The 187755-nt window shown below is 66.4% G+C and carries 178 protein-coding genes and 1 tRNA gene (1 of these 179 only partly in view); 88 read left to right on the top strand and 91 right to left on the bottom strand.

From position 1 onward, the window contains the following. Window positions 1–238 precede the first annotated feature (238 nt). Complete coding sequence (locus tag JKL49_RS07880) at window positions 239–676, top strand: RrF2 family transcriptional regulator (protein ID WP_215339640.1); 438 nt, start codon at window positions 239–241, stop codon at window positions 674–676. A 325-nt stretch (window positions 677–1001) separates the two neighbouring features. Here JKL49_RS07880 and JKL49_RS07875 read toward each other — a convergent pair whose 3' ends face one another. Both JKL49_RS07875 and JKL49_RS07870 read right to left on the bottom strand, forming a co-directional pair. Then, window positions 1002–1430, bottom strand: a complete 429-nt coding sequence (locus JKL49_RS07875) for a CBS domain-containing protein (protein WP_215339638.1) — start codon at window positions 1428–1430, stop codon at window positions 1002–1004. A gap of 57 nt (window positions 1431–1487) precedes the next feature. After that, on the bottom strand, window positions 1488–2126 hold the full coding sequence (locus JKL49_RS07870; RefSeq protein WP_215339636.1) for a rhomboid family intramembrane serine protease: 639 nt from the start codon (window positions 2124–2126) through the stop codon (window positions 1488–1490). A gap of 165 nt (window positions 2127–2291) precedes the next feature. Here JKL49_RS07870 and hfaA point away from each other — a divergent pair, with 165 nt between their 5' ends. The 4 genes from hfaA (at window position 2292) to JKL49_RS07850 (ending at window position 7875) form a co-directional block, all read left to right on the top strand. Beyond that, complete coding sequence (hfaA, locus tag JKL49_RS07865; protein WP_215339634.1) at window positions 2292–2741, top strand: holdfast anchoring protein HfaA; 450 nt, start codon at window positions 2292–2294, stop codon at window positions 2739–2741. Beyond that, window positions 2731–3735: a holdfast anchoring protein HfaB gene (hfaB, locus tag JKL49_RS07860; RefSeq protein WP_215339632.1), complete on the top strand. Its 1005-nt coding sequence runs from the start codon at window positions 2731–2733 to the stop codon at window positions 3733–3735. Before hfaA ends, hfaB begins: the two co-directional genes overlap by 11 nt. After that, window positions 3698–4891, top strand: a complete 1194-nt coding sequence (gene hfaD, locus JKL49_RS07855) for a holdfast anchor protein HfaD (RefSeq protein WP_215339630.1) — start codon at window positions 3698–3700, stop codon at window positions 4889–4891. The genes hfaB and hfaD overlap by 38 nt, the downstream gene beginning before the upstream one ends. 89 nt (window positions 4892–4980) lie before the next feature. Beyond that, entirely contained in the window at window positions 4981–7875 is a 2895-nt protein-coding gene (locus JKL49_RS07850) for a M16 family metallopeptidase (RefSeq protein WP_215339629.1), read from the top strand. A gap of 267 nt (window positions 7876–8142) precedes the next feature. Here JKL49_RS07850 and JKL49_RS07845 read toward each other — a convergent pair whose 3' ends face one another. Continuing rightward, on the bottom strand, window positions 8143–9048 hold the full coding sequence (locus JKL49_RS07845) for a hypothetical protein (protein WP_215339628.1): 906 nt from the start codon (window positions 9046–9048) through the stop codon (window positions 8143–8145). 175 nt (window positions 9049–9223) lie between these two features. On the opposite strand from JKL49_RS07845, the gene JKL49_RS07840 reads away from it, so the two are divergent. Both JKL49_RS07840 and JKL49_RS07835 read left to right on the top strand, forming a co-directional pair. Further along, window positions 9224–9775 (top strand): PAS domain-containing protein, encoded by a 552-nt coding sequence (locus tag JKL49_RS07840; RefSeq protein WP_215906455.1) that lies wholly within the window; start codon window positions 9224–9226, stop codon window positions 9773–9775. A 362-nt stretch (window positions 9776–10137) separates the two neighbouring features. Next, window positions 10138–10773 (top strand): hypothetical protein, encoded by a 636-nt coding sequence (locus JKL49_RS07835; protein WP_215339627.1) that lies wholly within the window; start codon window positions 10138–10140, stop codon window positions 10771–10773. Window positions 10774–10814: 41 nt separating this feature from the next. Here JKL49_RS07835 and JKL49_RS07830 read toward each other — a convergent pair whose 3' ends face one another. From JKL49_RS07830 to JKL49_RS07815, 4 genes are all read right to left on the bottom strand, one after another. Next, a complete protein-coding gene (locus tag JKL49_RS07830) occupies window positions 10815–12110 on the bottom strand; it encodes an amidase (RefSeq protein ID WP_215339626.1) in 1296 nt (431 codons plus the stop codon). Between the two features lie 223 nt (window positions 12111–12333). After that, window positions 12334–13986, bottom strand: coding sequence for a choline dehydrogenase (locus tag JKL49_RS07825; protein ID WP_215339620.1), 1653 nt, complete (start codon window positions 13984–13986; stop codon window positions 12334–12336). Between the two features lie 213 nt (window positions 13987–14199). After that, the gene (locus tag JKL49_RS07820; protein WP_215339618.1) at window positions 14200–14673 is read right to left on the bottom strand and encodes a hypothetical protein; all 474 of its coding nucleotides are present in this window, start codon (window positions 14671–14673) and stop codon (window positions 14200–14202) included. 63 nt (window positions 14674–14736) lie between these two features. Further along, on the bottom strand, window positions 14737–15519 hold the full coding sequence (locus JKL49_RS07815; protein ID WP_215339616.1) for an enoyl-CoA hydratase-related protein: 783 nt from the start codon (window positions 15517–15519) through the stop codon (window positions 14737–14739). Window positions 15520–15642: 123 nt separating this feature from the next. Here JKL49_RS07815 and JKL49_RS07810 point away from each other — a divergent pair, with 123 nt between their 5' ends. Next, window positions 15643–16299, top strand: coding sequence for an alpha/beta hydrolase (locus JKL49_RS07810; protein WP_215339614.1), 657 nt, complete (start codon window positions 15643–15645; stop codon window positions 16297–16299). 74 nt (window positions 16300–16373) lie between these two features. After that, window positions 16374–17234: a dienelactone hydrolase family protein gene (locus tag JKL49_RS07805; protein WP_215339612.1), complete on the top strand. Its 861-nt coding sequence runs from the start codon at window positions 16374–16376 to the stop codon at window positions 17232–17234. On the opposite strand, the gene JKL49_RS07800 is transcribed toward JKL49_RS07805, so the two are convergent. Both JKL49_RS07800 and JKL49_RS07795 read right to left on the bottom strand, forming a co-directional pair. Further along, the gene (locus JKL49_RS07800; RefSeq protein ID WP_215339610.1) at window positions 17213–17821 is read right to left on the bottom strand and encodes a TetR/AcrR family transcriptional regulator; all 609 of its coding nucleotides are present in this window, start codon (window positions 17819–17821) and stop codon (window positions 17213–17215) included. The genes JKL49_RS07805 and JKL49_RS07800 overlap by 22 nt on opposite strands. Before the next feature lie 27 nt (window positions 17822–17848). Next, a complete protein-coding gene (locus JKL49_RS07795; RefSeq protein ID WP_215339608.1) occupies window positions 17849–18730 on the bottom strand; it encodes a hypothetical protein in 882 nt (293 codons plus the stop codon). Window positions 18731–18811: 81 nt separating this feature from the next. Between JKL49_RS07795 and JKL49_RS07790 the strand changes: the two genes are divergently transcribed. Together JKL49_RS07790 and JKL49_RS07785 are read left to right on the top strand one after the other, a co-directional pair. Then, window positions 18812–19990: an acyl-CoA dehydrogenase family protein gene (locus JKL49_RS07790; protein WP_215339606.1), complete on the top strand. Its 1179-nt coding sequence runs from the start codon at window positions 18812–18814 to the stop codon at window positions 19988–19990. 63 nt (window positions 19991–20053) lie between these two features. Further along, complete coding sequence (locus JKL49_RS07785; RefSeq protein WP_215339605.1) at window positions 20054–20728, top strand: YiaD family glycine zipper/OmpA-like lipoprotein; 675 nt, start codon at window positions 20054–20056, stop codon at window positions 20726–20728. 117 nt (window positions 20729–20845) lie between these two features. On the opposite strand, the gene JKL49_RS07780 is transcribed toward JKL49_RS07785, so the two are convergent. From JKL49_RS07780 to JKL49_RS07770, 3 genes are all read right to left on the bottom strand, one after another. Beyond that, on the bottom strand, window positions 20846–21232 hold the full coding sequence (locus tag JKL49_RS07780) for a type II toxin-antitoxin system VapC family toxin (protein WP_215339604.1): 387 nt from the start codon (window positions 21230–21232) through the stop codon (window positions 20846–20848). Beyond that, window positions 21229–21486: a type II toxin-antitoxin system Phd/YefM family antitoxin gene (locus JKL49_RS07775; RefSeq protein ID WP_215339603.1), complete on the bottom strand. Its 258-nt coding sequence runs from the start codon at window positions 21484–21486 to the stop codon at window positions 21229–21231. Before JKL49_RS07775 ends, JKL49_RS07780 begins: the two co-directional genes overlap by 4 nt. Window positions 21487–21569: 83 nt before the next feature. Then, on the bottom strand, window positions 21570–22100 hold the full coding sequence (locus tag JKL49_RS07770; protein ID WP_215339602.1) for a gamma carbonic anhydrase family protein: 531 nt from the start codon (window positions 22098–22100) through the stop codon (window positions 21570–21572). A 314-nt stretch (window positions 22101–22414) separates the two neighbouring features. Between JKL49_RS07770 and JKL49_RS07765 the strand changes: the two genes are divergently transcribed. Then, window positions 22415–23179: a PhoH family protein gene (locus JKL49_RS07765; RefSeq protein ID WP_215339601.1), complete on the top strand. Its 765-nt coding sequence runs from the start codon at window positions 22415–22417 to the stop codon at window positions 23177–23179. Between the two features lie 198 nt (window positions 23180–23377). Next, on the top strand, window positions 23378–24508 hold the full coding sequence (locus tag JKL49_RS07760) for a DUF2252 family protein (protein WP_215339600.1): 1131 nt from the start codon (window positions 23378–23380) through the stop codon (window positions 24506–24508). Between the two features lie 3 nt (window positions 24509–24511). Here JKL49_RS07760 and JKL49_RS07755 read toward each other — a convergent pair whose 3' ends face one another. Genes JKL49_RS07755 through JKL49_RS07745 form a run of 3 tightly spaced genes read right to left on the bottom strand, consistent with a single transcriptional unit; the run spans window position 24512 to window position 25699 of the window. After that, window positions 24512–24859, bottom strand: a complete 348-nt coding sequence (locus JKL49_RS07755) for a hypothetical protein (protein WP_215339598.1) — start codon at window positions 24857–24859, stop codon at window positions 24512–24514. A 23-nt stretch (window positions 24860–24882) separates the two neighbouring features. Continuing rightward, the gene (locus JKL49_RS07750) at window positions 24883–25317 is read right to left on the bottom strand and encodes a type VI secretion system tube protein Hcp (RefSeq protein WP_215339596.1); all 435 of its coding nucleotides are present in this window, start codon (window positions 25315–25317) and stop codon (window positions 24883–24885) included. A gap of 25 nt (window positions 25318–25342) precedes the next feature. Further along, a complete protein-coding gene (locus JKL49_RS07745; RefSeq protein WP_215339594.1) occupies window positions 25343–25699 on the bottom strand; it encodes a hypothetical protein in 357 nt (118 codons plus the stop codon). Window positions 25700–25864: 165 nt separating this feature from the next. Here JKL49_RS07745 and JKL49_RS07740 point away from each other — a divergent pair, with 165 nt between their 5' ends. Next, window positions 25865–26755 carry a helix-turn-helix domain-containing protein gene (locus tag JKL49_RS07740; RefSeq protein WP_215339593.1) on the top strand — a complete coding sequence of 297 codons (891 nt, stop codon included), beginning with the start codon at window positions 25865–25867 and terminating at the stop codon, window positions 26753–26755. A 16-nt stretch (window positions 26756–26771) separates the two neighbouring features. Here the strand turns inward: JKL49_RS07740 and JKL49_RS07735 are convergent, their stop codons facing one another. From JKL49_RS07735 to JKL49_RS07725, 3 genes are all read right to left on the bottom strand, one after another. Next, window positions 26772–26978 (bottom strand): DUF3126 family protein, encoded by a 207-nt coding sequence (locus tag JKL49_RS07735; RefSeq protein WP_215339591.1) that lies wholly within the window; start codon window positions 26976–26978, stop codon window positions 26772–26774. 63 nt (window positions 26979–27041) lie between these two features. Beyond that, window positions 27042–27872, bottom strand: coding sequence for a serine O-acetyltransferase (gene cysE / locus JKL49_RS07730; RefSeq protein WP_215339589.1), 831 nt, complete (start codon window positions 27870–27872; stop codon window positions 27042–27044). Window positions 27873–27900: 28 nt separating this feature from the next. Then, complete coding sequence (locus tag JKL49_RS07725; RefSeq protein WP_215339587.1) at window positions 27901–28515, bottom strand: NUDIX domain-containing protein; 615 nt, start codon at window positions 28513–28515, stop codon at window positions 27901–27903. Window positions 28516–28592: 77 nt separating this feature from the next. On the opposite strand from JKL49_RS07725, the gene JKL49_RS07720 reads away from it, so the two are divergent. The 3 genes from JKL49_RS07720 to JKL49_RS07710 all read left to right on the top strand — a co-directional run bounded on the left by JKL49_RS07720 (window position 28593) and on the right by JKL49_RS07710 (window position 33274). Next, a complete protein-coding gene (locus JKL49_RS07720; RefSeq protein ID WP_215339585.1) occupies window positions 28593–29204 on the top strand; it encodes a nitroreductase family protein in 612 nt (203 codons plus the stop codon). 105 nt (window positions 29205–29309) lie between these two features. Next, window positions 29310–31775, top strand: a complete 2466-nt coding sequence (locus JKL49_RS07715) for a TonB-dependent receptor (protein WP_215339583.1) — start codon at window positions 29310–29312, stop codon at window positions 31773–31775. A gap of 17 nt (window positions 31776–31792) precedes the next feature. Next, window positions 31793–33274 carry a CehA/McbA family metallohydrolase gene (locus JKL49_RS07710; RefSeq protein ID WP_249778050.1) on the top strand — a complete coding sequence of 494 codons (1482 nt, stop codon included), beginning with the start codon at window positions 31793–31795 and terminating at the stop codon, window positions 33272–33274. 302 nt (window positions 33275–33576) lie between these two features. Here the strand turns inward: JKL49_RS07710 and queF are convergent, their stop codons facing one another. Further along, window positions 33577–34032: a preQ(1) synthase gene (gene queF / locus JKL49_RS07705; protein WP_215339579.1), complete on the bottom strand. Its 456-nt coding sequence runs from the start codon at window positions 34030–34032 to the stop codon at window positions 33577–33579. A 96-nt stretch (window positions 34033–34128) separates the two neighbouring features. Here queF and JKL49_RS07700 point away from each other — a divergent pair, with 96 nt between their 5' ends. From JKL49_RS07700 to JKL49_RS07675, 6 genes are all read left to right on the top strand, one after another. Then, a complete protein-coding gene (locus tag JKL49_RS07700) occupies window positions 34129–34932 on the top strand; it encodes an SDR family NAD(P)-dependent oxidoreductase (protein ID WP_215339578.1) in 804 nt (267 codons plus the stop codon). Window positions 34933–35138: 206 nt separating this feature from the next. Next, window positions 35139–35831: a TorF family putative porin gene (locus JKL49_RS07695; RefSeq protein WP_215339576.1), complete on the top strand. Its 693-nt coding sequence runs from the start codon at window positions 35139–35141 to the stop codon at window positions 35829–35831. A 347-nt stretch (window positions 35832–36178) separates the two neighbouring features. Continuing rightward, entirely contained in the window at window positions 36179–38119 is a 1941-nt protein-coding gene (locus JKL49_RS07690; RefSeq protein WP_249778049.1) for a polysaccharide biosynthesis protein, read from the top strand. 64 nt (window positions 38120–38183) lie between these two features. Then, complete coding sequence (locus JKL49_RS07685) at window positions 38184–39206, top strand: NAD-dependent epimerase (RefSeq protein WP_215339574.1); 1023 nt, start codon at window positions 38184–38186, stop codon at window positions 39204–39206. Window positions 39207–39471: 265 nt separating this feature from the next. Further along, entirely contained in the window at window positions 39472–39732 is a 261-nt protein-coding gene (locus tag JKL49_RS07680) for a hypothetical protein (protein ID WP_215339572.1), read from the top strand. A gap of 122 nt (window positions 39733–39854) precedes the next feature. After that, window positions 39855–40652 (top strand): hypothetical protein, encoded by a 798-nt coding sequence (locus tag JKL49_RS07675; RefSeq protein WP_215339570.1) that lies wholly within the window; start codon window positions 39855–39857, stop codon window positions 40650–40652. Window positions 40653–40934: 282 nt separating this feature from the next. On the opposite strand, the gene JKL49_RS07670 is transcribed toward JKL49_RS07675, so the two are convergent. From JKL49_RS07670 to JKL49_RS07655, 4 genes are all read right to left on the bottom strand, one after another. Beyond that, window positions 40935–44021, bottom strand: coding sequence for a TonB-dependent receptor domain-containing protein (locus JKL49_RS07670; RefSeq protein ID WP_215339568.1), 3087 nt, complete (start codon window positions 44019–44021; stop codon window positions 40935–40937). A 367-nt stretch (window positions 44022–44388) separates the two neighbouring features. Beyond that, the gene (locus tag JKL49_RS07665) at window positions 44389–44946 is read right to left on the bottom strand and encodes a hypothetical protein (RefSeq protein WP_215339566.1); all 558 of its coding nucleotides are present in this window, start codon (window positions 44944–44946) and stop codon (window positions 44389–44391) included. A gap of 168 nt (window positions 44947–45114) precedes the next feature. Further along, window positions 45115–47634: an ABC transporter permease gene (locus JKL49_RS07660; RefSeq protein ID WP_215339564.1), complete on the bottom strand. Its 2520-nt coding sequence runs from the start codon at window positions 47632–47634 to the stop codon at window positions 45115–45117. Beyond that, complete coding sequence (locus JKL49_RS07655; RefSeq protein WP_215339562.1) at window positions 47631–48341, bottom strand: ABC transporter ATP-binding protein; 711 nt, start codon at window positions 48339–48341, stop codon at window positions 47631–47633. Before JKL49_RS07655 ends, JKL49_RS07660 begins: the two co-directional genes overlap by 4 nt. 57 nt (window positions 48342–48398) lie before the next feature. On the opposite strand from JKL49_RS07655, the gene JKL49_RS07650 reads away from it, so the two are divergent. Next, a complete protein-coding gene (locus JKL49_RS07650) occupies window positions 48399–49001 on the top strand; it encodes an arylesterase (RefSeq protein WP_215339560.1) in 603 nt (200 codons plus the stop codon). Here JKL49_RS07650 and JKL49_RS07645 read toward each other — a convergent pair. Both JKL49_RS07645 and JKL49_RS07640 read right to left on the bottom strand, forming a co-directional pair. Next, window positions 48998–50287 (bottom strand): nucleotide sugar dehydrogenase, encoded by a 1290-nt coding sequence (locus tag JKL49_RS07645; protein ID WP_215339558.1) that lies wholly within the window; start codon window positions 50285–50287, stop codon window positions 48998–49000. The two genes, JKL49_RS07650 and JKL49_RS07645, sit on opposite strands and share 4 nt — an antisense overlap. Before the next feature lie 155 nt (window positions 50288–50442). Next, a complete protein-coding gene (locus JKL49_RS07640; RefSeq protein WP_215339556.1) occupies window positions 50443–50835 on the bottom strand; it encodes a MerR family transcriptional regulator in 393 nt (130 codons plus the stop codon). Window positions 50836–50952: 117 nt separating this feature from the next. Here JKL49_RS07640 and JKL49_RS07635 point away from each other — a divergent pair, with 117 nt between their 5' ends. Then, a complete protein-coding gene (locus JKL49_RS07635; RefSeq protein WP_215339554.1) occupies window positions 50953–51360 on the top strand; it encodes a response regulator transcription factor in 408 nt (135 codons plus the stop codon). A gap of 94 nt (window positions 51361–51454) precedes the next feature. Further along, window positions 51455–51988 carry a DUF4199 domain-containing protein gene (locus tag JKL49_RS07630; RefSeq protein WP_215339552.1) on the top strand — a complete coding sequence of 178 codons (534 nt, stop codon included), beginning with the start codon at window positions 51455–51457 and terminating at the stop codon, window positions 51986–51988. Here JKL49_RS07630 and JKL49_RS07625 read toward each other — a convergent pair. Both JKL49_RS07625 and JKL49_RS07620 read right to left on the bottom strand, forming a co-directional pair. Continuing rightward, window positions 51974–52918 carry an ornithine cyclodeaminase family protein gene (locus tag JKL49_RS07625; RefSeq protein WP_215339550.1) on the bottom strand — a complete coding sequence of 315 codons (945 nt, stop codon included), beginning with the start codon at window positions 52916–52918 and terminating at the stop codon, window positions 51974–51976. The genes JKL49_RS07630 and JKL49_RS07625 overlap by 15 nt on opposite strands. 7 nt (window positions 52919–52925) lie before the next feature. After that, window positions 52926–53441, bottom strand: a complete 516-nt coding sequence (locus JKL49_RS07620) for a hypothetical protein (RefSeq protein WP_215339548.1) — start codon at window positions 53439–53441, stop codon at window positions 52926–52928. A gap of 42 nt (window positions 53442–53483) precedes the next feature. On the opposite strand from JKL49_RS07620, the gene JKL49_RS07615 reads away from it, so the two are divergent. After that, window positions 53484–54032: a gluconokinase gene (locus JKL49_RS07615; protein ID WP_215339546.1), complete on the top strand. Its 549-nt coding sequence runs from the start codon at window positions 53484–53486 to the stop codon at window positions 54030–54032. Here JKL49_RS07615 and JKL49_RS07610 read toward each other — a convergent pair. From JKL49_RS07610 to JKL49_RS07565, 10 genes are all read right to left on the bottom strand, one after another. Then, a complete protein-coding gene (locus tag JKL49_RS07610; protein WP_215339544.1) occupies window positions 54029–54499 on the bottom strand; it encodes an XdhC family protein in 471 nt (156 codons plus the stop codon). The two genes, JKL49_RS07615 and JKL49_RS07610, sit on opposite strands and share 4 nt — an antisense overlap. 134 nt (window positions 54500–54633) lie before the next feature. Next, entirely contained in the window at window positions 54634–56487 is a 1854-nt protein-coding gene (locus JKL49_RS07605) for a phosphoenolpyruvate carboxykinase (GTP) (RefSeq protein WP_215339543.1), read from the bottom strand. A gap of 344 nt (window positions 56488–56831) precedes the next feature. Beyond that, entirely contained in the window at window positions 56832–59270 is a 2439-nt protein-coding gene (locus JKL49_RS07600) for a TonB-dependent receptor plug domain-containing protein (RefSeq protein WP_215339542.1), read from the bottom strand. A 549-nt stretch (window positions 59271–59819) separates the two neighbouring features. Further along, window positions 59820–60695 (bottom strand): SMP-30/gluconolactonase/LRE family protein, encoded by an 876-nt coding sequence (locus JKL49_RS07595; protein ID WP_215339541.1) that lies wholly within the window; start codon window positions 60693–60695, stop codon window positions 59820–59822. A 56-nt stretch (window positions 60696–60751) separates the two neighbouring features. Further along, a complete protein-coding gene (locus JKL49_RS07590) occupies window positions 60752–61504 on the bottom strand; it encodes an SDR family NAD(P)-dependent oxidoreductase (protein WP_215339540.1) in 753 nt (250 codons plus the stop codon). Between the two features lie 767 nt (window positions 61505–62271). Further along, on the bottom strand, window positions 62272–64614 hold the full coding sequence (locus JKL49_RS07585; protein ID WP_215339539.1) for a TonB-dependent receptor: 2343 nt from the start codon (window positions 64612–64614) through the stop codon (window positions 62272–62274). 61 nt (window positions 64615–64675) lie between these two features. Next, window positions 64676–65653: a FecR family protein gene (locus tag JKL49_RS07580; protein ID WP_215339538.1), complete on the bottom strand. Its 978-nt coding sequence runs from the start codon at window positions 65651–65653 to the stop codon at window positions 64676–64678. 97 nt (window positions 65654–65750) lie between these two features. Continuing rightward, window positions 65751–66248, bottom strand: a complete 498-nt coding sequence (locus JKL49_RS07575; protein WP_249778048.1) for a sigma-70 family RNA polymerase sigma factor — start codon at window positions 66246–66248, stop codon at window positions 65751–65753. Between the two features lie 475 nt (window positions 66249–66723). Continuing rightward, window positions 66724–67383, bottom strand: a complete 660-nt coding sequence (locus tag JKL49_RS07570) for a DUF4304 domain-containing protein (protein WP_215339535.1) — start codon at window positions 67381–67383, stop codon at window positions 66724–66726. Then, entirely contained in the window at window positions 67380–67988 is a 609-nt protein-coding gene (locus JKL49_RS07565; protein ID WP_215339533.1) for a hypothetical protein, read from the bottom strand. Before JKL49_RS07565 ends, JKL49_RS07570 begins: the two co-directional genes overlap by 4 nt. 490 nt (window positions 67989–68478) lie before the next feature. Here JKL49_RS07565 and JKL49_RS07560 point away from each other — a divergent pair, with 490 nt between their 5' ends. From JKL49_RS07560 to JKL49_RS07550, 3 genes are all read left to right on the top strand, one after another. After that, window positions 68479–68640, top strand: a complete 162-nt coding sequence (locus tag JKL49_RS07560) for a hypothetical protein (RefSeq protein WP_215339531.1) — start codon at window positions 68479–68481, stop codon at window positions 68638–68640. A gap of 15 nt (window positions 68641–68655) precedes the next feature. Then, entirely contained in the window at window positions 68656–69582 is a 927-nt protein-coding gene (locus tag JKL49_RS07555; RefSeq protein ID WP_215339529.1) for a type II toxin-antitoxin system HipA family toxin, read from the top strand. A gap of 317 nt (window positions 69583–69899) precedes the next feature. Then, window positions 69900–71024, top strand: a complete 1125-nt coding sequence (locus tag JKL49_RS07550; protein ID WP_215339527.1) for an alpha/beta fold hydrolase — start codon at window positions 69900–69902, stop codon at window positions 71022–71024. Window positions 71025–71067: 43 nt separating this feature from the next. Here JKL49_RS07550 and JKL49_RS07545 read toward each other — a convergent pair whose 3' ends face one another. Next, window positions 71068–73233, bottom strand: a complete 2166-nt coding sequence (locus JKL49_RS07545) for an AGE family epimerase/isomerase (RefSeq protein WP_215339525.1) — start codon at window positions 73231–73233, stop codon at window positions 71068–71070. 342 nt (window positions 73234–73575) lie between these two features. Further along, window positions 73576–74250, bottom strand: a complete 675-nt coding sequence (locus JKL49_RS07540) for a sugar transferase (protein WP_215339523.1) — start codon at window positions 74248–74250, stop codon at window positions 73576–73578. Between the two features lie 378 nt (window positions 74251–74628). Between JKL49_RS07540 and JKL49_RS07535 the strand changes: the two genes are divergently transcribed. Next, window positions 74629–75486 carry an acid phosphatase gene (locus tag JKL49_RS07535; protein WP_249778047.1) on the top strand — a complete coding sequence of 286 codons (858 nt, stop codon included), beginning with the start codon at window positions 74629–74631 and terminating at the stop codon, window positions 75484–75486. A 9-nt stretch (window positions 75487–75495) separates the two neighbouring features. Here the strand turns inward: JKL49_RS07535 and JKL49_RS07530 are convergent, their stop codons facing one another. Then, window positions 75496–76461 (bottom strand): NAD-dependent epimerase/dehydratase family protein, encoded by a 966-nt coding sequence (locus tag JKL49_RS07530; RefSeq protein ID WP_215339521.1) that lies wholly within the window; start codon window positions 76459–76461, stop codon window positions 75496–75498. A 414-nt stretch (window positions 76462–76875) separates the two neighbouring features. Here JKL49_RS07530 and gmd point away from each other — a divergent pair, with 414 nt between their 5' ends. From gmd to JKL49_RS07485, 9 genes are all read left to right on the top strand, one after another. Next, window positions 76876–77952 carry a GDP-mannose 4,6-dehydratase gene (gene gmd, locus JKL49_RS07525; RefSeq protein WP_215342721.1) on the top strand — a complete coding sequence of 359 codons (1077 nt, stop codon included), beginning with the start codon at window positions 76876–76878 and terminating at the stop codon, window positions 77950–77952. After that, a complete protein-coding gene (gene fcl, locus JKL49_RS07520; RefSeq protein ID WP_215339518.1) occupies window positions 77942–78904 on the top strand; it encodes a GDP-L-fucose synthase in 963 nt (320 codons plus the stop codon). The genes gmd and fcl overlap by 11 nt, the downstream gene beginning before the upstream one ends. A 150-nt stretch (window positions 78905–79054) precedes the next feature. Continuing rightward, a complete protein-coding gene (locus tag JKL49_RS07515) occupies window positions 79055–80320 on the top strand; it encodes a WcaI family glycosyltransferase (RefSeq protein ID WP_215339516.1) in 1266 nt (421 codons plus the stop codon). Between the two features lie 10 nt (window positions 80321–80330). Further along, complete coding sequence (locus tag JKL49_RS07510; protein WP_215339514.1) at window positions 80331–81803, top strand: hypothetical protein; 1473 nt, start codon at window positions 80331–80333, stop codon at window positions 81801–81803. A 71-nt stretch (window positions 81804–81874) separates the two neighbouring features. Continuing rightward, entirely contained in the window at window positions 81875–83176 is a 1302-nt protein-coding gene (locus JKL49_RS07505) for a hypothetical protein (RefSeq protein ID WP_215339512.1), read from the top strand. A gap of 475 nt (window positions 83177–83651) precedes the next feature. Beyond that, window positions 83652–85046, top strand: coding sequence for an O-antigen ligase family protein (locus JKL49_RS07500; protein WP_215339510.1), 1395 nt, complete (start codon window positions 83652–83654; stop codon window positions 85044–85046). Window positions 85047–85479: 433 nt separating this feature from the next. Then, window positions 85480–86361, top strand: a complete 882-nt coding sequence (locus JKL49_RS07495; RefSeq protein ID WP_215339508.1) for a glycosyltransferase family 2 protein — start codon at window positions 85480–85482, stop codon at window positions 86359–86361. 51 nt (window positions 86362–86412) lie between these two features. After that, the gene (locus tag JKL49_RS07490; RefSeq protein WP_215339506.1) at window positions 86413–87105 is read left to right on the top strand and encodes an acylneuraminate cytidylyltransferase family protein; all 693 of its coding nucleotides are present in this window, start codon (window positions 86413–86415) and stop codon (window positions 87103–87105) included. Next, complete coding sequence (locus tag JKL49_RS07485) at window positions 87105–88037, top strand: NAD(P)-dependent oxidoreductase (RefSeq protein ID WP_215339504.1); 933 nt, start codon at window positions 87105–87107, stop codon at window positions 88035–88037. The genes JKL49_RS07490 and JKL49_RS07485 overlap by 1 nt, the downstream gene beginning before the upstream one ends. Before the next feature lie 36 nt (window positions 88038–88073). Here JKL49_RS07485 and JKL49_RS07480 read toward each other — a convergent pair whose 3' ends face one another. The 3 genes from JKL49_RS07480 to JKL49_RS07470 are packed head-to-tail and all read right to left on the bottom strand — an operon-like array spanning window position 88074 to window position 91048. Beyond that, window positions 88074–89225, bottom strand: a complete 1152-nt coding sequence (locus tag JKL49_RS07480; protein ID WP_215339502.1) for a glycosyltransferase family 4 protein — start codon at window positions 89223–89225, stop codon at window positions 88074–88076. Then, window positions 89195–90166, bottom strand: coding sequence for an NAD-dependent epimerase/dehydratase family protein (locus JKL49_RS07475; protein ID WP_215339500.1), 972 nt, complete (start codon window positions 90164–90166; stop codon window positions 89195–89197). The genes JKL49_RS07480 and JKL49_RS07475 overlap by 31 nt, the downstream gene beginning before the upstream one ends. A 54-nt stretch (window positions 90167–90220) precedes the next feature. Next, the gene (locus tag JKL49_RS07470) at window positions 90221–91048 is read right to left on the bottom strand and encodes a glycosyltransferase family 2 protein (RefSeq protein ID WP_215339498.1); all 828 of its coding nucleotides are present in this window, start codon (window positions 91046–91048) and stop codon (window positions 90221–90223) included. 345 nt (window positions 91049–91393) lie between these two features. On the opposite strand from JKL49_RS07470, the gene JKL49_RS07465 reads away from it, so the two are divergent. From JKL49_RS07465 to JKL49_RS07450, 4 genes are all read left to right on the top strand, one after another. Continuing rightward, the gene (locus tag JKL49_RS07465; RefSeq protein WP_215339496.1) at window positions 91394–92194 is read left to right on the top strand and encodes a motility associated factor glycosyltransferase family protein; all 801 of its coding nucleotides are present in this window, start codon (window positions 91394–91396) and stop codon (window positions 92192–92194) included. 24 nt (window positions 92195–92218) lie between these two features. Next, window positions 92219–93061, top strand: coding sequence for a glycosyltransferase family 2 protein (locus tag JKL49_RS07460; protein WP_215339494.1), 843 nt, complete (start codon window positions 92219–92221; stop codon window positions 93059–93061). Window positions 93062–93216: 155 nt separating this feature from the next. Continuing rightward, a complete protein-coding gene (locus JKL49_RS07455) occupies window positions 93217–94491 on the top strand; it encodes a hypothetical protein (protein ID WP_215339492.1) in 1275 nt (424 codons plus the stop codon). A gap of 37 nt (window positions 94492–94528) precedes the next feature. After that, window positions 94529–95608 carry an acyltransferase family protein gene (locus JKL49_RS07450; protein WP_215339490.1) on the top strand — a complete coding sequence of 360 codons (1080 nt, stop codon included), beginning with the start codon at window positions 94529–94531 and terminating at the stop codon, window positions 95606–95608. A gap of 134 nt (window positions 95609–95742) precedes the next feature. Here the strand turns inward: JKL49_RS07450 and JKL49_RS07445 are convergent, their stop codons facing one another. Then, complete coding sequence (locus JKL49_RS07445) at window positions 95743–97884, bottom strand: GumC family protein (RefSeq protein ID WP_215339488.1); 2142 nt, start codon at window positions 97882–97884, stop codon at window positions 95743–95745. A 348-nt stretch (window positions 97885–98232) separates the two neighbouring features. Between JKL49_RS07445 and JKL49_RS07440 the strand changes: the two genes are divergently transcribed. Beyond that, window positions 98233–99039, top strand: coding sequence for a metallophosphoesterase (locus JKL49_RS07440; protein ID WP_283816628.1), 807 nt, complete (start codon window positions 98233–98235; stop codon window positions 99037–99039). Window positions 99040–99221: 182 nt separating this feature from the next. Further along, window positions 99222–99968 (top strand): class I SAM-dependent methyltransferase, encoded by a 747-nt coding sequence (locus JKL49_RS07435; RefSeq protein WP_215339486.1) that lies wholly within the window; start codon window positions 99222–99224, stop codon window positions 99966–99968. A gap of 52 nt (window positions 99969–100020) precedes the next feature. Here JKL49_RS07435 and JKL49_RS07430 read toward each other — a convergent pair whose 3' ends face one another. Beyond that, window positions 100021–100905: a glycoside hydrolase family 16 protein gene (locus JKL49_RS07430; protein WP_215339484.1), complete on the bottom strand. Its 885-nt coding sequence runs from the start codon at window positions 100903–100905 to the stop codon at window positions 100021–100023. Window positions 100906–101178: 273 nt separating this feature from the next. Between JKL49_RS07430 and JKL49_RS07425 the strand changes: the two genes are divergently transcribed. From JKL49_RS07425 to JKL49_RS07380, 10 genes are all read left to right on the top strand, one after another. Then, window positions 101179–102417 (top strand): O-antigen ligase family protein, encoded by a 1239-nt coding sequence (locus tag JKL49_RS07425; protein WP_215339482.1) that lies wholly within the window; start codon window positions 101179–101181, stop codon window positions 102415–102417. 213 nt (window positions 102418–102630) lie between these two features. Beyond that, window positions 102631–104058: a UbiA family prenyltransferase gene (locus JKL49_RS07420; protein WP_347340365.1), complete on the top strand. Its 1428-nt coding sequence runs from the start codon at window positions 102631–102633 to the stop codon at window positions 104056–104058. Beyond that, a complete protein-coding gene (locus tag JKL49_RS07415; protein ID WP_215339478.1) occupies window positions 104055–104474 on the top strand; it encodes a GtrA family protein in 420 nt (139 codons plus the stop codon). The genes JKL49_RS07420 and JKL49_RS07415 overlap by 4 nt, the downstream gene beginning before the upstream one ends. Further along, on the top strand, window positions 104471–105781 hold the full coding sequence (locus JKL49_RS07410) for an FAD-binding oxidoreductase (protein ID WP_215339476.1): 1311 nt from the start codon (window positions 104471–104473) through the stop codon (window positions 105779–105781). The genes JKL49_RS07415 and JKL49_RS07410 overlap by 4 nt, the downstream gene beginning before the upstream one ends. Continuing rightward, window positions 105778–106527, top strand: a complete 750-nt coding sequence (locus JKL49_RS07405) for an SDR family oxidoreductase (RefSeq protein ID WP_215339474.1) — start codon at window positions 105778–105780, stop codon at window positions 106525–106527. Before JKL49_RS07410 ends, JKL49_RS07405 begins: the two co-directional genes overlap by 4 nt. Before the next feature lie 36 nt (window positions 106528–106563). Next, window positions 106564–108177 carry a hypothetical protein gene (locus JKL49_RS07400; protein WP_215339472.1) on the top strand — a complete coding sequence of 538 codons (1614 nt, stop codon included), beginning with the start codon at window positions 106564–106566 and terminating at the stop codon, window positions 108175–108177. A 13-nt stretch (window positions 108178–108190) separates the two neighbouring features. Further along, window positions 108191–109033 (top strand): aldo/keto reductase, encoded by an 843-nt coding sequence (locus JKL49_RS07395; protein WP_215339470.1) that lies wholly within the window; start codon window positions 108191–108193, stop codon window positions 109031–109033. A 278-nt stretch (window positions 109034–109311) separates the two neighbouring features. Continuing rightward, complete coding sequence (locus tag JKL49_RS21295; RefSeq protein WP_215339468.1) at window positions 109312–110961, top strand: FAD-dependent oxidoreductase; 1650 nt, start codon at window positions 109312–109314, stop codon at window positions 110959–110961. Beyond that, complete coding sequence (locus tag JKL49_RS07385; protein WP_215339466.1) at window positions 110961–112223, top strand: glycosyltransferase; 1263 nt, start codon at window positions 110961–110963, stop codon at window positions 112221–112223. Before JKL49_RS21295 ends, JKL49_RS07385 begins: the two co-directional genes overlap by 1 nt. Further along, window positions 112220–112924, top strand: coding sequence for a hypothetical protein (locus tag JKL49_RS07380; RefSeq protein WP_215339464.1), 705 nt, complete (start codon window positions 112220–112222; stop codon window positions 112922–112924). The genes JKL49_RS07385 and JKL49_RS07380 overlap by 4 nt, the downstream gene beginning before the upstream one ends. Here JKL49_RS07380 and JKL49_RS07375 read toward each other — a convergent pair. The 3 genes from JKL49_RS07375 to JKL49_RS07365 form a co-directional block, all read right to left on the bottom strand. Beyond that, window positions 112871–114013, bottom strand: coding sequence for a glycosyltransferase (locus tag JKL49_RS07375; protein WP_215339462.1), 1143 nt, complete (start codon window positions 114011–114013; stop codon window positions 112871–112873). The two genes, JKL49_RS07380 and JKL49_RS07375, sit on opposite strands and share 54 nt — an antisense overlap. Next, window positions 114006–115304: an O-antigen ligase family protein gene (locus JKL49_RS07370; protein WP_249778213.1), complete on the bottom strand. Its 1299-nt coding sequence runs from the start codon at window positions 115302–115304 to the stop codon at window positions 114006–114008. Before JKL49_RS07370 ends, JKL49_RS07375 begins: the two co-directional genes overlap by 8 nt. 149 nt (window positions 115305–115453) lie before the next feature. Continuing rightward, entirely contained in the window at window positions 115454–116464 is a 1011-nt protein-coding gene (locus JKL49_RS07365) for an endonuclease/exonuclease/phosphatase family protein (RefSeq protein ID WP_215339442.1), read from the bottom strand. Between the two features lie 301 nt (window positions 116465–116765). Here JKL49_RS07365 and JKL49_RS07360 point away from each other — a divergent pair, with 301 nt between their 5' ends. From JKL49_RS07360 to JKL49_RS07350, 3 genes are all read left to right on the top strand, one after another. Next, window positions 116766–117695, top strand: coding sequence for a glycosyltransferase family 2 protein (locus tag JKL49_RS07360; protein WP_215339440.1), 930 nt, complete (start codon window positions 116766–116768; stop codon window positions 117693–117695). 95 nt (window positions 117696–117790) lie between these two features. Further along, window positions 117791–118903 carry a glycosyltransferase family protein gene (locus tag JKL49_RS07355; protein WP_215339439.1) on the top strand — a complete coding sequence of 371 codons (1113 nt, stop codon included), beginning with the start codon at window positions 117791–117793 and terminating at the stop codon, window positions 118901–118903. Then, entirely contained in the window at window positions 118900–120186 is a 1287-nt protein-coding gene (locus JKL49_RS07350; protein WP_215339437.1) for a hypothetical protein, read from the top strand. Before JKL49_RS07355 ends, JKL49_RS07350 begins: the two co-directional genes overlap by 4 nt. Window positions 120187–120214: 28 nt before the next feature. Here the strand turns inward: JKL49_RS07350 and JKL49_RS07345 are convergent, their stop codons facing one another. From JKL49_RS07345 to galE, 6 genes are all read right to left on the bottom strand, one after another. Next, window positions 120215–122374, bottom strand: a complete 2160-nt coding sequence (locus JKL49_RS07345; protein WP_215339435.1) for a GumC family protein — start codon at window positions 122372–122374, stop codon at window positions 120215–120217. A 50-nt stretch (window positions 122375–122424) separates the two neighbouring features. After that, window positions 122425–123732 (bottom strand): outer membrane beta-barrel protein, encoded by a 1308-nt coding sequence (locus tag JKL49_RS07340; protein ID WP_215339433.1) that lies wholly within the window; start codon window positions 123730–123732, stop codon window positions 122425–122427. 52 nt (window positions 123733–123784) lie between these two features. Continuing rightward, window positions 123785–124243, bottom strand: a complete 459-nt coding sequence (locus tag JKL49_RS07335) for a hypothetical protein (RefSeq protein ID WP_215339431.1) — start codon at window positions 124241–124243, stop codon at window positions 123785–123787. 133 nt (window positions 124244–124376) lie between these two features. Beyond that, the gene (locus JKL49_RS07330) at window positions 124377–124982 is read right to left on the bottom strand and encodes a polysaccharide biosynthesis/export family protein (RefSeq protein ID WP_215339429.1); all 606 of its coding nucleotides are present in this window, start codon (window positions 124980–124982) and stop codon (window positions 124377–124379) included. A 102-nt stretch (window positions 124983–125084) separates the two neighbouring features. Next, on the bottom strand, window positions 125085–126011 hold the full coding sequence (locus tag JKL49_RS07325) for a transglutaminase-like cysteine peptidase (RefSeq protein ID WP_249778211.1): 927 nt from the start codon (window positions 126009–126011) through the stop codon (window positions 125085–125087). 593 nt (window positions 126012–126604) lie between these two features. Continuing rightward, window positions 126605–127609, bottom strand: coding sequence for a UDP-glucose 4-epimerase GalE (galE, locus tag JKL49_RS07320; RefSeq protein ID WP_215339425.1), 1005 nt, complete (start codon window positions 127607–127609; stop codon window positions 126605–126607). A 271-nt stretch (window positions 127610–127880) separates the two neighbouring features. Between galE and JKL49_RS07315 the strand changes: the two genes are divergently transcribed. Then, the gene (locus JKL49_RS07315) at window positions 127881–129026 is read left to right on the top strand and encodes a hypothetical protein (protein ID WP_215339423.1); all 1146 of its coding nucleotides are present in this window, start codon (window positions 127881–127883) and stop codon (window positions 129024–129026) included. 73 nt (window positions 129027–129099) lie between these two features. On the opposite strand, the gene JKL49_RS07310 is transcribed toward JKL49_RS07315, so the two are convergent. The 5 genes from JKL49_RS07310 to radC all read right to left on the bottom strand — a co-directional run bounded on the left by JKL49_RS07310 (window position 129100) and on the right by radC (window position 134083). Beyond that, window positions 129100–130578: a sulfotransferase gene (locus JKL49_RS07310; RefSeq protein ID WP_215339421.1), complete on the bottom strand. Its 1479-nt coding sequence runs from the start codon at window positions 130576–130578 to the stop codon at window positions 129100–129102. After that, the gene (locus tag JKL49_RS07305; protein WP_215339419.1) at window positions 130575–130790 is read right to left on the bottom strand and encodes a hypothetical protein; all 216 of its coding nucleotides are present in this window, start codon (window positions 130788–130790) and stop codon (window positions 130575–130577) included. The genes JKL49_RS07310 and JKL49_RS07305 overlap by 4 nt, the downstream gene beginning before the upstream one ends. Before the next feature lie 29 nt (window positions 130791–130819). After that, window positions 130820–132253, bottom strand: a complete 1434-nt coding sequence (locus JKL49_RS07300; RefSeq protein ID WP_215339417.1) for an arylsulfotransferase family protein — start codon at window positions 132251–132253, stop codon at window positions 130820–130822. A gap of 74 nt (window positions 132254–132327) precedes the next feature. Continuing rightward, window positions 132328–133044, bottom strand: coding sequence for a SapC family protein (locus tag JKL49_RS07295; protein WP_215339415.1), 717 nt, complete (start codon window positions 133042–133044; stop codon window positions 132328–132330). Between the two features lie 295 nt (window positions 133045–133339). Next, window positions 133340–134083, bottom strand: coding sequence for a RadC family protein (gene radC, locus JKL49_RS07290; RefSeq protein WP_215339413.1), 744 nt, complete (start codon window positions 134081–134083; stop codon window positions 133340–133342). Window positions 134084–134251: 168 nt separating this feature from the next. Between radC and JKL49_RS07285 the strand changes: the two genes are divergently transcribed. Further along, on the top strand, window positions 134252–134542 hold the full coding sequence (locus JKL49_RS07285) for a hypothetical protein (protein ID WP_215339411.1): 291 nt from the start codon (window positions 134252–134254) through the stop codon (window positions 134540–134542). Between the two features lie 8 nt (window positions 134543–134550). On the opposite strand, the gene map is transcribed toward JKL49_RS07285, so the two are convergent. Further along, window positions 134551–135375, bottom strand: a complete 825-nt coding sequence (gene map, locus JKL49_RS07280) for a type I methionyl aminopeptidase (RefSeq protein ID WP_215339409.1) — start codon at window positions 135373–135375, stop codon at window positions 134551–134553. Continuing rightward, window positions 135372–136100 carry a DNA/RNA nuclease SfsA gene (sfsA, locus tag JKL49_RS07275; protein ID WP_215339407.1) on the bottom strand — a complete coding sequence of 243 codons (729 nt, stop codon included), beginning with the start codon at window positions 136098–136100 and terminating at the stop codon, window positions 135372–135374. Before sfsA ends, map begins: the two co-directional genes overlap by 4 nt. Window positions 136101–136157: 57 nt before the next feature. On the opposite strand from sfsA, the gene JKL49_RS07270 reads away from it, so the two are divergent. Further along, window positions 136158–136928 (top strand): competence/damage-inducible protein A, encoded by a 771-nt coding sequence (locus JKL49_RS07270; protein WP_215339405.1) that lies wholly within the window; start codon window positions 136158–136160, stop codon window positions 136926–136928. 84 nt (window positions 136929–137012) lie between these two features. On the opposite strand, the gene JKL49_RS07265 is transcribed toward JKL49_RS07270, so the two are convergent. Together JKL49_RS07265 and JKL49_RS07260 are read right to left on the bottom strand one after the other, a co-directional pair. Next, window positions 137013–137098: transfer RNA gene (locus JKL49_RS07265), tRNA-Leu, on the bottom strand. Window positions 137099–137269: 171 nt separating this feature from the next. Further along, window positions 137270–138106, bottom strand: coding sequence for a WecB/TagA/CpsF family glycosyltransferase (locus JKL49_RS07260; protein ID WP_215339403.1), 837 nt, complete (start codon window positions 138104–138106; stop codon window positions 137270–137272). 76 nt (window positions 138107–138182) lie between these two features. Here JKL49_RS07260 and JKL49_RS07255 point away from each other — a divergent pair, with 76 nt between their 5' ends. The 3 genes from JKL49_RS07255 (at window position 138183) to JKL49_RS07245 (ending at window position 141958) form a co-directional block, all read left to right on the top strand. After that, window positions 138183–138950, top strand: a complete 768-nt coding sequence (locus tag JKL49_RS07255) for an APH(3') family aminoglycoside O-phosphotransferase (protein ID WP_215339401.1) — start codon at window positions 138183–138185, stop codon at window positions 138948–138950. After that, a complete protein-coding gene (locus JKL49_RS07250) occupies window positions 138950–140401 on the top strand; it encodes a cryptochrome/photolyase family protein (protein ID WP_215339399.1) in 1452 nt (483 codons plus the stop codon). The genes JKL49_RS07255 and JKL49_RS07250 overlap by 1 nt, the downstream gene beginning before the upstream one ends. A gap of 168 nt (window positions 140402–140569) precedes the next feature. Then, entirely contained in the window at window positions 140570–141958 is a 1389-nt protein-coding gene (locus tag JKL49_RS07245; RefSeq protein ID WP_215339397.1) for a hypothetical protein, read from the top strand. A 2-nt stretch (window positions 141959–141960) separates the two neighbouring features. Here the strand turns inward: JKL49_RS07245 and JKL49_RS07240 are convergent, their stop codons facing one another. Next, on the bottom strand, window positions 141961–142773 hold the full coding sequence (locus JKL49_RS07240) for a transglutaminase-like domain-containing protein (protein ID WP_215339395.1): 813 nt from the start codon (window positions 142771–142773) through the stop codon (window positions 141961–141963). Window positions 142774–142791: 18 nt separating this feature from the next. Then, window positions 142792–143727: a transglutaminase family protein gene (locus tag JKL49_RS07235; protein ID WP_215339393.1), complete on the bottom strand. Its 936-nt coding sequence runs from the start codon at window positions 143725–143727 to the stop codon at window positions 142792–142794. A 68-nt stretch (window positions 143728–143795) separates the two neighbouring features. On the opposite strand from JKL49_RS07235, the gene JKL49_RS07230 reads away from it, so the two are divergent. Next, window positions 143796–144509: an N-formylglutamate amidohydrolase gene (locus tag JKL49_RS07230; RefSeq protein WP_215339391.1), complete on the top strand. Its 714-nt coding sequence runs from the start codon at window positions 143796–143798 to the stop codon at window positions 144507–144509. On the opposite strand, the gene JKL49_RS07225 is transcribed toward JKL49_RS07230, so the two are convergent. From JKL49_RS07225 to JKL49_RS07210, 4 genes are read right to left on the bottom strand one after another with little or no spacing between them, the layout of a single operon-like run. Continuing rightward, a complete protein-coding gene (locus tag JKL49_RS07225) occupies window positions 144506–145435 on the bottom strand; it encodes a 2OG-Fe(II) oxygenase family protein (RefSeq protein WP_215339389.1) in 930 nt (309 codons plus the stop codon). The two genes, JKL49_RS07230 and JKL49_RS07225, sit on opposite strands and share 4 nt — an antisense overlap. Continuing rightward, on the bottom strand, window positions 145435–146568 hold the full coding sequence (locus tag JKL49_RS07220) for a DegT/DnrJ/EryC1/StrS family aminotransferase (RefSeq protein WP_215339387.1): 1134 nt from the start codon (window positions 146566–146568) through the stop codon (window positions 145435–145437). Before JKL49_RS07220 ends, JKL49_RS07225 begins: the two co-directional genes overlap by 1 nt. 53 nt (window positions 146569–146621) lie before the next feature. After that, window positions 146622–147419: a sulfotransferase gene (locus JKL49_RS07215; protein ID WP_215339385.1), complete on the bottom strand. Its 798-nt coding sequence runs from the start codon at window positions 147417–147419 to the stop codon at window positions 146622–146624. Then, window positions 147416–148123 carry a WbqC family protein gene (locus tag JKL49_RS07210; RefSeq protein WP_215339383.1) on the bottom strand — a complete coding sequence of 236 codons (708 nt, stop codon included), beginning with the start codon at window positions 148121–148123 and terminating at the stop codon, window positions 147416–147418. The genes JKL49_RS07215 and JKL49_RS07210 overlap by 4 nt, the downstream gene beginning before the upstream one ends. Before the next feature lie 121 nt (window positions 148124–148244). On the opposite strand from JKL49_RS07210, the gene JKL49_RS07205 reads away from it, so the two are divergent. Beyond that, complete coding sequence (locus JKL49_RS07205; protein WP_215339381.1) at window positions 148245–149942, top strand: O-linked N-acetylglucosamine transferase, SPINDLY family protein; 1698 nt, start codon at window positions 148245–148247, stop codon at window positions 149940–149942. A gap of 179 nt (window positions 149943–150121) precedes the next feature. Here the strand turns inward: JKL49_RS07205 and JKL49_RS07200 are convergent, their stop codons facing one another. From JKL49_RS07200 to JKL49_RS07180, 5 genes are all read right to left on the bottom strand, one after another. Next, window positions 150122–150835, bottom strand: a complete 714-nt coding sequence (locus JKL49_RS07200; protein ID WP_215339379.1) for a dienelactone hydrolase family protein — start codon at window positions 150833–150835, stop codon at window positions 150122–150124. A 295-nt stretch (window positions 150836–151130) separates the two neighbouring features. After that, window positions 151131–151652, bottom strand: a complete 522-nt coding sequence (locus JKL49_RS07195) for a GNAT family N-acetyltransferase (protein ID WP_215339377.1) — start codon at window positions 151650–151652, stop codon at window positions 151131–151133. Between the two features lie 65 nt (window positions 151653–151717). After that, window positions 151718–153094 (bottom strand): efflux transporter outer membrane subunit, encoded by a 1377-nt coding sequence (locus tag JKL49_RS07190; RefSeq protein ID WP_215339375.1) that lies wholly within the window; start codon window positions 153092–153094, stop codon window positions 151718–151720. Next, a complete protein-coding gene (locus JKL49_RS07185; protein WP_215339373.1) occupies window positions 153091–154194 on the bottom strand; it encodes an HlyD family secretion protein in 1104 nt (367 codons plus the stop codon). Before JKL49_RS07185 ends, JKL49_RS07190 begins: the two co-directional genes overlap by 4 nt. Then, window positions 154194–155909, bottom strand: a complete 1716-nt coding sequence (locus JKL49_RS07180; RefSeq protein WP_215339371.1) for an MFS transporter — start codon at window positions 155907–155909, stop codon at window positions 154194–154196. The genes JKL49_RS07185 and JKL49_RS07180 overlap by 1 nt, the downstream gene beginning before the upstream one ends. A gap of 490 nt (window positions 155910–156399) precedes the next feature. Here JKL49_RS07180 and JKL49_RS21385 point away from each other — a divergent pair, with 490 nt between their 5' ends. Further along, on the top strand, window positions 156400–156792 hold the full coding sequence (locus tag JKL49_RS21385) for a type 1 glutamine amidotransferase domain-containing protein (RefSeq protein ID WP_430700671.1): 393 nt from the start codon (window positions 156400–156402) through the stop codon (window positions 156790–156792). Between the two features lie 109 nt (window positions 156793–156901). Here the strand turns inward: JKL49_RS21385 and JKL49_RS07170 are convergent, their stop codons facing one another. Next, on the bottom strand, window positions 156902–158989 hold the full coding sequence (locus tag JKL49_RS07170) for a xanthine dehydrogenase family protein molybdopterin-binding subunit (protein WP_215339369.1): 2088 nt from the start codon (window positions 158987–158989) through the stop codon (window positions 156902–156904). Further along, on the bottom strand, window positions 158986–159456 hold the full coding sequence (locus JKL49_RS07165) for a (2Fe-2S)-binding protein (protein WP_215339367.1): 471 nt from the start codon (window positions 159454–159456) through the stop codon (window positions 158986–158988). Before JKL49_RS07165 ends, JKL49_RS07170 begins: the two co-directional genes overlap by 4 nt. A 97-nt stretch (window positions 159457–159553) precedes the next feature. On the opposite strand from JKL49_RS07165, the gene JKL49_RS07160 reads away from it, so the two are divergent. Beyond that, window positions 159554–161647 (top strand): hypothetical protein, encoded by a 2094-nt coding sequence (locus tag JKL49_RS07160; RefSeq protein WP_215339365.1) that lies wholly within the window; start codon window positions 159554–159556, stop codon window positions 161645–161647. Between the two features lie 99 nt (window positions 161648–161746). Here JKL49_RS07160 and JKL49_RS07155 read toward each other — a convergent pair whose 3' ends face one another. Continuing rightward, window positions 161747–162367 carry a glutathione S-transferase family protein gene (locus tag JKL49_RS07155; RefSeq protein ID WP_215339363.1) on the bottom strand — a complete coding sequence of 207 codons (621 nt, stop codon included), beginning with the start codon at window positions 162365–162367 and terminating at the stop codon, window positions 161747–161749. A 98-nt stretch (window positions 162368–162465) separates the two neighbouring features. Between JKL49_RS07155 and JKL49_RS07150 the strand changes: the two genes are divergently transcribed. The 5 genes from JKL49_RS07150 to trxC are packed head-to-tail and all read left to right on the top strand — an operon-like array spanning window position 162466 to window position 166193. After that, window positions 162466–163839: a spinster family MFS transporter gene (locus JKL49_RS07150; protein WP_215339361.1), complete on the top strand. Its 1374-nt coding sequence runs from the start codon at window positions 162466–162468 to the stop codon at window positions 163837–163839. Next, window positions 163746–164696 (top strand): ATP-grasp domain-containing protein, encoded by a 951-nt coding sequence (locus tag JKL49_RS07145; protein WP_488225849.1) that lies wholly within the window; start codon window positions 163746–163748, stop codon window positions 164694–164696. The genes JKL49_RS07150 and JKL49_RS07145 overlap by 94 nt, the downstream gene beginning before the upstream one ends. A gap of 26 nt (window positions 164697–164722) precedes the next feature. Continuing rightward, entirely contained in the window at window positions 164723–165073 is a 351-nt protein-coding gene (locus JKL49_RS07140; protein WP_215339357.1) for a hypothetical protein, read from the top strand. Next, window positions 165073–165699, top strand: a complete 627-nt coding sequence (locus JKL49_RS07135) for an SOS response-associated peptidase family protein (RefSeq protein WP_215339355.1) — start codon at window positions 165073–165075, stop codon at window positions 165697–165699. The genes JKL49_RS07140 and JKL49_RS07135 overlap by 1 nt, the downstream gene beginning before the upstream one ends. Window positions 165700–165749: 50 nt before the next feature. Further along, window positions 165750–166193, top strand: a complete 444-nt coding sequence (gene trxC / locus JKL49_RS07130) for a thioredoxin TrxC (protein WP_215339353.1) — start codon at window positions 165750–165752, stop codon at window positions 166191–166193. Here trxC and JKL49_RS07125 read toward each other — a convergent pair. The 3 genes from JKL49_RS07125 to JKL49_RS07115 form a co-directional block, all read right to left on the bottom strand. After that, window positions 166190–166639: an Hpt domain-containing protein gene (locus JKL49_RS07125; protein WP_215339351.1), complete on the bottom strand. Its 450-nt coding sequence runs from the start codon at window positions 166637–166639 to the stop codon at window positions 166190–166192. The two genes, trxC and JKL49_RS07125, sit on opposite strands and share 4 nt — an antisense overlap. Before the next feature lie 70 nt (window positions 166640–166709). Then, entirely contained in the window at window positions 166710–167069 is a 360-nt protein-coding gene (locus JKL49_RS07120) for a c-type cytochrome (RefSeq protein ID WP_347340364.1), read from the bottom strand. A 25-nt stretch (window positions 167070–167094) separates the two neighbouring features. Then, window positions 167095–167457, bottom strand: a complete 363-nt coding sequence (locus JKL49_RS07115) for a DUF983 domain-containing protein (RefSeq protein ID WP_215339347.1) — start codon at window positions 167455–167457, stop codon at window positions 167095–167097. Between the two features lie 188 nt (window positions 167458–167645). Here JKL49_RS07115 and JKL49_RS07110 point away from each other — a divergent pair, with 188 nt between their 5' ends. After that, window positions 167646–169019, top strand: coding sequence for an aminotransferase-like domain-containing protein (locus tag JKL49_RS07110; RefSeq protein WP_249778044.1), 1374 nt, complete (start codon window positions 167646–167648; stop codon window positions 169017–169019). 7 nt (window positions 169020–169026) lie between these two features. On the opposite strand, the gene JKL49_RS07105 is transcribed toward JKL49_RS07110, so the two are convergent. Further along, on the bottom strand, window positions 169027–169410 hold the full coding sequence (locus tag JKL49_RS07105; protein ID WP_215339343.1) for a limonene-1,2-epoxide hydrolase family protein: 384 nt from the start codon (window positions 169408–169410) through the stop codon (window positions 169027–169029). A 226-nt stretch (window positions 169411–169636) separates the two neighbouring features. On the opposite strand from JKL49_RS07105, the gene JKL49_RS07100 reads away from it, so the two are divergent. Then, window positions 169637–170056 carry a hypothetical protein gene (locus JKL49_RS07100; RefSeq protein ID WP_215339341.1) on the top strand — a complete coding sequence of 140 codons (420 nt, stop codon included), beginning with the start codon at window positions 169637–169639 and terminating at the stop codon, window positions 170054–170056. Between the two features lie 36 nt (window positions 170057–170092). Here JKL49_RS07100 and JKL49_RS07095 read toward each other — a convergent pair whose 3' ends face one another. Further along, window positions 170093–171007: a hypothetical protein gene (locus JKL49_RS07095; protein WP_215339339.1), complete on the bottom strand. Its 915-nt coding sequence runs from the start codon at window positions 171005–171007 to the stop codon at window positions 170093–170095. Between the two features lie 102 nt (window positions 171008–171109). On the opposite strand from JKL49_RS07095, the gene JKL49_RS07090 reads away from it, so the two are divergent. Then, entirely contained in the window at window positions 171110–171358 is a 249-nt protein-coding gene (locus tag JKL49_RS07090; protein ID WP_215339337.1) for a GlsB/YeaQ/YmgE family stress response membrane protein, read from the top strand. Window positions 171359–171484: 126 nt separating this feature from the next. On the opposite strand, the gene JKL49_RS07085 is transcribed toward JKL49_RS07090, so the two are convergent. Genes JKL49_RS07085 through JKL49_RS07075 form a run of 3 tightly spaced genes read right to left on the bottom strand, consistent with a single transcriptional unit; the run spans window position 171485 to window position 172918 of the window. Beyond that, complete coding sequence (locus tag JKL49_RS07085; RefSeq protein WP_215339335.1) at window positions 171485–171769, bottom strand: hypothetical protein; 285 nt, start codon at window positions 171767–171769, stop codon at window positions 171485–171487. Between the two features lie 5 nt (window positions 171770–171774). Next, window positions 171775–172299, bottom strand: a complete 525-nt coding sequence (locus JKL49_RS07080; protein WP_215339333.1) for a DUF1003 domain-containing protein — start codon at window positions 172297–172299, stop codon at window positions 171775–171777. A 4-nt stretch (window positions 172300–172303) separates the two neighbouring features. Continuing rightward, a complete protein-coding gene (locus tag JKL49_RS07075) occupies window positions 172304–172918 on the bottom strand; it encodes a hypothetical protein (RefSeq protein WP_215339331.1) in 615 nt (204 codons plus the stop codon). A gap of 156 nt (window positions 172919–173074) precedes the next feature. Between JKL49_RS07075 and JKL49_RS07070 the strand changes: the two genes are divergently transcribed. The 10 genes from JKL49_RS07070 (at window position 173075) to JKL49_RS07025 (ending at window position 182877) form a co-directional block, all read left to right on the top strand. After that, a complete protein-coding gene (locus tag JKL49_RS07070) occupies window positions 173075–174421 on the top strand; it encodes a spinster family MFS transporter (RefSeq protein ID WP_215339329.1) in 1347 nt (448 codons plus the stop codon). A gap of 90 nt (window positions 174422–174511) precedes the next feature. Then, entirely contained in the window at window positions 174512–176935 is a 2424-nt protein-coding gene (locus tag JKL49_RS07065; protein WP_215339327.1) for a beta strand repeat-containing protein, read from the top strand. An 80-nt stretch (window positions 176936–177015) separates the two neighbouring features. After that, a complete protein-coding gene (locus JKL49_RS07060) occupies window positions 177016–177645 on the top strand; it encodes a TetR/AcrR family transcriptional regulator (protein ID WP_215339325.1) in 630 nt (209 codons plus the stop codon). Next, on the top strand, window positions 177629–178156 hold the full coding sequence (gene fabA / locus JKL49_RS07055; RefSeq protein WP_215339323.1) for a bifunctional 3-hydroxydecanoyl-ACP dehydratase/trans-2-decenoyl-ACP isomerase: 528 nt from the start codon (window positions 177629–177631) through the stop codon (window positions 178154–178156). Before JKL49_RS07060 ends, fabA begins: the two co-directional genes overlap by 17 nt. 60 nt (window positions 178157–178216) lie before the next feature. After that, on the top strand, window positions 178217–179119 hold the full coding sequence (locus JKL49_RS07050) for a DsbA family protein (RefSeq protein WP_215339322.1): 903 nt from the start codon (window positions 178217–178219) through the stop codon (window positions 179117–179119). A 59-nt stretch (window positions 179120–179178) separates the two neighbouring features. Next, a complete protein-coding gene (locus JKL49_RS07045; RefSeq protein WP_215339320.1) occupies window positions 179179–179916 on the top strand; it encodes an SDR family NAD(P)-dependent oxidoreductase in 738 nt (245 codons plus the stop codon). Window positions 179917–179927: 11 nt separating this feature from the next. Further along, on the top strand, window positions 179928–180695 hold the full coding sequence (locus tag JKL49_RS07040) for an SDR family NAD(P)-dependent oxidoreductase (RefSeq protein ID WP_215339318.1): 768 nt from the start codon (window positions 179928–179930) through the stop codon (window positions 180693–180695). Between the two features lie 119 nt (window positions 180696–180814). After that, complete coding sequence (locus JKL49_RS07035) at window positions 180815–181081, top strand: hypothetical protein (RefSeq protein ID WP_215339316.1); 267 nt, start codon at window positions 180815–180817, stop codon at window positions 181079–181081. A 133-nt stretch (window positions 181082–181214) separates the two neighbouring features. Further along, the gene (locus JKL49_RS07030) at window positions 181215–181763 is read left to right on the top strand and encodes a hemerythrin domain-containing protein (RefSeq protein ID WP_215339307.1); all 549 of its coding nucleotides are present in this window, start codon (window positions 181215–181217) and stop codon (window positions 181761–181763) included. Between the two features lie 511 nt (window positions 181764–182274). After that, window positions 182275–182877 carry a Crp/Fnr family transcriptional regulator gene (locus JKL49_RS07025; RefSeq protein ID WP_249778043.1) on the top strand — a complete coding sequence of 201 codons (603 nt, stop codon included), beginning with the start codon at window positions 182275–182277 and terminating at the stop codon, window positions 182875–182877. Between the two features lie 9 nt (window positions 182878–182886). On the opposite strand, the gene JKL49_RS07020 is transcribed toward JKL49_RS07025, so the two are convergent. After that, window positions 182887–183096, bottom strand: a complete 210-nt coding sequence (locus tag JKL49_RS07020) for a hypothetical protein (protein ID WP_215339305.1) — start codon at window positions 183094–183096, stop codon at window positions 182887–182889. Between the two features lie 166 nt (window positions 183097–183262). Between JKL49_RS07020 and JKL49_RS07015 the strand changes: the two genes are divergently transcribed. Continuing rightward, entirely contained in the window at window positions 183263–184846 is a 1584-nt protein-coding gene (locus JKL49_RS07015; protein WP_215339303.1) for a spinster family MFS transporter, read from the top strand. A 77-nt stretch (window positions 184847–184923) separates the two neighbouring features. Here the strand turns inward: JKL49_RS07015 and JKL49_RS07010 are convergent, their stop codons facing one another. The 5 genes in view from JKL49_RS07010 to JKL49_RS06990 are tightly spaced (at most 37 nt apart) and all read right to left on the bottom strand, a layout consistent with a single transcriptional unit that may run on beyond the window. Next, window positions 184924–185667 carry an ABC transporter ATP-binding protein gene (locus JKL49_RS07010; RefSeq protein ID WP_215339301.1) on the bottom strand — a complete coding sequence of 248 codons (744 nt, stop codon included), beginning with the start codon at window positions 185665–185667 and terminating at the stop codon, window positions 184924–184926. Then, entirely contained in the window at window positions 185664–186455 is a 792-nt protein-coding gene (locus tag JKL49_RS07005) for an MlaE family ABC transporter permease (protein WP_215339299.1), read from the bottom strand. The genes JKL49_RS07010 and JKL49_RS07005 overlap by 4 nt, the downstream gene beginning before the upstream one ends. Window position 186456: 1 nt before the next feature. Next, window positions 186457–186918, bottom strand: a complete 462-nt coding sequence (mlaD, locus tag JKL49_RS07000; RefSeq protein ID WP_215339297.1) for an outer membrane lipid asymmetry maintenance protein MlaD — start codon at window positions 186916–186918, stop codon at window positions 186457–186459. Between the two features lie 8 nt (window positions 186919–186926). Beyond that, on the bottom strand, window positions 186927–187565 hold the full coding sequence (locus tag JKL49_RS06995) for an MlaC/ttg2D family ABC transporter substrate-binding protein (RefSeq protein ID WP_215339295.1): 639 nt from the start codon (window positions 187563–187565) through the stop codon (window positions 186927–186929). Between the two features lie 37 nt (window positions 187566–187602). Next, window positions 187603–187755, bottom strand: partial view of an MlaA family lipoprotein gene (locus tag JKL49_RS06990; RefSeq protein WP_215339293.1) — the final stretch only. The gene runs 771 nt beyond the window's last position; 153 of the gene's 924 nt are visible here — the last part of the coding sequence; its start codon lies off the right edge, out of view — the gene reads right to left on this strand; the stop codon is at window positions 187603–187605.

Below are 187755 nucleotides of genomic sequence, written 5' to 3'. Positions count from 1 at the left end.
TCGCTGAAATGACGTTACGAAGAACAATGATTTCAAGTGCTTGGTAGCGCCTGAAGCCGTTGTCCGCCGCCCCGTCGTCTGAGCGAGGGGGGCTTATATGAGCGGGTTCGAAACCGCGCAACCCCCTTCCTACAGTTTGATGACAAATCGGCGCGCCGCCTTGTGGACAGAGCTATGGCCTCCTTATGAAGGAGGCGCGCAAACCCTTTGCGCACGGGGATAGGAGACCTTTCAGCCCATGCTCTCGCAAAAGGCCCGCTACGGACTGCGCGCCCTGGTCGAACTGGCCCGGGCGGGCGGAGGACAGGTGACCTCCGGCGAATTGGCCATCCGCGCCGACGCGCCGCGCAAGTTCCTGGAGGCGATTCTGCTGGAGCTGGCCCGCAACAAGGTGGTGGTGAGCAAGCGCGGCAAGTTCGGCGGCTATCTCCTTGGCCGCCCGGCGGCCGAGATCAGCTTCGCCGAGGTCATCCGCATCATAGATGGGCCGCTGGCCCTTGCCCCGTGCGTCAGCCGGCTGTCCTTCCGCAAGTGCGACGACTGCCCCGACCTGGCCACCTGTTCCCTGCGCGAGGCTCTCTTGAGGGCCCGCGACGCCACTTCCGATGTCCTGGAGGGCTACAGCCTGGCCGAGGCCGCCGCCTGCGAAGGCGCCGAGGTGTTCAAGCTCGCCTGAGCCAGCCAGGAGACCGGCACACTCCAGGGCCTTTCCCTGCCCGCCTAGTCCCTCTCTCCAGGCCCGTACGTGTCCGATTCCCGCCGACGCGCCATCTCACCCTATAGAGTGATCCGCTCGGCCCTCTGGCCTCACGGCCCTTCCCCTTCCGCTTGGCGCCGCTCCAGACCCCACGTCGCCATCCCAGCGCCGGCAAGACCTACGCTCTTACACCACGAGAGCGCTCCGCTCACCGAGGCGCGATGGATATCACGGCCTGTTAGGTCGTCAAGAACAAAATAGGAACATCTGGTGTTGGCGCAAGCATCCTGCTCGCCGCCCGCCCCTATCCCGCCGCGATATAGGCCTTCAGCCCGTCCGCCTCGGCCTCGACCTCGGAGATCTTGTGCTTCACCAGGTCGCCGATGGAGACGATGCCGATCAGCCGCTCGTTCTCACAGACCGGTAAATGCCGCATCCGCCGGTCGGTCATGCGGGTGAGGAGGGAGTTCACCGTCTCATCCGGCGTTGCGAACACCACGTCGCGGGTCATGCAGCTTGAGACCGGCTGATTGAGGGCCGAGGGCCCCTGCTCGGCCATCACCCGGACCACATCGCGCTCGGAGACGATGCCCGCCACACGGTCGCCCTCCATGATGATCATGGCCCCCACACGCCTTGAGTGCAGCAGGGCGCAGATGGCGCTCACCGTCTCATTGGGCGTTGCTGTGAAGACCAGGTCGCCCTTGGCCTTCAGGATCTGCGAAACAAGCATGGCTGCGTCCTTCCGTCATCCCCGGAAGAACGAAGGTCGCTCAATATCGCTGACGGATCAATCGACTACACCCCGACGTGATAGCCAGCCAAAGGGGCTCACCAGGACCAGGCCTGCGGCGTAACCAAAGAGATGCGCCTCCCAGGCCACCGGCATGCCGCCGGCGCCTGGCGCGAATCCCACCACGGCGATCAGCAGGTTCACCACAACCCACGCGGTGGTCATGCCCAGCACCGGTGGGCTGAGATAGGGGCCGGGAACCCCCTTCCCCGCAATCATCCGCGCCGCCGCCGCCATCAGCCCGGCCACCGCCCCCGAGGCGCCCACCAGCAGATGGGGGTCGCCAGCATGGACCAGGCCGTAACCCAGGTTCGCAAGCGCGCCGCACACAAGATAGAAGAGCAGGAAGGCCAAGGCCCCGGTGAACTTCACACCATAGTAGCGCGCCACCGGCGTCCCGAAGGCCAGCGCGCCTGCCCCATTCATAAGAGCGTGCCCCCAGCTCCCGTGCACAAACAGCGCGGTGATCAGGGTGATCCCCCGCCCGTCCGACAGGCCGGCGGGCGAAAATCCGTAGGTCGGCAAGATTTGCTCAGGCGGCAGGAATGACTGCAGACCGAACCCGCCGATGATCGCCACGGTGATAGCCACGGCGGGCCAAGGAGCGTTGAACATGGGCTCGCGGGGTTCGTCCAAAACACGCTCCAAACTCAAAACAGCTACGAAACCGGGGGTTTCGGCGACACCTCATTAACCAAATCGCCAGTGTCTTGGCTCTTTAATGTGAGCTGTCCGGTTTTGGCACGCTCATTGCTCCCGACTGGCCAGACGTTTTCGTCCGCGCGGAGTTTTCGTATTTCCATGGCCGCAGCTCCCCCCGCCGCGCCGCGTCTTGTCTGGCTCGCCGGCATCCTCGCCGTGAGCCTGGTCGCCGGCCAGGCCAACGCCCAGGCGATGGCCACCAACTCCGCCGACTTCAATGCCGGCTACGGCCGCGTGGCCGGTTCCGAAAACCATCCGGTGGAGGTCTCCACCCGCGACGCCAACGGCAACCGCATCATCGTCGATGGCCTGATGCTGACGGGCGAGGACCAGTCCAGCTTCTCCAGCGCCTCGGGCGTGGTGGACGCCTATGCCGGGGTCGGAGCGCTGTCGGGCGGCGCGACCGCCATCGGCAACAACCTGACCGTGGTCACCCAGGGCAACTACAACACCGTCATCATCAACTCGACCCAGACCAACACCGGCGCGGTCACCGCCAACGCCAGCGCAAACGCCAGTGCAAACGGGGGCGTTGGGAATGGTCAGTAGCTCCCTCTACCGGGTCGCGGGCCTGCTGAGCGCCGCGGCGCTCGGCCTGGCCGGCTGCGCCACTCCGGTGGCGGGCCCCAGCGGCAACTACTCCCGCGCCATCGGCACCGCGCCGGTCACCGCCAACCCCACCCCCTATTCCGGCGCCCTGGTCTGCATGGCCGGCTACGCCCGCAATTCCAAGCTGGTGGCCCCGCGCATCGCCGTGGGTCGTATCGCCGACTACACCGGCAAGTCGGAGTCCGACGGATCGGGCCGCAAGATCACCCAGGGCGCCTCGCTGATGGCCATGTCGGCCTTCGCCAAGGCCGGCATGCCCCTGGTTGAACGCTTCGACACCTCGGTCTCCGAGCTGGAGCTGAAGTACGCCAACAACAAGCTGATCTCGGATGCTCCGAACCCCGCGCCCGACCAGGCCGCGGAATACCGCCGCATCCTGGCCGGCCAGGTGCCCGGCTCGGACTTCTATGTGGCCGGCGGCATCACCGAGCTGAACTTCAACATCCGCTCCTCCGGCGCCGACCTCACCGGCGGAAGCCCCGACGCCAAGGAGCTGAAGGGCTCCTTCCGCGCGCGCATGTTCGTCATGAACATCGGCCTGGACATGCGGCTCATCAACACCCGCACGCTGGAGGTGGTGGACGTCATCTCCTATCAGAAGCAGGTGGTAGGCCGCGAAGTCGGGGTCGGACTCTTCGACTTCCTGGGCGGCAACGTCTTCGACGTCTCGGCCGGCGCCGGGGCCCTGGAACCCATGCAACTTGCGGTCCGCGCCCTCGTCGAGCGGGCGGTCGTCGAGATGACCGCCAACCTCTACGGCATGCCCGGTCCCCGCGCCTGTCTGTCGTCGGACCCGCTGGGCGACGGCACGGTGGGCATCACCGGCGGCTATGTGCCGGCCTACAACAACCTGGGCACCAACAATGCTGAAACGCGGTCCGATCCTTCTCGCTGGAATGCTCGTCGGGATCCTGCCGTGCGGGGCCGCTACTAGCCAGACCAGCACGGTCCTGAACAATCAGGTCCAGCTCGGCGACGTCTTCAGCCAGCAGACCCTGAACGTCGAGACCGTCAGCGACTCCACCACCGCCAACACCACGGCGAGCGGTAACGCCTATTCGGCCTCCACCGACGGCAGCGACCTCGACCTCCGCTCCAACCAGACCTCCAGTGGCAATGTGCTGGCCAATACGGTGGTCAATGTGGACACCAATTCCGGCGCCCAGACCTATCTGAGCACGACGGCCACCGGCAATCTCGGCGACGCCAACGTCTATGCCGGGACCATGACCGCGGTCTTCAACCAGGCGACCACCGCCTCCACCGTCAAGGCCAACAGCCAGATCGAGGCCGAGCAGGCGCAGACCGGTGAGGTCGCCGCCAGCACCCAGGCGGTGGCCAACGACCAGAGCCTCGGCGTCAGCGTCGGCGCGGCGGGCGTGCGCGTGAACCAGACCAACGCCGGCGACGTCTATGCCGATGGCGGCGCCATCTACGGCCTGGTGTCCGGCTCGGCGGAGCTGACGGCCGGGGCCATGGGCAACAATGTCGCCTACTCCGGCGACGGCGGCTCCGCCGCCCGCGTCGTCGTCGACCAGCAGAACACCAGCGACAGCGTCCAGGCCGCCCACTTCACCGCCTATGGCCAGGTGCAGGACGCCAAGACCACCGCCATCGCGGCGGGCAACAACGTCAACGCCGTCAACGAGGGCTACCTGCTCGACGCCACCACCAGCCAGGGCAACCAGGCCTATGTGCGGGCCCAGGCCGAGAGCTCGGCCGCCAACTTCGGCTCCGGCGCGGCCGTGGCCAACGGCGTCGGCAACAACGCGGTCATGGGCGACATCGGCGGGGAGGTGATCGTCGACAACACCCAGTTCAACGAAGGCGGCGGCATCGAGGCGGTGGCGGCCTACACCGGCGGCGAGGGCTATGACGGCCTGGCCTCGGCCAGCGCCAGCGGCAACGCTGTCGTCGGCTACGCCTGCGCCGACTGCTCGGGCCGCCTGACGGTCGCCAACAGCCAGACCAACACCACCGACATCGGCGCCACGGCGACCGCGACGCTGACCACCGGACGCTCTATCTCCGGCGTCGCCAACGCGGTCGGCAACACCGCCACCTACTATGTCAGCCGGCCTGGCGAGTAAGGCCGCCCTGCCCTTGTCCCGCCTTGCGCCCGCCATGAGCCCCGGCGCATGGTGCCCGACCTTTTGAGCCTTCGACCCGGAAAGACTTGATGATCCGTCCCCTGCGCGGCGCCGCCGCGCTTCTCGCGGCCACCGCCCTGAGCGGCTGCGCTGTCGCCCACATGTCGATGCCCAAGCTTGGGGGGTTCGGGTTCGGACAGGACAAGGCGCCCGCCCCCGCCGGCCCGCTCAAGCTCGCCCCCGGCCAGTGGGCCCAGGCCCGCTCCGATGTCCCCGCCGATCCGGAGATCCGCTTCGGCGCCCTGCCCAACGGCATGCGCTACGCCATCCGCAAGCAGTCCATCCCCGCCGGCCAGGCCGCCCTGCGCCTGCGCTTCGACGCCGGCTCCCTGCAGGAGACCGACGCCCAGGCCGGCCTCGCCCACTTCCTGGAGCACATGGCCTTCAACGGCTCGAAGAACGTGCCCGAGGGCGACATGGTCAAGATTCTGGAGCGCCTGGGCCTGGCCTTCGGGGCCGACACCAACGCCTCGACCGATCTCGACGAGACCGTCTACAAGCTGGATCTGCCGCGCACCGACGCCGAGACCCTCGACACCTCTCTGATGCTGCTGCGCGAGGCCGCCGGCAATCTCACCATCGACCAGGCCGCCGTCGACCGTGAACGCGGCGTGGTGCTGTCGGAGGAACGCGCCCGGGACAATCCGGCGTCGCGCGTCTACCGCGCCCGCCAGGCCTTCCTGCTGAAGGACCAGCTGCCCCCCCGGCGCGACCCCATCGGCAAGGTCGAGGTGCTGCAGAACGCCCCGGCCGGCCTGATCAAGGACTATTACCAGCACTATTACCGCCCCGAGCGCGCGGTCCTGGTGGCCGCCGGCGACTTCGACCTCGACGCCATGGAGGCCAGGATCAAGGCGAAGTTCGGCGACTGGCAGGCCACCGGTCCGGCCGGTCCCGACCCGGTCCTCGGCCCCGTCGCCCCGCGCGGCCCTGAGGCCAGGCTGGTGATCGAGGCCGGCGCGCCGCTCTCCCTGCAGCTCGCCTGGATCCACGGCCCCGACACCAACCCCGACAGCATCGCCAAGCGCCGCAGCGACCTGATCGAGTATCTGGGCTTCCAGGTGCTGAACCGCCGCTTCTCCACCCTCTCGCGCGCTGCCGATCCGCCCTTCCTGGGGGCCGGCGCCTTCAAGCGCGACGAGTATGACGCCGCCGAACTGACCATGGTCACCGTCAACGCCGAGGCCAGCCGCTGGAAGGACGCGCTCACCGCCGCCGACCAGGAACAGCGCCGCGCGATCCGCTTCGGCGTGCGCCAGGACGAGCTGGACCGCGAGATCGAGGAGGTCCGCGCCAACATCAAGGCCGACGCCGCCGGCGCCGCCACCCGCACCCCGGGCCAGCTGGCCAACGAGATCGCAGGTTCGCTCTCCGACAACGATGTGGTCACCAATCCGGCCCAGGACGCGGTCTTCTTCGAGCAGTCGGTAAAGGGGCTGAAGGCCGCCGAGGTCTCCGCCGCCCTGAAGGCCGCCTTCACCGGCGACGGCCCGCTGATCTTCATGACCTCCCCCAAGGAGATCGCCGGCGGCGAACCGGCCCTGCTGAGCGCGCTGGACGCCTCGCGCAAGCTGGAGGTCACCCCGCCCACCGGCGCCACCGCCGTGGCCTGGCCCTACGAGACCTTCGGCGCCCCCGGCAAGGTCGCGATCAGCAAGGACGTCACCGACCTCGACACCACCTTCGTCACCTTCGAGAACGGCGTCCGCCTCACCATCAAGCCGACCCACTTCAAGGACGACGAGGTCCTGGTGCGCGTCAATGTCGGCGGCGGCCGGGTCGACATGCCCCGCGACCACCAGAGTGGCGCCTGGGCGGCCAGCACCTATGTCGAGGGCGGCCTCGCCAAGATCAGCGCCGAGGACATGGAGCGCGTGCTCGCCCGCCGCGTCTACGGCGCCCAGTTCAGCATCGGCGACGACGCCTTCGTCTTCTCCGGCGGCACCCGCCCCGACGACCTGGATATCCAGCTGCAGGTCCTGGCGGCCTATGTCGCCGAGCCCGGTTGGCGGCCCGAGGCCTTCGCCCGCCTCAAGACCGCCGGCAAGACCTTCCATGACCAGTATGAGTCCACCGATTCCGGCGTGCTCAGCCGCGACCTCGGCGGCCTGCTGCGCTCGGGCGACGAGCGCTGGGTCTTCCCCAGCCGCGCGCAGATCGCCGACGCCAAACTCTCTGAGTTGAAGGACGAGATATCGCCCGCCATCGCCAGCGGCCCCATCGAGGTGGTCATCGTTGGCGACGTCACGGTGGAAAAGGCCACCGAGCTTGTCGCCGCCACCTTCGGCGCCCTGCCCCAGCGCGCGGCCCCGACGCCCGCCGATCCGGCCAAGCGCCAGGTCGCCTTCCCGGCCGGCGTCGCCACGCCCGTGCAGCGCACTCACAAGGGCCGCGCCGACCAGGCCATCGGCTACCTCGCCTGGCCCACCACCGGCTTCTTCGCCAATCCCCAGAAGGCCCGCGACACCGCCGTCATGGGCGAGGTGCTGGAACTGCGCCTGATCGACGAACTGCGTGAAACCCAAGGGGCCACCTACTCGCCCCAGGTCAGCTACAACCACTCCATGGTCTGGCCCACCTGGGGCTATGTCTCGGCCAACGTCGAGATCCCGCCCGAGAAGCTGCCGGCCTTCTTTGCCGACGTCCGCAAGATCGCGGCGGATATGCGCACCAAGGACATCAGCCCCGATGAACTGGAACGCGCCAAGAAGCCCCGCATCGACCAGTTCGAAAAGGCCCGCGAGACCAACGGCTATTGGCTAAACGAGCTCTCGGGCGCCCAGGCTGACCCGCGGCGCCTCGACGCCACCCGCGCCATCCTCCCCGGCACCGAACGCGTCACCATCGCCGACGTCCGCCGCGCCGCCCAGGACGTCCTGGTGGACGACAGGATGTGGATGCTCGAGGTCAAGCCGGGGAAGTAACTCAACCGCTCATCCCGGCGAAGGCCGGCACCCAGGTCATAGAGCGCCAGGCCATCGGATGGCCCGATCGGTCTCACATCGCATTCCGAGCCTTGCGATCTGGGCCCCGGCCTTCGCCGGGGTGAGCGGAGGTTGGGCTCACAACCTGAACCTCACAGGTTCAAACCCCGTCCCCGCACCCAAGATCATCTTTGGGCATACCCCAAAACGCAGAAGGGGCCCGCATCGCCGCGAGCCCCTCCGCAATCTCAAGCCAACCGACCGGCCCTAATACACGATCCCGCCGACCCCGCCGTCCAGGCTCATGGCCGTGGTGACGGTGGAAGAGCCGCTCTCACGGTCCTCTTCCTCGCGATAGGCCGTGTAGGTCTCGGTCATGATCATGGTCAGGATCTTCACGCCCGCCCCGAACCGCCGCAGCAGCGAGCGCTCGTTGCAGTCACGGCCAGGCTTCTGGGGCCGGCACTCCACCTTGCCGCCGGGCAGGTGAACGAGGGCGTCGTTCTTGCGGCAGACCTGGGTCTGGCCGCCGCCGAAGTCGATCTGGCCGTTATATTCGGCGATCGTCCAGGACAGGTAGGTCCCGGCGATGCAGCGATAGAGCTCGCCCTCATAGGCGTCGTCGATGTCGCGGTCGGGGGTCACCTGCGAGGCCGGATGAGGAATTTCGCGGTCGTCGACGCAGAAGGCCTGGATCACCACCCGGCGCGTCTTGGTGCGCGTCGCCTGATAGCTGGTCTTCTTCATCCGACGACCTGAGTCGACATAGAGGCCCTGAATCATGCCGGTGGACATAGGGGGCGAGTAGCCGCCGCCACCGCCGCCGCCGCCATAGAAGGTCGTAGAACCCGCGCCGGCCCGGCCTGCCGCGCCTGCCGATCCCGCCGCGCTCGCGGCGGCGTTGGCGATGGCGACATTCACGCTGGAGACGTTGACGTGCACGCTGGTGCGGTTGCCGCTGTCGCAGCAGGGCGGCGTCGGAGGCGGTGGCGCCGGCGGCGGGGTGCAGCAGGGCGGCGTCGGCGGCGTCACGCAGCAGGGCGGAGTCGGGGGCGTACAGCACACCGGCGGCGGGGCGCAGCACTGCGCCAACGCGACGTCCGGCGTGGCGCTGCCCAGGAACAGCAGTCCAAATCCGAGCACGAGGGCCAGCAGGGTCGAACGCATCGTCATGGGACGGCCCCTCCTCGTAAGGCCACCGTTAAGCATGCAAGAACCGCGCCGCACATCGCCACGCGCCCTGCCCGCTTGAGCCGAAACGTCCCGATTGGAGACGCCCGGCGACTGGTCCGCATCTTTCTGCAAGCCCCATGCGGTCGTTGAAGGCCGTGGACAGGGCTGCATCTCGATGTCGGTGTTCCATTCAAATACAGAACGGTTGATAGACTATTGGCGAACGCGCGGTGGTGATGGCCGCCTGCCGCTTCGCAGCGCCATCAGCCCGGCCGATTTTTCCGAGATCATCGCCCAGGTCTTCATCCTTGGCCGCGTCAAGTCGGGCATCTATCCGGTGCGCCTGGCCGGCGGCTTCGTCTCCGAACTGCACAAACGCGACCTTCGCCAGCAGAACGGCCTCAGCCTCGTGCGCGAGCGTGACCGCTTCAACCTGCACACCGCGCTCGAGACCGCCTGGCGCAGGCCTGAGCCCATCGTCGCCACCGTCGAGGTGCTGACCGAGGGCCCTAGCCTGGCCATGGAGGTGCTGTTCGCCCCTCTGGCCGGCGCCGACGGCTCGGTGGACCGGTTCCTGGGCCTCTACCAGCCGCTCGGCATGGTCTCGCGCCTGCGCGGCCTCCCGGCCCAGCCCTTCGCCGTCCGCGACATCCGCGGCATGGGCCCCGCCAACGAGGAAACCCCTCGCCTGCGCCTGGCGACGCTAGATGGGCGGCGGATCGCCTAAGGAATTCCTTCTCCCCTTGCGGGGTCGAGAGCGGGCGCCCAGAGGCCGGTCGGATGACCGCTCACGCTCCCCCCTCAAATTATTCCGTCATCCTCGGGCTTGTCCCGAGGATCCATAGACACCGTGGAGCAGATGGCCCGCAGCGGCGCCGCTCGCGCCCTCTACGGACAAACGGAGATCATGGATCCTCGGGACAAGCCCGAGGATGACGATCTTAAGTTGGACGGGCCCACCGGCTCTGCTTCGCAGGGCCGCCAGGGGAGAAGGATTGGCGTCACCCCCATGCCACGCCCGCTTTCTTCGCGCGTTTAAATCCTCGGGAAAGCCTGTCGGCTTAGAGTGCCTACCCGGAGGAAGCGCAGATGGAACATCCACTGAGCGCCCCAAGACACTGGCTCGCGGGCGCGGCCATCATCTCAAGCCTCGGCGTGTTCGCGCCCTGTGCTCACGCCCAGGACGCCCACGCCCAGGCCGTGGAAGCCGCCACGCCGCCCCAGCGCAACGCCTTCATGTCGGCGGTCGAGCAACCCCTGGCGGACTTCAACATCAACCAGGCCGAAATCCCCGACAGCCTGCGCAAGGCCGCTGACGATCCCTACGAAGCCCTGGCCGCCGACAGCTGCGCCGCCATGGCCAGCCAGATCGCCGCACTCGACACCGCGCTCGGCCCCGACCTCGACGTCGACGCGGTCAAGACCACCAAGCGCAAGATGGCGTCGCGCGCCGCCGCCGCCGCCGTGCGGCGCCTGGCGGTGAGCTGGATTCCCTATCGCGGTGTCGTGCGCACGCTCACCGGCGCCGAGGCCCATGCCCGCAAGGCGCAGGACGCCGCCCTGGCCGGCGCCGTCCGCCGCGCCTATCTCAAGGGCCTGGGCGAACGCGACGGCTGCGCGGGCGCTATGCCCCGTCGGATCGCCATCGACCACGTCGCCCCCGCCCTTGCGCTGATCCCGACGCCCGAGACGCCCGCTCAGATCCTCGCCCTCGACGCCCCGTAACGCACCCTCCCTCCCCTTCATGGGAGGGCGGAAAATTCACCTCACTCCGCCAGCAACCGCTCCATCGCCGCCGCCATTTCCAACAGTCGGCGGTCGTGGCCCCGCCGTGCCACCAGCATCAGGCCGGTGGGCAGGCAGCCCCCGCGCGGCAGCGGCAGGGAGATGGCGCAGAGGTCGAAGAAGTTGACCATCGAGGTATTGCGCAGCAGCAGCCGGTTCTTTGGCGTGAAGGATTCCAAGGTCAGGACCTCGTCCTTGCGCGGCGCCACGATCGGCGTGGTGGGCAAGACCAGCGCGTCGAGCTCCACCAGGGCGGCGTCCATCGCCTCGATCAGCAGCTTCCGCTCGGCCAGCATGGCCGCGTGGCGCTGGGGGGAAACCACGCCGCCGCCTTGGACCCGAGCCCGGACGAAAGGATCGTACTCCGCGCCTTGGGCGGCCAGCCGCTCGCGATGAACGGCATAGGCCTCGACCGAGGCGAGCGGCGCGACCGCGTTGACCTGCGCCATTCCATCGAACATCGCGAAGGTCTGGTCCGAAAGGGCGACGCCGGCCCGCCCCAGCAACTTGAGCGCCTCGTCGAACCTGACGGCGACGGTGGCGTCGAGATCGGCCATCGGGAAGCCCTGCGGCACACCGAACTTCAGGCCTCCCAGCGACGCGGCCTCCAGGGTCCAGGGCGCGTCCCCGGCCAGGACGGCGTCGGCGCTCGCGCAGGCCGCGACGCTCATGGCGATGGGCCCCACCGAATCCAGGTTGGGCGAGAGCGGGAAGGCGCCCTGGGTGGGCACGCGGGACTTGGTGGGCTTGAACCCCACCGCCCCGCACAGCGCGGCGGGAATGCGGGTGGAGCCGCCGGTGTCGGTGCCGATGGCGATCTCGCACATCCCGTCCACCACCGCGACCGCGCCGCCGGACGTGGAGCCGCCGGGCACACGGTCCCGGTCGGCCGGGTTCCCCGGCGTGCCGTAGTGCGGATTGACCCCCACGCCGGAGAAGGCGAACTCCACCATATTGGTCTTGCCGACGATCACCGCCCCGGCCTCGCGAAGGCGGCTCACCACCGGGGCGTCAGCGGTTGCGGGCGGCGCTGCGGCCAGCACCCGCGAGCCGGCGCGGGTCGGTTCACCCGCCACGTCGAACAGGTCCTTCAGGCTGACAATGGCCCCGTCCAGCGGACCCAGCGCCTCACCCGCCTGGGCTCGCGCGTCCGCCGCACCCGCCGCCGCCCGCGCGGCCTGAGGATAAAGGGTCAGATACGTCCGCGCGCCCTCCCCCGCCGGATCGCCGATCCGCGCCAGGGCCTGCTCCAGGCGGTCGCGTGAGGTGTTCGTCATCGTGTCCCTTCATGCCGGCCCAGAAGCTACCCGGCCGCAGGGGCCGCCGGGGAGTCGAACCCCCAACGCAGGCCTCACCTTTATGCGGCCGGTGAGCAGAATCGCCTGACTCCGGCCGCCTCACGCGTTTCATGAGGCATGCCCACGAAGAACCCCGCCTCGGCGAAACCCGATGACGCCTCGACCCCACCGCCAGCCGGATCAGTGCGCCATGGATCCAGGATCAGGCCGCCTTCTGGCCGTCCTCATAAACGGGGGCGTCGTCGGCCGGCAGGGCCTGCTTGCCACGGATCATGTCGGCGGCCTTCTCGGCGATCATGATGGTGGGGGCGTTGGTGTTGCCCCCCACCAGGGTCGGCATGACCGAGGCGTCGATGACGCGAAGGCCCGCGATGCCGCGCACCTTCAGTTCGCCGTCCACCACCGCCATGTCGTCGTCGGCCGCCCCCATCCGGCAGGTGCCCACCGGGTGGTAGATGGTCTCGCCGACCTCCTTGATCCAGGCGTCGATCTGGGCATCGGTCTGGACCGCCTCGCCGGGGAACAGCTCGGTGGAGCGGTACTTGTCCAGGGCCGGCTGGCGGGCGACCTCGCGCATCATCTTCACGCCTTCGCGCAGGGCGCGGCGGTCTTCCTCGGTGGCCAGGTAGTTGGCGAAGATCGCCGGATCATCCAGCGGGTTGGCGGACTTCAGACCCACCCGGCCACGGCTCTCGGGGCGCAGCTGGCAGACGTGGAAGGTGAAGCCATCCTTGGCCACCTGGGTCTTGCCGTGGTTCTGCATCACGGCCAGCACGCAGTGAACCTGCAGGTCGGGGCGGTCGAGGTCGGGACGCGACTTCAGGAAGGCGCCCGATTCCAGCATCTGCTTGGAACCCAGCCCCTTCTTGAACAGCAGGTAGTTGATGCCGATCAGGGCGGTCTTGATGCCCTTGCGCGCCGAGAAGACGGTGATAGGCAGCGGGCACTCCCAGGAGAGCGTCACGTCCAGGTGATCCTGCAGGTTGGCGCCGACGCCCTTCAGGGCATGGACCACCGGGATGCCGTGCTTGGTCAGTTCCTCCGGATCGCCGATCCCGGAAAGCTGCAGAATGTGCGGCGACTGCACCGCCCCGGCGCTGAGCAGCACCTCGCGGTCGGCATGGACCACCTGCTTGACGTCCTTGTCGTCGATGAACTCGACGCCCGTGGCGCGGCCGTTCTCGATGATGATCCTGGTGGTGCGCGCGCCGGTCAGGCAGGTCAGGTTCGTGCGGGTCAGGACCGGATGCAGGTAGCCCTTGGCCGCGCTCCAGCGCTCGCCACCCTTGATGGTCAGCTGATAGGGGCCCCAACCTTCTTGCTGGAAGCCATTGAAATCGCTGGTGACCTTGTGCCCCGCCTGACGGCCCGCCTCGATGGTGGCCTTGTAGATCGGGTTGGGATCAGACGCCTTGGTGACCGCCAGCGGGCCGCTGCCGCCATGCCATTGGTCGCCGCCGCCTTCCAGGCTTTCCGAGCGCTTGAAGTAGGGCAGCACGTCCTTGTAGGACCAGCCCTGCAGGCCCATCTGGCGCCACTGGTCGTAGTCCCGGGCGTGGCCGCGGATGTAGATCATGCCATTGATGGAGCTGGATCCGCCCCAGCCCTTGCCACGCGGCCACCAGAGCTTGCGGTTGTTGAGGTTCGGCTCTTCCTCGGTCCAGAAGCCCCAGTTGTAGGTGCCCTTGGCGCCGATAAGGCCGCCAACACCGGCCGGCATCCGCACCATCAGGGAATTGTCCTTCACGCCGGCTTCCAGCAGCAGGACCTTCACGGTGGGGTCTTCGGTCAGACGGTTGGCCAGCACGCAGCCGGCCGAACCGGCGCCGATGATGATGTAATCGTAGCGGTCCATAGCGCGGCCCCATCCCTAAGAGCCTGCCCGTTTCAGATGAACTCATCTGAACCGGATAAACAGGCTCGTTTGCTTAGACTTGGAGCGTGACGGGCGCCTGAACCGGTACCCACTTCAGGCTGTCACGCTCCATGTGTTTGGGCCACCCTTACTAGCCTCGGCGCCCGACACAAGACCGGACGCCGCGTCACCCTGATAAAGTTGACGCCGGCGTCACGGACGACGGAACTCCATGATCCAATTGGTTTCCCAGCTCTTCCCGCCATCATAGGAGAAGGCTTGGCTCCAGCGCGGGGCGTTGGGCTCGGCGGTCTGCCAGTCGAACACCACCTGGACCGGCCGGTCGCCGTCCATGTCCTCGCCGCGGAAAGTTCCCCGCGTCCCGTCGAAGCGGCCCATCACCGGCGGCTGCATCACCCCGTCGCGGTCGGTGATCCACCAGATGGTCCATTCGTCCCGTTCCGGGTTGTAGAGCCGGAAGGTCATGCCCTTGAAGCCGTGGTCGGCGAAAACGATCTCGTCGAGACTGCACATCCCGTCCAGCCTCAGGTCCGAACGCTGGCGCGCCTCGAACACGTCCCAGTCGGTGGAGCCCCCGCCGCGCGTCTTCAGGCGACGGTTGGTGACGATCCAGTCGCCATGGTTGAAGTCGAAGGCGTGGCGGGAGGTCTGGGGGGCGGCGGACATCGAAGGCTCCTCAAGCTGGAGCTTGGACTTACCGCCACCCTGCTGACAGGGCTTGTCAGCTACCTACTTGCCCTTCCAGTTCGGGGCGCGCTTCTGGGCGAAGGCCATCGGGCCCTCCACGAAGTCTTCCGAGCGGAACAGGGCCGAGATGGCGGGATAGCGGTTCTGGCCGGCGATGGCGCCCTCCAGGGTCGGTTCATCCAGGCCGCGGTAGACCGCCTCCTTCGACGCCCGGATCGACATGGGTGAGAGCTCGGCGACCTGGCCGGCCCAGCGCTTGGCGGTGGCCATCAGGTCGGCCTGGGTGCTGACCTCGTTGACGAAGCCAAGTTCGTGCCCCTCGGCGGCGGAGACCCGGCGGCCGGTGAGGATCATCCCCATGGCCCGCTTGGTGCCGATGGCGCGCGGCAGGCGGTGAAGACCGCCGGCCAGAGCGGCCAGGCCGACGCGAGGCTCCGGCAGGGCGAAGACGGCGTTGTCGGAGGCCACGATAATGTCGCAGGCCAGTGCGATCTCGAACCCGCCGCCCATGGCCACGCCGTTCACCGCGGCGATCAGCGGCTTGTTGAGGTCAAAGCGCTGAGCCAACCCCGCGAAGCCCGACTTCGGCATCGCCATGGAGCCGCCGGTGGCCTGGTTCTTCAGGTCGTTGCCGGCCGAGAAGGCGCGCTCGCCCGCCCCGGTGATGATCCCGACCCACTGCTCGGGATCGGCGTTGAAGGCGTTGAAGGCCTCGTCCATCTCGAAGTGCATAGGCGAATGCACCGCGTTCATCACTTCGGGCCGGTTCAGGGTGAAGACCGTGACCGGACCTTCGCGCTCCACGGAGATGAATTCATAGGCCATCGGGTGTCCTCCCATTGTCTTGTTGGGAGGAAGGCTGGCGGGGCGCCGCTGCGTCCGTCAAGCGGACTTGAGGAAGCGCCGCGAGCGCTTGACCCGACGCGCGTCGTCCCGCACCAAACCGCCATGACCACGCTTCCTACCCTCGAAGGCCCTGTTGTCCCGCCCGCCAACGGCGGCGCGCCCACCCAGATCGTCATCCTGCTGCACGGCTACGGCTCGAACGGCGCCGACCTGATCGGTCTTGTCCCCCACTGGCAGGCGGCCCTGCCCGGCGCGGTGTTCATCTCCCCCAACGCCCCGGAGATCTGCCCTGGCGCGCCGGACGGCTACCAGTGGTGGGGTCTCAGCAGCATGGATCCCGCCAGCCGGGCCGCCGGCGCGCGGGCCGCAGCGCCGACCCTGGACGCCTTCATCGACGCCCAGCTGGCCAAGTACGATCTGAAGCCGAAGAACCTGGCCTTGGTGGGCTTCAGCCAGGGGACCATGATGGCCCTGCAGGTGGGCCTCCAGCGCCAGCCGCAGATCGCCGGCATCCTGGGCTATTCCGGCATGCTGGCCGACGAGTCCGGCCCCGCCAACGCCAGGACCAAGCCGCCGATCCTGCTGATCCATGGCGATTCGGACCCCGTCCTGCCGATCGCCGCTTTCCACCAGGCCGGCAAGCTGCTGCTGGAGGCCGGCTTCGACGTGCAGGGCAAGGTCTCGCCGGGCCTCGGCCACAGCATCGACCTGGGCGGGCTGCAGCTCGGCGAACAGTTCCTGCGCGGCGTTCTGTCCTAGCGCTCGGATGCATCTGCGATAACCTGCGTGCAGGCGGCGCCGCCGGAGAGCGCCGGCACCAGGTGAGGCTCCCCATGGACGACGAACTCAATCCCGCCAGCGCCAACCGCGATTCGCGCCTGACCCGCCGTGGCTTCGCCACCGTCACCATGGCCACCGGCGTGGCCGTGGCCAGCGCGGCCCTGGCCGCCGAGGTGGTCGAGACCGACGTCACCATCACCACCGCCGACGGCGCCTGCGACGCGGCCTTCTTCCACCCGGCCGGCAAGGGCAAGTGGCCCGGGGTGGTGATCTTCACCGACATCCTGGGCCTGCGCCCGGCCTTCCGCGACATGGGCAAGCGCATGGCGGCGGCGGGCTATGCCGTCGTGGTCCCCAATCCCTTCTATCGCACCCGCAAGGCGCCGGTGATCACGGGGCCCTTCGAGTTTTCCAATCCCACCGACCGCGCCAAGCTGGTGGAGCTCACCACCCCGCTGACGCCCGAGGCTAAGACCCACGACACGGCGGCCTATGTCGCCTGGCTGGACAAGCAGTCCCCGGTGAACACCAAGAAGAAGATCGGCGTGCAGGGCTATTGCATGGGAGGTCCCTACACCTTCATCGCCGCAGCCAACCATCCGACGCGAGTCGGCGCCGCCGGCTCCTTCCACGGCGGCGGCCTGGTGACCGACAAGCCCGACAGCCCGCATCTGCAGCTGGCCAAGGCCAAGGCGGGTTTCCTGGTGGCCATCGCCGAGAACGACGACACCAAGCAGCCGGACGCCAAGGACAAGCTCAAGGAAGCCTTCGCCGCCGCCAAGCTCCCCGCCACGGTGGAAGTCTACAAGGCCCAGCACGGCTGGTGCGTGAAGGACGGCGCCGTCTACAACCCAGCCGAGGCCGAGCGCGCGTGGGCGGCGCTCACCGCGCTCTACGCCCGCGCCCTGGCCTGAGCCGCCAGGCGTTCCAGCCCGCCCAGGGCGATCTGCACGCACAGGTCGACGGCGTCCTCGATCTCGAGGTCGCCGTCGGCGACGCGATTCCCGGCCCGCCCGGTCGCCCCCATCAGCATGTCTACTGCGGCGATCGCCTGGGCCAGGGGCAGGCCGTAGGCGCGGCGCGTCGCGCGCACCAGATAGCGGATCGTCTGATCGCGATTGATCCGGCTCTCGGCCTCCATCAAGGCGGCGGTGGCGGGATCGGCCAGCAGGGCGGCGATCAGGGGGCCCCGGTCCCGGACGTGCTCCAGATAGTGCCGGGTGGTCTGGGCGATCAGGTCTGGGAAGGTCTCCGCCCGCAGAGCGGCGGCCATCCCGCGGTCGCCCAGCTCGGCCTGTTCCCGCTGCAGAAGCGCGCCCAGCAGCACATCGCGCGTGGCGAAATAGGTATAGACCAGGGCCTTGCTCACCTGCGCGGCCCGCGCCAGCCGTTCCATGGTGGCGGCCTGCAGACCCTCCTGAACGATCACCCGGGCGGTGACGTCGAGAATCTGGTCCCGGCGAGCGGCCGGCGTCAGCCGCGTGCGAATGCGCTCTGTCATGGTCTGCCTATGCCGCGCCCTCCCCGCTCAGGTCCAGAGCGGCGAGGAGCCCTTCAGCAGGCGGGTCATGAGGATCATCCTGGAGACCTCGCGCCCGCCCTCGGCGTCCCGCAGGGTGCTCTCGAACCAGGCCACCTCGGTCTTGGGCGATTCGGAGAGGGCGAGCAGCCGACCGTCCGCGAGATAGTCGTGCTCCATGAACACCGGGCCGTCGAGCCACTGGACCTCGATGGCGCCGAACATGCCGACGAAGGCCTCGTCGGGCTTGAACAGCGGCGTCTCCACCTCGCGCATGGCGTCGATGGCGATGGCCGGGGCGGCCACCCTCTCCCCCCAGACTGTTGCGTCCTCATATTCGGGCAGCGACTCGGTGATGAATTCCAGGCGGTTCTCATTGCGAGACAGGGCCAGGCGCGCGGGGATGTCCACGCAGGTGTCGCCCACCTGGGACCGCTTGAGAATCCGCAGATCCTCCGCCGGGCGGGCAGTCTTCAACTTCTGGCGCAGGAAGCTTTCCATGTCCGGCGGGCCTGACGCGGCTGTGCCCTCACAGACCCTTCGGCCCTCGGCGTCCTCCATCCAGACCTCGGCGCGCATCCCGCCCTCCGCCCGCGGGACCGGCGCGCGGGTGAAGACCTGGACGGGTTCGCCGTCGGTGGTCGGGTTCAGGAAATAGAGCGATAGATTGCCGGTGCGATACCAGTCGCGCCCGAACAGCTCCGCCATCACCGGCGGGAACTGCTCGAAGTGGATGTTTCCGGCCACCGTGCCGCCTTTGAAGCCCAGCTTCTGCGCCGTGGCGTCGTCATGGATCGAGCCCTTGGCGTGCTTGGAGAAATTGTCCGGGCGGCGGACCGGCCCGGCGATGACTCCGCCCTGGAGGGTCGTCGTGAAGGGCGCGTGGGACATCTGGGCCTCGCTGTCGGTTGACCGGGTCTGATGAGGCCAGATACTATTAGACGATCCTTATAATAACAATCCGGACCGGCCATGCATCTCGACTTTTCGGCTGAGGAAAGCGCCTTTCGCGGCGAGGTTCGGGCGCTGATCTCCAGGGTGTTCCCGCCCGGCGCGCCCTTCGACGGGTCGCCTGCTGACGAGGCGCGCTGGCATCAGGCCCTGCTCGCGCGGGGCTGGGCCGTGAACAAATTCCCCGTCGCCTTCGGCGGCCCCGGCTGGACGGCGGCCATGAACTTCATCTGGGAAAGAGAGACCTCGGCGGCGGGCGTTCCCGCCCAGGTGGGGGGCATGGGCCCCGGCATGCTGGCCCCGGTTCTCTTCGCCTTCGGCAGCGCCGAGCAGCAGCAGCGGTTCCTGCCGGGCATCGTCGCCGACACCACCCGCTGGTGTCAGGGATACTCCGAGCCCGGGGCCGGGTCCGACCTCGCCGCCCTGCGCACCCGGGCGGTCAGGGAGGGTGAGTTCTACGTGGTGGATGGCGAAAAGGTGTGGACGAGCGGCGCGCACAAGGCGGACTGGATCTTCTGCCTGACGCGAACTGCCACAGAGGCCAAGCGGCAGGCCGGCATCACCTTCCTGCTGATCGACATGCGCAGCCCGGGCGTGACGGTGACGCCGATCATCTCGATCGACGGCCGTCATTCCTTCAATCGCGTCACGTTCGACGCCGTCCGGGTCCCGGTGGAAAACCGGATCGGCGAGGAGGGCCAGGGCTGGACCTATGCCAAGGGCCTGCTTACCCACGAGCGGACCGGGCAGGCCTTCGTCTCCCTGTCGCTCAACCTCGCCCGCGGCATTCGAATCGCGGCCTCTACGGAAATTCCCGGCTCGCAGGGCGACCGCCTCATCGACGATCCGGGCTTCGCGAAGCGGTTGGCCGGCCTCGAGATCGAGTTGAGAGCCCTGGAGATGACTGAGCTTCGCACCCTGTGGGAAGTCGCAGCCGGTTCAGCCCCAGGCGCGCAGTCCTCGATGCTCAAGCTGAAGGGCACCGACATCGTCCAGGGACTGACGGAGCTCTATGTAGAGTGCGCCGGCCCCTATGCCGCGCCCTGGTTTCCCGAGGTGGATGGGGTGGCCGAACCGCTCGGACCGGCTTGGGCGCGGCGGGAAGTAGCCCGGTATCTCGAAGGGCGCGCCGCCAGCATCGCCGGCGGATCCGACGAGATTCAGCGCAACATCATGGCCAAGCACGTCCTCAAAATCTGAGTGCGGAACCTTCACCGTGAACGGGCGTTTCCGGCGCTTACCCCCCAAGTCCCGGAGACGGTCATGTCCAAGTTCACCACCACCCTCGCCATGCTCGCCGGCGCGGCGGCGCTCACCGCCTGCACCACCACCGACCCCTATACGGGCATGCCGGTGCGCAACAATACCGGGACCGGCGTGCTGGCCGGCGCCCTGGGCGGCGCGGCCCTGGGCTATCTGACCAACACCAACAGCGGTGAGCAGGGCCGCAAGAACGCGCTGATCGGGGCCGGCATCGGCGCCCTGGCCGGCGGCGCGGTCGGCAACTACATGGACCGCCAGCAGGCCGACTTCCGCCGTTCGCTGGAAGGTTCGGGTGTGCAGGTCCGCCGCCAGGGCGACAACATCGTGCTGATCATGCCCAGCGACGTCACCTTCGCCGTCGACCAGTCCGACGTGCAGTCACGGTTCGAGCCGGTGCTGGCCGATGTGGCCCGCACCCTGAACGCCTACCCGCAGACCACCATCGACATCGTCGGCCACGCCGATTCCAGCGGCGCCGACGACTACAACCAGGCGCTCTCGGAACGCCGCGCCAGCTCGGTCGCCAACTATCTGGTGGGCGCCGGCCGCGTCCTGCCGGCCCGCATCTTCGTGGCCGGCGAAGGCGAGCGCCAGCCGGTGGCCAGCAACGAAACGCCCGAGGGCCGCGCCCAGAACCGCCGCGTCGAGATCATCCTGCGGCCGATCCAGGGCTAGAGCATTTTCCGATAAGTGTGAAACGGTTATCGGATCGAAAAATGCTCTAACTTTTTGAATTAGAGCCCTTTTTATCCGATCTGATGGGTCAATCAGATCGGAAAGGGCTCTAGGGTCTCAGCGACGGGCCGCCTGCAGATCGGTTTTCGAGAAGTCTTCACCGACGAACAGCAGCGGGCAGTCGTGCTCTTTCGCCACGGCGTAGGCGAAGCAGTCGCCGAAGTTCAGCCCTGCCGGATGAACGCCCTTGCCCCACTGATTGTAGGCAAGGGCGACCCGGCTGGCGGCGGCCTCGGAGACCGGAACGATTGTGAGGCCAAGATTTCCCACCAGGCTGGTCATTTCGTCGGTCACGTTGCGGCGGCCGGCGACGATCAGGGCTTCAGCCAAGGTGCCGGCGGAAATGAACACCTCCAAATCTGCCTCAAGGATATCGATGCAGGCGTCCGACGCCGCCTCGCCCAGGACAATCGCCATCAAGGCCGACGTATCGACCGCGATCACTTCGGCAGGCCGTCATCGTCGTAGAGGAAGTCCTGACTCCGCGCGGCGGGCTCGCCCGCCACCGCCTTCGCCGCGCCCGAGCGCCGGATGGATTCCATGAGCTTTCGGCGCGCCGCGGGGTCACCCACCGCGCGTATCGCCACGAGCCGAACCGCCGGCTGGCCGTGGCGGGTGAGGATGACGTCGTCGCCAGCCTCTGCCCGCCGGACCAAATCCGTCAGCTGACCCTTGGCGTCTGTTACTGAAACTCGCATTTGAGGCAATCCTCCGGACCATAAGATGGTCCGTCCTTACCAATATGGACCACCCCATAGTCCGGATCAAGGCGAGCGTCAGCCTAACCCGCCGCCCTCAGCTCTCGCTTGTAGCGCTGCCAGTTGGCCACGTAGTGCATCGCACCGCCGGCCAGCATGCGGGCTTGGCCCTCCGAGACCTCACGCACCACCTTGCCCGGCGCGCCCATGACCAGGGAGTTGTCGGGGATTTCCTTGCCCTCGGTGATCAGCACATTGGCGCCGATCAGGCAGTTCTTTCCGATCTTCGCCCCGTTCAGGATGATCGAGCCGATCCCCACCAGGGAATTGTCGCCGATGGTGCAGCCGTGGAGCATCACCATGTGACCCACCGTGACATTGGCCCCGATGGTCAGGGGCGAACCTGTGTCTGTATGCAGGACCGAGCCATCCTGCACATTCGAGTTCTCGCCGATGATGATTGGGTCATTGTCGCCGCGAATTGTCGCACCGAACCAGACCGACGCGTTTTTCTTGAGAATCACGTTCCCCATCACCGCCGCGTTGGGCGCAATCCAGTATTCGTCCGCATCCGGAAGCTCCGGAGCCACGTCGCCCAAGTTATAGACACTCATTGTCGCACCCTCATTATTGTCGTCGATCCGTTGTTTAATCCGCGATTAACCCCGTTAGGATCATCTTAGTCGGGCGATTCGAGAGGGCGATAGCCTTCCCGAACCGGCCATGGCCGGTTTTCGGTCCTGGCTCCCCGCATGACGGAGACGAGCGTGTCGCGTTTGTGGCTTCGGCGGGGTTCTCCGCCAGCATTGCGAAGCGAAAGCGGTCCGCCGGGCTGCGCACGACGCGGTTCTGTCTCACATCACCAGTCGACCTCGAAGGGCCATCCATTGCGGATGCGCCCTTTTTTCATGCCCTTACGGAGGCTTTGATGACCAAGCGAGCCCTGAAGCGACAAGTGCGCGAAGGCGCCTTCGACGCCGGCCAATTCCAGGATGACGGCAAGATCCGCCGTCTGCCCGTAGAACGGGCCTGGTCACCGCTGGCGCATCACAATGATGACCGCGAGCAGGGGTACTTAAAGACCATCAAGTCCAAATCACCGGGTCAGGACGAACTGATCGCGGCCATCGACGCCAAGAACCTCGTGATGGCGCTCGGTCCCGCAGGCACCGGCAAGACCTATCTGGCCATCGCCAAGGCGGTGGAGGCCCTGGAGGCCGGCAAGGTGGGGCGCATTGTGCTCTCCCGCCCCGCCGTCGAGGCCGGCGAATCCCTGGGCTTCCTGCCCGGCGAGATGGAGGACAAGCTCGCCCCCTATCTGCGCCCGCTCTACGACGCCCTGTCGGACCGCCTCTCCATGAAGCGGGTCCGGGCCCTGATGACCGAGGGCGCCATCGAGATCGCGCCGGTAGGCTTCATGCGCGGCCGAACCCTGAACAACGCCTTTGTAGTGATCGACGAGGCCCAGAACTGCACCTATGGCCAGCTGAAGATGCTGCTGACCCGCCTGGGCTGGCACTCCACCATGGTGGTCACCGGCGACCCCAATCAGTCGGACCTGCTGCCGGAGCTCTCGGGCCTGGGTCCCGTCGCCGACAAGCTGGAAGCGGTCTCCAACATCGCCGTGGTCCGCCTGAAAGACCGCGACATCGTCCGTCACCCCCTGGTCGCCGAGATGCTGGGCGTCCTCTAGACCTTTCCAAGGCCGGCTCCGGAGCAATCCGGCGCCGGCCAATGGAACCTTAGGCCCGGCCAGCGTTTAGCCGTCACAGACGGGCGAGACGGGGCATTCCATGACATCGGGCAGATTCGACGCCGACCGGGCACAGCCTTGAGGCCGCCCTCGGTCGAAGAGCGCGCGGGCCAGTTAAGCGCGCGCCAGAAGCTGAAGATGGCCCGCTCGGCCCACGCCTATGTGCGCGGCAGCACCACCCGATTCTACGACTGGCTGCAGCGCGCCAACACCCGCGACATGCCCATCGGCCCGCCGGTGTGGATCTGCGGCGACTGCCATGTCGGCAATCTGGGGCCCGTCGCCAACGCCAAGGGCGAGATCGCCATCCAAATCCGCGATCTGGACCAGACGGTGGTCGGCAATCCGGCCCATGACGTCATCCGGCTGGCTCTGTCCCTGGCCAGCGCCGTGCGCGGGTCGGACCTGCCGGGCGTGACGACGGCGCGGGTGCTGGAGCAGGTGGTGGAAGGCTATCAGGCGGCCCTATCGCCCGAGCGCGACAACGGCGACACCCACGAACCCGAGGCCGTGCGCACCGCGCTGCATGCCGCGTTGAACCGAAACTGGCGTCACCTGGCTCGCGAGCGGATCGTCGATACCACGCCGACCATTCCGCTCGGTCGCAAATTCTGGCCCCTCACGCACGAGGAACGGCTGGCCCTCTCGGACATGGTGGCCACCAACGAATTGCGGACCCTGGCCACCGCCCTGCACTCCCGTCCCAGCGAAGGCGCGGTGGAATTCCTCGACGCCGCCTTCTGGGTCAAGGGCTGCTCGTCGCTGGGGCGCCTGCGCTACGCCGTGCTGATCGCCATCGGCGAGGGCAAGAAGCGCCAGCTGTCGCTGATCGACGTGAAGGAGGCCATAAAGCCTGCGGCCCCCCGCGCTGAAGACGCCAAGATGCCCCGCGACAATGGCCGCCGGGTGGTGGAGGGCGCGCGCCACCTCTCGCCCTATCTCGGCGACCGGATGAGCGCCGGCCGGGTGCTGGACAAGGCGGTGTTCGTCCGCGAACTGCTGCCCCAGGACCTGAAGCTGGAGTTCGAGACCCTGACGCCGCCGGAAGCCATCTCCTCGGCGAGGTTCCTGGCCGGCGTGGTGGGCCGCGCCCATGGCCGCCAGATGGACGGCGAGACCCGCGCCCGCTGGACCGCGGAGCTGGACCGCAACCGCTCCAAGAGCCTGGACGCGCCATCCTGGCTGTGGAGCAGCGTCGTCGAACTCCTGGCCAGCCACGAGACGGCCTACCTTGAGCACTGCCGCCGCTACGCCGAGGTCGCGGCCTGAGGCCTACTTGGTCTTGCAGCTTCCCGCGCCGGACGAGGATTCACAGCTGTAACAACTCGCCTTGGCGCTGTTGTCGCCGTCGCCGCAGGAGGCCAGGCCGTCCTTGCAGCTGCCCTTCTTGGTTCCAGTCGACAGGATGTAGGTCGTGTCGGGACAGACGAGCTCGATCTCCGCCTTGGTCTTGCGGATCGGATGGGCGAGGTCCGCGACGCCCTGTGGCGAGGTGGTCGAACCGGTTGCGGCGAGCCCCATCTGTTTGAGATTGTTCTGGGTTCTCATCCGTGCGGCTGGCTCGGCCTGGGCGGAGGCCGCCGCCAGCAGCAGGACGGCGGCCAGGCCAAGGATTTTCATGGGACGGTTTCGGCGACCAGCGGCTAGCAGCCGCCGCCTTCGGTGGACCAGGTCAGTCCGCCGTAGCTGAGGGTCAGGGTGGAGGGCAGGGCGCCGGTCGGGCTGGCCGGCTTGGCCGAGGTGATAAGCACGTTCTCCAGCTCGATGGTCAGGGCCGAGTCGCCGCCCGCCTTGCGGACGAACAGGGTCGCCTTCTTGATGTGCTGGCCTGTGGCGACCGCAGCGGCGAGGCTGCGGCTGGTGGGAACTTCCGGGCCACCGATGGTGGTGCGGCCGGCGCCGGTCGCTCCGGAACAGCCCCGCAAGGTTGCGGCCAGGCCCAGTTGCTTCAGGTTGTTCTGGGCCTTCGACTCGCCGTCGACGCCCTGAATGACGAGCAGGTAGTCGGCGCTTGCGGCCTGGGCGGAGCCGGACAGGGCGGCCATGGTCGCGGCGGTGAGCAGTAGGGAACGCAGCATCAGATCTCTCCTCCTTGGCTCGTGGCTAGTGGTTGCGGTGCGCGGCTTCGCGGACCTTCTGGATGGCGGGGATCAGCAGGGCGGCGGTGGGATCGGCGGGCGGGGCGTCGCTGAGATCGGTCGGGCGCTCTTCGTTGACCTTGCCCGCGGTGGGATCGGCGGACGGGGCGTCGGTGAAATCGGTGGGCCGTTCCTCGTTGACCTTGCCGGCGCTGATCTCAAGTTTGCCCGAGCCGACCTTGGTGATGCTCAACGAGCCGTCACGCCCCGAGAACACCTTCACATGCCCGGCCTGCGCCTGCGGCACGGGCTGGGCGACCGGCCCGGACTGCGGTTGGGCGGCGGCGAGCAGCAGCGTGCCGGCGAGGGAAAGGATATCCATGGGTGTCGTCCTCCTGGTGGGCGGCCTGTCGCCGCCGTTCTGGACGCTCCAATGCGGGCTGCGACCCCATGCGGAGAGGTGCATTGACGTGCGGCGACGCGCATAGGGTTGCATTTGGACGCATCATCCTGGCCGCCCGGAAAGAACCGTGGCTAGGCTGAGGCCATGTCCGGATCATCTTTCAGCGCGAAGCTCGGCCTGGTCTTGAAGGTCTTCAACATGAGCCGGGCGCACCTGGCCTCGGCGCTCGCGGTCGACAAGTCCCTGGTGGGTCGGTGGGTGGCGGGGTCGGTCACCCCCTCGACCCACAACCTGGCCAACATCACCCGCTACCTCGCCGACCGGCAGCCGGGCTTCACAATGCTCGACTGGGATCGCGACATCGAGGACTTCGCCGCCCTGTTCGGCGCGATAGCGCCGGTCCTGGAGCGGCCGTTCGACGTGGCCGACGGCGTCCCGCTGGCGATCATGCCCCAGATCCGCAGCGCCACCACCGGGCGCGCCAGAGACCTGGAGTGCTTCTTCCGCACCACCCGCCCGGCCGAGGCCGCGCCGGGGCGGTTCCTGCATGACCAGGGTATGGTGCGCCTGAACGCCAACGGCCTGCTGGAGGTGATCATGGGGGTGCGGGAGACGGTCTATCGCGGCTGGCTGATGCCGGTGCGGGGCCAGCTCTTCTGCGTCGCCACCGACGCGGCCAACGGCGCCCTGGTGTTCGTCATCTTCTCAAGCGTGCCCAGCGGCAGGCCCCAGAGGATCGACGGCATCACGCTCGGCAGCAGCAGCGGCTCCCTGCCGGGAATCGCCGCGGCGCCGATCATCCTGGATCGGGTGGGGGATCTGTCGGGCGATGTCGTGGCCGACGACCGGCGCTATCGCGAGATGCTGACCAATGATCCGCTGGCGCCCGAGGGCTCAGTGCCCCCTGAGGTCGTCGCCCATTTGTCGCGAGACTTCGGACCGTCACACCTGGCGGCCGGCGGGGATTGGCTGCTGCAAATCCCGCTGCACCGCTCGCTGGGGCGCAGCGTGATGGCGATGGCCGAGGCGATCTAGCCCCGGCCGGCCTTGGTCAGGGCAGGTCTTCGGCCAGGATCGCCATCTCGAACATGAAGGAGCCGTCGCCGTCTTCGTCCTCGAAGACCACGCCGATGAATTCCTCACCGATATAGACCTCGGCGGAGTCCTTCTGCTTGGGGCGTGGGACCAGGGTGATCCGCGCATTGGCGAAGGCGCCACGCATGTGGCCCTCGAGCTTGCGCATCATTCTCTCGTCCACGGCCATCTCCTCGGCGATTCAACAGCCGCGGAACCTAGCTGGTCGCGGCCTGCACGGAAACCGTCAGATGACGTAGTCGTACACAGCTTCGGCCAGGGTGTGGTCCATGCTGCGGGCCGGCTCGTCGCAGGTCGGGCAATTGACCAGGCGGGCCGGGACGCCGGCGGCCGTGCAGTGGGCCGGAACCGGCTTCAGCACCACCGAACCGGCGGCGATCTTGGCGTAGTCGCCGATGTGGATATTGCCCAGCACCTTGGCTCCGGCGCTCAACAGGACGCCCTTGCCGATCTTGGGGTGACGATCGCCCCGCTCGGCGCCCGTACCGCCCAGGGTCACGTCCTGCATCATGGAAACGTCGTCGCCGATCACCGCGGTCTCGCCGATGACGATGCCTGTGCCGTGGTCGATAAACACGCCCGAGCCGATCTGGGTGGCCGGATGGATGTCCACCTGGAAGATCTCGCTCATCCGGCTCTGCAGGTAGAGCGCGATGGTCTCGCGGCCCTGGCCCCAGAGCCAGTGCGCCACGCGCTGGGCCTGCAGAGCCTGGAAGCCCTTGAAGAACAGGAACGGCTGCACGTAGCCCTTGCAGGCCGGGTCGCGCTCGAACACCGCCTTGAGGTCAGCCTCGGCGATATCCACCAGATTGGGATTGTCCTTGTAGGCGGCGTCAGCCAGTTCGCGCAGGCTCATGGCCCGCAGCTCCTGGTCGCCCAGCTTGCGCGCCAGCTGGTAGCTCAGCGCGGCGCCCAGGTCGTGGTGGCTCAGCACCACGGCGTTCAGCAGCGAGGCCAGGGCCGGCTCCGACTGGGAGGCCCGCGCGGCTTCGTTACGCAATGCGGCCCAGACCGGCGGCGGTGCTGCCGGGTCGATGACTTCCAAACGCTGGCTCATCGGTTCCTCCCGTCCCATGACGTTCCCCTTATCCTAGCATGGCCGCCGAAAGTTCGCTCGGCAAAGCGCCCTCCCTGGCCATGTGGTAGCCCCGCAGCAGCATCGCAACCGTCAGGGCGTCACGCATATAACCCCCGACCGCAGCCTCCAGCGCTTCCCGAAAAGGTACGCGCGCCCTCAGGATATCTTCAGTGCCATCGCCCTGGGGCTCGGCGTGGACCTGCGTCAGGCCGGTGGCCAGGTAGCCGAAGGCGTGTTCGTCGGTCACCGAGTTGGAGAGCTGCATCCGCAGAATCTCCTGCCAGTGGGCCGCCGCCATGCCGGTTTCCTCCAGCAGCTCGCGCCGGGCGCTCTCCAGAGGATCGTCGGAGAGCGGCCCGCCGCCCTCGGGGATTTCCCAGCTGTAGTCAGCAAAGGGCAGTCGATTCTGGCCCACCAGGGTGATCGTCCCGTCATCGTGCACAGGCAGGATGGCCATGGCGAAATTCTTGAAGCTGACCACGCCATAGAGGGCGTCGGCGCCGGTGGGCGCGATGGCGTCGTACTCGGTGACGCTGATCCAGGGATTGTCATAGATCGGCCGCGGCGGTCCCTTGCGCCAGGGCGCCCCGTGGGCCACAAGCCAGTCTGGTTTTTGCGACATGTTCTCAACTAGCTTGCGAAACCACCCCCATATAAGAGAACTTCCCTGTCGGCTTTCCTAATGAGGCGCGCTCCAAGATGACCCTGTCACTTCCCGCCGCCCCGCTGTTTGGCCAGCCGGTCCCGCAACATCCCGCCCCCGAGGTCCTGAGCTTCCTGGCCACCCGGCGCTCGGCCTCGGCCGTCACCCTGGCCGAGCCGGCCCCCACCGCCAGCGAACTGGCCAGCCTGCTGCAGCTCGCCGCCCGCGTGCCCGACCACGGCAAGCTGGCGCCCTGGCGCTTCATTATTCTGGAACCCGCCGCCAAGGCCGTCTTTGCCGACCGCTTGGAGGCCCTGGCCAATTCACGGGGCGACGCGCGCGCCGCAGCCAAGCTCGCCAAGCTGAAGATTCCACCGCTCGGGGTGGCTGTGGTCTCGCGGCCCAAGCCGGGCGAGATCCCTGAGTGGGAGCAGTTACTCTCCGCCGGCGCGGTCTGCACCACCCTGCTCTACGCCGCCATGGCGCTCGGATATGGCGCCAACTGGATCACCGACTGGTACGCCTATGACGACGAGGCCAAGGCGATCCTGGGTCTGGAGCCTGAGGAAAAGGTGGCCGGGTTCATCTTCCTGGGAACCCCCAAGGAGCCGCCGCAGGAGCGTGAGCGCCCCGATGTCGCCGGCTTGGTCACGGCCTGGCGGCCCTGACGCCCGTTCGGCGCCTGTCGCCACAACGACATCGAGTTGTCGCCCAGCCGATACCCAGGAGCGCTATGGCCCATGAGCATCAATTGAAGATGCCGGGGGACGACCATGAAACTTCAACTTTTCGCCGCGGCTGCGGCTTGTGCGCTGGTGGCCGCGGCGCCGGCCTTCGCGGAAGACGCAGCGCCGAACACCGTCGACGAACTTGTCGTCACCGGCCGGGCCGGGCTTGAAGCGCAGCGCAAGGTTGAAGCGAGCTACGCCGTCACCACGATCTCCGAGGAAAAGCTGCGCATGCAGGCTCCGGTGAGCGTGGCCGAGGTGCTCAAGAATGTGCCCGGCTTCTGGGTTGAGGCCTCCGGCGGCGAGGCCGGCGCCAATATCCGCGCCCGTGGTATTCCGATCGAAGGCTATGCCGCGATCGGTCTCAACGAGGACGGGATTCCCGTCCAGCACGACGGCGGCCTCGGCTTCCTCAACACCGACCAGTCGTTCCGCCTCGACGAGACCATCCAGCGCGTGGAAGTGGTCCGCGGCGGCCCCTCGTCGATCTTCGGGTCCTACGCCCCGGGCGGGGTCGTCAACTTCATCACCCGCAAGGGCTCCGACCACCTCGAAGGTCTGGTGAAACTGCAGGCCGGCGACTACGGCTACGGCCGCGGCGACTTCTGGGTCGGCGGCCCGGTGGCGGGCTTCCGCCTCGGCCTGGGCGGTTTCTACCGACAGGACAACGGGGTGCGCGATCCCGGCTATACCGCTGACCAAGGCGGCCAGATCCGCTTCTCCATCGGCAAGGATTTCGAGAACGGCTCGATCGACTTCAACGTCAAGCACATCGACGACAACATCATCTTCTTCCTGGGCATCCCCCTGACCTTCGACTCCAAGGGCGACACCGCCGCGGTCCCGGGCTTCGATCCCAACTACGGCACCTTCGCCGGGCCGGAGACCAGCCACTTCACCTTCCGCAGCAACCGCGGGCCCTACAATTTCGACCTGACCCGCGGCACCGACGTCAAGCTCGACCAGTACTCCTTCCAGTTCAAATACGATCTCGCCGGCTGGCAGATGCAGGACGGCCTGCGCTACCGGACCAGCGACATCAGCCGCTCCGGCCTCTTCCCCAACACTCCGGTCCAGGCCGCGGCTCGCATCACCCAGGTCCTGGCCGGCCTTCCCGCTGCTCTGGGCGCCACCTCGGCTCAGTTCCGGTTCGTGAATGCCCCGGGCGAGGTGTTCAACGTGGCCGCCCAGAACGGCACCGGCCTGGTGATGGACGCCTCGATGCGCGAGCAGGACATCAAGCTCGACGAATGGATCAACGACCTGCGGCTGCTGCGCACCTTCGAGGTCGGGAGCCAGTCGCATGACGTGGCCCTGGGCTTCTACGTCGCCAAGGTCGACGAGAGCTTCTTCCAGACCGGCGCCTCGGCCTTGGTGGATGTGCAGGACCAGGCCCGCCTGCTGGACCTGGTGGCCCTGAACGCCTCGGGCGCGGTGGTCGCCAACTTCACCGAGAACGGCATTTCCCGCTACGGCCTGCAGTTCAACAACGCCGAAGGCTCCTCCGAGACCTACGCATTCTACGGTTCCGACGCCTGGAGCCTGACCGACAAGCTTCGCGTCGACCTCGGCGTCCGGTGGGAGAAGATCGACCTCTCGGGCCGCAACGAACGCAGCGCCACCATCAACCTGGGCCAGTCGGCGACCCTGGCCGATGACAACGTACTCTCCGGGACCGGCGTTTTCGACGCCCTGGACCGCAGCTTCGACGGCTGGGGCGCGACCATCGGCGTCAACTACCAGTTCCAGCCCAACATCGGCGTCTTCGGCCGCTATACGAAGGGCTTCCGCCTGCCGTCGCTGGGCGATTTCATCACCAATCCCACCAACACCGCGCCGCGCACCCAAAAGATCAACCTCGCCGAGGCCGGGCTGAAGATCCAGGAAGAGCGCTTCGATCTCTATGCGACGGCCTTCTACACCGCCTTCGACAGCCAATCCTTTTCCGAGACGGTGTTCAACCCGACGACCGGGGCATTCACCAGCCGCACCGAGTTCACCGATACCCGGTCCTACGGCGTCGAGCTGGAGGGGACCATCCGGCCGACCGACTGGTTCGACGTCAGCTTCACCGGCACCGCCCAGGATCCACGCTTCGGCGATTTCAAGTTCAGCACCAATGTCGGTGGGACGCTGGTCCCCAGCGACTTCTCCCACAACATGCAGGTCCGCGCCCCCAAGGTCAGCGGCCGCATAACCCCGGGGGTCAACCTGTTCGACGGCAAACTGCGGGCCGAGCTTGATCTCCAGTACTTCAGCAAGCGCTTCTCCGACGCCGCCAACACCCTGATCATTCCCGCCTACCACCTGATCAACGCCCAGGTGCGGTTCAACCTGAACGACCAGATCTCGATCTACGGCTACGGCACCAACCTGACCAACGAGATCGGCCTGACCGAGGGCAATCCCCGCGCCGGGCAGTTCGTCTCCGGCGAGACCGGCGCGCGCTACTACCTCGCGCGGCCCGAGCTTGGCCGGGCCTTCCGGGTCGCCGTACAGTACCGATTCTGATGAGTAGGATTCGGCATTTGGCGGCGGGTTTGGCGGCGGTCTGCGCCGCCTTGCTCGCCGTCGGAGCCACCGCGGCGCCGACGCCCGACATCACCCTTCGCGGAGCCATGACCGGAGCCGACCACCAGACCTATCGCGAGGTTCCGTTCCGGGTGCCGTCCGGAACCACCCGGCTGACTGTGGAATTCGAGTACACCGGCAAGGATCAGAAGTCGGTCATCGACCTGGGCCTGCGCGACCCCCTGCGATTCCGTGGCTGGAGCGGCGGCAACAAGAACCGCTTCACGATCTCGGAGTCGGAAGCCACCCCGTCCTACCTGCCGGGGCCGCTGCCCGCCGGTGAGTGGAAGCTGGTGCTGGGCGTGCCCAACCTGCGCAAGGATGGTCGTGCCGACTACACCGCGCGGATCCATCTTGAACGCGGCGCGGCCTTCAGCGGCTTCCAGACCTCGCCCCTGAAGAGCGGACCAGGCTGGTTCCGCGGCGACCTGCACATGCACACCAGCCACAGCGACGGCTCCTGCCTGTCGCGAAAGGGCGTCCGTGTCCCCTGCCCGGTCTTTAAGACCCTGGAGGCCGCCGCGGCCCGGGGCCTCGATTTCATCGCGGTCACCGATCACAACGCCACTTCGCAGAATGAAGCGCTGCGGGAGCTGGCGCCCTATTTCGACGACCTGCTGCTGATTCCGGGCCGGGAGATCACCACCTTCTATGGCCATGCGAACGTCTTTGGCCCCACCAGCTTCCTGGATTTTCAGCTCGGCTCGCCCCGGGCGCCGAACCTCGCCACCCTGCTGGAAGAGGTCGAGAAGGCCGGCGGCCTGATCTCCCTCAACCATCCGGGCCAACCCTCCGGCGAAATCTGCATGGGCTGCGGCTGGGTCGCCAAGCCCACGGACTTCTCCCGCATCCAGGCGATAGAAGCGGTCAATGGCGGATCGCTCGCCCTCCCCAAGGGGGCTGAGAGCGTCATCTCGGGCATTCCCTTCTGGGAAGCGCGGCTCAATGAGGGCCTGCGGATCACCGCCATCGGCGGATCGGACAACCACGACGCAGGCCTCGACCCGAGCAAGGCCGGGGCCATTGGCCGCCCCACCACCGTGGTCCGCGCGGCCGATCTGTCCCAGACCGCCATTCTTGAGGCGATCCGGCTCGGCCACGTCTTCATCGACATCGGCGGCGGCCGCGACCGCCTGCTCGAGGTCACGGCGAGTCTCGGGGGAAGGACGGCCGAAATGGGGGATCTGCTGTCCGCAGCATCGGGAGAGAAGGTGCTGCTGCAGGTTCACGTCGTCGGAATGGAAGGTGGGGCCGTTCAGATCAAGGGCGACGGCCTTTCCCTGCTGTCGACTTGGAAGCAGGACATTTCCGGTGCGGACCAGGTTCTCACATTCACCGCCACCGCGGACGGCGCGCGCCACTGGCTCCGCGCCGATGTCCGCGACCGCGAAGGCCGCCTGCTATTGCTTGGAAATCCGATCTATCTGGCGCCGCCCTAGGCGGTCTGTGGGCGCCGATAGACCCTGAAACACAACGGCCGGACGGCGAAGGGTCGCCGCCCGGCCTGAAGTGTGACACGCCCGAGGAGAGTTGGGCGACCGATACATACCCCATTTTGGCGGCGTCGGCTAGTCGACGGTTGATTCGCGCCGCTCCTGTTCCGCCTTGGGACTCATTCCCATCGCAGGGATCGAAAGATCGTGGGAAAGGCCAGCCCTCGCTCTACTGTGAAGCTTGGGTTTCGACCTGCAAATACATGGCGCGGATCGGCATCAGGACCGCGCGGGCCATCGAAACCTCGTCAGCCGCGACCACGGTAGGGTGCGACACCTTGATCCGGCAACCATAAACCTTCGGGCGCCGCGCCGCTCTGCCAGAAGACGTCGATGGGGATGCCGCCGCGCGGGAACCAGTAGCCGCCGATCCTCAGCCAGAGGGGCTGGGCCACCTCCACGATCTTGCGGCCGATGGCCACCGTGCAGTCCTCATGGAAGGCCCCGTGATTACGGAATGCGCCCAAATACAGCTTCAACGACTTGCTCTCGATCAGCCACGGCCCCGGCGTGTAGTCGATCACCAGATGGGCGAAGTCGGGCTGGCCGGTCACCGGGCACAGAGAGGTGAACTCAGGAACCGTGAAGCGCGCCAGATAGAGAGTGTCGGCCTGCGGGTTGGGCACCCGCTCCAGAACAGCCTCTTCCGGCGAGGCGAAGCCGCGGACTTCGCGGCCGAGTTGGGTCAGATGGGTCTCGTCCATGCCGCGCGCTTTACGCCGCGCGAGGCTCGCCCGCAACAGAGACTCCGCCGCGCCGAGGCGCTATCACCGCTCAAATCATAAGGGAGAAGACGCGCGATGAGCGGCAAGGATTTCCAAGATTTCGTGGTCGTGGTGACCGGCGCCTCCACCGGATTGGGGCGCGCCATCGCCGTAGAGACCGCCAGCCGCGGCGCCGCCGCCGTGATCATCAACTACGCCTCAAGCGCCGATGAAGCCGCTGAGACCGCCCGCCAGGTCGAGGCTCACGGCGCCAAGGCCGTCATCGTCCAGGGCGATGTCGCCTCCGACGACGACTGCCGCAGGATCGCCACGGCGGCGCAGCCCTTCGGTCGCATCGACGCCCTATTCAACAACGCCGGCGTCACCAAGTTCGCGCCAAACCACGCCGACCTGGACGCGGTCACCGCCGAGGACTTCCTGCGGCTCTATAGTGTGAACGTGGTGGGCGCCTATCAGATGGTCCGCGCCGCGCGGTCCCTGCTGGAGGCCGCGCCGCAGCCCGGCGCCGTGGTCAATACGTCCTCCATCGCCGGCGTAGCGGGAATCGGCTCCTCCGTGCCCTACGCCGCCTCCAAGGGGGCCCTGACCACCATGACCCTGTCCCTGGCCCGTGCGCTCGCCCCGAAGATCCGCGTCAACGCCATCTGCCCCGGGTTCATCGACACCCCATGGTTCGGCAAGGGCGTCGGCGCCGAGCGCGCCCAGAAGATGCGCGACGGCGCCGCAGCCTCCACGCCGCTGAAGGCCGCCTCCACCGCCGAGGACATCGCCGGCGCCGCCGTCTTCCTGGCCGCGCCTGCTTCGAAACACGTCACCGGCGAGACCCTGCTGGTGGATGCTGGGACTCACCTGAACTATTCGCCGCTGGCGATGCGTTGAGGCTTGACCACCTCGGGCGGGGCGTGGCGCCTAAGGCACAGCTAACCGCCTAATTGCGCGGCGCCTCGTTCCGTTAACGCACAAATTCCGCGCACAGAGTACCTAGGGGGCGCTACGGCTCCGCCTCGCGTTGATCTGGAGGTCTCCAACTGGCGATCTCCGGCGACGGTTGAGCGAAGCTCGGCTGGATATAAGGGGATAACGAAATGAACATTCTTAAGACCACGCTTCTCGCCGCCGCGGCCACCGCCGCCATGGGTGGAAGCGCCCTCGCCGCCGATGACGACATCGCGCTGTCCTTCAACCTCGGCGCGGCCACGGACTACATGTTCCGCGGTGTCAGCCAGACCGACAATGGCGGCCAGATCTACGGCGGGGCCGACGCGACCCTGTACGGCATCGGCTATGCCGGCGTCTGGGTGTCGAACGTTGAATTCAACAACGGCACCGACCTGGAATACGACCTCTACGCTGGCATCAAGCCGGTGGCCGGCCCGGTGAACTTCGACCTGGGCGTCTACTACTACGGCTATTCCAACCAGCCCACCGGCAGCCATGAAGACTACGTCGAGTACAAGGCCGCCGCTTCGACCGCGGTCGGCCCCGCCACCGTCGGCGCGACGGTCTTCTATTCGCCGGAGTTCTTCGGCAAGACCGGCAAGGCCACCTATTACGAAATCAACGGCGCCATCCCGGTCGTCGACAAGGTGTCGGTCTCCGGCGCTGTCGGTCACCAGGAAATCGAAGGCCCGGCCGACTACAACACCTGGAACCTGGGCGTGGGCTACGCGCTCAACGACCACGTCGGCTTCGACCTGCGCTACCATGACACCGACGAACATTCTTTCGGCGACATCTATGACGCCAAGGTCGTCGTGGGCGTGAAGGCCAGCTTCTAGCTCTAAGCCTCACTCTGCTGTTCTGGAAAAGCCGTCCCCTTGCGGGGGCGGCTTTTCTGTTTCCGGCGGCGACCTTTGAGGTCGCGTCTGCTCAGGTGTGCAGTCCCGACAAGACGGCCAGAAAGACGCCCTAGCTCCAAGACGATAGAAGCGCGTCCGATGGGCGAACCAGCTTCCACTCGCCGCAGACGCGCTCTAGGGTCTGGCCCTTGTCTCGCGCCCTTGGTGAAAAGGTGCGCGATGCGGCTCGTTTCCGGACGGAAAGCTCGCCGGACGGGAGTTTCATTGGACGGTCGCGCCCGCCCCTCTATGGTGCGAAGTCGGACGACCGGAGCGGAGCGCGATTCATGGAGCAGATGGCCAACCGAGCCCAGACCATCGTCGTCGACACGCTGATCGCGGCTGCAGCCTTTTTCCTCGCCTATCTTTTATCCTCTGCCCGTACGCTGGGCCTCGACGACGGCGATCTCTCCACCCTCAATGTCGTGCAGCTGGTGGGCCTCTACGCCGCCCTCGCCGCCGTCTTCTCCACCGTGTTCCGGCGCGAGCTGTCACCCTGGCGCTATGTCTCCATTCCCGACGCTCTAGTCCTGGCCCGAACCGCGGTGCTGACCGCGGGGGTCTTCCTGCTGGCGGTGTTCGTGATCGACCGGGCGAGCGGCCTGCCCCGTTCTGTCCTGGCCATGGCCACCATCTTCCAGATGACGGGCTCCATGGGCGCGCGGATCATGCGCCGCGCCCTGCACGAGCACGCCCTGGACAGCTTCGCCCCCCTGAAATCCGTGCGCGACCGCGCGCCCCAGGCCCCGTCCCTGCTGCTGATTGGTCCGATGGCGCTCGCCGACACCTATCTGCGCGACGTCGCGCGGCGGCACGACCACGCCTGGACCCCGGTCGGCATCGTCGGCCCCGACGTCCGCGACGTGGGCCAGCAGGTGCGTGGTGTCTGCATCATCGAGTGCATCGACAATCTGGAGGCGGCTCTGGCCGACCTTCGGCGCTGGAACCGCTATCCGCGCGCCATCCTGTTCCTGGACGAGCCCGGCCGCCTGAAGGGGCTGACCGCCGATCAGCTGGGCCAGTTGAAGAACGATGGCATCCGCCTGTTGCGCCTCCCCTCCATCGTCGAGCTGTCGCAGCACGACGGCATGGCCCTGCTGCCCATGCGCGAGATCAGTGTCGAGGAGCTGCTGGCCCGCGAGCCCATCGAACTGGACCATGAGGCCGTGAAGGCCCTGATCCACGGTCGCCGCGTGCTGATCACGGGGGCCGGCGGCTCCATCGGGGCCGAGCTGGTTCGCCAGGTCGCCGCCTTCCATGCCGCCCATATCACCATGCTCGACTTCTCGGAGACCTCGCTCTTCGAGATCGACCGCGAACTGGGCGAGACCTTCCCCTCCCTGTCGCGGCACGCCGCCCTTGTGGACGTGCGCAACGCCAGCCGGGTGGCCGACTGTTTCCAGCGCCAGAAGCCCGACCTGGTCTTCCACGCCGCGGCCCTGAAGCACGTCTCCATGGTCGAGCGTCACCCCTGCGAGGGCGTACTCACCAACGTGGTCGGCACCTGGAACGTCGCCGAGGGCGCGCGCGCCTCAGGCGCGGCCCAGATGGTGCTGATCTCCACGGACAAGGCCGTCGACCCCTCCAATGTCATGGGCGCCACCAAGCGCCTGGCCGAGGCGGTGATTCAGGCCCAGCAGAACGGCCAGGGCACGCGCTTCTCCGCCGTGCGGTTCGGCAATGTCCTGGGCTCTGCAGGCTCCGTGGTGCCAATATTCAAGTCTCAGATTGATCGTGGCGGTCCGGTCACCGTGACCCACGAGGACATGGCCCGGTTCTTCATGACCATTCCCGAGGCCGCGCAGCTGGTCTTGCACGCCACGGCCACCTGCGCCGAGGGGGCCGACGCCGCCCACGCCCGCCTCTTCCTGCTGGAGATGGGCGAGCCGGTGCGGATCATGGACCTCGCCCGCCAGATGATCGCCCTCTCCGGCCGCGTCCCCGGCAAGGACATCGAAATCGAGATCACCGGCCTGCGGCCTGGCGAGAAGCTCACCGAAGCCCTGCTGGACGAGACCGAGCGGTCCCTGCCCTGCGCGCCGAAGGTCATGGAGGTGGTTTCTTCCTCCGCCTTGCGCATCACCGCCAACCATCTGCTGGACCTTGAGGGTCTCGCCGACAAAGGCGATGTGGAGGACGTGCGTCGCGCGCTCTTCGACCTGGTCGCTCAGATTCGTGGCGAGAAGCCCGGCGCCGCCCCGGCCCTGCGGGTCGTCGCCAACGGCTAACGGGACGATTGCGCGCCCCCAGCGGCTGGCTCTAACATCGCATCGCGTAGCGTAAGAGAGACTTATGGCGGTTATCCTGGTCACCGGCTCGGCGGGCTTCATCGGCTCGCACACCGCCCACCGGCTGCTGGATCGCGGTGACAAGGTCGTCGGTCTGGACGACCTGAACCCCTATTACGATCCGACCCTGAAACAGGCCCGCCTGTCCCGCCTGGAGGCCCGTAAAGGCTATCGCCACGCCAAGATCGACCTGGCCGACCGCGAGGCAGTGGCTCAACTGTTCAGGGATGTGAAGCCCGACGGCGTGATCAACCTCGCCGCCCAGGCCGGCGTCCGCTACAGCCTGGAAAATCCGGAGGCCTATGTGGACTCCAACGTGGTGGGCTTCCTCAACATCCTGGAGGGCTGCCGCGCCACCCAGCCCAGGCACCTGGTCTTCGCCTCGACCAGCTCGGTCTACGGCGCCAACGGCAAGCTGCCCTTCTCGGTGCGTGATCCCGTGCACCACCCCATCACCCTCTATGCGGCCACCAAGCTCGCCAACGAGTCCATGGCCCATTCCTACGCCCACCTGTTCGGCATCCCCTCGACCGGCTTCCGATTCTTCACCGTCTATGGCCCTTGGGGCCGCCCCGACATGGCGCTGTTCAAGTTCACCGAGGCGATCCTCAAGGGCGAGCCCATCGACGTCTACGGACAGGGCAAGATGCAGCGTGACTTTACCTATGTGGACGACATCGTCTCCGGCGTGGTGGCGGCCCTGGACCGGCCGGCGACGATCGATCCGGCCTGGGATCCGCTCGCGCCCAACCCGGCCACGAGCGGCGTCGCGCCCTGGCGGATTCTCAACCTGGGCAACAGCCAGCGGGTCGAGCTGATGCGTTATATCGAGGTCCTGGAGGAGAAGCTCGGCCGCAAAGCCCAGCTCAACCTGCTGCCCATGCAGCCTGGCGACGTCAGCCGCACCGAGGCCGACACCACCGAGACCCAGGCCGCCCTCGACTACGCGCCAAAGACCCCCATCGAGACCGGCATCGGCCGCTTCGTCGACTGGTACATGGACTACTACAAGGCGGCCACGACCTAGCGCTTTTTCCGATAAGTGTGAAACGGTTATCGGGTCGAAAAATGCTCTAACTTCTTGAATTAGAGCCCTTTTTATCCGATCTGACTGACGCAGTCAGATCGGAAAGGGCTCTAGCGCCGGGCGGCGATCTGGCCGCCACACGCCCCCCGCGAATCGCTCCTGGCGCCTCCATGGCTTGTGCGTCTTCGCGTCGCGCGGGCGTTCACTTGAGCTCCCCCAAATTGGGGCCTACGAATTGCACCCAGCGCCGGGGGGGTGCTTCAAAATGATACGTGTCGTCTTCTGGTGTGGTGTCGCTCTGGCGGCCATCATCGCTTCGGTGGGCTGGGGGTCCGTGGACCGCTCCTTCACCTATTTCCGTGACAACGCCTATGAGCGTGAGGCGGCGCTGCAGCAGTGCCTGGCCGGACAGGTCAAGGGCGTGATCTGCCAGAACGCCGCCCGCGCCGCTCGCACCGTCGCCTCCCGCGACGGACTGATCGGGCTTTATTCCCCCACCACCACGGCCGTGGCCACGATCCACTAAGGCCGGTCGAGCCCCTTCCCAGTAAGACCGCACGGGTCTTCCGCGTCCGTAGCGCGTCTTGTTTTCGGTTGCGCAACCGCGGCCCGGCGCCTAGCGATAGGGCATGTTTTCAGGAGCGCCCCATGGCTCAGCCGGTCGCCTATGTCATTAGCAAGCCCGACACCCTGGGCCCGGAGATCCGCAAATTCGCCCAGGCGCCCCTGAGGCAGACCGCCTTCCTCAACAGCGTGCCCAAGTGCGGCACCCACCTGCTGCGCAATATCGTGCGCATGTTCGTGCCCATCGAGCAGCACTACGACCGCGAATTCATCCAGATCCCCAACTTCCAGCAGCACGTAGGCGCGCTCAACCCGGCGAGGCCGACCTTCAGCGTGGGCCATCTGCTGTTTTCCGACATGTCCCTGATGGCGCTGAAGCACGCCCGGCAGGTGGTGCTGGTGCGCGACCCCTACGACTATGTCCTGGCCCGCGCGCGGTTCAGCCTGTCCGACCAGTTCGATCATCCCGAACTCAAGCCGCTGAAGAACGGCGCGGTGAGTGTCGAGCAGATGATGAACATGATGATCTTCGGCATCCCCGGAAAGGGCCCCGCCCTGCGCGAGGTCTTCACCTTCCACGCGGTCGCCTGGCTGGGGACCGGGGTTAAGCTGGTGCGCTACGAAGACATCATCGGCCACCTGAAGAACCTGGAGGCGCCGGCGGCGGAGGCCTACTTCGGTGACCTGCTGGCCCACCTCGGCATCGCATTGCCCGACGACTGGCGCGCGCGGGTGGCGGTCGGCGCGGCACGTGAACACAGCGCCACGTCGCGCGAAAAGCTGTCGGGCGGCATGGCCTTGCCCGAGGTGCTGCCCGACGACCAGAAGCGGGCCGTGGACTTCATGGCCCCGGGCCTGCGCGAGTTGCTCGGCTACGCCTGAGGGCGCGACTCCCTCCTCATCAGCCGCGGAGAGCGGCCGGTTCGAGACTTCTTGAACGCGCGCGCCTGCGCCCCATTGAACGTCATCCTCGGGCTTGTCCCGAGGAGCCATAGACGCCCCGGCGGACGTTGAGCGCCGCGGCGCCGTTCGCTCGCCCTGTGGGAAGTCGGAGATCATGGATCCTCGGGACAAGCCGGAGGATGACGTTCCTGGAGTGTCGCGCACGAAAAAGGGCGGCGGACTTAAAGTCCGCCGCCCCCATTTCGTTGGTCTAGATCAGGCTTAGAAGCGCAGCTTCACGCCGCCGAACACCCGGCGACCCACGACGTCGTAGGTGGAGGGGTCGGTGCCCGACTGGACGTTGGGCTTGTAGGTTTCGGCTTCCTTGTTGAAGACGTTGTTCACGCCGAGGCGGAACTCGACATTGTCGGTCAGGGCGTAGGTGCCCGACAGGTCGAAGTACCAGACCGAACCAGGACCCGTGAACTGGGTCTCGCCCGGGAACTCGATGTTCAGACGGTTTTCCATCGAGCTGATGTAGCGGGCCCGGGCGTCAACCTTCAGGTCACCAACAGTCCAGTTGGTGTTGATGGTGGCCTTCCAGTCCGGGAAGCTCGTGCCGAGGCCGGAGCCGAAGTACGAGACGGTGCCGGCGAAATCGAGTTCCTTGGATCCGGTGAAGGGATCCTGTTGCTTGAACTCGATCACGTGGGTCAGGACCGCGCCCATGCGGACCGAACCCCAGGACGACGGGGCGCCCAGCCATTCCAGGTCGAAGCCGTAGTCGAACTGGATGTCGATGCCGCTGGTCTTCTGGTGGCCGCCGTTGGAGGCGGTGAACTCGGCGTAGCCGTTGTTCGGATCGTAGACGAACAGGATGTCGCCGCCGGTCCGCAGGATGCCGTCGCAGTTGACGTTGGTCGGGCTGAAGGTCGGGTTGGTGCCATAGTAGTTATAGCAGGCGGCCACGATCTGGTTGGGGGTCGGGGTCAGGATCGCCTTGTCGATCTTGATATTATAGTAGTCCACCGAGCCTTGCAGGCGCGACAGCCACTGGTTTTCCCACGGCGACTTCCAGACCAAGCCGGCGGTGAGGGTGGTGCCCTCTTCCGGCTTCAGGGCCTTGTTGCCCAGAACGTCCACACCGATCTGCGAACCGGGGGTCTGCACGAAGGTGCCGATCGCGGTGGACGACACACCGCCGTTGAAGCCGGCCGTGCGGCAGAGCGCGGTGATCTGAGCCGCACTGGCCCCGGTCCGCGCCTGGGTCGTGACCGAGCAGGGGTCGAAGTACTGCGGCGAGTTGCCGCCACCGGAGAACAGTTCCGAGAAGTTCGGAGCCCGGACGGAGCGCTGGTAAGAGGCGCGGGCCCGCAGCAGGTCGTTGACCTCCCAGTTGACCTCGGCCTTGTAGGCGTAGACGCCATCCAGCTGGACGCTGTTGCCGGCGATCTTGTCGGCGAACTCGTTCTTGGAGTAGCGAACGCCCAGGTCGATTTCCAGGCTCTTGATCAGGGGCTGGTCCTTGATGACCGGAATGGCGAGTTCGCCGAACAGGTCCTTGAAGGAGTTGGTGCCCTTGTCGGGGTTCTGGTTGCTGAAGCCCGAGATCGGGCCCGAGGCGGCGCCCGGATCGAAGTTGTACTCGAAGCCACGATATTCAGCGCCGAGCACGATCTGCATGTCGCCGGCCGGGAGCTCGGCGATCTTGCCGGTCACAAAGCCCTGGGCGATCTGCTGGGTCATCTTGGTCGACAGCGAGGTGGCGACGGCCAGGTACTGCTGGCAGGCGGCCGAGATCGGCTGGCGTCCGAAGATGTTGAAGCCGCCGGCGCAGATGCTGGCGCCACCGTCGGCCGCTTCGATCAGGGTCTGCAGCTTCTGGGTCTGCACATTGCCGGCTTGGGTCTGGGTGATCGTGGTGCGGCCTTCGGAGACAGAGACTTCGAAGTTGAAGCCGGTGTCGCCGATCGGGCCCTTCATGCCAGCCAGGAACTGGACGACCGTGTTGTCGTAACTCGACTGACGCAGACCGATGTCCAGGGTGCGCTGGCGCATCCGGAAGGGCTCGGTGGCCCCGGCTCCGACCAGCGCCGGGTCATCGCCGGTGCGGCTATTGAGCAGGGTGCGCAGATCGGCCGGGATGAAGGGGTTCGTAGTCGGCACGACCAGCTGCTGGGCGATCTGTTGGCCCGGGGTCACCAGGTTGGAGATCACGTCCTGCGTCCGGGCGGTGCTCGGGTTGCGGGTGTTGACGGTGGGGAACGGGGTCGGAGCCAAGGCGGTGGCGGCGGTGTATTCGGTCCAGCCGCCGGAGGCGAAGAACTCGATCCCGTTGTCCAGCTCGTAGTTCACCTTCGTCATGAAGGAGTACCGGTCGAGCGGCAGGGTCAGGATGTTCACGAAGTCGAAGTTGTAGCTGTACAGGTCGGGGTACAGGCTTTGGTTCACCTTGCCGTCGATCGGATAGGTGAAGTGCTGCACATCGAGGGGGTTGTTGAAGATCCCCTTGTAGAACAGCGAGCCGTTCTGGTTGAAACCGATGGTCCCCGAGGTCAGCGAGGTCTTCGTCGAAGCGACGCCATAGGTGGCGAAGATGCCGTCCAGGGCAGCCTTGGTCGGGGCGTTGGCGTTACCCCAGAACAGGGCGCCTTCCGGCAGGAAGGAGGTGGTGGAGGTGGCGTTCTGCGAGAACGAACGCTGCGACTTGATCATCGCTTCACGGTACGAACGGTCGAAGCCGAACACCGCGTTGCCCTTGCCGTCGGCGAAGTTGCCGCCGATGGCAGCCGACAGTTGGTACTCTTCAGCGTCCCAGAACTCGGTGGAGTTCGAGTAGTTGGCGCGGATGTCGACGCCTTCGAAGTTGCGCTTCAGCTTGACGTTGACCGCGCCCGAGATGGCGTCGGCGCCGTAGGTCGCACCGGCGCCGCCGGTGATGACTTCGATGCTCTCGATCAGGGCCTGCGGAATGGTGTTCAGGTCGACCGTCAGGTCGTTGGCCGACACCATCGGACGACGGCCGTCGATCAGCACGACGTTGCGGTTCGAGCCGAGGCCGCGAAGGTTGATGTTGGACTGGCCGCCGTTGCCGGGGTTGTTGGAGGTGGTGGTTCCGGACGGGTTCACCTGCGGCAGAGTGTTCAGATAGGTGTCGAGCGTGATGTCCGCATTCGCCACCGTCTGATCGCCGGTCACGGTCGAGATCGGGCTGTTGGCCACGTAGTCCTGACGGACGATCCGCGAACCGGTGACGACGACTTCGGTCACTTCGTTGCTTTGCGCGTAGGCCGCGCCGGCGGTGGCGAAGGCCGCACCGCAGATCATGGTCGACGCCAACAGGCGCGACCGCATTGAGTCAGCTTTCAAGATTAAGTCCTCCAGCGGCTCGACAGGTCCAAGCGACCTTCGAGGCACGCTCCCCAGAATCGGATTTCGAAAAATCCCACTGCCGAGACTAAGGCGTCTCGGATGTTACGGGGTCAATCTTCGAAACATATCGCACATGTGTTTGACCCCGTTCTGTCACATTATCGCCACGCCCCGGCCTGTCTTGAGGCTATCCCGGAGCGAATTTTACCCTCGCCTCGTCGCATCTGACCCAATTTTTCGGCGCGGGGCTCCAAAGACAGGACGCGCGTTATCGGGTTGTGACGTCACAATATGAAGACCATCAGTGACCATTCCTGGTGGTGTTGATAACAATCCGAGATAGTCTTGACCGGCTGGGAGCCCGTCAGGCCGTGCGTTGGCTGATCAGTTCGGAGATGGCGTCTAGTTCCACGCTGGCGCCGGCGTCACCTCGGGCGACCTTCGCCAGCAGGCCCATGACGCCTTCGAGAACGTGGGCGCGCCCGTTGGTCACCGGACGACCGCCGCGGGTTCCCCCCAGCAGGGCGGCCCGCGCCGCCAGGGCGGCGGGCAGGTTCATCTTCTGCACCAGGGCGTCGACCTTGGGCAGAAGCTGCTCATGATTGACGTCGATCTGGGACACCAGTTGCCAGATCGGAAGGCCTCCCACCGTGCCGTGGTCCAACAGGGCGCGGGCGTGGGAATGGGATTTCCGGAACGCGCCGGGCGTCACGTCCACGCTCTTGCGGAAGGCCAGGACCGACAGCGGCAGCGCGTCGTGGGCGCTGAGCCCCAGCTGCCGGCGGGTCACGAGGGCGACCACGGCGATCTGCCGCGCCAGGCCGCGGTTGTCAGGACCGTTCTCGCGCTTCCAGAGATCCAGATACAGGTCATAGACCTTCAAGAGGGTCAGGGCGTGCTGTGCGGACTCTATCGTTTCCATGGGCGTGGCTTAGCGCAACCTGTGGTTTCTTTTGAGATAAAGAATAGCGATCTCAAATAGTCATGACCACTATGCTAAGCAGAAACCGCCGTAACGTCGACGGAGATGACGTCACACCCCATCATTGAGACGTTCAGTGCACGACTGTTTCAGTGTACTGCGCGGCGCCTATTCGCTGCGGAGCGCCGGGGCGGGCCGGCGGGACAGGGCCTGAAGCGACGCCGCCAGACCGCCGAGCGCCGCCAGGAGGGCCGCGCCGCCCACCAGGGCCGCGATCCCGGTCCAGTCCACGCTCCAGTGGGCCTGGAACACCTTTGTCACCACCGGCCACGCCGCGGCGCAGCCGAGGGCCACGCCGGCCGCTCCGGCCACCACGCCGACGGCGCCGTATTCCAGGACGTAGACACTTAGGATCTGCCCCCGCGAGGCGCCCAGCACCTTAAGGATCGCGGCCTCCCGCATGCGCGACTGGGCGCCGGCGGCGATGGCTCCGGCCAGGACCAGCAGCCCGGCCAGAGCGGCCACACCCGCCGCGCCCCGGATCGCCAGGGCCAACCGACCGAACAGCTCGGTGGCCGCCTCCAGCTGCTCGCGCACCGAGATGACGTTGACCTCGGCGAAGTCCACGCCCAGGGCCCGGGTCGCCGCGGCCTCCTGCGCCTTGCTGGCCTTGGCGATCGCCACGTGGCGCAGGTTGGCGCCCTCCAGGGCCGCGGGGTCCAGCACCAGGGGGAAGCTCGCGCCGAAGCCGCCGAAGTCCACCTTGCGCAGCACCGCGACCTTCGCCTCGATGTCGCGACCCAGGACCGAGAGGGTGACGCTGTCCCCCAGTTTCAGGCCACCGGCCTTGGCGACCTCGGCCTCCATGGCCAGCAGCGGCGGGCCCGCATAGTTCGAGGGCCACCAGTGGCCCTCGACGATCCCGGCGGCGGGTGGCTCGGCGCCGATAGCCGAGAGCGAGATGTCGTTGTCATAGGCCCAGCGTTCGGACCGCGCGATCTGGCTCGCCACTACGGCCTTACCGTTGATCTGGCTGATGCGGCCGGTGGCGAAGGGCGCGCGCAGGTAGTTGTCGACGGTGAGTGGGACACCGAACGCCTTGGTGAGGGCGGCGTCGAAGGCCGTAACCCGGTCGCCGGGAATCTCGGTGAACACCAGGGCCGGCGCCGTGCGGGGCGCAACCTCGGCCACCTGGCGCAGCAGGCTCGACTGGATCAATACGACGGCGGCCAGCAGGGCGACGCCGAGGCCGATGGCGGGCGCGGCGGTGCGGGCGGCCGAGCGCGGCCCCGCCAGACTGGCCAGCGCGATCCGAAGAGATCCCCTCGCCCCGATCCGGGCTCGTCCCGCCAGCCAGGCGCCGCCGAGGCCGAGCGCCCACAGGATGGCGAAGGCCACCACCACGCCGGCGATCATGATCGCGGCGGCCAGCGGCGTCGGCGCGGTCGCCACCGCCAGGGCGGCGAGCGCGCAGGCCGCCAGGCCCGCCCCGACGATCTCGATCCCCCAGGCAAACCGGGTCGGCAGGTCATGGCGGAACAGGGTGGCCGGCGAGGTCAGCCGCGCCCGCGCCAGGGGGCCGAGCGCGAAGGCCGCCGCCGACAGCAGCCCGAAGGCGCCGGCCTTCAACAGCGGCAGGGGATAGATCCCGAACAGCGCCGGGATCGGCAGGTCCTTGGCCACCAGAGCGCCCAACACCAGGGGGGCCGCCGCGCCGATCGCCAGGCCGATGGCCACCCCCAGCAGCGCCAGGGCGCCGATCTGGATCAGGTAGAGATTGCGCACCAGGGGCCCTTCGGCGCCCAGCGCCTTCAGCACCGCGATCACCGGCTTGCGCTGCTCCAGGAAGGCCGAGACCGCCCCGTGCACGCCGAGCCCGCCGGCCACCAGGGAGGCCAGGCCGATGAAGCCCAGGAAGTATTCGAGTTGTTCGATCAGCCTGCGCAACCCCGGCGCCGCCTCGTCCCGCTGGCGGACCCGAGCCTCGGCGCCCTTGAGCGCCTTGGTGAGTTGTTTCGCGGCCGGCGCGGTGTCCGCGCCCGCCGGCAGAGCGATCCGCGCGGTCTCGCCGAACGGCAGACCTGGCGCAAGGAAGCCCCCCTCCTCCACCACCTGCAGCCGCGTGAGCACACGAGGACCCAGGGCGAAGCCCCGCGACAGCCGGTCCGGCTCCTGCACCAGGACGGCGCGGGCGATCATTGGGGTATTGCCCACAAGTATCCGGTCGCCCAGCTTCAGGCCCAGCCGATCCAGCAGGGCCTGTTCCACCACCGCGCCGGGCACGCCGCCCACGGACCGCAGGGCGTCGGCCAGGGACTTCGCCCCCTGCAATTCCACCTTGCCCGCCAGGGGATAGTCGCCGCTGACGCCGCGCAGCTCCACCAGCCGGCGCTCACCGGACGGGGCCTCGGCCATGGCCCGGGCGCTGACCGCCCAAGAGACCTGGCCCATTTTCGAGATCGCGGCCCGCTCCATCGGAGTGAAGCGGCGTTGCTCCAGGGTCGCGGCAAGGTCACCGCCGAGGATCTCGCGCGCCTGCCCCGCCAGCCCCTGCCGGAACGCCTCCGCCGTCGAGCCGGCCGCGGCGATGGCCGCCACGCCCAGGGCCAGGCAGGCCAGGAAGATGCGGAAGCCGCGCACCCCGCCCCGCAATTCCCGAACGGCGAACCTCCAGGCCAGGGGACTCATGCGGCGGCGACCGTCCGCCCGTCGCCCAACACCACTTGGCGGTCGGCGCGCTTGGCCAGGACCGCGTCGTGGGTCACCAGCACCAGGGCCGCGCCGGTCTCCACCACCAGGTCGAACATCAGGTCAGCCACCAGGGCGGCGTTGGCGGCGTCGAGATTGCCGGTGGGCTCGTCGGCGAACAGCAGGGCGGGCCGGGGCGCCAGAGCCCGGGCCAGCGCGATGCGTTGCTGCTCGCCGCCGGACAGCTGGTGCGGATAGTGCCGTCCCCGCGCCGCCAGCCCCACCCGGTCCAGCCAGGCGCGCGCCACCTCGGCGGCGTCACGGCGCCCGGCGATCTCCAGGGGGGCGGCGATGTTCTCCACCGCCGTCATGTTGGGCAGCAGGTGGAAGGACTGGAAGACCAGGGACACCCTGCCCCGCCGCAGACGCGCGCGGCCGTCCTCGTCCAGCTTGGACAGGTCCTGGCCAAACAGGCGCACGGCTCCGGCGGTGGGCAGCTCCAGCCCCGCGGCCACCGAGATCAGCGACGACTTGCCCGAGCCCGAGGGCCCGGTCACCGCCACCCGTTCGCCCGACTCCACCCGGAAATTCAGGTCGCGTAGAATCTGCACCGGCCCCGCCGCCGACGGCAGGCTCAGCGACACCCCGTCCAGTTCCACCGGCGCACCGGCCTGCGTCGTCTGCGCCAAGTAAGGTCCCGCTTCCATTGAGCTGTGATGCTGAGCCCTTAAATAGGACAGACTCATGACCGATACACCTGCTCCATGTTGACCCGCCGCCTGCTGATCGTCGCCGCCCTGGCCGCCCCCCTCCCCGCCCTGGCCGCGGGCAGGCCGGTGGTGACCATCCTGGGCGACTCCATCACCGCCGGCTTCGGCCTGCCGGTTTCGGCCGCCTTCCCCGCGAGGCTACAGGCCGAGCTCGCCAAGCTGGGAAAAAGCGCAACCATCCGCCCCGCCGGAGTCTCCGGCGACACCACAGCCGGTGGGCTGGCGCGGGTGGACTTCAGCGTCCAGAAGGACACCACCCTGTGCATCGTGGCCCTGGGCGGAAACGATCTGCTGCAAGGCCTCAAGCCCGCCACCACGCGTGCGAACCTCGACGCGATCGTGCGGCGGTTGAAGGCGCGGAAAATCCATGTGCTGCTGGCTGGCCTCGCCGCCCCGCCCGCCATCGGCGGCGGCTATGCGCGGGACTTCAACGCCGTCTTCCCGGCGGTGGCCAAGGCCCACGGGATCGCCCTCTATCCCAACCTCCTGGCCGGCGCCGCAGGCCTGACCCAGCGCGACGGCATCCACCCCAACGCCAAGGGCGCCGCCATCATCGCCCAGCGTCTGGCCCCTGTGGTCGCCCGGGTTCTCGGCTAGAGTCGTAGGTCGGCCCCTCCCTTGGGGAAGACAGACTTGACGTCATAGAGCACCGCGCCGGGCTTCCCGAGCGCGCGGATGGCCGGCAGCCCCATCTCCAGGAAGGCGGAATGGGCGACGGCCACCACGATGGCGTCGTAGGCGCCTTGGGCCACCTCGGCGACCGGACGGACGCCGTACTCAGCCTGGGTCTCGTCGGCGTCGACCCAGGGATCGTAGACGTCGACGGCCACATTGTAGTCGGCCAGTTCGCGGACGATATCGATCACCCGCGTGTTGCGCAGGTCGGGGCAGTTTTCCTTGAAGGTCAGGCCCATCACCAGAACCCGCGCCCCGCGCACCTTGGTGTCGCGCTGGATCATGGTCTTGATCAGGCTCTGGGCGATATAGGCGCCCATGCCGTCATTGATCCGCCGCCCGGCCAGGATCACCTGCGGGTCGTAGCCGGCGTCTTGCGCTTTGTGGGTCAGGTAGTAGGGATCGACCCCGATACAGTGGCCGCCCACCAGGCCCGGCTGGAACTTCAGGAAGTTCCACTTGGTTCCAGCCGCGGCCAGCACCTCCTGGGTGTCGACCCCCAGCCGGTTGAAGATCAGCGAGAACTCGTTGATCAGGGCGATGTTCAGGTCGCGCTGGGTGTTCTCGATCACCTTGGCGGCCTCGGCCACGCGGATCGAGCTGGCCAAGTGGGTGCCCGCCGTCACCACCGCGCCGTAGAGGGCGTCGACGAAGGCCGCCACCTCCGGCGTCGAGCCCGAGGTCACCTTGATGATCGAGGACAGTCGGTGGGCCCGGTCGCCGGGATTGGCGCGCTCGGGGCTGTAGCCGGCGAAGAAGTCTGAGTTGAATGTCAGGCCCGAGACCTGCTCCACCACCGGCACGCAGTCCTCTTCGGTGGCGCCCGGATAGACGGTGGATTCGTAGATCACCACACCGCCCTTGGAGATGGCGCGGCCCACCGTGCGGCTGGCGGCCAGCAGGGCCGAAAGATCGGGGCGCTTGTGGCGGTCAATGGGGGTGGGGACGGTGACGATGAAGACATTGCAGGCCGCGAGATCCGCCTCGTCCAGGGAGAAGGACAGGTTGGCGGCGGCGGTCAGTTCCTCGGCGTCGACCTCCAGGGTGCGGTCGTGGCCGGCCTTCAGCTCGGCGATCCGCTCAGCGCCGATGTCGAAACCTACGACCGCATAGTGTCCGGCCAGGGCCACGGCCAGGGGCAGGCCGACATAACCCAATCCGATCACGCCGATTTTCACCGGGGACCGGGTGAAGGGACTCTCAAGCATTCTCGTCTCGACGCCATCGCGGCGTCCTCGCCGCGCGGGCCCTGACTAGCATGGATCGCGGTTGTGACAGCCCCCTCAGGCGCCGGCGGCCTCGCGGGCCAGGGGGTTGGGGTCGGCTGAGCCACGCGGACGAGGGTGTTGCGGTCGGTGTGGTGTCAGTGCTGCAGATGCGCTTCCAGGCGGGCGCAGGCGGCTTCGAGGGTTTCGATGGCGCCCACCACCTCCTCGCGCTGCTGCTCCAGAGCGGTGATCCGCTGCTGGAAGGCGCGCAGGGCGAGCGCGTTCTGGGCCGCGTCCTGGTCGGCCGGATTGTGCAGGTCCAAAACCTCGCGGATCTGGGCCAGCGACAGGCCGACCCGCCGGCCGCGCAGGATCAGCTGCAGCCGGGCGCGGTCGCGGCGGGAATAGAGCCGCTGCTGGTCCCGGCGCTCGGGCGACAGCAGGCCCTGCTCCTCGTAGTAGCGCAGGGTGCGCGGCGTGACCTCGAACTCGCGGCAGAGCTGACCGATGGTCAGCAGGGTGGGCGGACGGCGAAGGCTGGTGGTCATGGCGGGGCCTCTCTCAAGTCTCGGCTCCATCTTAGTCGATGAGTTTGGAACGACCAGTCTCAGCCCTGATTGTGGCGTGGATATTGAACTTCGCCTGGGATCACGCACCATCGCGACATGATCCGCTTGATCCTCCTGTGGGCCCTAGTCCTCGCCGGCGGCGCCTTTGCGCTGCAGTGGCTACAGTACCGGGCGCTGACTCACGCCCTTCCGCTGCAGATCTATGTCGCTCTGGTGGGCGCGGCCTTCGCGGCCGGTGGGGTCTGGGTCGGCTGGAAGCTCAATGCCCGCAAGACCGCCTTTGAACCCAACACCGCCGCCGTCGCCTCGCTCGGCCTCACCCGCCAGGAGGTGAAGGTGCTGAAGCAGCTGGCGGCCGGGCAGTCCAACAAGGAGATCGCCCGAACGCTCGGCGTCTCGCCCGACACCGTGAAGACCCACGCCGCCAACCTGTTTTCCAAGCTGGAGGTCAGCCGGCGCACCCAGGCTGTGCGCAAGGCGCGCGACCTGCACCTGCTACCCTAGGCGAAACAGGCGACCGGGATGATTTCACCCTTTCGGGTGATGGCCGTAAGCTTCGCCGGACCGCATTTTGGGGGCCAGACGCGGGAGCAACCACATGACACGTACAATCATCACCTACGGCCTGATCTCAGGCTTCGCAGCCATCATTGGCATCCTGGCCACCATCCTGACCTCCAGCACCGGCCACGGCAGTGTCTGGCTGGGCTATCTGATCATGCTTGTCGCCCTGTCCTCGATCCTGGTCGCGGTGAAGCAGTATCGTGACCAGAGGCTGGGCGGCGTGATCCGGTTTCAGAGCGCCTTCCTAATGGGGCTGGGCATCGCAGTGGTGGCGTCGGTCGCCTATGTCGCGGGATGGGAAGCCTATCTGGCGGCGACCGGCTACCGGTTCATGCCAGACATGGTGGCCGAAACCCTGGCCGCCAAGCGCGCCGCCGGCGTCACAGGCGCGGAATACGCCAAGGCGGCCGCTGAAATGGCCGCGATGCAGACCTCCTACGAAAGGCCGCTCTACCGCTGGCTCATGACCTCGGCGGAAGTCTTCCCGGTGGGCCTGCTGGTGGCCCTGGTCAGCGCGGGCCTGCTGCGGATGCCAAACTTCCTCCCGGCCAGGTCAGCGAGCGCCTGAATACAGCGCCTGAACGCTGGCCAAGTCCTGGACGATGTGGCCCAGCGACTTGTAGGCGGTGACCTGGTCAGCAGACTGACGGCCCGCCAGCGCGCCCGAGAGCACCTGACCGATCTCGCCCACCACGTGGTCGTCGCCGATCCGGCCCGCGGCCTTGGCCCGCAGGAACTCCGCCCCCTGGGCCAGGACGCCCTCGCGGCTGTCGGCGATGAAGCGGCTGGCGGCCACCAGGTCGTCATCCACCTCGACAGGCCCGGCCCGGCTGGAGCCGACGAGGTTTAGGTGGGTTCCGGGACGCACCCAGGCGCCCTTGAGGATCGGCTCCTGAGACCCGCTGACCGTACAGATGATGTCGGCCTGCGCCACGGCGCTTTCGACGTCGGATGCGGCCACCACGGGCAGGCCGGTCTCCTGCGCCATCCGCGCGGCGAAGGCCCAAGCTCGCTCCAGCGAGCGCCCCCAGACGGTGACGTGATCGAGGGGCCGGACGTGGCGCACGGCTCGCAGGTGGGTCTCAGCCTGTTCGCCGTAGCCGAGGATGGCCAACCGCGTCGCCTTTGGCCTTGCCAGCGCGTCGGTGGCCACCGCGCTGGCCGCCGCGGTGCGGATCGCGGTGACCTCGCCGGCATGGGCCACGCAGGTCGGCGCGCCGGTCTCGGGATCGAACAGGATCACCACCCCCTGGTGGGACTGTTTGCCCTGGGCGAAGTTTTCCGGAAATACGCTGATCAGCTTGGCTCCGAAGGCCGCCCGCTCCCCAAGGGCGCCGGGCATGATCCCGAACATCCGGCCCTCGGCCAGCGGGATGATGGAGCGCAGGTGCTGCCGCGTCTGCCCGCTGGAAAGCGCGATCATCGCCGCGCGCACGATGGGAATGGCGACCTCGTAGGTCAGCCGCTCCCGCACCTCATCCTGATCGATCAGCCGCATGAGGCGCTTATCGGGTCCAGCGCGGTTCGAGGGAAGCCGTGAAGGCGTCTGCACGGCACAGGACCGACACCGGCTGCCCAAAGGTAAGGCCCTCGACCTGGGAGGTGAGGACCTCCAGCACATTCTTGCGGTGGGCGTTGGTGGCGGGCTTGGTCTCCGGATGCGGCAGGTAGATCAGCCCGCGATAGCTGCGGTCGGCATAGGTCAGGTGGCAGCGGAAGAAAGAGAAGGTCTCCGGGCCGATGCGCCCCTCTCCGGTCAGCTCGGCGGTCCAGTCGATGCCCTCCAAGGTGATATCGGCCGCGCCCCGGCTGAGCTCATAGGCCAGCTCGACACTTACCGTCCCCCAGACCAAGCCAGCAATCTCGGCCTCCAGATCAAGGCCCGCGGCCTTGAAGAGCGGCGCCTGTAACCTCAGGGCGCCTCGCGGAAACGGGTTGCCGGGCGCCCCTACCGAGGCTCCCGACGCGATCTGGAAGCCGCGACCGACGGTTCCCCGGTGCAGAGCCTGTTCGGAAGACATCTGCGCCTCGTGTTGTGGCTTGCCGTATGTCAGAAATTCAGCATGTCAGCCGCCTCGACAGTCCCGCAAGTCCCTGCACCCATCGTTGTCGTGATGGGCGTGTCCGGGTCGGGCAAATCCACCCTGACGGAGGCCCTCGCCGCGCGCCTCGGCTGGGCTACGCGGGACGGCGATGACCTGCATCCAGCGGCGAACCTGGATAAGATACGGCGCGGCGAGGCCCTGACCGACGCCGACCGCGCGCCCTGGCTGGCGGCCGTGCGCCAGTGGATCGACGACCGCTGCGCGGAGAACACGCCGTGCCTGCTGGCCTGCTCGGCCCTCAAGCGCACCTATCGGGACGGGTTGCGGGCCGGTCGGCCAGGTCTGCGGTTCATCTGGCTGACCGGCGACCGGCCCACGCTTCATCGACGGCTCGCCGAGCGGACGGGCCACTTCGCGGGGCCAGGGGGACTGGACGGCCAGCTCGCAACTTTGGAACACCCTGCCCCCGAGGAGGGCGCGGTCGCCATCGACATCGCCTTGCCGACCGAGGTTCAGGTGGAGCAGGTGTTGGCGGCGCTAGGGCTCAGCCGGCCGACCACGCCCTAGGCTTCATCCTCCTGCAGCACCTGCAGGACCTGGGCGGCCACCGAGACGGCGATCACCTCCGGCGCGCGGCCGTGCAGTTGCGGGATACCGATGGGGCATTGCAGGCGCGCGACGGTCTCGGACGCCACGCCCCCCTCCGCCAGCATCTCCAGGATCTCATCGCGCTTCTTCCGCGATCCGATCATGCCACAATACCGGAACCGACCCGCGGTCAGGATGGCGGTGGCGATCCGACCGTCCTGCTCATGCGTGGCCCCGGCGATCAGGGCGTAGTCGCCGTCCTCCAGGCAGCCGGCCACCTCCACCAGTTCGTCCTCAGAGAGGATGGTGGCGTGGTCGGCGTTGTGGGGCCGAGTGTCGTAGGCCTCCACCTCGAAGGGCAGCAGGGCGAACTGACGGGCGAAGGCCGAACCGGCGGGGCCTGCGCCAAAGATGGCCAGCCGCGGTCGGCGGGGCGGCAAGGTCATGGCGCGCCCCGCCCTAGATCACGATCACTTTGGATCGAACCGATCCAAAGTCATAAGACATGATCGATTCTTTGTGTTTGGAGCGGGATTGACGCGAAAAACCGGCGCCCACGTTTCGCATCCCGCTCCAGGTCCTATTCCGCGACCATCATGGCCGGGCGGGCGGCCTGGGCCAGACGGCTGACCAGGGCCTCGTACTGGGCCCACAGGGCCTTCGGCATATGGTCGCCGAACTTCTCATAGGCCGGCGGGATCAGGGCCGCTTCTTCCTGCCAGACCGCCGCGTCGACGGTGAGCAGCAAATCAAGCTGCGCCTGGGTCAGGCTGAGACCGGAAAGGTCCAGGCTCTCCTGGCTCGGCACGCGGCCGATGGCGGTGTCGGTGGCCGCGGCCTCGCCTTCCAGGCGGCCGAAGATCCATTTGAGCACGCGGCTGTTCTCGCCGTAGCCCGGCCAGACGAACTTGCCCTTCTCGTCCTTGCGGAACCAGTTGACGAAATAGATGCGCGGCAGCTTCGAGGCGTCAGCCTTGGCGCCCATCTTAAGCCAGTGATCGAAGTAGTCACCCATGTTGTAGCCGCAGAAGGGCAGCATGGCGAAGGGATCGCGGCGCAACTCGCCGATCTTGTTCTCCGCCGCCGCCGTGCCTTCAGAGGCGACGTTGGAGGCCAAGAAAACGCCGTGGGCCCAGTCGAAGGCCTCGGTCACCAGCGGCACAGCGCTGGCGCGGCGGCCGCCGAACAGGATGGCTGAGATCGGCACGCCCTTGGGGTCTTCCCATTCCGGGGCGATGACCGGGCACTGGGCCGCGGGCACCGTGAAGCGGGCGTTGGGGTGGGCGGCCGGCTCGCCGCTCTCGGGCGACCAGGGGCGGCCCTTCCAGTCGGTGAGGCCTTCGGGCGGGGTGTCGGTGAGGCCTTCCCACCAGACGTCGCCGTCGGCGGTGAGCGCCACATTGGTGAAGACGCTGTTGGAATGCAGCGAGTCCACGGCGTTCTTGTTGGTCTCGATCCCGGTGCCGGGGGCCACGCCGAAGAAACCGGCTTCCGGATTGATGGCGTAGAGGCGGCCGTCGTCGCCGAAGCGCATCCAGCAGATGTCGTCGCCGATGGTCTCGGCCTTCCAGCCCGGCAGGGTCGGCTGCAGCATGGCCATGTTGGTCTTGCCGCAGGCGCTGGGGAACGCCGCGGCGATGTAGCGGACGACGCCCTCCGGCGAGGTCAGCTTGAGGATCAGCATGTGCTCGGCGAACCAGCCCTCGTCGCGGGCCATGACCGAGGCGATGCGAAGGGCGAAGCACTTCTTGCCCAGCAGCGCGTTGCCGCCATAGCCCGAACCGTAGGACCAAATTTCCCGGCTCTCGGGGAAGTGGACGATGTACTTGATCTCGTTGCAGGGCCAGGCGACGTCGGCCTGACCGTCTGCCAAGGGCATGCCCACCGAGTGCAGGGCCGGGACGAAGAAGCCGTCGTCACCGATCTCCTTCAAGGCGCCGGCGCCCATGCGGGTCATGACGCGCATCGAGATGGCCACATAGGCGCTGTCGGTGATCTCGACGCCCAGCTGGCTGATCTTGGAGCCCAGCGGGCCCATGCTGAACGGCACCACATACATGGTGCGGCCCTTCATGCAGCCCTTGAACAGGTCCTGCAGGTCGGCGCGCATCTCGGTCGGGTCGAGCCAGTTGTTGGTCGGGCCGGCGTCCTCTTCCTTCTCCGAGCAGATGAAGGTGCGGCTCTCGACCCGGGCGACGTCGCGGGGATCGGAGGCGGCGAAGAAGGAGTTGGGCCGCTTGACGGGGTTCAGCGGCTTCAGCGTGCCGCCGGCAACCAGCTCCGCGGTCAGGGCGTTCCATTCCGCGTCCGAGCCGTCACACCAATGCACCCGGTCTGGCTGGGTCATGGCGGCGGTCTGCTGCACCCAGGCGATGAGTTTGGCGTGTTTGGTCGGTGCGGGGAAAAGCCCCGGAATAGTCGTGGTGGCGGTCAAAGCAAAACTCCCCAGCCGGCCCCAGGCGCTGCAGCGCCCCAATATGGGTCCGATCCCTAATGAACCAAATTCTAAATGGCGAGAGCCGCAAAGCAAAGGCGGCGCCGAAATCTGTTGTTAAGCCCAATGTTACGCAGGGTAAGTCGGAAATGCCGGTCCGCTTTAGGTTTATAAATATGACAATATCGGCGTTACAAGGCGCTGACTGGTACGGGTCCTAGGTCGCAGACATGAATCTGTGACACCAATGACACCGGTGTCTATTTCTACTTCCCCATCCATACGAAGAACGGCGCGGCGTTTGACACGCCGCGCCGTCCAGGTCGTTCAACCTATGTCGTGACCTACCACTTGTAGCTCAGACGGCCATAGACGAAGCGGCCGTTGAAGCCGAAGGGCGAGAAGCCCGGGAAGCCGATGGAGCCCGTCGCGCCGCTGTTGGCGCTGGGGGTGAAGCGGGGATATTCGTCAAGGATGTTATTGGCGCCCAGCGCCACGGTCACACCCATGGGGAAGGTGTAGCGACCTTCCAGGTCCACGAGGACGGCGCGACCGGTACTGTAGTCGAAGGCCGCATTGTTGTTCGGAACCAGAACGCTGTCATAGTCCGTGACCTTGGTGCTGATGGCCACATTGTTGCGGGTCCAATCAGCCCCGAACACCAGCTTGCGCTCGGGGGTGCCTTCTTCATAGGTCAGGCGATTGCCGCGATCGAAGAGGAAGGCCGGCTGCGGCAGGGCCGACAAGGTGGGCAGGGCCGGCGTTTTGGTGACTTCGGTGTCGTTGAAGTTGGCCGCGCCGGTCAGGTCCAGGCGGCTGTCGCCCAGATCGAAGTGATAGCGGGCCACCACGTCGACGCCCTTGGTGGTGGTGTCGACGCCGTTAATGAAGAAGCGCGCCGCGCTCACGCCGAACGGGGCCAGGAGAGCGTTGATCGCCGCGGTGGTCGCCGCAGGGGTGTTGGTATTCGGCAGGTTCTCCGAAAGCACGATGCGGTTCTCAAGCTCGATCTGGTAGGCGTCGACGGTCAGCTCAAAGGCGCCGGCGCGGTAGACAGCGCCCAGCGAGTAATTGACCGAGGTTTCCGGCTCCAGCGGCTTGGCGCCGAGCGCACGGGCCACGGCGCTCGACACCGGGAAGGTGCCGACCTCGATGAGCTGGAAGGTCGAGCCCACCAGGACGTTGTTGGTGGAGGTGTAGGTGAAGTACTGCTGCTGAAGGGCCGGGGCCTTGAAGCCGGTGGAGACCGCGCCGCGCAGGGCGAAAGCGTCGTTGAAGTCATAACGCAGGGCGATCTTGCCCGTGCCCTTGCCGCCGAAGTCGGAATAATCCTCATAGCGAGCGGCGATGTCGAAGCCGAGCTTATCGGTCAGCTTGCCTTCGACGTCGGCGTAGACGGCGTAGTTATGTCGCGAGACATCCACCACATTGGCGGGGCGGAAACCCGGGAAGCCTTGAGAGACGCCGGCCTTGGTCGGGTCGGGACCAACCGTGTAGGAGGCAGGTTCGCCGGCGCCGATCTTGAAGCCCTCGTCGCGGTACTCCAGGCCTCCGGCCACATTGAGCGGCTCAACGAGACCCACGTCGAAGGTGCGCGACAGGTTCAGGTCGACAATCCATTGGGTATACTCGAGCGAGCCGGCCCTGAAGGTGCGCTGCGAGGCCGCGCCATAAGACGCGTTGATCGAGTTCACCACCGTGTAGTTCAGCTCGTTCTTCCCGTAGTTGGCCGAGAGATCGACCTTCCAGCCCGCCGCTTCGCCCTTGACGCCGCCCTGGACCGTCAGATCCTTGATCTCGGTTTCGATCTGCGGGAGGAACCCGCCCGGATAGACCGATGGCACGTTGTTGGCGTTGTTATAGGCGCGCGCGGTGGCCGCGGCGTTGGTGTCGCGGTGCTGGTAGCCGGCGAAGCCATAGACCGACCAGGTGTCGTTCAGCGGCAGGCCGGCATTGGCGAAGACCGAATAGCTCTCAACCTTCGGGTCGCCGTAGCGGCCGATGATGCGGGTCGAATTGTAGAGCGGCAGCGCGACAGCGTCGACATAGTTGGATCGGTTGGTAGGGTGGCGGTTTACGTACTCGCCCGACACCGTCAGGAAGCCGCCATCGCCGAGACCAAAGCCCTGCCACGCGGCGACCGACTCGGTCAGGCCGTCGTGGGCGTCGCGCTTGCCGCGCGAGGTGCGCACGGAGGTGTCAAAGATCCCGTAGTTCAGGGTGGCGCCGCCACCGGACGCCGCTTCGCGCAGGCGGATATTCATCACCCCGGCGATGGCGTCGGCGCCATACTGGGCCGAGGCGCCGTCGCGCAGGACCTCCACACGGTCGACGGTTACGGTGGGGATGGTGTTGAGGTCGAAGGCGGTGGAGCCGCGGCCGATGGAGCCGTTCACCGCCACGAGGGCCGAGACATGGCCGCGCATGCCATTCACAAGGACCAAGGTCTGATCAGGGGCCAGGCCGCGCAGGGTGGCGGGGCGAACGTGGTCGGTGCCGTCAGTGATCGCCGGACGCGGGAAATCCAGAGCGGGGGTCAGGTTGGCCAGCGCCTGGGCCAGTTCGGTGGAGGCGCCCTGGCGGCTGATGGCCTCGGCGCCGATGACATCGACGGGGACAAGGGTATCGAGCCGGGAACGGCCGACGACGCGGGTGCCGGTGACCACCAACTCCTCGACATTGACTTCACCAGAGCCCGAACCCGCTGCGGTTTGAGCGGTGGCGGCGCCCGCCCAGAGAGCGGCGGCGGAAACGGCGGCGTAGAGCAGCGAGCGGTGGCGCATTCGAAAACCCCAATATCATCCGGACAAACCGAAGAGTTGGCGCGCTTCTAGTCCCTCTCAGCATGGGTTGGGGCAGCATTTTTGCAACGTGAGTCAAAAACATCATGCAAGTCGGTGCGGGCGAGCCTGACGGAGCTGGCATGCGCGTTGTGCGACAAGCGGACATGAGGGGATGGTTGAAACGTCTGCCCCAAGCTGCCGCCCCGACCTGTGTAGACGTCACCAGGCCGGGGCTATGCAGCTGATGTCGGTGACTGGAGAACCGACAAAGCTTCAACGTGTGACGACCATGGCCGTCGCACTAACGGAGCGAGCCCATGGGCACCTGAAGACACCGCCCCGACTCATCGCCCGGTGGACGTCGGCGACCATGGAAGCCACCTAACGCATGTTGAAGTCGCAGCCAGCCAGGCACGTCGACCTGGCGGCGCATGGGTAGGGCCCAGTGGCTCAAGTTCGCCATGTTGATGGAGAATTCCTGGGTGTCGGTCGGAATCTGGATGTTCGCGGCGATCAATAGCCAAGCGCCGGTCTGGGCCTCCAGGTTGTCTACTTGTGGCTGGCGCGGCGGATGGGCGTGGGCATTCCAGTTACGCCCGGTTTTAGCGCGAAGAGACCGCCTGCCAAAGGCTCAAGGGTCAACTCCGATTCCGAAAGCCCGTCGCGGGCGCTGGTCACAAACAACGTGGCCAAATCCTTCCCTCCGAATGCACACGAAGTGGGTTGCGATACGGGCATCCGAACCACCCGCTCGATCATGCCATGGTTGTCGTAGCGAACGAGCCGCGACGCCCCCCACTGCGCGCTCCAAAGATAACCTTCAGCATCGATGGCGGCCCCATCTGGCGTTCCGACCTCACCCCGGGTATGCGCGAAGACTCGTTGCCTAGATAGGCGCCCGAGGGCATCGACATCATGCGTGAAGATCGTCTGCAGCTTCGAATCTGCTATGAAAAGAACTTGTCCATCAGCACTGCAAGCTAGGGTGTTGGGAATGTGTATTCCGTCCAATACCATCGCGGTGCTACCATCGGGATTTGTACGGTAGACAGAGCCTGGTCTCTCGCCCTCATTGTCGTCCATCATGCTCCACCAGAAGCGTCCCTGGCGATCCAGTTTACCGTCGTTAGAGCGAAAACCGGCCGGAACGGCCACAAGATAGATAAGCTCAAACTCAAGCGTCGATGGACTGAAGGTCGCTAGGCCAGCCTCAGTAGCCAAAAGTAGAGTTCCGTCTGAGCAAACCGCACCCGCGCTTGCCCTGAGTGGCAGAAGCGCTTCGCCGGTCAGGTTGGTGGATGGTTCGAGCCAATGAAGGCGCCGCGCTCGAATATCAAACCAATACAGTCGACCCGCAGCTTCATCCCAACACGGGCCCTCGCCTAGGGTGTTTGCGCATTCGACAAGACACTGAACTACGTCCATTCGCTTTCCAACTCAAGATAACAGCGAGCAATTAACGACCGACCTCTGCTGAGACCTTACGTCCTCCCACCATCAATCACCATCACCTGGCCAGTAATCACTGAGCTGTCCGAGGCCGCTAAAAATAATACTAACGGTGTAACATCTTGCGGATAAATACGCCGTTGCAATGAAACTTGCGTCATCCACTCCGATTCCGCTTCCGGCGTAAGCCAAAGCTTAAGTTGGCGATCTGTAACGATCCAACCTGGCGCAATGGCATTGACGCGAACCTTGAACTGACCCCATTCGCGGGCCAGCGACTTCGTCATTGCATTGATAGCGCCCTTGGCCGCCACATAGCCGGCAAGATTTGCAGGACCGAGAATCGCGTTGATCGACGTGATGTTGATGATCGAGCCACCACCGGCTACCTTCATAAAAGGAAGAGCCGCTATCGAAGTAAAAAATGCAGGATCGAGGTTCACTGCTAATATTTGACGCCATGCTTCTGGCGAGGTTTCACTCGCGGCGTGTCTTACGTCGTTCGCTACATTGTTTACGATGATGTCTAATGCGCCAAGCTCTTGAGCGGCGTCTACGATCGCCCTTTGAAGATCTACAGGATCCGTAACATCGCACTTACGAAACCAGCAACCACCTAGTCGCCCAGCGAGGGCCGCACCCGCCGCTTCGTCAATATCAATGAATGCTGGCTTAGCACCTTGCCTGTGGAAGGCCTCCACAATTGCGCCGCCAAGTCCGCTTGCTCCACCAGTGACGAAGGCCACCTTGCCCTTCAGACTCGGGAATATTGCCAACTCTTCCATGCGATCCGCCCTGTCCGCAAAATCATCGCCGTAACGCCTTTGAGCATTGGTCCGCTTCGAAAGCGCTCAGTTACCTGATCAACTCACGGTATGAATAGATGATGCTGCGATAAGACGACGACATAAATCTCAGTCTTTTTCACATATGTAGATTTTCTAAACTAGAAATCCCAGTTCTGGCGCTTATTGCGCGGCACTGTAAACAATACGTCCATCATAGTTCATGCACGGAAATCTAGCCGACGCGTTTACTGGGCGCGGGCAGAATGACGAACGACCCGATCCACGACGCCCGCGAGGTTGCCGCCCCGACCTGTGTAGACGTCACCAGGCCGGGGCTATGCAGCTGATGTCGGTGACTGGAGAACCGACAAAGCTTCAACGTGTGACGACCATGGCCGTCGCACTGACGGAGCAAAACCGGGGGCTAGTCGGCCAAGCTACGATTTGAGAAGTTAGCATCCATACAGGTTAAGAATCTATGGCCGGCCGGCTCGCACGGTCAGATGCGTCATTCTGGCCTGGAGCTTGCGGCCCCGGCGCCAAACTGTTTGCGGAGGAGAGCGCGGCCCCAGCCGCTCTCCTCAGCGGGGCCGCGCTCATCCTGGCGTCGCGCCTGTACGAACCGGGTCCGCGGTGGGCGACACTCTGCCGCGGCCCAGAACCGTTGGGCCGTGGTCTGACTCCAAGGCCCCTCCAGTGGGTCCCGGTGTCCCTTTCAAGACGGCGCTAAACTTGGCGACCCCTACGTGCCGTCGGAATTCTTTTTAGAAGGCGGTCGAAAAGGTCACGCCCATGGTTCGGGGGCGTTGTGGGGTGACCTGCCGAACCTGGCTGAAGCTGAAGGGATTTCCGTAGGCGAAGGTGTCGCTTAAGGCGTTGGCGGGGTTGGTGATGAACACCTCCGCCGCACGTCTTCGGCCGCTTAGTCCCACCGACAATTTGGCGCGGACGTAGCCGCCCATCTCCGGGGACAAGGCCGGATCGAAGGTCACCCGTGAACGCCCCACATAGTTGGCCTCCCCCACCACCCGCAGGGCCAAGTCGCCGAACACACGGCGCTGGTAGGTCGCCAGAACGCCCCCAGAAAGGCCCGGCGCTCCCGGCAGGCCCCGCGTCAGTTCCGGCGCATAGTCCGGGTTGGCGCGGATAATTCGGGTTTGTGAGACCAGCGCGTTGGCCTGCAGCGTCAAGCCCATGTCCCAGCTGTAGGCGAGTTCGGTCTCCAGCCCCGCGACACGGGCGTCGCCAACATTGGCGGTATATGGAATTCCCGATGGCCGGAACTGGTCGGTCTGAATGTTCTTCCATACATCGTAGAACAGCGCCGAATGGGCCACGAGGCGCCCGTCGAAGGCGTGTAGTTTGGCGCCGAGCTCATAGTTGCGCAGGCGATCGGGCGCGAAGGTTTCGCGGGCTGTCGCAAGGGGTCTGGCGCCACCCGAATTGATTCCGCCGGCCCGATACCCCTCCGAAATCACGGCGTAGACAAGATTTCCAGACGCCGTTTCCCACTGGAGGGAAACCTTGGGTGAAACACCGGCGAAGTCGGCGCGCCGCACGAATGACCGCGGCGCGAAGCGTTCCGACACCACATCCGACGTGGTCTTCCCACTTATCTTGAAAGCGCGGCCACCCAGAGCGACGGTCCATCCTGGGGAGACCCTAAGGGCGGCTTCGCCATAGGCCGCCAGTTCGAAAATGCGGTCTCGCCTCTCGTCGCGATAGACTGCGGCGAGCGGACCGACAGGCCCACGGGCCATCAGGGTGGCGGGAGAGGTCTCGGACGTGTCAGACCCATAGAGGCCCGCCAGCCATTGGAAAGGACCGGCGCCGCGCGAGGTCAGGACAAGATCTTGCACCAGCATCTCCGTCCGCGTGGTGTCGGAATAGACCGCTCGCTCCGAGCCATTGGCCGTGAACAGGTCCACGACGGCCGATGCGTCATAGAGGCTGGAATACGTGTGCCGCACGAACCCCGTGGAGGAGACGAGCTCGCCCCATCCCCAGGTCCCCCTGACGGTCGCGGCGACGAGTGCGATACTGCTGCCGTGCGGCTCGGCGACCCGGCTGGCGCGCTGCAGGCCCGAGGCCCGGTTCGTATAGTGGGTGTCCTCAGACTTCAGATGCTGCACCGTTCCGGAGAGATCGACTGTCCAGATATCATTGGGCTGGAAGCTCATTGAGACGCGGCCGCCGTAGCGTCGCGTCCGATCGACGTTGTCGCGGCGGAGGTTGATATCGTCGAGATACCCTCCCTGACTCTCTTGGTAGGCGGAGATCCTCAACCCGGCCGCGCCGTCGAACAAAGGAAGATTGGCATAGCCTTCGACGTCCCCGCTCGGCGCGCCGTCCTGTGTCCAGGATCTGGAGCCAGAAACCTGCGCTGACGCATGCAACAGGTCGGGTTTTCGGGTGACGATGCGGTAAATTCCGCTCAGAGACCCTCCCCCGTAAAGGGCGCCCTGCGGCCCGCGGACCACCTCAATCCGCTCGACATCGACAAGGCGCAGGTCTGGGTCGGGGGCATTGTAGTTGATCGGCGTGTTGTCGAGATAGGTGCCGACCGTGGAGCGCGAGCGGCCCGTAAACGCGCCGTCTGAGAGTCCCCGCAAGATCAACTTGTCTCGGCTAGGCCCGAGGTTGGTCGTCAACACGCCCGCGAGCTGACCCGAGGTCTCGCCGGGGTCCGCGGCGCCGGTCGCCGCAAGTTGCTCTGCGGAGATGACACTGACGGCGACGGCGAGCCGTTCGGTGCTCTGCACGCGCTTGGTCGCGGTGACGAGGACCTCCGACACCGCGACCGGAGGGCTCGTCGTTTGCGCCGCGACGGAGGGGTCGGCTGGGCGAATCTGCACCGATCGAGAGCCTACGACACGCCAGGCGCAGGGCGCGCGGGCCAGCAACTGGCTCAGCGCCTCCTCGACGGTATAGGCGCCCTTGATGCCGCCCGCGAGGCCGCCGCCGCACGCCGAGGCGCCCAGCAGGGAGATGTCTGCCTGCAAGGCGAGGTCGATCAGGGACTCCGGATAGGGCTTGGCCGCGATGTTGAAGCGGACGCGTTCGGGCGCCGCGTCAGCCTCGCCCGCCGCAAAGAAGATCGCGGTCACGCAGACGAGAGCGCCCAAAACTGACCAACGCCGATGGATCGAACGCCCCCCGCTTCGACGCCTATTTTCTGTGAAGCACCACGCCTTCCGGGGAGTCTATCGCCGCAATCGGCAACATTAAAGCCAATCGTCTGACGACATCGGATTGACTGTCCATCACCAGGACGCCGGAGATAGGCGTCCGGCCCAGTTCCACGTCCGCGATGAGGATGGGTTTTGCAAATTGTCGGTTGAGGTCGGCGACCACGTTGGAGAGCGGCTCGTCGCGATAAACCACCCGACCCGTGCGCCAGCTGAACGCCACGGCCGGTTCGATGGTGCTGAGGCGCGTCGCCCTGCCCCCCCCAATGGCCAATCGCTGGCCTGGGCGCAGAACATAGGTGCGGCCGGGCGCCCCGTTGGGGGCGGGGCCCACTTCGACAACGCCGCGCGCCACCGTGACGGCGACGCCGCCCTGGCGATTTCGGACATCGAACTGGGTGCCCACCACCCGAACGACCTGGTGGCCGGTGGCGATGGTGAAGGGTCGATCTCGGTCGGCCGCCACATCGAAAATGGCTTCGCCCTCTCCCATGACGACCCGCCGTTCGTCGCGGCCCAGGGTGACCGCGAGCTGGGTCTCGGCGTTCAGCTCGATCTTGGATCCATCGGCCAGCGTCACGACCCGATGTTGTCCATTGGCGGTGGCGTAGGTCTCGGTCGCCGGCTTGGACGCCAGCGACGGCAGGACAACGACCACCAGGGCCGCCGCCGCCGCAAGGCTTCCGGCGCCCACAAGCCATCGCCGACCAAGACCTTGCCGGGCGCGGCGACGTTCGAGGCGCGTGAGCTCCAGAACAATATCGTGGCTCGACGCCCCAACGGCGTTCCAGACCGCCAACGCCTGATCATAGGCCCGCGCGTTGTCTGGCGTCGCGCCCAGCCAGCTGTCGAAGGCCAGCCCATCGGCCTCGGTGAGGTCGTCGGCTTGCAGGCGCGCGATCCAGTCGCTGGCCTGCGCCAGACGCTCCTGCGCTCGGTCTTGAAGCTCGCCGATCATCGGCCCACCTGCGTGATCGTGGCCGCAATGACCTGATCGCGAACTAAACGCCGCTGTGGCGACCGATCCCCCCGTCGAACGCGTTTTTGTGACGCACTCATGACTGCAGTCTCGCAATGAGCGCCTTCAGGGCCACACTGACGTGCTTCTCCACCATCTTGACTGACACGCCCATGGCTTGGGCGGTCTGGATCTGGCTCAACCCCTCAAGCTTGTGCAGCCGAAACGCCCGGCCCATCTGAGGCGGCAATTCGGCGACGGCCTCGACAAGCTGCCCCAGTCTCTGGCGCGAGACGATCACCTCGTCTGCCGCAGGACCATCGTCGACTTCCGCGCCGCCTAAATCGGTGCGCGCCACCATGCGCCACCCGGCCTCCCTCTGAGCCGAGCGTTGCGCACTGCGGGCGGTGTCGAGCATGAGATTGGTGGCGATCCGATAGAGCAACCCGACCGGAGCCCAGGCATCGACCGTTTCCTCGCGGGCGGCGAGCTTTAGATAGAGATCCTGGGCGAGATCCTCGGCGGCCTCGAGCGATCCCGTCCGCGCAGCGAAGAAGCGCACCAGGTTGGCCCGCTTCTCGAAATAGGCGCGCAACAGGGCGCTCTGCCCCTCATTGCTGGACGGCCCGGACGTTATCAAGTTCGGTCTCATTCCTCCGCTGGCGGCTTAGGCCGCGCTCGTTCATCAGGTCGGCACGGCCTGATCGGCCCAGGAGGCTGATCGGCGACTTCCTGTCGTCAACAAGCCTAAGGATTCGGGCCCTCCTGCGATAGCGGGTTCGCCTATCAGGCCGTCACGGCTTGGAAAAAGAGAACTCGGCGGCGCGGCGCCGCACGACCTAGGCGCCCCGACCGGCGGCCTCGCCCACCCCTCGCTGGGGATAGAAGGTGGGTCGGAAAGCTCGGCCGAACGGTTTCAATTCTGCTGCACCCGGAACCGGCTAAGTTCTGCGATGGCGCAGATGATGTGGTCTTACACAACTAATGCATCCACTCCGGATGCATTAGTAGATATCCCGAATGTGGTTGCGGGTGACCAATGCATCTAGTTCGGATGCATTGGCAGACTCTCAGCGTGCGCCAGCAGGTGGGAAATTTCCTCTTCGGAGGGCCGGTGATTGGGAGATGGAAGGTGGGCTCGCGCGTCCTTGCGAGGCGACCTCTCCGCTCCGGCCAGGACAGCCAAGCCACCGCAGGAGGATGTCGATCTCGGCCTGATCGGATGGCGCCAAGGCCTTGGCTGGATTCCTCAGCGCGGCGCAGGCCTCGTCCAGCTCCCCCAACCGGTAGAGCGTCAGGGCGAGATAGATACGCGAGTAGGAATTCCTCCACTTGAGCTCACGGCGTCCAAACCAGTCGGCTTGGCTCTCCAGGCTCCGGTGGGACTCAAGATAGGGGGGGCCGTGAACCCGCACCGCGTCGGCGAGTTCCGCCGGGCCATTCGGATCGCGTCGCCACCATCGATCATGACCGTCGATGATGGTTCCGATCCGCGTCAGGAAAATCTGCGTTTCAGCGGGCGGCCGCCCGGAAAACACCTGCCGGTGCAGATCCTCGGTGGCCAGATTGCGGGTCCACAGATTGGCGGTCACGCCGGCGATCTGGCTGACCTGAACATTTACCTGCTCAAGGAGATCGTCGTGGCGGCGAGAAAGATCCATGCCCTCGCGCTTGAATCCCAACGGCGCCAGAGCCTCCGCGAGCGCGCCGGGATAGGTCTTGCGGCTCATAGAAAATCCTTCGGGTCGTAGTAGATCGCCCGGACTCGTTGCTTCAAGCCGTCCTGATATCGCTTCACCGCCTTGGTGGCCGCCTGCCGGCCGGAAGGCGTGTCAGGCTTGAGCTCAAGATAATATCGCCTGGTCTTGCCCGCCGGCCCGCGCGGCGGCGTACCGGCGTCGGGCTTCATCCGTCGACCATCCACCGTCTTGGCCGGTTCATAGTCCCACCCCTCCTTGGGCCTGAGCCTGTCCTCCAGCTGTTTATGGGCCTTGCGACCCGCGCGGGTCGCCCAGTTGTCGCCGACCCGAAGGTGCGGATCGCGCTCCGCAAGCTGAAGGGGGGCTTGCTTGAGCGGTGTTCCGGCAAGGCGCGCCGCGATCGCCGCCGCGCCTTCGAGGCTCATGACAACGGCGGCCGGCGCAAGCGCGGGCACGGCCATCCAGGCGTTCTTCCGACCTATTTCACGTTCAACAGCGCCGAATTCCGCTTGCTGGCGACGAAGCTCCGCCAAGTCATCGGCGGACCCCACAAAGCCTCGCAACGCGCCATAAGAAGCTGTTCCGGGTGTCGGATTCGCCGAGGTCGGCGCGGGCGCAGTTTGGGCCGAGGCCAAGCTGACCGCCCTCCCCGCGGTCGGCGTGGGGAGTCGCGGAGCTGGACTTCCCGCGTCGAGGATACGTGCCCCCAAAGCCCGCACATCGCTGGGTCTTGGCGCGACAAGATTCAGACCCAACCTGGTCGCGCCTGCCCACCCCTCGCGACCGACCGCCTCGGCGGCGCCCGCAAGACGCGCAACTTCGCGCCGCCGACGAGCCATGAACTCCGCCACGCTCTCGACGCCCACGTCACCGCGGGCCGGCTGACCTCCAGTCATGCCGATCCTTTCTCGAATGATTGAAACCCGGACTGGCGCGCCTGCGGAGCGCAACCGGCGCACCTACGCTACCGGACAGCTTTCAGCATGCCAGATGACGGTGTTGCTGTCAAGAACAAAACATGAACATTATGGCCGTGCGATTCAATCGGTGGAGCTGTGAGCGTCGGATCAGCGCCTCCGCGCACGGGCGGGCCGGGACCACCCGCGTCCGCGGGCGCCGTCCATCATGAGGCTGGCCCCCGGCGTCCCCCTCAAGGCGGCCCTCGCCTTCGATGCGGCAAAGCCGGCTATGCCCGCCGCGCGATTGGCCATGGCTGATCCCGTGGCGCAGATGGAATGGGAGGCGCCGGTGATCGCCGCCCGCCTGCCGGTCTCTCCGCTCCTCTAACCGCCGGAACGCGGGTTGCAGGCCGCGCGCAGCCGGGAGTTCGAAGGCCTGCATGGCTTCCTGGCCGACAGCCTCCCGGAAGGCTGGGGCCAGCTGCTAATGCGCCGACGCCTGAGCAAGCTCGGCGTCAACATCGATGCCCTGTCCCCCCTCGAACGGCTGGCCCTGGTCGGTGACCAGGGCCGCGGCGCCTTGGTCTTCGAGCCGGCCACCGCGCCTGCTGACCAGGTTGAGAGCCTCGATCTGGACGCCTTGGCCGCAGACTCCCTGAAGGTGCTGAGAGGCGAGGATGGCGCGCTCGCCGACACCTTGGCGGGGCTGGCCGGCGCCTCAGGCGGGGCGAGGCCAAAAGTCCAGGTCGGCTTCGACAGCCAAGGCGCCATCTCGATCTGCGATGGGGAAGTCACACCTGGCCACGAAGCCTGGATCGTCAAATTCCGCGCCAACGAGAACCCCATAGACATTGGCCCCATCGAAGCGGCCTACGCCGCCATGGCGAAGACCGCTGGCCTCAATCTGAGCCCCTATCGCCTACTCCAAGCCCGGGCGCGTCCAGGATACCTTGCGACGCGCCGCTTCGACCGCCCGGCGCCGGGCCGGCGGCTACACATGGTCTCGCTGAGCGGGGCGATCGAGGTCCGGCCTTCACTACTTTCAAGCTACGACACCTTCCTGCGGGCGACCCACGCGATCACCCGACATGCGGAGGATGTCGCCGCCGCCTATCGGCGAACGGTCTTCAACGTCCTGGCCTGCAACCGCGACGACCACACCAGGCAACACAGCTTTCTGATGTCGGAGCGCGGCGATTGGCGGCTCGCCCCGGCCTATGACCTGACCTTCTCAGCCGGTCCAGGCGGCGAGCACTATCTGGACATCGAGGGGGAAGGCCGACATCCCACCCGGCGCACGTCCTGGCGCTCGGGCTCCGGCACGGACTGAGTGCTCGGCAGATCGCCGAGGTGATTGACGCCGTCAGGGCCTCGGTCGCCGACTGGCGCAGGTTTGCTCGGGAGGCAGGGGCTACGCTCCGATCTCAGGAGGCGGTCAGTCTGGCTCACGAAGACGTCTGGAGGCGCCTTTGACGTCGCCCTGGGGAAAAAGCCACGGGGTTGCTCCGCTAAACAGTCGCCCGCAGGATCTCGATCGAATGGCAGGCCCGGCCGAGCTGGGATGCATAGGCCAAGTATCGCGTCTTGGCAGGCTCTACCGGATCGCAGCCTTGAGCCCCAGTGCGGAGAATGCGCATATTACGGGTTATGGAGATCGCTACGGTCGAAGTCCTGGCGACCGAATTCGCCAGGCGCTTCTCACGCTATCGCCAAGCGCGTCAACGAAAGCCCGTCCTCCAATATCACGACATGACATTCACCCGTTCGCCCGTGAAAGTTCCCGCGTTGCTCTGGGTCGGCGACCACGCCTGGTTCCGACTTGCGCTGGGTATGGTCCTGGCCTGGATTGGCCTTGGAATGGGCGGCTGCGCCACAACGAACGGGCCGGTTGGCGTCCCTCCGGGTTTGGCAAGCGGCGAGCCGTTCTTCGAATGTCGTGGCCAAGCCTCAGCGGCTCCAACGGTGGTGCTTGAAGCCGGTGCCTTCGGCACGTCGGCCGACTGGGGTCTGGCGATGCGCGACCTCGTCAAGACCGGGCGCGTCTGCGCCTACGACCGCCTGGGCCTCGGCCGGTCTCCGGACCGCACCAACCCCCCAACGCCGGAAAACATCGCGCGCGACCTCGAAAGCGCCCTCGATAGCCTGGGGGAGACCCAGCCCGTCATCCTCGTGGGCCACTCCAACGGCGCCTTGTATGTCGAAACCTTCGCCACCCTGTTTCCCGCCAGCGTGGCGGGCGTGCTGTATGTCGATGGCGTCGGCAGCGACGACCTCGACGAGCCCTTGGTGATGGAGGACCTGCATGATGAGGAAACCCTCGCCCGCCTGGCGGCGGTCGGCGGGCGCATGGGCCTGGCGCCGCTGGTGGTCCAACCGACGATCGACGCGATCGGTCTGCAAGATCCAGCGGCGCACCACAAATGGGCCGCCCTCACCTCCCCCCGGCATCTGAAGAATGCCCGCGATGAGGTGCTCCAAATTCTACCCGCCCTGCGACGGGTAAGGGAGATCGGCGGGGTCGGCCGGGCAACGCCCACCGCGGTGGTCGTGGCCAGTCTCGCTCCAACCGACCCCACCGAGAGGGCATGGCGGCATGCCCAGGCGGCGCCGGCCCGGCGGGCGTGTCAGGGCTGGGTCCTCGACGCCGATGGCGCCACCCACGTCTCCCCTCTCGGCCGGGATCGGAGCTACCTCCTGGCCGCGATTGAGTGGCTGAAGACCCCTGGTCTCAAGTCTGCGCCGACCTGCGACGCGCAGGGATTTCGCCCGTAGACGGTCGGAGGGCTGACGCATTCGGCCAACTCATCGACCTGGCTCAGCTACGAGCGGCCTGGAAACGGCTCAGCTCGGTGATGGCGCAGATGATGTGGTAGAATGAACTCGCGGGTGCGGGCTCATCCAGAAAGGTCCCGTCCGGACGGAGCTTGTCGTACCAGACCCCCGCCGCCGGCGTTTCCAGATAGAGCTTCAGGCCGTTGGCCGCAGCGAGGACGTCGACGTCCTCACCCAGCGCCAGCGCCGCCTTCATATACTCTGTTTGAGGCCAAAGCCGCGCTTCGGGCTCCCAGACCGTGAGGTCGTCCCAAAGGGCGTTGATCGCGATGCCGCGGTCATCGACGCCCTGCTTGCCGTATTCGAACAGCCTTCGGGCGGCGTCGAGCGCATCCTGGCGGCCGCGAAGCCGTCCCCAGCGCGACATGAGCCACGACCATTCAAACTGGTGACCCGGCTCGACCCGCCGGCCATCGTCGCCGGCGGCCGGTTTCCAGTCTTTGTCAAAGAACTCCCGCAGGAAGCCGCCCTCGGCGTCGATGAAGGTCGACAGGGCCATTTCGGCGATCTCATCGGCTAGGCCGCCCCAGTCGGACTCGCCGGCCTCGACCCAGGCCAGCGAGGCCTCCAGGATGTGCATGTGGCAGTTGGACTGGTTGGGATGATCGTCGGTCTCCCGGAAGCCGGCCTTGGGATCGCGCATCGTCTCCAGGGCGGCGCGGGTCCGGAGGGCTTCAGCCCGTAGGTCGCGCCCGTACCCGCCAACCTGGTGCAGCATCGCCATGCCCAGCAGAGCGAAGGCCTGATCATACACGGCCGCGCCGTCGTCCAGCACCTTGCCGTCGACCGCGACCAGTTTCCTGAACAGGCCGTCGGGGCGCTGGAAGTTCTTGAAGGCATAGTCCAGGCCGTGGGCCGCCGCCTGTTTCCAAGGCCCAGCCCAACCGAGTTCGCCCGCGGTTGTGAAGACATAGACCTGGCGGCCCTGGACCCTGCCGCGCCGCGCCGCGGGACGCGGATCTCCGTCGACGCTCAGGGCTTCGATGAAGCCTCCCAGGTCGTGATCTGCGCCGAGGCTCCACCAGAGTGGAAGCGCATTGGTCATCAGCCAACGGCGATACCACGAGGCGGCCTCCCCAAGACTGGCGAAGTCGCTGCGGGCCGGTCCCTTGCGCTTGAAGCCGTCGGCGGCGGCCTTGACCGTCTGTGCGTGGTCCAGATCGCAAACCAGGACGTCGTCGCCGTCGGCGATGATCGCCACGTTGGACACGCCTATCGCCGCCACCCGGCGACCGGCCGAGGCGCGGACATAGCTGTCCTTCGCGTCGAACAGCATGACGTCGCCGCTGCTGGCGTTGCCGGCGGCGTCGCGAGGCGATGCGCCCAGCACCGCGTCCCAGGCGCCGACGTCTGACCAGGCGAACGCCACCGGCAGGACCGAGGCGCGCCGCGTCTTCTCCATCACCGCATAGTCGATGGAGATCTTTGGCGCCGTGCGGAAGATCGGGCCCAGGAGTTGAGCGCCCGAGGCTGTGCGCGTACTGCCCGTCACACCCCCTTGGGCGGCGGCCAGGACATCGGGCGCATGGACGCTGAGTTCATCCACCAGGGTTTGAGCGGAAACCACGAAGTTGCCGCTGTTCCAGAGGTAGCCGGCCTCGACATAGGCTGCCGCCTTGGTGGCGTCGGGCTTCTCGACGAAGGCCAGCAGGGCCTGCACCCCCTCGCCGCCTTCGGGCTGTAGATAGCCGTAGGCCGCAGACGGCGCAGTGGGCCGGACGCCGAGCGTCACGATGCGCCCGCCTTGGGCCGCCTTGGTCGCGGTGTCCATGGCGACGCGGAACGCCTGGGCGTCGGGGACGTCATGGTCGGCTGAGACCACCACCGCGACGCCGGCGGGGTCACGCTCGGCGATCCACGTGGCGGCGGCGGCCATGGCGGCGGCGGAGTCACGGGGCTCGGGTTCCAGCAGCAGGTCGGCGGCGACGCCAATCTCCGCCAGCTGACTGACGATGGCGGCCTCGTGCGCGGCGCCCGCGACGATCAGTGGCCTGACGGCGTCAGCCAGGCCTAAGACCCGCAGCACGGTTTCCTGGAAGCTGGAGCGGTCGCCGGTGAGCGGGACGAACTGCTTGGGCCGCGTCGGTCGCGACGCTGGCCACAGGCGTGTGCCGGACCCGCCGCACATGATGACCGGATAGACACTCATCCGCTTTCCTCTCAACGACGCACGCGCGCTCCGTCCTGACTCGGCCAGGGGGATTTGTCACAGCTTAACCTTACGGGAATCACACTCCGATACGACCAACGCAAGAGCTCGCCGCTGGACGAGCCGTCATAGTCGGATGGAAACGCCCCCATGTCCGAGAGTCTGCTCCCGCCGTTTGCCTTCAGAGCCCGGCGAGTCCGTCCTGTCGCTCTCACGCGGCCTAAAGCGAGGCGATGGCCACATCCAGGTCTGCTTCGAGTGCTCGCCCTGGCAGGCAATGTCGGTTTGTGGGTGATAGTGGTGAGACTTGTTCGGGCCGCGATGGGTTAAGCCGCATAGACCCTAGAACGAGCCGCGCGAGAACAAGACCGCCGGCACCGTCATCATCAGAATCTTGATGTAGAGCGGGAAACTGCACGAGCGGCTGTAGACCACGTCGAGGGCCACGCGACGGCGATAGGTGGTGTGGTTGCGGCCGCTCACCTGCCAAAGACCGGTGATGCCCGGCTTGACGGCCGCGTAGTCGCGGAAGCGACGGCCATAGCGGACGATCTCGGCCTGGACGATCGGGCGCGGCCCGACAAGGCTCATCTCGCCGCGCAGCACGTTCACCAGTTGCGGGAACTCATCGATACTGGAGCGGCGCAGGAAGTTGCCCAACATGGTGATGCGGGGATCCTGGCGGAGCTTTTGGTCACGGTCCCACTCGGCCTTGGCCGCCGGGCTGGTGGCCAGCAGATGGGCGAGCCGTTCGGCGGCGTCGATCTGCATGGAGCGGAACTTCAGGCATTTGAAGCGCTTACCGCCGACGCCGATACGTTCCTGAGCGAAAATCGCTGGGCCGCCATCCTGAAGATAGATCAGAGTCATGACCACCAGCAGCAGCGGGGCCAGGAAGATCAGAAGGCCCAGCGAAAAGGCAATATCCAGCGTGCGACGCAGCAATGCGTCGGCGGAAAGCCCGGAATGGCTACTGCGTTCGACCGTGCTGATCAATGTCGCCGTAACGTCCGACATGCCCCACCTGCGCTACATCTTACACTGCGTGGTGTACCAGCTGGAGACACCACTACTCGGCACCCGCAATATCATTGCCAAGAAATTAAGCCAACGGACCATGCTAGGCGAACGTCGTTTTTTTATTGCAGGTGCGAGATGATTTTCGGAAAGCAACTTGCGTAACCAGCTGACGCCCAATTTCCTGGCGCCCTCGCCCTTGAGAACAGGCGGCGCTTCGAGGGATCTGTGTCGACCGAGACTGGTGTGGAATTTTGTGTGGCCGCACCGACAAATGAGCCTGCTTGAGCTGCTGGTCCCGCTTGAAACTGTAGTCTAGCCTCTTGCTGGTCGGGTTGCCCAGCTGTCGCGGCGGCCTGTCGCCTTGAGGTGTTTCATATGGCGTCAAACTTGGCCTTGGGCGGCGTCGCCGCCGTGGCGGTCCTGGCGGGTGTGGCCATAGGAGCGTTCGGCGCGCCTCTGCTCAAGACCCGCCACAGTGGTCCGGTGATCGTGACCTCCGACGACGGATCGGGCGTCATGAATCCAGAGGGCGGCTATCTGACACCCGATATCCTGGACGCCGCGCGCCTGTTGCCACCGCCGCCCCTGAAGGGGTCGATGCGCTATGAGCAGGACCGCAAGGTCTTCCTGGCCACCCGCGCGTTGAAGGGAACGCCGCGCTGGAACCTGGCCACAGCCGACGCGGACCAAAGCATTCAAGCGACCTTGGCCAATTTCAGCTGCTCGGTGGGCGCCGACCTGACCCCCTCCTCCGTCCCGGCTATGGCGGCCCTTTTGGAGAAGGTCACGCCAGACGAAATGCGGGCGGTGAACACGGGCAAGCTGATCCATAGCCGCCAGCGGCCGTTCCTGATCGACGCTGGAGAAATCTGCGTGCCCAAGACCGACGAGCTGGCCAGAAGCCCTGACTATCCCTCCGGCCACACCACCTGGTCGTGGATGACAGCCCTGCTGCTGGCCGAGATGGTTCCCGAGCGCGCCACCGACATCCTGATCCGCGGCCGCGTCTATGGCGAAAGCCGCGTGATCTGCGGCGCCCACAATGAGAGTGCGGTGGAGGCCGGGCGCATCAACGCCTCGGCGCTGGTGGCGGCGCTGCACGCCTCACCGCAGTTCCGGGACGACCTGGACCTGGCGCGCGCCGAGCTCGCCAGCGTGCGCCGCAGCGGCCGGCCGCCGTCTGCGGCCAGGTGCGTGGCCGAGGAAGAGCTATCAAAGGTAAGCTATTTCTAGGCTGACCACCTAGTCGAAGCGTCCACCAGTCTCGGCGCTCCAGCTGCGAAGCGCAGCCTCGAGGTCGCTGGAGAACTCATAGCCGTTGGCCAGCAACCAACCGGGTTTGATGCGCGTCGATTGCACCAGCTTCATCACCCGGTCGCGGTGAATCGCCGTTTTAAGCCCCAACTTGGCGGCCAGCTCGAAGACATATGCGGCGGCCAACATGGGGGCCAGAGGAAGCACCGGCGGATGGGACTTTCGCCCCGTCACCCGGGCGAAGGTTTCGACAATGGTTTGGGTTGTGCTGACGCCGGGGTAGGCGAAATTGTAGAGGATGGAGGGATCGGAGCGATCCAGAGCAAACTCCATAGTTCGCAACAGTTCGTCCACATAACCGCCGCTCTTCACGGTGTCGCGCCGACCAGGGAATACGAAATAGCCACCTCGTAAGGCCTTGGCCAGATGGGTGTAGTTCCCGCGTTCGCCAGGACCGAACACCACGCCGGGGCGCACGATGATCAGCCGGCGACCGGCCCCCTGGGCCTGCCAGCGCCGATGGATGACCTCTGCCAGGCGCTTCGAGCGGCCATAGGAGGAATTGGGCCGCAGGTCCGAGCCCTCATCGACCTCTTCTTCGCAAGGCCCATATACCGAGATCGAACTGGTGAACACGATGGTCCGGATATCGCAGGCCTCGGCGAAGGCCACGGCATTCAGTGCGCCGGCGATGTTGGTGTCGTAGTACTCATGCTCGGGATGCCCGGGCGTCCGGTGCACAGCGGCCAGGTTGTAAATAGTGTTACAGCCCTCGCCGAGACTTTCAGGGATCGGTCCACGGACGTCCACCGCCTGATAGTCTACGCTCGGTAGCCGCTCACGTGGGGGCACGATGTCCGCGGCCCTCACGAGGGTCGTGGCCGAGGATAGCCTCCTCACCAGTCGTGTGCCGATGAAGCCACTCGCACCCAGGATCGCCGCGCCACTCTTCATGGTATGGTATGAATGGCCCCAAATACCGCGTACGTCTTGCCCTGTCGTCTTGCACAGGCTCTGGACGGCACGCAACCACAATCAAACGAGACCTGACATGAACACGCACCAAGCGCCCCGCGAGCGTTTGCAATGCACTGTCGATGGTCAGGTGGCAAAGTGGCGATGCGGACTTGGCTATAGGCGGTTGCGTTGCTGGCTGAGTTTTCGATGATGTGCCGAATATGCTTAACGATTCCATGACGGAGGAGCAAATTCGCGCCGTTTTGCAAGAAGCCCGCCTTGAGACACAAAAGAACTTCGCAAAGGCGCGAGAACGTTACATACGGGCAACGTGCAAACTGGGTTTTAACGGCGCAGCGGCATTCTGTGTGTTTCGTGGGCGCGGTCAGCGCTGAGCAATTTGGGGGTTCTATGGATCGAGTTGGAAGCGGCAAAGTCGCGCTCATTACGGGCGTCACGGGTCAGGATGGCGCGTACCTCTCCGAACAACTGTTAGCCCAAGGATACACCGTACACGGGGTCAAACGTCGCTCATCTTCTTTCAACACGGGAAGAATAGAGGCGCTCTATCAAGACCCGCATGAGCAGGATCCCAAGTTTATCCTGCATCATGGAGATATGACAGACAGTACAAATCTTATCCGTGTCGTTCAACAGACGCAGCCGGACGAGATTTACAACCTGGCTGCGCAGAGCCACGTCGCCGTAAGCTTCGAGACGCCAGAATACACCGCCAACGCCGACGCAGTTGGGCCTTTGCGCCTCCTGGAGGCGATCCGCATATTGGGCATGGAGAAGAAAACCCGCTTCTATCAAGCATCAACTTCCGAGTTGTACGGTAAGGTTCAGGAAGTCCCACAGAGTGAGACAACGCCCTTCTATCCGCGCAGCCCTTATGCGGCGGCAAAGCTGTATGCTTATTGGATCGTGGTGAACTACCGAGAAGCGTATGGCTTGCACGCCTCGAACGGAATTCTCTTCAATCACGAGAGCCCGCTCCGCGGTGAAACGTTTGTTACGCGGAAAATCACGCGTGCGGCGGCCTCCATAAAGCTAGGCTTGCAAGACAAGCTCTACCTTGGAAACCTCGATGCGAAGCGTGACTGGGGGCATGCTCGCGAATACGTGCGAGGCATGTGGCTGATTGTTCAGCAGGAACAACCGGACGACTATGTTCTGGCCACCGGTGAAACGACCTTGGTGCGCGATTTTGTGACCAAGGCGTTTGAGGAAACCGGGGTTTCGCTGCAGTGGACGGGTTCTGGCGTGGACGAAATAGGCACGTGCTCAGCCACGGGCAGGGTGCTGGTCGAAGTGGATCCACGATACTTCCGGCCGACCGAGGTGGATCTGCTCATTGGAGATCCCACGAAGGCGCGAGAGAAGTTGGGCTGGGTTCATGAGACCAAGTGGGAGCAGTTGTGCGCCGAAATGGTCGCCGCGGACATGATCGCGGTGGCCCGGGAGCAACGCCGCAATGCCGAGTAACCCCTTCTCCCTGGCCGGCAAGCAGGTCTGGGTCGCCGGCCACCGCGGCATGGTGGGGTCGGCGCTGGTGCGCCGTCTCGCCGGCGAAGGCTGTCAGATCATCACGGCGGGCCGCGACACGCTGGACCTAAAACGCCAGGATCAGGTGGAGCGCTGGATGGCGCAGACCCGGCCCGACGCGATCTTCCTGGCGGCCGCCAAGGTGGGCGGCATTCTGGCCAATGACCAGTTTCCGGCGGACTTTCTCTACGACAATCTGATGATTGAGGCCAACATCATAGAGGCGGCGCACCGCAACGGCGTGGCCAAGCTGCTGTTCCTCGGGTCCAGCTGCATCTATCCGAAATTCGCCGAACAGCCGATCCGGGAAGAGTCGCTGCTGACCGGCGCGCTGGAGCCCACCAACGAGTGGTACGCCATCGCCAAGATCGCCGGCATCAAGCTCAGCCAAGCCTATCGCCGCCAGCACGGCGACGACTTCATCTCCGGCATGCCAACCAACCTCTACGGGCCGGAAGACAATTTCGACCTCAATTCCAGCCACGTCCTGCCCGCCCTGATCCGCAAGGCCCATGAGGCCAAACTGCGGGGCGACAAGGAACTGGTGATCTGGGGCACCGGCACACCGCGCCGCGAGTTCCTGCACGTGGACGACTGCGCCGACGCCCTGGTGCATCTGATGCAGACCTACTCCGACGACGAGCATGTTAATATCGGCTCGGGCGAGGACGTCACCATTCTTGAGCTGGCGCAGACGGTCTGCGAGGTCGTGGGATTCATGGGAGAGCTGGTGCGTGACCTGTCCAAGCCGGACGGTACGCCCCGCAAGCTGATGAGCGCGGACAAACTGCGCGCCCAGGGCTGGTCACCGCGGATTGGTCTGCGTGACGGGATCACGGCGACCTATGACTGGTTCCTGAACCACTCCGAAAAGGCAAGCCTGTCCACCTGACCCGCGCGATCTGGCGTGGATCGTGCAGACTGCAAGATGATTGACCAAGGTCGGGCGGCTCCGGGGCCACGCGATGACGGACGTCGAAGACAAACCGATCCAGGCGCAGGCCCCCTCCTTGGCCTCGCAACTCGTTAAGCGTGAGATGTCGTGATCGCCCCCCTGACCCAGCGCATTCTGATCTACGGGATCAACTACGCGCCTGAGATCGCTGGCGTCGGCAAGTACAGCGGAGAGATCGGGGAATTCCTGGTCGCTCGGGGTCACGAGGTCTGCGTAGTCAGCACCCCCCCCCACTATCCCGGATGGCGCGCATTGGGGGGCTACTCCAACAAGGTCTGGAGCCGCGAGATCGTCGACGGGGCCACGGTCTATCGCTGCCCCCTGTATCTTCATCCCGACATGAAGGGCATCCGGCGCATCCTGGCCCCCCTCACCTTCGCCTTGAGTTCCGGCCCTGTGGCCATCACCCAGATCCTGCGTCGACGCCCGGACGTGGTGCTGGTCGTGGAGCCCACGTTCTTCGCGGCGCCGGCCGCGCTCATCGCCGCCAAGCTGGTCGGCGCCAAGACCGTCCTGCATGTCCAGGATCTGGAGATCGACGCAGCCTTCGCGGTGGGTCACATCGGGAAGGGTGGGTTCGCCGCCAAGCTGGCCAAGGCGTTCGAAGAGACGACGCTGCGGTTCTTCGACCAGGTCATCACCATTTCCAGTCGCATGGCCGAGAAAATCGCCGAGAAGGGCGTCTCGCCGTCGCGAATTGATGTGATCCGCAACTGGGTGGACGTTGAGCGTATCCGACCCGAGATCGGAGCTTCTCCCTATCGCGCCGAACTCGCGCTGGCGGACGACATCAAAGTCGCGCTCTATTCCGGGAACATTGGCGCCAAGCAGGGCCTGAGGTTGATCATCGAGGCTGCGGAGCAACTGGCCGATCGGCCCGACATTCTCTTCGTGATCGCGGGCGATGGTCCGATGCGCGGCGCCGTGGCCGCGGCGGCCGACCGCCTGCCCAATATCCGGCTGTTGCCCTTCCAACCGGAAGCGCGCTTCTCGGACTTCCTGAACTTGGCCGACATTCACCTGCTGCCCCAGGAACGCGAGGCCGCCGACCTGCTGCTACCGTCCAAGCTCGGCGGCATGCTGGCCTCCGGCAAGCCGATCCTGGTCACCGCCGACCCCGGCACCGAACTCTCCGACTTCCTGGGGGCCTCCTGCGAACTGACCCCTCCCGGAGACTCGGCCCGGGTGGCCGAGGCCCTGCGGCGCATGGCCGACGCCGCGCCGGACGCTGGCGCGCGGGCGGAGAGACTGGCGCGCGCCCAGACCCTGTCGAAGCGGACCGTCATCTACGCCTTCGAGACCGCGCTGCTGTCACCCCGCCTGGGGCCGACCCAACCCTCGCCCAAATCCTGAAGGCCGCCGGATGACCCAGGTGATCCCAGCCCAGGAAGGCCGACTGGTTGGTCTGGCCCGCAAGGCCTGGTCATCAGGGACCCTGATGACCTGGGCCAGCTTGATGATCAGGATGGGTGGACTGGCCGTCCTGCTGCCCCTGGTCCTCACGCGGCTCCCGGCGGCCGAGGTGCTGGTCTGGCAGCTGCTCTCCACGATCACCATGCTGATCAGCTGGACAGATTTCGGGTTCAGCCCGACCTTCGCCCGGATCATCGCCTTCGCCCGCGGCGGCGGCGGACTGCACGACCTGCGCGCGGCTATGCCGGGCAAGGTCGCCCTTCCAGCGATCGAACACTCGGGGCCGCTGCGCATGGGCGCGGTCCTGGCCACCCAGCGCACGGTCTATCTGCGGCTGATCGGGGTGGCCATGCTGCTGGCCGTGGTCGCCGGCACCGCGGCGCTCGCCAAGCCGGTCGCCGGCCTGGCCCACGCCCCGGATGGATGGATCGCCTGGGTGATCACCATCGCATCCAGCCAGCTCGTGCTGCTCAATGGCGCCAATGTCAGCGTCCTGACCGGCTTCGACCGCATTGCCACGACCCGGCGGCTGGAGGCGATGATCGGCGCGCTGCAGATCGGGTCGGCAAGCATCGTCACCCTGGCCGACGGCGGCCTGGTCGCCATCATCGCCTGCTATTCCTTCTGGCAGCTGGCGCTCTACGTCCTGAACCGCCGCAACGTCACCCGCCTGGGGGTCAAGGCCAGCGCTGACGACGGCTTCGACCGCGAGATCTTCGCCACCATATGGCCGGCCGCGTGGCGCAGCGGGGTCGGCATCTTGATGAGCACCGGCATCATCCAGGCCAGCGGCCTGGTCTACGCCCAGGTCGCCACCGCCGGAGACGCCGCAGCCTACCTCCTGGCCCTGCGCCTGATGACCACGGTCAGCCAGATTTCCCAGGCGCCGTTCTATTCGAAGCTGCCGACCATGGCCCGCCTGCGTGGGGAACGGAAGATCGCCGAGATCGTCCCGGTCGCGGCCCGCGGCATGGCGCTGGCGCTGGGCGCCTTCGTCGTCGGGGCGGTCGGGGTCACCATCGCCGCCCCGATCCTGCTGAAGCTGATCGGCAGCAACGTCCACTTCCCGGGCTTCGCCATGTCGGCGCTGCTGGCCCTGGCGTTCTTCGTCGAACGGTACGGCGCGATGCATGTGCAGATCTATTCCCTGACCAACCACATTATCTGGCACGTCATCAACGGCGTGACCGGCGTGCTGATGGTGCTGCTGTTCTTCGTGCTGTGGCCGCTGATCGGACCCCTGGCCATGCCGGCCGCGATGCTGGGCGCCTATCTCGGCTTTTGCAGCTGGTACGCGCGCAGTCTGTCGGTCAAGAGCCTGGAGACCCATGGCTGGGCTATGGATCGGCGGACCGCCCTGCTCCCGGGCTTGGCGCTGATCCTGACGCTCGCCATCTATTGGGCCTGGCTCAGTTTCGGCTAGGGCGCCTCGCGTTCGCCGCCGAATGTCGAATACCATCGCGGGCGACTGAACATTGCCGCCGAGGAGGTCAGATGGACAGCCGCACCAAGACGACGATCAACCGCCGCCTCTTCACCAGCGGCGTGATCGGCCTGGCGGCGACCTCCTCCGCGCCCGCCGCATCTCAGCCGGCCAATCTGTTACCCGCCCGGTCCGACATTTCCTTTTCTCCCCGCATGGGCGCGGACAACCGGCACGGCGACCCCTTCGAGATCGCCAAGACGTTCCACGCCAACCGCATCGACTGGACCTATGGCGACGCGGCCTTCATCGCCGAATGCGTGGCGCGCGGCTTCGCAGTTGGCGCCGCGCTCTCGCCCACCATGTCGCGGCCGGACGGCGACATCAGCGACCGGATGCGCGACAAGTCGGGCCAGCCGGTCACCGCCCCCTGGATGAAGGGCTGGCAGGGCGGCCGCGCCTATTGGGGATGCTTCAACAATCCTGACTTCCGCAGCCTGATCCTTGGCCGCGCCAGGGCGGCCGTCGCGGCCGGGGCGACCCGGCTGCAGTTCGACGACGCCGCCGGCAATTACGGCGCGGTCGCCTGGGGCGCCTGTTGGTGCGCCGCCTGCCGGGCCAAGGCCGCCGCCCAGGGCGTCGACCTGGAGACCGGCATGAAGCGGTTCCAGCTGGCCTCGGTCAGAGACTTCTTCCAGGGTCTGCGGGACGGCCTGCCGGCCAATATCCTGCTCTCGTCGAACAACGGCGCGATCGACTGGAACCCGCCCTATGATCTGTTCGACTTTGGCGTCGCTGAGATGGACGAGGCCCAGGTCAACCCGCAGTACCTGTTCAACAAATTCGCCGCCATCGAGAGCGCCGGGAAATTCCAGTTCGTCACCCTGAGATCGGAGTCCGTCGACCTCAACAGGCGGGCCATCGCCATGATCTACGCCCTGGGCGGCGGGGTCATTGCGCCGTGGGACGTGTTCCTTCGCCCCAACGGCGCCGGCTCGGATCGGTTCTATGGCGCGCCCGAGGACTATGCGGATCAGCTCGGTGTGATCCGCCAGAACGCCACCTGGTTTGACGACTTCACCCTGGAGGCGGCCCTCGGCACCGGCGTTTCACGAAGACCCGATCTCCTTCAGGCCTCGGGTCCGGTGGACCTCGCCGTCCTGCGCCGTGCGCCGGATGGCCGCCTCGTCCTGCACGTGGTGAACGCGTCGAAGGCGGCGAAGGTTGAAATCTCGGTCAAGACCGTGGCGACGCAAGCCCAGTTCGCGGCAACAGGCGCCCCAATCCCGTACAACGGGCGAAGCGCGGACGGCTGGCATACCTTGAGTATTCCACCAGACCGGATTTGGAATATGGCGCTTGTCAAACAATAGCGCGTGGCGTCTGACCGCGAGATCTATTGCAGCGTCGTCCCACTTGCCTACGACGCGGGCCACACGCAGACTTCAAGCTGGCGGATACATAATCATTTTCCGCCGCGGCATCCCGCCCTCTCGACTTCAAGGCGGTCAGGTCATGCCACGACCGTGCCAACCACTGGTCTTGTGTGGCCACCGATGACGAGGAACCGTATAGAAAACTCATGGAAACACACGTGCATCGACGGGCAATATCAGACGTTCCTGGGGCAAGACCGCTAGCACTTCGCTAAGGAGCAGGCTCCATATTCACCGTCGCTGGTGAATGGGCGGCCATATCTGATAGGAGCCAAAGTGCTGAAACGTGGTCGGCCGCTTCTCTGCAATTTCACCGTACATGCGGCCGCCAGTACGCCAACCAGACCTGAAATACCTGCTTCAGACCATCGTGAACCTTGAAGCCGTTTATAGATTAGGATGCGGTATTTGGATGACCATGACCACTGACGCTTCGCCCGTTCGCCCAGGCCGCAGTTCCAATGATTTGGTGGGCGTCTACATGGCCGTCTGGCCATTTTTTATCGCCTTGCCAGGAATATTCTTGCCGGATTACTCCAACGTAGTCCTGGCAGGCACGATTGGTGTGACCTTGGCAGCACTTATACTTCAGCGAATGGCCGAACCGGCAGGTCTCGACAAGGGGGCATCTCAACCCTTTCTGCTCGCAAGCACCTGGGTTTTGCTATTCTTGGTCGGCGCATCGATCATGCGCGCGCCGGAGATCATGTTCTCGCCACTGGCAAAGTTTGCGATGGTGGGATCCATTGGCATGTTCTTCGCCGTCGCAAGTCTATCCTTCCAGAACGCAGACGACGGATTGAGAATTAGAAGATTTCATGCCTTCCTAATTTGTTTTCCGATCCTAGTCATTGCCAGCTTGGCTCTATTTTTTGCCACCGGCGGGTACAGCAAGCAGGGCGTCGTCAATAGCGTAACGTCCAACGGACTATTGGCTCTTGTCGGCCTCCATGTCGCAAGAACCAATGCAATTCCCGGAATTACCGGCGCTCAATCGATCGCGACGATCGCTGGAATCGGAGTTATTGGCCTTGCGCACCTGATCACGACGACGGCGGGGCGCAGGAGATGGTGGCTTGCCCTCCTTATGGTCCCCAGCGTCATTGCACTTCCGATGTCGGACAGCCGGGGGGCCACAAGCGGGGTCGTGTTGGGCTTGGCGGTTTACTTCTTCACCAACCTAAGGTGGGCGCATTTGATCGCGAGAATCGCCGTCATTTCGTCCGCGCTCTCCGCCATCGTGCTCTATTTCGTCTTCAACTCTCTGAATTCTACAAATTTTGGCGCGCTCCTCATAAGGAGCAACGATGTGGGCGGCAAGCTCGGAGTCGGAACGGGGAGAAATTATATCTGGAGGGCCGTATTCCATGAACTTTCGCAACCCAAGTCCGAGCATTTCTTCGGATATGGGTACTATGGTGACTTAAAAACTCACTTATCTTCTGAATACGCTTGGGTATTCCAAGGAACAAAGCACTCCACCAGCTATCACAATACGTTTCTCCAATATACGCTGGAGAGCGGATATTTTAGCGCTGTGCTATTTTTCTCTATATTGTGGGGCGCCGTCGAGTTGATCGCTAAATCCCGAAACATCCCCTCGCGAGATGCTCGCGTGGCCTTGTCGCTAATTGTATTCTACATGATTGGAAGTTTGACAGAAGTGTTCGGATCCGTCTGGCACTTTGAGAGCTTCCTATTTCTTGTTGGACTGCTGGCCTTTGCTGGCACATCGTCCATTCCAAATCTCCGCACGGTTCGACTGGCACCCGTCGCCCCCCGCCCTCGGACACGAGCAATAGGCTAACGGGCGCGGACGAGCGGCCTTCTTCGCATGGATGCAGAGCGCCTCCCAACGGGAGGCCAGGCTTCTCTCGACTTGTGTTGATTGATCATCCCGGGAAGGCGCTCGGCTGAACCGGCGTCCACTTAGCCCTGACGCCCTCTAGCCGACCTCAGGATCGGGTGGCTAATTGGTAAGAACTCTCGGTCCGCCATGGGCGCCGCGGAGAGAAAGCGTGAGGAGGCACTTAACCAAGGCTCGGCGGGCGCTGGCTTCTGGCTGAATAACCTCAAGGCACCGCGACTTCGAAACGACGTCAGTTTCAATACATTTTCAATCACCATGAGTTTTTCGGTGAAATTCGTATCGTGAGAGGTGGGCTTCTATTTTACTTCGCTCATGAGGGCGATAGAACCCGCGCGTTAGCGTCGCCTGCAGTTGGATCGCCCGTGCCCGTATGAACGTCAGCGTCGTCATCCGCACCCTGAACGAGGCCAAGCATCTTCCGGCCCTGCTCGAGGGCATTCGCGGTCAGGTCTACGAGGGCGGCGAGATCGAGACGGTGATCGTCGATTCCGGCTCGACCGACGGCACCCTGGAGATCGCCCGGTCGTTCGGGGTCAATCTGGTCCACATCGCCAAGGAGGACTTCTCCTTCGGCCGGTCGCTGAACGTCGGGTGCCAGGCGGCGGCGGGCGAGGCCCTGGTGTTCGTCAGCGGCCACTGCGTGCCGGCCAGCGACCGCTGGATCGCCGATCTGGTCAAGCCGCTGGGCCAGGAGGGCGTGGTCTACACCTATGGCGGCCAGTGGGGTGATGAGAGCAGCCGCTTCAGCGAGCGGCAGATCTTCGCCAAGTACTTCCCCGGGACCAGCAGCGTTCCGCAGGAGGGGTTCTATTGCAACAACGCCAATTCCGCCCTGCTGACCCGTGTCTGGGCCGAGCATCCCTATGACGAGCAACTGACCGGGCTGGAGGACATGCACCTTGCCAAACAGCTGGTCGAGCGCGGCCACAGGCTGGCCTATGTCGCCGAGGCGCCGGTCTATCATCTGCACAGCGAGAGCTGGCCGCAGGTGCGCCGCCGGTTCGAACGCGAGGCCATCGCCCTGCAGCACATCATGCCGGAAGTACACATCGGCTGGACCGACTTCACGCGCTATCTGTTCAGCGCGATCCTGCTCGACTTCGGCGCCGCGCTGCAGCAAAAGTCCTTCCGGAAGTACGCTGTCGAGATCGCACTCTACAGGACCATGCAGTTCTGGGGCTCGTTCCGCGGCAACCACATCCACCGGACCGTCTCGCGACGGCGCAAGGAAGCCTATTTCTATCCGCGCTGACCGGCGGCGTCCCCGCCCGCAAGCGCCTCAACCGTGAGACAAGGTCGCCACATGTCGTCCAAACGGATCGTCGCCCTGCTGCCGATGAAGGCCAACAGCGAGCGGGTGCGGGGCAAGAATTTCCGCAGCTTCGCGGGCAAGCCGCTGTTCCGCTGGATCCTCGACACCCTGTTGTCGGTGGACGAGATCGACCAGGTAGTGATCAACACCGACGCCCGCGCGATCCTGGCCGAGAACGGCCTGGTCGACAGCGACCGGGTGCTGATCCGCGATCGCAAGCCGGAGATCTGCGGCGACTTCGTCAGCATGAACCTGGTGCTGGCCGACGACGTGGCCAATGTGCCCGCCGACCTCTACTGCATGACCCACACCACCAACCCACTGTTGTCGGCCGACACCATCCGGCGCGCCATCGCCACCTATGGCGAAGATGTCGCGTCGGGGACGCACGACTCGCTGTTCACGGTGCAGAAGGTGCAAACTCGGTTCTATCGCGGCGACGTCAGCGCGGTGAACCATGACCCGAAGAACCTGATCCGCACCCAGGATCTCGAGCCCTGGTACGAGGAGAACTCGAACCTCTACCTGTTCTCGGCCCAGAGCTTCGCCGCGACCAACGCCCGCATTGGCGCCTCGCCCAACCTGCTGGTCATGCCGCGCAGCGAGGCGCTGGATATCGACGACCAGGAGAGCTGGGACATGGCCGAGGCCATGGCCATGTACCGCAAGAAGGCCTCCGTCTGATGCGCGTCCTCGTCACCTGCCCGCCGATGCTGCGCCAGATCGAGCGCTTCCGTCCGCAATTCGACGCCCTGGGCTGGGAGGTCACCGCCCCCGACGTGGTCCAGGTCCTGACCGTCGAGGAACTGGTGGACCTCGTGCCCCAGCATGACGGCTGGATCATCGGCGACGACCCGGCCACGGCCGAGGTTTTCCAGGCCGGGGCGGCCGGTCGACTGAAGGCCGCCGTCAAGTGGGGCATCGGCGTCGACAATGTCGATTTCGCCGCCGCACGCGCGCTCGGCCTGCCCATCATCAACACCCCCAACATGTTCGGCGGCGAGGTCGCGGACCTGGCCCTCTCCTATCTGCTGGCCCTGGCGCGGGAGACCTTCGCCATCGACCGGGGCATCCGTGAGGGCCAGTGGCCCAAGCCAGCGGGCATCTCGCTCGGCGGCCGGACGCTGGGCCTGATCGGCCTGGGTGACATCGGCCGCAACCTGGCAAAGCGGGCGCTGGCCTGCGACATGCGGGTGATCGCCTGGGATCCCGGCTTCACCACCCCGCCCGACGGCCTGGAGGCCGTCGAAGTCGCCGCCTGGCCGGCGCGGATCGAGGAGGCCGACTTCCTAGCCTTCACCTGCGCGCTGACGCCGACCAACCGCCACATGCTGAACGCCGAGACCCTGGCCGCGGCCAAGGACGGGGTGCGGGTGGTCAACGTGGCCCGCGGCCCGCTGATCGACGAGCCGGCCCTGATCGCCGCCCTGCAATCGGACAAGGTCTATGCGGCCGGGCTGGATGTGTTCGAGGTCGAGCCCCTGCCGATGAAGTCGCCGCTGCGCAGCCACCCGCGCTGCATCCTCGGCTCCCACAATGGCTCGAACACCCTGGACGCCGTGGTGCGGGCGAGCCTCCGGGCCATCGACCTGATGGACGGGTTCCTGAAGGGCTGATCGGGCGGGCGCGCCCCGCACGGGGCGTGGGGCCGATCAGGCGGCGAACAGCGCCATCCAGCTGTCCAGAGCGCGGGCGTTGATCGTCGCGACGGTGGAACTCGCGACGTCGCGCACCGCCGCGCGACGTCGGCCAGTCGGTCCCGTGACCAGGACATAAGCCTTCTCAAGGGCGTCGGCGATCGCACGGGCGTCGTCGCCCGCCGCGACCGTGACGAAATCGGGGGAATCGACATACTCCAGAGCTCCCACCTGCGGCGTCGACACCAGGGCACAGCCCTCGTTCAGCGCCTCGATCACGGTCAGGCCGTAGGATTCGAAGCTGGACGCCACAACCATGACATCGGTCTCGCCATAGAAACTGTCGCGGTGCTGATGGGCGATGGCGCCTCGGAACTCAACCGGCGCGCCGGCCGCCGCCGTCTCAGCCTCCGCCAGATAGGCCTCGCTGCCTGGCCGAGGACGACCGCCGACGATGAGTCGGACCGCGCCCGCGGGCTTGTCGGCGCTGAAGGCCCGGAACCCTTCGACCAGGGGCAAGAGACCCTTGCGCGGACTGACCTCGGCCAGGAAGGCGAAGGTCACGGGGCCCTCGCGGTTCGCATCGCCCACGGGCTGTTCACGCGGCGGCGCGACAATGTCGGGGATGACATGCTCGCCGGTCTTGCGGCGCGCGGGGCCGATGGTGTGGCGACGCTCGGTCTCCGACGAATAGACGACGCCCGTCGCCCCATGGACGAAGGCGCGCTCGAGGGCGAAGAAATAGGGAATCTTCTTCAGATCGCGTGGCCGGGTGAATTCCACTCGCCCGAGCCCGCCACGCGGCAGATAATAGACCGGCTGGCCCTTGCGCCGCCGCGCGAGCAGGCGGCGGATCGCTACGGCCTTCTGCCAGGGGCCGGTCAGCAGGATGGTGGCGTAGTCCGCCGTCGTCTCCAGCCGAAACGCCTCCGAGAGCACGGTGGGCTCGGGCAGGACCTCCAGGGCGCCGACGTCACGGCGGATGAAGCCCGCGTCGAACACATCGGAAGCGACGCCGCGGCCCAGCAGTTGCTGGGCCATCAGCCGCACAGATTCCGGCGCCCCGCCCCAACCCTGACGGAAGTTTTGGACGACGAAGAGCACCCTCGTCCGCGCGGTCGCCCCCGCCGCCATGATCAACCGGCCTTCTTCAGACTGGACAGCCATTCGAGGCTCTCGGCCAAGCCCTGGTCGAACCCGACCTGCGGCGGGCCGATCAGGTCGAACGTTGGCTGTAACGGGACCGGATAGCTCTGGGTCATGCGCATCGCCCGGCCGGAGTCCATCGGCAGACGCTTGCCGGCCTTGGCCGAGATGTCGCCGACCAGGCCCATGGCCTTCAGCACGGGGCTGGGGATCCGCCGCGAGGGTTTGCCGCAGAGCCCCTGGGCGAAGGCGTCGACCCAGATGGCAGAGTCCATGACGCTGTCGGCGGCGTAGAACACCTGCCGATAGGTATCCTGCTTGGGATCATGCAAGGCTAGGGCGACGATCTGCTCGGCGGTGTTGCGCACATAGCCGTAGCTGCGCATCACCGGCTCGCGGGTGTCTGGATGCAGATAGGCGCGGTTGCCAATGTATTTCCAGATCGCGCCAGCGAAGGAGGGATGGTTGGGACCCCAGACATTGGCCGGTCGCACCGTCACCCAGTGCACGGGCGAGCGCCACTGGAACAGCAGCGATTCCGCGTAGGCCTTGGCTTCGCCATACATGGTGTAGGGCTCGAAATCGAGCAGCGAGCGCGGCTGATATCCCGGCGCGATGACCAGCTGGGTCGAGACGTTCAGCAGCCGGTCAAGCTTGCCGTACTGCTCGATGGCCTTCAGCAGGTTCTCGGTGCCCTGGTGGATCGAGGCGAAATCCGACCACTCGAACTCATAGATTTCTGCCTTCGCCGCGAGGTGGATGACCATCTGGGGCTCGAACTCGACCATCGCCGCCGACAATGCGGGGAAATCCAGGACGTCGCCCGGCCGCCAGTGGCGGGCGTGGCGTTCGAAGGTCGGCGTCTTCAGATCATAGTTCATCACGTCGAACTGCTTCTCGAGCAGGATGTCGACGACCCGAGAGCCGATGAAACCCGACCCACCCGTTACAAAGACTTTCACTGACGCCTCATTTACAAAATCCTGAGTCTCGACAACCTCATGCCCCGCGGCGCCCTAACGACCGGCGCCGCGAGGGCGCCTCAAGGTCAGGGACCGAAAGAGATCGACCACCAGACCCTGGCCCCCTGCCCCCAGCGGCGCGCGCAGGCGCGCCTTTACTTGGCACTTCAAGAGCAACCAGCGCCACCCGAGGGACCGCCGCCGCCCTTGCCGCTCACAGATCAATCCGAATTCTCGGACGGTGCGCACCTGGGTCTCCGACGCCCCCGACAGGCCCTCATCGCCCGCATTGACGAGCAGATCATCGGTGAACCGCACGCCGGACTCCGCCGCCGCCCGCATGAACCAATCATAGTCTCCGGCGATCCGGTACTGGGCGTCAAACTCGCCCACCCGTTCAAACAATGCCCGCCGGGCGAGCAGGCCGGTATGCGGAATGACCATCGAATACTGCATGCGACGCCGAACATCGGCCCAGGGGCGTCCGATGACGTCTGACACCCGCCCGGACCTGGCGACCATGGCGACCTTTCCGTAGACGAGACCCACGGCGGCCTCGGTCTTGTCTAGCAACGCTGCCATCCGGGAAAGGACTTCGGCATCGGCGAGACAATCATCACACCCTATGAACCAAACCCAGTCTGCCGTCAGGTGGCTAAGCGCCTTGTTCCAGGCGTCGTAGATCCCGCCGTCCGGACGGCTTTCCCAGTAAGAAAACATGCCGGAACGTCGCGACAAAATTTCGACCGTGCCGTCCTTCGACCCACCGTCCATGACGATCAACTGAGACGGCGGAATCGACTGAGTCTCTATGCTGGCCAGACATTGATCTAGCGTTGCTTCGCCGTTGTATATCGCCACTACAATGGCTATCGACGCCATGATTGTCCCTCATGCAGCGGGAACCCTAAGCTGCAACAGTCTATGTAAATCGCGCCAAGGCGACGCCGCTGGAAGACCAAACCCGAACCTGACTATAGAAAGGCGCCTTCCTGATATCAGGACGCGCAGCACACCCGTGGATCAATATCCCAATAGAGCGCAACTCCCCTTAAAGAGTCCTTTGGTATATCAATCCCGCATGTGCAAAACGATCACATCAAATAGCGGATGCCGGCGAATTTCGCCGAAACCGCGCTCCCGAAGGGCCGAGCAGGTCCCTGTGTGAGGGGGGCGCGGTCGAGCGACCCCGAAGATGAACAGCAACCAGGCTTCGAGACGGCAAACATGAACGCTCCCAAACATATTCAGGCCGCCGGGCGGAGGTTGAACCCCTATCTGGTCGCCGCATATTATGTAAGAGAACGGCTGAAGTGGGATTTAAACCCCGAATCTCTGCGGTCACGACGCCTGCTTGGCACGCATCGAAATAGATATCTGGGTCAGAAGGCGGTCATATGCTGCAACGGCCCCAGTCTAAATCTCGTCGATTTTGACTTGCTGAAAGATACATTTTGCATCGGCCTCAATAAAATCAATCTGCTCTACGATCGCTCTTCATTTCGTGCAAGCGCCATCGTTGCCGTGAATAAGCTCGTGATTGAGCAGAATAGTGAATTCTTCAACTCGACGGAAACACCTCTATATATCAGTCACGTCGGGCGATCATTCGTCAAATCACGCCCGAACGTCGCCTTCCTGCACTCCATGTCGATCGGTTCCTTCTTCGCCGAAGACATATCCATGACGGTCAATGAAAGCGCGACCGTCACCGTCACCGCGCTGCAAGTGGCCTATCATCTGGGCTTCAGGGAGGTCGCGTTGGTCGGCGCGGACCACTCCTTCGCCCAGAAGGCGCCGCCCAACACGACCGTCGTCTCAGACGGGCCGGACCAGAACCATTTTGACCCTAACTATTTCGGCAAGGGTGTGTCCTGGCAGACGGCCGACCTGGCGCAGAGCGAGGTCGGCTACGGCGTGGCGAGGGACATATTCGCCGCGGCCGGCGGCAGCGTCGTCAACGCCACCGCCGGCGGCCACTTAGAGACCTTTGAACGCGCAGAACTACGCAAGTTCCTCGAATCTTAGATGCGAATTCATTTAGGCAAGACAATGTACAAGATCGCAGTCATTATTACGTCATTCAACAGACGGGACTTGACGGTCAAGTGTCTTGACGCCTTGCTAAATGGCGCAACCGTCAAACATGATATCGACGTCTATCTGATGGACGATGCGTCGACCGACGGCACAGCGGAGGCGGTGCTCGCGCGCTTCCCGGATGTCAATGTCATCCAAGGTAGTGGCGACCTGTACTGGAACAGGGGCATGAGAAGGGCTTGGGAGGCCGCGCTTGCGGCCAACGCGGGCTTTTATCTTTGGCTGAACGACGACACCGTTCTCCGCAGCGGCGCCGTCGACGACATGATCGATCTGCACGAGGCGCTCGGGCCGAAGACGATCATTTGCGGTCGAATTCGCAATTCGGGCGACGCCACCGCTTCCTACGGAGGTCTGCTTGTTCAGAAAGCGCATGTCCGCTTCGGCCCGGCGCCGGTCTGGACCAGCATTCGGACGACGCCAGCCGGCGAGGAGGATCTATACTGCGATACGATGAACGGAAATTGCGTGCTCATACCCTCATCCGCTACCTTCGATATCGGCCTAATCAGCGAACACTATTGGCATTCGGAAGGCGATACCGACTACGGATATCGTGCGACGAACGCAGGTTACAGGATCGCCCAGCTAAAAAATCCTGTCGCAGAAGGTGACTTCAACACTGCGTTTGATGAAAAGAGAACGCGATTAACGCTCAAGAATTGGAAGTTTATATTTTTCCACCCGAAGGGCCGGAGGCCCGCGGAATCGTATCATTTCTACAGACAACACCTCAAACCGATGTGGCAGGCTCGCCTCATCTGGTCCTACCTTCGAATGCTGCGCATTCGTTGATGCCGATGCGTGCCGAGGCCTTGTTGTCGCTGGCGCAACGACGAATCCGGACGAAACGTCCGCTATCGAGTCAATTGATAGGGCTCACTTAGGGCCTCGCGCTAAGGTCTCACGAGGCGCCTAACATTCCGCGGCGACTAGGACTTGGTAGGGATATGTCGAACAGCACAGATTCAACCTTGAAGTCTCCTTGGCAGAATGTGGGCTGGCTCAAGGAACGCAACCGGCCCCAAGCGATCAACCCGCGTCGGCGTGCCGCGCTGATCACCTTTTTTGCGCTCCAGGTCATCAACCTGATCTTCCTACAGAAGTTCGTCGCGCCGTTCGATCTGCACACCATAGGGCTTCCCGTTGACATCGGTCCGGTGGAAATCGTACTTCCCGTCAGCTACCTGCTATCTCTCGCCCTTCTGTTTTATGCAAGACCATCTATCGATCTAAACAGATTGATACTGATGGTGTTGTTTTCAATTGCTGTATTGATAAGCATTTTTTCGCAAAAAAACACCTACTCTTCGAACAGCGTTCTCCTTGTATTCGCTATATACATTCCATTTATTGCCTATTTTGAGGTCCACCGCTCTACAATTAAGACAATGACGAGCGTATATCTGAACGTCATGCTCGCTATAGGCGGGATAGTTGCGCTGCAACATTTTTCGCAGCTGATTTGGTCTTGGAAAGTTTGGCCGAACTTAAACCTTATATTCAGCCCTAATCTCTTGTTCCAAGGCTACGTCTATATCCAGCCCATCATCTACGGCTCCCACTTCATGAAACCGAATGGGATCTTCTTCCTAGAGGTTTCCTACGTTTCTCAATTCCTGGCCGTCGCCTTCGCGCTTGAGCTGGTCTATTTCCAACGCCTCTGGCGGCTGATCTTCTACGCGGTGATCCTCGTCTCGACCTTCGCCGGCACCGGACTTCTGCTGCTGGCCGTATGCGCCCCGATCCTGCTCGGCAAGATCAACGCCCGGACCCTTGGCGGCGTCCTGATCGTCATCGCGATCTCGGCTTTGCTCGCCGTCCAGATCAACTGGTACCAGCAGGTGGAGCATCGTTTCGGCGAATACCGGAACACAGGCGCCAGCGCCAACCACCGCTTCATCGAGCCCTATGAGGTGCTCGTCGAGGTCGTGAAGCGCCCTTACTCCGCCTACACAGGCTCTGGCCCAGGCAGCGGCGCCAAGGATGGCCAGGCCTTCTGGTGGGTCTCCACAAAGCTCGCCTACGAATACGGCTTCCTCACCATGATCTCGTTCCTGGCCTTCTTCGGCTACGTGCTGTTCGCCAATGCGCCCAGCCGAAGGATCGCGTTCGTGCTGTTCATCCTGTTCAATTTCATGGGCGGCTTCATCATTCCAGTCTATCCGCTGTTCATCTTCCTGCTTGGGGGCATGTTCCGCGTGCGAAGCGGTGAAGTCGCCTAGCCTCGCGCCGATCGCGGCGGGGCCTGACCGCGGAGGGATGTCCTTCCTCGCGAACCTTCAGGTCGCCCGGTTTCTCGCCGCGATCATGGTGCTGGTTCACCACCTGGAGCTTGAGCTCGCCACCCCGCGGCTGAACAGTCCCTTCCGAGACCCCGTCGGCATCGAGTGGTCCATCGGCGTCGACGTATTCTTCATGGTGAGCGGCTTCATCATGTACTTGCTCAGTCGGCAGCGGTTCGCCGAACCCGGCTATGCCGCAGAGTTCCTGCGCCGCCGCCTGGTCCGCGTCGTGCCGCTCTATTGGCTGTTCACCGGCTTGATGATCGCCTCCATCCTGGCGTCCCCTGGCGCGGTCAATCACGCCGACCTCTCGGCCGGCCGGGTCCTGGGCTCCTATCTGTTCTTCCCATGGCCGCGCGCCGGCGGGGACATCTACCCGATCCTCGGCCTGGGCTGGACGCTCAACTACGAGATTGAATTCTACCTCGCATTCACCCTTGCGCTTTGCCTTCCCCTCCGTCGCGGACTTACCGGACTGGTCGGCGCCTTCCTCCTGGCCTGTCTCGTGGGGGCCATTCTCCCGCGTGACTGGATCGCCCTGAGATTCTGGACCGATCCGATCATCCTCGAATTCCTGGCCGGCATCGGGTTCGCCCATCTCTATTCGCGCGGCCTGCGGCTCTCGGCGCCCTGGAGATGGGCGGCGATCCTGCTCGGCCTGAGCCTGTCGGCCGCGACCACCCACTTGGGTCTGGTCGACGCCATTCCCCGACCCCTGTGGGGCGGCCTGCCTGCCGCCTGTATGTTCGCCGGCCTCTGCCTTGGGGAACAGCCGAGCAAGATCGGGCCCGTCCTGCGAATGATGGTCCTGGGCGGGGACGCCTCCTATGCGCTCTACCTGTCACACATGTTCTCCATCCGCGCGCTGAGCACGGTCTGGCCTCACCTGCAAATCGCCAGTCCTTTGATCTATCTCTGTTGCGGCCTGGCCCTGGCGACCGCAGTGGCAATCGCCGTCCACCTATTGATCGAACGACCGCTTCTGGGGGTTCTCAGGCGGCTCATGGGCAAGTGGGACCGCCGAGGGGGTGAGCCCGGGCCGCTCCCCGGGGGATGAGCGAATCAGGCAGGGCCGCCAGAGCGCGCTGCCCCTTCCCACGCTTCGAGGCGGCTGGGGAGGCATGTCTCAAGACAACAAAAAGGCCGCCCCGAGGGGCGGCCTTTCCATGGTCGGCCCGCGATGAACCCGCACTACTCCTGATAGTATTTCTTAAAGTCCTTATGGTAGTAAGCTTGGTAGCCGTATCCCGAGTATCCCTGCGACTTCACGTTCACCAGGGTGAGCGCCACGCCGGTGATCGGAGCATTCACCGCTTCCAGCTCGTGGATCGCGGCGCGAACCGCGCGCATCGGCGTCACCCGCCAGCGGGCCAGCAGCGCGAGCGCGTCGACCTTCTGCGCCAGGACGCGGGTGTCGACCACCGGCAGCAGCGGCGGCGTGTCGAGAATCACCAGTTCGAAGCGGGCCTTCAGGTCCTCCAGGAACTTATCCATCTGCGGCGAGGCGAAGGGCGACTTGGCCAGGTGCGAGCCCTTGGTCAGCGGGATGAAGTAGGCGCCGCTCTTCTCGTCCAGCCGCAGCACCTCATCCAGGGTCGCCTTGCCGTCGAGCACTTCGATCAGACCAACTTCCGGCTCGTCGGTGATCAGCACATTGGCCGAACGGCGGCGCAGGTCGCAGTCGACCAGAACCACACGGGTGCCGCCCATGGCGAGCACACGGGTGAGGCAGATCGAAGTGGTGGTCTTGCCTTCTTCCGGCACGGCCGAGGTGATCGCGACGATACGTACTGGAACCCCAGCATTGCCGTAGACAAGAGTGGTCGCCAAGCCGCGGAAGGCCTCAGCGAAACCGGACAGCGGATGGACGACCACGGCGTCGATCGGGTTGCGGGTGGTCAGCTTCTCGATGGCCGACGCAACCGTCGGGATCGAGCCCAGGAAGGGCAGGCCCAGGCCGTTCTCGACGTCGTCGACCGAGGTCAGGCGCGCGTTCCAACGCTCGAGGATGAAGGCCGCGACGACGCCGAGGCCCAGGCCGGCGATCAGGCCGAGCAACATGTTCAGCGGCTTGTTGGGCGAGCTCGGCCGAGCTGGCGGAGTCGCCGGCGAGTCGATTCGGGAGTCAGCCTGGGTAACAGCCTGCTGGGCGGCGGTTTCCTTCACCCGCGTCAGAACCGTTTGGTACAGGGTGCGGGCGGCGTCAGAATTGCGTTCGAGCTCGTTGAGCTTCACCGATGCGGCGTTTCCGCTCACCAGCTGGCCGCGAGCTTGACCGAGGCTGCCCTCGATGGAGGCCTTCTGGCTGCGTGCCACTTCGACCTGGGCGGCCAGGTTGGAAATGATGCGATTGATCTCAGCCTGGATCTGGCCGTCCACGTCGGTGAGCTGCCGCTGAGCGTTCTTCAGATCTGGGTGCATGGGGCCGTAGCGACCCTGCAGGTCGGCGACCTTGGCGCTGACCTCGGAACGCTGGCGGCGCAGGTCCGAAATCGTCTGGGAGCCGAGGGCGGCGCCGACGTCTTCGCCGTTGGAGCCGCTCTTCAGCTGCCGCTGAGCGGCCCGCAGGCGGGCCTCGGCTTCAGCTTCCGCGGAACGGGCCGATGCCAGCTGGGTGTTCATGCTGGAGATTTCCTGCTGTGTCAGGGTGCCCTGATCAGAGCCCAGCAGGTTGTTGGCGGCCTTGTATTGTTGAACGGCCGTCTCGGCCTCTTCAACCTTGCGGCGCATCTCGTCGATCTGCGAATTCAGCAGAACATTGGAGGTGCTCGAAGAATTGATCTTCTGATTGATTTGCCGAGAGATGTAGATCTCGGCGAATGCGTTGGCGATGCGGGCCGCCTTGGTCGGACTGCCATTCGAGAAGTTCACATTGAGCAGCAGGGTTTGGCCAACCCGCCGGACCTTGAGATTTCCCACGACCTTGTCGATCAGCGCGTCGCGGGCTGCCGCGGGCGCGCCTTTGTACTTATCGCCCAAGGCGAACTCGGGATCCTGGTCCAGGTGCAAGGTCGAGACGACCTCGTCGGCGATGACCGGCGACTTCAGCACCTCGACCTGAGTATCGACCGCCTGGTCACGCGCGACGTCGTCGTTCGGCGACGCATTGCTGTCACGGCCGACTTCGGCTTTACGTGGCGCGTAAAAGATCGTCGCCGACGCCGTGTAGCTCGGCTTCTGCAGCAGGGTGAAACCAAGGTCAGCGGCCAACACCACGCCGGTGATGGCCAGCACCAAAGGAATGTGGCGCCGATAACGCCCGACAATCCCCGACAGGTCTACACCGGTCGGTTGGCCACCACTCGGACGTTCATTCAAATTCGTATCTGCCATAACGCCCCGACTTCAACCTCTTCCGTTCATCCACCAACAATCTTCGCATTGCAGCGCAGCATGTCGTCTAGCGGACATGTCGCGCGCTGCGAAGATGTTTCAACTATAAGCATGCCGAACGTGATCAATGTTCATCAAGATACATTTAATCGCCGCTCGGACAGTTGTCTGCATCCCGATTTGGCGCAATTCGCGCCCAATACGGGTTCCGCTGTCGCACTGCACAAAATATGCCGTAGACATAACACTTCGGAAAAGCGGAGGTGACACTCTCGGCGTTTCGTTCCTAAGCTGCGCCGCCTCTTCGGTCCATATTTCACCGACACGGCCCCCTAAGCAGGTCGAATTTTGCTGAAATCTCACCGAACGCCGCTCAACAGGCCGCTTCCAAGACGGGCTGGGCCATCTGGCCAAAGTCCGACGGTCCAGGTCAGATCCCATGTCGAACAGACGGTCTACGCCATCGGTGATGTGCATGGCCGCCAGGACCTCTTCGAGAAGTTGATCGACCAGATCCGGACGGATGCGGCGAAGACCGAGCACGTTGGCGGCCGCCCCGTCGTGGTGCTGCTCGGCGACCTGATCGACCGCGGCCCTCAGTCCGCCGGCTGCATTGAACGCGCCATGCGACTGGCTGAGGAGGACTGGTGCCAGATCGAGAGTCTCAAGGGAAACCATGAGGAAGCCTTCGAGTTGTTCCTTGAGGACAACACCGTGGGACCGAACTGGATGCAGCACGGCGGCGGGACGACCCTTACGTCATACGGCGTGGACATCAACAAGGAGGCAGGCGGCCGTGGCTGGACGGGCCTTCAGGCCGCTTTTCAGCGTGCGGTGCCTGAGGCTCATAGAGCCTACGTCAAATCCATGAAGCTCTGGGTGGAGTTTGGCGACTATCTGTTCGTACACGCAGGCGTGCGCCCAGGCGTGCCCATCGAGCGGCAGAGCCCGACTGACCTGCTCTGGATCCGCCAGGAGTTCCTGGCCGCCGAAGTCCCCTACCCCGGCAAGGTCGTCGTTCATGGCCATACCCCGATGCGCCAGCCAGATCTGCGGCGCTGGCGCATCGGCATCGACACCGGCGCCTATGCGTCAGGCATCCTGTCGGCGATCCGGTTGCGGGGCTTTGAGCGCACCCTGATCCAGACGGCTTAACCGGCTGGCAAGGCGGACCTGCGAAGGTTGCGCCGTTGAGCTTATACGGGGCTTGGGCGCCGGACTATTGATCAACTTGCAAACAGCGGCCGATACACGCCGCCGCCATTGGGCGATCTGTTTTCCCGGCGGGCTTCTTGCTGTATCTGGGCCGGTGTATCGGCGTTCTTGGAAGAAGCCTCATGGATGATCTTAGCGCGACTGTCATCGAGCGGGAACGTGAGTTCCACAATGCGCGGTTCACCGAGGAAACCCGCGTCGCCCAGGACAAATACTACTACGCCATCCGCGACTGCGACGCTGAGTATGAGCGGCTGCTCCTCACGCACTCGCGAGATGCAACCGTGCTCGACTATGGCTGCGCGCTGGGTGAGACCGCTCTGCGGGTCGCGCCGGTCGCCAAAGCCGTCTACGGCATCGACATCTCCGACGTTGCGATCGACACCGCGCGGCAATCGGCCAAGACGCGAGGTCTGACCAACACCCACTTCAAGGCTGGCGACGCCCACGCCACCGGCTACGCCGATGACACCTTCGATCTGGTGTTCGGCATCGGCATCATCCATCACCTGGATACGCGCCGCTCGCTGGAAGAGGTCGCCCGCGTGCTAAAGCCCGGTGGTCTGGCCATCTTCCGAGAACCGCTCGGCTGCAATGTCGTGATAAACGCCTATCGGTCGATCACGCCTGCGGCGCGGACCATCGACGAGCACCCCCTTGTCCGCTCCGATTTCGCGGTCGCCGAGCAGATCTTCTCGCACAACGAATGGGATTTCCACGGCTTGGCGACCTTGGCCTCCGTGCCGTTCCGCAACACCGGCCTCGGCGATCCAATCGGCCGGGCGACCGCCGCTGTCGATCGCGCCCTGTTCCGAATCCCCGGGGTCCGCTGGCAAGCCTGGTGCGCCTTGATGAAGATGACCAAATAGGGTCCGCCGACGACCGGTCGTCGCGCCACGGGCATACCGCGCTCGACGGCCCTCAGTCCCTGTCCGCACCCCCGCTTGGTAGGGTCCCTGCGTGGCGTGGGCTCTCGGAGTCTGGGGTCTCGGCCAGGCCGTAGGCCCTCACATAGTCGATCTCGAAATGGGCGGGCCATGGCGTCGTCGGGTCGGGATCCCCGGCGAATGATCCGCCGACGGCAAGGTTGAGCAACAGGTACATCGTACCGTGCATGTCGGGCGGCGTCGGTGCGGCGGCGGTCTGCTCACCGTCGATGAACCAGATGATCCTCTGAGCCGTCCAGAGCGCGCCATAGGTGTGGAAGGCCGTCGTCGCCCCTTCGACCGTCGTCTTGTGACCCACCTCGGCGGGCCCGCCGCCCTTGGCGAAATGCGCGGTCTGCAGCACGACATCCCCACCGGTCTGCTCAAGGACGTCGAGTTCCGGCGGCCAGCCGCCCCGGCTGGGCAATAGCCAGAAGGCCGGCCATAGCCCCTTGCCTCGCGGCAGCTTGGCCCGAAGCTCGAAATAGCCATACCGCTGCGAAAAACTCGGCTGGCTCGTGAGGAGGCCCGAGGCGTAGCCGAACCGCCAGAGTTGGTCCTTCGCCTTTGGCGTCGTCGGCTCAGCCTTGATTGACAGGATGCCCTGGCTCACCGCGAACGGGTTCAGGCCGAGGGGCATGAACCCGGAACCTGGAAAGGCCGGATCGACATAGATCTGTCGCTCGTGATTGCCTTTCAGCGTCCGGCTGTCCCACGCCATGGCCCCTCTCTGAGGTCCGTGAGCGAAGCTCGTCTTCCAGCGGCCGCGACGGGTGCGCGCGTCGTACAGACTGAGCGCATCGAACTCATCGGCGAAGGTCAGCGGCAGCAGCCCGAGACGCACCCGCAATTCGCACGGCCCGGCGGGAGCGCCCTTCACGCTTACTCCGGGCTGCTCAATCACCAGCCCTTGTGCGCAGAACGGACCTTGGATCGCGGCGGCGGATGGGGGCTGGGGCGCCTCTGAGACGGCCACGGGGGGCGGTGGAACGTCCACTCAGATCGCCTTCAAACTGCACAAATGGACCACCGGCGCCCGAGACCAGCCCCTATGCGGGCAAGGCTTGTGAGCCCTTGTAGCCTATGCAATAGCTGGATCAGAACGAACCGATTTGCGTGTCCGGTGTGGCCCGCGCGCAGCCTGAGCCGGATCTTGTCGAGCGCCACTCCTATCGAGCATCGCCGGGTGATCACGGCCAGCGCCTTTAGTCGGCGCTGGATAGGTCGGGCATGGGGCGTCTGGCTTGGCCTGTTCCCGATCGCCGACTTCCTGATGCGTCCGCCTCTGGACCGCTCGGCGCGAAATTTCGACCAGGTCCGTGACGCCACGCCAGCGCTGGCCATCGCCCTGGTGTCCGTCGCCCTCGGCGCGCTCATTCCGGCGCTCTGGACCGGGATGGCCTTCGGCGTGGATTTCCGGCGCGCCAAGTATCTGGCGCTCGCCTCGTTCCTGGTATGCCTCTCGATCCCACTCAGCTTCCTTCAGCATAGCAACCTGCAGGACGCGATCTACGTCCTGTTGGTCTACAATGCGTTCTTCTGCGCCTTGGTCCTTGTCTCCGCGAATGTTGACCCCGAGGAGATCCTACGGGGCCTGCTGACCGCCCTCGCCTTCATGCACGCGGGCCTGCTGATCGCGGTGCTCATCGACCATGACTATGCCTGGGGCCGGCTGTTTGGTCGCAACGCCCCGGCCTATTGGGGAATTGTCGCGCAGACCACCTTGATCGCGTCGCTCGCCTTGCGGCGATGGGTGTTCCGCATCGGCGTCATCGGCATGGCTCTGGCTGTGCTCTTCCTAACCCAGACCCGAGGCTCCATGGCCGCCGCGGCCGCGGGCCTCTCGGTGGTCTTCATGATCTACTCCTCGAAGTCCCGCGCTCGCATCTGGCTCTGGATGTCGATCGCCCTGGCGGTCATCGTGATGATCGTCGTGGGATCGGACTTCGTGGCGGAAGACCTGTTCAAGCTGTCGGACCCCAATCGCGGCATCGGCTCCGGACTCACCGGTCGCGCGAACGTCTGGCGCGAGGCCTGGGATCTGTTCACCAGCCATCCCTTGATCGGCGTCGGGTATCGACAACATGAGCATCTGCTCACCTCCGAGGCCTCGGCTCACAACGCCTATCTCGCCACCCTGGCCGACACGGGGATCATCGGCTTCTTCGGCTATGTCCTGTTCCTGTTCGGCGGCGCCTGGCGAGCGGTGCGGAAAGCAGTCGCCAACCCGAGCGGCCCGCGCCTGGCGGCATGCGCCTTCCTGGTGGCCTTCCTGGTCAACGGCATGGTGGAGCGCTCCGCCCTCAATACCGGCAACGCCTACTGCCAGCTGATGATCATCATGGCCGCCTTGGCCTGGCGCCAGGATGATCCGGACAACGGCCAGGCCTGACCCGCGCAGACGCCTAAGAATTCATCCCAACGGCGCCGTCTTCGCCGACATTCACAGAGTTTCAGCTATTGGCTCAGCATAAGCAGCTGTCGTTTCTAGCAAATCGGTGTCGCAAGTCGCGATCAGCATAGCCCCCTGTCCTAGCAACATCCCCGGCCCGACCGTGAACCCGAGACCCTCGCAGCGCAGGCAATCCACAGCCGGGTCCCTCCCGTGCTGAACGCAGCGCGCAGTGTCTTGGTGGTCGACCTTGACCACACCCTGATCCGCACGGACCTCCTCGTGGAGACCGCGTTCGGGTTTCTGGGGCGACAGCCTTTGCAGGCCCTCAATCTGCTCATATGGCTTTCGCGCGGCAAGGCGACACTCAAACGGCGGCTTGCCGAGGCCGCCGAGATCACGCCAGCAGATTTGCCCTACGACACCGCCGTGCTGGACCGCATCGCCAAGGCTCGCGCCGTGGGCGCCGAAGTCTACCTCGCCTCCGCGTCCGATGAGCGGTTGGTAAAGGCCATCGCCGACCACCTCCAATTCGATGGCTGGTTCGCCTCCGACGGGGTCATCAATCTATCGGCCGAAGCCAAGGCCAAACGGCTGGTGGAAGCGTTCGGCGTCGGCGGCTTCGACTACATCGGCGACTCCCGCGCCGATCTGCCGGTCTGGGCCCAGGCCCGGTCGGCCATCACCGCTGGGCCTTCCCGCGCCACAGCGGCTCGTCTCGCCGCCGTTAAAAGCCAAGTCGAACACCTTCCGGCGCCCGAAGGTCGGCCCTTGTGGCGCAGCTGGATGAAGCTGATCCGGCCCCACCAATGGGCCAAGAACGCCCTGGTGGGTCTACCCCTGCTTACCGCCCACGCCTTCACGGCGGGTGCGGCCCTGAATACCCTGCTGGCTTTCGTGGCCTTCTCGCTCTGCGCTTCCAGCGTCTACATCATCAACGACCTCGTGGATGTCCAGGCTGATCGCGCCCATCCCTCCAAGCGCCAGCGTCCCTTCGCCAGCGGCGAGGTTGAGGTTCTGCGTGGCGCCGTGGTCGCCCCGCTGTTGCTGGCCGCCGCCGCGGTCACCGGCAGCCTGGTCTCCTGGAAGTTCCTGGCCGTCCTGGCGCTCTACTACCTGGCCACCAGCGCCTACACGTTTGTGCTGAAGCGCAAGATGATGATCGACGTTGTCACGCTGGCGGGTCTTTACACCGTCCGCGTCATCGGCGGCGCGGTCGCCATCGGTGTGCCGATGTCGGAATGGCTGCTGTCGTTCTCCATGTTCATTTTCCTCTCCCTGGCGCTCATCAAGCGCCACTCGGAGATGGCAGTCCGCCTCGACGCGGGAATGCCCGACCCCTCTAACCGGAACTATCGATCGAGCGACCTGCCGGTGCTGCTGGCGCTGGCGGCGGCGGCCGGCTACTCGGCGGTGATCCTGGGCGCGCTCTATCTTTCCAGCCCGGCGGTCAACACCGTCTACCATCATCCGAAAGTACTCTGGCTCACCCTGCCGCTGGTGCTCTATTGGGTTTCCCGGGCGATCATGCTGAGCCACCGGCGCGACATGCATGACGACCCGATCGTCTTTGCCCTTACAGATCGGATCAGTCTCGCCACGGCGGTGCTGGTCGGGGTGATCGGGGTGGTCGCCCTTTGACCCTCAGCCGACGCGCCCTGATCCTGCGATACGTCGGCTTCGCCATCGCCGCCACCGCGGCGAACCTGGGCGCCCAACACCTGAGCCTACTCGCCTATGGCGGCGCGCACGCGATCAAGCTGTCGATCCTGGTGGGCACCGGGGTGGGCTTTCTGCTGAAGTATGTCCTGGACAAGCGCTTCATCTTCTTCGACGCAACCGGATCGGGCCGCACGGAGGCCTGGAAAGCGCTGCTCTATGGGGTGACCGGCGTGGCGACGACCCTGATCTTCTGGGGCTTTGAGCTCGGCGCCTGGAGCCTGTTCGGCACCGTTCCGGCGAAGTTTATGGGCGCCATCCTTGGTCTCGCCATCGGCTACGTCGCGAAGTATCAGCTGGACCGACGCTTCGTCTTCCAGGCACCGGGGGCCGCATGAACGTCTCGGGCTGGGGCCGTTATCCGCGCGGGGCCACACGCCTGATCACGGCGAGGCGCCCCGCCGATCTCGATGGTCTGCTGACCGATGGTCCGCTCATCGCCCGGGGCGCAGGCCGCGCCTATGGCGACGCCGCCATCGGGCCGTGCGCGACACTGGCCATGGGTGGCCTCGACCGCATGATGGCCTTCGACCCAGCGTCGGGCGTGCTCACCGTGGAGGCCGGCGTCATGCTGGGTGACGTCGTCGCCGCCTTCCTTCCGCGCGGCTATTTCCCGCCGGTGGTGCCCGGCACCCGGTTCGTCACCATTGGCGGCATGGTCGCCTCGCATATCCACGGCAAGAACCATCACGCGGTCGGCGGCTTTGGCCGTCACGTCACCGGCCTCACCCTGCTCGGTCCGGACGGCGTGGCGAGCGTCTGTTCCCCCGCCGAGAACCCCGAACTGTTCCGCGCTACAATCGGCGGCATGGGGCTAACCGGGGTGATCCTCGACGTTAGCTTCAAGATGCTCCCCGTCGAGACCGGCTTCATCCGCCAGGAGACGATCGTCGCCCGCAATCTCGACGCGGCCTTGGCCGCCTTCGAACAGGCCCGCGGTTGGACCTATGTGGTGGCCTGGATCGACGCCCTGGCGACGGGGGCGAGCCTCGGCCGCTCGCTCATCTATCTGGGGGAGCATGCCCGCCGCGATGAGGTCGGCGACGCCAGGTCGGCTCCTCCGCGCCCGGCCCGCGCCATTCCAGTCGACTTCCCGAACTTCACACTCAACCGTCTCACCGTGTCAGCCTTCAACGCCGCCTATTTCCAGGCCGGGCTCTGGAAGCAAGGTGAGCAGATCGTGCCGGTCCACCCCTACTTCTTTCCGCTCGATGGCATCGGCGACTGGAACCGCGTCTACGGCGCGCGGGGCTTCGTGCAGCACCAGTGCGTGATCCCCAAGGCTCACGGTCGCCAGGCCCTGGGCGAAATTCTCGAACTGGTCTCGGCCCGGGGCAGCCCGTCCTTCGTCTCGGTGCTGAAGCTGCTCGGACCGGACAACGCCGGTCTCATGGGGTTTCCTATGGAGGGCTACACGCTCGCCCTGGACTTCCCCGCCAGTCACCAGACCCTCGACCTGCTGACGGAAATCGACCGCCGCCTGATCGGATATGGCGGCCGTCTCTATCTGACCAAGGACGCGCGCCAGAGCCGCGAAACCCTGGTGGCTGGATACCCGAACCTGCCCGCCTTCCGCGCGCTGCGCAAAAACACCGGCGCCGACTCGCGGTTCGTTTCCCTGCTTTCTGAAAGGCTCGCCCTTTGACCCCGGCGTCCAAGTCCGTCCTGATCCTCGGCGCCACCTCCGATATAGGCCGCGCGATCGCGGGCCGTTACGCGGCCGCCGGGTGGTCCCTCATCCTCACCGCCCGTGACGTCGCCAACCTCGACCGCGACATCGCCGACCTGGCGGTCCGGCACCAGGCCAAGGCCCGCGCCCTGGCGTTCGATGTTCTGGATCTCGCGGGGTTTCCCGCGCTGGTGGCCGCAGTGGGCGACACTCCCGACACTGTCGTCTCCGTGATCGGAGAGTTGGGAGACCAGGACCGCGCGATGAGCGATCCGGCTTTCGCGGCCAATGTGATGCGCGCCAACTTCGAGGGGCCGTCCGTCATCCTGGCGCTCTTCGCCACCGCCATGGCGGTGCGGGGGTCCGGCGTCATCGTTGGTGTCAGCTCGGTGGCTGGCGAGCGCGGGCGAGCGTCAAACTTTGTCTATGGCTCGGCCAAGGCCGGCTTCACCGCCTTCCTCTCCGGCTTGCGCCAGAGCCTCACCGCCCGTGGCCTACACGTCGTCACGGTCAAGCCTGGCTTTGTCCGCACCCGCATGACGGACGGCATGACGCTGCCGGCGGCCCTGACCGCCAGCGCCGACGAGGTGGGCGCCGCAGTGTTCGCGGCCGCCGAGACGCGCCGCACCGACATTCTCTACGTGCGTTGGATGTGGCGCTTCATCATGCTGATCATCAAGCTGATCCCTGAGACCGTGTTCAAACGATTGCAGATCGGCTAACGCGGCCCTGCAGCAAACAGATTCACAACCTCCCCCATGGCCGACATCTCAATCCCACAGACCCAGTTTGAACGCTTGGCGCGCTGGGCCGGCGCGCAGGCGGGTTGGCCGGCGATCGGCCTGGGGGTGGGCGCCGCGGCCGTCCTGGTGCTCGGCGCTCTGTTCATCACCCCCGGGGCCTATCTGGCGGCCATGCCCCACGACAGCCTTTCGATGGTCGATATCGGCTATCGACTGGCCTCGGGCCAAGTTCCGGGCCGCGATTTCCATTCCGCCTTCGGCGTCTTCTTCCAACTTCAGATGGCCGCCGCCTACAGCCTTGGCCAGACGGTGTCCCAGACCCTGGAGATCGCGACCCTGCTGTTCTTCGGGGTCGTCGCCGGCATCATGGCCTATGTGGCTCGCAGCCGCCTCTCCAACCTCAGCGCCCTTGTCGTCAGCTTCGCCATCCTGCTGCTCGGCTGCGCCCCCTATGCCAAGGCCGACCACAACCTGGCCGGCGCGACCTTCGCCATGCTCTACAACCGCGAGGGCTGGGCGTTGCTGACGGCGGCGGCTCTCTTCTGGATCACGCCGCGTCGGGCCGTCAGCCCGCTGGTCGAAGGGGTTCTGCTCGGCCTCCTGACCGCAGCCTGCATTTATCTCAAGCTGTCCTATGGCGGCATCGCGGTGTTGTTCTGCGGTGTCTGGGGGCTCCGCAAGCCCGGCGCCTGGCCTTCGATCGCAGTGGCCGCCATCGTCGCCGCACTTGCCGCGGCGACGCTTGAATTGAGCTACGGCTGGGGGTTCAACCTGGCCTATCTCCGCGACGTCGCCTTCATCGCCAGCGCCAGCGGCGGCCGCATCGGCCACATCCTGCTGAACGTCTTCGATGCGCGCTACGAACTGGCCTTCGTGGCGGCGCTGGCGCCCCTCATCATGTGGCGGCGGTGGCGTGACAAGCTTGACGACTACATCTTCGTGTTGTTCGTCGCAGGCGCATCTCTTCTGATCGTCTGGCAGAACGCCCAGGTCGAGGGCCTGATCCTGCTTTGGGCCGCCCTGGTCGCCGTGATCGAGCCGGAACTGAGGGCCCCTACGGACCTAAAATCCTCGACCTGGAAGGCGGTCGCCATCTACGTGGTCTGGTCCATCACCTCCCTGACGCCAAGCGCTTTGGTCCTGGTTCAGTATGGCGCCGGATCGATCGCCCTGCCCCCGCTGACCGCCGACATACCGGCCGCTGCGGACCTGCGCTTCACCACACCGCGCGAGGATGAGCGCATTCGAGGCGTCGGGGCTGTCTATGGCGACGAATACGCCGAAGCGCTCCGGGACGGCGTCGCGCTCTTGAAGTCATGTCCGCAGAAGGGGGAGGTGTTCACCGCCGACCTGTTCGAGCCCTTCGCCCTTCTGACGGATCGCCCCCCGAACCACGGCTGGACCTGGCACGACCTAGGTCATTCCTTCACACCAGGGGTCCATCCCTCCGCGGCGGCGGAGCTCGGCGGTGTCACCTGCGTGATGATACCTCACCGGCCCAACAAGCCAGCTTCGACGGAGGCCCTGATCGCGCTCTACGGCCCCTATATCGAAGCCAACTTTCCTCTAGCCTACCGCTCCCGGGATTGGACCCTGCGCGTTCGGCCGCCGACTGAATCGCCCAAGTAGACGGAGCTGGCCTTTGCAGACCTCGATCATAGCCGATCCAACCGCTCGGCGGACGGACAAGGTCTCTCGCCTCGGACTCGGATGCAGCAAGGTTGGATCCCTGGGCAATCCGACGCCAATGGAGGATCTGCGCGCGCTGATGCGCCTGGCGCTGGACCTGGGCGTCAACGTCTTCGACACGGCCGACATCTATGGCCAGGGCGACAGCGAACGTGAGATCGGCCGTTTGCTGGCCGGGCGGCGGGACGAGGCTTTTGTCATCACCAAGTTCGGCAAACAGTTTTCGCCGGCGATGCGCGTCATCCGTCCCCTGAAGCCGATCCTGAAGCCCCTCTTGCAAATGCGCGGCGGCGGCGCGGGGGTCAGCACGCAGCGCGACGGCGTCATGAGGGAAGACTTCTCCCCGGCCCGATTCTCACGCGCCCTGGAGGCCTCCTTGCGCCGTTTGAAATTCGACTATGTCGACGCCGTACTCCTCCATAGCCCGCCTCTGGAGGTCTATGCTGATCCAGGGGTCGCCGAAGCCCTTTCAGCGCTGAAGGCGAGCGGCAAGACCCGGCACTTTGGCGCCTCCTGTGATCATTGGCCCGAGGTCGAGGCGGCGGTCGCGATGCCCGGCCTCACCCAGTTGCAACTGCCATGGGACCTCGTCGTCCGGGCCACGGAGACCGGTCTCGATAGGGTCATGGCGGAGAAAGGGATCGCGGTCTTTGCCCGTGAGGTCATCCGCCTGCAGCCGGACCTCGCGCCGCTCGACGCTGTGGCCCGGGCCGCGAAGCGCGGCGACATCGCCTGTGTCATCGCCGGCACCAGCAAGCCCGCGCATCTGCGCGAGCTGGCAAGGGTCTGCGGCTAGTCGCCGCCTCTGGTCTCAAACGTCCTTTTCACGCCTCTGAAAGGGATCAGGGTCACCGCTTGGACAGTCGCCGATGAGCCACTGTCGCATGCCGTTTCTTCGCCATTTCTGCTGAACCCGTCAGCTAGGCAGTCTTGTTGCAGCCCGGCGGGCTTCTGGTTCTATTTCGTTAGGGGGGACAAGGGTAAGTGGCGGCGTCTATGGAAGTAAGGGGCTGGCATCAACTACAGGCGCGCGCAACTGCGCCGTACCTGATGCTGTTGGGGACAGTGCGCTAGGTGATTATCGGGTGGGACGATCTCGCGGCGCGGACAGCGCCGGTGGATGTCGTGGTGGTGGGTGGCGGCGCGGCCGGCCTCACCCTGGCTCATGCCCTGCGCGGCAGCGGATTGAGCATCCTCTTGCTGGAGGCGGGGGGCCTCAAGCAGACGAAGGCGGGGCAGAGCCTCTTCGAGGGCGAGCTCGCTGATCCAGCGGTGCATCCCTGGCTGCATCACTTCCGCGTCCGCGCCGCCGGAGGGGCCAGCCGCATCTGGGGCGGGCGCTGCCTGCCCTACGATCCTATCGATTTCGAGCTCCGTCCCTGGGTTCCAGGTCCGGGATGGCCCATCGCTCTCGCCGATCTGACCAAGTTTTACGAGCGCGCGCAGATCGTCGCCGAAGCCGGCCCCTTCGACTACGACCCCGCCACGGCCCTGCCCGGCCGGCCAACAGAGCTGGCGCCAGGGCTGGACAGCGATCTCATCGCCACCCGTCTTGAAAGGTTCAGCAAGCCGACCGACTTCTGGAAGCGTTTCAGCCCCGACCTCACCAACGCGCCCGATGTCCAGGTGTTGTTGAACGCGCCGCTGACGGGCGTGCGCCTGACGTTGGACGGCGCCTCGGTGGATCACCTGGAGGTGCGCCGACCGGACGGCGGCTCCCTGGCGGTCCGCGCCCGACGCTACGTCCTGGCCGCCGGCGGCCTTGAGACAGTGCGCCTGCTCCTGGCCTCCGACGATGTGAAGCCAGGCGGGGTCGGTGGCGACCACGGCCATCTGGGCCGCTACTATATGAGCCACTTGGCGGCGACCTCCGGCGAGATAACCTTCGCGACGCCGCAGTCCGTCGCCTTCGACTATGAACTGGACCCTGCGGGAATCTATGTTCGCCGGCGCCTGGCCCTGACAGAGAAGGCGCAGCGCCGCATTTCAGGCCTGAACGTGATCTTCCGCACCCATCTGCGAGATCCCGCCGATCCCGCTCATGGCGACCCCGTCCTGTCGGCGATGTTCCTCGTCAAGGACATGGTCCTCTACGAATACAGCCGGAAATTCCGCGAGCGCCGCGGCAAGGCCGGCGACCGCCTGCGCCACATCGGGAACATCCTGCGCGATCCGGTGAAACTGGCCGCCTTCTCTCGGATGTGGCTGCAGAAGCGCACCTTTGCAGACCGCAAACTGCCGTCGGTCGTGCTGGGGTCGCGCCAGGGCGTCTACGCCTTGGAGTTTCACGCCGAGCAGGCGCCCAATCCTGACAGCCGGTTGACACTCAGCGACCAGCGGGACGCCCTGGGCATGCGTCGGCTGCGCGCAGACTGGCGGACCACGCCGCTTGATATCGAGAGCCTGCAGCGGGCCTATGGCCTACTCTCCGAGGAACTCACCCGCACGGGAACCGGCGCCCTGCGCTATAACCCGGCGGCGGTGGCTCAGGCCGCGCTCTCCGAAGGCGCCTACGGCGGCCACCACCTGGGGGCGGCCCGCATGGCGGCAAACCCCAAGGACGGCGTCGTCGATCCCGATTGCCGTGTTCATGGGACGCCGAACCTTTTCATCGCCAGCAGCGCGGTATTCCCGACCTCGAGCCAAGCCAATCCGACCTTAACCATCCTGGCGCTAAGCTTACGAATTGCGGATCAGCTCAAGCTGGACCTTGGATCGCCTTGATGTCTGACTCCTCGCCCGTTCCTTCGCGCCGTGACGTGGTGGTGATGGTCTCGACCCGGAAGCTGGACGGCGAGTCCATGGCCGGGCGGCTGCGCGTGGCGCATGCGATCCGCGCCGTCCTGAGCGCGTCGTCTGACCTCACCGTCCTGCGGCTGCCCAACGTCTTGACCGACCGCTCGCTGCCCCGCCTCATCGGCGCATCGCTGGGCTGGCTTCAGAGCCTGCTGATGGGCGAACTCCTGCCCCTGCAATGCGCCCTGTTCGCCAATCGCGCCGACCACCGTCGATTGGTGGCGCAACTGCCAAAGAATATCACGGCGCTCTATCTCGACGGCGTCCGCAGCTATTCGCTGCTGGTCTATCTTCGTCAGAAATTTCCCGACCTTCGGATCGTCGTCGATCTCGACGATCTGATGTCGCGCCGCATGGCGTTGCTGCTGGAGGCCGGCGAGCCGCTCTCACCAGGTTATCTCACCAAGCGGCTGCCGGAGTTTCTGCAGCGAATTACCATGTCGAAGGGGGTCGGCAACCTGATCGTTCGCTACGAGCAGCGCACTCTGGTTCACATCGAGCAGCGCCTCGCCAACCTGGCCGACGCCCTTGTGCTGCTGTCCTCCGAGGACGCGAGAATCCTGACGGCGCTGTGCAAGGAAAACGACCGCGCTGAGATCGCGGTCATACCGCCCTGCAGTGAACCGGTCGCGCCGCCGCAAACGCTGAAACCGCCGGTGCGGTTCGTGTTTATCGGGTCAGACGCCCTGACCCAGAACCGGCTGACGATCGACTATCTCACCGACCTGTGGCGGCGGAAGCGATTTGAGGCGCGGCTCGTCCTGTACGGATTGCGGTCGCGCGCCGATCCCCTGCCGCCATCGGTCACCGCGGCGGGCTACGTCGAAAGCCTCGCCGAAGTCTACGACGGCCAGAGTGTCCTGATCACGCCATCGCTGATCGGCGGCGGGGTGAAGACCAAGGTGCTGGAAGCCTTTGCGCACGGCGCGCCCGTGATCGGCAACGCTCTGACCTTCGAGTCGATGGCCCTTGACCACTACCCTCTGAACATCTCCGATGAGGCTGGCCTCGCCGATTTGATCTCGCGGCCGCAGGATCACCTGACACTCTTCGTCGAGGCTTCGCGCGTCGGCTCCGACTACCTACGCACCTTCCACAGCCCCTCCGCCTTCGCCGAGAGCTGGCGTCAGATGATGCTGGCCGGACCCGCGGGCCTTGCATCCGCCAACATGCCGGAGTCAACGTCATGACCGACGCCATTGGCCTGCCGAGCCGGCGGTCCGCATTGCGCTGGCTGCTGGGCGGAGCCTTGATCGCCGCGACCGGCTTGGGTCTGGTGGTCGTAAATCAGGAACTGAGTTCCGCGCGCGCCGAGGCCGCTACGGTCAGGGCCCTGGGTGGCCCACGGCCGCTCCCCTGGGAGGTTGGTGGCGACACGTTTTGCGTCAGCGACTGTCCCCCGCGGGCGCGCGCCGCGATAGGCGTGCGCCTGACCACGGAAGCCGCCGCGCAATCTGACCCGGCGCAGCGACGCCTCAAGCTTGCGGAGGCCGAGCGGCAGTTTGCTGGGGCCCTCGCGGCCCGGCCTGATTCTGGCGGCTGGTGGGCCTGGGTCAGCTACGCTCGCGCCCTGGATGGTCGTCAGGCGGCGGCGCTTGACGCCCTCACGCGTAGCTATGTCGCCGCGCCCTTCCTGCCGATGGAGGCCGCGTGGAGGATCCGATACGGGGCTTTGAACTGGGACCGTCTAACCCCCACGGTCCGGGCTCAGGTCGTCAACGAGACGGTCTGGATGCGGGATGTTGATCCGACTGCGGCCACCGGCCTGTTCACAGCCTTCACCGATCCGCGCGCGGCAAGCGCCTTGAACGCGGGCTTGGCCCGGCCGGTGTCGAAGCTAGTCCCGCACCGTCGCAGCGGGAGTCCAGGTGGCGAAGGTCCGCGCGGTTAGCAGGGCAACCAGGATTCCCCAAGCGACCCCCGACAAGGACACAAGCGCGCCCAGGACCAGTCGGAACATAGGAAGGTTGATCCACGCCCCCAGGGCTAGCAGCGCGGGCAAGATCACCATGGCCAGCAGCACCGGCAGCCATCCTATCGTCAAGCCGAGGCCCACCAGCAGGGCGGCGGCTGTGAGGCTGAGGCTGAACGGGGTCATCCACTTCAGGAAGCGGTGGGACATATAACAATAGAGGATCGCCGGCGGGGCCCGCCGCAGGCGTGGCCAAAGCGCCCGGTGCACGTTGATCGCCTGGCAAGAGATGCGCACCTTGCGATGGAACTCCTCGTGCCAGAGCGAAGCGCCGCGTTCCTCCACTGTCACCGACTGCGCAGAAACCACGCGCTTGCCAGTCAGCAGCGCGCTGACGGACACATAAAGGTCGTCGATCAGTTCGTCCGACGGCGGCGAATAGGCTGAGCGTTCGATCAGGAAAAGCGCGCCATCCACACCCATCAATCCGACGGTCTGCGTCTCCAGAGATTTGATGAACTCTTCCAGATTCCAGTAGAGGGTGCCTGACGCGCTGACACCGGTTTCGGCGGCGTTGGAATAGGTCAGCCGCGCCGAGGCGCAGCAGACGTCCGGATCCTGCAGAGCGGCGGCCAGCTTGGTCAGGCTGTCTGGCGGGACCTGAACATTTGCGTCGGTGAAAGCCAGCACCTCTGCGTCTATGCCGGCGAGCAGTTCCTTCAAGCCGGCGGTCTTGCCCCGCCGGGTCTCGGAAACGATCAGGGTGATCCGGTCACGGTAAGGTTCCAGCAGTTCCGCCGTTCGGTCGGCCGAGCCATCCACATAGATGTTGATGCTGGCCGGGCCGTAGTCGGCAACCATGGCCAACAGGCTCTCCACCTTGGCCTCGATGACCCGCTCTTCGTTGTAGGCGGACATACAGATGGCGATGGTGGGGCGTGTCCAGCCTGGCGCCGGCAAACGTAAGGGCGTTCTCGGCATCAGCCAGAGAGACAGCGGATAAAAGGTGTAGGGATGGATTGAGAGCAGGAAGAACAGGCCCGCCAGACCGAAGCAAAGCTCAGCCATGGAGACCCTCGGCCACCACAGCGGGGCGCGAAGACCGGCGTGTCGCGCGCGCGCTGCCGCGACCGCTGAGCGACCTCCCCCAGACGGCTCCCAGCAGCAGGGCGGCAAAGGCGGCGACCGCGGGCACATTAAGAGCGATGTCCACAAAGGAGCAGATCACGGCCAGCCCCGCCGCGGCCAACGCGCCGGTCGCCAGGGACCCCATGCCATGCCGCACGGATGCGCCTCGGCGGATGGCGATGACCATCATCACAAGCGCGGCGCAAATGAAGAAGACGAATGGCGCCCCGCCTTCGATGGCTGACTGGATGAAGGCCGAATGGGCGGCGCCATAGTCCCACATCGACGGCGCCAATTCCGGGGTGAGCATGGACTCATGGAAGGTCTTGAACGCGCCCAGCCCGTAGCCGAACAGCGGCGAGGCCATCAGGGCGGACAGATAGTGACCATAGGCATCCACCCGCACGCCGGCGTCCGCGAGCAGGCTGTCCCAACGTGATGCGATCTGGCTCGCGCCGAAGCCCAGCCCGCCCAGCAGCACGGCGATAACCGAAGCGGCGAGGATACGGCTGGGCCGTCGGCGGTTTCGCCACTCCACGACCACCAGGATCGCGCCCAGGATCAGGGACAGGAAGAGGCTCGTGCGAGACTGGGTCAGCACACAGGCGCCAAAGGCCGCCAAGGCGCCGCAGACGCTGACCGCCAGGAGGCCATAGTCGGTAAGGCCCGAGCTTCGAAGGTCCAGGCGTTGGAACCGGTCCTGCAGCGTGCCTAGGGAAAGCAGGCCCAGCATCCCGAACAGGCAACCCGCAGCATTGGCGTTCAAGAGCGTGCCTGTGAAGCGGAAGGTGTGGGGGCCCTTGGATTGACCCCAGACGCTGAGCGGGGTCGCCTGCCCTATCCAGAGGGAGAGGATCGTGTAGGCCAGACCCATCGTCACCAGGGCCAGGATCAGGCGGTTCATGCGGCTTCGGTCACTGGCGACAAGGGCGCCGGTGAGCACCACGGCGCCGAGCCCCGCGAGCTTGAGCAACTCCAGTCCGATGACGTCGGGCGCCAGCAGCTTCGGATGAGGTGCGCCTGCCAGCGCGAGCAGCAAAGGCGTCGCGCCCCCGGCCACGGCGGCGAAGTAGAGGGCTGTGACCGGCACGGCCTTGGCCGCAAATGCGTCGAGGTCCTCGTTCGACAGCAGAGCAGCAACCACCAGCGCGACCATGACCTCGACCATAGCGAAAACCGCCGCCAGCAGGCTGCTGTTGGCGCCAAACGCGACGAATTGGACGAAAATCATCAGCGCCACCAAGCCGCAGACAAGGTGATCTCGGATTTTGAGCCAAACGCCGGCAATTCTTGGCCTTGCGTTATCCCTGCGTAGGCTTGTGGCGATCGAAGTCATGAACGTTGTGATTGGAGGAGCTATCCTTCTTTAGCTTGCGAAGATTAACGTGGTTCGTACGACAGCGTCGTCACAACTCCGTAGTGATCAGAGGTTGAGGCCGGCGATCGTTGCAGTGACACCACCCGCCAGCTCGATCCGGCATAGACCTGATCGATTGGCAGGAATGGAATTGGCCAGGCCCACCCCCCTGCCGCGGTCGGCCAGCGCGCCGGCCAGGTTGCAAGTCCGTGAGTGCGCCGCCGGAGGGTCGTGCGGGCATCGAATTGCTTGAGGGAGTAGGCCCAGGCGGTACGGTTGAAGTCGCCGACGAGAATGGCCGTCTTTGGATTCACGGAGTCCACCGCCTGACTTAGAGCAAGGGCCTGCAAGGCCGCGTCGCCCTTGAGATCGGGATGGATCAACTGAGTGCCGATGATCTCGACTGAGCCTGCGGCGCCGCCGTCGATTGTCGCGCGCACGAGGCCTAGGCGGTCCCATTCCGGTGGCCGCCAACTCCCGACGTGATAGCTCCAAGTCTTGATTGGCTTCTTCGACAGGATGGCCAAGGCGCACCACTGCGTAACCGTCGTGCAGTCGGCATGATAGGGATAGGCTTGGGCGACGAGAGCGACTACCGGGCGGCCAGCGCCCACCGCCTCCTCGATGACCACGACATCGGCATCGACGCTCAGGATCGAGGCGGCCATAGCGGCCGGTGACGGGTTTTGCGCCCATACGTTTTGGGTGAGCACGGTCAGGCGCGGCGCGGCGCGGCTCGCCTTCGGCTCAGCCCAATTCGCCGCCAGTTCCCGCCCAACAACAAGACCGCTGCCAAGGAGGCCCAGCAGCGCCAGCGCCAAGGTCAGCGGAGGCCTCGGACGTTTCGTTAGCGACAGGGCCAGCAGGGCCAGGGAACTTGCGAAAAACAGCGGCGTGGCGTGGTTCAGCAGATCAAGCATTGTGCTGAACCGGCCGGCCCAGGCCAGCACACCCAACGCCGCCCCCAGGGCCAGGACAAAATTCAAGGAGCCCAGGACCAATGTCCTGACGGCGCCTGCCCGTACCGTGCTCATGCGATCACTCCTTCGCAAGGGCCACGCCCAACGGGCTTGCCTGTCGATGCCCTCAGGCTGGCGGGCAACCTAGCGCGGCTGGGGTCATGCGTTCAACAACACCATCGGTGTTAGGCGTTGTTGAACAGAAACTACGCAATGCGTGACCGGGCGGGGGCGTAGACATCAGAAACCTAACCTGGCGAAGCTCGTCACCACTGAGACTGAAGCTCCACGCCGTATTCTGAAGACTTTTTCAGGCATTTTTCTTGCAAGACGTCTAAGGCTGTTCGAAGAGCGTGGCGGCATATGGAGAATACAAGTGCAGGCCGCGCGTAACGCCCCATCCGAAGTTCCCGCGCGCTTTGGTTTCTCGGTGATTATCCTTACCTACGCTCGCGACACCGCCCTCCAGACCACCTTGGCCAGCCTGCGAAATGCGATTGGCGATCGTCAGGATGTCGAGGTCGTGCTGGTCGACAACAACGTCGATAAAGTCGACCGAGCTTCGTTCCTCACAGTCTTCGCCCATCGCCGCTACGTGCGCACCGGCGCGAACAAGGGTGTCTCGGGACGCAATGACGGTATGGCCGTGGCCAAGGGTGAGATCCTGGTGCTGCTGGACGATGACGTGCTCATCGAAAGCCATGACCTGTTCGATAAACTCTCGGCGGCGTTCACCAGCGAACCCCGCGTCGGGGTCGTGAACGCACGCAAGCTCGACTCGAAGACCATGTCCCTGCTGCCGGAGTTCATTCCTCACACCCGCAAGGATGTCGACACCACGCGGCCCTTCTTCACGTTCCGGTTCGTCGGCGGCCTGGTGGCGCTACGCCGCGCCCTCTATCAAGATGTGGGTGGTTTCAGCCCGGAATTCTTCTATGGCCTGGAGGAGCGCGAATACTCATACCGGATCATCAAGGCCGGCTGGAAAATCCTCTATCAGCCAGACATCGTGGCCATCGAGACGACGGATGAAGGCGGCCGCGCCAGCCGGATCGATCAGAGGACGGAGACCCTCTCCAACCGGTACATCATCTCATACCTGCACACGCCATTGGCGCCGATGATCGCCAACTTCGTGCTCTTCACCCTCTTCCTGGTCATCAAGGAGCGCGGGCGGGTAAATGTTGGCCGAGCCCTGGGCAAGTTCTCGACTTGGCTGAAGAAGCCTGGTCGCCCAGCCAGGCGACCGATCGACCGTCATGCCCAAGCCTACATTCGCGCCTGCGGCGGGGCGATATGGCGGTGAGCGATTCCGCCCCCCCCAGCGATGGGTCGTCTGCCGACCTCAGCTATCTTTGGCTAACCCGTTGGCCGCCCTATGGCTCGCGTCGTGGCGGCGACATGGACTATTCGCGGTATCTGCTGGAGTCACTCTCGCATTCCACCCCGGTACATGTGCTCGCCTTCGGCAAACCTTCCGATTTGCCGCCCGACGCGCCACGGCTCAGTTGGACTCTCATCGATCATGACGAGCCTTCGCGCCTCGCCAGCGTGCTGTCGCATCTACCCAATGTCGCCTATCGACATAAGAGCTCGGCCTATCTGCAGGCTGCGATCACCGCGTCACGCGAGGTTGACGCCATCTTCGTCGACTTCATTGGCCTCTTCGGGCTGGTGGCGCCGCTGCGCGAGGCGCTGGGCGAAAATGGCCCGCTGATCATTCCGGTGAACCACAACTTCGAGCACGACGTTCGGCGACAGATGGTGCTGGCCGAACGCTCACTCGGGATGCGCGCCGCCCTGACCTATGACACCTGGAAGGCCGGCAACCTGGAGCGCGCCGCCAACCGAATAGCCGACGGACTGGTGGCCAACACCGACGCTGACGCCCGCGCTTTCGCCAGGGTCACGGCAAAGCCATCGGTCACGATTTCGCCGGCCTATAACGGTCCACGCTTGGCTGCCCGCGTCATCGACGCCCAAACGCCGCGGCGAATCTGTGTTCTGGGCAATCACGAGGCGCATCACAAACGTATGGTGCTTGATCAGACGCTGACAGCCCTGGCCGCGCATGGGATCGAAAGGACATGCGATGTCGACGTTGTGGGCGCCGGCGACAACTCCGAGTTCCAGGCGCGGTTTCCAGGCTTCAACTTCTACGGCTACGTCGACGACATCGAAGCCTATCTCCAGACGGTGCGCTTTGGGCTCATCCCCGATGAGATCGGCGGTGGATTCAAGGTACGGGCTTTGACCCACGTGTTCCAGCGCCTACCCATGCTGGCGGTCCGGCACGCCGTCCAGGGGATGGGGCTGACTGCCAATGTCCATTACGCCGAAGCCGAGAACCTGGACGAAATGTCGACTGCCATTCCCGAGTTGCTTAACGACTTCGCGCGCCTCAACCGCCTGCAGAACGCCGCCTACGACCACTGCGATGACATCTACGACTGGGAGAACAGAGGCCGGTCACTCGATCTCTTCGTCCGCACGCTGCTCGCGGATCGCGCGTGAGCCTCATCGCTCAGATCCGAGGCATTGGCCCTCATCGCATCAAGGCCTTGATCGTCGGCTTCGCCGGCGTGCATTCGCTGAACGCCGGCCTGACCCTAATCTATTCGCTGGCTCAGACCCTGGTTTTCGCACGTGTGCTGCCGCACCGCGTCTTCGCCATGACAATCCTGTCTCAGGCGATCTGCCTATACCTGCTTCCAATCAGTCAGTCGGTGGCGCGCGGAAACTTCGTGCTGTTGCGCGAGCGCGCCGTGCGCGGATCCGATCGTGCGGCCCCTGAAGCGGCCGCAGCCTACACGTTCAACAAGATCATACTTTTGTTGGTCGCGCTGATCGGCCCCGTCGCGATCGGCACGTCAAGCATGGCGGAGTACGTCGCCTTCGCCTGCCTCATGTTCTACGCCACCTACTCAAACCTGTGGTACTTTGAGATTCAGCTCTCGCTGATGGCCGTGGACCGGGCGTTGGAGTTCGAACGCGTCTCGTTCTTCCGCCGCGTGGCCAACTATATCAACCTCATCACCCTTTTCTTCACGCACGAGTTCCTGCTCTGCACTATCGCGTTCGCTGTCCAGACCCTGCTGTTTCATCTCTATGTCACGGTCTTCATGGCGCGGGGGTCTGGCCTGTTCTCATGGCCGACGGGGCTGACCGTCCAAGGGGTGCGCGCCCACCTCGATAGGCTCTGGGTGGCGCTGCAGGCGGTGTTCGCCGAATGGCTCACCCTGAATGCGCCCTACGCGATCTTCCTGGCCCGCTTTGGCGTCGGCCCAGGGATCATCACCATCGACGCTGTGCTCAAGCTGCTGCGAATGGTGCTGGCTGTGACGCGGAATCTCGCGGAGATCGCGCTCCCACGTGTTTCCCGGGCCCTTTTGCTGGGGGACGTGAAGAGCGGGCGTTGGCCAGCGATGCTGGCGATCGGCGGCGGCATATCGGCCGCCATGTGCACCGCCGTCGCCGTCACGGTCTGGGAGAAGACCAGCTTCGGCATCCTCCTTGGTCCCAACAATGTCGTCCCTCACGGCAGCGGTGCGCCGGCGGCCCTGACCATGCTGGCCGGTGTGGGGGTAGCGGCGGCCGGACACTTCATCGGCCACTCGGGCGACCGGCGGGCGGTGCCGACCCTCGTGGCGACGTCGATCATCTGCGTCGCCGGCTTCGCCAGCTACGTGCTGATCGGTCGCGTGGGCATCGTCGAGGCCCTTTGGGCGTCAGCGATAAGCCTCTCGGCGATCTCAGTCGTGGCTGTCGCGCTGCTGGCCAGAAGCCTGCACCGATAGAGGCCGCCCCGGCGGCGTCGGCACGGCATCAGTCGTGATAGTAGGCCCGGTAATTCCCGTAATAGTAGGAGTTCATGTTCAGGCGCGACCGGGTGTCGACCATTGACAGAACCAGGCCAGCTATCGGAGCCTTGTCGCGAGAGAGACGGTCGAGGGTAGCCTGCAGCGCGTGCTTTGGCGTCCTGTTCCAGTGCGCCACCACCACCACGGCGTCTGCCAGAGTCGAAAGCGTACGCGCGTCCGTAACGGCCAGAACCGGCGGACCGTCCAGGATGACGTGATCATAGCGGCTGCGCAGCTCGACCAGCAGATCGGCCATGGCTTTCGTACCGAACAGATCGCGCGTGGTGAAAGCCGCCTGTTGAAGCGGCAGGACGTCCAGGCCAGTCACAGCGTCCTGAACGATGACAGTGTCGAGCTTTGCCGTGCCCGACAGGACTTCGATGAGCCCCGCGGCAGGGGACTGAGGCAACAGGCCTGCAAGCGCGTTGCGGCGAAGGTCACAGTCCACCAGAATGACCTTCTCGCCAGTCATCGCCATGATGCGGGCGAGCGATACCGAGCAGGTCGTCTTGCCTTCATTGGGCAAGGCCGAGGTAATGGCGACGACCTTCTGGGTCTTGTCGATGTCCGACAGCATGATGGCGCTACGCGCCGTGCGCATCGCCTCGGCGTAGCCTGACATGGGCCTTGCGACGACATAATCCCACGGCTCGATCTTCTTGTTGTCGATCACGAGAGCGCGCGCCGTCAGCAGCGGGACGGACGCGATGAAGTTGATTCCGAGCTCGCGCTCCACTTCTTCCGGCGTTCGGATTCCGTCGTCCATGAACTCGGCGACGAGCACCGCGGCGATTCCGAGGATCAAGCCGAGCGCACCGCCCAGGGCCGCGAACAGCGGCTTGTTGGGGAAGTAGGGACGGGTCGGCAAGCTGGCGGCGTTTACGATCCGGGCCTGGGCGACGTTGCTCTGCTCCTGCTGATTCACCTGCTGCGCCGCGCCGGCGAGTTGGTTGAAGATCGTACGCTTGGCCTCGGCCTCACGCTGCAGACTGTCGGCCGCCACCGACGCCCGGCTATTGGTCTCCAGTTGTCCCTTCAGCCCCCCCAGCACGCCACGCAGGCTGGCGGCCCGGGCTTCAGCAGAGCGGGCGTCGCTCTCGAGGCCACTGACAATACGCAGGGATTCCTCACGGATCTGGCCTTCCAGACCTTCAACCTGCCGCGCGACCTTGAGCGTCTCAGGGTGCTTGGGGCCATAGCGGGCGTCGACTTCGGCGCGAGAGCGCAGCAGGTCGCCACGCTGGCGGCGCAGTTCCAGGATGGTCGGCGAACTCAGCACGCTTGAGACCGCTTCGATCCCGCTTTGCGCGATTTGGGCTCGCGCCGCCATGTAGTTCGACCGTGCGGCCGCAGCCGCCGACTCCGCCGCCGCAAGCTCAGAAGTCACCGTGGAGATCTGCTGCTCGGTGACAGTGCCACCGGTGGCGCCCGTGACGATGCCGTTGCTGGCCTTGTACTGAGCCAGGGCTGCGTCGGCCTGCTCGGCCGCGCTGCTGGCGGTGCTCAGGCGTTCGGTAAGCGATGTCGCCTGCTCGGACGCCGACTGAATCTTGAGCCGGACGCTGGAAGCCAGATACTCCCGCGCCATGGCGTTGGCGATATTGGTGGCCTTGGCGGCGTTGTGCGATTGGAATCGCAGCGCCACGATGTAGGTCGCACCTTCACGGGCGACGTTCAGGTGCTTGAGCACGCTGTCGGTGGTGACCTCTTCGGCGGAGGCTTTCGCCGTGCCAAACGGCTTCAAACCGCGCTTCAACTGCGAATTGAATTCACGGTCCGCGGTGAGGTTGAGGGTTCGGACCACATTTCGCGCCACATCGCGCGATTGCATGATCTTCACCTCGCTGTCGACAAGCGCCTGGTCCGGCGGCGCTCCCCGCGCCACTGCATCGATATCGATCCCCGACTTGACCGTCGGATCGATGCGGATGCTGGCGGTGGCGCTGTAGACGGGCTGCAGGATCAGGGACGCTGTGATCGCAATAACGATCAGCCCCAGCGCCACCGCGAAGAACAGCTTCCAGCGCCGGACGAACGCGTCGACCAGACCGCGGACATCAAGCGGATTCCCCGAAAGCCGACTATATTTGGTAAAAGGCTCCGGAGACGCCTCGGCGTTCGACATATAAGATTCCCAACACTAAGCTTGTCGACGCCGATTATCGCGTCAGATGCTTAACGCTGGAATACCAAGCTCAAGCCAATCCGCGTCACGTTGAACTGCGGCCCGATGGTCGCCGCGGCGCCGGAGGACTTGCGGTCGGCATAGGAGACCGAAGCGCCGATACCGAAGCTGCGGTTCACAAGATAACGAGCGCCCAGGCCCACATTGGCGACCTTGTCAGAGCGGTCGACGCCTTGGAATTCGTCGCGTTCATAACCGGCCGCAGCGCTCACGATGAAGTTACGCCGCAACTCATAATCCGCGCTGACCGACACGGTGTTCTGGAAGTAGCCGCCCGACCGGCTGAAGGCCGCATCCTGCACCGAACGCTGGGCGACACCTGTCACCGTAATCAGCTGGGTCGGGAAGTACTCGATCTTCGCCGCAACCGCGACACCTTTGACGTCCTTGAAGAAGACGGAGTCGTAGTCGCGCGACACGTAGCCCACACCGATTTCGCCACGGGCGACGTCGGAAAGGTCGAAGTTGGCCCCGGTCAGGGCCCGGAATTCGCTGGAGTCACGCTTGTCGGTGATAACGCCGGTGCTCGTGCCCTGACGATACTTGTTCTGAGCGCCAGCCACCTTGGCGAAAATCGCGGTGTCGGGGCTGAGCGCGAAGTCGGCGCGCAAACTCGCCCGCTTCTGCTCGAAATCTCGGGTGTCTTCGAAGAGCGCGCCAGGTACGTTCTTGTAGTCGAAGTTACGATAGTCGAGGTCGACAGCGGTTCGGACTCGATCGGCGCTGTACAGGCCGCGCACGTAGGCGCCCTGGGTGTCCAGCGGGATCGGCTTCGAGGCCGTGGAAATCGAGTTCTGGCTGCCGCGGGCCTCATAGACCCGCTGAGCATCGCCGCCCAGGTTGATGTAGGAATCGGCGTGCACGTCGAGGCGCGCGTTGCCCCGGACATCCCAACCCGTGGAGTTCTCGGTCGAGAACTTCGAATATTCCTGCCGCAGCACGGAGGCCGAGCCCGACAGGCTGTGACGGCTCCAATCGCTCGCCACGAAGACCGAAGGCGCGATGGTGGCGTACTGGTCGGACTTGTTCTTGAGCGCCGCAGTGTTGGCGCCCGGATAGACATTGTCCGTCGAAGAGACGCCGACGTTCAGCTTCGGATAGACCGTGAACGCGCCGGCGTGGACGCCGATGGCTTGGTACTCAGACCGATCGCGTTCAAGAACACTGGTGTTCTTGCCGCGCCCATAGAACTGGGGCACGTCGAAGTCGGTGGTGCCGCTCTGAGCGGAAGCGCCGTTCGCAAAGAACAGCAGCGTGGAAGCCGCCCCAAGCGACAGTGAAACGCGCAACCGGGTCATGCCCGTACCCCCTCAAGAAAATCACGTCTCCCGCGCCGAGGCGCGGGCAGCCCTATTGACCGTAGTTCGAACCGCCGCCGCCGCCGACAAAGCCAGGGCCGGAGCCAAACGCGGTGCCGCCTTGGCCGCCGACGGCGCCCGTGCCGCCGCCCGTGCCGCTGTTGCTGGCGTACTGGCGCTGCAGACCCTTGGCGGCCGCGATGGCGTTGGCCGGGAGGCCCGGGGTGCCAGCGACTTGCGCAAGCGCTGCCGCAATCACCTCGGCGCTGTAGCCGGACACGGCGTCGGCCATGGCGCCTTGGAAATCACCCTCCGAGGAGTCCGCCGAGCGGTCTTTCACCAAGTTGGTCAGCTTGGTGGCCAAGGCCGAGACCTGGGCCTGCTGCTCACTGGTGAGGACGGGCGTCGTCGCCGCGTAAGTCGCCGGAGCCGCAGCAGTCGCGACAGCAATCGCCAGGGAGGCGAATAGAGTTCGCCTACGAATTGAATTTAGAAGTTCAAGCTTAGACATCTGAACACCCCACGTGTGTGCCGTAATGGACGTTGTTGCACTGACTTATGCAACTTCTTGGCCGAACAATAAAGACACTTTGTCGCAACAACTGTCTGACGCCGATTCCGGCGTCAGATTCTCGACGGGGCGCCTAGAAATAACGCTCCGCGATCCGAACCGTGTCGCCAGGCTGCAGCATCATGTCCGCGGACATGGGATGCTTGACCTCCTCGGACTGGCCCGGGTGCTTGAGATAGTAGTTCTTCTTGTCGGCCCGATAGGTGAAGCCGTTGGCCGTGGCGACCGCTTTCAGCGCCGTGAGGCCGGCCGAATAGGGATAGTCGCCGGGCTTGTTCACTTCGCCCAGGATGTAGAACGGCCGGAAGGTTAGCACATCGACACTGACCTGCGGCGCACGCAGGTAACCCGCGGAGAGACGGGTCTCGATATCGGCACGAATTTGGGTGGTGGTGCGGTTAAGGGCCGTCACATCGCCGATGAGCGGCACCGAAATCATGCCATTGGAGTTCACCAGGAACTCGCCCGACAGATTAGGTTCATTATAAACAAGGATTCGAACCTTGTCGGCTGCGCCCAGTGTGTAGTCTGAAAGACTCGGCAGCGCCGCTGCGTCGACGGCTGCCGCCGGGGCGTCCATCACGGACTGGGCGGCGGGCGCCGCCGGCGCGCCAATGCTTGAGCATGCCCCGAGGCAGGAAGCGCTGAGAACGAAAGCCAGCAAGAACCTGCGCGTCATAGGTCAAATCTCCAGATGTCTTAACAAATGATATACTGTCGTTGGGGCCGCCGCGCAAGCCGATGCCGCAATGCAACACGGGCTGAAAAGCGGCCTCAAGTCTCAGTTTGAACCAGGACCACCCCGGTTCGCCATCTCGGGATCAAGGGATGCAACACGCAGGCCAGAGGCCATCAGCTTGGGATGATCGATCATGACCCAGGACGAGGGGTCATTTTGCGCCTGACGCTTCACCCAGTTATAGCCGGCCTTGTCCCAACTCACGATCCGCGACGTGCGGCCATCAAGGACGAGGTCGCCGGTTTCGGTGTGCGCCACGAGCACCGCGTGGAGGCCGATGTCGCGGCGGTACGCGACGGCGTAGAAAAGATCCTCGACCGGATAGCCCTGCTCGATCAGCTGCTGGCGCTTCTCGGTGGCGACATCTTCGCAATCGCCGGTCGCGCCAGGTCCAACGCCTGAGCGGGTCCAGTATTCTTCGACACCGTAGTTTTGCATGTCCGTCCGCTGCACGACGTGCTGGTTCACGTAGCTGTTGACGGACGCCAGCATCTTCAGGCGCTCCGCCAAGGGCTTGGCGGCCGCGTCGGCAGGCTTGGGCGCCGCGGGGGCGTCAACGGCCGGGGCGGGCAGTGCAGCCATACCAAAGCTGGAGAGCTCGCGCTCTCCAAGGTCGGCGCCCAGTCCGCCGGTTGCCAGCGCCGGGGCGCCGCCCCAGGAAGCACGGATCAGGAAGGCCTGGCCCTCCGGCTGGGCATTGCGGATCGAAGAAGGCTTGGCGCTCAGGTCGACGCTGGAGGCGAAGTCGCCGATCAGCATGCGGCCGGCGACCTCAATCGCGGGCCGCTCCGAACACAGGGGACTGCGCACCCTGCACATGTCGGCATAGCCACGGGGGGCGTCAACCGCGGCGCCCATCGGCATGAACGCCGAGACCGCAACCTTCTTGGTTGCGCTCTCTGGCGCGGTCGTCAGCAACGTCAGCGACGTATTGGCCGTAGGGCTCACCGTCGTACAGGCGCCGAGCATCAAGGCAAACCCCAAGCTCAGCAAAGTTAACGACCGCATAAGACTTCCCTTCTGAAGCTTTCGAAGGGTAATCTCTCATTCTCAATTTAAATCACGGTGAAATGACGTGTTTAATTATTGAATAAGTAAACTATGTATTCATAGTAAAGAGACATCAATTCAAGTTAACGAAATCAATACGACGTATTATCTTGTTGTTTACCTAAATGACAAGTAAACAACCGGGCTCACCCTCGCGAAGGTTTGGATGGACGCAGGCCGGCACAGGACGCCATATCGTCAACGCGAGCGCTCGGCTGGGCGCGCACGGAGGGCGGACCTCGGGCGAGCAGGATGGTGGCGGGAATTTTGCGCCCTCGGATGGGGCGACCTGTGTGGGATCAGGACGGGCGCCCGGAAAGGTCAACGACCTTTCGGCGGGCTGGCATGCGCACCCCACCGCCCAGCCCGATTGCACGCATCAGCTAGCCAGGCGCTCGGATGCGATCGCCTCGGTCGCCCCAGTCCAGCCCCACAGAAACGCGCGTCGAAAACGGCGGCATGTCGTCACCCGAACACTCGGGTGTGGCGGCCGTTAAAGGGACGGTTGGGCTCTACTCCACGCCGGCCAGGACAAGGCGATTGGCCTCGGCCTGATGCCAGCGCCACGCCGACTCCACGATCTCGGTCAGCCCATAGCGGGGTGTCCACCCCAGATCAGCCTGGGCCTTCTTGTTGTCCGCCACCAGGGCCGCAGCATCACCAGGCCGCCGTTCAGCCTTAATAACAGTCATGTTTTGGTTGGTGCCGGAGACCGTCCGGATCGTATCGATCAACTCGCGCACGCTCGTGCCACGGCCCGTGCCCAGATTGAAGACATCAGTGGCGCCCCCGGCCAGCAGCCGCTTGAGGGCAAGGACGTGGGCGTCGGCTAGGTCCAGCACGTGGATATAGTCACGCACCGCCGTCCCGTCCGGGGTTGCATAGTCTTCGCCAAAAATCTTGAAGGTCTTGCCGCTGTCCATGGCGGCCTGGATGGCCAGAGGAATAGCGTGGGTCTCGGGATGATGACGCTCTCCGATCCGCCCGTCGAAATCGGCCCCCGCGGCGTTGAAGTAGCGCAGGCTGACGGATCGGAACCCCGCATAGCGGTCCAGATCGGCAAGGATCTGCTCCACCATAAGCTTGGTGCGACCATAGGGATTGACGGGTCGCTGGACGTGGCTCTCATCCATGGGGGTGGTCACGGGGTCGCCATAGGTTGCGCAGGTGGAGGAAAAGACAAAGGCGTCTACCCCTGCCCTCTGCGCCGCCTGAACCAGGTTCAACGCGCCGGCCACATTGTTTTCGTAGAAGCGGGAGGGGTGCAGCACCGACTCTCCCACCTCGATCAGCGCTGCGAAGTGGAGGACCGCCACCGGCTTGTGCGCTGCAAACACCGCGTCCAGCCGTGTGCTATCGCGTATGTCGCCGACTTCTAGAGGCCCCCACTGTACGAATTCCGCATGCCCGTTCGACAGGTTGTCGAAGACGACAGGATTAAAACCGGCTTCTGACAGACGCAGGCAGGTATGGGAGCCGACATAACCAGCGCCGCCGCTAACCAATACAGTCTGCATGAGTCCTCCTGACAGGTCGCAGGTCTTGTGATCTGTCGGACCTGCCCGCGCAAGTCGACTTCCATGGAGCTCAGAGTTTTTTGAAAAAATGAGCATGCCCCTCACAATTTCAGCCGCAATACGCCTTCGTTGCGCCGCAGCGGCCCTGGCCGGGGGGATGCTGCTTGCCTTTATGATCCTTATGACCGCCTCCTCCCCCGCCGCCGCGGGGGTCCGCGTGACCGCTCGTTGCCCGCCTCCGCTCGGGCCGGCGATCCCCAGCGTCCGAAGCTTGGCGAGCTTCGCTGCGGCGCTTGGCGTGAAACTGGGATCGGCCAACGATCAACGCGTGTTCGACGCGGCCGAGGCGGCCATGAAAGCATCCCCCCACGGCCTCTACGTGAAGATTGCGCCGGGCCGCTATCGTCTCCAACGTCTGCGCTTCGGCGCCAACAGCGGCTACTATGCCGACGCCCCCCAGACAGTGATCCTGCAACAGGTTCGGGGATCAGCGGACGCGCGCGAGGAGACCTTCGTCGCGCTGGATGACCCCTATGCCACCAACTGGTTGTTCTGGGGCCTCACCCTGGACGGAGGCTGGCGGTATGGGCGAAGCCCCTATGAAGCCGATCCAGAGAAGGACCCGTGGCTGGATCGGCAGCATGCGATCTCCTTCGCCAACGCGTTCAGCGGGCGCGGAGACGAATGTTTCCGAGCCAACAGCCCCATCGGCGCTCAAACCCCAAGAGGGCGCTATGGCGAACTGCTGATCGCCAACTTCGGCGGCGACGGCCTGAGGGCGAGCGGCGCCGGCAGTCAGACAGCCAGCGCGATACAGATCTTCCGCGTCGGGGGGCGTGGCATGGCCTGGACCACCTATGACAACAACGCCGTCATGATCGACATTGGCGAGACGGGCCGCGAAGGATTCTATTGCGGGCCCAATTGCTCCAGCAACCGCTTTGAGGCGATGAAGATCTGGTACTCTGGCACCCGTCGACGGAAGGGTTCCACGGCCGGCCTTGTTCTCGACCGCGCCAGCAGCAATCGCTTCAGCAGCCTGCAGCTGCAGGACACCACGGGCGATGGTGTGATGATCGACCGCGGTCAGGACAACTCCCTGATGCTGGGCGTCCAGTGGCAGGGGCAAATCGATTGGATGGACGCCCCGGTCGCCGCCCTTGCCCTGAAGGGCGCAAAGAACAACCGCGTCCTACTGAACGCCAGCATGATGTTCTATTCGTCGAAGGCATACCCTGCCGTCCGCTTCCTCGTCCGCGACTTCGCATCAGACGACGGAACATTCGCCAACGGGAACATTCTGGACATCCAATCCGACGGCTGGCCGGAGAGCGCGAAGGCTTTTGAAGGCCCGATGGAGTCAAGTAACCGGCTGAGTCTGGACGGCGTCATGCTGAACGTGCCCGCCAAACCCTAGCATAACTCTCCGATCTGCGGCGGAGACAAGCTCGCCGCCGACGGCGGAGCGTTGCTCGATCGGCCAGTACGGATCAGACCCCGGAGCTGGACAACGCCACGGCGTCCAGCCTCGCCTGGATCGCGCGTGCCCGCTCCAGGCTGGCGGCGTCAACCTGAGGTTCGTCGGCGGCCCTGGACGGCCAGACCTCCCCGGCCCTGGCCGTCAGATCGCCCGGCGCGGCGAGCCCCACCCTGTCGGCCAGCGCCGCGAGAGTCGCGGCCGGAGCATCGCAAAGCGCTTCGTACGAGATGAACACGATAGCTTTCTGGTCTAGGCTAAGGAGATGCTCGTACGCGGCCGACCAATAGTCGAGCCAGGTTTCCAGGCGAGTGAAGTCCGCATCGCCCGATACAGTGTCATCAAAGGCGATTGGCTTCAGATTGGCGCCAAAGTCGTAGTGCCCGATCGCCTCCATGTAGCGGCGTGAAAAATCGTCACGTCCATGCAACTCCAGGAAGTTGAGATGCTGACGCAACAGTGAGGCGGCGTGGGCCAACGGATCACGGTAGGGGGCCAAGACCACGGCATCGGGAAACATCGCTGCGACGGCGGCAAGGCGCGCGATGTTGCCGTTGTTTTTCGAAAGGTAGCGTGTCGCATTCGGCGCGTCCGTGCGCCGTATGGCGATCAGCTTGCGCATCTGCGAGCGGAAGGCCTCGGGGAAATCGCGATCGACCTGCCGACCCCACAACGGCAGGGTGGCGTTCCGATACCGCTCCGGATGAAAGGTGCGCCACAGGACCTCCTCGAAGGCCTCGGGGCTCTCGATTCCGATCTCGACGCCATCGCCGTGCGCGCGCGCCTGAGGGGCCACCAAGTCCCGGTTGCGGGGCGAGAGGGCCCGCCAGAACATGGGGGCCAACAGGAAGGGCATGTCCCGATAGCGGTAGCTGGCGAATTCGCCGGTAGCCTCCAGGAGTTGAAGCAGCAAGGTCGTGCCCGCCCGCGGAAGCCCGGCGACGAAGACCGGCCGCTTGGTCTCAAGGCCGCGCAACTCGCGAGCGAAGACCACCACTTCGATATCCGCCAGCGCGACCTGCAACGGCCAGGTGGCGAAGGCCAGGACATGCAGCAGGCGCTCCACGCGACTGTATCGATGGCGCCACCCATCCACGGCCGGCGCTGGGCGGTGGGCCACTATCCACGCCAGCACCACGCCGGTGAGAGTGGTGGCGACCAGAAACCCTGGGGAAAGGCTGGTGGCTATCACCTTGTCGAAGGCGACCAATCGCGCCCGGTCCAGCAGCCAGAGAGCCAGCAGCGGTGCGCCCAAGGCCGCGATCAGAATGGCGGTGATGCGCAGACACAGTGCGCCCATGCCCGCGGCCATGCGCCTAGACAAGGCCTCGCGGCCGTCATCATTCAGGGTCGGCCACTGGGACCGGGCTTCTCGACTCAGCGCCAGCATCCGGCCGACGACAGGCCCGGCTTTCAAAAGCGCTGCGATCGCAATGGCCGCGACCACCAGCAGCACGGCGCCTGGCAGGCCGCTGCCAAGCAGCCTGCTCATGTGGGTTCGTCGTCCGAGGTCTTGGTCCGGAAGCGACGGATCAGGCGCTTCAATGGATACCAGGCGAACCCGAGGATCCCGAAGAGCACCGCGCCGACCAAGCTGAAGAACGACGCGATGGCGCCGAGGCCAAGGCCCGGCCCGACATAGGCAAACGCCGGCCCGGGGGTCAGCAGGGCCAAGGCCATCAGGCATCCGAAATAGGCGAACATGGCTTTGCGGCGAAGGCGTTCGGGCTTGATCATGGCTTGTCGGCTTTCGGGCAGGCGGCGGAGAGCTCGGCCAGCCGCGCTTCCGAGAGGACGCCGGGCGGAATTCTCTGGGCATCTTCCAGCAGGCCGGCCAAACCGTCCTTGATTATGTTGTTGTATGTCCAAACCACATGCCCCTCGCGGTCCACTTCTATGGCCCGGCCCTTGACCGCCTCGGTCACGAGCAGACCGCCATTCTCAAGCTGGTGCTGTTTGCCCATGATATAGGTGAAAAAGGGGTGTTCGGCATTGCCTTCGAACAACACCTTCTCGCTGTTGTGGGCGACGGAATAGAGTAAAATTCGGCTCGATGCTTGCTCGTCTGGCGCACCGATGTTGTTGTTGTCGAACACCGAAATGGTGGAGCCATCGACAAAACGGGTGTCGTGCTGGCGCACAAACCGGCCTGCGATCACAGTCTTGATCAGGTGGGTGCGCTGATCGATGACAATCACGGTGTTGATATTGCGCATCGAGACCATGATATCGCCGGGCTTGAATATTCCAGGCGTCATTGACGCAGGAAACACCTCCACGCGATTGACGTGCAGGGTGTCCCCGGTCACCTGCGGCCGGTCATTGTCCTGTGACATCTGGTACAGGAGACCAGTGTATCCGCTCCGCTGGATGACGTTGAACATGTCCAGTTCCTCGACCACCTTGCCCTGGGGCGAGACCTTCAAAATCTTGTAGTCAAAGAACGGCGGCTTGTAGCCGGGCAGGTCGGGCCGAGGCTGGTGAGCGATCTTGGCCTCCGAGGTCCAGAAATAGCCGTCCTCGTCACGGAACAGGGAGTGATGCGTCTGTCGCGGCAGCCGCCACTTGGTACGCCCGCAGATATCGACCTGCATGGTTCCGAGATATTCATAGTTGAACGTCAGGTCGCCATTCGGCGAGAGCGACATTCCGTGAATGTGAGTGCCCGGTCGCTGCTTGGGACGTTCGTCCGCCGGAACATGGACGGGGTTCGGCCAGTGCGAGAAGAAGTCGAGATCCCACGTGTGATGGGCTCGGCCCTGCGCATCTACCAGTTTCACGAAGAGAGCGCCGCGATCACCAACGCCGCTCAGCATCGTCAGCCCAGGCTGCATCGCCTCCGGCTTGAGGACGGTGATGGTCTGCTTCGCGGTCGTCTTGGCGTAGGGCACGGAGACGTGGCCGATGACCGTCGCCACGGCCTTCTTGGCTGGAACCACGGCCGCGTGGACCAGATCAGCGGGAAACAGATCATATTCCTGCGAACCGACCCCGTAGAGATACGAGAAAAGGGCGACGCCCCAAAACATCGACAGGAGAGGAAGCCAATTGTGTCTCAATGCACGTCGCCCGGATACTGGATGAAGAGCGACCACACTTTCGGTCACCTCACCGGCGCGTCGCTTCACGCCACGCAAGAGGAATACTGTTTCGCGCCAAGCGAGCAACCTTCACCTTCAGGTCGTCTAGGTTAAATTGATTTCCACCTAAGAGCCGAAGCTCCAATAGGGCCCCTCTGCGCCTATTTGGCCGTTTCGAGCAGCATGTCGCCCAGGCGCGGCCAGTTGAGGCCCGACAAGATCTGGGCGTAGACCGCGCCTAGCCAGCCCTGGCGCTTGAGGAGCGCATGGGCTTCATCAGGCAGGGCCGCAAACTTGACCTCGTCAATGCCCGCTAGGCCCTCCAGCTGGATCTCGCGACCGTCCGGCAAAATCGCACCTGCGGTACGCTCAACAAGGATCCCGCAGGCAATCAGGGCCTCGACGAAAGGTCCTGTCGCAAGATGTTCGGCGCGATGATGCTTGCAAAAACTGAAAGCTTCCTGAGTCATGGCCGAAGGCGCGCCGTTGGCGAAAAGGGGACGGCCGCCCGCGGGGACCAAGACCTCAGGGTCGTCCTCAACACAGAGCTGCACGCTTCGACCGTCCGGGTCTTCGGCCAGGATGAAGGGGTAGCGACGGACATATGCCGGGATGTAGCAGCCGCTACGCCAAGCTCCATGGGCGTCAACAAACAGGTTCTGGTCGGCCATGAGCCCGACGATCGCAACCGGCGTGACAGCTCCATCCACGGTAAACACGATGGGATAGGATAGGGCCGCGGCCGGGATTTCAGACAGGCTGATCGGAATGGCGTTGGTGTTACGCGCGAAGCCGTAGTCGAACGTCTCCGCCAGCCCCGCCGCGCCATGCGCGGCCGGGTGAAGCGCAACCGGATTCTGATAGAAAAGTGGTCTCATCGCGACACGAATAGCTCCCCCAAGCCATTCCGCCTGCAAACCTCAGGCCGCAGACGATATACCGTTAAAACACGCGATCACGAATTACGCCATCCTGCGGCTCTTTTCTGCTGCCTGGCCGGTCGCCACGGACTGGAGTCCGTCGTGCTGGCTTCGTGCGCGCACGCCATGGCCCAGGGGTGCTTCCGCCACGAGGAAGCAGGCGCCAGACCGTCAGTGGACGATCGCATTGAACATCACGTCGCGGCCCGACGCTTAGCCTGTGGACGGCCGCGACGTCCGGGCCTGGACAGGGCTAAAACAGCCCCAGCGCCTTGAAGCTGGCCACCCCGTCGCGGCCCACCACCAGATGGTCATGGATGGCGATGCGCAGAGACCGGCCCGCCTCGACGATCTCGCGGGTCATCTGAACGTCGGCGCCGGACGGCGTGGGATCGCCGCTGGGGTGGTTGTGCACCAGGATCAGCGCGCTGGCCGATAGCTCCAGCGCCCGTCGCATCACCTCGCGCGGATAGACGGGCGCGTGATCGACCGTGCCATGGTTCATCACCTCGTCGGCGATCAGCTGGTTCTTCTTGTCCAGGAACAGCACCCGGAACTGCTCGCGCGGTTCGTGGGCCAAGGCGGTGCGGACATAGGCCGAAAGCGCGCTGGAGGACGAGATCACCGTGCGCTTGACCACCGCAGCCTTGCCGACCCTAAGCGCCGCCTCCTGCAGCAGCTTCAGGTCCAGGGCCACGGCGTCGCCGACCCCGCCCACTGTCTTCAGCTCGTCCAGCGAAGCGCCCAGCACTCCCGGGAGGGACCCAAACCGCGCCAGCAGCGCCTTGGCCAGGGGTTTGACGTCGCCGCGCGGGATGGTTCGGAACAGGTAGAGCTCCAGAAACTCATAGTCGGGCAGACCCGAAAAACCCCCGGCCCGCGTCCGGTCCCGCAGCCGGTCGCGGTGGCCGAGATAGTGCGGCTTGGTCTTGGCGACGGGTCTGGCGGGGAAGAGCTCACCGCTCCAGGCTTCCTGAAGTTCGCCACCGTCCGCCATGGAACCGCTCCGCAACCGTTCGTCGGGTCAATGTTCCTTATTCGTTCCAGTTTTGCAAGACCGGGCGAGGCGCATCGACGCAGCTAACCGCTCGGTAACTACGCACAGAGACGATTTGTTAGACTCAAAGTGGTCAAGGTTGAGTCGTTCGTGGAGACCCCCCAAGCGATGGCCCGCCCCCAGAAACGCGTTGAAGAGGCCTACGAGGCTCTCGACATCCCGCCGGTCCCCGCCGAGGCCTGGGTTCTTGCCCCATCGCCGGTGCGCCTGGCCGACGGCGCCTTCGATCCCGTCGACAGTCCGGCTCGCCGCCTGCAGGCCGACCTGGCGGCCAGCTTCACCGAACAGCGCGCCGACGATCACCGCTGGTCGCCGCGCCGATCGCTGGCCTTCATTACGGTGGGCAGTCTGCTCGGTTGGGCCGGCTTGATCGCCGCCGCCCGGGCGATGTTCTTCTGACGTAAGCCTCAGTCACCCTGCACGGGCGGCTTGAACAGGCCTTGCGGCGACAGGGTGAAGACCTCGTAGCCGGTCTCCGTCACGCCCACCGAATGCTCGCACTGGGCCGACAGCGACTTGTCGCGGGTCACCGCCGTCCAGCCATCCGCCAGGATCTTCACCGGGTGCTTGCCCAGGTTCACCATCGGTTCGATGGTGAAGAACATGCCCGGCCGCAGCAGCTCGCCAGTGTTTTTGTGGCCGAAGTGCAGGATGTTGGGGGCGTCGTGGAAGACGCGGCCCAGGCCGTGGCCGCAGAAGTCGCGCACCACCGAGCAGCGCTGGGCCTCCACATACTGTTGGATCGCAAAGCCGATGTCGCCGGTCCGGGCCCCGGGCTTCACCGCGTCCAGGCCACGCTGCATGGCCTCATAGGTCACATCGATCAGCCGCTTGGCGCGCGGCGCGATGGGGCCGACGCCGTACATGCGGCTGTGGTCCCCGTGCCAGCCGTCTACAATACAGGTGACGTCGATATTGGCGATGTCGCCCTCGCGCAGGGCCCGCTCACTGGGAATGCCGTGGCAGACCACGTGATTGACCGAGATGCAGACCGTCTTGGTGTAGCCGCGATAGCCCAGGCAGGCTGGCAGGGCCTTGTGATCCAGGATGAATTCCCGCGCCAGCCGGTCCAGCTCATCGGTGACCACGCCGGGCACGACGTAGGGCGTCAGCAAATCCAGACACTCGGCGGCCAGCTTGCCGGCGACGCGCATGCCCTCGAACCCCTCCGGGCCATGGACGCGGATCTCGCCGGTGCGGGTTTCAGCCTCGAGGACGTCGTTGAGGGTCATGGTCTCTGCTCCGCGACAACCGGGGCGTCGCGCCAAGGAATGCGATGGGTGATGCGGATGGCGTCTGCACCGATGTGGCAAGCATAGCACAAAACCTCAACCCCTGCCTGCGCCGCGTCGATCAGGCCCGCGGCGTATTTGGGGTCGAGCTCGGCGCAGGCGGCGAAGACGTCGCAGTCGGTGCGTTGGATCACGAACAGCATCACCGCCCGGTGGCCTTGGGCCGCCATGGCCTTCAGTTCGCCAAGGTGCTTCAGCGACCGCGCCGCCACGCAGTCAGGGAATTCGGCCAGGGTCCCGCCGCGCTTCAGGTGACTGTTCTTCACTTCCAGCCAGCAGGGCGGGCGATTCGGGCTCTCCAAGAGGAAGTCGATGCGGCTTGCCACGCCGTAGTTCACCTCGCGGCGGACCCCGGCATAGCCCGAGAGCTCGGGGATCCGGTCGGCCTCCAGCGCCTCGGCCACCAGCCTGTTGGGGTGCATGGTGTTGATCCCCACAAGCCCGCCATCGACCTCGACGATCTCCAGGGTGTGGGCGAGCTTGCGCTTGGGATTGTCGGACTTCGATATCCACACCGGGAAGCCCGGCGTGTTCAGCCCCAGCATGGCACCGGGATTGGGACAGTGGGTGGTCAGTTCCGTGCCGTCGTCCAGCACCACGTCGGCGAAGAAGCGCTTATAGCGACTGACCAGCCGGCCACGAACGAGCGGTTGCGGGAAGTCCATGGGCGGGGTTAGTCCGATACGCTAAGCGGAAGCCTGATCTAGGTGAGGAGAGCGGCGATGGGTAGTCCGGCGGCAGACGGGGCGGTGACGGCCGCGGTGCTGATCATCGGCGACGAGATTCTTTCGGGCCGCACCCAGGACACCAACCTGCGCGATATCGCCCTCTATCTGGGGGTCCACGGGGTGGACCTGATGGAGGCGCGCACGGTCTCAGACGTCCACGAGGAGATCATCGCCGCCCTTGATGCGCTCCGTACCCGCTACGACTACGTCATCACCACCGGCGGCATCGGGCCCACCCACGACGACATCACCGCCGACGCGGTGGCCGCCGCCTTCGGCGTCGAACTCTACGAGCACCCCGACATCATCGCCATGATGACCGCCCGCTGGGGCTCCGAGCCCAACGCCGCGCGGCGGCGGATGGCCCGGGTGCCGGTGGGTGGCGACCTGGTGAAGAACCCGGTCCAGGGCCCGCCCGGATTCACCATTGGCAATGTCTTCGTCCTGGCCGGGGTGCCGCAGATCATGCGTGGCATGCTGGAGGACGTCGGCCACCGCCTGAAGGGCGGCGCGGTGGTGATCAGCCGCACAGTCCGTGTCGAAGGCTCCGGCGAAGGCGTCATCGCCGCGCCGCTGGAGACGGTGGCCAAGGCGCACCCGGCGATGAGCCTGGGGAGCTATCCGTTCTACGGGGAGGGCGGTTACGGCTCAAACCTGGTGCTGCGGGGGCGGGATACTGCTGAGCTCGAAGCGACGGTCAAAGAGCTGATCGCGGCGCTTGACGCGGCCGGTGTGACGACCGTGCGGGAAGTCGTGGCCGCCTGAGGCCGCGGGTGATGGCCGGCTAAAACACGGGTTTTCGGGTTGCGCCATGCCACAACCTGCAGCGCGGCGGGTGGTCGCGGGACTTGGTAGGGACACCGGGGGTCGAACCCGGACGGGCGATGCCCAACAGATTTTAAGTCTGGCGCGTCTACCAGTTCCGCCATGTCCCCGCGCGGTGCGCGGCGCGACGGTAGGGCATTGGTCCGGATGAGGCCATACCGCGCCGGGCGACTTCCTCGCCGGGTTTGTTTTCCGCTGGGCGGGGATCGCGATTTGAAGTGTTTGGAGCCCCATGCGCGACAGGCGCCCGGCCGATCCGATCGGTGACTCCCGTCCGGCCCCTAGGCCGACGTCGTAATCCGCAGGGGTTCGCGGCGGCGCGCGATGGCCGCGCGGATATCCTTGAACGCCAGGGGCAGCAGGGCCCAGGGCTCCAGGCAGTAGCGGGTGAACATCCGCCGCGGCTCCTGGGCCAGACGGAAGGCCCAGACCAGACCCGCGTCGCTCATCCAGGGCGGCGGCGCCACCTGAACGTCGGCCTCGTAGTCGAAGGCCGCGCCTACCGGCATGATCACGCAGTTCGGCAGGGCCTCAAGATTGGCTTCGATCCAAAGTTCCTGGCGCGGCATGCCCATGCCGACGAACAGGATGTCGGGCTTGAAGGCGGCGATCTGCGCCAGGGCCTCGGCGTTGCCGGCCGAGCCGGGGGTGGCGTCGAAATAGCCGTCACGGCCGCCGATGACCGCGCCGGGATACTTGGCCATCAGGCGCTCCGACGCGGTCTCCACCACGCCCGGCGCCCCGCCGATGTAAAAGACGCGATACTGCTTGGCGCCGACCATCGTCCAGAACAGGGGCCGGAAGTCGACATAGCTGCAGCGATGGAAGGTGCGGCTGGGCATCCCCAGCAGCCGGGCGAAGAAGATCACCGGGGTGGAGTCCATCTCCACCAGATCGGCCTTGGCGAAGAAGCTGGCCAGCTCCGGGCGCGTCTTCAGCAGATAGAGGCTATGGCTGTTGTGGTTGGCGATAATCGCCTTCTTGCCCGCGCCGATGAAGCGGCCGATGTGGTGCATCACCTCCTCAGGCCGCACCAGGTCGATGTCGCCCCCCAGGATGTGGATACGTTCGGTGGTCCGGCGGGCGGTGCGGAATTCGAGAGGCTGGGAGCCGTCCATCGGGTTTGGGCTTCCGTCGTTAGCGTTCAGAGGCGAAAGACTAGCGCCCCGCGCTTAACAAAGGGCTGAAGTGGTGGTGCGTATCGAACGGGTGCTGGCGGCGGCGGGCCTGGCGACAGGCGATGCGCCCGAGGTCACCGATCATGGCCGGTCGGGTGACCTGGTGGCCCGCTGCGGCGACGCCTTCGTCAAGATCGCCCGCAGATCGGAGACCTGGAACGCCCGGGCCTTGGAGCGCGAAAGCGCGGTCCTGCGGTGGCTTGCCGGCAAGGCGCCGGTCCCGCAAGTGCTGTGGTCGGGCGCTGTGGCCGATGACCTCGCCCTGGTCATGCGGGCCGCGCCGGGGACCGCCGTGTCCCATGTCCCGGAGGCTGACGCCGAGGCGGCCCTGACCGCCACAGTCCGCACCCTGGCCGCCCTGCACGCCCTCTCCATCGCCGGCTGCCCCTTCGATCAGCGGCTCTCCCTCAAGCTGGCGGAGGCGGAGGCCCGGGTCGCGGGCGGCGCGGTGGACGAGAGCGACTTCGACGCCGAGCGCCTGGGTCTGACGGCGGCGGAGGCCTGGGCTCGGCTCACCGCCGCGATTCCCGCCACCGAGGACCTTGTCCTGGCGCACGGTGACGCCAGCCTGCCCAACTTCATCTGGGGCGCCAATGTGACCCTCATCGACCTCGGCCGCTTCGGGATCGCCGACCGCTATCAGGACCTGTCGCTGTTCCTCCGCTCGGCCCAGCGCAACCATCCCCAGGTCGACGCCGTACATCTGCTGGCGACCCACTACCCCCTCACCGATCTGGATGCGGTCCGCCTCGCCTTCTACCAGTTCCTCGACGAGTTCTTCTGATGCCCGCACCCACCATCGTCTGGTTCCGCCGCGACCTGCGCCTGGCCGACAACCCGGCGCTGGAGGCGGCGGTCCGCGCCGGCGGGCCGGTGATCGCGCTCTATGTGCTGGACGAGACTCCGGACCTTCGCGCGCCCGGCGCAGCCTCGCTTTGGTGGCTCGACAAGTCCCTGGCCTCCCTGGCCGCCAGCCTGGAAGCGATCGGCTCGCGCCTCATCCTGCGGCGGGGCGTGGCCGCCGACCTCGTCGGCGAGGTCGCCACCGAGACCGGCGCGTCCGGTGTCGTCTGGAACGCCATCTTCGATCCCGGCTATCCCGAGCGTGACGCGGCGCTTGCCGAAATCCTGAAGGCCGAAGGCGTCGAGCCCCGCCGTTTCAATGGCGGCCACCTGTTGAACCTGGACGCCGTGAAGACCAAGGCCGGCGGCGACTTCAGCGTGTTCACGCCGTTCTGGCGCGCGGCGCGGCAGATGGTCAGCGACGCCGCGATCGCCTCGCCGACCGCCCTGCCAGCGCCAGAGCTCTGGCCCGCTTCCGACACCCTGGCCGATTGGCGCCTGCATCCGACCGCTCCGGACTGGTCGGCAGGCTTCGGCGACTGGCGGCCCGGCGAGACCGGCGGCCACGAGGCGCTTGAGACCTTCACCGACCAGGCCTTGAAGACCTATTCCACCGACCGTGACCGCCCCGCGGTAGAGGGCACGTCACGCCTGTCCCCGCACCTACACTTCGGCGAGATCAGCCCGAAGGCCGGCTGGCGGGCCGCAGAGGCCGCCGCCCACCACGGCCAGACCAGCGACGGCGAGGCGGAGAAGTTCCTGGCCGAACTGGGCTGGCGCGAGTTCAACACCGCCATCGCGCGGCGCGGCGACCTGGCCACCACCAACTTCGATGCGAAATTCGACGCCTTCCCCTGGCGCGACGACCCGGCCGGCCTGGAGGCCTGGACGCGCGGCGCCACCGGCTACCCCATCGTCGACGCCGGCATGCGCCAGCTCTGGACCACCGGCTGGATGCACAATCGCGTCCGCATGATCACCGCCTCCTTCCTCACCAAGCACCTGCTGATCGACTGGCGGGCCGGCGAGCAGTGGTTCTGGGACACCCTGGTGGACGCCGACCACGCCTCCAACGCCGGCAACTGGCAGTGGGTGGCGGGTTCAGGCGCGGACGCCTCGCCCTATTTCCGCATCTTCAACCCCCAGCTCCAAAGCGAGAAGTTCGATCCTCCCGGGGACTACATCCGCCGCTGGGTCCCCGAACTGGCCCGCCTGCCCGCCAAGGTGATCCACGCGCCGTGGATGGCGTCGCCCCCGGTGCTGGCGGGGTCGGGGGTGAAGTTGGGGACGACCTATCCCCGGCCCATCGTCGACCACGCCTTCGCCCGGCAGCGGGCGCTGGACGCCTATGGCGAGATGCGCGGCAGGTCGCCTGTGGACGCCAACGACTAGGTCGGTGACGCCGTCGTCGGCGCGACCGGCGCAGGCTCCTTCATCGAGGTTCTGGCGCCCGACCAAGCTCGTGGTTATCGTGGGCTGATATCTGTTGGGGGACAGACATTGGTTGGGAATGGACGTTCGGGCCCGTGTGGGCGTGGGGGAGTTTTCGTCCTAGGCCTGGTGGCGCTCAGCCTCGCGGCCACCTCCGCAGAGTCCGCCGCCAAACGTCGCCGCCCGCCGGCCAAGGCCGTCCCCGCGCCCGCGGCCCCGGTGGATTCCTACGCCGCCGAGCGCGCGGAGATCGCCGCCTGGCGCGACCGGCTGCTGTCGTCGGGTTTCGCGCCCGAGCGCACCCTGGTGATCCTTGCCGACGGCACGATGCCAAGGTTCGGCCAGAAGGCCTGTGACAAGGACGCGGCCCCCGCCACGGTCGCCCTGGAAATCCGGCCGAAGGGCGGCAAGGGGCGCCCAGGGGAGGACCACCGGATGATCGGCTATCGCGGCGAGAGCGGCGCCTGGTGCATGGCCGCCGGCGTCGGGGTGATCACGTTCGCCGACGGTTCGCGCTGGCTGGGTCAGGTGTCGACGGCGGGCGCCGCCGGCGGGGGACGCAACTTCCTGCCCCGACCTGACGGGCTGGGCGAGATGATCGCTCAGGATGGGATCCGCACACCTCAGAAGGTCGCCGCCCGAGCCGATATCCTGTGGGGCTTCGATGTGCGCGAGGCGCTTCCGCCGGCGCCCGGAGCGGTCCAAGCGCTTGCCGCCGGCGCGCCGCGGCCGCCGCCACCAGGACCTGTCGCCAAGGCGCCGGAACAGGCCTCCGAGAAAGCTTCGGTCAAACCTGCCACACGGCTGGCGGAAAGCGCACCGACGGCGGCTCCGGCAGGCCCGCCATCGGCGACCCGGGCGTCTGTCGGTTTGCTCAGCGGCTTCGCGGCTGCGAAGCCCGGGTCGGCTCCAGCGGCCACGCAAGGGCGCCCTGCGGTCGCGAGCATCTTCGGCTTGGTGGCGGGCGGCGCATCCCCGCGTCCCGCAAGTGCGCCGCCCGTGACTCCCGTCAGGCTGACCACGCCACCGCCTGCCATCAGGGTCTCACCGACCATGGCGGCCGCTAAGACCGCGATGGCCAAGCCGCGCCAGGCATTCGATGTGATCGAAGGCACAAGCGGACTCTACATGTCGCCCTTCACCTCAGACGGGGTGACGGCCGCGTGGATCACCAAGTCCATGCAGGTCAAGGCGGCTGGCCAGATCGGCTCCATGGCCGGCAACTACCTGGGTCAGAAGGCGATGGAACAGGTGCCCTTCGTCGGCGGGTTCCTGGGCAAGAAGGCCGGCCAGGCGGTGGGGCGACAGGTGGCGCTCAGCGCCATCGGCGGCGATGCCTTCCTGCGTTCATCCACCGACCTGTCGTTCAACAGCGCCGAGGCGCTGGTCGGCTGGACCCTGGCCAACTACGGCTCGCGGGACGACATTGCCCAGGTCATGCAGGCGGTGATCGCCATCTATCCCGATGTGCAGACGCCCTATCTGGTCGCCGCCCAGCAGATGAGGAAAAAGCCCTGAGGTCAGGCCGCGTCGGGCAGGTCGTAGCTGACCACCTTGAAGCCGCTGAGGATCGCGGGTCCGAAGGTGTTGGCGATGGCGACGTCGGTGGCGTCGCGGCCGCGGGCGATCAGCACGCGGCCGATGCGCGGCTTGTTGTTGCGGGCGTCGAAGGCGTGCCACTTGCCGCCCAGATAGACCTCGAACCAGGCGCTGAAATCCATCTCGCCGACGATGGGCACACCGATGTCGCCGAGGTAGCCCGTGCAATACCGCGCCGGGATGTTCATGCAGCGGCAGAAGGCGACGGCCAGATGGGCGTAGTCGCGGCAGACGCCGCGGCCTTCGCAATAGGCCTCGAAGGCGGTCATGGTCGGCCGGGCGTGCTCGTAGCCGAACTTGATGTGGTTGTGCACCCAGTCGACGATGGCCTGGACGCGGGGCCAGCCTGGCTCGGTCCCCTGGAACATTGACCAGGCGATGTTGCTCAGCCGGTCGGTCTCGCAGTAGCGGCTGCCCAGCAGGAAGACGAGCACCTCATCGGGCAGCTCCTCCACCGGCGCCTGGAGGGCAAAGGGCGAGATCACGTCGGGCTTGCCGTCGTCGGCGATGATGAAGTCGGCCGACAGGATCAGGCGTCCAGCCGGCGCCAGGATGCGGCTGCAGATGTTGCCCCAGGTGTCCAGGTACTGGCGGACGTCCAGCATGGGGTCGGTGCGCAGCCAGTCGGGGGTTTCGAGGTCGTGGCGCCGCGTCGGATGGACGCTCAGCATCAGCAGCATCGGAACCGGCGCCGGGCAGTCGTAGATGATCTCGAAGCCCGTTTGAATGCGCATCAGGGTCCTGGTTTACAGCTATCCGCCAGCGCCAATGGCTCGCGCTTGGATAGGTTGCACATCGAGCTCGCCTTCATCGCGGACATCAACCTCGACCTGCATGTCGAGATAGTCTGCGGGCAGGCCTGACCAGCTTCCGTACAGCGGCACCGCCTGGCGCGGGTCGCGGGCGATGGCCACGCGCACCAGGTCGGCATTGCCGACGATGCCGTTGGTGGGATCGAACTCCACCCAGCCGCAGGCCGGCAGATAGACCCGCACCCAGGCGTGGGTGTGGCCGGCGCTGGCCCGGCCGAGCCCCGCGCCCACCATGGGACTGTAGATGTAGCCGGAGACGAAACGGGCGGCGAGGCCGAGGCTCCGGGCGGCCTCCATCATCAGGACGGCGTAGTCGCGGCAGGTCCCACTGCGCAGGGCCAGGGTCTCCAGGGGATCCTGGATGCCGCGGGCCAGGCGGGAGTTGTACTTGAACTCGGCATAGATGGCCTGAGTCATGTCGCTAAGGAGGGTCTGCAGGCTGGTCTTGCCCACCGGCTTCACGAACCGCCGCGCCCAGACGTCGATCAGGCCCTGCGGGTCGGGGTAGGAACGTTGCATCGAGAGCTGGAGATCGGGCAGATCCTCGGGGCTGTAGTCGAAGGGCATGGCGCCGGTATAGACCTCGACCTCCCCCTCGACGTCGGCGAAGGCCGGCAGGGGTGTGTGCTCCAACCGCACATGACTGTCGAACACCAGGTGATCGGTGCGGCCGGTGAAGGTCGCCACGCCCACGCAGTTGCCGAACACATCGTGCACCGAACGCAGGCGCGCGGGTGTGGGACTGATCGTGAGGTCACAGGCCAGGATGCGCTGGTCGTAGCTCTCGCGCGGCCGCAGCATCATGCGATGTTCGCCAAGCGCCACCGGATTGCGGTAGCGATAGCGGGTGAGGTGGCGGATCGAGAGGATCGGCATTGGGCGAGCGTGAGGCCAATTTGTCGCCAAGGTCTAAACGAATCTTGCGCCGCGACGATCCGTCCCCGGTGCATGTCACGAATGCGGGCGGCGCCTGCCCCCTGCTGCTCATCGGCGACCATGCCGGGCGGCTGATCCCCCCAAGTCTCGATGACCTGGGCCTGACCGCCGCCGACATGGACACCCACATCGCCTGGGACATCGGGGTCGCGGGCCTTGGCGAGCAGCTGGCGGCCAGGCTGGACGCCTGCTTCATCCGCCAGACCTATTCGCGCCTGGTGGTCGACTGCAATCGCAGGCCTGGCGCGCCGGAGGCCATGCCGGAGGTCAGCGACGGCGTGTCCATCCCCGGCAATCTTGCCCTTCACCCCCAGGCCATGGCGGCGCGGCGGGCGGAGATCTACCAGCCCTATCAGGACGCCATCGCCGCCGAGCTGGACCGCAGGATGGGCGGGCCGACCATCCTGGTCTCGCTCCACAGCTTCACGCCGGTGATGGGCGGCTTCGTACGACCCTGGCGGATGGGCGTCCTGCACCGCCACGACTCGACCTTTTCCAGCCGGGTCCTGGCCCTGCTCCAACGGGAGCTGGATGAGGCGGCGGGCGACAATGAGCCCTACAGGATGGACGAGACCGACAACACCGTACCCCTGCACGCCGACCCGCGCGGCCTGGACTATCTGGAGCTGGAGGTCCGCCAGGATCTGATCGCCGAGGCTCCCGGCCAGGACGAGGTGGCCGACATCCTGGCGCGCATCCTGACGGAAGCGGTCTACGCCTAGGCCTGGTTGATGGTGTTGCGCTTGACCTGGGCCTGCCCGTCGGCGGCCAGGTCGGTGCGGGTCTGCGTCAGCAGAAGCGGCCCCTGAAGGGTCGCATTGACCTCATCCATACCGGCGTGGTCCGGCCCCTGGGCCAGCAGATAGCGCAGGGAGATCCGCTCGTGGTCGGCGGCGTCCGGCTGGGTGCCGTGCAGGGTGCAGGCGTGCCACATGGCGGTGAAGCCGGCCCCGCCCGTCAGGATCAGCTGGTCGGTCTCCACCACCCCGCCCTGGCCGTCGCGATAGGTCCAGGAGGCGTCGGAGGTGGCGGTCAGATCGTGCGGGAACACCGTGCCGCCGAGGCGATGGCTGCCCTTTAGCAGGAACAGCGGCGCGTCCTGGCGGCTCACCGGATGCAGATAGACATAGAGGGTCAGGAAGTCAGCCGGACGCTCCTTGTAGTCGATCAGGTCCTGGTGGAAATCGATGCCGTAGAAATAGGTCACGTCCCGGTATTCCGGCCGCACATAGGCGCCCAGGTTGTTCACCGGATTGCCCAGGATACGCGCGCGAATCCAGGCCGGGACCGAGGTCTGGGAGACCCCGCAGACCACCTTCTTGTTGAGGATCGTATAGCCGGGACCCAGCAGGGCGGTGACGCCGTCGACGATATTGGCGTCCTGCTCGACGAAGGCCAGCTGGTCCTCGAACCGCTCCAGCAGGTTGCGGCCGGGCCGCGGGTTCACGCCGACATATTGCGGATCGGCGTCGAACTCGGCCTCCGACAGGAACAGCCGGTGATCGAAGTGGCGGTCGGCGCGGATCTGCGCCAGCAGGGCGGCGGCCGCCGCCGGGTCCACAGGCTTCTCGAACAGATGCGCGCCGCTCTCGATGAAGTCCTCGACGGCGGCGTGGTGCTGGCGCGGCGCGATCTTCTGGGCGTTCATCAGGCGATCCCCGGGGTGGTCCTCAAGGCCAAGACGACACGATCCACGTCTTCGCGGGCCAGGTCGATGGCGAAGGGCAATCCGATCACCGAGCGGGATAGCCGTTCGGTCACCGGCAGGTCGGTCCTGGGATAGCCCGCGAAGGCGGCGCTCAGGTGGCAGCCGTCGCCCCACCAGCGGCGGGTCTCCACGCCGTGACCCAGGAGCGCCTCGGTGGCGGGGTCGGCGCAACCTTCGGGCAGGCGCACGACGCAGACGCTGGTCACCCAGTCCGAGCCCCAACCCGATTGCAGGCTCGCCGACGGGGTCATGGCCAAGCCGATGCGGGTGTGTTGGGCGGCCAGGAAGAAGCGCAGGCGGTCGGCGGGCCACCGGTCGAGGGCGGCCAGACCGACGGCGGCGGTGTATTCGCTGAGCTTGGCGTTGGTGCCGGGGATCTGGGCCTCGCGGGTGCCGTTGAAGCCATAGGTGGTCATGCGCCGGACACGGAAGGCCAGGGCGGCGTCGTCGGTGACCAGGAACCCGCCCTCCCCGAGGCCCAGGACCTTGGTGGCGTGCAGGCTGACCACGGTGGGCAGGCGGGCGTCGCGGGCGGCGTCGAAGGCCGCGGCGGCGTCCAGCAGCACCGCCAGGCCGGTCTCGTCTCGGAAGGCGAGCCAGGCCTCGATGTCGGGCATGGCGCCATGAGCGGCCACCGGCAGGACCGCGCTGACCTTGCCCGGCGCGCGGGCCAGCATCTCGCGGACCAGGGCCGGGTCCAGCATCTGGCTGGCGTGGTCGACGTCGAGGAACCAGGGGGTCAGGCCCGCCTGGGCGATGGCGTGGGCGGTGGCGACGAAGGTCCAGGAGGGCGTGGCCACCAGGCTGCCGGCCGGCAGGTCCATGGCCTGCAGCGTCAGGGTCAGGGCCTGGGTGGCGTTGACCACCGTGGAGGCGACGGCCCCGTCGGTGAAGCGGCTGGCCAGGCGCAGCTCCAGCTCGGTCAGCAGGGGCCCGAAGTTGGAGTACCAGCGGGCGTCATCGATGCGGCGCAGATAGGGCAGGATGTCGTCGGCGGACGGCAGGCGCGGGCGGGCGACCGGCAGATTGCCGGGGGCCGTTGTCGGAAGCTTGGCGTTCGCGGCGGTGCGCAAGGACCCTCATCCTGATGAGCCCGCACGTCACCATGGTCGTGGTTAATGAACGCTTAGGCCAGGTAGGTCGCAAGGTCGCACCGGGCCACATCGTCCAGCACCGCCTGGCGGACCTCGGCGGGCAGAACGGGGGCGGCGCGCTTAGACAGGTCGCGGAACACCCCATAGGTGTCGCCGTCGTCGCGGCTGGTGGAGCGCGCCAGGAAGGTCCGGGTCTGGTCGCCCATGGCCAGGCCCAGGAACCCGAACAGGTCGGTGATCACCCCCGCCGGATCGGCGGTCAGGTCGCCATAGCGCAGGATGCGGAAGCGATCGGGATAGCTGGCCGCCATGTCCTGGAAGATCAGGGCCGCGCGCTTCCAGCTCTCGTAGCCGAAGAACTCCTCGATCCGCCCGCCGTTCTTCAAGCCCGCCTCGCGCCACTCCGCGCCGAAGTCCCAGGCGGGATCGAACTCGCGGGGCGCGGCCCGCCAGGAGCTCAGCGCCTCCAGCGGATCGCGGATGATGCCGACGCCCTTGAAGCGCGGGATCTGCATCAGGGTCGGCAGCAGGTGGTGGTAGCGCGCCTCCTTATAGACGACCTGGGTGGGCTCGAGCTTGGCGAAGGCCAGATCGCCATCCGTCATCCGCGCCCGCTGGAGGATGAAGTCGTCGTCGGTGGCCGCGATGTCCTTGAGGATCTGGTCCAGCTCCGCCGCCGAGGTGGCGGCGTCCACGCGCGGCCGGAAGGCGTGGGCGAAGAAGGGCTGGAAGCGGAAGGCTGTCTCCGGCGCGCTGTTGAAGATCTGCCCGATCCAGGTGGTGCCCGAGCGCGGCGCCCCGTGCAGGCCGATGACCGGCAGGTCGCTCATGCGGCCACCAGGTTGTAGGCGGCAACCTGCTCGGCGAGCTGGTCGGGTCCGCAGAACATCAGCACGTCGGCGATGGAGAGGTTGGCCACGAAGGGCTCGGCGAACTGGCGATAGGGCGGCGCCTGCGAGCGGATGAAACTCAGCCTCAGCCCCTGCGCGGCGAAGGCCTCGCCCGCGTACAGGTCCACCCCGCCGGCCGCGTTGACATAGTGGTCGGCGCCCAGCCTGCGGCAGATGTCGATCACCGCCGCCTGGCCGGTCAGGCTGGTGTCGCGGCCGATCTCCGAGGCGCGCACGATCTTCGTCCCGATCCCGAGAGCCTGGCGCACCGCACCAATCGCCGCGGCGTTGAAGCCCGCCACATTGGGGTCGCGCGTCGCCAGGATCGCCTCCAGCAACGGCCTCACCGCCGCGGCCCGCGGCGCCTTGCGATAGGCGGCGTCCAGCTGGCCCGACAGCTTCTTCAGGTTCGCCTCGGTCAGCTGATAGCGGGTGTCGCGGATCTGGGTCCTGACCTCGCCGGAGTGTTCCACCGGCAGGGTCAGCCAGTGTGGCGCGCCGTTCAGCAGGATGCGGTTGCGGTTGATCCAGCCGCCGCGCATGTACTGGACGTCGTCATAGATCACGAAGACGTCGGCCGCCGCGATCAGCTGGAAATAGCCGATATAGGGCAGCAGGTAGGGCTGCATGATCGCGGCGATCATGGGCGGCGCTCAGGTCTGCGTCGCGTCGCGGCTCTCAACCTTTTGCCTCGCCCGAGTCGGTGGATGGTCTTAGGTGACTTAACCGCGATTTGCCTGCCGATGCATTCCCGCCGAGGACCCGATGGACATTCCTGGCGACGAGCCTGACCTGGACGCCGAGATCGCGCAGGCCCGGGCCGATGTCGCGGCGGGGCGGATCGTGGAGGCTGTCGACCGCCTCCAGACCCTCATCGAGGTCCCGATCTACGACCACCGGCTGCACTACGCCATGGCCGCCGCCCTGGGCGCGGTGGGCGACGTCGAGGGCCAGCGGTCCTGGCTGCTGGACGCCCAGACCTTCCATGCGCTGCAGGCGATCAGTGAGCAGGACGGGGTCGACATGGCCCGCTTCGTCTCCGAGCCCGACTACGCCCTGCAGATCGGCGATCAGGCCTATGCCGACGGCAAGATGGGCCTCGCGGCGGCCGCCTTCGGCCAGCTGGCGCCGCAGCCGGGCGCGACGTTCTATGTGATCATGCGATGGGGGCTGTCCCTGCTGCACCAGGGCCGCGTCCAGGAGGCCATCACCGCCTTCACCCTGGCGGCCGACACCTACAAGAGCTCGATTGCCCACGAGTTCCTGCTCTATGCCTGCTTCTTCGCGGAGAACGGGGTCCGCCTCCACGCGGCCGAGGCCCGGCGGTGGGCGCAGCTCTACGCGCCGCCCCCCGCAAACCTGCCCTTCGCCAATTCCGACCTCGCCGGCCGCAAGCTGCGGATCGGATATGTCGCCCCCACCCTGCTGCGCAGCCAGCTCAATCCGTTCATCGTCCCGGTGCTGGAGAACCACGACCTCGATCAGCTGGACGTCTTCATCTACTGCGCCGACCCGAAGACCGAGATCGGCATTCGCGCCACCGCCGTGCGCGGCATCGAGACGCTCAGCGACATCGACGCCGCCAGCCTGATCGCCAGCGACGGCATCGACATCCTGATCGACCTCTGGGGCCATACCGCCGACGGCCGGCTGGGGGTCTTCGCCCTGAAGCCAGCACCGGTCCAGGCCGCCTGGATCAACTACGTCCAGACCACGGGTCTCGCGGCCATCGACTATGTGCTGCACGCCGACGGCACCCAGGCGGCCGACGACGATGCGCTGTTCGTCGAGCAGATCTGGCGCCTCGGCCCCATCGCCGTCCCCTTCAGGCCGGGCGCGCGTCTCGACCCCACCCCGACCCCGGCGCTCGCCAACGGCTTTGTCACCTTCGCCAGCTTCAACCATCCGGCCCGCCTGAACGACGCCACCGTCGCCGCCTGGGCGAGGATCCTCAAGGGCCGCGCGGGCTCCAGGCTGCTGCTCAAGTACCGCTACTTCCTCGATCCGGTGCTGCAGCAGGCGGTGCTGGCGCGCTTCCTGGGCCACGGTGTCACCGCCGAGCGGATCGTCTTCGAGGGCCACTCCACCGGGCCCGACTATCTGAAGAGCTTCGGCCGCATCGACCTGGCGCTCGACCCGTCGCCGGCGCCCGGCGGCACCACCTCGTCAGAGGCGGTCAGCAACGGCGTGCCGCTGCTGACCCTGCGCGGCCCCGACTTCTACAGCCGCGTCGGGACCCTGCGGCTGGAGCCGCTGGGCCTGCACCAACTGGTGGCCGAGAGCTGGGACGACTATGTCGCCAAGGCCCTGGCCCTGACCGAAGACCTGGCTGCCCTCGACGCCCTGCGCGCCGAAGTCCGCCCGCGGTTCGAGGCCTCCCCGATCCGCGACGAGGCGGGGTTCACGGCCATCCTGGAGGACGCCTTCCGCCAGATGTTCGAGCGCTGGAAGACCGGCGGCTAGGCGGCGCACATGTCGGTCGTCGCGGAGGGAAGACAAGGCCCTCCGGAGGTGTCGAACCGGTCGGTCGGGGGCGGAATTCCCCGTTGGCGAAGGCGGGGCGCGCGCCGCCGACATTGGCCGACAAGTGACCGTCGAGGTCCCACCACGTGCCGGCCGAGCCTGTCGGATGCGAATGGCCCCTAGCGGTCGATGGTCTCGGCGAAGAGGGCGCGCATTTCGCGCCACGAGCGGGCGTCGGCGCCGGCGTCGTAGAGGATGCCGGGCATGCGGGAGCCGTCGGCCTCCGGGTTGGTGAAGCTGTGGGCGACGCCGCCAAAGAGGTGCATCTGCCAGTCGACCTTGGCGGCTCTCATCTCGGCCTCGAAGGCGACGCGCTGCTCGGGGGGGATCAGGGGGTCGGCCGTGCCGATCAGGGTCAGGACCTTGCCCTTGATGTTGGCGGCGTCCTGGGGCCGGGCGGTTCCGAGGCCGGAGTGGAAGCCCACCACGGCGGCCAGGGTCGCGCCCGACCGCGCCAGCTCCAGCACCGTGGTGCCGCCGAAGCAGTAGCCGATGCCTGCGACGCGGGCGGGGTCCACGCCGGCCTGCGCGGTGAGCACGGCCAGGGCCGCCGTGGCCCGCGCGCGGATGCCGGTCGGGTCGGCCAGCCAGGCGCCGATGCGGGACCGCGCCACGTCCATCCCCACCGCCTGGCCGCCACCGTGATAGTCCAGGGCGAAGGCGATGTAGCCAAGGTCCGCCAGGCGCGCCGCGATCGTATAGGTGTGGTCCGAGAGGCCCGGACCCTCGTGGGCCACCAGCACGGCGGCGCCATTGGCCTTGCCGTCAGGTCGGAACAGGCGCCCCACCAGGGCGGCGCCGTCGGCGGTGTAGTCGATGTCCTGGGTGGGCATGGGCGGCGTCTCCTGCTGGGCGGCTGGAGCCTGTCCACTAAACGGTCGCCTGACAACCGCGAGCCGCTCACGGGCTGTTGGCCCTTGCTGGCGAGGCCGTGGTCGCGCTTGCTGGCAGCCTCCCTGCGAATGGACCCTTCATGCCCCGATTACGGTGACGTGATACCAATTGTATAAACGTCTTTCGGCTGGCTGGACTTACCCAGCGGAAATGGGCATTTGATATCCTGTCACCTAAATACTGATATCCTGTCACCCAAATAATGTCACCCAAATATGCGTTGGATCGAAAGCATCAGCGGTCCAGGTCGATCGCCACCTGGACCGTGTGGAAGTCCTGCGATTGCGGCTGGACAACGCCGCCGAAAGTCCGCGCGAGGCGCAGCATTCGTTTGTTTTCGAACATGATTTCTGCCCCAACGCGCTTAAGCCCGCGGTCGCGGGCCCAGCCCAGCATCTCCTCCATCAAGCGATGGCCGAGCCCGTGGCTGGCCTGGTCTGAGCGGACCATGATGGCGAATTCCCCTTCCGGCTCATCCTGGGAGAGCACCAGGCGAACGACGCCGAGGATGCCGTTTTCTCCCTCCGCCGCCGCGGGGTCATAGGCGGCGACAGCGATGTGACGCTCTCGGTTGAACTCGGTGAGCAGCGCCGTCAGATGACCCACGGCCGGGCGGACGGGCGAAAAGAACCTCAGGCGCAGATCTTCCGGTGTGGAGCGCAGCCCCATCTCGACCAAGGACTCGGCGTCATCCATGCGAATGGGACGAAGGCGGAGTTTGCGGCCACGGCCCACGATGATCTCCTTTTCAGGCATCGCCGCAGTGTCCGTGGGCTCACGCCGCCCGGAACCCGGGCGCCCGCTCGGTGGCGACGGCCCGATCATGGCGCCGGCCGCTCGGAGCGCCAGCCGCCGCCCATGGCCTGATAGAGGCTCACGCGCGCGTTGAGCTGGTCGGCCTCGACCTGCAAGAGGGTCAGGTCGACGCTGAGCAGGGCGCGCTGTGCGTCGACCACCTCGAGATAGGGTGAGTACCCCGCCTGATAGCGGTTTTGCGCGTGCCGCAAAGCGTCCGCCGTCGCAGCGCGCTGGCGCGCGAGATGGGTTCGCTGGTCGGCCAGACGCGATACGGCCGCCAGATTGTCCTCGACCTCGCGGAAGGCGGTCAGCACGGTGCGGGCATAGGCCAGGGCGGCCTGATCGCGCCGCGCCGCCGCCGCCCCAGCCTGCGCCCTGAGGCGCCCGCCATTGAGGATCGGCGCCAGGACGCTGCCGCCGATGGACCAGACGGCCACCGGGTCCCTCAGCGCCGAGGACAGAACCGCCCCGGCGGTGGCGGTCAGCCGGATCTGCGGCAGGAATTGCGCCCGCGCCGAGGCCAGGGAGGCGTCGGTGGCGGCCAAGGTGAGCTCCGCCTGCGCGATATCTGGCCGCCGCCGCAAGAGATCCGCCGGCAAGACGTCCGGAATCGGCGGCGCCCGCAGGGCCGAAAGCGCCTGCCCGCGCGCGACCACCCGCGGCGCGACGCCCACCAGAACGCTGAGCGCGTCTTCCTGGCGCGCGATCTGCTGTTCGACCTGGGGAACGAGCTGGGCCGTCGCTTCGTATTCGGACTCGGCCTGACGCAGCTCCAGGTCCGAGGTGTAACCGACCCGGGCGCGGGCGCGGGCGATGCGCAGCGCCTCGGCCCGGCTGCTCAGGGTCGCGCGCGCCACGGTCAGTCGCGCGTCGAGGGCGCGAAGGGTGATGTAGCCGCTCGCCGTGGCCGCCTCGACGCTCAGGGCCGCGGCGTCAGCCCCGGCCTCCGTCGCCTCGGCGCTTCGGCGCGCCGCTGTGGCCTGGGCCGCCACGCGGCCGAACAGGTCGAGCTCGTAGGCCGCCTGGAAGACCGGCTGCGCGGCCGTGGATTCCATCGTCCGGCCGAAAGCGTCGAGGCTGCGCGCGCGGCTCGCGCCCACACCCAGGTCGAGGCTGGGGAAGAGCTGCGAGCGGGCGATCTGTTCTTGCGCGCGGGCCTCGCGCACACGGGCGGCGGCGATGGCGAGGTCAAGGTTGTGCTCCCGCGCCTGCCGCACCAACGCCGTCAGGACCGGATCGCCGAACCCGTCCCACCAGGCTCCGTCGACGGGGGCGGCTGGCGCCAGGGTCGTACGCCAAGCCGGCGGCGGCGCGATCGTGGCCTGGGGTGGCGCCGCCGGGTTCAGGCCAGCGCAGCCGCTCAGCAGGCCAGCAGCCGCAAGGGCGACAAGCCGCCTCACCGGCCGGTGTCCACGCGGGCCTGGACCGACATGCCCGGCCGTAGCTTGGCGGCCAAGGGTTGGTTCGGGTCTATTGTGATCCGCACAGCGATACGCTGGGCGACCTTGACGAAGTTGCCCGTCGCATTGTCGGGGCGGATCACAGAGAATTCGCTCCCGGCCGCCGGGGCCAGCTGCTGCACCCGTCCCCGCAGCACCGCCCCGCCGAGGGCGTCAACCTTCACCGTCGCGACTTGCCCGGCCGCCATGCGCGCCGTCTGGTCCTCCTTGAAATTGGCCACCACCCAGACCTTGTGAGGCACCAGGAACATGAGCTGACTGCCCGCCGTCACATATTGACCAAGGCGCACGCCCAGCTCGCTCACCTGGCCGTCCTGCGGCGCGCGGACCACCGTGTTGGCGAGATCGATCTGCGCCAGCCGCTTGGCGGCCTGGGCGCTGGCGAGCGCCGCCTCGAGGCCTCCGCGGCCGACCACCACGGTGCGAACCTGCTCCTGGGCGATCGCCTGCTGCGCCTGCGCCTGCCGCACCCCGGCTTCCGTCTGGCGCAGGACGGCAAGCGTCTGATCCCGCTCGCGCAGGGACACCGAGCCCTCCGCGGCCAGAGCGGAGACCCGGCGCATGTCGGCCTGAGCGCGGGCAAGTTGAGCCCGCGCGCTGTCCACCGCCGCACCCTGACCGGCCAGCGAGGCCTTGCTGGACCGCTGGCTCTGCTGGGAATTGCTGAGGCTCGCCGCCTGGGCGTCGACGTTGGCCTGCGCCTGCGCGACCCGCTGCTGGTAGATGCGGTCATCGATGCGCGCCAAGGGCTGGCCGGCGCTGACCGTCTGGAAGTCCTGCACCATCAGCTGGGCGACGTAGCCGTTCACCTGCGGCGCGATCACCGTCGTCTGGCCGCGCACATAGGCGTTTTCGGTGGTTTGGGTCAGGCGCTCGAACGGCGGGAGCCGCCAGGCGAAAAGCACCAGCAGCACTCCGGCCGCGAGCAGCGCGACAAACAGCGCCGTGCTCTTGGGCCCGCTTCGCGGCGGCGACCAGCGAGGCGCGGTCGCCTCGGCCGCTGACTCAACGGGATCTTCAAGTCGCTGGGGGCCGTTCATCAGGGAGTCTCCGTCCGTAGGCGCGCGATCGCGGCCATTTCCTCGGCGAGCGGGTCGACGCCACTGCGCCGCAGCTGCAGCCACCGCCCCACCACCAGCAGCAGTCCGACGCCAGCCAGCACCGCGATCAGCAGGAACACATCATTGAAGGCCAGGATGTTGGCCTCCCGCGTCGTCTGCCGGGCGAGCAGCGCGACGCCCTGCGCCTGCCGAAGCGCCGGGTCGCCGAGGACACGCCCGTAGGCCCCGCCGAGTTGCTGGATTCGCAGGGCGACCTGTGGGTCGGTGATCACCAGGGACTGGGCGAGCTCGTGGGAATGAAATTTCTCCCGGACGATTTGGAAGGTGCCAAGGAGCGCCGAGCCCCCCAGCCCGCCCACCGTCTGGGCGATGCCGAACACCGCGGAGAAGCTGACCATGTGGCTGGGGCCGCGCGCGAGGGCGCGGACGACGCCCAGCATCAGGGTGGGACCCAGGAAATAGACGGCGGCGAAGCCAATGAGCCCCTGGCTGAGGTAGAAATTGGCCGGGCGGGTCAGGTTGGTGGCGTGCGCATCGATAAGGGCGCCGGCCAGGATCAGAGCCACCGAGATGGCGATCGGCCGGACCAGGTCGGTGGGGTCCAGCCGCAAGACGCTGAGCGCCAGGCCCGCCAGGCTCGCGCCCGTGACAACGGCGTAAAGCGTCACGAGCTGGTCCTGGCCCATGCCGACCACGGTGAGCAGCCCGAGCGATCCGTAGTTCTGTTCGGAAAGCAGGACCCGCATGACCGCCGCCACGGCCGCGAGCCGCAGCATGTCCAGACCGCCTATCCAGCGGGTGTTGAGCAGCGGACTTGACCGGTTGTGTTCGATGCGCAGAGCCGCGCCGATCAACACGATCGACCCGGCCGTGGCGTAGCCCAGCCAGGGGGTCGACCACCAGACGATCCGCCCCTGCACCAGCACCGCCGTCAGCAGCGCCAGACCGGGGGCGAGCAGCAGCGCGGTCAGGACGTCAAGCCGCTCGAAGACGTCCGCCCGATCGCTCGGCGGCAGGCGCAGCAGCGCGATCGCGCCCAGGCAGGCCAGCGCCAGGCCGAATTCGAACAGGTGGAGGTTCTGGATATCCCCGCCGCTGAGCAGGAGGGGCGAGATCACCCGCGAGAGCGGCGAAGCGACCTGGGTCAATCCCAGACCGATGATCATGCCGCCCATCCGTAGCCGCGCCGGCATCGCCTGCATGATGTAGAAGAACGACAGTGGCGCGAGGCCGCTGGCGATGATCCCCGCCGCGGCGCGGATGACCAGCTCGGCGCTGAAGGCGCGCGCCAGCATCTGCGCGCCGGTCAGGAGCACGAAGCCGATCAGGAAGATCCGAGTGAGACGCTGCAGCCCGAACTGTTGCCGCGCCCGGACGATCAGGAAGCCGGCGAAGATGTTGGTCATGGAATAGGCCGCCACCAGCCAACCGCCCTCCACAGGCGTCAGACCGAGCGAACCCTGGATCTGGGGCAGGTTGGCGATCAGCAGGCCGTTGCTCAGCCCGCTGGTCAGTGCGATCAGGATCCCGATGACGCCGTACCCCACCCGCCGTAGCACCGGATGGTCGGGGTTCGCCGGCGACCCCAGCATCAGCGGCCGCTCGTGGGGCTGGAATTCGTAGTCCGCGCCGCGCGGGGTGGCGCTCTCCGCCTGTTCCATGCTGCCTCGCCGGCCGGCCTGCGTCGGTACCATCCGGCGCTCTGGCTGAAATCGCGAAACGTTCAAGGCTCAGCTTGGTTGCGCACTGCACCATCGCCCTTGGACTCGGCAACCTTTTCGGCGCGCGCCTGTTTTGTTGCGTTGCAAACACCACACGCGCCGCGACGCGGCGCGATCCCGCCCCCACGGTTCTTCGTGGTCGACAGGGGTCCCGGTTGATCAGGAGAGCCTGCGATGAACGTTTTGATGGTGCTGACGTCCCACGACCGCCTCGGGGACACCGGCGAGAAGACCGGGTTCTGGCTCGAGGAGTTCGCGGCCCCCTACTACGTGCTGCGCGACGCCGGAGCCGATATCACCCTGGCCTCGCCAAAGGGCGGCCAGCCCCCCCCTGGACCCGAAGAGCGACGCCAAGGACGCGCAGACCCCGGCGACCGAGCGGTTCAAGGCCGACGCCGAAGCGCAGAAAGCCCTGGCCTCCACCACGCCGCTGGCGGAGATCCAGGCCGGCGATTACGACGGGGTGTTCTTCCCCGGCGGGCACGGGCCGATGTGGGATCTCGCGGAGAGCGCCGAGGCGCGCCGCCTGGTTGAGGCCTTCGCCGCCAACGACCGCCCCATCGCCGCGGTCTGCCATGCCCCGGCGGTCTTCCGGCGGACAGTCGCGGCGAACGGCGAACCCCTCGTCTCGGGTCGCCGCGTGACAGGCTTCACCAACAGCGAGGAGGACGGTGTGGGCCTGAGCCAGGTGGTGCCGTTTCTCCTGGAAGACATGCTGAAAGCCAACGGCGGGCTGTACGAAAAGGGCCCGGACCAGGCCCCCTACATCGTTCGGGACGGAAACCTCGTGACGGGTCAAAACCCCGCCTCGTCCGGCCCTGCCGCACGCGAATTGCTCCAACTTCTGAAGGCGTAGAGTCCGCAAATCCGCGCTGCGGGTGGAGAGGCTCGCGCACCACCTACCTCTGACATTCCCATGGTCAGCTGGTCGGCCGCCGCCACGCCTGGGGCGGCCTTCGGCGGTCCTACTCCGCCAGCAGGGCCCGCGCGATCCGGTCCCGCGTATAGGGCAGGTCGCGCAGGCGGGCGCCCAGGGCGTGGGCCACGGCGTTGCCGATGGCGGCGAGACAGGGGCCGAGCGAGATCTCGCCGATGCCGTTGGGGGCGGCGCCCGGGGGCACGATCAGCTCGATGTCCACCGGCGGCACCTCGTCGAAGCGCAGGATGGGATAGTCGTCCCAGGTGACCGAGGCGACGCCGCGGCCCTCCAGCTTGACCTGTTCCTTGAGCGCCCAGCTGGCGGCCATGATCATGCCGCCCTCGATCTGGTTCTTCGCCCCGTCCGGATTGATGATCAGGCCGGCGTCGGCGACGCACCACAGGTGCTCCAGCCGCACCTCCTCATCGACGCTGACCTTGGCGGCGACGGCGACATAGGCGCCGCGGTCGCGGTGGCGGTCATAGGCGAGGCCCAGACCCTGTCCCTCCCCGCCCGCGCCACGCGCGTTCCAGCCGCTGACCACGCCGATCCGCTCCACCACCGCCCGGGCGCGGGGATCGCTGAGCATGGCCAGGCGGAAGGCCAGCGGGTCCTGGCCCGCGGCCTGCGCGATCTCGTCCAGGAAGCACTCGCCGGCATAGGTGTTCACCGGCCCGCCCAGGCCGCGCAGGGACGAGGTGCGCACCGGCGAATGGACCACCAGGTGCTCCTTCACCCGCACGGCTTCGATGTCATAGGAGGGCACGGCGTTGAGCCGCCCGCCGAAGGCCGTGGCCTGGTTGGGCGCCGGCAGGTCGGGGGGACCCTGAGGCAGGGCCGGCTCGATCAGGGTGCGGCCGCGGTTGACGTGCAGATTGGTCCAGATCTCGGTGGTCCAGTCCACCAGGCGGCCCGAGGCGTCCAACTCGGCGGCCATCTCGACGCGCATGGCGGTGCTGACCGGGGAATGGCCGAACTCGTCCTCGCGCCGCCACTGGACGCGGATCGGCGGGCCGGGCCGGCGGCTGGCGATGAAGGCGGCGTCATAGGCCGCGTCCTCCGCCCCGTTGTGGCCGTAGCAGCCGGCGCCCTGGGCGTGCTCCAGGTCGATGGCCTCGGGGGCGAGACCGGTGATGCGGGCGATCTGCATCCGGGGCGGATAGACCCCCTGGGCGTGGGTCCAGACGGTCAGCCTGCCGTCCACGAAATGGCCGATGCCGCAGGAGGGCGACATGGAGCCGTGGGCGATATAGGGCCGGGAATAGGCCGCCTGCAGACGCTTGCGGTTGGCGGGGCCGCCGGCCGGGGCGCCGGTCTCCAGTTCCGTCGTCGGCATCTCCTTTAGGGACGCCGCTTCGCTGAGGGTCGGCGAGAGATCGCGGGGCGTGTCCCACTGGGTGGTCAGTTCGACGGCGGCGTGGGCGCGGGCGGCGGCGGCTTCGCTGGGGGAGATGAAGGCCACGAAGGACCCCTCCACCAGGATGTCGAGGTCGGCGGGCGCGGCGGCCCGGCGGGCGGCGGGCTCATCCAGTTTCGCCAGGCGGGCGGTGGGTCCCGGCTGGCGCAGCACCCGGGCGTGCAACATGCCGGGCATGACGAGGTCCTGGATGAATCCTCCGCCGAACATCTTGGCGGGCAGGTCCAGGCGCGGTTCGCTGCGGCCCACCAGGCGGTGCTGATCCTGGGACTTCCAGCGGGCCTGGCCGCTGGGGGGCTGGGCGAGGTCGATGGCGGGGGCGAGCGTCCAGTAGGTCTCGCCGGTGGCCTGGCCCTCGCGCAGGAAGGCGCCGTCACGCACGTCGATCTGGCCCTCGGCGCAGTCCAGGCGCCGCGCGGCCTGCGCCACGAACAGGGCGCGGACCTCGGCGCAGGCGGCGCGGACGGCCGAGCCCGAGACCTCGATGGACATGGAGCCGACGGTCATCCCCTCGTCGGGCACGGCGCCGGTGGCGGCGTTGGCCACCTGGACCTGGGCCATCGAGACGTCCAGTTCCTCGGCCGCGATCTGGGCCAGCGCCGTGAGCGCACCTTGGCCGTACTCGACCTTGCCAAACGCGATGCGGGCGACGCCGGGGGCGGGGAAGGCCACCCAGCGGTCGAGGCTGGGATTGGCCTGCAGGCTGGCGGGGATCATCGGGCGGTCTCCGCGTTCATGCGCTTGGCCGCGAGCAGGACAGCGTCCATCACCCGATTGTGCACCCCGCAACGGCAGAGGTGCCAGGCCAGGGCCTGCGCGACCTCCTTGCGGGTGGGATTGGGGTTGCGGTCCAGCAGGCCCTTGGCCCCCACCAGGATGCCCGACAGGCAATAGCCGCACTGGCCGGCCTGAAGCTCCAGGAAGGCGGTCTGCAGGGGGTGGGGCGCGTCGGGCGTCCCCAGGCCCTCGACGGTGACGATGGCCTTGCCCGCCAGGTTTCCCACCTCGACCAGGCAGGCGGCCACATCCTGCCCGTCCACCAGCACCGAGCAGGACCCGCACTGCCCCGCCCCGCAGCCGAAGCGCGGCCCGGTGAGCCCGAGCTCGCCGCGCAGCACGTCCAGCAGGTTGGCGGTGGGGTCGGCGGTGACCGCCCGCGTCTCGCCGTTGATGATCAGGTCCATGGCGTCGCGTTCCGGTGACTCTCGCGCCGATCTTGGCGCCTCGACCGCCGATTGGACAGGCGCCCCGGCGGGCGTAGGCTGGCCTGGGGAGGGGCGAATGGCGGAAACCGTCGAGACGCAGGCTGGCGAACCTACGCCCTGGCAGGACGGCCCCTATGCCGCCTGGCTGGGCGCCATGGGCCTGATCGGCGCCTGGGCCCTGCTGGCCCAACCCTGGGCGCCCGGCGCGGTCACGGCCGGCGCCACCGCGGCCGTATCCATGACCGCCGCCATCGCCTCCAAGGTGGTGAGCCAGCGGGCAGAGGCGCGCGCCAAGGCGCAGGGCCGCCCCAAATCGAACTTCGGTCTCTTCGCCGACTTCGCCCTGGCCTTCTGGATCATGGCGGGGACGGCCTTCGTCTTCGTCGTCCTGAACGCCTATATCGCCAGCCGCACCGATCCCGATGTCGAGGGCCGGACGGTCGCCGCCGTCCTCGACGCCCAAGCTCGGTTCTCGGGTCTGCTGGGCTGGATGAAGACCGCCAAGCTGCCGTTGCGCATCGCCGCCTTCACCCTGCTGGGGGGCGCGGCCCTCCTGGCCCTAGGCGGCGCCAAGGCCTTCGACCGCCTGCTGGCCGGCCGCAAGAAGGTGTCCAAGGGCCTGCGGATCGTCACCCTGACCGCGATCTGCGTCGGGTCCTTCGCCCTGGCCGGGTCGTCGGTGGGGGAAGGCGTCCAGGTCGCGCTCGCCCACAGCTTCAAGTTCGCCGCGGTCAACCGCGCGCCGGCCAGCCTGGTACAGGCCGTGGCCCGCGAGTTGATCGCCCAGCCTGTCGACGCGGCGATCGCGCAGGAAGATCCCTGCCTGGCCGGGGTGGAGACCCCGCCCTGCGACGACCCCCTGCCAACGCTGGCCGCTGACCTGAGCCGTTCGGCGTTCCTGCAAGAAACCTGGCCCCACGAGGCGCGGGAGGTCGGCCTTCCGGAGCGGGCGCCCATCGCGGCGACCCAGGACCGGGCTGCCCAGGTGGTCGGCGAGCTGGAACGGGCCGACACCGTCCTGCGCGCCTCGCAAGCCGCTGAGCCGACGCTGAGCGATCCCCGCCTGGACTCCGTACCGCTGTCGGCGATCGGCGACGCCGAGGCCGCGATCGCCGGCGACGCCGCCATGTCGGTGGGCCCGGAGGACAGGCGGCTGCGCGATCTGCTCAGCCTGGCCATCGGCATCGCCCTGGACCTGCTGCCCGTCCAGCTCGAACCGCATCTGAAGGGGGTGATGGGGGTCTTTACCGACAAGGTGGCCGGTTCGATCACCGGCGCTGTGCGGGGCCGGTTCGAGGAGGCCGTGCGCGACACGGCCTTCGACCTCGCCAAGGGTTGCGCCGCCGCCCCACCCGCCTGCGCCAAGCATGTGAAGACGCGCATGGCCGCCGCCCGCGCCGATCCGCGCGTCCAGACCGCCCAGACTCTGATCGCCGCCGCCGTGCGGCCGGTGGCCCGCAGTGTGATCGCGCCCCGCCGTCGGCTGCACGAGGAGGCCCGTCGGACCAACGCCCTGCTCGACACCGCGGCCGCGCCGACGCTGCGGGGCGAGGGCCTGGGCGACTGGGCGGAGTCGCGCCGGAACTGGGAGGCTGATCTGCGAGCCGGAAAACTTGGCGACGAGACCTGGCTGTCCTCCCCCGAATCCCGGACACCGCGCCCTGACAATCTCGCCCCCCGCCAACGCCGGGACCTGGAAGCCTTCTTCGCGGAGTGGCGCCGCGCGCGGCGCGGCCTTGCGATTGAAATGAAGCGCGGCGGCCAGCAGGGCACGGCGGCGGAATGGAACCAGGCCTTCCTGGCCTATGCCAACCAGAACCCCCAGTTCGCCGCGACCTTCGCCTTCATGGTGCTCAAGGACAGGCCGCTCATGGCGGCGCTGCAGGCGCGTCGGCCCCGGGAATTCGTAAGGCCGGGCAACGCCATCGACGCCTACCGACTCTTCGCCGCCGACGCCAAGGGCCTGGACTGGACCGACCGCCGACACGACCCCCCGGTCATCTATCAACCCGACTTCGACCGGACGATCCGCACGGCGTTTCCACAGGCGAGATACGAGGGCGCCACCGTGCGCGATGGGGTCTCCGACCTCCGTGGCGGAGGGCACATCATCGACCCCTACCGACCCGCCGAACGCCCACCGCCTCGGCCGCACCCGACGATGCGCTAGAGCGGGTTGCGATCTGATAGAGTCAGCTCGCAACCCGCTCTAGGTTTTTGTTTTGACGCGCGTTTTATCCGAACGCCGGTCCCCACTTTTCGGAACGCGCTAGTCCTCTGTCCTGGAGGCGGCTTCCCACTCCAGGAACTCCGGCGTGGCGAGGATGGTCTCCACATAGGCGCCCGCCGCGCCCTGCGGCTTGATCCCGTAGGTGCGGAAGCGGCTGGCGACGGGGGCGTAGAAGGCGTCGGCGATGGACCAGTCGCCCAGCAGGAAGGGGCCGCCGAAGCGGGTGAGCAGCTCGGTCCAAAGCTCGGTGATGCGGGCGATGTTCTTGCGTGTCGCCTCGGAGAGTTCGGCCTGATGCGGCGCGATCTCGAGGGCCATGCTGCATTCCTGGCGCAGGGCCTGGAAGCCGGCGTGCATCTCGGCGGCGGCCGAGCGTCCCATGGCGCGGGCCGTCGGATCGTCGGGCCACAGCTTGGCGGCGGGGAACTTCTCGGCCAGGTATTCGCAGATGGCGAGTGAGTCCCAGACCACCAGGTCGCCGTCCTTCAGGGCCGGGACCAGGCCCGATTTCGAGACCGGGCGGATGGCCTCATAGGTGGCGTTGTTCTCCTGGCGCAGGGCGATCAGGGTCTCGGTGAAGGGCGCGCCGGTGCGCTTGATGGCCAGCCAGGGCCGCAGCGACCAACTCGACCACTTCCGGGTTCCGATCAGCAATTCCATCGTCAACGCCTCCGCTTGATCACGCAGCCGCTATTGGCTTGAGCGGCAGGGCGCCGTCTAGTGTCGGCAACGATCAAAAAACTCGAGGAAACCCCATCATGACCGAGGCATCCGCCCCGGCCCCCATCGGCGCCAGCATTTCTGACGGCACGGGTCCCGCCGTCCCCCTGGTCTCCGACGCCTACCGCCGCTACGCCCTGGTGATCCTGCTGGCGGTCTACACCCTGAACTTCCTCGATCGGCAGATCGTCACCATCCTGGCCGAGCCGATCAAGAACGATCTGGGCCTCGCCGACTGGCAGCTGGGGATGATGACCGGCCTGGCCTTCGCCATCTTCTACACCGTGCTGGGCCTGCCCATCGCGCGCCTGGCCGAAAGCTTCAACCGGGTCTGGATCATCGGCGGGTCGCTGGCCGTCTGGTCGGGCTTCACCGTGCTGTGCGGCCAGGCCACCAGCTTCGCGCAACTCGTGGGCGCCCGCATCGGCGTGGGAATCGGCGAGGCCGGCTGCACGCCCACCGCCCACTCCCTGATCGCCGACTACGCGCCCAAGGAAAAGCGCGCCTCGGCGCTGGCCTTCTTCTCCATCGGCACGCCGCTGGGGGGCCTGCTGGGCCTGGCCATGGGCGGGCTGATCGCCGACGCCTACGGCTGGCGCACCGCCTTCCTGCTGGCCGGAGTCCCCGGCCTGCTCTTCACCGCCGTGGTCTTCCTGACCCTGCGCGAGCCGCGCAAGGCCATGAGCGCGGCGGCGGCCGCCGCCCACGCGCCGGGCAAGGGCCACTTCGCCGCCACCCTGAAGTACCTGCGCGGCAAGCCGGTGTTCTGGCTGATCGCCTTCGGGGCCGCGGTAAAGGCCTTCATTGGTTACGGCCATGCGCCCTTCACCGCCTCGTTCTTCCTGCGCAATCACGCCGCCGAGGTGGCGCAGATGGCCGACAAATTCGGCCTGGGTTCGGTGGGCTTCCTCGGCCTCGCGCTCGGCCTGATGGGCGGCACGGCGGGGATCATCTCGTCCTGGGCCGGCGGCGCCATCGCCGACTGGGCCGCCAAGCGCGACATCCGCGCCTATATGAGCGTGCCGGCCGTCGCCTCGCTGATCTCGCCCTTCATCTACGCCACCGCCATCCTGCTGCCGTCGGCCTTCTGGGCCCTGTGGCTGCTGATCCTGCCGGGCCTGCTGGGCTCGCTCTGGTACGGGCCGGTCTATTCCAGCGCCCAGAGCCTGGTGCCGCCGCAGATGCGCGCCACCTCGGCCTCCATCCTGCTGTTCATCATCAACCTGGTGGGCCTGGGCCTCGGCCCGCTGTTCGTCGGCATCCTGTCCGACGTGCTGGCCAACGGTCCGCTGCAGCTGGGCTCGGCGGAGGGCGTCCGCTGGGCGCTGATCGGCTCGGCCTTCCTGGGGGTCGTCGCCACGGGGCTGTTCTGGATCGCGCGCCGCACCATCCGCGAAGAGATCGTCTCCTGAAGCGGATCGCCTATCTGGCCTGCGCCGAGTGCCTGACCACGGCGCAGACGCGCAGGCCCGACGCCTACGAGCACGACCAGGAGCTGGCGGCCCTCACGCCGGCCTTCCAGGCGCGGGGCTGGTCGCTGTCGGAGGCCGACTGGCGGGTCTGTGATCCCGCCCAGTTCGACCTGCTGCTGATCCGCACCACCTGGGACTATGTGGAGCACGAGGCCGAGTTCCTGGCCTTCCTGGACCGCGCCGCCCGGCTCGCGCCCGTGGCCAACGATCCGGCCCTGGTGCGCTGGAACCTGTCGAAGCGCTACCTCCAGGAACTGGCCGCCAAGGGCCTGCCGGTGATCCCCAGCCTGTTCGTCGACACGCCCACGCCGGCGACGGCGGCCTTCGATCTGTTCGGCGTGGACGAGGTGATCCTCAAGCCGGTGGTGGGCGCCGGCGGCTTTGGCCAGACCCGGCTGACCCGCGACCAGGCCCACGGCGTCCTCATCGCGCCCGGCCAGTTCGCCCAGCCGCTGGTGCCCGAGATCATGACGCAGGGCGAGGTCTCACTGATCTTCGTCGACGGCGAGTTCTCCCACGCGGTGCGCAAGCTGCCCGGCGGCGGCGACTACCGCATCCAGGTCATCCACGGCGGCGGCGATCATCCCTATGATCCCAGCCCCGCGCAGATCGAGGCCGCGCGGGCCTTCGCCGCGGCCCTGCCCGTTCCGGCCCTGGCCTGCCGGGTGGACGTCATTCCCACGCCCGCCGGGCCGCTGCTGATGGAGCTGGAGGTCATCGAGCCGCACCTGTTCCCGACCTATGGTCCGCACCTTGGCGAGCGGATGGCCCAGGCCTGCGGGCGGTTGTTGGCCTAGGCGCCGGCGCGTGGTCTAGTCGGGCCATGTTCAAATCAATCCTCGCCGCCGCCCTTGCCCTGGTCATGGTCTCCTGCGCGCCCGCGCCGCCGCCGCCCATCTCCACCGGCCCCGACGTCGCGCAATGCACGGCCAAGGGGGGCACGGTGCGGCCGGTCTGCCGCATGCAGAACCTGGCCTGTGTGATCAGCCACACCGACGCCGGCAAGACCTGCTCGGACAAGTCCGATTGCCAGGGCCGCTGCCTCTATACGGGTGAGGCCCCCGCCGATCCGGCGACCGTCGTGACAGGCCAGTGCCAGGCGACCTCGGACCCCTGCGGCTGCTTCACCACGGTGGTGAAGGGCCATGTCGGCCCCGGGATGTGCGTCGACTGATGTGCAACGAGTATGCACGCACCAAGTCGCTGGATGAGCTGATCGCGCAGTTCTCCAGCGCCTTCGACCCTCCGCCGCTTTTCGCCTGGGAGAACGACCACACCCCCAATGACCTGGTCGGCAAGGCCAGCGTGAAGATCCGCGACACCGCCCCGATCTTCCGGCTGCAAGACGGCAAGCTGGTCGCCTCCATGACCCCCTGGGCCTGGCCGGGTCCCGGCGGCAAGCCGGTGTTCAACTTCAAGTCCGAGGGCCGCGACTTCAGCCACAACGACCGGGTGCTGATCTTCGCCGACGCCTTCTTCGAGTACACCGCGCCGCTGGCTGCGAAGGTGAAGCTGAAGGACAGGCATCAGTTCACCATGACCGGGCAGGACTGGTTCTGGATCGCCGGCATCGTCAAGGAGGGCTGCTTCTCGATGCTGACCACCCGCCCCGGCCCCGACGTCGCCCCCTACCACGACCGCGGCATCATCCCCCTGGCGCCCAGGGACGGCCTCGACTGGCTGACCCTTGCGCGGCCGCAGGCGGAGATCCTCGAGCCCCCGCCCGCCGGCGCCCTCACCGTCGAGACCCTGCGCAAGGATGGCGTGGAGCGGGGCGGCGGCGACCTGTTCGCGCCGTAGCCGGGCGCCTATCTAAGGCTTTGCGCGTTTCGCATCCGAAGGAGGCCGTCATGTCCGTTCAGATCGTCTGCGTTCACTGCGATGCGATCAACCGCCTGCCGCAGGCGCGCGACCCCAAGGCCGGCAAGTGCGGCAAGTGCCACAAGGCGCTGTTCGACGGTCACCCCGCCGCCCTGACCACCGCGCGCTTCCGAAAGCATGTTGCGAATAGCGGCATCCCGATCATCGTGGATTTCTGGGCGGCCTGGTGCGGGCCCTGCAAGGCCATGGCCCCGATCTTCGAGCGTGCCGCCGCCGAGCTGGAGCCCCGCGCGCGGTTCGTGAAGATCGATGTCGACGCCGAACCGCAGCTCTCGGCCCAGTACGGGATCAAGGGCATCCCGGCCCTGTTCGTGTTCCAGGACGGCAAGATCGTCGCCAACCAGGCGGGGCTGGCCGACATCAACCTATTGCGCCGCTGGGTGGAGACCCATGGCGCCAAGGCGGCCGCCTAGGCGGTTTCCATCAGTTGCCGAAGGTCGCCTTCCAGCTGGGCCACCAGCTTGCGGCCGAAGGCGTCGGCCTGGCTCCTGACCTTTCGGCCGGCCAGGGTGCGGATGGCGTCGATGTGGTCGTCGATCAGCGGCAGCCGCGACTCGAAGGGCAGGTTGTCGTCGTCGATGAGCACGCAGAGCCCCGCGGCCAGCTGGTGGATCAGCGGATAGCCGAAGGTGGGCGCCAGGCCCTTCATGTCGTGGGCGCGCATATAGAGCACGCTGACGGCCTCGATGCCGTAGCTGTCGCGCGGCAGCGCTTCGCGCGCGGCGTCGAGCTTCGCCACTTCCTCGCTCATCCAGCCGTCGAAATTGCTCGACAGCGCCTGGACGGCCGCCTGCGCCTTGGCGACGCTGCCCAGGGCCTGGGACAGGGATTGCCGTGATGAGGTCGCGTTTCCCGGCATTATTCCCTCCGCTGCGTGACCCCCTTGTAGCCACCGAGTGACGAACAAACGGTTATGCACACTTTAGGAATCAGGGGGTGGGCTTGGCGGTCCCCGACTGGATCCGGGTCAGGTAATCGATCACGGCGGTGACGTCGTCGGGGGCGAACTTGAACTCCGGCATCTGGGGGTGTCCCACCAGGATTCCCTCGGCCAGGGCCTCCCCCAGGTTTTCCACCGGGTACCTCTTGTACAGGTCGCGGAACGGCGGCGCGGTCGGCTCGGAACTGGGGCCGGTGGCCGCCAGCGAATGGCAGCGGTTGCAGTGCTTCAGCACCAGATCCCGCCCCCGGTCGGCCGAGGCGTCGGTGGCCACGTCCTGGGCCAGGGCCTGGGCGGAGATCAGGGCGCCGGCCAGCATGGCAGACAGCATCAGAGCGGTTCGAGCCACGGACATCTCCAGGCCCCGGCGAAGGCTACTGCGTGGTGGTCGCCCGGGCGCTCCACTGTACCCCGATGAAGGCCCCCTTCACCACCGGCAGCAGCGCCAGGGTGGCCAGCGTCACCAGAGACAGGGTGAAGGGCAGCACGAAGGCCACCGGCGCCTGCCAGATGAACGGGAAGCAGAGCAGCGGGGCAACCACCAGGTGGCCCACCAGCACGATGGTGAAATAGGCCGGTCCGTCGTCGGCGCGGTAGGCGGCGTTGTCGTGACCGCAGGCCTCGCAGGTGGATTGCACCGCGAGGTAGCCGCGGAACAGACTGCCCTCGCCGCAGTTGGGGCAACGGCGTTGCAGGCCCCGCTTGAAGCCTTCACTGGCGGACCGCTTGGCGTCCATGTCGCTTGATCCCTCAAAGCCCGCGTCCGCTCAGGACGCAGGAGGGATATAGGGCGCCATCAATCTACATTCAATATTGATTGCATGTATTCGCACCAAGATGCCTTCACAGCATGAATCTATCATTCACACGGCGCTTGCGTTGATAGGCGATGACCCATACAATATCTGAATGTATGGAAACCACCATGAGCGATGACTGGCACCCTGATCTCGCCCGCGCGGCGGGGCCGGTCTATCTGGCCATCGCCGAGGCCATCGCCGGCGACATGGCGGCGGGCCGGCTGGCGCCCGGCGGCCGGCTGCCGCCGCAGCGGACGCTCGCCCAGCGTCTGGGCATCGACTTCACCACCGTCAGCCGCGCCTATGCCGAGGCGCGTCGGCGCGGCCTGGTGGAGGGGCGCGTGGGACAGGGCACCTATGTGCGGGGCGCCGAGCCGACGGCGCCGCCCGCCGGGCCCGTCGACCTCAGCATGAACCTGCCGCCGCACTTCGAGGACGCCGCCCTGACGGCGCGGATGTGGCGCGAGGCCGGCGAACTTCAGGCCACGGGCCTCGATTTGTTGCTGCGCTATCAGGAGGCGGGCGGGGCGCTCGCCGATCGCGAGGCCGGCGCCCTGTGGCTGAAGGACCGCCTTCCCGGCCTCGACCCCGACCGCGTCACCGTCTGCCCCGGCGCCCAGAGCGCCCTGCTGGCGGTGATCGGAACCCTGGCGGCGCCCGGCGACGTCATCTGCGCCGAGGCGCTCACCTATCCCGGCCTCAAGGCCCTGGCCGCCCAGCTTCGTGTGACCATCGTCGGTCTGGCCATGGACGCCGAGGGCATTCTGCCCGGCGCCTTCGAGGCTGCCTGCCGCGAGCATACGGTCAAGGCCCTGTGCTGCACGCCAACCCTGCAGAACCCCACCACCGCCACCATGTCCCTGGCGCGGCGCGAGGCCCTGGTCGCCATCGCCCGCGCCCACGGCGTCCCCATCGTCGAGGACGACGCCTACGGCCTGCTGCCGGAGAACGCGCCGCCGTCCGTGGCCGCCCTGGCGCCCGAGCTCACCTTCCACATCGCGGGCCTGGCCAAGCACGTCTCGCCGGCCCTGCGGATCGCCTACCTCGTGGCGCCGGATAATCGCTCGGGGGCCAAGGTGCGCGCCGCGATCCGGGCGACCGCCGCCATGGCCTCGCCGCTCACCGCCGCCATCGCCACGCGCTGGATCACGGGCGGAACCGCCTACAAGGTCCGCGACGCCATCCGCGCCGAGGCCCGCGCCCGCCAGCGCCTGGCCGCGCGCCTGCTGCCGGCGGGAAGCTTCGACGCCCATCCCGACGGCTTCCATCTGTGGCTGACCCTGCCAGCCGGCTGGACGCGAGGGGAGTTCGCGATCCAGCTGCGCGCCAGCGGCATGGGGGTGGTGGTCTCCGACGCCTTCGCCACCATCGCGGGCCCGCCCGAAGCCGTCCGCATCGGGCTCGGCGGTCCCGCCTCACGCGTCCAGATCGAGCGCGCGCTGACCGCCATCGCCGATACCCTCGACGGCGCCCCGGTGATGACCTCGGCGGCGGTCTAGAGGCGCGTCAGGCCGCGGGCCACTGGGACATGATGGTGGTGATGTCGAAATAGTCGCGCCAGACAGCAATGCGGCCATCATGGACCTCAAAGACCCCGGTCACCGGGAGCTCGACCCACTTGTCGGCGAGGCGATGGCGGTCCAGGCGCTCCATGAAGACCATCGGCCCGCTCGAAGCCTCTCGCAGAATCCTGAACTCGTTCTCCAGGGTCGGGGCGAAGAAGGGTTCCAGCACGCCCCGGATGCCGGCCGGCCCCCGCACCACGCCGAGCGGCGGGGGGTTGGTATATTCGCAGGTGTCAGTGACCAGCTTCAGGGCGCTGTCGTAGTCCAGCCGCTCCATGTCCCTCAGGAACTGGCGAACAATCTCGGCGGGGGATGATGCATCCATGGGATTCTCCAATGCTCGGTTCACATCCACCTGTCTGATCCGCCTGCGCCTCCGCAATTACCTCAGGGGTCATCAAGCGGCCGCGGAGGCTCGAAACAGGGTCTCAATCGGAAGTTCGTCGGCGGTGACGTCCTGCGGCGGAGGCCATTCAATAACCCGGCAGGTAGTTGCCGAGCTTTGATCCCCGCGTCAGCCTGCGGGTGCATCGTCAACCTGGAGCCGCGCCATGTCCCGCAAGTTTCATAAGGCCTGGCTGAAGGTGACGGCCCTGGTCGTCGGATCCTTCGGCCCGATCTTCTTCCTGGGAACCCTGCCGGCGACGCACGAGCCGGCCCGCCTCACCCTGGATATCCTCAGCTGGCCCCTTGATGGCGCCACCAGCTACGCGTCCCCAGACACCCGATTTCTCTCGGCCCTGACCGGCGGCTTCCTGCTCGGCTGGGGGGTCATGATCTGGTGTCTCTCGTCGTGGGTCTACGACGCCGCGCCCGAGGCAGTGCGTCGTACCGTTCTGACCGGCCTGCTCGCCTGGTTCTTCCTCGACAGCGCCGGATCGATCGCGTCAGGCAATCCCTCGAACGCCGGCTTCAACGTGCTGGTTCTGCTGCTGGCGGTCGGGCCTCTCTGGCGGCCGGCCAGGGACTGACCGCGCGCCGCCGCCCTCGAACCATCTAGCCGAGCCCTAGACCAGCCGCGTCACCACCGTCGAGCTCTCGATGGGCAGGCCGCCGCCGTAGCCGTCAAAGGTGCGGCTTTCGACGCGGTAGCCGTCCCCCAGCACCGCCTCCAGGAACGGCAGGGCCGGGGCGTAGGCGAAGCGGCCGCCGACCTTCAGCGACACCAGAATCCGCATGTAGGCCCGGGCGTAGTCGAAGGCCAGTTCGTGGTCGGACAGGTGGTGATGCAGGAAGTGCAGGGAGAAGCCGAGGTGGGAGATCACTGTCCCCCAGATCCCCCGCCCATAGTCCTGGGTCAGCCAGTCGGCCTGGACCACGCCTGGCGCCTGGGCGTCGCGGTCCATGCCAACGCCCTCGATCCCGGCGGCGCGCAGATACTCCACCAGGGCGGCGGTGGCCCCGCAGCCGACGTCGAGCACGGGGGTCTCAACGCGATCCAGGCCCAGCACCGCAATCTGCAGGGCCGGAGAATACTCCGCCTGCACCGTGTCATGCAGCCGCGCGCCGAAGGCCACCTTCAGGGCCAGGGCCAGCCGCTGGTGATGCTCGGCGAACAGCTCGGGCAGGCCGGCCGTGATCTCGTCCTGCGACCGCGCCTCGGCCAGCAGCTCGGCGGTGTCGGAGAGGGCCCGGGCATAGACCTGACCCAGTTCCGCGCGAGTTTCCGCCCTCGCGTACAGGAACTGGTTGTGCCGATGCAGCCAGCGGACCAGCTGGTCGGCGAGGTCGCCCGCCGCCGCGGCCGAAGCCAGCCACGGCCCCAGCACCTCGCGATAGGCCCACAGGTGGACCGGCAGGTCGGCCTCGACGGCGGTCAGCTCGGCCTGGCCGTCCGCGACGGTGTCAAGGCTCAGGCGGGTGTTGGCGATCCGACGACGGATGCGCCGCCACAGGCCGACCAGGGCTTGGGTGTCATTCATGCGCCTCGCCTCTCATCTGGCGCGCGCCGATGCAAGTCGATCTGAACCTTGGCCGCAGATCCGCGTTCACCTCCCGTCAAATCATCAGAGAGGGCTAACATCATGAGTGGCGTAGGAATTCTCGGCGCGATCATCATCGGCATCTTGGCCGGCTGGATCGCGGAACAACTCATGGGCCGCAAGCACGGCCTGCTCACCAACATGATCGTCGGCCTGGTGGGCGCCCTGCTGGGCGGCTTCATCGCCGGCGCGCTCGGCATCAGCTTCGGCGGCATCATCGGCAGCCTGGTGATCTCCACCCTCGGCGCGATGCTGCTGCTGTTCCTGCTCAGCGCCGTTCGCGGCCGCTAGACGATCACGGCATCCCGGACGCCGACAGGCGATCCGGGACCCAGGGGCTCAGCATACCGCCCCTGGGTCCCGGCTCTCCGCTACGCTGCGGCCGGGATGACGTCTTGGGTTTGGTCTATCGACTCCTCAGACCTTCGACAGCCGCCGGCGGTTGGCGCGCACCTTGCGGCGATAGTGGGCCACCGTCTTGGCCGCCGCCCCGTGCGGAGTGATCCCCAGGCCGCCGGTCATGGCGCGCATCTGCAGGGCGAGCGTCGAGGCGATCTTCTCATTGATCATCAGGGCGGCCTCGGTCTGGGCCGCCGGTCCGCCCGCCGCCATCTTCAGGGTGCGCAGGCCGATCACCGAGGACGCCTCCACGCCTAAGGACCAGGTGTCCATCGTCAGCTTCATCCACGGGTTGGCGCGCATGGGGCTTAGTCCTTCTTCAGGACGGCGGGCCGCGCCGTACGGTTTTCGATCTCGGAAAGCACGCTAGCCGCATCCGTGGGCTTGCCCATGGCTTCGGACTCCTCGTCGCGACGATCGGCGATGGATGGCGCATCCCGACGCAGTTCTTCCAGCAGCGAGATGATCTTGGCGCTCTTCTGCTCGTTCAGCAGGGCCAGTTCGAGGGTCAGCTTCTCGCGGCGTTCGGCCAGACGGTCGTCCCGGCTCTGGGTCACCAAGATCAACAGGGTCACCAACAAGGCCGCCAGGGTCGCCCCCAGCTCCAGACCCACAAAATCCGGGTCGGGCCAGCCTGGCCCGAAGCGGTTGCCAAGGATCCACGCCGTCACCGCCAGGATCAGCAGCACCATGGCCGGCGGCTTGGCCAGCAGGCCGGTGACGCCGTCGAGGCCCCGCTGCAGGACCCCCGCTGCCTGGTGGTGATCCTGGTGCAGCTTTGCGACGGCTTCGACCGTCTCCTCGACGTTGTCGTCCAGGGCGTCGGAACTCATGACATCACGGCTGGACCGGCTTCAGGCCGCTGGTGGCGATGTGCCACTTGCGCTGTTCGGCCGTGGAGCCGGGGACATCATTGACGCGCTTGAGGGTGATCACGCCCTTGAGATTGAACGGTTCGCCGGTCTTCAGGCGGCCAAAGGCGATGGCCGGGACCTCGACATAGGACGAGCCCGCCGCGCCCTCCATCTCGCCCGGCGCGCCGACATTGCCGTAGTACTGGGAATACTTGTCGAAGCTGGCGGCGAACTGCTCGACCGTCATGCCGCTGGCCTTGCCGCCGTCGCCCCACAGAGCCCAGGCCTTGGCGTACTTCTTCTCACCGATCAGGGCGTAATAGGTCTGCACCACATTGGCCGCGCCCTGGGCGCTCTGCGGGGTGAAGGGGGCCTCGGAGATCGGAGTCCTGTCGTCGGGCAGGCCGGCGGGCGAGCCCGGCGCGGGGGCCTCTACCGGCGCACTTGGATCTTGGACAGGAACCGGGGTCGGCACTGGGGCGGGCGCCTCAGGCACCGTGGCCGGGAACTGGGCCGGCGGCGTCGCGGGCTTTTGCGGACTGCAGGCGGCGAGCGCGAGCGCGGCGGCGCCGGCGAGCAGGAGGCGGGAAGCGGCCATGGGAATCCTTGTTCGACGTCAGCACCCTTAACGCGCGAGCCGCCAAAGAGGTGCGTCACTTCGAGGCGTCTATCGCCGGGCGGTCAAGGACGGTGGCGCATCGCCCTCAACTGAGCCAATCTGACGCCAACGATAAAAAAGTCAGGGAGTGAGACCATGGTCGACGCTGTCGCCCCCGCCGCCATACCGGTGGAAACCCGCACCCCCTTCGACGCCCGATACCGGGCCTTCGCGCTCTCGATCCTGCTGGGCGCCTACATCCTGTCCTTCCTGGACCGGCAGGTGGTCTCGATCCTGGCCGAGCCGATCAAACAGGATCTGGGCCTGGCCGACTGGCAGCTGGGCATGCTGACCGGCCTGGCCTTCGCGCTCTTTTATACGACGCTCGGCATCCCGATCGCCCGGCTGGCCGAGCGGTTCTCCCGGCCCTGGATCATCGCCGGCTGCATGGCGCTGTGGAGCCTGTTCACCGTGCTCAGCGGCCGGGCCCAGACCTTCCCGCAGATGCTGGTGGCGCGCATGGGGGTCGGCTTCGGCGAGGCCGGCTGCAACCCCTGCGCCCACTCGCTGATCGCCGACTATACCCCCAAGGAAAAGCGCGCCTCGGCGCTCGCCACCTATTCGCTCGGCATCCCCATCGGCAGCCTACTGGGGCTGGTGATGGGCGGGTTGATCGCCGACGCCTATGGCTGGCGCGCGGCCTTCCTGGTGGCGGGCGCGCCGGGCCTGGTGCTGGCCCTGGTGGCGGGGATCTTCCTGAAGGAGCCGCGCAAGCACATGGCGGCGATCGCCACGACCCAGGTGGAGGCCGCCCCGCCGCTGTCGGCCGCGCTGAAGGTGCTGGCCGGCAAGCCCACCTTCTGGCTGATGGCGGTGGCCGCGGGGATCATGGCCTTCGTGGGCTACGGCCAGGGCGCCTTCAACGCCGCCTTCTTCCTGCGCCTGCACGGCGACCAGCTGGCCGCGCTGGCCGCGCCCTTCGGCCTGAAGTCGGCCGGGTTCCTGGGTCTGGCGCTGGGGCTGATCGGCGGGGCGGCCGGCATCATCGGCACCCTGCTGGGGGGCTGGTTCGCCGACATCGCCGCCCGCAAGGACGCCCGCGGGTACGCTGTCGTCCCGGCGGCCGCCGCGGTCCTGGCCCTGCCCTCCTACTACTTCATCTACACCGTGGCCGACCCGATGACGGCGCTGTGGCTCAACATCATCCCCAGCGTCCTGGGCTCGCTCTGGTACGGCCCGGTCTTCGCCACCGCCCAGAGCGTGGTCCCGGCCCATACCCGCGCCACGGCGGCGGCCCTGCTGCTGCTGGTGCTGAACCTGATCGGCCTGGGCCTGGGCCCGCTGTTCGTCGGCGCGCTGAGCGACGGCCTGTCCAACCTCGCCCACTTCGGACCGTCCGAGGGGCTGCGTTGGGCCCTGGTGCTGACCTCGCTCTTCACCCTGCTCAGCGCCGCCATCTTCTGGATGGCCCGCAAGACGATGGTGCGCGACCTGGTGAGCTGAAGGCGCCACCACCTGAAATGGCCACTCCCCCGGCCGTGAATCACTCGACGGTTGATCATCGCTTAAGCGTGACGCGCTAGGATCGCCGTCATGCCGATCTCGTATCTCTCGGCTGCGCAGATCTCCGCCCTCTCGGCGACGGTCCTGCAGTCGCTCTCGACCACGAAGACGCAGCAGCTCACCTCGACCCAGGTGGGCGCCCTCAGCGTGACCGGAATCGAGAGCCTGTCGGTCAGCCAGGTCGCGGCCCTGTCGGCGACCCAGGTCAAGGGCCTGAAGGCGACGCAGATCTCGCACTTCTCCAGCTCGGTGGTGTTCAATACCGCCCAACTGACGGCATTGAGCGCCTCCCAGGTGGGCGGCCTGAGCGCCAGCCAGATCGCGGCGCTGGACACCACCCGCATCGCCGCCCTGGCCGCCACCCAGGTGGGCGGCCTGTCGGCGGCCGGTCTTTCGGGTCTCAACGCCACCCAGATCTCCGCGCTGTCGGCCACCCAGGTGAAGGGGCTGACCACCAGCCAGATCAAGGGCCTGACCGCCGCCGATATCGACGAGTTCAACCTCACCCAGATCGGCGGCTTCACCGCCACCCAGATCGGCGTGCTGGCCACCACCCACCTGGCGCAGTTCGACGCCACCGAGATGGCCAGTCTTTCGGCCACCCAGGTGAAGGGCCTCAACACCCTGCAGCTGCGCGACATGGACTCAGCCACCCTGGGCAGGCTCACCGCCAGCCAGGTCGGCGCCCTGTCGTCGACCCAGGTCGGGGCCATCGCCGCCACCAATTTCGCGGCCCTGGCGCCGGGGGCCCTGGCGGCCCTGTCGGCCACCCAGATCGCCGGTCTCTCCTCGTCGGGTCTGTCGGCCCTCGACACCACCCAGATCGCCGCGCTCACCACCACCCAGGTCCAGGGCCTCACCGCCACCCAGGTGCGTGGCCTGGAGACCACCGACTTCGGCAAGTTCACCTCCGGGCAGATCGGGGCGCTGACGGCCACCCAGTTCGGCGCGCTGTCGGCCACCAACCTGGCCGGCCTGGACCAGACGCAGGTCCGCGGCCTGACCACCACCCAGACCGGCGGCTTCACCGCCACCCAGATGGCCAGCCTGTCGGACGCCGACTTCGCCGAGTTGGCTACGACCCAGGTCGCGGCCCTGACCGCCACCCAGGTGGGCGGCTTGTCGATCACCAACCTGACCGGGCTGTCGGCCACCCAGTTCGCAGCCCTGGACCCCAGCAAGATCCGCGGCCTCACCGCCAGCCAGCTGGGTGGCCTGGGGGCCACCGACTTCGCGCGGTTCACACCGACCCAGATCGTCAGCCTGTCAGCCGCCCAGATCGGCGCTCTGTCGGCCACCAACGTCTCCTCGCTGAACGCCACGGTGATCCAGCAGCTCAGCAACACCCAGCTGCAAGGCCTCACCGCCTTCCAGGTCCGGGCCCTGACCTCCACCGACGTGCAAGAATTCACCGCCACCCAGATCAAGGGCTTCACGCCGGCCCAGTTCGGCTCGCTGTCGGCCAACGCCCTGCCGGCCCTGTTCGACACCCAGTTCGAGGGGCTCAGCGCCCTGCAGATCGGCGGGCTCTCGGCCTCCGGCGTCGCGGCGCTCAACGACACCCAGATCGGCTGGCTCTCAACGACCCAGCTGCGCGGCATCAGCACCACGGCGCTGGGGGACCTGTCCTCCACCGACTTCGGCCGGTTCAGCCCGGTGCAGATCGGCAGCCTGACGCCGGCCCAGCTCGGAGCCCTATCCTCCACCAACCTGTCGGTCCTCGACGCCACCCAGGTCACCGACCTCACCACCACCCAGGTCAAGGCGCTCACCGCCACCCAGCTCGCCGGGCTCTCGGCCACCGACCTCGGCGAGTTCGCCCTGACCCAGCTCGGCGCCATGTCGGCGACCCAGATCAACGCCTTCGGCGCCGGCGCCCTGGCCGCCCTGGACGAGACCCGGCTGGGGGCGCTCACCGCCCTGCAGATCGGCGGGCTGACCGCCACCAACCTCTCGGCCTTGACGCAAACCCAGGTGGCGGGCCTCAGCGCGACCCAGATCCAGGGCATCAGCGCCGCCAACATCCGCGGCCTCAGCGCCACCGACTTCGGCGAACTGACCGCCACCCAGCTCACGCGCCTGACCGCCGGCCAGGTGGGGGCGCTCACCACCACCAACCTGTTTGGCCTGTCTGAGACCCAGTTCGGGACCCTGGCCGCCACCCAGATCGCCGGCCTGACGACGACCCAGCTCTCGGCCCTCGACACCACCCAGTTCCAGAGCTTCACGACCGGCCAGATCGCCGCCCTGCCCGGCGCGCAGATCGGATCGCTCTCCACCACAGTGATCGGGGCGCTCACCACAACCCAGGTCCAGGCCTTCACGGCCACCCAGATCCCCAGGCTGACGGTGACGCAGGTGCGCCAGCTGACCTCGACCCTGGTGGCGGCCATGACGCCGGCCCAGGTCAACGCCTTCACCGTCCTGCAAATCCAGAACCTACCGCCCGCCTGACGGGGCTGATCGCCGATTGGGGCTTGTGGTTCGCGCGTCCGTGCGTTTGAATTGAATTCAGTTCAATTTCAGGACCCGCCATGAGCATCCCCAAGATCGGCGCCTCGGAACGGCTGATCCGTGCGGCCCAGGAGGAGCTGATCGCCAGCCACGGCCTGCTGGAGATGCAGGCGGTGGCCAAGCGGGCCAAGGTCTCGGTGGGGCTGGCCTATCACCACTTCGGTTCCAAGGCCGGGCTGATCGCCGCCGTGGTGGAGGGGTTCTACAACCGGCTTGAAGACGCCGCCTTCAGCCCCTCCAAGCTGGTGTCGCCCGACTGGGCGGGCCGCGAGAAGGAGCGGATCGCAGCCTATATCGCCTTCCACTACGACCATCCCTTCGCCCCCCTGGTCGTGGGGCCGTTGAGCCGCGCGCCCGAGGTGCTGGATGTCGAGCAGGCCTTCACCCGCCGGCAGTTGACGGCCGGGGCCTACAACCTGCGGGCCGGTCAGCGGGACGGGGTGATCCCCTCCGACCTCGACCCGCGGCTGACCATCGCCCTGCTGATCGGCGGTATCCGCCAGGCGCTCATCGCGACGCTGACCACCGACAATCGGCGCGACCGCGGCGAGCTGACCGAGAAGATCTGGGTCTTCGTCTGCGGCGGCCTGCGCCTGCCCGTCCCCGAGGCGCTTCCAGAAAGGAACCGACGCCGTGGCCAGTCCGCATGAATTCCATCAGCCGAAGTCCAGCTACAGCCGCGACGACCTGATCGCCTCCAGCCGAGGCGGCTATTTCGGCCCCGGCAATGCGCAGCTCCCCGCGCCGCCGATGCTGATGATGGACCGGATCACGCAGCTGAGCCTGGACGGCGGCGCGTTCGGCAAGGGCCACGCCATCGCCGAACTGGATATCACCCCGGACCTCTGGTTCTTCGCCTGCCACTTCCCTGGCGACCCGGTCATGCCCGGCTGCCTGGGGCTGGACGCCATGTGGCAGTTGGTCGGCTACTGGCTGGGCTGGTCAGGATCGCCCGGCAAGGGCCGGGCCATCGGCGGGGAGGTCCGTTTCCGGAGCGACATCACGCCGGCGACGAAGCTGGTGCGCTACGAAGTGAGCCTGCGGCAGGTCCGGCGCGGCGCACTGGCGCTGGGGGTGGCGGAGGGCAAGCTGTTCGCCGACGACATGCTGGCCTATGTCGCCACCGACCTGAGGGTGGGGATGATCGGTTCCACGAACTGAGGTCTGTGATAGCCTTTCCACACGCTCCACAGAGGGCGGCTCAAGGGAAGGACGCGCGTCATGACCGACCGCATCGAGGCGATCGAATATACCGACGCCGTCTGCTCCACCGCCTGGGGCGCCGAGCCGCTGCTGCGGCTGCTGGACTGGCGTCACGGCCACCACCTCACCTGGCGCAAGGTCATGGGCGGGCTGGTGGGCGACGCCGCCACCGGCAAGGACGACTGGGACAGGGTCAGCGCGGCAGGCCCCATGCGCGCCTACTGGAAGCGGGTCTGGGCGCTGACCGGCATGCCCTATCCCAACCCCATGCACCTGATGCTGCAGTCCACCGACCCGATGGGCGCAGCGGTGAAGGCGGCCGAGCTGCAGGGCCAGGACGTGGCCCACGCCGTCCTGCGCCGCTTCCGCGAGCAGATCTTCATCTTCGGCCTGGGCCCGCAGACCCCCGACGAGTTCGAGGCGGCGACGCAAGGCGTGCCCGGCCTGGACCAGGCCCGCTGGCGCGCCGACCAGGCCAGCGCCGCGACGGCGGCCGCCTACCGCGCCGATTGGGAGGAAACCCGCGCGCCGAACGCCTATGTGCGCAACCTCAAGCACGACAGCCCGATGAACGGCGAGCTCAAGCACTCCGAGGGCCACGACCGCTACGCCCTGCCGACCCTCATCTTCCGGGGTCCGAACGGCGACCAGACCGTCGCCGGCTGGGTCGGCTACGAAGAGTACGTCGCCGCCCTGGAGGCCGCCCTGCCGGGCGCCACCGCCGATCCGCGCCCCGACCCGACGCCGGAGGAGGCCTTCGCCCGCTGGCCGGTGCTGACCGCCAAGGAACTGGCCGTGCTCTGCGGCGAGAGCGCAGCGCCGCCGGCTGGCGTGGTCACCTACGACTGGGGCGACGGCCTGGTCTATTTCACCGCCGCCGAGGCCAAGGCGCGGGGGCTGGCGGAACGCGTCAAGGCCTAGCTTTCCCCATTGCCTGACGCTGCGACAGACGAGTCTGATCGACGCAAAGGGAGCCCGCCATGTCCGATCTCGACTTCACCGGCCAGACCGTCCTCGTGGTGGGCGGGTCCAGCGGGATCGGCAATGGGATCGCCCACGGCTTCGCAAAGCGCGGCGCGGCGGTCCAGGTCTGGGGCACCCGGGCGACGGCGGCTGACTATGACGGCGTCGAGGGCTCGGACCTTTCCGGCCTGAGCTATGTGTCGGTCGATGTTTCCGACCGCGCGGCCATCGCCGCCGAGGCCCCGAACCTGCCCCACCTCGACGTCCTGGTGCTGTGCCAGGGCACGGTGATCTACAAGCGCGGCGAGTTCGCGCCGGCCGGCTGGGACCACGTCATGGCGGTCAATCTCGACAGCCTGATGGACTGCTCCAACGCCTTCTACGGCCGGCTGGCGGCCGCCAAGGGGTCGATCATCATCGTCAGCTCGGTGTCGGGCTTCCAGTCCAACCGCGGCAATCCCGCCTATGCCGCCTCCAAGGCCGGCGCGGTCAGCCTGACCAAGACCCTGGGCGAGGCCTGGGCCCGGGACGGCATCCGGGTGAACGGCCTGGCGCCGGGGCTGGTGGCCACCAAGCTCACCGCCGTCACCACCGACAACCCCGACCGCCTGGCCGGCGCCCTGCGCGCCATCCCCGCCGGCCGCATGGGTACGCCCGACGACATGGCCGGCGCCGCCCTGTTCCTGGCCTCGCCGCTGGCGTCCTACGTCAACGGCCAGACCCTGATCGTCGACGGCGGCCTGTCGCTCTCGTGAAGGATTTTACGATGTCGCTCAGCCGCTCGGTCCAGGGTTCCGTGGTCCTCGTCACCGGGGCGGGCAGCGGCATGGGGGCGGCCACCGCCGCGGTGTTCGCCGCCGAGGGCGCCCATGTCGCCGTCACCGACCGCAACGCCGCGGCCGCGCAAGGCGTCGCCGACGCCATCACGGCGCAGGGCCAGTCGGCCCAGGCCTGGCCCCTGGACGTCTCCGATCCCGGCCAGATCATGGATGTCGTGGCGCAGGTCGCCGCCCGCTTCGGCGGCCTCGACTGCGTGATCAACAATGCCGGGATCTCCGGCTTCTCGGCCATCGACGACGACGGCTACGAGGCGGTCTGGGACCGTTCCATCGCCATCCTGTTGACCTCGCACCACCGGGTGATCCGCGCGGCCCTGCCCCATCTGCGCAGGTCCGCCGCCCCGCGGATCGTCAACATCGCGTCGACCGAGGCCCTGGGCGCCACCGCCCGCGACAGCGCCTATGCGGCGGCCAAGGCCGGCGTCACCGGTCTGACCCGGGCGCTCGCCGTTGAGCTCGGCCGCGAGGGGATCACCGTCAACTGCATCTGCCCGGGCCCCATCCTCACCGGCATGACCGACGCCATTCCCGACGAGGCCCGCCAGACCTATGCCAGACGCCGCACGGCGCTGGGCCGCTATGGCGCGCCCGAGGAGGTCGCCCACATCACGCTGAGCCTGTGCCTGCCGGCCGCCAGCTACCTCACCGGGGTCACCATCCCGGTGGACGGCGGCCTGATGGCGCGGAACGCCTAGGACCCGCAACCGTTGAGCCGGACCTCGTCGGCCGGCCGCTCAAAGGTCCGTGACCTGGGGTGGCGCCGGGCAGACGGGCTCACCAGTTGGCGTACAGTACGCGTGAGAGGAGAGCTCCAATGACACCCGACACCGATCATCACATCTCGGTTGTTCCGGTGGAGGGGGGCTGGCGCGTGCTTTCTCCCCTGGACGACACCCCTCTGATGTTCCTCTCCGGCGCCAAGGCCGAGGAGAAGGCCAAGTCGCTCGCCGAACGCCTGGCCGCCACCGGCCATGACGCCCAGGTGCTGATCCATGACCGCACCCGCGCCCTGATCGGCACCTGGCGCTATTTCGCCGACGAGTTTCCGTTATCGGAACTGCCGATCCGAGCCATCGACTAGGGCCTTCTTGCGATCGTCTCGCAAGCGACGCGATTCCTACCTGTCTGTCGGATATCCGTCGGAACCTGGGTCTGAAAGCGGTGTTTTCCGAACTCTGGGCGCACCGCCCGCAGGTTCAGGAATGAGGGACATCATGGCGACCACCGCGAAGGCCGATACAGCGAAGAAAACCACCACCAAGAAGACCGCGGCCGCGCGCCGGACGCGCCGCACCAACCGCCGCGACCCGCTGGCCATCAGCCTGCTCAAGAAGGATCACCGCGAGGTGGCCGCCATGTTCGATGAGTACGAGCAGCTGGAGAAGGACGCCGAGAAGCTCGCCCTGTTCAACAAGATCGCCCTGGCCCTGAAGGTCCACACCGCGATCGAGGAAGAGATCTTCTACCCCGAGGAGCGGGGCGATGTTGAGGACGACCTCATGGACGAGGCCTATGCCGAACACGACGGGGCCAAGAAGCTGATCGCGGAGATCGAGGCCATGAAGCCCAGCGAGCAGTTCTATGACGCCAAGGTCAAGGTGCTGGGCGAGTACATCTCCCACCACGTCAAGGAAGAGGAACAGCCCGGCGGCATGTTCTCCCAGGCCAAGAAGGGTGACGAAGACCTCGACGCCATGGGCGAGCGCATGGCGGCCCGCAAGGAAGAACTGATGGCCCAGATGGCGCCCGCCAAGGCCAACTGATCTCGCGCCACGCGCCCGGTGGCGGCGCACGGCGTCGCTGCACTTATCTGAATTGAAGAAATCGGGCCGCCTCAGCATCGTCTGGGGCGGCTTGCTTTTGGGGGCTACGCCGCAGCCGGCGCGGCCTGAGCATCGGCCGCGTTCCTTCGGATTTCGGCGGTTGATCGCCGCTTAACTTGCGCGCGGCGCTCCAAAAATCGCTTCACCTCCAACGTCGGGGATCGATCATATAAGGTTCTTAACCTTACATATTCTGTCCTGCACAATACTCGAAGTGCATTACTCGCACAACTATTCGATCTATAAGATATTTATTGGAAATGGCAGGCCACAGTTATCTGTCTTTACGTGGCGAAATCTGTGACATGATCGACTCGATAAGCTTTTTGTATTTGGCCCATCGTTCGGACCCCCAGTGAATTTTAGAAATTACCTCCTGTCGGCCATGGACCCTGAGGACATGGCCGCCCTAGGCCCATTCCTCACAGAAACAGCGCTGTCGACCGGCGAATTGCTCCATCAACCCGAACAGCCGGTGGAGGTGATCTATTTCCCCTCCAGCGCCGTGGCCTCGGTGGTCACCCCCACCCGCGACGGCCGCAGCGTGGAGAGCGCCACCATCGGGTTCGAGAGCGTCACCGGCCTGCCGTCGGCCCTCAGCGGCGAGCCCAGCTCCAGCCGCGTCTTCACCCAGGTCGCCGGCAGCGCCATCCGCCTGCCGGCCGACAAGCTGCAGGAACAGGCCTTCAGGAGCGCGCCGCTGTTGCACCTGCTGCTGCGCCACATCGAAGCCAATATCAGCCAGGCCCAGCAGTCGGTGGCCTGCAACGCCCTGCACGAGGCCGGACAGCGCCTGGCCCGCTGGCTGCTGATGACCCAGGATCGGGTGTCTGGCCCCGTCGTGCCGCTGACCCAGGAATACCTGGCCATCATGCTGGGGGTTCAGCGCACCACCGTCACCCTGGTGGCCAGCGCCTTCAAGCGCGCGGGGTTGATCAACTATCGGCGGGGCGCCATCACCATCCTCGACCGGGCCGGGCTCGAGCGGGAGGCCTGCGAGTGCTACGCGCTCAGCAAGGTGCGCTTCGACCGTCTTTTGAAAACTCCGGCCTGAGGCCCAGCTTCAGCCGGTCGCCGACCCGCCGCCGCCCACCCGCCGTTCGCGGTGGATCAACCGGTCATCGCGCCAGATCTCCACCTCGGCGGCGCTGCCGTGCTCGGCCAAAATCTGCACGCCCTTGCTCATCGCCGCGTGGTCGTCCGACAGTTCAACGGCCTCGAACGTCAGGCTCGTGCCGCCGGAAAGATACGGGAAGAAGGTATAGGCGGGCACGGCGGCGGTATCCCAGGTGAAGCTGGACCTGACCATCAACCTGACGGGGCGTCTGCTACCTACCCGACTTAGGGCCCGAGGACCCCGAGGCGGCGGGAGCCCCTTCCCCTCGCCCTCCGGCTCTGCCTAAAGTCCGCCCAAGAAAGTGCATGGGGGGAACGTGCGTATGGCTGCGGCGCTCGAAGCCGGCGGTAAGCCGGTCTATTCAGATAGTTACAAGGGCGTGGTGCTGGGCCTGCTGGTCACCGCCTACACGCTCAACTTCATCGACCGGACGATCATCGCCACCATCGGCCAGGCCATCAAGGATGACCTGAAGATCACCGACACCCAGCTTGGCCTGCTGGGCGGGCTTTATTTCGCCCTGCTCTACACCCTGCTGGGCATTCCGATCGCCCGTCTGGCCGAGCGCTTCAACCGCGTCTCCATCATCTCCGCCGCCATCCTGATCTGGTCGGGCTTCACTGCCCTGTGCGGCACCGCCACCAGCTTTGCGCAGCTGGCCGCCTACCGCTTCGGCGTCGGGTTCGGCGAGGCCGGCCTCTCTCCGCCCGCCCATTCCCTGCTCAGCGACTATTTCGAACCCAAGAAGCGGGCCACAGCGCTGTCGGTCTATTCCTTCGGCATCCCGCTCGGCACCATGATCGGCGCGGTCGCCGGCGGCTGGCTGGCCCAGAACTTCTCCTGGCGCATCGCCTTCATGATCGTCGGCGCGCCGGGCATCCTCATCGCCATCGCCATGAAGCTGCTGATCAAGGAGCCGCCGCGGGGCCATTCAGAGCCCGACCAGGCTCCCGCCTCACCCGAGGACGTCGCCGTCGTGGCGCCCGCCGCCCCGCCGTTCTCCTTCTTCGGTGAGCTCAAGGAACTGGCCAGCGTCGCCGGCACACTGTTTGGCAAGTGGCCCGTGGTCAACATGGTGCTGGGCGTCACCATCGCCTCCTTTGGCTCCTATGGGGCGGGCCAGTTCGTACCGCCGTATTTCGCCCGCGCCTTCGGCGATCCGTCCGGCCACGCCAGCTGGACCTGGCTGCATTTCCTGGCCGACCCCAACCACCCCTACCTGCTGGATCTGGCCAAGATCGGCATGATCACCGGCATCGTCGGCGGCATCTCCTCGGGGATCGGCACCCTGCTGGGCGGGGTCATCACCGACCGCATGAGCAAGCGCTCGCCGCGCTGGTACTCGCTGACGCCGGCCATCGGCCTGGCCATCGCCACGCCCATCTATATCGCCGCCTACCTGCAGCCCTCGTGGCAGACCGCGGCCCTGATCCTGCTGATCCCGGGGATCTTCCACTACACCTATCTCGGCCCCACCTTCGGGGTGGTGCAGAACATGGTCCCGACGCGCAGGCGGGCCACGGCCACGGCCCTGCTGTTCTTCTTCCTGAACCTCATCGCGCTGGGCGGCGGCCCGCCCTTCACCGGCTGGGTCATCGACCACTTCGCCCAGTTCAACTTCAACCACCCAGGCGGCCACGGCATGCTGGCTTCCATCAGCGCCATGCTTGGCGGCGACGGCGGGACCATCAGCTTCGCCACCGCCTGCCCGGGCGGCAAGGCGCCGGTGGGCGCGGCGCTTGAGGTGGTGGACCACTGCAAGGCCAGTCTGAAGGCGGCGACCCAGTCGGGGATCATCGTCTCGGTCTGCTTCTACCTCTGGGCCGCCTTCCACTACCTGCTGGGCTCCTTCGGCCTGGCCAAGGCGCTCTCCAAGGCCCGCACCGACCGCGGCGAAGCGGCTTAAGAACCGGCTCCGGGGTGGCGAAATCGGCCCGGTGGAGCAATCCGCCGGGCCGTAAGGAGCCCTCGACAGATCATGCTTTAGCCGCCGTCGACAAAGGCCCGGACATGGGGATTGCTCGTCTGGTCGAGCTCTCCGGGCGCGCCCTGCCAGACGATGGCCCCCTCGTGCAGCATGGCGATCTGGTCGCCGATCCTGCGGGCCGAGGCGAGGTCGTGGGTGATCGAGATCGCCGTGCAGCCCAACCGCTTCACCTGGTCGACGATCAGATCATTGATCGCCGTTGCGGTGATCGGGTCCAGGCCGGTGGTCGGCTCATCGAAGAACAGCACGTCCGGATCGGCGGCGATGGCGCGGGCCAGCCCGACCCGCTTCTGCATCCCACCCGACAGGTCCGACGGGAAGGCATCGGCGACGACGACGTCCAGGCGCACCCGCGCCAGGGCGTCGAGCGCCCGGACCCTGGCGGCCTTGCGCGAAACGCCGTCGGCGTTGATCAGCCGGAAGGCGACGTTCTCCCAAACCGTCAGGCTGTCGAACAGCGCCGCGCTCTGGAACAGCACGCCTGAGCGGGACAACAGCCGGCGCTGCAGCCGGCCGCCGAACCCCGGAAGCCCCCGGCCGTCCAGGAGGACCTTTCCAGCGTCCGGCGCCACCAGGCCGAGCGCAAGCTTGACCATGACCGACTTGCCCTGTCCCGACCCGCCGATGATCACCATGGAGCGCCCGGCCTCGACGCTGAGGCTCAGCCGGTCGAGGACGGTGACGTCCCCGAACCGCTTGGTGACGTTGCGCCACTCCAGCTTGGGACTGGAGCGGGTCATCGCTGGGTGAACAGGGTCGTGAGCAGATAGTCGGAGGCGAAGATCAGGATGGCGGCTGAGACCACCGCGTCGGTGGTGGCCCGCCCGACCCCGCGCGCGCCGCCGGTGGCGCGGTAGCCGTGATAGCAGCCCATCAGGGCGACGATGAAACCGAACACCATGGCCTTCAGCAGGCCCGTGCCCACGTCTCCGGCCTGCACGAAGTCGACGGTGCTGCGGATATAGACGGTGGGATTGAAGTCCAGGAACCCCACCGCCACCGCCCATCCGCCGGCGATCCCGATGATGTCGGCCACCACGGTGAGGATCGGCAGGGCGATGACCGCGGCCATCAGCCGGGGCGCCACCAGGTAGCCGAAGGGGTCGGTGGACAGGGTCCTCATCGCATCGATCTGCTCGGTGGCGCGCATGGCCCCGATCTCCGCGGCGATGGTGGCCGAGACGCGGCCGGCCAGCATCAGGGCGGCCAGCACCGGGCCAAGTTCGCGGGCGATCCCCAGGGCGACGATCTGCGGCATGATCTGCTCGGCGTTGAACCGTCCGCCGCCGGTGTAGATGTTCAGCGCCAGTGCCGCGCCGGTGAACACCGCCGTCAGGCCGATGACCGGCAGCGAGAAGAAGCCGATCACGGCGAGCTGGCGCAGGGTCTGGCCCGGGAACCACGGCCCCAGCGCCACGGCCTGGAGACTGCGCAGGGCAAACAGAGTCACGGCCCCCACCGTGCGCAGTGACAGCAGGGCCAGGCGGCCGACCGCCCGGACCGGGGTCAAGGCCACGGCGGCGGTCATCTCACTGGCTCTCCGGCGCGGGGGCGGCGGGCCGCACCGCCTGGCCGATCAGGCCGAACAGATCCACGGCGCCCTGGGTGTTCTCGATCTCGCCGCCCGGCTTGAGGTCCTCGGCCGCTCCGCCCGCCCCGATGGCGACGTGCACGCCCCCGAGCAGGCTGTCGCTGGTGATCTTGGCGGTAGAATCGGCGGGCAGCCGGACCTCGGGATCGATGGCCAGGCCGACCTTGGCCAGATAGGTGTCGGGCTCCAGGGAGACCTTCGAGACCGTGCCGATCTTGACCCCCGCCACGGTGACGGTGGCGCCCGGCGCCAGGGACCCGACCTCGCCAAACTTGGCGGTGAGCTCGTAGCCGCGCGGGCTCAGCCCACCTCCTCCGACCCGCATCGCATAGACCAGGAACGCTGCGGCCAAGCCCAGCACCAGGACGCCCACGACGGTCTCAGCCCATTGTCCCCGCACGGTCGCCTTCAAGTCCTGGTGTTGCGCTGAAGCTGGGCGATGAGCACGCCGATGTCGCCGCCGGCGTTGTCTATGGTGGAGACGAAGTCCTGCTGCTGGGTGATCGCCAGCCAGACCCCGCGGATCTGGACATCGACGATCTTCCAGGCCGCGCCGCTCCCCAGGACCCGCCAGGACACCGGGATCGGGTCGCGGCCGCCCCCCACGACCAGGGTGTTGACCACCACGTCGCCGGCCGCCCGAGCGACCGATCCGCTGACCCGCAGGGTCTCGCCCCTGAATTCGGAGATGCGGCTCTGGTAGACGGACTCCGCATAGGCGCGGAACACCGTGTTGAACTTCGCCCGCTGGGCCGGGGTGATGGTGCGCGCGTACTTGCCCAGCACGAAATTGGTGATCTTCGGAACATCGGCGATCTGATCGATCAGCTTGCGGAAGGCCTGCTGCTTCTGCGCCAGGCTCAGGCCGCGATCGGCCAGCACCGACAGCACCTTCTGGGCCTGGACCTCGACGAACGCCTCGGCCTGGAGATCGCGCGCGCTGCGCCGGGCCGCCGGCTGCGCCATGGCGGCCGCCGCCATCCCAGCGAGCGCCACGGCGCCTCCCAGGCGCATGAGGACGTGGCGGCGGGCTGGGGCGGGTCGCATGTGTATCTTACCTCGGGCGGCGGATGGGCGCGATGGCCTAGTAGATGGGCTCTGAGACGTTGTTCGCCGCAAGGGCGACTGTCTCGGCGGGCGCTGGCGTATCGGGCGCGGCCTCGAAGTCGGGCAGGACTTCCACCGCGCCGGTGGCCTCGCGCACCACCGACTCCCGGTTCTGCAGATAGGCCGACTG

It is taken from the genome of Phenylobacterium glaciei (assembly GCF_016772415.1).
Taxonomy (GTDB): Bacteria; Pseudomonadota; Alphaproteobacteria; order Caulobacterales; family Caulobacteraceae; genus Phenylobacterium; species Phenylobacterium glaciei.
This window is presented reverse-complemented; position numbering and strand designations above follow the sequence as displayed.

Bases quoted from the DNA above. Each gene is read 5' to 3' on its own strand.
- JKL49_RS07880 (WP_215339640.1), top strand. From the start codon at position 239: ATGCTCTCGCAAAAGGCCCGCTACGGACTGCGCGCCCTGGTCGAACTG.
- JKL49_RS07875 (WP_215339638.1), bottom strand. From the start codon at position 1,430: ATGCTTGTTTCGCAGATCCTGAAGGCCAAGGGCGACCTGGTCTTCACA.
- hfaA (WP_215339634.1), top strand. From the start codon at position 2,292: ATGGCCGCAGCTCCCCCCGCCGCGCCGCGTCTTGTCTGGCTCGCCGGC.
- hfaB (WP_215339632.1), top strand. From the start codon at position 2,731: ATGGTCAGTAGCTCCCTCTACCGGGTCGCGGGCCTGCTGAGCGCCGCG.
- hfaD (WP_215339630.1), top strand. From the start codon at position 3,698: ATGCTCGTCGGGATCCTGCCGTGCGGGGCCGCTACTAGCCAGACCAGC.
- JKL49_RS07850 (WP_215339629.1), top strand. From the start codon at position 4,981: ATGATCCGTCCCCTGCGCGGCGCCGCCGCGCTTCTCGCGGCCACCGCC.
- JKL49_RS07845 (WP_215339628.1), bottom strand. From the start codon at position 9,048: ATGACGATGCGTTCGACCCTGCTGGCCCTCGTGCTCGGATTTGGACTG.
- JKL49_RS07840 (WP_215906455.1), top strand. From the start codon at position 9,224: ATGTCGGTGTTCCATTCAAATACAGAACGGTTGATAGACTATTGGCGA.
- JKL49_RS07835 (WP_215339627.1), top strand. From the start codon at position 10,138: ATGGAACATCCACTGAGCGCCCCAAGACACTGGCTCGCGGGCGCGGCC.
- JKL49_RS07830 (WP_215339626.1), bottom strand. From the start codon at position 12,110: ATGACGAACACCTCACGCGACCGCCTGGAGCAGGCCCTGGCGCGGATC.
- JKL49_RS07825 (WP_215339620.1), bottom strand. From the start codon at position 13,986: ATGGACCGCTACGATTACATCATCATCGGCGCCGGTTCGGCCGGCTGC.
- JKL49_RS07820 (WP_215339618.1), bottom strand. From the start codon at position 14,673: ATGTCCGCCGCCCCCCAGACCTCCCGCCACGCCTTCGACTTCAACCAT.
- JKL49_RS07815 (WP_215339616.1), bottom strand. From the start codon at position 15,519: ATGGCCTATGAATTCATCTCCGTGGAGCGCGAAGGTCCGGTCACGGTC.
- JKL49_RS07810 (WP_215339614.1), top strand. From the start codon at position 15,643: ATGACCACGCTTCCTACCCTCGAAGGCCCTGTTGTCCCGCCCGCCAAC.
- JKL49_RS07805 (WP_215339612.1), top strand. From the start codon at position 16,374: ATGGACGACGAACTCAATCCCGCCAGCGCCAACCGCGATTCGCGCCTG.
- JKL49_RS07800 (WP_215339610.1), bottom strand. From the start codon at position 17,821: ATGACAGAGCGCATTCGCACGCGGCTGACGCCGGCCGCTCGCCGGGAC.
- JKL49_RS07795 (WP_215339608.1), bottom strand. From the start codon at position 18,730: ATGTCCCACGCGCCCTTCACGACGACCCTCCAGGGCGGAGTCATCGCC.
- JKL49_RS07790 (WP_215339606.1), top strand. From the start codon at position 18,812: ATGCATCTCGACTTTTCGGCTGAGGAAAGCGCCTTTCGCGGCGAGGTT.
- JKL49_RS07785 (WP_215339605.1), top strand. From the start codon at position 20,054: ATGTCCAAGTTCACCACCACCCTCGCCATGCTCGCCGGCGCGGCGGCG.
- JKL49_RS07775 (WP_215339603.1), bottom strand. From the start codon at position 21,486: ATGCGAGTTTCAGTAACAGACGCCAAGGGTCAGCTGACGGATTTGGTC.
- JKL49_RS07770 (WP_215339602.1), bottom strand. From the start codon at position 22,100: ATGAGTGTCTATAACTTGGGCGACGTGGCTCCGGAGCTTCCGGATGCG.
- JKL49_RS07765 (WP_215339601.1), top strand. From the start codon at position 22,415: ATGACCAAGCGAGCCCTGAAGCGACAAGTGCGCGAAGGCGCCTTCGAC.
- JKL49_RS07760 (WP_215339600.1), top strand. From the start codon at position 23,378: ATGGCCCGCTCGGCCCACGCCTATGTGCGCGGCAGCACCACCCGATTC.
- JKL49_RS07755 (WP_215339598.1), bottom strand. From the start codon at position 24,859: ATGAAAATCCTTGGCCTGGCCGCCGTCCTGCTGCTGGCGGCGGCCTCC.
- JKL49_RS07750 (WP_215339596.1), bottom strand. From the start codon at position 25,317: ATGCTGCGTTCCCTACTGCTCACCGCCGCGACCATGGCCGCCCTGTCC.
- JKL49_RS07745 (WP_215339594.1), bottom strand. From the start codon at position 25,699: ATGGATATCCTTTCCCTCGCCGGCACGCTGCTGCTCGCCGCCGCCCAA.
- JKL49_RS07740 (WP_215339593.1), top strand. From the start codon at position 25,865: ATGTCCGGATCATCTTTCAGCGCGAAGCTCGGCCTGGTCTTGAAGGTC.
- cysE (WP_215339589.1), bottom strand. From the start codon at position 27,872: ATGAGCCAGCGTTTGGAAGTCATCGACCCGGCAGCACCGCCGCCGGTC.
- JKL49_RS07725 (WP_215339587.1), bottom strand. From the start codon at position 28,515: ATGTCGCAAAAACCAGACTGGCTTGTGGCCCACGGGGCGCCCTGGCGC.
- JKL49_RS07720 (WP_215339585.1), top strand. From the start codon at position 28,593: ATGACCCTGTCACTTCCCGCCGCCCCGCTGTTTGGCCAGCCGGTCCCG.
- JKL49_RS07715 (WP_215339583.1), top strand. From the start codon at position 29,310: ATGAAACTTCAACTTTTCGCCGCGGCTGCGGCTTGTGCGCTGGTGGCC.
- queF (WP_215339579.1), bottom strand. From the start codon at position 34,032: ATGGACGAGACCCATCTGACCCAACTCGGCCGCGAAGTCCGCGGCTTC.
- JKL49_RS07700 (WP_215339578.1), top strand. From the start codon at position 34,129: ATGAGCGGCAAGGATTTCCAAGATTTCGTGGTCGTGGTGACCGGCGCC.
- JKL49_RS07695 (WP_215339576.1), top strand. From the start codon at position 35,139: ATGAACATTCTTAAGACCACGCTTCTCGCCGCCGCGGCCACCGCCGCC.
- JKL49_RS07690 (WP_249778049.1), top strand. From the start codon at position 36,179: ATGGAGCAGATGGCCAACCGAGCCCAGACCATCGTCGTCGACACGCTG.
- JKL49_RS07685 (WP_215339574.1), top strand. From the start codon at position 38,184: ATGGCGGTTATCCTGGTCACCGGCTCGGCGGGCTTCATCGGCTCGCAC.
- JKL49_RS07680 (WP_215339572.1), top strand. From the start codon at position 39,472: ATGATACGTGTCGTCTTCTGGTGTGGTGTCGCTCTGGCGGCCATCATC.
- JKL49_RS07675 (WP_215339570.1), top strand. From the start codon at position 39,855: ATGGCTCAGCCGGTCGCCTATGTCATTAGCAAGCCCGACACCCTGGGC.
- JKL49_RS07665 (WP_215339566.1), bottom strand. From the start codon at position 44,946: ATGGAAACGATAGAGTCCGCACAGCACGCCCTGACCCTCTTGAAGGTC.
- JKL49_RS07660 (WP_215339564.1), bottom strand. From the start codon at position 47,634: ATGAGTCCCCTGGCCTGGAGGTTCGCCGTTCGGGAATTGCGGGGCGGG.
- JKL49_RS07655 (WP_215339562.1), bottom strand. From the start codon at position 48,341: ATGGAAGCGGGACCTTACTTGGCGCAGACGACGCAGGCCGGTGCGCCG.
- JKL49_RS07650 (WP_215339560.1), top strand. From the start codon at position 48,399: ATGTTGACCCGCCGCCTGCTGATCGTCGCCGCCCTGGCCGCCCCCCTC.
- JKL49_RS07645 (WP_215339558.1), bottom strand. From the start codon at position 50,287: ATGCTTGAGAGTCCCTTCACCCGGTCCCCGGTGAAAATCGGCGTGATC.
- JKL49_RS07640 (WP_215339556.1), bottom strand. From the start codon at position 50,835: ATGACCACCAGCCTTCGCCGTCCGCCCACCCTGCTGACCATCGGTCAG.
- JKL49_RS07635 (WP_215339554.1), top strand. From the start codon at position 50,953: ATGATCCGCTTGATCCTCCTGTGGGCCCTAGTCCTCGCCGGCGGCGCC.
- JKL49_RS07630 (WP_215339552.1), top strand. From the start codon at position 51,455: ATGACACGTACAATCATCACCTACGGCCTGATCTCAGGCTTCGCAGCC.
- JKL49_RS07625 (WP_215339550.1), bottom strand. From the start codon at position 52,918: ATGCGGCTGATCGATCAGGATGAGGTGCGGGAGCGGCTGACCTACGAG.
- JKL49_RS07620 (WP_215339548.1), bottom strand. From the start codon at position 53,441: ATGTCTTCCGAACAGGCTCTGCACCGGGGAACCGTCGGTCGCGGCTTC.
- JKL49_RS07615 (WP_215339546.1), top strand. From the start codon at position 53,484: ATGTCAGCCGCCTCGACAGTCCCGCAAGTCCCTGCACCCATCGTTGTC.
- JKL49_RS07610 (WP_215339544.1), bottom strand. From the start codon at position 54,499: ATGACCTTGCCGCCCCGCCGACCGCGGCTGGCCATCTTTGGCGCAGGC.
- JKL49_RS07600 (WP_215339542.1), bottom strand. From the start codon at position 59,270: ATGCGCCACCGCTCGCTGCTCTACGCCGCCGTTTCCGCCGCCGCTCTC.
- JKL49_RS07595 (WP_215339541.1), bottom strand. From the start codon at position 60,695: ATGGACGTAGTTCAGTGTCTTGTCGAATGCGCAAACACCCTAGGCGAG.
- JKL49_RS07590 (WP_215339540.1), bottom strand. From the start codon at position 61,504: ATGGAAGAGTTGGCAATATTCCCGAGTCTGAAGGGCAAGGTGGCCTTC.
- JKL49_RS07580 (WP_215339538.1), bottom strand. From the start codon at position 65,653: ATGATCGGCGAGCTTCAAGACCGAGCGCAGGAGCGTCTGGCGCAGGCC.
- JKL49_RS07570 (WP_215339535.1), bottom strand. From the start codon at position 67,383: ATGAGCCGCAAGACCTATCCCGGCGCGCTCGCGGAGGCTCTGGCGCCG.
- JKL49_RS07560 (WP_215339531.1), top strand. From the start codon at position 68,479: ATGAGGCTGGCCCCCGGCGTCCCCCTCAAGGCGGCCCTCGCCTTCGAT.
- JKL49_RS07550 (WP_215339527.1), top strand. From the start codon at position 69,900: ATGGAGATCGCTACGGTCGAAGTCCTGGCGACCGAATTCGCCAGGCGC.
- JKL49_RS07545 (WP_215339525.1), bottom strand. From the start codon at position 73,233: ATGAGTGTCTATCCGGTCATCATGTGCGGCGGGTCCGGCACACGCCTG.
- JKL49_RS07540 (WP_215339523.1), bottom strand. From the start codon at position 74,250: ATGTCGGACGTTACGGCGACATTGATCAGCACGGTCGAACGCAGTAGC.
- JKL49_RS07535 (WP_249778047.1), top strand. From the start codon at position 74,629: ATGGCGTCAAACTTGGCCTTGGGCGGCGTCGCCGCCGTGGCGGTCCTG.
- JKL49_RS07530 (WP_215339521.1), bottom strand. From the start codon at position 76,461: ATGAAGAGTGGCGCGGCGATCCTGGGTGCGAGTGGCTTCATCGGCACA.
- gmd (WP_215342721.1), top strand. From the start codon at position 76,876: ATGGATCGAGTTGGAAGCGGCAAAGTCGCGCTCATTACGGGCGTCACG.
- fcl (WP_215339518.1), top strand. From the start codon at position 77,942: ATGCCGAGTAACCCCTTCTCCCTGGCCGGCAAGCAGGTCTGGGTCGCC.
- JKL49_RS07510 (WP_215339514.1), top strand. From the start codon at position 80,331: ATGACCCAGGTGATCCCAGCCCAGGAAGGCCGACTGGTTGGTCTGGCC.
- JKL49_RS07505 (WP_215339512.1), top strand. From the start codon at position 81,875: ATGGACAGCCGCACCAAGACGACGATCAACCGCCGCCTCTTCACCAGC.
- JKL49_RS07500 (WP_215339510.1), top strand. From the start codon at position 83,652: ATGACCATGACCACTGACGCTTCGCCCGTTCGCCCAGGCCGCAGTTCC.
- JKL49_RS07495 (WP_215339508.1), top strand. From the start codon at position 85,480: ATGAACGTCAGCGTCGTCATCCGCACCCTGAACGAGGCCAAGCATCTT.
- JKL49_RS07490 (WP_215339506.1), top strand. From the start codon at position 86,413: ATGTCGTCCAAACGGATCGTCGCCCTGCTGCCGATGAAGGCCAACAGC.
- JKL49_RS07485 (WP_215339504.1), top strand. From the start codon at position 87,105: ATGCGCGTCCTCGTCACCTGCCCGCCGATGCTGCGCCAGATCGAGCGC.
- JKL49_RS07480 (WP_215339502.1), bottom strand. From the start codon at position 89,225: ATGGCTGTCCAGTCTGAAGAAGGCCGGTTGATCATGGCGGCGGGGGCG.
- JKL49_RS07470 (WP_215339498.1), bottom strand. From the start codon at position 91,048: ATGGCGTCGATAGCCATTGTAGTGGCGATATACAACGGCGAAGCAACG.
- JKL49_RS07465 (WP_215339496.1), top strand. From the start codon at position 91,394: ATGAACGCTCCCAAACATATTCAGGCCGCCGGGCGGAGGTTGAACCCC.
- JKL49_RS07460 (WP_215339494.1), top strand. From the start codon at position 92,219: ATGTACAAGATCGCAGTCATTATTACGTCATTCAACAGACGGGACTTG.
- JKL49_RS07455 (WP_215339492.1), top strand. From the start codon at position 93,217: ATGTCGAACAGCACAGATTCAACCTTGAAGTCTCCTTGGCAGAATGTG.
- JKL49_RS07450 (WP_215339490.1), top strand. From the start codon at position 94,529: ATGTCCTTCCTCGCGAACCTTCAGGTCGCCCGGTTTCTCGCCGCGATC.
- JKL49_RS07445 (WP_215339488.1), bottom strand. From the start codon at position 97,884: ATGGCAGATACGAATTTGAATGAACGTCCGAGTGGTGGCCAACCGACC.
- JKL49_RS07435 (WP_215339486.1), top strand. From the start codon at position 99,222: ATGGATGATCTTAGCGCGACTGTCATCGAGCGGGAACGTGAGTTCCAC.
- JKL49_RS07410 (WP_215339476.1), top strand. From the start codon at position 104,471: ATGAACGTCTCGGGCTGGGGCCGTTATCCGCGCGGGGCCACACGCCTG.
- JKL49_RS07400 (WP_215339472.1), top strand. From the start codon at position 106,564: ATGGCCGACATCTCAATCCCACAGACCCAGTTTGAACGCTTGGCGCGC.
- JKL49_RS07385 (WP_215339466.1), top strand. From the start codon at position 110,961: ATGTCTGACTCCTCGCCCGTTCCTTCGCGCCGTGACGTGGTGGTGATG.
- JKL49_RS07380 (WP_215339464.1), top strand. From the start codon at position 112,220: ATGACCGACGCCATTGGCCTGCCGAGCCGGCGGTCCGCATTGCGCTGG.
- JKL49_RS07375 (WP_215339462.1), bottom strand. From the start codon at position 114,013: ATGGCTGAGCTTTGCTTCGGTCTGGCGGGCCTGTTCTTCCTGCTCTCA.
- JKL49_RS07370 (WP_249778213.1), bottom strand. From the start codon at position 115,304: ATGATTTTCGTCCAATTCGTCGCGTTTGGCGCCAACAGCAGCCTGCTG.
- JKL49_RS07365 (WP_215339442.1), bottom strand. From the start codon at position 116,464: ATGAGCACGGTACGGGCAGGCGCCGTCAGGACATTGGTCCTGGGCTCC.
- JKL49_RS07355 (WP_215339439.1), top strand. From the start codon at position 117,791: ATGGACTATTCGCGGTATCTGCTGGAGTCACTCTCGCATTCCACCCCG.
- JKL49_RS07345 (WP_215339435.1), bottom strand. From the start codon at position 122,374: ATGTCGAACGCCGAGGCGTCTCCGGAGCCTTTTACCAAATATAGTCGG.
- JKL49_RS07340 (WP_215339433.1), bottom strand. From the start codon at position 123,732: ATGACCCGGTTGCGCGTTTCACTGTCGCTTGGGGCGGCTTCCACGCTG.
- JKL49_RS07335 (WP_215339431.1), bottom strand. From the start codon at position 124,243: ATGTCTAAGCTTGAACTTCTAAATTCAATTCGTAGGCGAACTCTATTC.
- JKL49_RS07330 (WP_215339429.1), bottom strand. From the start codon at position 124,982: ATGACGCGCAGGTTCTTGCTGGCTTTCGTTCTCAGCGCTTCCTGCCTC.
- JKL49_RS07325 (WP_249778211.1), bottom strand. From the start codon at position 126,011: ATGCTCGGCGCCTGTACGACGGTGAGCCCTACGGCCAATACGTCGCTG.
- galE (WP_215339425.1), bottom strand. From the start codon at position 127,609: ATGCAGACTGTATTGGTTAGCGGCGGCGCTGGTTATGTCGGCTCCCAT.
- JKL49_RS07310 (WP_215339421.1), bottom strand. From the start codon at position 130,578: ATGAGCAGGCTGCTTGGCAGCGGCCTGCCAGGCGCCGTGCTGCTGGTG.
- JKL49_RS07305 (WP_215339419.1), bottom strand. From the start codon at position 130,790: ATGTTCGCCTATTTCGGATGCCTGATGGCCTTGGCCCTGCTGACCCCC.
- JKL49_RS07295 (WP_215339415.1), bottom strand. From the start codon at position 133,044: ATGAGACCACTTTTCTATCAGAATCCGGTTGCGCTTCACCCGGCCGCG.
- radC (WP_215339413.1), bottom strand. From the start codon at position 134,083: ATGGCGGACGGTGGCGAACTTCAGGAAGCCTGGAGCGGTGAGCTCTTC.
- JKL49_RS07285 (WP_215339411.1), top strand. From the start codon at position 134,252: ATGGCCCGCCCCCAGAAACGCGTTGAAGAGGCCTACGAGGCTCTCGAC.
- map (WP_215339409.1), bottom strand. From the start codon at position 135,375: ATGACCCTCAACGACGTCCTCGAGGCTGAAACCCGCACCGGCGAGATC.
- sfsA (WP_215339407.1), bottom strand. From the start codon at position 136,100: ATGGACTTCCCGCAACCGCTCGTTCGTGGCCGGCTGGTCAGTCGCTAT.
- JKL49_RS07270 (WP_215339405.1), top strand. From the start codon at position 136,158: ATGGGTAGTCCGGCGGCAGACGGGGCGGTGACGGCCGCGGTGCTGATC.
- JKL49_RS07260 (WP_215339403.1), bottom strand. From the start codon at position 138,106: ATGGACGGCTCCCAGCCTCTCGAATTCCGCACCGCCCGCCGGACCACC.
- JKL49_RS07250 (WP_215339399.1), top strand. From the start codon at position 138,950: ATGCCCGCACCCACCATCGTCTGGTTCCGCCGCGACCTGCGCCTGGCC.
- JKL49_RS07240 (WP_215339395.1), bottom strand. From the start codon at position 142,773: ATGCGCATTCAAACGGGCTTCGAGATCATCTACGACTGCCCGGCGCCG.
- JKL49_RS07235 (WP_215339393.1), bottom strand. From the start codon at position 143,727: ATGCCGATCCTCTCGATCCGCCACCTCACCCGCTATCGCTACCGCAAT.
- JKL49_RS07225 (WP_215339389.1), bottom strand. From the start codon at position 145,435: ATGAACGCCCAGAAGATCGCGCCGCGCCAGCACCACGCCGCCGTCGAG.
- JKL49_RS07215 (WP_215339385.1), bottom strand. From the start codon at position 147,419: ATGAGCGACCTGCCGGTCATCGGCCTGCACGGGGCGCCGCGCTCGGGC.
- JKL49_RS07210 (WP_215339383.1), bottom strand. From the start codon at position 148,123: ATGATCGCCGCGATCATGCAGCCCTACCTGCTGCCCTATATCGGCTAT.
- JKL49_RS07205 (WP_215339381.1), top strand. From the start codon at position 148,245: ATGGACATTCCTGGCGACGAGCCTGACCTGGACGCCGAGATCGCGCAG.
- JKL49_RS07200 (WP_215339379.1), bottom strand. From the start codon at position 150,835: ATGCCCACCCAGGACATCGACTACACCGCCGACGGCGCCGCCCTGGTG.
- JKL49_RS07195 (WP_215339377.1), bottom strand. From the start codon at position 151,652: ATGCCTGAAAAGGAGATCATCGTGGGCCGTGGCCGCAAACTCCGCCTT.
- JKL49_RS07185 (WP_215339373.1), bottom strand. From the start codon at position 154,194: ATGAACGGCCCCCAGCGACTTGAAGATCCCGTTGAGTCAGCGGCCGAG.
- JKL49_RS07180 (WP_215339371.1), bottom strand. From the start codon at position 155,909: ATGGTACCGACGCAGGCCGGCCGGCGAGGCAGCATGGAACAGGCGGAG.
- JKL49_RS07170 (WP_215339369.1), bottom strand. From the start codon at position 158,989: ATGATCCCCGCCAGCCTGCAGGCCAATCCCAGCCTCGACCGCTGGGTG.
- JKL49_RS07165 (WP_215339367.1), bottom strand. From the start codon at position 159,456: ATGGACCTGATCATCAACGGCGAGACGCGGGCGGTCACCGCCGACCCC.
- JKL49_RS07160 (WP_215339365.1), top strand. From the start codon at position 159,554: ATGGCGGAAACCGTCGAGACGCAGGCTGGCGAACCTACGCCCTGGCAG.
- JKL49_RS07155 (WP_215339363.1), bottom strand. From the start codon at position 162,367: ATGGAATTGCTGATCGGAACCCGGAAGTGGTCGAGTTGGTCGCTGCGG.
- JKL49_RS07150 (WP_215339361.1), top strand. From the start codon at position 162,466: ATGACCGAGGCATCCGCCCCGGCCCCCATCGGCGCCAGCATTTCTGAC.
- JKL49_RS07140 (WP_215339357.1), top strand. From the start codon at position 164,723: ATGTTCAAATCAATCCTCGCCGCCGCCCTTGCCCTGGTCATGGTCTCC.
- JKL49_RS07135 (WP_215339355.1), top strand. From the start codon at position 165,073: ATGTGCAACGAGTATGCACGCACCAAGTCGCTGGATGAGCTGATCGCG.
- trxC (WP_215339353.1), top strand. From the start codon at position 165,750: ATGTCCGTTCAGATCGTCTGCGTTCACTGCGATGCGATCAACCGCCTG.
- JKL49_RS07125 (WP_215339351.1), bottom strand. From the start codon at position 166,639: ATGCCGGGAAACGCGACCTCATCACGGCAATCCCTGTCCCAGGCCCTG.
- JKL49_RS07115 (WP_215339347.1), bottom strand. From the start codon at position 167,457: ATGGACGCCAAGCGGTCCGCCAGTGAAGGCTTCAAGCGGGGCCTGCAA.
- JKL49_RS07110 (WP_249778044.1), top strand. From the start codon at position 167,646: ATGAGCGATGACTGGCACCCTGATCTCGCCCGCGCGGCGGGGCCGGTC.
- JKL49_RS07105 (WP_215339343.1), bottom strand. From the start codon at position 169,410: ATGGATGCATCATCCCCCGCCGAGATTGTTCGCCAGTTCCTGAGGGAC.
- JKL49_RS07100 (WP_215339341.1), top strand. From the start codon at position 169,637: ATGTCCCGCAAGTTTCATAAGGCCTGGCTGAAGGTGACGGCCCTGGTC.
- JKL49_RS07095 (WP_215339339.1), bottom strand. From the start codon at position 171,007: ATGAATGACACCCAAGCCCTGGTCGGCCTGTGGCGGCGCATCCGTCGT.
- JKL49_RS07090 (WP_215339337.1), top strand. From the start codon at position 171,110: ATGAGTGGCGTAGGAATTCTCGGCGCGATCATCATCGGCATCTTGGCC.
- JKL49_RS07085 (WP_215339335.1), bottom strand. From the start codon at position 171,769: ATGCGCGCCAACCCGTGGATGAAGCTGACGATGGACACCTGGTCCTTA.
- JKL49_RS07080 (WP_215339333.1), bottom strand. From the start codon at position 172,299: ATGAGTTCCGACGCCCTGGACGACAACGTCGAGGAGACGGTCGAAGCC.
- JKL49_RS07075 (WP_215339331.1), bottom strand. From the start codon at position 172,918: ATGGCCGCTTCCCGCCTCCTGCTCGCCGGCGCCGCCGCGCTCGCGCTC.
- JKL49_RS07070 (WP_215339329.1), top strand. From the start codon at position 173,075: ATGGTCGACGCTGTCGCCCCCGCCGCCATACCGGTGGAAACCCGCACC.
- JKL49_RS07065 (WP_215339327.1), top strand. From the start codon at position 174,512: ATGCCGATCTCGTATCTCTCGGCTGCGCAGATCTCCGCCCTCTCGGCG.
- JKL49_RS07060 (WP_215339325.1), top strand. From the start codon at position 177,016: ATGAGCATCCCCAAGATCGGCGCCTCGGAACGGCTGATCCGTGCGGCC.
- JKL49_RS07050 (WP_215339322.1), top strand. From the start codon at position 178,217: ATGACCGACCGCATCGAGGCGATCGAATATACCGACGCCGTCTGCTCC.
- JKL49_RS07045 (WP_215339320.1), top strand. From the start codon at position 179,179: ATGTCCGATCTCGACTTCACCGGCCAGACCGTCCTCGTGGTGGGCGGG.
- JKL49_RS07040 (WP_215339318.1), top strand. From the start codon at position 179,928: ATGTCGCTCAGCCGCTCGGTCCAGGGTTCCGTGGTCCTCGTCACCGGG.
- JKL49_RS07035 (WP_215339316.1), top strand. From the start codon at position 180,815: ATGACACCCGACACCGATCATCACATCTCGGTTGTTCCGGTGGAGGGG.
- JKL49_RS07030 (WP_215339307.1), top strand. From the start codon at position 181,215: ATGGCGACCACCGCGAAGGCCGATACAGCGAAGAAAACCACCACCAAG.
- JKL49_RS07015 (WP_215339303.1), top strand. From the start codon at position 183,263: ATGGCTGCGGCGCTCGAAGCCGGCGGTAAGCCGGTCTATTCAGATAGT.
- JKL49_RS07010 (WP_215339301.1), bottom strand. From the start codon at position 185,667: ATGACCCGCTCCAGTCCCAAGCTGGAGTGGCGCAACGTCACCAAGCGG.
- JKL49_RS07005 (WP_215339299.1), bottom strand. From the start codon at position 186,455: ATGACCGCCGCCGTGGCCTTGACCCCGGTCCGGGCGGTCGGCCGCCTG.
- JKL49_RS06995 (WP_215339295.1), bottom strand. From the start codon at position 187,565: ATGCGACCCGCCCCAGCCCGCCGCCACGTCCTCATGCGCCTGGGAGGC.